Source organism: Saccharothrix syringae (assembly GCF_009498035.1).
GTDB classification, from domain to species: domain Bacteria; phylum Actinomycetota; class Actinomycetes; order Mycobacteriales; family Pseudonocardiaceae; genus Actinosynnema; species Actinosynnema syringae.
In genome coordinates, this window is sequence record NZ_CP034550.1 from 909,051 (window position 1) to 1,139,736 (window position 230,686).

Sequence of the window (230,686 nt, forward strand, 5' to 3'; positions counted from 1 at the left end):
GCTGACCGCCGCGCCGGAGCGGTTCGCGCACCCGACCCTGCTGCTGGCGGCGGCGCACCGGCTGGTGCAGGCCGAGCCGTTCCACCGGCTGTCCGACTACTACCCCTCGCTGGGCGGCTCGTGCGGCCCGGACGAGCGCACCTGGCCGCTGTTCCGCGAGTTCGTGCTGGAGCGCGCGGACAAGGTGCGGGACCTGGTCTCGCGGCGCACCACGCAGACCAACGAGGTGCGCCGCGCGGCCCTGCTCTACCCGGCCCTGGCGCAGGTCAAGGGCCCGGTGGGGCTGCTGGAGGTCGGCTGCTCGGCCGGCCTGCTGCTCAACCTCGACCGGTACGGCTACCGCTACCAGACCCAGCAGGCCGGCCAGCTGGCGGCGGGGCCGGCGAAGGCGTCCGTCGGGCTGCACTGCGCGCTGGAGCTCGCGCCCGGCGCGGAGCTGCCGAAGATCCCCAAGTCGGTCAGGGTGGAGGCGCGCGTCGGCCTGGACCGGGCGCCCGCCGACCTGACCGACGAGGACACGTACGCGTGGTTGGAGGCGTGCGTGTGGGCCGACCAGCCGGAGCGGCTGCGGCTGTTCGGCGCCGCCGCGGCCGCGCAGCGCAAGTCGCCGCCGGAGTTCGTCACCGGCGACGCCGTGGCCGACCTCGGCCGGGCCGCCGCGCGGGTTCCCGAACCCCTGCCGCTGGTGGTGATCACCAGCAGCACCCTGGCGTACCTGTCGGGCGAGGAGTTCACCCGGGCGCTGGCGGGGCTAGGCCGGCCGGTGTGGTGGGTGAGCCACGAGGGCTACGCCGAGGGCCTCGCCCACGTCCTGCCGGGGCGGGACGACCTGCTGCCGGGCCCGGACGAGCCCGCGTTCGGCGTACTGGGGCTCGCCCACTTCGCCGACGGCGCGTTGCGCCGGGCGCGGGCGCTGGCGCGCACCGCCCTGCACGGCCAGCGGCTGGTGTGGCTCCCCTGATCGGGCGAAGTCGATCACCCGCGCGGCAGCTGCCCCCACTCCTCCAGGGTCTCGCGCAGCATCCCGGTGAGTGGGAGTGTGGCCAAGATCGCAGCGTCGGCCCAGCGGGCGTCGGAGGCGTCGTCGCCGGCCCGGAGCGTCCCCGATCGCACCTGGCAGGCGTAGTCGTGGATCTCGTAGAGGCCGCTCGGCGCGGGCCGCGTGACCGTGCCGACCAGGGCGCCGACGGTTACGGAGAGTCCCGTCTCCTCGCGAAGTTCCCGCATAAGTGCGGTCTCGTCGGATTCACCTGGTTCGACCCGTCCGCCGGGGAGTGACCATAGTCCCTCACCTGGGGGATTGCGGCGACGCACAAGCAGCAGTCGCCCGTTCGTGTCATGCACGATGCCCCCGACACAGCGGATCAGGGGCGCACTTTTGGCCGTCACGGTGACTAAGCGTAGTTACGCTGGCTTGGCGGTGCAGCAGGCTGACCCAAGTGCGGTACAAATCTCCCGAGGCGCCGCCGAGTGCGGTACAACGGTTTTCACTGGCGCCAAACGGGTGCGGTAGCGAACGGGGTTGATCACCGTGAATCTGAAGAAGATTCTCACTTTCGCCGGGGTCGGCTTGGTCCTGTTCTTCCTCATCGCCGAGCCCAACCAAGCGGCTCAGCTGGTGCAGAACATCCTGGGCACCCTCCGGGAAGCCGCTGAGGCGCTCATCACCTTCGTGAAACAATTGTTCTGAGTCGCCCGGCTCCTCCCACCTGACGGCGAGAGGTCGTAGGCATGTTCGCACCGAGGGACCCCGACGAGTACCTGCTGCCCACGGAGCGGCGGGTCATCCGGGTGCGCAGGCACTGGAGCAGTCTGCTCTGGGATCTCCTGGAGGCCGCGGCGCTGCTCGCCGGCGCCATGATGATCTCCTACCTGCTGCCGGAGAACGCGGGCATCGTCCAGAACATCCTCTGGTACGCGTCCCTGTTCGTGCTGCTCAGGCTGGCCTACTTCGTCATGGAGTGGTGGGTGGAGCGGATCGTCGTGACCGACAAGCGGTTCATGATCTCCTCGGGGGTCTTCGAGACCAAGGTCGCCATGATGCCGATCAGCAAGGTGACCGACCTCACCTACGAGCGCACGTTCCTCGGGCGCATGTTCGGCTTCGGCACCCTGGTCGTGGAGTCGGCGGGTCAGATCCAGGCCCTCAACCGGATCGAGTACCTGCCCAACCCCGAGGAGGTCTACGACGCGATCTCCGAGCTGACCTTCGGCGACAAGAAGGCGCAGGCGGAGCGCTTCTCGATGATCAAGGCGCAGCGGGCGGCGCGCGGCAAGAAGATGGTGCCGTAGGCCCCGCCGCGAGGCGGTCCCGGGGTCGTGGGCGGTGCCGCGGGGCGGGCCGCCCGGTGCCGTGGGTCAGACTGGGTGGGTGCGAATCGACCTGCACGTCCACTCGACCGAGTCCGACGGCACCGACACCCCCGCGGCGCTCGTGGCGGCCGCCGCCGCGGCCGGCCTGGGCGGGGTCGCGCTGACCGACCACGACACCGCCGCCGGCTGGGACGAGGCGGCCAACGCGCTGCCACCCGGCCTGAAGCTGGTCCGGGGCGCCGAGCTGTCCTGCGCCTCCGACGACGGCCGGGGCCGCACGATCACCGTGCACCTGCTGGCCTACCTGTACGACCACACCTCGCCCGCCCTGGTGGAGGAGCAGCTCAGGCTGCGGCTGGAGCGGCGGCAGCGGCTGCGCCGGATGGCCGACCGCATGGTCGCCGACGGGTTCCCCATCGACACGGACGAGCTGATGGCCGCGATGCCCGCCGACGCGCCCGCGGGTCGTCCCCACCTGGCCATGGCGCTGATCCGGGCCGGGGTGGTGCGCACCGTGGACGAGGCGTTCGCCAAGTACCTGACCGGTGGGCGGTACCTGGTGCCGCGCACCGACACGCCCGTCGAGCGGGCCATCCGGATGATCACCGACGCGGGCGGGGTGACCGTGCTCGCGCACCCGTTCGCCTCCTCGCGCGGGCCCATCGTGACCGAGCAGGTCGTGGCCGACCTCGCCGACCTCGGCCTCGCCGGCGTCGAGGTCGACCACCCCGACCACGACCCGGGCACGCGGGCGCGGCTGCGCGGCCTGGCCGGCGAGCTGGGGCTGCTGACCACCGGGTCCAGCGACTACCACGGCACCAACAAGACGGTGCGGCTCGGCGAGGAGACCACCCCGCCGGACGTGCTCGACGCGCTGGCCGACCGGGCGACGGGGTGCAAGGTCCTCGTGGGGTGAGGCCGGTCGTGCGGTGAGGCCGGTGCCCCGGTGACGCTGCCGCCGGGGTGAGGCCGGTGTCGGGTGACGCGCCGGTGCCGAGTGGCGTCGGCGGTCTGTGGTCGGCGGCCCGCGGTCTTCTGCGGTCGGCGGGTGCCGCCGCCTCGGTGCCGCCCGGCGTGAGGGCCGGCGACTCCCACGCGCCGCCGGCCCGGTGCGGCCGCCGCGCTGTCGGTGGTCCTCGGTAGCTTGGGCGGGTGCAGGAGCAGTTGGGGTTCGACTTCGGCGCCGAGCCGAGGAAGCTGGTGCGGGTGACGCCGGCGAAGCTGGCGACGTGGGCCGACTGCCCGCGCCGCTTCCGCATGGCCTACCTGGACCGCCCGACACCGCCGCGCGGCGGCGCGTGGGCGCACAGCACCCTCGGCGCCGTGGTGCACAACGCCCTCAAGGCGCTGTTCGACCTGCCCGCCGACCGGCGCACGCCCGACCAGGCCGTCGCCCTGCTGCACCGGCAGTGGAAGGACGACGGCTTCCGCGACGCCGAGCAGGCCGCCACCTACCGGGAGCGCGCGGTCGGCTGGGTGCGCGACTACGTCGAGGGCGTCGACACCTCGGTCGACCCGGTCGGCGTCGAGCGCTGGGTGTCCACCCCCACGTCCAGGATCGTCGCCGAGGGCCGGGTCGACCGCATCGACCTGCGCGACGGCGAACTGGTGGTCGTGGACTACAAGACCGGGCGGCACGCGCTCACCGTGGACGACGCGCGCGGGTCCCAGGCGCTCGCCCTGTACGCGCTGGCCGCCCGGCGCACGCTGCGCAGGCCGTGCCACCGGGTTGAGCTGCACCACCTGCCCACCCGCTCGGTCGCCGTGTGGGAGCACACCGAGGAGAGCCTGGGCCGGCACGTGTCGCGGGCCGAGGAGGCCGCCGAGGAGCTGAGGCTGGCCTCCGACACCCTCGCCGCGGGCGGCGACCCGGACGTGCTGTTCCCGCCGCGCACCGGCAACCGGTGCTCCTGGTGCGACTTCCGCCGCTCCTGCCCCGAGGGGCAGCAGGCGTCGCAGGCGCTCGAACCGTGGGCCTTGCTCGCGCCGTAGAGTTGGCCGCGTGACGATGGTCGACACCAAACCGGAACCGCGCGTGGCCAGGGCGTGGCGCGGGGTCAGCGGTGCGCTCGCCGTCGGGCTGGTGCTGCTCGCGCTGGGCATGATCGGCGTGCAGGTCTACGCGGGCACCCGCGACCTGCCCGGCCCGGGCCTCGACGTGGTCGGCGGCCACGCCGCGGCGGCCGTCGCGGCGGTGGCGGCGCAGCTCGTGGCCGACCGGCGCAAGGGCTGGGTCGTGGCGGTGTGCGGCCTGGCCGTGGTGGTGCTCACCGCGCTGACCCTGTGGTTGTTCTGGTGGGCCTGAGCGGGTTGCTCCGGGCGGCCTGAGCGCCGGCTTCAGCTCAGCCAGGCGCGCCAGGTCGGCAGCAGCGTGCCCAGCAGGGCGTCCGGCGCCTCGGTGTTCGGCGAGTGCATCACCCCGGGCAGCACGGCGAAGTCCGCGTCGAGCCGCTCCGCCATGTCCCGCTGGGCGGCCGCCGACCAGGCGTCGTCCAGCTCGCCGCACACCACCAGGCACGGGACGCGTGCCGACCGCGCGGCGCGGGCCAGCTTCGCCACCAGGTCCGGCTCGGTGCGCAGCGCCTCGCCCATGCCCAGCAGGCCCGCGGGGGAGGACCGGACGAACCGCTCCCGGTAGAAGTCCTTCAGCTCCTGCGGGATCATCCGCCACCGCGGCGTCAACGCCTGCCGGGCCTCGTTGACCTGCTGCGACGCCTCCACGCCCTGTTCGCGCAGCACCAGCTCGCCGTAGTCCAGGGCGGTGCGCCGCGCCCCCGGCGGCAGCTCGGACGGGCCGGAGGAGAGCAGCGTGAGCCCGGAGACGGGCGCGCCGGCGAGCACGGCGCCCCGGGCGACCAGCCCCCCGTACGAGTGACCGAGCAGCAGCACCCGCCTGCCCTCCGCCGCGAGCTTCGCCACCAGCTCGGCGAGCACCGCGCCCAGCGCGGCGGGCCGGTACTCCGCCTCGGTGACCGGGCCGGGTGACTCGTACTGGCCCGGCAGGTCGATCGCGACGACCTCGACGCCCGCGTCGGCGATCGGGTCGAGCAAGGGGGCGAAGTCCTCCTTGGAGCCGGTGTAGCCGGGCACCAGCAGGGCCGTGGCGCCGAGGTCGCGCCCGGCGGCGGGCGAGCGCAGGGCGGCGATCGGGCCGTAGCGGCCGGGCAGGTCCACGCGTGCCGCGCGGTGCGGGCTGAACTGCGAGTGCACGTTTGGCAGTTTGCCTCACGCGGGGCGCGGGCGCGTGACGGTCTTCCCGGTGGGGCGGGATGGTCGCGCGCGGGGGCGTTCAGGGAGGCCCGAAAAGCCCGAAATGTCATGAATTGCCCGGAATTGCCTAGAATTGCCCGTGACGGCACCCACCTGTGAGCCGCACCGCCCGCAATCCGGCTGCCCGCGCGCGGCCCGACCACTTGCCCGCGTCACAGCCCACCGCTTGCCACAGCTCGTCACGGCTTGCGGGCCGCCCGCTCGCGATTCACCGCCCGCCGCCCATCCGCGGTCGCCCGGGGCCTGCCGTGGTCGCCCGGGGCCTGCCGTGGTCGCCCGGGGCCTGCCGCGGTCGCCTGGACCTGCCGCGGTCGCCCGGACCTGCGGCGGTCGCCAGGCCCTGCCGTAGTCGTCCGGGCCTACCGCAGCGCGACCAGCGTCCCGCCGCGCTGCTCCAGCACCACCGGCCCCTCGGTGGCCATCTCCACGGGCCCGTCGTACCCCTCCCGGTCGATCGGCAACGACGCCACCTCCTGCCCGCTGACCTGGTCGAACACCTTCAACCCGTCCTTCACCGGCAACAGCAGGTGGCCGGCCAGCGTGGTACCGGCGCCGAGGGTGCCGGGCACCGTCCACAGCGGGTTCAGGTCGGTCGGCGACAGCGCGATCGTGCGCGACCCGGTGAACCAGTACGTGTTCGCCGTGCTGGTGAAGATCGACGCCACACGACCGGGTGGATCACCGGCCAGTTCCCCGGCCGTCACCTCAACGGGGTACTCGGCGACCAGGGCACCGGTGTCGGCGTCGAAGACCACCAGCTTGCCCGGCAGGGCCAGGGCCACCCGCGTGGTGGTCACCGCGACCACCCGCGCCCCCTTCTCGGCGAGCACCGCGGTGCTGATGACCTGCGGTTCGTCCCACTTCTCGGGGTTGGGCTTGAGGATCGTGACCCGGTCGCCCGCGTCCTGGGCGTAGCAGCGCTCCAGCACCGCGACCTTGCCCGCCGCCACGGCGAACGAGCCGTAGTCGCACCCCGGGCGCGGCTGCTTGCCGGGGTTCACGATCGCGCGCAGCGTGCCGTACTCCAGCGAGCGCACCAGGTCGTCGCGGCGGTAGACCTCGAAGAACTTCCCGCCGGTGGCGAGCACGTGCGAGCCCTCGTTGAGCAGGCGGGTGCCCAGCTCGGCGTCACCGTTGCGCTGGGGGCCGCGCTTGCCCGACGCGGTGTCGAGGGTGGTGACCTCCGAGCAGTTGGTGTCCTTGCGGTGCACCGCGAACACCCGGCCCCACGCCGTCGACACCGTGCACAGCGGCCAGTCGCGGCTGTAGCGCCAGCGCACGTCGCCGGTCAGCGCGTCGCGGCCGACGACCTCGCCGCCGTCGCCGGTCACGACCACCGAGTCCAGGTTCACCGGCACCGGGGTCGCGCCGCTGGGGGCGCGCCACACCTCGGCGAGCGTGGGCGGCAGGGCGGTCACCGGTTGCAGGGGGTTGACCTGCGACGGGCCGAGCTGGCTGGTGGTGTTGCGGATGTCGCTGGTCAGCCACAGCACCAGCGAGGCGACCAGCAGCACGACCACCACCAGCGCGACGCCGATGAAGTCGCCCCGGCGGCGCCACGAGCGGGCGGGTGCGGGTTCGGGTTCGTCGCGGAGGTCGGCGGGTTCCTCCAGGACGTCCTCCGCCAGGACGACCTGCCCGTTCGACTCCGGCTGCTCCGGCTGACCCACTGCCCGGCTCCCCGCTGGTCGGCGATCTTTCTGGCGAACATGCTCCCATCACGGGGAAGAGGTCGGTGTGAACCGCGCACCCGTGGTGGTCTCGGCGCTCCTTCCTCCCTAACCGAGTATCGGTAACGCCGTTTCCGTACATAATCGGCCCATGATCACCTGAAAGAGTGACCATGGGCCGTTTCACCAGCGAAAACCGCCGGGCGAGTCCGCGTGGAGCCTACTCCGCCGACGAGGACTCCGCCGCCTCGCCACCGCCGGTGCGGCGACGGCGCCTGCGGCGCGGGCGCGCGGGCCCACCCTCGGCGGAAGCGGACCCGCCCGGGTCCGCGGCGACCTCCGCGTGGACCTCGCCCGACGCGACCTCCTGCCCCGCCTCGTCCTGGGCCACGCCACCGCGGCTGCGACGGCGGCGGCGCGGGCGCGTGGTCCCGCCCTCCTCCGACGAGGACGAGGACGAGGGTGAGGACGAAGACGAGGAGGCCGAGGAGGACCCACCGCCCTCGGCCGGGGCGTCACCGGCCCCGCGCCCGCGCCGCCGCTTGCGCGTCGACTTCTTCCCGGTCTTCAGGTTCTCCTCGGGCTCGGCGTCCAGCCCGGCCCGCGTGCGCAGCCCGAGCGGCAGCCGGCCCGTGGACCCGGCCGGGATGTCCAGGTCCGTGAACAGGTGGTCCGACGTCGAGTACGTCTCCACCGCCTCCGGGATGCCCAGCCCCAGCGTGTCGCTGATCAGCTTCCACCGGGCCTCTTCGTCCCAGTCCACCAGCGTGACCGCGACACCCGTGCGCCCCGCCCGACCGGTCCGGCCGATGCGGTGCACGTAGGTCTTCTCGTCCTCCGGGCACTGGTAGTTGATGACGTGGGTGACGCCCTCCACGTCGATGCCCCGCGCCGCCACGTCGGTGGCCACCAGCACGTCGATCTTGCCGGACCGGAACGCCCGCAGCGCCTGCTCGCGCGCGCCCTGCCCCAGGTCGCCGTGCACGGCGGCGGCGGCGAAGCCGCGCTCGACCAGCTCGTCGGCGACCTTCTGCGCGGTGCGCTTGGTGCGCGTGAAGATCATCGACAGGCCGCGGTCGCGGGCCTGGAGCGCCCGGGCCAGCAGCTCGGTCTTGTCCAGCGCGTGCGCCCGGTAGACGAACTGCTCGGTGCGCTCGTGGATGGCGCCCGCGTCGTTCTCCTCGGCCCGCACGTGCGTGGGCTGGTTGAGGAACGTCCGGGCGAGCGTGATGATCGGCCCCGGCATGGTCGCCGAGAACAGCATGGTCTGCCGCTCGTCGGGCACCATGCGCAGGATCCGCTCGATGTCGGGCAGGAAGCCCAGGTCCAGCATCTCGTCGGCCTCGTCGAGCACGAGCCCGCGCACCTTGCCGAGCACCAGGTGCCGCTGCTCGGCGAGGTCCAGCAGCCGGCCGGGGGTGCCGACGACCACGTCGACGCCCTTGCGCAGCGCCGCGATCTGCGGCTCGTACGGCCGGCCGCCGTAGATGGCCAGCACGCGCACGCCGAGGTGCTTGGCCGCGTCGGTCAGGTCGTGGGTCACCTGGAGGCACAGCTCGCGGGTCGGCACCACGACCAGCGCCTGCGGCGTGCCGTCACCCGGCACGGTGATGCGCTGGAGCAGGGGGATGCCGAAGCCGAGGGTCTTGCCGGTGCCCGTGCGGGCCTGGCCGATGACGTCCTCGCCGGCCAGGGCCAGCGGCAGGGTCAGCTCCTGGATGGCGAACGCGCGTTCGATGCCGGCCTCGCCCAGCGCGCGCACGATCTCCTCGCGCACGCCCATCTCGGTGAACGTCGGCGAGTCGGTGCGCACGGGCGCGTTGGCCACCAGGGGGTGGGAGGTGTCGTCCTCGGGCACCCCCGCCTCGCTGTGCTCCAGGGTGACCGGGTCCAGTGGGGTGTCTTCGTTCTTCGCGGTCAGGGTGATCGCCTCTCTCGTACCAGCGCGCACGGCCTGTACGGGCCGCTCGACCGCGTCCACCGCCTCTCGGCCTGGGGCCGGGCGGCGCGCGGGAGGGGCCGGCGAGGTGTGTGCGCGCACCCTCTCCTGGCGGCACGGTGCCGCCGCAGTTCAGCCGTCGGTGCCGCTGCGGGCCCCCGATGGGCCGCGCCGCGCCGGGCGTCGGAGCACAACAATACCCGGCGACCAGGACGATCGGGGTGGAACGACCACGTCGCGGGTGCGGCGTGCCCGACTAGGCTCCCCGGCATGAGCGAAGCGGAGGCGGACCGGGTGGTCGTGGGCGCGGTGGCCGAGGCCGAGGTGGCCGAGGGGATCGTGGACCTGCTGGGCGCGCTCGCGTACGGCGAGCTGTCGGCGTTCGACCGGATGGCGGAGGACGCCCGCACCGCGCCCACCCTGGCGGGGCGCGCCGCGCTGGCGCGGATGGCGGCGGCCGAGATCGGTCACTACGCGCTGCTGGAGGGCTACCTGGCGGAGCGGGGTCACTCGGTGGAGGAGGCGATGCGGCCGTTCGCGGCCGGCTTCGACGCCTTCCACGCCTCCACCGCGCCCCGGTCGTGGCTGGAGTCCCTGGTCAAGGCATACGTGGGCGACGGCCTGGCGGCGGACTTCTACCGCGAGGTCGCCGAGTGGCTCGACGAGCCGACCAAGGAGCTGGTGCTCGCCGTGCTGGCCGACACGGGCCACTCGGCGTTCGCCGAGCGCGAAGTCCGGGCGGCCTGCGAGGCGGACCCGAAGCTGCGCGACCGGCTCACCCTGTGGGGCCGCCGGCTGCTGGGCGAGGCGTTGACGCAGGCCCAGTACGTGGTGGCGGAGCGGGACGGGCTCGCCGAGCTGATCATCCGCGGGTCGGGGGACCTGGCGGGCATCGCCACGCTGTTCCGCCGCCTCCAGCAGAGCCACACGCGCCGCATGACGGCGCTCGGCCTCGGCTAGGGTTGGGTTCGGAAGCCATCAACGCGCACGGAGGTCAGCGTGGAGGTCAGGGTCGGCATCGCGGACAGCCCGCGGGAGCTCGTGGTGTCCAGCGGGCTCACCCCCGATGAGGTCGAGGCGCAGGTCGCGGACGCGCTGAAGGCGGGCTCCGGGCAGCTCGTGCTGGTCGACCAGAAGGGCGCCCGCTTCGTGGTCCCCGCGGCGCGGATCGCCTACGTGGAGATCGGCCCGAGCGACGCGCGCCGGGTCGGCTTCGTCGCGAGCTGAGGTCGCGGGCCGCGGCCGCGGGGCGCGGCGCAGACGACGAGAAGGGCACCCGATCGGGTGCCCTTCCGCGTTTGTCGACCCGGTGTCGGACGACCCCCGGGATCAGCCGACCCGGAAGGGCGGGGTGGAGATCCCCCCGACGCGGTAGCGCCGCCAGGGGTCGGGATCGGTCAGCGACCCGGTCGCCGACCCGTCGGGCGTGCGCAGCAGCGCGGTCCGCGCACCGCCCTCCACCAGCTCGCTGACCTGCTCGTTCGCCGCCACCCGGCCGTACCAGTGGTAGCGGCCGTCGATGGGCTGGAAGTAGCCGCGCAGCTCGACGCTGACCGGCACCTCCCGCTCGTCGAACACCAGGACGGCCTCGCCGGTGTAGCCGTCCTCGTCGTGCCCGTGCTCTTCCGACATCACGCCTCCTCGACGTTCACGAGTCGCAACCGGGGCTCGCCCGGGACCTCCCCGCCACCGAAGTCGGCGGTCAGCGGGGCGTCGGGGTCGAGCTCGACGCCCGCCGCGCGCAGCAGGCCGTCAATGGCGTGCCAGATGATGGTGGTCAGGTAGTCGCTCAGGCTCGCCCGCGTCATCGACTGGCGGTCCAGCCACCAGTCGCCCGCGTTCTGCACCATGCCGACCAGCGCGTGCGCCCACGGCTCGGCGCCGCCGGAGTCCATGCCGAACGCGCGCAGGTAGTCGCCGAGCAGCCGCGCCAGGGCGTTGGCGATCATGGTCTTGTCCTCGGTGACCACGTCCTGCTCGACCGGCCGGTCGGCGAACGAGGCGCGCACCACGAACCGGTACAGGTTGGGGTGCTCCTCGATCACGGACAGGTAGGCGTCCACGATGTGCCGGATCCGCACCCGGATGGGGCCCTCCTGGCCGATGGCCGGGCCGAGGCGGTCCATCAGCATCTCGGTGCCGCGCTGCCCGACCGCCAGGTACAGGTCGGACTTGTCGGCGAAGTGCCGGTAGAGCACCGGCTTGCTCACGCCCGCCTCGGCGGCGATCTCGTCCATGCCCACGTCCGGGCCGTGCTTGGCGACGGCGCGGATGGTCGCCTCGACGAACTCGGCGCGCCTGGCCTCGCGGTGGCCCTTCCACCGCTCGCGCCGCGCGTCCGTCCCGCCCTTGACAGTTCGAGCCATGTGACGCACGCTACCAGAAGTAACCGTTACCTCAAGTAACACTTACCCGATCCGGGGAGGGACCCGATGACGAGGACCTTGAAGGTCACGGACCGCGAGAAGACCGCCGACCGGCTGCTCAACTCCTCGGCGGACAAGTTCTACGACCCCGAGGTCGACATCGACTGGTCCGCCCCGCTGGTCGAGGGCCTGCGCTACACCCCGGAGCACCGCTGCTCGCTCTACGGCACCGAGCTGTGGGAGCGCATGACGCCCGAGCAGCGCGTCGACCTGTCCCGGCACGAGGTCGCCAGCATCGCCAGCGTCGGCCTGTGGTTCGAGATCCTGCTGATGCAGATGCTGCTCAAGGAGGTCTACCGCTCGGACCCGACGACCAAGCACGCGCAGTACGCGCTGACCGAGGTCGCCGACGAGTGCCGGCACTCCACGATGTTCGCGCGCATGGTCGAGCGCATCGGCTGCCCGCCCTACGGCCCGCGCCGGTACGTCCACCAGCTCGGCAAGCTGCTCCCGGTGATCGGCTACGGCCCCGCCCTCTACGGCTCGATCCTGGTCGCCGAGGAGGTCCTGGACCGGCTCCAGCGCGAGACCATGGCCGACGAGGGCGTGCAGCCGCTGGTGCGCATGGTCAACCGCATCCACGTGCTGGAGGAGGCCCGCCACGTGCGCTTCGCGCGCGAGGAGGTCGTGCGCGGCATGGAGAGGATGACCAGGAAGGAGCTGCCCTACCAGCGGTGGCTGCTCGCGACCACGTCCATGTTCATCACCCGGTCGCTGATCAACCCCGACGTCTACGCCGCCGTCGGCCTGGACCGGGACGAGGCGCACAAGGCCGCGCTGGCCAACCCGAACTGGCAGGGGAGCATCCGCTGGGCGGGCGAGCGGATCATGAAGTTCCTGGACGAGGTCGGCCTCGTCGGCGCGCCGGGGACGCGGGCGTGGCGCCGCTCGTTCCTGATCGGGTGAACCCCGTCCGGATGAACACCGATCGGATGACCGCAGAGCCGACCGCAGAACCGACCGCAGAGCCGACCACGACCCGGTTCACCACGTCGGACGGCATCGCGCTGCACGTCGTGGACACCGGCCCCCGCGACGCGGGGGTCACCACCGTGCTGCTGCACGGCTGGACCCTCGACCACACCTCGTGGGACGAGGTGGCGGCCGGCCTGCCCGGCCGCGTGCTGCGCCACGACCTGCGCGGCCACGGCCGGTCGGCGCCCGCCCCCGTCGGCACGGCCACCATCGCGCGGTGCGCGGACGACCTGGCCGAGCTGATCGCCGACCGGGTGCCCACCGGGCGGGTCGTGCTGGTCGGGCACTCCATGGGCGGCATGACGGTCATGGCGCTCGCCGAGCAGCACCCGGACCTGTTCGACCGGGTGGCCGGCGTGGTGCTGGTCGCCACCTCGTGCGGCGAGCTGGCCGGCACCACGCTGGGCCTGCCCGGCGCGCTCGGGCGGCTGTTCATGGCGGGGGAGAAGGCCCTCAACCGGCGCATCGCCCGCCTGCGCAGGCCGCAGCTGCTCACCGGCACCGGGCCGCTGCGCCCCGGGCTGCGCTGGATGCTGTTCGGCACCGGCGCCTCGCGGCGGCACGTCGCGCTGACCGCGGCCATGGTCGGGCGCTGCCACCCGGTGAGCATGGTCGCCTTCCGCGACTCGCTCGACGAGCACGACCGGCGCGAGGCCCTGGCCGGGCTGGCCGGGGTGCCCGTCGTGGTGCTCGCGGGCGCGGCGGACCGCCTCACGCCCCTGCGGCACGCGCGCGTCCTCGCCGACGAGCTGCCGCACGCCGAACTGGTGGTGTACCCCGGCGCGGGCCACATGCTGCCCCTGGAGCGGGCCGAGGACGTCACCGCGCACATCACCGCGCTGCTGCGGTGACCCCGGGGATGGGGCCGCCGGACGACCGGCGGCCCCACCCCGCCGCTCAGAGCTGGGCGTCCGGGTGCTGGAGCGGGAAGCCGCCGCCGATGCCCTTCCACGCCAGGGTGGAGATCAGCGAGACCGCGTCCTCCTTGGGCACCTGCCGGTCGTCGGCCAGCCACGCCCGCGCCGTCACCTGGCTGAGCCCCACCAGGCCCACGGCCAGCAGCCGCGCCCGGTGCTCGTCCAGGCCGGTGTCGGCGGTGATGGTCTCGGTGATGGCGTCCACGCTGTCCGTCGTCGCGCGCTCCACCGCCTTGGCCACCGCCGGCTCGCCGCGCAGGTCGGACTCGAACACCATGCGGAACGCCTGGCCCTCGTTGTCCACGAAGTCGTAGAACGCGCCGACCGTGGCCTTCACCCGCTGCTTGTTGTCCGTGGTGGACTCCAGCGCGTGGCGCACCCGGCCCACCAGCTCGTCCACGTGGGACTCCAGCAGGGCCATGTACAGCTCCAGCTTGCCCGGGAAGTGCTGGTAGAGGACGGGCTTGCTGACACCGGCGCGCTCGGCGATCTCGTCCATCGCGGCGGCGTGGTAGCCGTTGGTCACGAACACGTCCTGCGCCGCGGCCAGCAACTGGGCGCGCCGGGCCGTGCGCGGGAGCCGAACGCCCCGCCCCGCGGCGGCGCCGCCGTGGTGCCCGACCGCAGTCTGGGCCGTCTCCGTCATGGTGCCTCCAGCCAACCGATCATCGCGGAACCGAGTGGGGGTTGCCCCGCCGGTTCGTCGGCAACCTTACTCGCTGGTAGCGGCGTGGCGGGGAAGCTCGCCGTTTCACCAGGCCCCTGAGCAGGCATCCTGAGGTGGTGACCGAGACCCCGGAGGCGGTGCGAACCGCCATCACGCACGTGCCGCTGTCCGCCAAGCCGCTACCTCCCCTGGACACAACGACCGGGCCGTGGCCCGGTGACTACGTCGAGGTCGCCGGGCACCGCGTGCACGTCCGGCGCACCCCCGGCGAGGGCACCCGGACGGCCGTCTACGTGCACGGCCTGGGCGGGTCGGCCACGAACTGGACGGACCTGGCGGCGCAGCTCTCGGGGTACGCCGAGGGGCACGCCCTCGACCTGCCCGGCTTCGGCCGCTCCGAGCCGATCCACGGCTACGACTTCCGCATGCTCACCCACGCCGAGGTCGTCACCCGCTACATCGAGTCGCTGGGCACCGGGCCGGTCGACCTGCTGGGCAACTCCATGGGCGGCGCGATCACCCTCATGGCCGCCGCGTCCCGGCCGGACCTGGTCCGCACCCTCACCCTCGTCTCGCCCGCCGTGCCCGACCTGCGGCTGAGCCTGCGCCGGGTGTCCGACCCCCGGATGCCGCTGGCGTTCCTGCCGGTCGTCGGCGCCAGGGTGCGCGAGCAGCTGGCCTCGGTGACGGCCGAGGAGCGCACCCGGCAGATGCTGCGCCTGTGCTTCGCCGACCCCGACCAGGTGCCGGACAACCGCATCCGGCAGAGCCGCGAGGAGTACGCCGAGCGGTCCGCGCAGGCGTGGGCGGGCAACGCGCTCAACCGCAGCACGATCGAGCTGATCCGCACCTGGCTGGTGCCCCGGTCGAAGTCGCTGTGGCTGCTGCCGCCGAAGGTCACCGCGCCCACCCTGGTGGTCTGGGGCACGCACGACCGGCTGGTCAGCGTGCGCAAGGCGCCCCGGGTCGCCCGGCTGCTGCCGCGCGGCCGGCTGCTGGTGCTGCCGCGCACCGGGCACGTGGCGCAGATGGAGCGCCCGGTCTCCGTGGCCCGCGCCGTGCTGGGCATGTGGGAGGCGGCCGACCGGGACGAGTGGTGAGGTGGATCGGTTCAGCGCGCAGGTCACCGGGGTCGGGCCGGGCCGGGCGGTTGTGGCACCCTGGTTGCCGTGAACCGGACGACGCAGGGTGCGCCACCCCCCTCGGGGGTCCCGTCGGGTGACCGGCCGCCGCTGTCCGAGGACCGCTACCGCCGCGGCGGGCGCCGCACCGCGGGCGAACCCCTGGCCGCCTCGTGGGAACCCGCCGGGCGCCGCCCGCGCCGCCGCCGGCGCGGGGTGAGGGGCCTGGTCGCGAACTACGGCTGGCGGATCTACGCGGTCCCCGTGCTGCTGGTGCTGACCGCGCTGGTCGTGCTGGACACCGCCACCCCGCCGAACGGGGGCGCCGGCGAGGCCGACGGGCCGCGCGACGGGGACCGGGTCGCCGCGTCCACCCCCGCCGCGCCCTCGGCCAGCGAGAAGCCGCCGGTCGAGATCGACCTGAAGAACTTCCCGACCGCCGTGCTGCCGGACGGGCCCCGGTACTCCGAGCAGGGCGCGGGCACCTACCAGGTCGTGCCGGGCGCCACCGAGCGCGCGGGCGGTGGCGGCCGGCTCTACCGCTACAACATCGCCATCGAGGACGGCGTCGAGCCGGTCGACTACGGCGGCGACCGGGAGGCGTTCGCGCGCACCGTCGACTCGTTCCTGGCCGACCCGCGCAGCTGGGTCGGCGCCGGCCAGGTCTCGATGCAGCGGGTGGAGGGCGACGACGTCGACTTCACCGTGAGCCTGAGCACGACCGGCACCACGCACGCCCTGTGCGGCTTCTCCATCCAGTTCGAGTCCTCGTGCTGGCACCCGCCGTCGGGCCGGGTGGTCATCAACGTGGCCCGGTGGGTACGCGGCGCGAAGGCGTACGGCAACGACATCGTCGCCTACCGCACCTACGCCATCAACCACGAGGTCGGGCACGTGCTGGGGATCCAGCACGAGGGCTGCAAGGAGAACGGCAGGCCCGCGCCGGTGATGATGCAGCAGTCCTTCGGCGTGGCCAACGACTACGTCGCCCAGCTCAACACCGTGGACGCCTCCAACCGCAACGCGGTGCCCGCCGACGGCAAGGTGTGCACGCCCAACCCGTTCCCCGTCGCACCCCAGTAGGGGGTGTTGCTCCCGAGGCGTGGGACGACTTCCCATGCGGGAAGACGGCGGGGCAGGCTGGTGTTGTCCGTCGGTAGAGGACATGTTTCGTCGAGGAGGACCAGATGGCGCTTCCGCCGCTCGTGGAGCCCGCAGCGGAGCTGACCAAGGAAGAAGTCGCGCGGTACAGCCGCCACCTGATCATCCCCGACGTCGGGGTCGACGGGCAGAAGCGGCTGAAGAACGCGAAGGTCCTGGTCGTCGGCGCGGGCGGCCTGGGCAGCCCGGCGCTGCTGTACCTGGCGGCGGCGGGCGTGGGCACGCTCGGCGTGGTCGACTTCGACGTCGTCGACGAGTCGAACCTCCAGCGCCAGGTGATCCACGGCCAGTCCGACGTCGGCCGGCCCAAGGCCGAGTCCGCGCGCGACTCGGTCGCCGAGATCAACCCGTTCGTGAAGGTGGTGCTGCACCAGACCCACCTGAACTCGGAGAACGCCCTGGAGATCTTCCGGGACTACGACCTGATCCTGGACGGCACGGACAACTTCGCCACCCGCTACCTGGTCAACGACGCCGCCGTGCTGCTGGGCAAGCCGTACGTGTGGGGCTCGATCTTCCGGTTCGAGGGCCAGGTCAGCGTGTTCTGGGAGGACGCGCCGAACGGGCAGGGCCTGAACTACCGCGACCTCTACCCCGAGCCGCCGCCGCCCGGCATGGTGCCCTCGTGCGCCGAGGGCGGTGTCCTGGGCGTGCTGTGCGCGTCGATCGGCTCGATCATGGTGACCGAGGCGATCAAGCTGCTGACCGGCATCGGCGACCCGCTGCTCGGCCGGCTGATGGTCTACGACGCCCTGGAGATGTCGTACCGGACCATCCGCATCCGCAAGGACCCGGAGAGCCCGAAGATCACCGAGCTGATCGACTACGACGCGTTCTGCGGCGTGGTGTCCGACGAGGCGCAGCAGGCCGCGGCGGGCAGCACCATCACGCCGCTGGAGCTCAAGCAGAAGCAGGACGCCGGCGACGACTTCCTGCTGGTCGACGTCCGCGAGCCGCACGAGTACGAGATCGTGCGCATCCCGGGCTCGGTGCTGATCCCCAAGGACCGCATCCTGTCCGGCGAGGCGTTCGCCGAGCTGCCGCAGGACAAGCCGCTGGTGCTGCACTGCAAGTCGGGCGCGCGTTCGGCGGAGGCGCTGGCCGCGCTGCACCGGGCCGGGTTCAAGGACGCGGTGCACGTCGGCGGCGGCGTGCTGGCGTGGGCCCGCGAGGTCGACCCCTCGCTGCCGACCTACTGACCGCCCCGGGCACCGGGACCGCCCCCGCGCGGCGGTCCCGGGGCCCGGAGCGTGGTCCCGATCACACTCCGTACCGCGTTGGGATAACCGCAATAATGCGGATAGGCCGAACAGGTGCACCGCGCACGCCGTGCGCCGTGGGTCCACCACCGCGACCGCGAGTGCAGGTAGCGTGCCGGCCGTGAACCCGTCTCCGGAGCCGCCACCGTCGCACGTGCGCGCCGCGTTCGGCGCCCGGGACGCCGAACCGGAGCTGATCGACGGCGGCCCGGTCTGGCGCTGCGGCGACGCGGCCGTCCGCCCCGCGGGCAAGCCCGCCGAGGCCACCTGGGTCGCCAAGACCCTCGACGCCCTCGACGTCGACGGCCTGCGCGTGGCCAGACCCCTGCGCTCCACCGACGGCCGCTACGTCGTCGGCGGCTGGGCGGCGACCAAGTACCTGTCCGGCCGCGCCGAACCCCGCCACGACGAGGTCGTCGAGGTCGCGGTCAAGCTGCACGAGGCCACCGCCGGCCTGCCCCGGCCCCGCTTCCTCGACACCCGCACCGACCTGTTCGCCACCGCCGACCGCTGCGCCTGGGAGGAGGCCGAGGCCGAACTGGACCCGGAGCTGGGCGGGCGGCTGTTCGAGCGGTACGCGGCGGAGCGCAAGCCCGTGGCGCTGCGCCCCCAGGTGGTGCACGGCGACCTGTTCGGCAACGTGCTGTTCGCCGGCGACGCGCCGCCCGCCATCATCGACTTCACCGCCTACTGGCGGCCCGCGCCCTACGGCGCCGCGGTCGTCGTGGTCGACGCCCTCGCCTGGGGCGGCGCCGACCCCGGCCTGGCCCGCCGGTGGGCCCACCTGGAGGAGTGGCCGCAGGTCCTGCTGCGCGCCACCCTGTTCCGCCTGGCGGTGCACGCCCTGCACCCCCGGTCGGGCCCCCGCTCGCTGGCCGGCCTGGAGCGGGCCGCCGAGCGGGTGGCCGAGCTGCTGTGACCTCACCCGCGCCCGACGGGCGCTGAGCAGTCAAGTTCGCCTGGATGAAACATCCCGCGTTCCGGCGTTAACAGCCCGTTCCTACCGTCGGCCGGGTGACCGACTCCCCACCCGCCGACCCGTCCGGGGTCGCCACGCACTGCCCGTACTGCGCCCTGCAGTGCGCGATGACCATCACCGGCGGCAGGGTCTCGCCGCGGGAGTTCCCGACCAACCGCGGCGGCCTGTGCCAGAAGGGCTGGACCTCCGCCGAGCTGCTGACCTCGCCCGCCCGGCTGACCACGCCGCTGGTCCGCCGCGACGGCGTGCTGGAGCCCGCGACCTGGGACGAGGCCCTCGACCTCGTCGCCGGGAAGCTGGCCGGGCTGCGCGCCGCCCACGGCCCCGACGCGGTCGGCGTGTTCGGCGGCGGCGGGCTGACCAACGAGAAGTCGTACCTGCTGGGCAAGTTCGCCCGGGTCGCCCTGGGCACCTCGCAGATCGACTACAACGGCCGGTTCTGCATGTCCAGCGCCGCCGCCGGCGGCATGAAGGCGTTCGGGCTGGACCGCGGCATGCCCTTCCCGGTCACCGACCTCGACCGCGCGGACGCGATCCTGCTGGTCGGCGGCAACCCGGCCGAGACCATGCCGCCGTTCGTGCAGCACCTCAAGGGCGCCGAGCTGATCGTCGTCGACCCCCGCCGCACCGCCACCGCCGAGCAGGCCACCCTGCACCTGCGGCCCGCGCCCGGCACGGACCTCGCGCTGGCCCTCGGCCTGCTGCACACCGCGGTCGCCGACGGGCACCTGGACCGGGAGTACCTGGCCGCGCGCACCACCGGCTTCGACGGGGTCTGGCGCATCGCCGCCACCTGGTGGCCCGAGCGGGTGGAGCGGGTCACCGGCGTGCCGGTCGCCGACCAGCGGGCCGCCGTGCGGATGCTCGCCGAGGCGGACAACGCCTACGTGCTCACCGGCCGCGGCACCGAGCAGCACGCCAGCGGCGCGGACACCGTGTCGGCGTGGATCAACCTGGCCCTGGCGCTGGGCCTGCCCGGCCGCCGCGGCTCCGGCTACGGCTGCCTGACCGGCCAGGGCAACGGCCAGGGCGGGCGCGAGCACGGCCAGAAGGCCGACCAGCTCCCCGGCTACCGCAGGATCGACGACCCGGCGGCGCGCGAGCACGTCATGCGGGTCTGGGGCGTGGACGAGCTGCCCGGACCCGGCCGGTCCGCCTACGAGCTGCTCGACGCCCTCGGGCAGCCCGGCGGGCCGAGGGCGCTGCTGGTGTTCGGCAGCAACCCCGTGGTCTCCGCGCCCCGCGCCGGGCACGTGGCCGACCGGCTGGCCGCGCTGGACCTGCTGGTCGTGTGCGACCTGGTGCGCTCGGAGACCGCCGAGGTCGCCGACGTGGTGCTGCCGATCACCCAGTGGGCCGAGGAGGGCGGCACGATGACCAACCTCGAAGGCCGCGTGCTGCTGCGCCAACAGGCCGTCGCGCCGCCGGACGGGGTGCGCAGCGACCTGGAGGTCCTGCACGGGCTCGCGGTGCGCCTCGGCCAGCCCGCCGACCGGTTCCCCACCGAGCCCGAGGCGGTGTTCGAGGAGCTGCGCCGGGCGTCGGCGGGCGGCGCGGCCGACTACTCCGGCGTCACCTACGAGCGGCTGCGCGCCGGCGAGGCGCTGCACTGGCCGGTGGCCGACCGGAGCACGCCCCGGCTGTTCCTGGACCGCTTCGCCCACGCCGACGGCCGGGCGCGGTTCGTCCCGGTCGAGCACCGCGGGCCCGCCGAGCCGCCCGACGCCGACTACCCGCTCCAGGCCACCACGGGCCGGGTGCTCCAGCACTACCAGTCCGGCGCGCAGACCCGGCTGGTGGCCGAGCTGAACGCCGCCGAGCCGGAGACCTACGTCGAGGTCCACCCGGACACCGCGACCCGGGCGGGCCTGCGCGACGGCGACCGCGCGGCCGTGGTGTCGCGCCGCGGCCGGACCGTGGCGCGGGTGCGCTGCGTGCCGTCCATGCGGATCGACCTGGTGTTCCTGCCCTTCCACTACGCCGGCGAGGGCCGGGCCAACCTGCTGACCAACCCGGCGCTGGACCCCACCAGCCGGATGCCCGAGTTCAAGGTGTGCGCGGTCCGATTGGAGACGGTATGAGGAACGTTGTCGTCGTGGGCTACGGCATGGCCGGCGCCCGCCTGGCCGACGAGATCCGCCGTCGCGACCCGAAGGCCGAACGGGTCGCGGTGACCGTGCTGGGCGACGAGGCCCACCACGCCTACAACCGGGTGCTGCTCTCCAGCGTGGTCGCCGGGTCGCTGACCACGGACGCGGTGCGGCTGCACGACGACGACTGGGCCGCCCGCCACCACGTGGAGCTGCGGCTCGGCGAACCGGTCACCAAGATCGACCGCACCCGGCGGGTGGTGCACGTCGGCGAGACCGAGGTGCCCTACGACGCGCTGGTGCTGGCCACCGGCTCGCGGTCGTGGGTGCCGCCCACCGAGGGCCTGCTCGACGGCAACGGCGGCCTGGCGCCCGGCGCGGTGGCGTTCCGGTCGCTCGACGACTGCGCCCGCATCGTCGGGCACGCCGCGCCGGGCACGCCGGTCGCGGTCCTGGGCGGCGGCCTGCTCGGCCTGGAGGCCGCCCGCGGCCTGGCCGGCCGGGGCTGCCTGGTCACCGTGGTCCACCCGGTCGGGCACCTGATGGAGCGCCAGCTCGACGCGGGCGCGGGCCGCGTGCTGGCCAAGAGCCTCCGGGACCTGGGCATCGAGTTCCGGCTCAACGCGCTGGCCACCCGGTACGCGCCCGGCGAGGGCCTGGAGCTCGGCGACGGCACGCACGTGCCCGCCGACCTGGTCGTGGTCTCCGCGGGCGTGCGCGCCGAGACGTCGCTGGCCGAGCAGGCGGGCCTGGCGGTCGACCGGGGCGTCCTGGTCGACGACGCGCTGCGCACCAGCGACCCGCGCGTCCACGCCATCGGCGACTGCGCCCAGCACGTGGGCACGGTCGCCGGCCTGGTCCAGCCCGCGTGGGACCAGGCCGCGGTGCTCGCCGACCGCCTCACCGGCGCCGCGCCCGCCGCCCGCTACGCCGGCACCACCGTGGTGACCAGGCTCAAGGCCCGCGACATCGACCTGGCCGCGCTGGGCGACGTGCACGTGGAGGTCGACTCGCCGGACGCCGAGGTGCTGTGCTTCCAGGACCCGGCGCGCGGCCGCTACGCCAAGCTCGTGCTGCGCGACGACAAGGTGACCGGCGCCATCGTGCTCGGCGCGCCGGACGCCGCGGCGGCCATCACCCAGCTCTACGACCGCGGCCTGCCCGCGCCCACCGACCGCCTGGCGCTGCTGCTGGGCCGGGCGCTGCCCGCGGAGACCACGGCCAGCCCCGCCGACCTGCCCGCCTCGGCCGTGGTCTGCCGCTGCAACACCGTCAGCAAGGGCCAGCTCGTGGGCGCGTGGCGGGCGGGCGCCACCACCGTCTCGGCGATCGCCGAGGCCACCAGGGCGAGCACCGGCTGCGGCGGCTGCAAGGACGCGGTCTGCGGCATCGTCGACTGGCTCGCCGCCTCACAGCCCCAACCCGCGTGATGTGCGCGGGAGTTGCCGTCGTGGACACCTGTCCCAACGTCGGGGTAACGGGTCGTTCCTACCGTTCCTGAAAGAAGAACCGGTGTCCGGGAGGGTCCTATGAGCACGGTCTTGGAGACGGAGAGCCCCGCCCCGCGGGGCGGGCGCCGCGGGCGTTGGATCGAGCACTGGGAGCCGGAGGACCCCGCGTTCTGGGAGCGGACCGGCAGGCGCGTCGCCCGCAAGAACCTCGTCTTCTCCATCCTGGCGGAGAACCTGGGCTTCACCGTGTGGAGCCTGATGAGCATCGTGGTCGTCAGCCTGGGGTCGGTGGGCTTCGACTTCACCGTGGGCCAGCAGTTCTGGCTGCTGATCGTGCCCAACCTGGTCGGCGCGGTGCTGCGCATCCCCTACACCTTCGCCGTACCCCGCTTCGGCGGTCGCGCGTGGACGACGATCAGCGCCTGCCTGCTGCTCATCCCGTGCACCATGCTCATCGTCGCGGTGACGAACCCCGGCACCCCGTACTGGTTCTTCCTGCTCACCTCGGCCGCGATGGGCTTCGGCGGCGGCAACTTCTCCTCCTCCATGGCGAACATCTCGTTCTTCTACCCGGAGGGCAGGAAGGGCCTGGCGCTGGGCCTCAACGCCGCGGGCGGCAACCTCGGCGTGGCCATGGTGCAGCTGGTGGTGCCCATGGTCATCACCATCGGCACCGGCGTGAACCTGGCCTACGCGGCGGCGTTCTGGATGCCGTTCATCGTGGCCGCCACCGCGTGCGCGTGGTTCCTCATGGACAGCCTGGTGCAGGCCAAGCCGGACGGCACGTCCTACCGCAAGGCGCTGTCGAACAAGCACACGTGGGTGATGTCGTTCCTCTACATCGGCACGTTCGGCTCGTTCATCGGCTTCTCGTTCGCGTTCCCGTCGCTGATCAAGCTGAGCTTCGTCGACCACAAGGGCTTCGTCGCGCTGGCGTTCCTGGGCGCCCTGATCGGCTCGGTCAGCCGGCCCTTCGGCGGGTGGCTGGCCGACCGGCTCGGCGGCGCCCGGGTCACCCTGCTGGTCTTCCTCGGCCTCGGCGCGGGCACGGTCGGCGTGCTGGTCAGCACCGAGGTCCGCAGCTTCCCGCTGTTCTTCGGCTCGTTCATCTGGCTGTTCGTGCTGGCCGGCATGGGCAACGGCTCGACCTACCGGATGATCCCGGCGATCTTCGCGACCCAGGTCGAGGACACCGCCTCGGCCAAGCGGCAGGCCGCCGCGGTGGTCGGCGTCGCGGGCGCCGTGGGCGCGTTCGGCGGCGTGCTGGTCAACCTGGTGTTCAAGTTCTCGCTGGAGGGCAGCAAGACCCTGGCGCCCGCCCTCACCGCGTTCCTCGTGTTCTACGCGCTGTGCGTGGCCACCACGTGGTGGTTCTACCTGCGGCGGCGCGTCTTCGTCCGCGTGCCGAGCCTCGCCTACGCGGGCGTGTGACTCACACCTCGCTGAACTGCGGCGTGAGTCTGCTTTAACGCCCGCGAAACATTCGCGACCTTGGCACGACACGGTGCCCGGTGAGCATAACCGGGCAGAAGGAGGGGATTGGTCCATGGCTCGAACGCTCGTGGTGGTCGGTCACGGCATGGTCGGGCACCGTCTCGTCCAGGCGCTGCGGGAGAAGGACGCGACCGACCAGTGGCAGGTGGTCGTGTTCGCCGAGGAGGACCGCCCCGCCTACGACCGGGTCGCCCTGTCCTCCTACGTCGACAACTGGGACGCGGCCCCGCTCGCCCTGGCACCTCACGACGACGACCTGGTCACCCTGCACCTGAACGAGCAGGTCGTGCACATCGACCGCGAGGCGCGGGTGGTCCGCACCACCGCCGGCCGCGCGCAGGGCTACGACGCGCTGGTGCTGGCCACCGGCTCGGTCCCGTTCGTGCCGCCGGTGCCCGGCCGCGACCTGCCCGGCTGCCACGTCTACCGCACCATCGACGACCTGGACGGCATCCGCGCCACCGTGGAGGCGGCCAAGGCGTCCGGGCAGGCCGGGCGCCGCGCGGGCATGGTGCTCGGCGGCGGCCTGCTGGGCCTGGAGGCCGCCAACGCGCTGCGCGGCATGGGCCTGTCGCCGCACGTGGTGGAGCTGGGTCCCCGCCTGATGCCGCTCCAGGTCGACGAGGGCGGCGCCGGCCTGCTCAAGCGCCTGGTCGAGCAGCTCGACCTCACCGTGCACACCGGCACCTCCGCCTCGGTCATCGAGCGCGACCACCGCGACCGGCTCGTCGCCAGGCTCTCCAACGGCACCGAGCTGGACCTCGACGTCGTGGTGTTCTCCGCCGGCATCCGGCCCCGCGACGAGCTGGCCCGCTCCTTCGGCCTCCGGGTGGGCGAGCGCGGCGGCATCGTCGTCGACGAGGGCTGCCGCACCTCCGACGAGCACATCTACGCCATCGGCGAGTGCGCCAACCTCGACGGGACGGTGTACGGCCTGGTGGCCCCCGGGTACTCCATGGCGGAGGTCGTCGCGGACCGGCTGCTCGGCGGCCGGGCGGTGTTCCCGGGCGCCGACATGTCCACCAAGCTCAAGCTGCTCGGCGTGGACGTGGCCTCGTTCGGCGACGCGCACGCCAGGGCGGAGGGCGCCCTGGAGGTCGTGGTCAACGACGCCGTCGCGGGCACCTACGCCAAGCTCGTGGTCTCCGACGACGCCAGGACGCTGCTCGGCGGCATCCTCGTCGGCGACGCCTCGAAGTACCCGGTGCTGCGGCCGCTGGTCGGCCGCGCGCTGCCCGGCGACCCGGTGTCGCTGATCGGCCCGGCGGGCGGCGTGGAGCTGTCGCTGCCCGGCGACGCCCAGGTCTGCTCCTGCCACGCGGTCACCAAGCAGCACATCGTGGACGTGGTCACCGCGGGCGACGCGGTGGACGTGCCGGGCATCAAGGCGTGCACCAAGGCGGGCACCGGCTGCGGCTCGTGCGTGCCGATGCTGAGGAAGCTGCTGTCCGAGTGCGGCGTCGAGCAGTCCAAGGCGCTGTGCGAGCACTTCGACCAGTCGCGCGCCGAGCTGTTCGAGATCGTCCGCTCCACCGGCGTCACCACGTTCTCCGAGCTGATCGACCGGTTCGGCCGGGGCCGCGGCTGCGACCTGTGCAAGCCCGCGGTCGCCTCGATCCTGGCCTCGCTGGACCAGGGCCACATCCTCGGCCGCGACCAGGCCGCGCTCCAGGACACCAACGACCACTTCCTGGCCAACATCCAGCGCAACGGCACCTACTCGGTGGTGCCGCGCATCCCCGGCGGCGAGATCACCCCGGAGAAGCTGATCGTCATCGGCGAGGTGGCCCGCGACTTCGGCCTCTACACCAAGATCACCGGCGGTCAGCGCATCGACCTGTTCGGCGCCACCGTGGACCAGCTCCCGCACATCTGGAAGCGCCTGGTGGACGCCGGGTTCGAGTCCGGCCACGCGTACGGCAAGGCGCTGCGCACGGTGAAGTCGTGCGTGGGCACCACGTGGTGCCGCTACGGCGTGCAGGACTCGGTCGGCCTGGCCGTCGAGCTGGAGCTGCGCTACCGCGGCCTGCGGTCGCCGCACAAGCTCAAGTCCGCCGTGTCCGGCTGCGCGCGCGAGTGCGCCGAGGCCAGGGGCAAGGACTTCGGGGTCATCGCCACCGAGAACGGCTGGAACCTCTACGTGGGCGGCAACGGCGGGTTCACCCCGCGCCACGCCGACCTGCTGGCGTCCGACGTGGACACCGGGACGCTGATCCGGCTGATCGACCGGTTCCTGATGTTCTACATCCGCACGGCCGACCGGCTCCAGCGCACCTCGGCGTGGATCGAGGGCCTGGAGGGCGGCCTGGACCACCTGAGGTCGGTGATCGTGGACGACAGCCTCGGCATCTGCGCCGACCTGGAGGCCGCGATGGCCAAGCACGTGGACAACTACGCCGACGAGTGGCGCGGCGTGCTGGAGGACCCGGAGAAGCTGGCCCGGTTCACCTCGTTCGTCAACGCGCCGGGCACGCCCGACCCCACGATCTCCTTCCGCGAGGAGCGCGGTCAGAAGGTGCCGGTTTTGCTGGGAGTTCCGGAGGTTTCCCGATGACACCTGTGTGCGAGTTGAGCACCCTGCTGCCCGACCGCGGGGTCGCCGCCCTGCTCCCCGACGGGACCCAGGTGGCGGTGTTCCTCACCTCCACCGGGTCGGTCCACGCCCTGGGCAACATCGACCCGTTCAGCGGCGCGGCCGTGCTCTCGCGCGGCATCGTCGGCGACCGGGGCGGGGTGCCCGTGGTGGTCTCCCCGGTCTACAAGCAGGCGTTCGAGCTGGCCACCGGCAAGTGCCTGGACGACCCGTCCGCGGACGTGCCGGTGCACCCGGTGGAGGTCGTCGACGGCGTGGTGCTGGTCGGCTCGGCAGGGGCCCTCGACACCGCCGAGGTCGTCCGGGTGGGTTCGGCGTGATCCCCGCCCCGCTGGCCGGGTACACGGTCGGCGTGACGGCCGCCCGGCGGGCCGACGAGCTCTCCGCGCTCCTGGAGCGCAAGGGCGCGACCGTGCTGCACGGCCCGGCGATCCGCATCGTGCCCCTGCCCGACGACGCGGAGCTGCTGGCCGCGACCAGGACCGTGGTGGAGGAGCCGGTGGACGTGGTCGTGGCCACCACCGGCATCGGCTTCCGCGGCTGGTTCGAGGCCGCCGAGGGCTGGGGCCTGGCCTCCCGGCTGCTGGCGAAGCTCTCCGGCGCCGAGGTGCTGGCCCGCGGCCCGAAGGCCAAGGGCGCGGTGCGCGCCGCCGGCCTGGTCGAGGCGTGGTCGCCGGAGGGGGAGAGCAACGCGGAGCTGCTGGACCACCTGCTGCGGTCGGGCGTGGCCGGCAAGCGCGTCGTGGTGCAGCTGCACGGCGAACCGCTGCCGGAGTTCACCACCACCCTGGAGGAGGCCGGCGCCCACGTGACCTCGGTGCCGGTCTACCGGTGGACCGGGCCGCAGGACCCGGGCCCGCTGGAGCGGCTGCTGGAGGCGGTGCTGGCCGGGCAGGTGGACGCCCTGACGTTCACCAGCGCGCCCGCCGCCGCGTCCGTGCTGCGCACCGCCGAGCAGATGGGCAGGCTGCCCGAGCTGCTGGCGGCGCTCAAGGGCGACGTGCTCGTGGTCGGCGTGGGCGCGATCACCGCCGGTCCGCTGGTGCGGGCCGGGGTACCGGTGGTGCAGCCCGCCCGCGCCCGCATCGGCGCGCTGGCCCGCGAGCTGACCCTGGAGCTGCCCGCGCGGGCCACCCGCCTGCGCATCGCCGCCCGCGACATCGAGCTGCGCGGCCAGGCCGTGGTGGTCGACGGCGAGCTGCGCCCCGTGCCGCCCGCCCCGATGGCCGTGCTGCGCAGGCTCGCCGCCGCCCGCGGCCGGGTGGTCTCGCGCCGCGACCTGCTGGCCGCCCTCCCCGGCGGCGGCGAGGAGCACGCGGTGGAGACCGCCATCGGCCGCCTCCGCTCGGCCCTGGGCGAACCGCGCATGGTGACCACGGTCGTCAAGCGCGGCTACCGCCTGGCCATGGACCCCGCCGGAGTGGCCGTATGACCCTCGTCCTCGTCGCGCACGGCACCCGCGACCCCGCCGGCGCCGCGGTGGTGGAGGAGATCGCCGCGCTCGTCCGCGCCCGCCTCGGCGGCGTCGACGTCCGCGTGGCCTACGCCGACGTCCGCCAACCCGACGTCACCTCGGTGCTGTCGGCGGTGGAGGGCCCCGCCGTGGTCGTCCCCGCCTTCCTCGCGGCCGGCTACCACGTCCGGGTGGACATCCCGGCCCAGGTGGCGGCCTCCGGCCACCCCGACGCGACCATCACCGCCCCGATCGGCCCGGCCCTGGTCCCCGCCCTGCTGTCCCGGCTGACCGAGGCCGGCTGGCGGCCGGGCGACTCGGTGGTCCTGGCCGCGGCGGGCTCCTCGGACGCCAGGGCGCTCGCCGACGTCCGCGCGGTGGCCACCGCCCTGTCCCGCCGGGTGGGCCCGGTGACCGTCGGCTACGCCGCCACCGCCACCCCGCACGTCTCCGAGGTGGTCGCCCGCGCCCGCGGCCGCGTGGCCGTGGCCTCCTGGCTCCTGGCCCCCGGCCTGTTCCACCGCGCCGTGGCCGCCTCGGGCGCCGCCGTGGTCGCCGCCCCGATCGGCGCCCACCTGCGCGTGGTCGAAGCCGTCCTGCTGCGCTACTACGAGGCCCGCTGCTTCCAGGGCGTGGCCTGACCCCGCGCGAGTCGAACCCCCACGCCCACCGTGTCGAACCTCCGGACCCCCCGAGTTCAACACCCAACCCCCGCGTGTCCTCCACTCAGACACCGCGAGTCCTCCACTCGGGCACCGCGTGTCCTCCGCTCGCGGCCCCGGAATAGTTGAGCCCTCAACCAGGTTGTCCCGGACGAGCCGCCCACCCCGGCGGCGACCGAAGGAGGCAGCCATGCCCGCCGTCACCGCCGACACCCTCACCCTGCCCCGCCTCCCCGGCCTCCCGCAGACCACCACGGCGTGGCGGCCGGTCCGCGAGGTCGTCCGCGCGCACCGCTTCCTGGAGGGCGAGGGCTTCCAGGTCCGCCGCCCCTTCCCGGGCGTCGACCTCCCGGACGCCGACCCGTTCCTGCTCCTGGACCACATGGGCGCGGTCGAGTACGGCCCCGGCGAGGCGAAGGGCGCGCCCTGGCACCCGCACCGCGGCTTCGAGACCGTCACCTACATGATCGACGGCGCCCTGGAGCACCGGGACTCCGCGGGCGGCGGCGGCCTGATCACCGACGGCGGCACGCAGTGGATGACCGCGGGCGCCGGCGTGCTCCACTCGGAGCTGCCGCCGCAGGACGTGGTCGCCAGGGGCGGCCTGTTCCACGGCGTCCAGCTGTGGGTCAACCTGCCCCGCGCCGCCAAGTGGACCCCGCCCCGCTACCAGGACATCGGCCCCCGCGACACCACGCTGCTCTCCAGCGGCGACGGCGGCGCGCTGGTCCGCGTCATCGCGGGCGACGTGGCGGGCTTCCGCGGCCCCGGCGCCACCCGCACCCCGATCACCTACCTGCACGCCACGCTGAGCCCCGGCGCCCGCCTGGACCTCCCGTGGCCGGAGGACTTCACCGCCATGGCGTACGCCCTCAACGGCCGCGGCTCGGTCGGCGGCGGGCACCGGCCGCTCGAAGAGGGCCAACTGGCCGTCTTCGGCCGCGGGGAGGCGCTCACCGCGCGGGCCGACACCGAGTGGGACGTGCTGCTGCTCGGCGGCCTGCCCCTGAACGAGCCCGTCGCGCGCTACGGCCCGTTCGTGATGAACACGCGCGCCGAGATCATCCAGGCCATCGAGGACTTCCAGGCCGGGCGGCTCGGGCGGACCCAGGTCCCCCACCTCACCCCGGCGGACGAGGAGCTGTCATGACCGACGTCGTCGAGCTGCTGCGCCGCGGGCGCGGGTTCCGGGCCGCGGGCGACCCCAGCGGTGCCGCCCGCTACCTCGCCGAGGCCGCCGAGCTGGCCCCGCGCGACCGGACCGTGCTGACCGAGCTGGCGCTGGCGCACTTCCAGTCCGCCGCCCTGGGCCGGGCCGAGCGCGTGCTCACCGAGCTGGTCGAGCTCGACCCGGCCGACGGCTACGCCCGCCTGCTGCTGGGCCGCACGCTCAGCCGCCAGAGCCGGCACGCCGAGGCCCTGCCGCAGCTCAAGCTGGCCGCCGCGCTGACCGGCGACCCGGCGGTCGCCGAGGAGGTGGCCCGCGTGCGGGCGCGGGTCACCACAGCCCCGGAGGCTCCTCCGGCCGCTCCTTGACCGCCTCTTCCCACCGGTACCTGCGCAGGTCGACCTTCCCGCCGTCGTCGACGACGCCCTCCGCGCGCAGGCGTTGGAGCTGCTCCTCGGCGATGTGCGGGGCGCAGGTGCCGTTGGCCCGCAGCACCCGGTGCCACGGCAGGTCGTGCCCGTCCTGGTTGAGGACCTGCCCGACCAGCCGCGGCGACGGGGCGCGGGACAGGTCGGCCACGTCGCCGTAGGTGGCGACCCGGCCGGCCGGGATGGCGCGCACGGTCTCGCGCACCAGCTCGTGCAACTGTTCGTCCACCCGGACAGCTTTCCACGGCATGCCGCGCGCGGTCCGGCCGGTGCGCCGTGGTTCGATTCCCTGCCGTGGTGGTCAACAGGGCGCCGTTGCTGGTGCGACCGGAGCGGCGGGACGAGCCCCGCCGCGAGTGGGACGCGCCCGCGCGGCAGGTGTTCGAGCACCCCGGCGGTCCGCTGCGGGTGCTGGGCGGTCCGGGCACGGGCAAGACGACGCTGCTGGCCGAGGTGGTCGCGGACCGGGTGCGGCGCGGCGCCGACCCCGAGCGGGTGCTGGTGCTGGTGGCCAACCGGCGCGCCGCCGAGGCGATGCGCGCCCACATCACCCGCCTGCTGGCCCGGCCGACCACCGACGGCGTGCTGCCCACCACCCAGGAACCCCTGGTGCGGACCGTGCACTCCTACGCGTTCGCGGTGCTGCGCGCCCAGGCCGTGCTCAACGGCGAGCCCGCGCCCCGGCTGCTGTCCGCCCCCGAGCACGACGCGATGCTGCGCGAGCTGCTGGCCGGCGACGTGAGCATGGGCGCGACGAGGTGGCCCGCCCGGCTGCGGCCCGCGCTGACCCTGCCCGGTTTCGCGCAGGAGCTGCGCGACCTGCTGCTGCGCGCCACCGAGCGCGGCCTGGGGCCGGAGGACCTGACCGAGCTGGGCCGCAGGCACGCCCGCGAGGAGTGGATCGCCGCCGGCCTGTTCGGCACCCAGTACGAGCAGGTGAACCTGCTGGCCAGCAGCGGCCAGGGCCACGCGCCGTCGTTCGACGCGGCCGAGCTGGTGAGCAGCGCGCTGCTGGCGTTCCAGACCGAGCACCCGGTGCTGGAGGCGGAGCAGGCGCGCGTGCGGCACCTGCTGGTGGACGACGCGCAGCACCTGGACCCGCTCCAGCTGGAGTTCATCCGCGTGCTGGGCGACGCCGCGCACGAGTTCGTCCTGGCCGGCGACCCGGACCAGGCGGTGTTCTCCTTCCGCGGCGCGGACCCGACCCTGCTCGCCGCCGCCGACGGCCCGCTGGTGGTGCTGCGGCGGGGGCACCGGATGGCGCCGGAGGTCCGCGCCGCGGTGGGCAGGCTCGCGTCCCGGCTGCCGGGCGCCTCGCCGACCCGCGAGGTCGAGCCGGTGGACGCCGAGGGGCACGTGCAGGTGCGGCTGTTCGCCTCCGCCGCGCAGGAGGCGAGCTGGGTGGCCGACCAGCTGCGCCGCGCGCACCTGGTGGACGGGGTGCCGTGGTCGCGGATGGCGGTGGTGGCGCGCTCGGCGACGCGGGTGCTGCCGGTGCTCCAGCGGGCCCTGCTGGCGGCGGGCGTGCCGGTGGCCGTGCCGCACGACGAGCTGCCCCTGGCCCACCAGCCCGCGGTGGTGCCGTTCCTGGCGCTGCTGCGCTGCGCGGCCGTGCCGGGCAGCCTGGACGAGGACACCGCGGCGATGCTGCTGTCGTCCCCGCTGGGCGGCGCGGACCCGCTGGCGCTGCGCCGGCTGCGGCGCGGCCTGCGGCGGCTGGAGCTGGCCGCGGGCGGCGACCGGGCCAGCGGCGAGCTGCTGGTCGAGGTGGTCGAGGACGACGACCGGCTGGCCGCCCTGGAGGACGCCGAGGCGCAGCCCGCGCGGCGCGTGGCGGGCCTGCTGCGCCGGGCGCGCAAGGGCATCGCGGACGGGCTGACCGTCGAGCACGTGCTGTGGGAGCTGTGGCAGGCCACCGGCCTGGAGCAGCGGTGGGCGGCGCAGTCCGCGCGCGGCGGCACCGGCGGCACGCAGGCCGACCGCGACCTGGACGCGATCGTCGGCCTGTTCGAGGCGGCCGCGAAGTACGTGGACCGGCTGCCCGGCTCCACCGCCGGGGGCTTCGTCGACTACCTGGCCATGCAGCAGATCGTGGGCGACACGCTGGCGCCCTCCGCGCCCGTCGGCGAGGCGGTGTCGGTGCTGACCGCGCACGCCGCCGCGGGCCGCGAGTGGGAGGTCGTGGCGGTGCCGGGCGTGCAGGAGGGCAGCTGGCCCGACCTGCGGCTGCGCGGGTCGCTGCTGGGCGTGGAGCGGATGGTCGACGTGGTGTCGGGCGTCCGGGAGGACACCGTGTCCGCGCTCGCCCCGGTGCTGGCCGAGGAACGGCGGCTGCTGCTCGTGGCCGCCAGCCGCGCCCGGCGGTCCCTGCTGGTCAGCGCGGTGCGCGGGGAGGACCTGCAACCGTCGCGGTTCCTCGACGAGATCGAGGAGCTGTCCACCGACGCGCCCGAGCGGGCCGTGTTCACCCCGCAGCGCGGCCTGGTGCTGGCCGAGCTGGTCGGCGAACTGCGCCGGGTGGTGTGCGACGACGACGAGCCCGCCGACCGGCGGGAGCGGGCGGCGGCCCAGCTCGCCCGGCTGGCCGCGGCGGGCGTGCCCGGCGCGCACCCGGACTCCTGGTACGGCCTGGCCGACGTGACCACGGACGACCCGCTGTGGACCGAGGAGCACACGGTCAGCGTGTCGCCGTCCACGGTCGAGGTGCTGGCCAAGTGCCCCCTGCGGTGGGTGGTGGAGCGGCACGGCGGGCAGGACCCGGCCGAGCTGGCGTCGATCACCGGCACCCTGGTGCACGCCCTCGCGCAGGCCGCCGCGACCGGCGCCGACGAGAAGGAGCTGCGGGTCAGGCTCGACGAGGCGTGGGCCGCGGTGGACGCGGGCGCGCCGTGGTTCTCCCGGCGCGAGCGGATGCGCGTGGAGCGCATGCTCGACACGTTCCTGACCTGGCTGGCCTCCAGCCGGTCCCAGCTCACCCAGGTCTCGGTGGAGGAGGAGATCTCCGTCGAGGTGCCCCGCAGGGAGGGCGGGCCGTGGCTGCGCGTGCGCGGCCGGGTCGACCGGCTGGAGACCGACCGCGAGGGGCGGCCGGTCGTCATCGACGTCAAGACCGGCAGGAACCCGGTGACCAAGGAGGAGGCGCGGCGGCACCCGCAGCTCGCGGTGTACCAGCTCGCCACCGCGCTGGGCGGGTTCACCCACCTCGGCCTGGGCACCGACCCGGGCGGCGCGCGGCTGCTGTACGTGGCCAAGGAGAACAAGAAGACCGGCGCGACCGAGCTGGAGCAGTCACCGCTGGACGAGCAGGGCGTGCGGGTGTGGCTGGAGGCCGTGCAGGTGGCCGCCGGGTCGAGCGTCGGGCCCGCGTACCGGGCGACCGAGAACGACGACTGCGACCGCTGCCCGGCGCGCACCTCGTGCCCGATCCACTCCTCCGGCCGGCAGGTCAGCCAGTGAGGACGGCGGGTTAGCCGGCGAAGACGCTCTTGAGCAGGCAATAATTTGTCGCCCTGCGGGTCGCCGTAGGTAGCGGGGCGTGATGTCGAAGAATGCCCCCTTGTGGTCGTGCCGGGTGGGGTGGAGCGGGCGGGTGAGCCGGGGGAGCTCGCGAGCCCGTTCGAGGTCGCCGAGGCGCTCGGGCTGCCCCGGCCGACGCCCGAGCAGGCCGCCGTCGTCTCCGCGCCGAGCGCGCCCGCCCTCGTCGTGGCCGGCGCCGGCGCGGGCAAGACCGAGACCATGGCCGCCCGCGTGGTCTACCTGGTCGCCAACGGCTTCGTCACGCCCGACCGCGTCCTGGGCCTGACCTTCACCCGCAAGGCCGCCCGCCAGCTCTCCGAGCGCGTGCGGGCCCGGCTGCGCCGGCTGGCCGGCTCGCCGCTGCTCGACCGGCTCGACCCGGGTGGTGAGCGGCGGGCCGCCGTGCTGACCACCGAACCGGTCATCCTGACCTACCACGCGTACGCGGGTCGGCTCGTCGGTGAGCACGGCCTGCGGCTGCCCGTCGAACCGGGTGTGCGGCTGCTCACCGAGACCGCGGCGTGGCAGCTCGCCCACCGCGTGGTGTCGACGTGGGCCGAGGACATCGACACCGACAAGGTCCCGGCCACGGTGACCAACTACCTGCTCGCGCTGGCCGGTGAGCTGGGCGAGCACCTGGTCGGACCGGACGCGCTGCGCCGGCACGCCGAGCGGCTGTGCCGGGCGATCGAGTCGGCCCCGAAGACCAGGCGGCAGGGCGACGCGCTGCCCCAGTCGCTGCAGGCCGTGGTGAACACCCAGCGCCTGCGCGCGAACCTGCTGCCGCTGCTGGAGGCGTACCAGGCGCGCAAGCGGCGCGAGGCGGCGATGGACTTCGCCGACCAGATGTCCCTGGCCGCCCGGCTCGCCCTGGAGTACCCGGAGGTGGTGCGCGGCGAGCGCGAGCGGTACGGCGCGGTGCTGCTCGACGAGTACCAGGACACCGGGCACGCCCAGCGCGAGCTGCTGCGGTCCCTGTTCGGCCGGGGCGAGCCCATGCCGGTCACCGCGGTGGGCGACCCGGCGCAGGCCATCTACGGCTGGCGCGGCGCGTCCGCGGCCAACCTGCCCCGGTTCGTGCACGACTTCCCGCCCGCCCGCGAGTACGGGCTGCTCACCAGCTTCCGCAACCCGCCGGAGGTGCTGGCGCTGGCCAACGCCGTGTCCGCGCCGCTGCGCGCCGCGGGCCTGGACGTGGAGGAGCTGCGCGCCCGCGACGGCGCCGGACCGGGCGACGTGCGCGTGGCCCTGTTCGACGACGTCCGCGAGGAGCTGGACTGGCTGGCCGACACCGTGGCCGCCCAGTGGGAGGCGCACCTGGACACCAGCGACGAACCACCCACCGCGGCCGTGCTCGTCCGCCGCCGCTCCGACATGTCGGCCATCGCGGCGGCGCTGCGCGAACGCGGCCTGCCGGTCGAGGTCGTCGGCCTGGGCGGCCTGCTCGACGAACCCGAGGTCCGCGACCTGACCAGCGCCCTGCGCGTCCTGGTCGACCCCCTGGCGGGCACCGCCGCCGCCCGCCTGCTCACCGGCTCCCGGTGGCGCGTGGCGGCCTACGACCTGGCGGCGCTGTGGGCGCGCGCCCGCGAGCTGGCCGGCGCGCCGACCCGCCAGGCCGTCGCCGACGACCCGCTGTCCGTGCTGGCCGACGCGCTGCCCGGCGAGCACGCCGAGCAGGCCGGCCTGGCCGACGCCCTCGACGACCCCGGCGACCCCACCGCGTACTCGGCGGAGGGCTACCGCCGCATCCGCAGGCTGGGCGCGGAGCTGTCGGCGCTGCGCAGGCGCCTGGACCAGCCGCTGCCCGAGCTGGTCGCGGACGTGGAGCGCACGCTGCTGCTGGACATCGAGGCCCTGTCCCGGCCCGGCGGCGTCGGGCGCGCGCACCTGGACGCGTTCGCCGACGTGGTCAACGACTTCGCCGCCGCCAGCCCGTCCGCCACCCTGCCCGCCCTGGTCGACTACCTGCACACCGCCGAGCAGGCCGAGGACGGCCTGGAGCCCGGCGAGGTCGAGGTGGCCGAGAACCGGGTGCAGGTGCTGACCATGCACTCGGCCAAGGGGCTGGAGTGGCACATCGTGGCCGTGCCGCACGTGGTCAAGGACGTGTTCCCGGGGCGCAAGAAGTCCTCGTCGTGGCTGCGCACCGTGCCCGAGCTGCCCGCGGACCTGCGCGGTGACGCCGAGGATCTGCCGCAGCTGCGGCTGCTGCCCCACTACGACCGCAAGGAGGTCGAGCAGGCCCTGGTCGGGCACGAGGAGGACTTCGACCAGCGGCGGCTGGTGGAGGAGCGGCGGCTGCTGTACGTGGCGCTGACCAGGGCCGAGCACAGCCTGCTGGTGTCCGGGTACTGGTGGGGTGAGACGGGGGACAAGCCGAAGGGGCCCTCGACGTTCCTGACCGAGATCCGCGCGGCGGTGGAGGCGGCCGAGCACCCGCCGGCGGACATCGCGCACTGGGCGCCGCCGCCCGCGGAGGACGCGCCCAACCCGCTGGCGTCGCAGACGAAGACGGCCCAGTGGCCGGTGGACCCGCTGGGCAGGCGCCGCGCGGCGGTGGCCGAGGGCGCCCGGCTGGTGCTGGCCGCCCTGGACCGGCTGCTCGACGAGCCGGAGCGGGACGGCGAGGCCGGGTCCGCCGGGGTTCTCGGTGCCGCCCCGGTCGCCGAACCCGCGGACCCGGTCGAACCCGCGGACCCGGTCGAACCGGCCGACCTCGTCGAACCCCCGGACCCCGGTGACGACACCCCCGAACCCGCCTGGGCCGCGGCCGTGCCCGACCACACCGCGGACGTCCCCCTGCCCGAACCACCGGACGACGACTACCCGCTTGCCGAACCGCCCGACCCCGACACCCCGCCCGACCCCGACGCCCCGCCCGACCTCGACGACCTGCCCCCCGACCCGTTCACCGAGGAGCGGACCACCTCACCCGCCACCGAGGACGACGACCCGGAGGGCTGGGCCCGCGACGTCGAGGTCCTGCTGGCCGAACGCGCCGCCGCGGCCGACCGCCGCGAACGCGTCCTCCTGCCCGACCACCTCACCGTCAGCCAGTTGGTGGAACTCGCGGCCGACCCGGACCGGCTCGCCCGCCGCCTGCGCCGCCCCCTGCCGTTCCCGCCGAACCCGTCGACCCGCCGCGGCACGGCGTTCCACACCTGGCTGGAACAGCGCTTCGGCGCGAGCCGCCTCTTCGAGCTGGACGAACTCCCCGGCGCCGCGGACGAGGGCGCCGCCCCGGACACCGACCTGGGCCGCCTCCAGGAGGCGTTCCTGGCCAGCAGCTGGGCCGCCAGGGCCCCGCACGACGTCGAGGTGCCCTTCGAGGCGGAGATCGAGGGCCTGTCCGTGCGCGGCCGGATGGACGCGGTCTTCGCCGACGACGACGGCGGCTGGACCGTGGTCGACTGGAAGACCGGCGCGGTGCCGGCCGAGGAGCGCCTGCCCGCGCTGTCGGTGCAGCTCGCCGCCTACCGGCTGGCGTGGGCGGCGCTCACCGACACGCCGGTGGAGAAGGTGCGGGCCGCGTTCCACTACGTCCGCCACGACCACACCCTGCGCCCGGCGGACCTGCTCGACGCCGACGGCCTGCGCGAACTGGTCCGCTCGATCCCGAACTGAACGGGGCGGGCACCGTCCGGGCCCCGTCCCACCCGGTCAGGTCCCCCGTTCGACCCGGTTCCGCGTCAGCCCAGCACCCGCGCGTCCGCGGGCACCTCCTTGAGCACCCGCTCGTACAGCACCTCCAGCAGCCACCGCCCGAACAGCGACGGCCCGAACTCCGTCGACCGGTCCTCTGGCGGCACCACCAGCTCCGCGGCCCCGGCCGGGTCCACCGCGACGACCCCGATGCCGTAGTAGTCCAGCTCGATCAGCGGCCACGACTCGCCGCCCTTCATCGCGGGCAGCACCACCGAGCACGGCGCGAGGGTCATCAGCGTCCCGCACGACTGCAGCGCGCGGTCCGCGGTCGACTCACCGACCAGCACACCCACCAGCTCCACCGCGGGCACCGGCAGCCGGTCGTGCGCGGCGGGCTCGAACCAGGAGCGGAACCACGACGGGTCCGCCTGCGGCGGCCAGCCGTTCGCGCTGCGCCACTCGTGCACGTCGGCGCGGACCCGCACGACGGCCGAGACCTGGTGACCCAGCACGGCGACGTCGGGGACGACGATGCCGCGCCAACCCAACGCCGACGCGGCACGGTGGAGGAGCGGTTGCACTCGGGCATCCTAGAACTGGTTGCGGTTTCAATGACAGACCCTCCGGCGCGCTGGGTGCCGACCCGGGCGCGCAGGGTGATCAGGGGGCCGAGCGGCCCACGCGCAGCGCCCACAGCACCAGCGGCACCTGGAGCGGCAGCCGGCCCCAGGCGACGGCCCTGGCCCCGGGCGACTTCGCGCGGTGGTCGAGGGCCATCTTCACGTTCGCCGGGAACACGGCCGCGAAGAACGCGGCGGCCAGCTTCCCGCCGAGCCCGCGGGTGCGCGGCGCGGCGACCGCCGCGGCCAGCGCCAGCTCCGCGACGCCGGACGCGTAGGTCCAGGTCCGGGGTCTGCCCGGCAGCGCGCGCGGCACGATCGAGTCGTACGGGCGCGGCTTGGCGAAGTGCGTCGCGCCGGCCGCGCCCAGCAGGCCCGCCAGCGCGAGGGCGGACCTCGACCGGGAACGAGTGGGTTCCATGGGACCACCCTGTCATGCCCGTCCCGGGACGGCGCTCCCAGGGTTATCCTCCCGCGACGTGAGCGATGATCCCGAAAATCCGGAACATCCCGAGCGGGCGGCCGTGGCCGCGTTCGCCGACGACTTCGTGGCCGGGCTGCGCGAGTGGCTGGCCATCCCGTCGATCGGGGCCGACCCGGCCCACCACGGCGACGTGCACGCCTCCGCCCGCTGGCTCGCCGACGCGCTGAGCCGCGACGGCTGGCCCGACGTCCGGGTCTGGGACGCCGGACCCGCCCTGCCCGCGGTCTACGCCTGCCGGCCCGCCGCCGACCCGGACGCGCCGACCGTGCTGGTCTACGGCCACCACGACGTGCAGCCGGTCGACCCGGTGGAGCAGTGGCGGTACCCGCCGTTCGAGCCGACCCTGGTGGGCGAGGAGCTGTTCGCGCGCGGCGCCAGCGACGACAAGGGCCAGGTCGCGATGCACCTGCTCGGCGTCCGGGCGCACCTCGCCGCGACCGGCGCCACCCACCCCGCGGTCACGCTGAAGCTGCTCGTGGAGGGCGAGGAGGAGTCCGGCTCGCCCCACCTGACCCGGCTGCTCGACGACCACCGCGACGACCTCGCGTGCGACCTGGTCGTGTTCACCGACACCCCCCTGTACGCGCGGGACGCGCCCACGGTCTGCACCGGCCAGCGGGGCGTGTACGGCGCGGAGGTGGTGTTCACCGGCGGCGCCTCCGACGTGCACTCCGGCCGCGCGGGCGGCGGCGTGCCCAACCCGGCCACCGCGATCGCCAGGCTGGTCGCCGCCCTCCACGACGACCGGGGGCGGGTCCGGCTGCGCGACTTCTACGCCGACGTGGTGGAGCCCACCGAGGCCGAGCGCGCCGACTACGCCGCGCTGCCGTTCGACGAGGCCGGGTGGCTGGCCAACGCCGGCGGCGCGCGGGCCCTGAGCGGCGAACCGGGCTGGTCGACCCTGGAGCGGGTGTGGGTGCGGCCGACCGCCGAGGTCAACGGCATCCGCGGCGGCTACACCGGGCCCGGGCTGAAGACGATCGTGCCCGCCGAGGCGTCGGTGAAGCTGTCGTTCCGGCTCGTGCCCGACCAGCGGCCCGAGCAGGTCGCCGACGCGCTGCGCGAGTTCGTGCGCGCCCACACCCCGCCCGGCCTGCGCTCCGAGGTGATCGCCCGCGGCGACGGCGCACCGCCCTACGCGGTCGACGTGTCGCACCCGGCGGTCGGCGCGGTGCGCGACGCGGTCGAGGCGGCGTTCGAGCAGCCCGTGCGGTTCAGCCGGACGGGTGGCTCCGGCCCGGCGGCACTGCTGCACGACGGGCTCGGCGTGCCGGTCGTGTACCTGGGGGCGACGTTGCCGGATGATCGCATCCACGCGCCGAACGAGCGCGTCGTCGTGCCACTGCTGCTCCGCGGCGCCGAGGCGGCCGCCCGGCTGTGGCGGCTGCTGCCGGAGAGGTTGTCATGATCCGCCGGTTCCACGAGGGCGCGCCACTGGCCGACCTGCCCGGTCACTCGCTCGTCGGTGTGATCAGGATGCCGGACGCGGGCCAGAGCCCGGTGCGCGCGATCGTCAAGCGCGTCATCGGCGCCACGGCCGCCCTCACCGCCGCGGTCCTGATCGTCTACCTCGGCCGCGACGGCTACCGCGACGTCAACGAGGACGGCCTGTCCCTGCTGGACGCGGTGTACTACGCGACGGTGTCGCTGTCCACGACCGGGTACGGCGACATCACGCCCGTCAGCTCCTCCGCCAGGATGGTCAACGTCCTGGTGATCACGCCCCTGCGCGTGCTGTTCCTGATCGTGCTGGTCGGCACGACCCTGGAAGTTCTCACCGAGCGTTCGCGGCAGGCGTTGCGCATCCAGAAGTGGAGGGTCAAGGTGCGGGACCACGTGGTGGTCATCGGCTATGGGACGAAGGGCCGGTCGGCGGTGAGCGCCCTCATGGGCGACGGCGTGGACCCGGGCCACATCGTCATCGTCGACACCTCCCAGGAAGCCCTGGACGCGGCGTCGGCCATCGGCCTGGTCACCGTCCACGGCTCGGGCACCAGCAACGACGTGCTGCGCGTGGCGGGCGTCCCCAGGGCCAGGGCGGTGGTCGTGGCGGCGAACCGCGACGACACGGCGGTCCTGGTCACCCTCACCGCCCGCGAGCTGGCGCCGAAGGCCCAGGTGGTCGCCTCGGTGCGCGAGCGCGAGAACGAGCACCTGCTCCGCCAGTCCGGCGCCGACTCGGTGGTGGTCTCCAGCGAGACGGCGGGCCGGCTGCTGGGCATGGCCACGGCGACCCCGTCGGTGGTCGACATGGTGGAGGACCTGCTGACCCCCGACGCGGGCCTGTCCATCGCCGAGCGCGACGTGGAACCCACCGAGATCGGCGGCTCACCCCGCCACCTGCCGGACATCGTGCTGGGCGTGGTCCGCGACGGCACCCTGTACCGCGTGGACGCCCCCGAAGCGGACGCGGTGGAGGCGGGGGACCGCCTCCTCTACGTCAAGAAGGTCACCCCGCCGAAGGAGTAGTACCCCACCGAAGGAGTAATTCGGAGGAGCAGGACCGGATCAGCAGGACCACGCAAGACCGACCGACCAACCGGCCGGGCCCACCTCACAACGGGCCCGGCCGTGCCCACAACGGGCGGGGCCGATCCACGCGCTCACCATCACCCGACGAGCGGCAACCGCACCACGAACGCCGCCCCACGCCTCACCACCGCTCCCGAACCATCGCCCCTCACGCCACCCCCGCTCAGTTCACCACTGCCAGACCCGCCGCCCATGTCCCCGCTGCTCATATCACCGGTGCCCACGCCACCGCCGCCCACGCCACCCGCGTGACCATCGGCCACTTCAGCGCCAGCCACAGCGCCCCCAGCCACAGCGCCCTCAGCCACAGCGCCCCCAGCCAGAGCGCCACCCATCTCCCCAGCGGTACCGGACAGGTTCTTCATCTTCAGCGTCGGCTCGTCGACATCCAGCATCACCGCCTCGACCCGATCGGCATCGGTGCAGGTCAGCTCCCCACCGTGAGCCCGAACCACACCCCGCGCGATGGCCAGCCCGAGCCCCGAACCACCCGACCGCCGGTCACGCGCCTCGTCCAGCCGCACCAGCCGGTCGAAGATGCGTTCCCGATCCCCGGGCGCCACCCCGGGCCCGTTGTCGGACACCACGAGCAGCGCGAAGCCACCCGCCGCCGACACGCGCACCCGCACCCGCCCCGACGGCCCGGTCGCCTGCCGGGCGTTGTCGGCCAGGTTCGCCAAGACCTGCGCCAGCCGCTGCGGATCACCGGAGACGAACACCGACCCGCTCCCGCCTCCACCCCCGCCCCTGCCCCCACCCCCGCCCGGGTCCTTGCCCCTGCCCGGGTTCCTACCCCCACCCACCCCTTCAACCTCGATGTCGAAGTCGGGAGCGAGCAGCCGGGTGCGCCCCACCTCGGCCTCGGCCAGCGCCAGCAGGTCCACCCGTTCCCGGTGCAGTTCCAGCCCCACGTCGATCCTGGCCAGCGCCAGCAGGTCGTCCACGAGCCGCCCGGCCCGTCGCGACTCCCGCACCAGCAGCAGGTTCAACCGCTCGCGCTCCTCGGCGTCCGAGGTCTGCATCAGCGCCTCGGCCACCGCCTGCACGCCCGCGATGGGGGTCCGCAGTTCGTGCGCGGCATCGGCCACGAACCGCTTGGTCCTCTCCTCCGATCCCTCCAGCGAGTCCAACATGTCGTCGAACGCGGCCGCCGTCCGACCGAGCTCGTTGTCCGTCGACGACGGGTTGAGCCGGTAGCCGCGCTTGCCGCGGGCGATCGAGCGGGCCAGCGTCGTCATCGCGTCCAGCGGTGCCAACGCCCGCCCCACCGTCCACACCAGCACCGCCGCCGTCACCGCCAGCACGCCGAACCCGACCAGCAGCAGTAACCGCCGCAGCCGCACCTGCGCGGCCGTGATCAGCGACGACTCGGCGTACAGCGTGACCGTCGACCCGTCCGGCAGCTCCCGGTCGACCCGGTTGGCCACGCCACCCACCGGTGCCTTGCCGAACGCCTCGCCGTTCGGCATGACCAGCCGGACCTCGACACCCCGGTTCTCCAGCCGCGTCACCAGCTCCGCCCCGCGCACGTCCTGCTTGACGAGCTGCTGGGCCGCCCCCGCCTTCTCCCACAGCGCGGTCTCGACGTCCCGCTTGGACTGGGCCGCGAACAACCCGTCCACCAGCAGCACGACCCCGAGCAGCGCCACGCCGAGCACGCCGATCGCGGACAGCGCCACCCGTCGCCGCAGCGAGACGGTCCGCAGGCTCACGTCTCGTCAGCCCTGAGCACGTAACCGAGCCCCCGCACGGTGTGCAGCAGCCGCGGACCGTGCTCCTCCAACTTCCGGCGCAGGGCACTGACGTGCACCTCCACCAGGTTGGGGTCGTAGTCCTCGTAGCCCCACACCGCGGTGAGGATCTGGGTCTTGCCCACCACCCGCCCGCGCTGCGCCGCCAGGTACCGCAGCAACCGCAGCTCGGTGGCGGTCAGCTCGATCGGCATGCTCCCGCGCAGCACCACCGCCGAGTCCGCGTCCACCACGAGGTCACCGATCTGCACGGTGGACGGCGTGCGCCCCAGCCGCCGCAGCACCGCACTGACCCGCGCCACCAGCTCGGCCAGCACGAACGGCTTCACCACGTAGTCGTCCGCGCCCCGGTCCAGTCCGCGCAGCCGGTCGGACACCCCGTCCCGGGCGGTCAACATCACCACCCCGGCCCCGCTGCTCCGCCGGATGACCTCCAGCAGCGCGAAACCGTCCCGACCGGGCAGCATCACGTCGAGCACCACCAGGTCCGGGCGGAACCGGATCAGGTCGCCCTCCAGCTCCCGACCGTCGGGCCGGACCTGCACCTGGTAGCCCGCCTCCCGGAGGGCGGAGCTCACCGCCGCGCCGATCGCCTCCGCGTCCTCGATCACCAGCACCCTGGCAGCAGTTGACACCTCCCAATTCTGCGTCGCGTCCCACCCGCCCCGAGCGGAACCCGCCACAACCGCACTTCCCGGGCATGCCCCGCCACGCCCCAGCCCGATCGGCGCCGAGCTCCCCGTCGACCGCCCTGCCCCTTGTGCCGCCGCCACCTCCCGTTCTCCGCCACCTCCCGCTCTGCTGCCGTCCTGCCCGCCCCCTGTCCCGTCGGCACCGCACGTCTTGCATCAGCGTCACCGCGTGTCCCGCCGGCCGGCCCCGCGTGTCCTGCCGCCGACCGCCGCTTGCTCACCACCCGCCCGCCAACCCGACCCCTGCGCGTGAGCGCCGAGCCAGCCGAGCGCGAAGCCGACGCCGTCCGAGCGCGGAACGCTCACGGCGAAGGCGCCGCACGCGCCCGTCCTGATCCACGAATCCCCACTCCACCTCCCTCCCCGAGCCGGTCAGGCCCCGCCGAGTTCCACTTGTTTCCGATGTTCCGCATGAGATCCATGGGACAAGTATCGAACAGGTGTTCGAGTGGGGGCAAGATCACGATCGGGTGATGCGGGGAGCCCGGCACCACCCGACAGCCCCCACGACAACCCCCGGCGCCATCTGCGACGATCCACCCCGTGGCGGTTCCGCGAAGCCCGGTGAGATGGGCGCTGGTCCTGCTGGTCGCGGGGCTGGTGGGCGTCGCGGCAGCGGGCGTGCTGTGGTGGCCGGGCACCTCCACCGAGGTCCGCCGGACCACCGCCACCGTCGTCGAACCCGCCTCGTGCGGCGGCCCGGACGCCTACGACCGCGTCGAGTTCAAGGTCGGCGACGAGACGCGCACCGCCAAGCTCGACGGCTGCGGCCACCAGGAGAACGAGGCGGTCGAGGTGGTCGTCCCCGACGACACCGGCGGCGACCTGGTCCAGGCCGCGGCCAGCACCCCGGTGGGCATGCCGTTCGGGACCAGGCTGGCCGTCCTGCTCGTGTGCCTGAGCGGCCTGGCCGGCGGCCTGTACGCCTACCTGCTGACCAGGCGTTCTCAGCCCACGGCCTCGGCCGGCGCCGCGTAGGTGTTGCACGACGTCGTCGTGCCCGTCTCGAACCCGCCGGACGCCCACTGGGCCTGGTTCTCGGGCGTGCCGTGCGCGTTCTCCTCCGGCGGCTCCTCCATCGCGTACCGGAAGTCCTCCGCCGCCTCCGCGGCCAGCCCCGACCCGATCGACCCGGACGCCGCCAGCAGGAACATCCCGGCGAAGCAGTTCGCCTGCAGCTCGATCCGCCGCGACATCTCCAGCCCGGCGGGCGTCTCCTCGCCGGCCGCCACGATCTTGCTGTCCGCCGCGCGCAGCATCCCGCTGACCGCCTGCACGTGGTGCCCGTACTCGTGCGCCAGCGTCGCCAGGTGCGACCCGGCGCGCTCACCGCCGCCGTTGTCGCGCAGCCGCCGCGTGGGCATGTAGATGGTCCGGTTGCGGCCGCAGTAGTACGCGACCGCCTCGCTCTCCGCGGGCGCCGAGCCGCACGGGCCGTCGGTCAGCTCCGGGGACGTGTCCAGCGTGGGCGGGGAGAACGGGAGGTTCGCCTGCTCCAGCACCGGCTGCCACGCCTGGTCGAGGCACGCCACCCCGGCCTTGTAGTACGCAGACAGCTGGGTGTCCGACACCCCGAACCCCGGCAGCGAGCACGCCACCGCGGGCAGCTTCACGGGCGTGACCAGCAGCGGGTGGTCGGCGAGCCGGTGCACGGCGCGCGGCCGCGGGTCCTCGGTCCCGGTGGCGGGCGCGGGGGGAGCGCCCGGGGCGGCCACGGCCCGCCCGCCGATCCGCCGCGAGGAGTCCAGCTGGGCGACCAGGCCCAGGCCCAGCACGCACGACACGATCAGGGAGAACACACCGATGAGCACGATCGGGTTGTTCCTGGGCTCCTCGGGCGTGTGCACGGTCCTCCAGTCGGGTCAGCTGACGTCCGCCGCGCTCGCCACCCAAGTGTTACACGCGCTCGTGTTGTTGGTTTTGAAGCCGTGGTTCACCCAGGCCGCGTTCCGCTCGGGCGCGCCGTGGTCCCGGTTGGGGTAGATCGGGTAGTCACCGCGGTTGCCCGCGTCGCTCAGCGCCACCGAGATGACGTCCTGGGGCACCGCGCCGTGGGACAGCGGGGCCAGCGTCATCCCGCCGAAGCAGGTGGCCTGCAGCTCCTTGCGCCGGTTCAGCTCCAGGCCCGCCGGGGTGTCCCAGCCGCCCTGCTCGTACTGGGCGTCGCTGGACGCGCGCAGGATGCCGGACAGCCACTGGACGTGGTGGCCGTACTCGTGGGCGAGCTGCCCCAGGTACTTGCCGGGGTGGTTCGGGTTGGCCGAGCCCTGCTCGTTGGCGTAGTGGTCGGGCGTCCAGTAGATGGTGCCGTCGCAGTACATGGCGGTGCGGTCGGGGCCCATCGAGCCGCACGTGTTGGTGATCTGCGAGGTCACCATGACCAGCTCGACCGGCTGGTAGGGCAGGTTGGCCTTGGTGAACGACGGCTTCCACATCGCCTCGATGCACGGCAGCGCGGCGCGCAGGAACTGGTCCTGCCCCGCGGGCGAGTAGTCCATCGCGGGCAGCGGGCAGCCCTCGATGTTGAACGCGCCCAGGTCCGCCGAGTGGATCGGGTTGTCGCCCAGCGCGATGACGGCCTTGGGGCCGGCCTTCGTCGTGCTGGTGGACGTGCTCCGCGGGCTGCTGGACGTGGTGGGCGTCGTCGTTTCCGTCGTCGTCGGTTCAGCCGAATAGGTATAACTCGAATACCCGGAGTAACCGGAGTCGCCGGCCTGCCTCGAATTGCGGTTCGCGGCCACCAGGCCGATGGTGGCGATGCCCAGCACCACCAGGCCGATCAGCAGGAACGCGACCAGCGGGCCCTTGCTCTTCTTGCGCGGCAGCGGCGGGTAGGGCATCGGCGGCGGGCCCCACCCCGGCGGCGGCCCGGGCGGCGGACCCCAGCTCACGGGCGGCGGCTGCGGCGGTGCCATCGGCGGCGGCCCGGTCGGCGGCGGCGCGGCGCCCTGCCCGGGCCACGGCGGCGGCCCGGCCGGCGGGGGCTGCTGGGCGGGCCACTGGCGGGTGGGCGGCGGCTGCCGGGGGTGCAGCGGCGCGGGCATCGGCGGTGGCCCAACCGGTCGTGGTGGCGGCCAGCCACCAGGCGGTGGTGGTTGAGTCATCGCTGGTGGTCCCCCGTGTCGCGGATGCCCGAATCAGCACTGGAGCTTAGGGGAACTCCGCTATCCTGCGCGGCCGTGTTGAGAAACTGGGGAGCGGCCGCGATCTGCGTGATCGCGTTGGGCACGAGCGCCGGCGTCGCGTCGGCGCAGCCGAGCAGCCCGGCCGGTCTGCCCGGGGCGGTCGGCGTCGACGTCCGGCTCAAGCTGGAGCGCGACGGCAGGCTGACCGTCACCGAGGTGGTCACAGTCCCCGAAGGGAAAACAGCCGATCGTGTGGTGCCGCTACGCATCGCAGTCGGCGACAACCGCGACCGCGTGTACGAGGTCTCCGACCCGGCCGTGACCGGCGAGGGTACCGCCACAGTGTCGGACGACCGGCTCTCCATCGCCCTCCGGGCGGGCACGTCCACCGTCACCTACTCCGTCGTCGGCACCGTCGCCCGGATCGGCGACACCCTGGAACTGCGCTGGCAGCCCGCGAGCGGCTGGAGCACCGCGCTGGACTCCGTCAAGGTCTCCGTGATCACCCCGGACGCCCCGCGGTCGGTGAACTGCCTGGCCGGCGAACCGGGCACGGCCAAGCCGTGCACCACCGCCGAGCTGGGCGACGGGCGCGGCGTGCGGGCCACCGAGATCGGCCTGGACCCCGGCGACCGGGTCGACGTGGCGGTCGGCCTGCAGGAGGGCGCGGCGCCGCCCAACGCGCGCGTGGTGGAGACCTCCACCCTGGCGGCGGCGTTCGCGCTGACCCCGGCGACCGGCGCCGGGCTCGGCGCGCTGGTGCTGCTGCTGATCGGCGGCATGGTCGCCCTGTGGTACCTGCGCGGCCGCGACGCGCGGGCCCTGGAGGGCGAGGTCGGGCCGGTGGACGTGCTGGTCGCCGACGGCGCGGGGCGGGTGGCGTTCGCCTCGCCCGACGGCGTGCTGCCCGGGCAGGTCGGCACCGTGGTCGACGAGCACGTGGACGTGGTCGACGTGACCGCGACGATCGTGGACCTCGCGGTGCGCAACTACCTGTGGATCGAGGAGGTCGACGGGCTGGACTGGCGGTTCGTCCGCCGCAACCCGGCCGACCCGTCGCTGACGGGCTACGAGCGCGCCGTCTACGAGGCCCTGCTGCCCGACGGGGTCGACGCGGTGCTGCTGTCCGAGCTGCGCGGCCGGCGGATCGACCTCACGCGCGTGCGGGACGAGCTGTACGCGGACGTGGTGGCCAAGAGCTGGTTCGCGCGGCGGCCGGACGCCGAGCGGACCCTGTGGTGGTGGGCCGGGATCGGGACCGCGGTGCTCGGCGCGGCGCTGACCGCGGTGTTGGCGCTGGTCGGCACGGGTGCGCTGTTCGGCCTCGTGGTGCTGGCCGCGGGGGTGGCGCTGGCCGTGGGCGCGCGCTCGATGCCCGCCCGGACCAGGCGGGGCAGCGCCCTGCTGGAGCACGTGCGCGGCCTGCGCGGGTACCTGCACGCGGCGACGCCCCGGGACATCCCGGACGCGGACCGGGAGATGGTGTTCTCGCGGTCGCTGCCCTACGCGGTGGTGCTGGGCGAGACGGAGCGGTGGCTGGCGGCGTTCGCGGGGAGCCGGTCGGGGCTGTACTGGTTCGGCGAGGCCGAGCAGGGCGGTGACCTGCGGCGGTTCGCCCAGCGCTTCCCGACCTTCCTGGGCGCCCTGGACGGCGTCCTGGCGCAGGCGGGGCACCTGAGGTCGCTGCGCCACTGATCGACATCACCCGATAGAGATCTTGCCCCCGATCGAACACCCGTTCGACAATTGACCCGTCCCGAGAACAACCCCGAACCCGCGTGAGGGGTGCGACAGCCGAAGCCGACCCGGTGCCCAAGCGCGTGGCTCCACCGGGAGGGTGGCTGGTAGGAGGGGCGGCGGTCCCGGGTGCGGCCGGGTCCGTCCGTGTCGTAGCGGTGGTCGGCCGGTCCGAACCCGGCCGGTTTGCGACGGGCGTACGAGGGCGGTGCGGCCGGCGGGTGACCTGCGGCCCGGGTGGCGGTTCGAACCCGTAGGCTGCGTTCATGGCGCTACCGGAACTGCACAGGTTCACGCTCCCCAACGGCCTGCGGGTGGTGTTCGCACCAGACCGCAGCGCCCCGGTCGTCGGGGTGAGCGTGCACTACGACGTGGGCTTCCGCTCCGAACCGGAGGGGCGGACGGGGTTCGCGCACCTCTTCGAGCACCTGATGTTCCAGGGCAGCGAGAGCCTGGAGAAGCTCGCGCACTTCCGGCACGTGCAGTCCTCGGGCGGCACGTTCAACGGCTCCACGCACCCCGACTACACCGACTACTACGAGGTGCTGCCGTCGGCGGCACTGGAGCGGGCGCTCTTCCTCGAAGCGGACCGCATGCGGGCGCCGAAGATCACCGAGGAGAACCTGCGCAACCAGATCGACGTGGTGAAGGAGGAGATCCGACTCAACGTCCTGAACCGGCCGTACGGGGGGTTCCCCTGGATCCTCCTGCCACCGGTCCTGTTCCAGACCTTCCCGAACGCGCACAACGGCTACGGCGACTTCACCGACCTGGAGAACGCCACCGTGGACGACTGCGCCGCGTTCTTCGACACCTACTACGCGCCGGGCAACGCCGTGCTGACGGTGGCGGGCGACTTCGACCACGAGGAGGCGAAGGCGCTCGTCGAGAAGCACTTCGGTGACGTGCCCGCCCGCCCGGTGCCGTCCCGGCCCTCGTTCGCCGAGGCGGCGCCGAGGGGCGAGGTGCGCGCCGAGCACACCGACCAGCACGCGCCGATGCCCGCCATCGCCTTGGGCTACCGCGTCCCGGACCCGGTGAACGAGGTGGAGGGCTACCTCGCCTACCTGGTCCTGGCCGGAGTGCTGACCGACGGCGACGGGTCGCGGCTGCAGCAGCGGCTGGTGCACCGCGACGGCATCGTGGTGGACGTCGGCGCCGGGTGCGGTCTGTTCGGGCCGCTGGAGGCGCGCGACCCCGACACGTTCAGCATCACCGCGATCCACCCGTCGGAGGTGACCGCCGAGCAGGTCATCGCGGCGGTGGACGAGGAGCTGCTGCGGTTGGCCGAGGAGGGTCCGACCGCGCAGGAGCTGGCGAAGGTCACCGCGCGGTGGGTGTCGACCATGCACCGCGAGCACGACCGGCTGACCAGCCGGACGCTGGGCCTCGGGTCGGCCGAACTGCTGTTCGGGCGGGCCGAGCTGCTGTACGAGCTGCCGGAGAAGCTGTCCGGCATCACCACCGACGAGGTCGCCGCGGCGGCCAAGGCGCTGCGGCCGGACTCGCGCGCCGTCCTGATCCTCAACCCGGCAAGTGGAGGTAACGAGTGAGCGCCCCGACCAAGCACCGCAGCGCCGAGGAGATCGGCCGTACGGCGCTCGGGCCTCGCCCGTTCCCGGAGCTGGGCGAGCAGCGGGCGGCGGCCGACCTGGACAGCGTGGACACGACGCTGGCCAACGGCCTGCGGGTGATCGCGGTGCGCCGGTCCTCGGTGCCGCTGGTGGAGCTGCGGCTGCGGATCCCGTTCGCGGACCCGGCCACGTCGAGCACCGGCTCGGCGCACGCGGCGCGCGCCGAGGTGCTGGCGAACACGGTGCTGACCGGCACCGCCACCCGCAGCCGGGTGGACGTCGACACCGAGCTGGCGCTGGTCGGCGGCGAGCTGGACGCGGTGGTGGACCCGGAGCGGCTGGCCTTCTCCGGCAACGCGCTGGTGACCGGCCTCGACACGCTGCTGGACGTGCTGCGGGACGCGCTGACCGGGGCGACATACCCGAACGAGGAGGTCGAGCGGGAGCGCGGCCGGCTGGTCGAGCGCATCCGGCTGGCGCGGTCGCAGCCGAACGTGATCGCGCGGGAGGCGTTGCAGCGCCACCTGTACGGCGACCACCCGTTCGCCAAGGAGATGCCCGAGGCGGACGAGGTCGCGGTCGTGACGCGGGACGACGTGCGGGCGCTGCACGCGGCGGCCGTCCTGCCGCGCGGGGCGGTGCTGGTGGTCGTCGGCGACCTGGCGCCGGACGCGGCGGTGCGCGCGGTCGAGGGCGCGCTGGGCGGCTGGACCGGCGAGGGCACCGCGGTGGCGCTGTCGCCGCTGCCGGTGGTGCGCGGCGGCGACCTGCTGCTGGTGCACCGGCAGGGTGCCGTGCAGTCGCAGATCCGGCTGGCCGCGCGCGGCCTGGAGCGCACCGACGAGCGGTACCCGGCGCTGCAGCTGGCGAACCTGGTGTACGGCGGGTTCTTCTCCTCCCGGCTGGTGGAGAACATCCGCGAGGACAAGGGCTACACCTACCACGCGCGGTCGCACCCGGAGTTCACGCCGGGCGGTGCCACGCTGCTGGTCGACGCCGACACGGCGAGCGAGGTCACCGCGGCGGCGCTGCTGGAGACCCGCTACGAGCTGGCCCGGATGGGCCTGGTGCCGCCGACGGAGGCCGAGGTCGACACCACGCGCCGGTACGCCATCGGGTCGCTGCTGACCTCGACGTCGTCGCAGGGCGGGCTGGCGTCGTTCCTGGTGAACCTCGCCGGCCTCGGGCTGGGCGTGGACTGGTTCCTCGGGCACCCGGAGCGGCTGGCCGCGGTCACCGTCGAGCAGGTCGCCGAGGTGGCGCTGGAGTTCTTCGCGCCCAGCGCGTTCACCGGCGTGGTGGTGGGCGATGCCGAGCAGCTGTCCCCGAAGCTGCGGGCCCTGGGCGGTGTGACCCTGCCGTGAGCTTCGACCTGGTGGAGCTGCCGGCCCTGTCGCGGTTCACCGTCGACCGCCGGGAGCCGCTGCGCGGTGACCGGCAGCGCATCGCGCAGCTGTGGCCCAAGGCGCGCGTCCTCACCATCGACGCGCACGGCCGGACGTTGGTGGCCGACCGGGGGACGCGCCTGGTCGACCGCCCCGCCACCGACTTCGGCGACGCGCCGCCCGACACCGCCGTGCTGCTCGGCGAGCAGGACGGCGTGGCGTACTGGGCGGTGCCGCGGACCGAGGACGAGACGGACGTCGTGGCGCCACCCGGCCGGGCGTGGTTCCGGCCCGAGCTGACCGACGAACCGCAGTGGCTCGACCTGCGGGCCGTCGGCGCGCTGCTGGACGACACCGGCGCCGGGCTGTTCACCTCGGCGGTGGCGCTGTTCCACTGGCACCGCTCGGCGAGGTTCTGCTCCGCGTGCGGCGGGCGGACGGAGTCGGTGAAGTCGGGGTGGGCGCGGGTCTGCGAGCAGTGCGGGCGCGAGGAGTACCCGCGCACCGACGCGGCCGTGATCTGCCTGGTGCACGACGGCGCCGACCGGGTCCTGCTGGCCCGCGGCGAGGGGTGGCCCGAGGGGCGGTACTCGGTGCTGGCCGGGTTCGTCGAGGCGGGCGAGTCGCTGGAGGCGTGCGTCGCGCGGGAGATCGAGGAAGAGGTCGGCGTCGTGGTGGGCGGGATCCGCTACCTCGGCAGCCAGCCGTGGCCGTTCCCGCGGTCGCTGATGGTGGGCTTCGAGGCGGTGGCCGACCCGGGCGAACCGCTGCGCCTCGCCGACGGTGAGATCGCCCAGGCCAAGTGGGTCGACCGCGTCGACGTGCGGCGGGCGCTGGCCGAGCCGGGCAGCGTGCCGGACCTGCTGCTCGCGCCGGGGGCGTCCATCGCCTACCGGATGATCCAGTCCTGGGCGGCCGCCGGGTAGGGCTTCGCGGCGAACCGGACGGGGTGTGACCAGACCGGGTTGAGCCAGGCCGGGGTGACTTGGCCGGGTCGGCCCGGTCTCGGTCGGTGTCGTCCCGGTCGGGTGCGGGCTGTGCCGGCTTGCTCGGGCCGGCTTGCTCGGGCGCGCGCCGGGGGTGCGGGTCGTGCAGGCGCGCCTCGCGGGGGCTCTCGCGGTCTCTGGCGGGTGGTTCGGGCCGGGAGCATCGGCGGCGCGCGGCGAATCAGGTACCTGCGGGGGCGCGCGGGGGATAACGTCGTGTGTCCACCGCGCCCTTGTGGCAGGACTTCGCCAACTCGCCCGATGGGGGTCGCCGTGCACCGCAAGCTGACCGTGCGCGACCTGCGCACCGGCAACCGGGCGCGGGTGCTGCGCGCGCTGTACTTCGACGAGCCGCGCAGCCGGCAGGAGCTGGCCGGCAGCACCGGGCTGAGCCAGGCGTCGGTCAGCAACGTCGTCGGCGAGCTGATCTCCGAGGGCGTCGTGGTGGAGGCCGGGCAGGTCGACTCGGACGGCGGGCGGCCGCGGGTGCTGCTGCGGGTCAACCCCGCGCACACGGCGGTGGTCGGCGTCGACGTCGGCGAGACCCACGTGCTGGTTGAGGTGTTCGACCTGACCCTGCGCCGCCGCGCCGAGGCCACGTTCCCGATGGAACCGGACGCGCACTCGATCGACGAGGTCGCCGCGCGGGTCCTCGACGGGCTGGACCGGTGCCTGCGCGACAGCGGGGCCCGGGACGTGCTCGGCGTAGGCATCGGCGTGCCCGGGTTCGTCGAGCGGGGGCTGGTGTACGCGCAGACCGTGGGGTGGCACGGCGTCGCCCTGGAGCGGATGCTGCGCGCGGGCACCGACCTGCCGCTGTTCCTGGACAACGGCGCGAACACGCTGGGCCAGGCCGAGGTGTGGTTCGGCGCGGGGCGCGGCACGGGTGACGCGGTGGTGGCGCTGATCGGGTCGGGCGTCGGCGCGAGCGTCATCGCCGACGGCGTGCTCTACCGCGGTTCGTCGGGCGGTGCGGGGGAGTGGGGTCACACGACCGTCGCCCTCGACGGCCGGCCCTGCCGGTGCGGCGCGCGGGGGTGCCTGGAGGCGTACATCGGCGCGTACGGCGTGGTCGAGCGGTACCGGGCGGTCAGGCCGGACGTGCCCGTCGAGCAGGAGGCGGCGTTAGCGGCGCTGGTCGCGGACGGGTCGGCGGCCGCGCGGGGCGTGCTCGCCGAGACCGCCTGCTACGCGGGGCTGGGCGTGGCGAACCTGATCAACCTGTTCAACCCGGCGCGGGTGATCGTCGGCGGGTGGGCCGGGCTGCTGCTCGGCGCGCGAATCCTGGACGACGTGCGTGCCGAGGCGTCGCGCCACGCCCTGCACCGGTCGTTCGAGCAGGCGTCGATCACGTTGTGCGAGCTGGGGCCCGAGTCGGTGGCGCTGGGCGCGGCGACGCTGCCGGTGGCCGACTTCCTCGCCGGGGGCGGGGTGCGGCGCACCGCGCCCAGCCGGGTGGGCTGACCGTCAGGGGCCGACCGCCGGAAGGCCGACCGGTGAGGGGCTGACCGGTGAGGCCGGCTGCCGAACCCCCGAACCCGCGCGGGGCGCGGCCGTGCCCGACCACCGCCCGCCGGCGGGCGGTGGCCCGGTGAGGGGTCGGCCCGGTCAGGGGTCGACCCGGTCGAGCGCGGCGCCGTCCCACGTCGTCTGGATGCACGCGACACCACGCCCGTTGCGCGGGCGCAACACGTCGTAGATGTGCATGCGCGGGATCTTGTCGGACACGCCCCACCCGCTGGGCCAGGTGATCACCCAGTCCATGTCGAGGTCGACCAGCAGGCCGAGCATGCGCGCGATCGTCGGGTCGTCCAGCCGCTCGAACGCCTCGTCGAGCAGCACCAGCCGCAGCGGCGAGAAGTCGTCGCTCACCGCGTCGTAGAACGAGGCCGCCGCGGCGAACAGCGTGACGTAGGAGATCAGCCGCGTCTCACCCGACGACAGCTGCCGCAACCGGCGTTCGCGCGGCCCGCCGTCCGGCCCGGTGTCGGCGACCGTGACGGTGAACTGGTGCCACGTCCGGTAGTCCAGCGCCCTGGCCAGGACCTCGGCGTAGCTGCCGGTGTGGGCGTCCCGCTCCTGCTCGATCCGCTCGGTGAACACCTTGCGCAGGGTCGCGTCCTGCTCCGGGTCGCGCTCGGCGTAGGGCAGGCGGACCAGGGCCAGGGCGTCGCGGGTCTCCTCGTCCAGCGCGGCCGAGTACCGCCACGCCAGCTTGACGTGCACGCCCTGGCTGGACTTGGCCCGGGCCAGGACCTCGTTCATCCGCTTGCACAGGTCCTCGGCCACCGCGATCTGCCCGCGCAGCCACTCGGCCAGGTCGCGGATCAGGTAGTCGGCGAAGATGCCCTGGTAGCGGTCGTCCAGGAAACCCCGCTGCTCGACCAGCTTCTCCGTCACCCGGCGCGCCGCGGTGGCGACCGGCCGGGCGCCCTCCTCGCCGGTGACCATCACCGTCAGCAGCCCCGCGTGCTGGTCGGCCGCGATGTCGTGGCTGCCGGCCAACGACGTCTGCAGCGCCTGCAGCCTGGCGATCACGGTCGCCTCGCTCGCGCCGCGCCGGTCGGCCCCGAGCAGCGCGGCGCGCACCGACGTCACGTCCGCGGGCACGTCCGGCAGCGCGGCCGCCACGATGCCCGGCGCCCCGACGGTCGCCCGGAAGTGCTCGGCCGCGCGGTCCGCCGCCCCCCGCGCCTGGTCGAGCTGTTCGGCCGTGGTCTCCAACTGGGCGGACAACTTCGCGGCCTGCTCGCGGGCGGACGTGACGTCCTCCCGCAAACCCTTGATCTCCGCGCGCATCTCCCGCCGCGAACGCTCCAAATCGGACAGTTGTCCGGCGATTTCGCGGGCCTCGCCGCCGATGGCGTCGGTCAGCTCGGCCAGCGCCGAGGACTGCGTCGCGTAGTCCAGGCACCGCGCCTCGGCCTCCTCCTCGGCCACCACGCGATCCGCCACCGCCGCGTGGTAGCGGTGACCGGCGTCGGTCAGGTCCGCCACCGTGCCCCGGCACTGGCGACCCAGCACGTCACCCAACCGGTCGGCGGCACGCCGGGCCTCGGCGGCGGCGTTGCGGGCCTCGCGCAGGCCCTCGGTCGTCGAGGGCAGCCCGGCGTCACCGGCCTGCCGGACCAGCGCGGCGCGCGCCGCCTCGCAGCGGGCCTCGACCTGCTCCAACTCGCTCCGCAGCTCCTGCGCGCGCCGGGCCGAGCGGTCGGCGCTCTCCTGCGCGGCGTTGAGCCGGCCGTGGCGGGTCACCAGCTCGCGGTCGGTGGGGAACCGGTCCAGGTGGGCCTCCCACGCCTCGACCGAGGCGCGCGCCGCGGCGAGGTCGCGCTCGACCTCGCCCAGGTCCGCGCGCAGGGCCGCCAGCTCGTCCTCCAGCTCGGCGATCCGGCGGCGGCGGGCCGCTTCGCGCACGCCGGCGCCGATGAACTCGGCGACGTCCTTGTGCCACGCGCCCGCCAGCACGCCCGCCCGCCAGCTGCCGTCGGTCGCCACCGCGAAGGTGCCGCGGTCCAGCGAGACCGACGCGAGCAGGCCGGCCACGACCGACTCGGGCACCGGCGAGCCCGGCTCGATCTCCGGGACCAGCACCGAGGCCAGCGACGGGCCCGGCACCGGGGGGCCGACCACCGCGATCACGTCACCGCCGGCTGCGTGGCCGGGGGCTGCGTGGCCGGGTGTCGCCTGGCTGGCGACTGCGTGGCCGGGTGCTGCCTGACCAGGGGCCGCGTGCCCGGCTGCTGCGTGGCCGGCGGTCACGTGGCCGGCGGCCGTTGCCGTGGTGGCGGTGGCCGTGACCGCGCTGCCGGTGGCCGTTGCCGTCGCGGCCGTGGTGGGGCTGGTCGCTGCGGCGGTGCCGGTGGTCGTGGTGGTGGCTGTGTTGTCGGGTGGGGCTGCTGCGTCGTCGGCCGCGCTGCGGGCGGTCGTGGTCGGGGTCGAGGTGGTCGTGGTCGGGATGGGCGGGGTGGTTTCGGCGTCCGATTCTCTCAACCGATGATCGGTAACGCCGTTTCCGTACATCTTCGGAGCCACTTCACCCGAAGGTGTGACCCAGGCGTCCAGGAGTCCCGACGCCTCCAGGGCCGCCTCCAACCCGGCCCGCTCCTCCGCCGACACCGACTGGTGGAAGTCAACCAGGCGGTAGAACGGCGCGCCCGTCGAAACGTCCCGCTCCGCCGACGCGAACCGCCCGCGCTCGGGCACCCGGGACGTCCCCGACCGCAGCGCCGCCAGCTCCGCGTCCCGCTCGTCGATCGCCCCCGCCAACGCGGCCCGGCGCTGCGCGACCGCGTGCGCCGCCTCCCGCGCCACCGCCAGCGGGGGGCCCGCCCACTCGCGCGCGGCACCGGCGAGGGCTCGCGCGGCGGCCGGGTCGACCGATGCGGGCAGGGCCAGGTCGTCGGTCGGCTGGGGGGTCGCGGGGGCCGCCGTGCGCCACGCGTCGACCTCCGCCAGCCACGCCTGGGCCACCTCGGCCAGTTCCCGCGCCTCCCGGTCGCGCAGCGCGGCGGCCTCGGTGGCGGCCTCCCCGGCATCCCGCGCGGTCTGCCGCAGCACGTCCACCTGCCGCTGGGCGGCTTCGACCTCGGCGGCCCGCTCGTCCAGCGCCAGCACCAGCGCACCGCGCTGCCGGGCCAGCGACGCGAGTTCCGCCGCCCGCCCGACCACCGGTTCCAGCTCCAGGTCCGCCACCACCGGTGGCACGCGCCGCTCGATGGGCAGCGGTTCCGCCTCGGGGTCCGGCTTGGCCCGCACCGACTCCGTGCGCACCTCCGCCTCGACCACGCCGACCCGCGGCACGTCGGGCACCGCCGCCGGGTCGAGGCCGGCGGCCCGCAGGTGGTGGCGCAGCGGCTCCACCAGTTCCTCCGCGGTCCCCAGGTCCTCGGCCAGGCGCCGCAGGAGGCGCAGCACGCCGTCGACCGCGCCGTCCTCCTGGAGGCGCTGCTTGTTCGCCACGTCGAGGGCCGCGAGCGCCGACGACCGCTTCTCCGCGACCAGCTTCTCGCGCGTCTGCAAATCCTGGAGGTCGCGGAACGCGGGCAGTTCCTTGAGCGCCCCGATGGTCTCCTCGGCCCGCTGCTCCGACGCCTCCAGCGCCGCCAGCGAGTGCTCGGCCGCCGCGCGGGTCGCCAGGGTCTCCTCCAGCGACGCGGTCAGCCTGCCCGACGCGCGTTCCAGCTTGCGCACGCCGTCCTCGGCGGCGCCGAGCCGGTCCGAGGCGGTGCGCAGCCCGGCGAACGCGTAGTCCGAGTACGTCTTGAGGAACGTCCCCAGCGCCGCGTCCGCGGTCGACAGCCGGGTGATGTTCTCCCGGATGGACTCCAGGTCGTCGAACGAGGTGGCCAGCTGCTCGACCATCGCCTGGTCCAGCGGCGGCAGCGCGTCGGAGAGGATCTGCTCCAGCTGTCCTTCCAGCACCTTCAGCCCGACGTCGGGGTTGCGCAGGGTGCGCTGGAGGTGCAGCAGGTCGCCGTAGCGGGCCGCGGGCACGCCGTAGACCGCCTCGGCGACCTTGGCCCGGAACGCGGCCTCCTCCAGCACGCAGTCCGCGCCGATCGCCTCGCGCAGCTGCGCCGGGCCCAGCGGGGTGCGGTCGACGGTGAGCCGGAGGTCGTGGCCCACGCGCGCGGGGGTGACGAACCGCCACGAGTCGGTGATGGCCTGCGAGGTCTTGGACGCCTTCACGCCCAGCCCGCAGGTCAGGTACTCGCCGGAGTCGCGGGTCAGCTCGACCCACGCGTACCCGATGCGGTTGGGGCCGCCGTCGTAGTCGTCGAGCATCAGGCGCCGCAGCGACACCGTGTCGAAGCCCTTCGAGCCGACCTGCCGCAGGTCGCCGTCCAGGCACAGCGGCAGCAGCAGCTCCAGGGTGCGCGACTTGCCGGAGCCGTTGGTGCCCTGGAAGATCGCGCGCCCGCCGGAGAAGTCGAACACCTGCTCGGTGTACTGCCAGACGTTGACGATGCCGCCCCTGTGCAGCCGCCACCTGTTCACGCGGTCTCCTCATCGAACAGCGACCAGCTCGGCTCCGCCGGGACGGCCACCGGTCGTTCCACTTCACGTTCGGGGTCGCCGTCGGGCACCGGCACCCACCGGTGCGCGACGGGGTTGAGCAGCCAGCCGTCGTCGGTCGGCACGGCCAGGCCGGTGCGGCGCAGCAGTTCCAGCACCTCGTCGACCAGCCGGTCGAGGTCGTCGGTGAACTGCCTGGACCACGCGGTCGGGTAGTCGGCCACCAGCCGCGCGCACTCGGCGCGCAGGGCGTCGGCGGTGACGGGGTGCCTGCCGTCCGGGCGCGGTGGCGCCGTGAGCAGCGGCGGCAGCGCCAGCAGGGCGATCCGGGCCACCGTCGAGGTGCCCGGGAAGTACAGGTCGGTCAGGTAGTCCTCGGGGTCGGCGGCCAGCACGCCCTCGGCGCGGCACTCGGTGCGCAGCCCGAAGCACGCCTCCAGCAGCGCGGTCTCCTTGCGCTGGTGGCGCCGCAGCCAGTCGGCCTGCTCGGGCGGCAGGTCGGCGTAGAGCACGACCGGGTCCTCCACGAGCCTGCGCCGCACCGCGTGCTCGACGCCGCGCGGTCCCGGCCGGGCCGCCAGCTCGACCAGCCGCTCGGGCGTGGTGGCCTCGGCCACCGGGCCGGTCAGCAGCTGCCCGAGCAGGTCGGTGTCGACCGTGATCAGCGCCTCCGCCTGCACGTCGACGGTGCCCTCGGTCTCGTGCAGCACGCCCAGCGACACCAGGTGCCGCAGCGCCGAGGTCAGCGCGCGCCGGTCGGCCACGTCGTCGACGACCTCGATGCCGGCCTCCGCGGCGGCCGCGCGGATGTCGGCGACCAGCCGCGACAGCAGCGCCTGCCGGCCGATGCCGGTGAGCACCGCCAGCGTCAGCGCCAGGTAGGCGTAGCCGCGCGGCGACATGCCGGGCACGCCGCGCGAGTCGTCGGGTCCCGGCCCGGACTTGTAGAGCCGCGCGAACCGCCGCTCCACCACCAGCCGGTAGCCCAGCAGCCGGGCGAACAGGTCCTGGAGCGCCACGCGGTGCCGGTAGACCAGGGCCACCAGCTCGCCGTCGGGACCGTCGGCGCGCAGCAGGGGCCGCCGCAGCAGGGTGCGCGCGCACCGCACCACGTCGGCCGCGTCGATCTCGGAGAGGTCGTCGAACATCAGTCGAGCACCAGCGTCGAGTCGTGCAGGGTCAGCGTGCCCGCGGCGGAGCGGATCCGGGTCACCTGCCCGCGGGCGGGGGAGACGGTCACCCGCAGCCCGCGCACCGGGTCGGTGGCCGAACCGGGGTCGGCTGCGGTGTCGCGCTGCGCCATGGCCAGGGTCAGCAGCTCGCACAGCACGCCCAGGGCGCCGCCGGACAGCGTGGCGGTGTCGAGCCGGGGCGCCGCGGCCGCCAGCTCGGCCACCGACGCGGCCCGCCGCTCGTCGGCCTCGCGGGCCTCGGCCAGCAGCGACTGCTCGGTCATCGGGTCGTCCAGGATGCGCGACGCCCGCCCGCGCCCGCCGCGGTCGGCGCGGCTGCGCACGCTCACCGGCACGTCCACCACCGGCCCGTCGCGCCACGGGGTGCGCTCGTCGTCGCGGTCGTGCTCCGGCGCGGGCGAGACGTGCCGGGACGGGTGCAGGCCGAACGCGGCCGCGTAGAGCCGGTGCCCCCGCGCCGCCGGGCCCTCGTCGAACCACGCGGCCAGCTTGAGCAGCTCGGCGCGCCTGCCCGGCAGCAGCCCGCCGCCGGAGGTGGCCCGCTTCACGCTGGCCAGCAGCGACCCGATGGCCCGCGCGGTCGCCTCGCGCAGCGCCGTCACCTGGCTGGGCCTGCCCGGCCGGTCCACGAACCAGTCGGTCAGCTCCTGCCAGTCCTCGGCGGACCGGCCGCGCGCGCGTTCCACCCGTTCGCCCAGGTCGGCGCTGCCCAGCAGGGCCAGCAGCCCGGACCGGGCGGCGCCCAGCCGCGCCAGCTCGTCGGCGATGGCGGGCGTGTGCCGCAGCACGTCCTCCACCACCATCTGGATGTACTCGACCAGCAGGTTGCGGAACCCGGAGATCTCCTCCGGCGCCAGGTGGTGCCGGGTCACGACCTGCCCGAGGTAGGCGTAGAAGTCGCGCACGGTCGCGGCCAGCTCGGCGTGCTGCAGGAACAGCGTGGTGACCTGCTCGGCCAGCACCTCCCGCGGCCGCCGCGCGTCGCCCGACAGCGCCTCGGCCAGCGTCCGCCCGAGCTGCCCCAGGCCGCGCTCCACGGCGGGCAGCAGCTCCCGCGACACCTCCCGCGCACCCTCGGGCACGCGCAGCAGCTCGTCCACGTCGCGCTGCACCCGCACGGCGAGCTTGCTCACCTGGTAGCGCACGCTGCCGTGCTGGAACTCGGCGATGCTGGAGGCCACCACCTCGCGCCTGCCCTGCACCAGGTTGCCCCACTCGACCAGCTGCCGGAGCCGGTTGATCACGTTCTCGATGCGCGACTCGCCGGGGTCGACCCGGCCCTCGCGCTCGGCGCCGGCCAGGGCGCCCGCCACCTCGCCCGCGGACAGGTCGGCCAGCAGCGTGGAGGTGAACAGCCGCATGATGGCCAGGTACGTGCGCTGGTGGTCGCGCGCGTCCAGGTACGCGTAGAGCTTGAGGCGGGCTGGTTCCACGCCTGCCCACCCTAGTGCGGGGGTCCGACGGGCCGGGGCTACCGTGCCCCCTGTGAGTCTGGGGCGCGCTGTGGGGTTGCTGGTGGGCGTGGCCGCCGACGCCGTGCTCGGCGATCCCGGGAGGTACCACCCGGTGGCGGGGTTCGGCCGCGTGGCGGCGGGGCTGGAGCGCAGGGTCTACCGGGACGACCGGGTCGCCGGGGCGGCGCACACCGCCGCGCTGGTCGGCGGGGCGGTCCTGGCGGGCGTCGCGGTCGAGCGGCTGGCCGGGCGCCGCGAGGCGGTGCGGGCGCTGACCACCGCCGCGGCCACCTGGGTGGTGCTCGGCGGGGCGTCGCTGGCCGACGAGGGCACCGCGATGGGCCGCGAGCTCGACGGCGGCGACCTGGCGGCGGCGCGCGACCGCCTGCCCAACCTGTGCGGGCGCGACCCGTCGCGGCTGGACACCGCGGGCCTGGCGAAGGCGACCGTGGAGTCCGTGGCGGAGAACACGTCCGACGCCGTGGTCGCCCCGCTGTTCTGGGGCGCGGTCGCGGGCGTGCCCGGGCTGCTCGGCTACCGCGCGGTGAACACGCTCGACGCGATGGTGGGCCACCGCAACCCGCGCTACCGGCGGTTCGGGTGGGCCGCCGCGCGCCTGGACGACGTGGCGAACCTGCTGCCGTCGCGGCTGGCCGCGCTGCTCACCGCGGCCGGGGCGCCGGTCGTCGGCGGTTCGGCGGGCGAGGCGTGGCGGACGTGGCGGCGGGACGCCTCGGCGCACCCGAGCCCCAACGCCGGGCAGGTGGAGGCGGCGTTCGCGGGCGCGCTGGAGATCCGGCTGGGCGGGCGCACGGTGTACGCGCACGGCGCGGAGGACCGGCCGGTGCTCGGGCACGGCCGCAACCCCGACGCGGGTCACGTGACGCGGGCGGTGGAGCTGTCGCGGGTGGTCGGCGCCTCGGCGGCGGCCGTGACCGCGGTCGTCGCCCTGCTCAGGCCCCGCCTGCGGCCCGGCTCGCGGCCTGGTCACCGGCCCGGTCGCTGACCCCGGCGTCGACCCCGGTCCGGCCCCCGGCCCCGGCCCCGGCCCCGGCGTCGTCCGCGGCCTCGGCCCTGGCCTCGTCCTCGGCGAGCATCTCGGCCACGGACTTCCGCCTGACCGGGCGGTCGTCGGTCAGCGCGCCGCCGGGCCTGGCCTCGCGCACGGTGAAGTACAGCCAGCCGCCCAGCGCCATCACGCCGAACGCGATCCACTGCAGCGCGTAGGAGAAGAACGGCCCCGCGTCCAGCTTGGGCAGCGGCAGCGCGCCCTCCACGCCCGGCTGGCCCTCGGTGAGCTGGAAGTAGCCGGGCCGGATGTCCAGCCCGGCGGCCCGGCCCACCACGGCCGCGTTGATCGCGTACACCTGCCGCCGGCCGTCCTGGTCGAACGCGTCCCGGTCGTCCGACTCGCCCCGCCGGGTCCACGCGACCAGCGTCACGTCCCCGGTCGGCACGGGCGCCAGGTCGGGCACCCGGATGCCGTTGACCGGCCGCACGTAGCCGCGGTCGACCAGCACGACCTGCCCGCCGGCCAGCTCGAACGGCGTCAGCACCTCGAACGCGGCCTCGCCCTGCACGGTGCGCAGCCGGGCCACCGCCTGCCCCTCGGGCAGGTAGCGGCCGGCCAGCGTGACGCGGCGCCACTCGAACTCGTCGTTGGGCCGGTCCAGCAGCGACTCCACCGGCACGGGGTCGGTGCGCACGGCCGTGGTGACGGCGTCGTTCTGCGCCTCCCGCTCGGCGTCACGGCTGAACTGCCAGGGGGCGAGCAGCGTGAAGCACGCGCCCGCGAACACCCAGACCGCCAGCGTCAGCGCGAGCCAGCCGGGGCGAAACAGGAACTTCAACCGCACGTCACCACGGTAAGCCCTAGTCCGATGTGACCTGCACCCGGTCGAAGCGCGCGGTGAAACCGGACCCCGTCGGCGCCGCCGCCATCAGCCCCGCCAGCACGCCGCCCTCCGGCGGGAAGTAGGCCAGGCGCAGCAGGGCGGTGGGGTCGGCGTCGTCCAGCCCGTAGCGCAGGGTGACCGCGTCGCCCGTGCGCTCGGCGGCGATGGTGACCCGGTCGACCCGGCCGACCCCCACCACCGACCAGTCGGAGAAGTCCCTGGTCACGACGGTGCTGATCTGGAACTCGCCGTCCACCAGCTCCACGCCCGCCTTGATCCAGTTGCGCTCGTCGACGCGCAGCGAGATGCCGGCCTGGTCGTACTGGTCGGTGTAGTCGGCGGTGAACGACGCCGTGACGGCGAAGTCGTCGATCACCGGCACGCCCAGGACGTGCCCCGAGTCGCGGTCGTAGCCGTAGTGCGTGGTGCGCCAGAAGTCGGTGCCCGGGTCGGCGGTGACGGTCACGCCGCCGTCGGTGCCCCAGGAGCGCGGCTCGTTGAACCAGCGCCAGTCGTCCCGGCCGAAAAGTTCGATACCCATCGGACAATCATCTCAGCGCGCGGGCGGCAGCCAACGCCTGTTGGGCGTAACCCCGGCCGAACAGCACGGCGTGCACCAGCACGGGGAACAGCTGGTGCAGCGGCACGCGCTCGCGCCACCCGTCGGCCGGCGGGGCCAGTTCGCGGTAGGCGGCCAGGACGCGGTCGAGGTGGGGGCAGCCGAACAGGTCGAGCATGGCGAGGTCGGTCTCCCGGTGACCGCCGTGGGCGGCGGGGTCGATCAGCCACGCCCGGCCGTCGGCGGCCCAGTGCACGTTGCCGTGCCACAGGTCGCCGTGGAGGCGGGCCGGTGGCTCGTCCGGCGCCTCCACGCGGACCGCCTCGACGAGGCGGGCCTCGTCGGGGGTCAGCGCGCCGGCGTCGACGGCCAGGCGGGCGTAGTGGGCGATGCGGTGCTCGCGGAACCAGTCGGACCAGGTGGGCGCGGGGACGTTGCGCATGGGGGCCGGCCCGATGGCGGCCTCGGTCGGGCCGCCCGGTGGTGGGGCGCCGAACGCGGGCGCGCCCGTCGCGTGCAGGCGGGCCAGCGCACGCCCGAACTCCTCGGCGGCGGCCGGTGACGGGTGGCCGGGTTCGACGTGGTCCACGACCAGCCACCGGTCGTCGTGGCCGCGGACCGCGGGGACCGGCGGGGCGGCGGGTTCGGCCAGCCACTCCAGGGAGGCGGCCTCGGCGAGCACGGCGTTCGGGTCGGGGTGCCGCTTCGCGACGACCACGTCGCCGTCGGCCAGGTCGACCTCCCAGACCGAGGCGCCGATCCGCCTGGTGGCGGTGGCGGGGACGCCGGTCAGCGCGGTCGCCGCGTCCTCGGGTGTCACGGCTCCTCCTGGGTTGTCCACAGGCCGGGTCGGGGCGACGCCGGGTGTCGGGGTTGGCCGGCAGGATAGAAGCAGGGGTCCCCTGGGCGGGCAGGGTTCCGGCAAAGTCGTTTGTGCTGTTCAGGGTTTGAATGCGGGTGGGCACGGCGCTCCGGGGTGATCATGTGAGTGTCTGTGTCGCATGGTCCGGGGAGTGCCGTGTCCGCCTTGTCATCCTGCCCGGTGTCCGGTGCCGTCGGTGGCGGTGGCGGTGGACGGCAAGTCGGTGGCCGGGACGTTCGGTCGGGCCGGTGGCAGCGGGGTGCACCTGCCGGCGGCGTTGCGTCATGCCGGCCGAGGGTCTACCCCCACCCCGATTCGCCGCCCGGGGACGACATGCCCTGCCCGGTCTTCGAGGGCCGAGGACACGGCCGCACTGAACCGCGCGCCGTCCGGGTCGCCCCGCTCGGGGACCACGGCTTCGGCGACGTCGACCTCCCCACGCCGCTACCGCGTTCCCCGTCGGGCGCTACCGGGCCTGCCACGCCACCGGCCGGCGCGGCGCCTTCGCCGGGCTCGGGGTCGGCAGCCCGACCGGCGACGACGCCCACCCCGCCCGCGTCATGGCCTCCCCGCGCACCCTCGCCATCAACGCACTGCGACACACCGGCCACACCGACATCGCCAAGGGGTTGCGAACCATGGCCCGCAACCCCCAACGAACGCTCCAACTCCCCGGAATCACCACCTGAACAGCACAAACGACTTTGCCGGAACCCTGCCCGCCCAGGGGACCCCGGCGAAGCCCGCACCGGACAGCCCCCACCGCCCACCGCTCACAACCGCTCGCGCGTCCAAGCCAGCAACCCCGGCACGGCCGCCTCCACCATCGCGACCACCCGCCCGAACCCGGCCTCGTCCCCATAGTAGGGATCGGGCACGTCGACCCCGTCCGCACCGGGGTCGAACGACCGCAGCAGCCGCACCCGCCCCGGGTCGGCCACCATCCGCCGCAGGGCGCGGGCGTGCCCGGAGTCCAGCGCCACCAGCAGGTCGGCGTCGAGGTGGTCGCCACCCACCTGGGCGGCAACGTGCTCGGTCGGGTAACCGTTGTCCGCCAACGACTTGGCCGCCCGCGGGTCGGCCGGGTCGCCCACGTGCCAGCCGCCGGTGCCCGCGCTGGTCACCTCGACGAGGTCACCCAGGCCGGCTCGCCGCAGGTGCTCCCGGAATATGATCGCGGCCACTGGGGAACGGCAGATGTTGCCGGTGCAGATGAAGGTCACGTGGAGCGTCACGGCAGGGCAGTCTGCCAGGCCGGGCGCCGCTGTCGGAGCGCGCGCGGCGACCGCTCTCGTTGGGGGTTTGTTCGATGTCCGTGGTCGCTGTCGTCGTGCCGCTCGCGGTCCTGGCGGTCGTCGTGGCGGTGGTGCTGCGGCGCCGGTCGTGGCCGCGGACGCCCGCGTTCGCCCGGCCCCGCCCGGTGACCTCGCCCGGCGGCCTGGCGCCCGACCCCAATGCGGGGTTCTTCACCCATCGCACTTTTTTGTTCCGCAAAAGGTATTTCTTCGTCGGCACGGGCTGCCCGCCGCGGCCGGTCGCCGATTTCCCGTCACTGGACGTGTCGCAGCGGGAACAGCCCGTGCGCGTGGCCCGGCACGGCATCCGGTCGTGGTGGTGGTTCGAGGGCGAGTTCTACCGCGAGGCGGCCGCGTCGCAGGCCGACGACGTGCTGGCGTGGGTGCGCGAGCGCGAGCGGCGGCGGCGGGCCAGGCAGGAGCGGGACCGGTTCCTGTCCGCCGCGGAGGAAAGCATGCGAAAGCGGGAGAACGGGTAACGAACGGGCGCGCGTTTCCGACGGACAATGCGTAGGTAATGCACGGGGGAAGGAACGCGAATGTCTCGCACGTGTGTCGCTCGCCGGGTCCGTCCGTCCCATTCGGAGCGGCCGGGGCGGGCGGGTGCGCCGGGGCGCCCGAGGAAGGCCGGGGAGCGGTGAACGAGCCGTCGCCGTGCCGGTTGGCCGGGTGCGAGGTGCCCTCGCCCGCGCACCTGCTGCTGAGCGCGGCGGTCATCCTGTTCGCGGTGCTCGCCTCGGTGGTCTGGAACTCGGTGGTCTGACCGCGGTCTCAGCCGCCTCTCAGCCGGGCCGGGCGACGATCGCCCCGTGACCACCGCGAAGCTCACGCCCACCATGCCCGACCTGGTCCGGGCCCTGCCACTGGTCGAGGACGAGGTGCGGCGGCTGGCGACATCGTCGTCGCTGCCGGTCGTGAACGAGCACGCCGGCCGCATCACCGCCGCGGGCGGCAAGCGGCTGCGCCCGATCCTGGTGCTGGCCGGGTCCCTGGCCGTGTCCGGCACCGTGCCGGACAAGGCGGTCACCGCCGCGGCGTGCGTGGAGCTGCTGCACGCGGGCTCGCTGGTGCACGACGACCTGATGGACGGCGCCACCGAGCGGCGCGGCGTGCGCACGGTCAACGCGGCCTGGGGCACCGGGCCCGCGCTGCTGGTCGGCGACTTCATGCTGGCCCGCGCCAGCCAGGTCGCGCTGGAGCGCGTCTCGCCGCACGCCGCGGCCCTGCTCGCCCGCGCCGTGGCCGACCTGGTCGAGGGCCAGGTGCTGGAGGTGCTGGACCTCTTCGACGCCGACCGCACGCCCGAGGGCGCCCTGCGCTCGGTGGAGCGCAAGACCGGCGCGCTGTTCGAGGTGGGCTGCGAGCTGGCCGGGCACTGCGCCGACGCCGACGGGGCCACCACCGCCGCCCTGGCCCGCTACGGCGCGCTGTTCGGGGTGGTGTTCCAGGTCCTCGACGACCTGCTGGACCTGGCGTCCACCTCGCGCCGCCTGGGCAAGCCGGTCGGCAACGACGTCCGCCAGGGCGTCTACACCTTCCCGCTGCTGCGCGCCCTGACCGACGAGCAGCGCCGGCTGCTGCGCGAGCGCGGCCGCGGGCTGACCGACGCCGAGCTGGCCGGGCTGCTGGCCGGGCTGCGGCAGACCAGCATGGTCGCCGACACGCTCGCGCACTGCACCTCCCTGGCCGCGCGGGCCGTGCGCGCGCTGCCCGACCTGCCCGCCTCGCCGGCGCTGGACGTGCTGCGCGAGCTGCCCGGGGCCTACCTCGACTGGGCGGCCTCGCAGATCGCCTAGACTCCGCGCGGTGACCAGCCAGGATTCCGGCCGGGCGCTGCTGCGCCACCACGGGGACGTCGACGCCGCGCCAGGACTGGCGGACTTCGCGGTGAACGTGCGGGTGCCGGCGCCGCCGGGCTGGCTGCGCGACCGGCTGGCCGCCGCCCTGGGCACCCTGGGCGCCTACCCGGGCGCCGCCGCCGACCTGCGGGCCCGCGAGGCCGTCGCCGCGCGGCACGGCCGGTCGCCGGACGAGGTGCTGGTGCTCAACGGCGCCGCCGAGGGCTTCGCCCTGCTGCCGCACCTGCACCCGGGCCTGGCCGCGGTGGTGCACCCGTCGTTCACCGAACCCGAGGTGGCGCTGCGCGACGCGGGCGTGCCCGTGCAGCGGGTGCACCTGTGGCCCGAGGACGCCTACCGGCTGCGGCCCGAGCTCGTGCCCGACGAGGCCGACCTGGTGGTGCTGGGCAACCCGACCAACCCGACCTCCGTGCTGCACCCGGCCGAGGTGGTCGCGGCGCTGGCCCGGCCCGGCCGGGTGCTGGTGGTGGACGAGGCGTTCGCCGACGCGATCCCCGGCGAGCCCGAGTCGCTGGCCGGCCGCGGCGACCTGGGCGGCCTGCTGGTGCTGCGCAGCCTGACCAAGACGTGGGGCCTGGCCGGGCTGCGCGCGGGCTACTTCCTGGGCGCCCCGGAGCTGCTGGCCCGGCTCGCGCTGCCCCGGCCGCAGTGGCCGGTGGGCAGCCTGGTGCTGGAGGCGGTCGCCGCGTGCTGCTCGCCCGAGGCCGTGGCGCAGGCCGACGAGCTGGCGTGGGAGGCGCGCGAGCACACGTCGCTGGCCGTGGCGCGGCTGGGCGACCTGGTGGTCGTGCCGCCCGCCGCGCCGTTCGTGCTGCTGCGCGTGCCCGACGGGGAGCGGGTGCGGCGGGCGTTGCGCGACAAGGGCGTGGCCGTGCGGCGCGGCGACACCTTCCCCGGCCTGACCGCCGACCACCTGCGCGTCGCGGTGCGCGCGCCCGAGGAGTTCGCGCTGCTGGTGGACGCGCTGCGCGTGGTGCTGGAGGAGCGATGACCACCCTCGGGGACGTGCTGGCGGTGCTGGAGGCCGCCTACCCGCCGGGCACCGCCGAGTCGTGGGACGCGGTGGGCCTGGTGTGCGGCGACCGCGCCGAACCGGTCACGAAGGTCCTGTTCTGCGTCGACCCGACCGGGTCCACTGTGGACGAGGCGCTGGAGGTGGGCGCGCAGCTGCTGGTGGCGCACCACCCGCTGATGCTGCGCGGCGTCAACGGGGTGCCCGCCGACGACCCCAAGGGCGCCCTGGTGCACCGGCTGATCCGCGCGGGCGTGGCGCTCCACACCGCGCACACCAACGCCGACGCGGCCAACCCCGGCGTGTCCGACGCGCTGGCCGCCGCCCTGGGCCTGCGGGTCACCGGGCCGCTGTCCCCGGCCCCCGCCCGCCGGCTCGACGTGTTGGCCGCCCACGTGCCGGTCGGGCACGCCGAGCGGGTCCTCGACGCCCTGCACGCGGCCGGCGCGGGCGCCGTGGGCGACTACCGCGACGCGGCGTGGACCGTCGACGGCACCGGCCGGTTCCGCCCGCTGGCGGGCGCGGCGCCCGCGATCGGCGAGCCCGGCAGGCCGGAGCGGGTGGCCGAGACGCGGGTCGAGGTCGTGCTCGACCGCCGGCTGCGCGCCGACGTGGTGCGCGCCCTGCGCGCCGCCCACCCCTACGAGGAGCCGGCGTTCAACCTCAACGAGGTCGCCGAGCTGCCCTCCGACACCGGCATCGGGCGCGTCGGCGAACTGCCCGCCGCCGAGCCGCTGCGCGCGTTCGCCCAGCGCGTCGCCGACGCCCTGCCCGCCACCGCCTGGGGCGTGCGCGCGGCGGGCGACCCCGACCGGCCCGTGCGGCGGGTCGCGGTGTGCGGCGGCGCCGGCGACGGCTACCTGTCCGCCGCCGTCCGCGCGGGCGTCGACGCCTACGTCACCGCCGACCTGCGCCACCACCCGGCGGGCGAGCACCTGGCCGCGGGCGGGCCCGCCCTGGTCGACGTGGCGCACTGGGCCAGCGAGTGGCCGTGGTGCGGTCAGGCGGCCGACGTCGTGCGCGCCGCGTTCGGCGGTACGGTCGAAGTCGTCGTCTCGACCCGCCGGACCGACCCGTGGACCGTCGGCGCGACGAGCCGGACAGGAGGAACCCCGTGAAAGCCGATCCCGCCGTGCAGCGCCGGTTGCTCGACCTCGCCCAGGTCGACACCGAGCTGGCGCGCGTGACCCACCGCCGCCGCACGCTGCCCGAGCTGGCGGAGATCGCCGAGGCCGAGAAGGTGCTGCGCGCCAAGCAGGACGCGCTGACCCTGGTCGAGACGAACCTGGGCGACCTGGAGCGCGAGGTCAAGCGGCAGGAGACCGAGATCGACCAGGTCCGGGCCCGCGAGGAGCGCGACCGCGGGCTGCTCCAGGGCGGCACCGTCGGCGCCAAGCAGCTCACCGACCTGGAGCACGAGCTGGCCACCCTCGGCCGCCGCCGCGGCGCGCTGGAGGACGACCTGCTGGAGCTGATGGAGCGCCGCGAGGCCGTCGAGGCCGACGTGCAGCACGCCCGCGTCGAGCTGGACAAGGCGCAGGAGGCCCTGGCCGACGCGGCCCGCCGCCGCGACTCCGCCCTGGCCGACCTGGAGACCACCGAGGCCAGGCGCACCGCCGAGCGCAGGACCATGCTCGGCCAGTTCCCCGAACCGCTGCTGGCCCTCTACGACCGGGTGCGGGCGCACAAGGGCACCGGGGCCGCGCTGCTCCAGTCCCGCCGCTGCGGCGCGTGCCGCATCGAGCTGGACCGCAGCGCCCTGGCCCACGTCAAGGAGTCGCCCGCGGACGAGGTCGTGCAGTGCGAGGAGTGCGGCGCGATCATGGTCCGCACCGCGGAATCCGGCCTGTGAGGGTCTTCGTCGAGGCCGACGGCGGGTCGCGCGGCAACCCCGGGCCCGCCGGCTACGGCGCCGTGGTGCTCGACGCCGACGGCGCGGTGCTGGCCGAGCGGTCCGCGGGCATCGGCGTGGCCACCAACAACGTCGCCGAGTACCAGGGCCTGCTCGCGGGCCTGCGGGCGGCGGCCGAGCTGGGCGCGTCCGAGGTCGTCGTGCGGATGGACTCCAAGCTCGTGGTCGAGCAGATGTCCGGCCGCTGGAAGGTCAAGCACCCGGCCATGCAGCCGCTCAACGCGCAGGCCCGCGAGCTGGCCCGGGAGTTCGCCCGGGTCGGCTACGAGTGGGTGCCGCGCGAGCGCAACAAGCGCGCGGACCGGCTCGCCAACGAGGCCATGGACGAGCAGGCGGGCGTGGAGCGGCGGCCCCGGGAGGCCGCGCGGGCGGGCCCCGAGCCGCGGCAGGCCGAGCGCCCCGGGCCCCCGGCGGCCGAGCAGGCACCGCCGTCGTCGTGGACCGGCGCGGTCGGCGAGCCCACCCGGCTCTACCTGCTGCGGCACGGGCAGACCGAGCTGTCGGTGGCCCGCCGCTACTCCGGCCGCGGCAACCCGCCGCTCACCGACGTCGGCCGGGCCCAGGCCGAGGCCGCGGCCCGGCGGCTGGGCAAGGTCGAGGGCGTCGCCGCCGTGGTGTCCTCCCCGCTGGGGCGCGCCGCGGAGACCGCGCGCGCCGTGGCCGCCGCCACCGGCGCCGGGCTGAGCACCCACGACGGCCTGGTGGAGACCGACTTCGGGGCGTGGGAGGGCCTGACGTTCACCGAGGCCGCCGCGCGCGACCCGGAGCTGCACCGGCGCTGGCTGGCGGACCCGTCCGTGCCCGCGCCCGGCGGCGAGAGCTTCGACCAGGTGCAGCAGCGCGTGCGACGGGCGCGCGCCGACCTCATCGCCCGCCACGGCGGCGCGACCGTGGTGGTGGTCAGCCACGTCACCCCGATCAAGCAGCTGCTGCGGGTGGCGCTGGACGTCGGCCCGTCACTGCTGTTCCGGCTGCACCTGGACCTCGCGTCGCTGTCGCTGGTCGAGTTCTACCCCGACGGGCACGCCTCCGTGCGCCTGGTCAACGACACCTCGCACCTGGGTTAGCCGACCGCGTCGGTCAGCCGACCGCGCGCAGCCGCTCGCGCCCACGCCGGAACCGCGTCTCCGCGACGGCGTGGGCGAACCGGTCCACCGCGTCGCACAAACCGCGGTCGGCCTTCGCGTCGATCACGTCGCCGTTGATGTCGCCGTCGAGGACGAATTCGCCGCGCAGCACGTTGTCCGCGCCCTTGCCCGCGAGCAGCGGGTTGAGCGCGTAGTCCATCGCGACGAGGAAACCCTGGCTGCCGCCCGTGGCCAGCGGCAGGATCGCCCGGCCGCGCAGCGCGCGTTTCGGCAGCAGGTCCAGCAGCGCCTTCACCAGGCCGCTGTAGGCCGCCCGGTAGACCGGGCTGGCGACCACGATGCCGTCGGCGCGCAGCACGGAGGCGACCGCGTCGCCGATCTCCGGGTCGCGCAGGTCCTCGGTGAGCAGGGACAACGTCGGCAGCGTGCGGACGTGCAGGGTCTGGACCGCGTGGTCGGACGCGCGCAGCAACTGCTCGACGCGCGAGACCACGACACCGGTCCGGGACACGGGGGAAGGGCTCCCGGAAATCAGCAGGATGGACGACATGGGTCGCTGGAACCTCTCGGTGAGAACAGCTCGGATTACGAGGTGAAATTCGTCAGCGACAACAGATGGCGCCGGAGGTGCGCCCGAAATCAATGTGCCGGCGGCGGGTCAGCCCCGCGATTCCTGGCATGTTCCGAGTAGAGCAGCGCGACCACACTGCGGACAAGGGACGGGGTACCCGGTTCCACGTCGTGGGAGCCGGGCGGTTAAGCTGGGCCGAGCGGATGAGTCGGCAGGGCGGCCGCGTCGACGGGTGTACCCCCGTCGCCGAGGAAAGTCCGGACTCCACAGGGCAGGGTGGTTGTCAACGGCAACCAGGGGCGACCCTCGGGACAGTGCCACAGAGAACAGACCGCCCCGGCGCGAGCCGGGGGAAGGGTGAAACGGTGGTGTAAGAGACCACCAGCGCCCCCGGTGACGGGGGCGGCTAGGTAAACCCCACCCGGAGCAAGGCCAAGAGGGTGTCCCCCGGGACACCTGCGCAGGCGTTCGAGGACGGCCCGTCCGATGCCTGCGGGTAGGCCGCACGAGCCTGTCGGCGACGGCAGGCCGAGATGGATGGCCGCCGAACGGGAGCGCCGCGAGGCCCCCGGGAACAGAATCCGGCTTACATGCCGGCTCATCCGCCCCGCACCTCGCACGCGCCGCCACCTCGCACGCGGCCCCGCCCCACCCCGGCCGACCGCCCCGCCGATCCGGCGGCCGCCGCCCGCGAGACCGGGTCGGCACCGCGCGTCACTCCTGCGGTTCCCCGCACCCCGCCCCACCCCCACCTCGGGGCGACACCGCAGCTCAGCACCGTGAAAAGGGCAGACTGGCGCGCCTGAGAATCCAGTGCGCCCCACCCCCGTTACACAAGTGACGCCGTTCGAGTGATCTCCGGTATCCGCCCGCCCACCTCACCCTCCTCCCGGCGGACCGCGGGCCCTGCCCCGCCGTCCAGAAGGAGGAAGCGCATGTCCACCACCAGACGTCGGGGGGCGGCGGTGCTCGCCCTGACCGGGCTGCTGGGCGCGGCGGCCCTGAACGGCGGAGTGCCTGCGGCCGCCGCGGCGGAGGAGTTACCCGTCTACGCCGTCCGCTCGGAGGGCCTGACCGAGGACCAGGCCGCCGCCCTGCGGAAGGCGTTCGACCTGCCGTCCGTCGAGCGCACCGCCGAGGGCGTCGTCGTCTTCACCGACGAGGAGCGCCACCTGCGGGTGCCCTCCGTCGACCGCGGCGCGGGCGCCCCGGACGAGAGCGGCCAGGCGACCACGCAGACCCAGCTCGACCTCGCCGCCCTCCGCGGGCTCGAGGCCGTTCCCGTCGAGGACGCCACCAAGCGCGTCACCGAGGCCCTGCGCGGGATCGGGCTGCTGCCCGCCGAGGCCACCGCGAGCGCGTCCCACTCCACCGTCGACGTCGTCGACGGCAACGGCGCCACCGTGATCAGCGCGCCGCTGGACACGACCGTGACGTTCGACTTCACCCTGCGCGGCGTGCCGCTGGAGGGCCCGGGGTCGAAGATCCGGGTCTCCCTGGACGGCTCGGGCGCGGTCACCCACCTCACCTACGCCGCCCGCAGCGTGGTCCTCGACGGCCTCAAGCCGGTCGAGCACCTGGACCTGGGCTACCGGAAGTGCGCCGAGGTGCTGGGCGGCGCGCCGCTCGGCTCCGTCCGCTACGCCTACCCCTCGGGTCCGCTCGGCGCGGGCCAGACCCACCTGGAGCCGTTCTTCCGGTGCCAGGGCGTGGACCCGGGCGAGAGCGCCCCGGTGTTCTACCTGCCCGCCGCGGTGGGCTCCGCCGCGCCGGCGCCCGACCCGGTGCCGCCGCCGCGCCGGGCGGGCGCCGCCGGCGACGTCGGCGCCGACTGGACCACGCGGGTCGACGTCGGCAGCGAGGGCACCGGCACCTGCCAGGGCCTGTTCGGGGTGCCGGCCGACGTCAACGGCTTCAACACCCGGTTCACCTCGGCCGGCGTGCCGGTGCAGTTCAGCTGGACCGGCGCCAACGCGTGGGAGCAGGACTTCAAGGACCCGGCGTTCACCGGCGGGCAGGACCACGTCTACGCCGACGACGTCGACCTGACCTACTTCCACGGCAGCGGCGGCCCGTTCGGGCTGTCCTTCGCCCGGTGCAGCTCGGTCGACGACGCGGTGCTGCGCAACACCGAGGCCCGCTGGGGCAACCGGGACGCCGAGTGGATGAGCCTCTACGCGCCGAACCTGCTCCAGGGCACGGCGAGCGGCCAGGCGTGGTGGCAGCGGTGGGGCCGGGCGTTCCGCGGCCTGCACCAGATCAACGGCTTCGACACCGCCGTGGTGCAGAACAGCGCGTTCGGCGCCCGCTACGCCAACTACCTGCTGCGCTCGGCGCGCCCGTTCACGAGGCCGCTGAAGGTGCGCGTGGCGTGGGCCCAGGCGTCGATCGACACCCAGCCGTCGTGGGTGCGGTGGGCGACCACGGGCCCGATCGGGAACAACTGGATCGCCAACTTCGACGACTACTTCTGGAACCGCGGCCCGGTCGGCCCGGACACCCTGCCGACGGTCGGCTACTGGCGGATCTCCGGCCCGAGCTGACGGGCGGCCCGGACCCGCGAGGCCCCTGCCGACCCCCGGGTCGGGAGGGGCCTCCCCGCGTCAGGGGCCCTGGCGCCGCGGCGGCCGCCCCGGTGGCATCCGGATCACCGGCCGGAACGCCTCGCCGCCGTTGTAGCGCTCCTCCAGCTCCGCCACGTACGCCGCCACGGCCGGGTTGACGATGTCCGCCAGGCTGCGCACGCCGGCCGACGCCTCGTACGCCGCCAGGTACGTCGCCGCCGCCCGCGCGCGCTCCAGGACCTCCCGGTCGAAGTTGACCGTCCGCTGCACCCGCCGCCCCGACGACCGCTCCGGGCCGGTAGCCTGATCAACGCCCGAAACGGTCACCGCGACGGTGATCTCGTTCACTCCGGCGGCTGGTTCGGGTGCGGCTTCCGGCGGCGTGGCCATCTACGAGCCTCCTCGGCGTCGTCACTCCATTGGGCGCGGTCCGTTCGGATCGGGCATTACGCCGAACGGGGCACATTGAGTTGGTGGGCGGATGGAGGGCTCGCGGTCTTGCGCACTGAGCGTGAGCAGGAACTTCGCAATCGGGTGAACTATCCCGGCAATCGGGAGAATCCGGGGCCGTGCGTTCTCCACCGGCTTCCCCCGACCCATCATGGCTGTGGTCAGATTAGACGTAATCGACTCACAGGGGAATGGTTGTTGATCTACCCACCGCCGGCCGGCCGATACACCTCGTGACGAAGACGTGTTCTACTCGATAGCGCACCACCGGACGGACACCCCTCGGTCCGCCCGGCGAAGTCCTGCGTACTCAGGAGTACTGCAATGACCGCCATGACCCTGGTAACACTCGCCCAGCAACAGCCCGGCCTGGGCACAGGCGGGGTGCGCCAGTGGATCCTCGACAACCTGCTCCCGCTGCTCCTGCTCACGGTGGCCGTGCTGCTGCTGTGGCTGGGCGGCGGCAAGGGCGACAACGCCGGGGTCATGCGCCGCCTGGGCGGGGTGATCATCGCGCTGGCGATCGTCGGGCTGGCCGTGACCACGGACGCCGGCGCGCAGATCGGCCAGTGGCTCGCCGGCCTGTTCACTAGCGGGTGACTCTTGCGGGTACGCACTGACGACGAGGTCTACCGGGTCGACGCCGTCTGGCTCGGGCCGCCCAGGGCAACGTTCCCGTGGCGTGCGCGCTACGTCGCGTGGGGCGTCGGCATCGTGGTGTTCCTCCTGGTCACCGCCGTGCAGCGGCAGCTCGGCTTCGGGTTCGACTTCTTCAACACCGGGTGGGGCTTCGTGATCACGGTCGCCCTGACCCGCTTCATCTGCGCGCGGATCAGCCACGAGCGCCCCCTGTCGTCGGTGATGACGATGTGGGTGCGCGAGCTGACCGCGCCGCGCGAGACGACCGCGGGACGCGGTGGCGCCGCGAGCGCCGCCCGCATCCGGGTCGCCCCGCACCGCCCCCGCAAGCGCGTCAAGCGGAACCGCGCGGACCGCGTCCACGCGCCCGCCAGGTCCCAGCAGCGCACGCCAGACCGCCGTAAGAAGGAGGTGCGCGGTGTTCGGACGCCGGCGTGACCGCAACCGACGCTCCGCTGCGCACATCGCCCAGCACGCAGCCGCCGCGCGCGACGACCGCAAGGTCTACAGCAAGCGCGGCCGCCGCCTGCCCGGCGAGCAGGCCGTGCCCAGCTACACGCCGTCGATCGCCGCCCGCAGCATCGACGGCCACCTGCTGCGCACCGGCCAGGAGGTCTACGCCTGGTACCGGCTCGCGCCGCAGCGCTGGTCGTTCCGCTCGGACTCGCAGCGGCAGGACCTGATCGCCGCGATCGCGGGCCAGTACGCCGAGCTGCAGGGCCGGTGGATGCACCTGCGCGTGACGACCCGCCCCTACCCGATCAGGATGTGGGCCGAGGCGCACGTGCACAACGCAGTTCGGCGGTTGCCGGACACGCCGGGCACGCTGAGCTTCGACGACTACATGGTCGGGGAGCAGCAGCAGTTGATGGGCCGGTCGATGGCGGAGAAGGAGGTCTACCTCGGCGTCCAGGTGCAGACCCGCAACATGATGGACCGCGCGGTCGAGCGCGCCGCCCCCGTGCTGCGCAAGGTCTTCCCGGACGCAGTGGACGCCGAGCTGGTGGCCATCGAGTCCGAGATCGACCACCTGGACCAGGTGATCGGCTCCGCCGGCCTGGAGGGCCGCCCGGCCACGGCCGAGGAGATGTCCTGGCTGATGCACCGGTCGTGCTCGCTGGGCCTGCCCGCGCCGCGCAACCTGCCCGCCGTGCCCGGCGCGCCGTGGGAGCCCGAGGACCTGGCGTCGTTCACCGACGCGGCCGACTTCCACCAGGAGCCGTACTCGCCGACGGTGGTCGTGCGCGGCCGCACGGGCTCGAACGCGGGCATCAAGCGGCACGTCGCGGTGCTCACCGTCGGCCTGATGCACGGCCTGCAGATCCCCGAGGTCGACGACCCGTGGGTGCAGCGGTCGGACCGCCTGCCGGCCGCCGTGGAGTGGTCGGCGCGCATCTACGTCCGCCGCCCGGAGGAGGTCTCCGGCGAGCTGCAGCGGCAGATGAGCAAGGTGCGCTCGCAGGTCCGCCACTACACCGACGAGCACGAGCTGGAGCCGCCGCAGTCGCTGGCCCGCCAGGCGTCCCGGGTGCTGGAGATCGACGACGAGATGACGTCGGGCTTCACCGCGCTGGGCACCCGGGTCCGGTCCTGGTGGCGGCTCGCGGTGTCCGGGCCGACCGAGCGCGAGGCGCTGCGCCTGGCCCAGGCGCTGCTCGACCTCTACAAGCCGAAGGTCGCCATCGAGCACCCCGAGGCGCAGTACGCCATCGCCCGCGAGTTCATCCCGGGCGAGCCGCTGTCGTCCTCGGCGTACCTGCGCCGCGGCTCGGTGCTGTGGGCGGCCTCGTCGGTGCCCACGGCCACCGCCGAGGTGGGCGACCGCCGGGGCATCCTGCTCGGCGAGACCGTCACCGCGACCCGCCGCCCGGTGGCGTGGGACCCGTGGATGGCGCAGGAGCTGCGCGACGCCTCGGGCCTGACCGCGATGGTCGCGGGCCTCGGCGCGGGCAAGTCGTTCCTCGGCGGCGGCATCGTCTACAAGACGCTGCGCGCCGGGGCGCACTGGACGCTGCTGGACCCGTCGGGCCCGCTGGCCGCCCTGTGCGACCTGCCGGAGCTGCGCCCGTACGCCCGGCCGATCAACCTGCTCAACGCCCAGCCGGGCATCCTCAACCCGTACCGGGTGGTGGCCGAGCCGCAGCTGGAGCACTTCCTCGACGAGGACGACCCGGAGCGGGCGTGGCGGCGCGAGCGCGCGCTGGCCGCGGCCACCCGCCGCCGCCTGGTGCTCGACGTGCTGACCGGCCTGCTGCCGTTCGAGGTGGCCAGGCTGCCGCAGACCCGGATCGTGCTGCTGCGGGCGGTCCGCACGGTCGGCGGCCGGCCCGACGCGCACCCCGGCCAGGTCTTCGAGGCGCTGCGCCGCGACGCCAGCGAGCACCACGAGCACGCCGTCGTCGTCGCCGACTTCCTCGACGAGATGCGGGAGCGCATGTCGCTGCTCATCCCCGAGCAGGACGCGGACCCCTACGACGAGCAGCGCGACGACCGGCTGACCGTGCTGACCATGGCCGGGCTGAACCTGCCCAAGGACGGCGTGGGCCGCGAGCACTGGACGGACGCGGAGGCGCTCGGCGTGGAGATGCTGAACCTCGCCGCGTGGCTGACCCAGCGGTCGATCTACGAGCGGCCCAAGGACCTGCGCAAGGGCGTCTGGATCGACGAGGCGTTCTTCCTGTCCGAGGTGCCCACCGGCCGCGTGCTGATGAACCGCTTCGCCCGCGACTCCCGCAAGTGGAACGTGCGCGTGCTGCTGTCGTCGCAGATCCCGGCGGACTTCCTGCGGATCCAGGGCTTCGTGGCCCTGCTCGACTCGGTCTTCGTGGGCCGACTGGACGACGACCAGGCCCAGGCCGACGCCCTGCGCCTGCTCAAGGTGCCGGTCGGCGCGGGTTACGAGCAGGTCGTCGCCTCGCTGGGCCGCCGCCCCGGCGGCGTGCGCAACAACACCGAGCGCGACCGCGCGCCGCGGCAGTTCATCTTCGCCGACGGCGCCGGCGGCGTGGAGCGGATCCGGATCGACTTCTCCGGGCCGCACCTGGAGCACCTGCGCAACGCCCTGGACACCACGCCGGACGCCATGCGCGAGGGCGCGGAGGCGCCGCCGGAGCTGGAGGCGGCCCCGGCGCAGGACCCGTTCGCCCACGACGAGCGGCACACCGACGACTACGACGACGACGAGCTGGCCGCCGACCTGGAGGTCGGCCTCGTGGACGACCTGGTCGAGTCGGCACCGGGCGAGGGGGGAAACCGCCGCCCGGGCCGGGAAGGCGTCGCATGAGCACGCTGCTGGTGGTGGCACTGGTCGCCGCCGCGCTCTACGCGCGGCGGCGCTTCAGACGCGCCGGGGACGACGACACCCCGGTGCGCGGCCGCGCCGGCCGGTGGCGCGCCATGGCCGTGGTGGCGGCCCTGGTCGGGCTCCAGGTCGTCATCGGCGCCGCGCCGGCGCAGGCCGCCCCGTGCGGTGAGGCGCCGAACCCGGAGCGCCCGGGTTCCGGCATGGTCGGCGCGATCGACCCGCCCATCGGCAACGGCCTGCCCGAGACCCCGTACCTCAACTACGGGTACGCGGGCATGGTGTGGCACACCTACCAGGAGAAGTGCCTGGTGCCCAACGCCACCCCGGTGCTGGACACCTGGATGGGCAACGAGCTGTTCAACGTCGGCAAGAACATCGTGGGCGCGACGAACGCCCTGCACTACACGGTGGTCGGCCAGGGCCTGCTCCAGCCGCTGGACCAGGCGGTGAAGGACGGCGTCCAGAAGGTCTACGACAACGTCTACCTGCGCTGGTTCGGCCTGGTCGCGCTGATCCTGGCGGTACTGATGTTCCGCCAGATCTGGCAGGGCGACCTGGCCTCGATCAGCAAGCGGGGCCTGTGGGCGCTGGCCGCGATGTGGCTGGCGACCTCGACGCTCGCGCTGCCCCAGTTCTACGACCTGCTCGACAGCACCCTGGTCACCAAGACCTCGGAGATCCAGGCCGGCTTCATCGACGTGCAGGACGACCAGGACACCCTCGACGTGCTGCCCTCGCAGCTGCACAACACCGTCGTCTACCAGAGCTGGCTGCGCGGCGAGTTCGGCTCGCCGGAGGCGCCGCAGGCGGGCGAGTTCGGCCCCAAGCTGCTCAACGCCCAGGCGTGGACGGTGCAGGAGCTGACCGACAGCAAGGACGGCGACCAGGCCGCGCTGGAGGCGAAGAAGGCCGAGTACAAGAACATCTACAGCCAGCTCGGCCCCACCAAGGGCTACTTCAGCGGCGACGACGGCGGCCGCACCGGCGCCGGGTTCCTGTCGCTGCTGCAGGCGGTCGCGTTCTCGCTGTTCCAGCTCTTCGCCAAGGCCGCCGTGCTGCTCGCGCAGCTGCTGCTGCGGGTCTTCACGCTGGCCGGCCCGCTCATCGGCCTGGTGGCGCTGGTCCACCACGAGCTGCTGCGCAAGGTCGCCCGCGCGGCCGCCGTCACGGTGTTCAACGTGCTGGTGCTGGCGGTGCTGGCGGGCACGCACGCGCTGCTGCTCCAGGCCATCTTCAACGCCACCGGGCTGTCGCTGCTCACCCGGACGCTGCTGGGCCTGATGCTCACGCTGGTGTGCTTCATGGTCGGCAAGCCGCTGCGCCGGATGTGGCAGATGGTCGAGATGTCCGTCGGCTCGGCGAGCAACGCCCTGCCGATGCGCGGCGGCATCCTGTCCAGGCTGCGCAAGAAGCAGGAGGGCCCGACGCCGCAGGAGGAGTTCTGGGACACCGTGCGCGACACGGACCCGGACGGCCCCGAGGTGCCCCAGCGGGACCGGCGGCGGGTGCGGCCCGAGGCGGCCAACCCGGTCGTCGCCACCGCGCAGCGCCTCGACCGCGCCGGCAACAGCGTCCCCGAGCTGGCACCGGCGTCCGCCGGCGGTGGGCTCGCCGCGCTCCCGGCCGGCGGGCACGGCGGGCCCGCGGCGCTGCCCGCCGGCCGCTCGCGCGTGGTCGACACGCCGCCCGTGGCCGACCGGAGCTGGGACCGCCAGGACGACGCGGTGCTGGTGCCCTCGCGGGTGGTCGGGCAGTCGCGCCCGGTGGACAACCCGGCCGTGCCGGGCCCGCGCCGGGCCGAGACGGAGGTCGTGGCGGGACGGCAGGTCCACGTGATCTACCGGCCGTCGCGCGGGCTGGAAGTCAGGGACAGCTGATGCCGATCAGGACCAACCGCGGCCGCGCCGCGGTCTACCGACGCCTGTGGGGCTGGCCGCTGAGGTCGCCCCGCCACCTGGGTGCCGCGATCGTCGGCTTCGCCGCGGCCGTCATCGCGATCAGCGTCCTGCTCGACAACGCGGTCGGCGCCCGCGGCGGCGGCGCCGGGCCCGCGACCACCACCGCGTCCACCACGGTCGCCTCCGGCCCCGGCAACCAGGTCGGCGTGCTGCCCACGGTCACCTCGACCCCGCTGCCGACCAAGGCGCCCAGCCCCACGCCGGCGGGCACCTCGGCCCCGGTGGACCCGAACGCCCTGCTGGTCGCGGACATGTGGGTCGACGCCTTCGGCGACTTCGAACCCGGCCGCACCACCAAGGAGAAGTGGCTGGAGGAGCTGAGGCCCTACACCTCCAACGAGCTGTTCCCCCGGTTGGAGTCCATCGACCCCGTGAACGTACCGGTGGTGATCGACCAGCCGGTCAAGGCGGTCAGGTCGTTCACCGATTCGGTGGAGTTCGAGGCACCGCTGGAGGACGGCAAGCTCGTGGTGACCGTGGCGAAGCTCCCCGAGGGCTGGCGCGTGCACGAGTACGACAAGGTGGGCTGACGTGCTGAAGATCGGGATGGCGGTCGCCGCGGTGGTCGCCGTGGTCGCGGTCGTGGTGACCAACGGCGTGTCCACGGTCATCAAGGAGAACACGCCGGTCGAGGGCGGCGCGGGCGTGCTCATGGCCAGTTGCAACGCCTCGATCGGCCCGTGGACCGGCGGCGGCGAGGAGAGGGGCCGCGGCGACGCCGACCGGCTCACCGACGAGCAGCTCACCACGGTCGCCAACATCATCTCCATCGGCCGCAAGCGCGAGCTGCCGCCGCTGGCCTGGCAGGTCGCCATCCAGGCGGGCATGACCGAGTCGGGCCTGCGCAGCCTCGACCACGGCGACCGCGACTCGCTGGGCATCTTCCAGATGCGCCCGTCGATGGGCTGGGGCACGCCGCAGCAGGTGATGGACCCCGAGTACGCGATCAACAAGTTCTACGACGTGCTGCTGAAGGTCCCCGACTGGGAGCAGCAGCGGCCCGGCGACTCGGCGCAGGACGTGGAGCGGTCGGCGTTCCCGGACCGCTACCACAAGTGGGAGGCGATGGCGGCGTTCCTGATCGGGCAGGAGGGCGACGTCAGCGACCCGGCGGGCTGCGGCGAGGCCGCGGGCGACTACCTGCTCGCGTCCAGCGCGGCGGCCACCGCCATCGACTTCACCAAGCAGCAGCTCGGCGAGCCGTACCTGTGGGGCGGCAACGGCCCGGACGCGTGGGACTGCTCCGGCATCCTGGTCAAGGCGTTCGCCGCGGCCGGGATCAAGATCCCGCGCGTGGCCAACGACCAGTACGTGGCCGGCGGCGCGCACCTGCCCGTGCGCGAGGCCAAGGCCGGTGACCTGATCTTCTGGGCGACCAACCCGGCGCTGCCGGTCACCGTGCACCACGTGGCCATGTACCTGGGCAACGACGAGTACATCCACGCGCCGCAGACCGGCGACGTGGTCAAGATCAGCAAGATCAACTGGGACTACCACGAGTTGATGCCACTGGCCGTCCGGCCGGGCGTGTAGGGAGGCACGAGGGTGTTCAACCACGACCCCATCCCGCGACCGGCGGGCCCGCCGGCGTCCAGCACCCCCGCGCGGGACTACCTCAACACCCGCCCGCCCGGCACCGACGCGCAGTACGCGGTGCTGCCGCGGTCGCTGGTCGAGGCGATGCCGCTGCCGTGGCAGCAGCAGATGGCGCACCTGCTCGCCGACTTCCACCGCACCTACGGCCACCTCAACTGGCCGGTGTACCGGGTGGTGCCGTCGCGCCAGGAGCGGCTGGTCGACCTGGACGAGGAGCAGCTGGCCGAGGTCGGCGTGCTGGTCGAGATCGACTCCGACGGCGAGCTGGTCTACCGCGACCGCGCCGGCAAGAAGATCCCGGACCCCGAGCACCAGACCGCGCTGGTGTCGGTGCTCGACCCGCTCCCGGGCGAGTACGCCAACGCCAACCAGAACACCCCGCCGCGCGGCTTCCCCCAGCCCCACGCCCACCCGCAGTCGGGCCCGCTGCCCGTGCAGGCACCGCCGCCCTCCCGGTGGCGCACATGACACGCGCCGCCGCGCGTGGAAACCTGGGTGCATGGCTGCTGACCCGAACGCCTGGTACTACTGCCTGACCCACCGCACCGTCGAGCACGGCGTGGGCTGCCGCGCCGCGGACCGCATGGGGCCGTACCCGGACGAGGCCACCGCGCAGCGGGCGCTGGAGCTGGCGCGGCAGCGGACCGAGGCCGAGGACAAGGCCGACCGGGAGTGGGGCAAGCGCTGACGCCGGCCTGATCGCCACCACCGGGGTTAGGGTGCACCCATGGTGGTGATCCGCACCGGTCGTGCCGAGTCGGACCCCGGCCTGGACTTCGGCGGCGTCCGGACCGAGTTCGGGCTGCCCGACGAGTTCCCGGCCGCCGCCCTGGCCGAGGCGCAGCGGGCCGTGTCGGGCGACGTCGACCGCGCCGACCGCGAGGACGCCACGGCGCTGCCGCTGGTGACCGTCGACCCGCCCGGCTCCAAGGACCTGGACCAGGCGCTGCTGCTGGAGCGGGTCGGCGACGGCTTCCGGGTGCACTACGCCATCGCCGACCTGGGCGCGTTCGTCGAGCCCGACGGCGCGCTGGACACCGAGGTGCGCCGGCGCGGGCAGACGCTGTACCTGCCGGACGGCAACGTGCCGCTGCACCCGCCGGTGCTCTCCGAGGGCGCGGCGAGCCTGCTGCCCGGCCAGGTGCGGCCCGCGGTGCTGTGGACGTTCGGGTGCGGCCCCGACGGCGAGCCGCGCGAGGTGCGCGTGCGGCGGGCCCTGGTGCGCTCGACCGCGCAGCTCGACTACGAGGGCGTGCAGGCGGCGTTCGACGCGGGCCGGCCGCACCCGTCGATCGAGGCGCTGGCCGACTTCGGCAGGCTGCGCCGGGCCCGGGCCGCCGAGCGCGGCGCGGTGGAGCTGCAGCTGCCGGAGCAGGAGATCGTGCCCAACGGCGACGGCGACTGGAAGCTGGGCATCCGGCCCCGCGCCGACGTGGAGACCTGGAACGCCGAGGTCTCGCTGCTCACCGGCATGGCCGCGGCGAGGATCATGCTGGACGCGCGGGTCGGCGTGCTGCGGACCCTGCCGGACGCGGACGACGGCGCGGTGGAGGCGCTGCGGCGGTCCGCGCACGCCCTGGGCGTGCCGTGGCCGGACGGGGTGACGCCCGCCGAGCTGCTGGCGGGCCTGGACCCGGCGCGGCCGGAGGCGCTGGCGCTGTTCGTGGACGCGACCCGGCTGCTGCGCGGCGCCGGCTACACCGCGTTCGACGGCGAGATCCCCGAGGTCACCACGCACGCCGGCCTGGGCGCGCCGTACGCGCACGTCACCGCGCCGCTGCGCAGGCTGGTGGACCGGTTCGCCACCGAGGTGTGCCTGGCCGTGACCGCGGGCGAGCCCGTGCCGGAGTGGCTGCGGCGGGCGCTGCCGAAGCTGCCGTCGCTGATGGGGAGTTCGGACGCGCTGGCGGGCAAGGTCGACCGGGCGTGCCTGGACCAGGTCGAGGCGTGGGTGCTGCTCGACCGGGTCGGCCACGAGTTCGACGCGGTCGTGCTGCGCGCCGAGGGCGGCGGCGCGGACGTGTTCGTCGCGCACCCGCCGGTGATGGGCCGCTGCACCGGCGAGGACCTGCCGGAGGGCGAGTGGATCCGGGTGCGGCTGGTGACGGCGGACCCCGATCGCCGGAAGGTCGTCTTCGAACGCGTGTGATGTGATGGCCGGGTGACTGATATTCGTGAGCTCACCGTCGGGGTGCTCGGTGGTACCGGCGCGCAGGGCAAGGGCCTGGCGCTGCGGTGGGCCAAGGCGGGCTTGAAGGTCGTGATCGGTTCGCGCAACGCGGAGCGCGCCGAGGCCGCGGCCGAGGAGGTGCGGGCGGCGACCGGCGTCGGGCACGTCGCCGGTGCGGACAACGAGGGCTGCGCGGCGCAGTCGGACGTGGTGCTGGTGGCGGTGCCGTGGGACGGGCACGCGGACACCGTGGCGTCGCTGCGCGCGCCGCTGGCGGGCAAGGTCGTGATCGACTGCGTGAACCCGCTGGGCTTCGACAAGCAGGGCCCGTACGCGCTGCCGGTGCCCGAGGGCAGCGCCGCGCAGCAGGCCGCCGCGCTGCTGCCGGAGTCGCGGGTCACCGCGGCGTTCCACCACGTCTCGGCGGTGACCCTGGCCGACCTGGCGGTCGAGTCGATCGAGGGTGACGTGCTGGTGCTCGGCGACGACCGCGAGGCCACCGACCTGGTGCGGGCGCTGGCCGAGACCGTGCCGGGGTTCCGCGGCGTCTACGGCGGGCGGCTGCGCAACGCCGGCCAGGTCGAGGCGTTCACCGCGAACCTGATCGCGATCAACCGCCGGTACAAGGCGCACGCCGGCCTGAAGATCACCGGGCTCTAGGTTGCTGCCCGTCGACGACCTCGGCGAGCCGGTCCCGCTGCCCGGCCCGCCGCACCGCGTGGTGAGCCTGGTGCCGTCGCTCACCGAGGCCGTGCTCACCGACGTGGCCGAGCCGTCGACCCTGGTGGGCGCCACCGACTACTGCACGCACCCGCCCGACCTGGACGTGACACGGGTGGGTGGTTCGAAGTACCCGGACGTGGACCGCGTGCTGGCGCTGCGCCCGGACCTGGTCCTGGCCAACAGCGAGGAGAACCGGCCCGAGGACGTGATGCGGCTGCGCGCCGACGGCATCCCCGTCTGGGTGACCGCCGCACCCGCGACCGTGCCCGCCGCCCTGGGCTCGCTGCGGCGCCTGCTGGGCACCGCCTGGGACGCCGAACCGCCCTGGCTGGTGGAGGCCGAGCACCTGTGGCGCGAGGTCACCCCACCGCGGGCCCGCGCCGTCGTCCCGGTCTGGCGCAAACCGTGGGTCGTGCTGGGCCGGGACACCTTCGCCGGCGACGTCCTGCGCCGCCTGGGCGTGGTCAACGCCTTCGCCACCCACCCCGACCGCTACCCGCGCCCACCCCTGGCGGACCTCCAGCACGCCGACCTGGTGATCCTCCCCGACGAGCCCTACCCCTTCACCCCCACCGACGGCCCGGAGCACTTCCCAACCCTGCGCCCCGTCCACGTCTCCGGCCGCCACCTGACCTGGTACGGCCCCTCCCTGGTACCGGCCCGCCCAGCCCTGGAAGCAGCCCTGAACGCAGAACTCAACGACGCCGAACGCTCGACACAACCCCCCTGAACGTTCGACTCGCGGGCCCCCAACGCATGACACGCGGGCCCCCAACGCATGACACGCCGGGCTGAGAGCGCGTCCACCCGGCGTGTCATGCGCTCAGACCTCGCGTGTCATGCGTTCAGGACGCGCGAGTCGAACGTTCGGGACCCTCGTGTCGAACGTTCGGGACCCCCGAGTTCCGCGTTCAGGGGCGGAAGCGGTCGGTGGCGGCCAGGAGGGCGCGCAGGGTGCCGGGTTCGTCGAAGGCGTGGCCGGCGTCGGGGACGACCACCAGTTCCGAGCCGGGCCAGGCGCGGTGCAGTTCCCAGGCCGACACGGCGGGCGTGGTCACGTCGTAGCGGCCCTGCACGATCACGGCCGGGATGCCGGCCAGCCTGCCCGCGTCGCGCAGCAGCTGCCCCTCCTCCAGCCAGCCGCGGTGGCGGAAGTAGTGGTTCTCGATGCGCGCGAACGCCAGCGCGTACCGGGGCCGCGCGAACGCCTCGACCAGCTCGGGCCGCTCCAGCAGGGTGACCGTCGCACCCTCCCACACGCTCCACGCCACGGCCGCCGGCTCGTGCACCGCCGGGTCCGGGTCGTTGAGCAGCCGCGCGTAGGTGCCGATCACGTCGCCGTCGGGCGCGAGCGCCGTCACCCGCTCCCACCGCTCGGGGAACAAAAACCCCGCCCCACCGCCGTAGTACCAGTCCAGTTCCTTGCGGCGCAGCATGAACACCCCGCGCAGCACCATCTCGGTCACCCGCTCCGGGTGGGTCTGGGCGTAGGCCAGCGCCAGGGTCGCGCCCCACGACCCGCCGAACACCTGCCACCGCTCCACGCTCAGGTGCTCGCGGATCCGCTCGATGTCGGCGACCAGGTGCCAGGTGGTGTTGGCGCCCAGGTCCGCGCCCGGCTCGGCCGCGTGCGGGACCGACCGGCCGCAGCCGCGCTGGTCGAACAGCACGATCCGGTAGGCGGCGGGGTCGAACAGCCGCCGGTGCACGGGTGCGCAGCCACCGCCCGGGCCGCCGTGCAGGAACACCACGGGTTTGCCGTAGGGGTTGCCGCACACCTCCCAGTAGACGCGGTTCCCGTCGCCGACGTCGAGCAGGCCCTGGTCGTAAGGCTCGGTCTCGGGGTACATGAGTCCCACTCTGCCGCAACGCCGGCGGAAGTGGATCAACCCGGGTTCGGGCCGCCGGCGGGGAGCCCGGCGACGGCCCGAACCGCGCGACCTCAGTGGAAGGTGTGCTCGGGGCCGGGGAACCGGTGGCCCTTGACCTCGGCGGCGAACTGCTGCGCCGCCGACATCATCAGCCCCGCCATGTCGGCGTAGCGCTTGACGAACCTCGGCGCGCGCCCGCGCCGCAGCCCCATCATGTCCTGCCACACCAGCACCTGGGCGTCGGTGTCCGGACCCGCGCCGATGCCGACGGTGGGGATGCGCAGGTCGTGCGTGATCTGCTTGGCGACCTCGGCGGTCACCATCTCCAGCACGACGGCGAACGCGCCCGCCTCCTCCACGGCGCGCGCGTCGGCCACCACGGAGTCGAACGCCTCGTTGCGCCCCTGCACCCGGTACCCGCCGAGCTGGTGCTCGCTCTGCGGGGTGAAGCCGACGTGCCCCATGACCGGGATGCCCGCCCGCACGATCGCCTCGACGTGCGGCGCGAAGTGGCGGCCGCCCTCCAGCTTCACGGCGTGCGCGCGGCCCTCCTTCATGAACCGCACCGCCGTGGCCACGGCCTGCTCGACCGACACCTGGTAGGAGCCGAACGGCAGGTCGGCCACGACCAGCGCCCGCTTCACCGACCGGGTGACGCCGCGGACCAGCGGGATCAGCTCGTCCACGGTCACCGGCAGCGAGGTGTCGTGGCCGTAGACGTTGTTGGACGCCGAGTCGCCGACGAGCAGGACCGGGATGCCGGCCTCGTCGAACAGCTCCGCGGTGTACATGTCGTACGCGGTGAGCATGGGCCACGGCTCGCCGCGGTCCTTCATCTCGCGCAGGTGGTGGACCCGCACTCGCTTCCCGGTCGGGGCGGACCCACCCGCCCCGTTCCCGTAGGGCGCGGTTACCTCGGCAGAAGTCATCGTCGACCGTCCTCCCTCGGGGCCTGCTCCGTCGCGGGTCCCCGGGCTTTCGTTGCACGGTTACCGACCCAGCCTGACACCGCCCGAGGGGGAATTGCGCGGAGTGCGAGTAGCTTCACACGCCCGGCCGCGGCCGGCGCCCCGCGCGGGACGCCGGCCGCGAGGGGTCAGACCTGGGCGGTCGGCAGCACCATGATCTGCCGCAGGTTGACCTGCTTCGGCCTGCTGGTGGCGAACGCGACCACGTCGCCCACGTCGGCCGGGTCCAGCGGCGGCACCTGCTCCCGCCACGCGTCCAGGCTCGCCGACACCTCGGGGTTGTCCATGTGGTCGGCCAGCTCGCTGTGCACCAGGCCGGGCTCGACGTTGGTCACCCGCACGCCCAGCGGACCCAGCTCGGTGCGCAGGTTCGCCGACAGGTGCGTCACCGCCGCCTTGGTCGCGGTGTAGACGGCGTAGGTGGGGAAGGTCAGGTGCGCGCCGACCGACGAGATGTTCACCAGGTCCGCGGCGCCGTCGCGCCCGGCGGCCACCAGGTCGTCGGTGAACGCCTTGATGACGTTGAGCAGGCCCTTGAGGTTGGTGTCCAGCATCCGACCCCACTCGTCGTCGCGGCCCGCGGTGATGGGGTTGGCCAGCATGACGCCCGCGTTGTTGACCACCAGGTCGACCCGCCCGAACGCGGCGTGGACCGCCTCCACGGCCGGCGCGAGGTCGCCGGTGATGTCGGCGGGCACCGCGAGCGCCTGCCCGCCCTCGGCCCCGATCTTCTCGGCCAGCTCGGTCAGCCGCTCGGCGCGCCGGGCCAGCAGCGCCACCCTGGCGCCGGAGCGGGCCAGCACGCGGGCGATCTCGGCGCCGATGCCGCTGGCGGCCCCGGTGACGACGGCGGTGCGGTTGTTCAGGTCGTAGCTCATGACCACCACACTGGCCCCGGTCGGCCGGGGTACCGGAGGCCCCGTTCGTCCGGGGTCCGGCTTTCCTGGGTCTGCCAGTACCAGGATCCGCGCGCCGCGCCCGGCCATACTGGGAGGGTGAACCACGACCTCGGCGAATTCCTCCGCAGCCGCCGGGCGCGGGTGCGGCCCGACGACGTGGGCCTGCCGGTCGGTGGCCGCCGCCGCGTGCCCGGCCTGCGCCGGGAGGAGCTGGCCATGCTCGCCGGCGTGAGCGTGGACTACTACATGCGGCTGGAGCAGGGCCGCACCCCGGCCGTGTCCGACTCGGTGCTCGACGCGGTGGCCCGCGTCCTGCGGCTGGACGAGACCGAGCGCGCCCACCTGCGCAACCTGGTCCGCCCGACGCCGACCAGGCGCCCCGCGCCCCAGCGCGTGCGCCCCGGCCTGCTGCGGCTGCTGGACATGGTCGGCGACGTGCCCGCGTTCGTCATGGGCCGCCGCTCGGACATCCTGGCGTCGAACGCCCTGGCCGACGCCGTGTACGGCTTCGGCGGCCTGAGCGCCGAGGAGCGCAACGCGGCCCGGCACACCTTCCTGCGCCCGGAGGCCCGCACGTTCTACCGCGACTGGCCGTCGGTGGCCGCCGACATGGTGGCCTTCCTGCGGCTGGACGCGGGCCGCTACCCCGACGACGCCCGGCTGGCCGCGCTGGTGGGCGAGCTGTCGGTCAAGGACGAGACGTTCCGCAAGCTGTGGGCGCAGCACAAGGTCCTGGAGAAGACCCACGGCACCAAGCAGCTCCACCACCCGCTCGTGGGCGACCTGGACCTGGACTACGAGGCCCTGCGGCCCGGCGGCGACCCGGACCTGACCCTCAACGTCTACACCGCCCGCGCCGGCTCGCCGTCCGAGGAGCGGCTGAAGCTGCTGGCCAGCTGGAACGCCTCGGTGGACGCCCGAGGGGTCGACGCCTGAGCGGTCAGGAGCAGCGGGTGCCCGCGGGCGGCAGCTCCAGGTCGACCAGGTAGGCGTTCCCGGCGGTGTCGACGCACTCGTCGCCCTGCAGGTAGACGGTGTGCTGGTTGCCCTCGAACGTCAGCAGCCCGCCGCCCAGCTCCCGGGCCAGGCTCACCCCCGCCTCGTAGGGCGTGGCCGGGTCGCCGGTGGTGGAGATGACCAGCACCGGCGGCAGCCCGGGGCCGGGCGCGCCGTCCTGCGCGGTCGGCGGCACCGGCCAGAACGCGCACGGGTCCAGCACGCCCACCGCCGGGTTGCCGTCGTCGAGGAACGGCGCGGCCGCCTTGTACCGGCGGGCCACGTCGTCGAGCACGGCCCGGTCGGTCACCGGCTGCTCGTCCACGCACTTGATCGCGGTGAACGCGTCGGTGACGCTGCCGTACCGGCCGTCCTTGTCGCGGTCGAAGTAGTTGTCCGCCAGCAGCATCAGCACGTCGCCGCGGCCCTCCTTCAGCTCCGCGAGCCCGCTGTTGAGCGGCGCCCACAGCTCCTGGGAGTACATCGCCTGGATCGCGCCGGTGATGGCGTCGTTGTAGGACAGCTGCCGGTCGCCGACCGCCACCGGCCGCTGCACCAGCGGCAGGGTCAGGTCGCGGAACGCCTGGTTGGCCTTGGCGGGGTCGGTGCCCAGGGCGCAGTCCTGGCGCCGCGCGCACCACGCGGCGAACGCGTCGAAGGACTTCTGGAACCCGGCGCCCTGCGCGATCAGCGACTCCACCTGGTCCTGCTTCGGGTCGACCGCGCCGTCGAGCACCAGCGCCCGCACGTTGCCGGGGAACGCCTCGGCGTACTCGGCGCCGATGTAGGTGCCGTAGGAGTAGCCCAGGTAGGTCAGCTTCTCGTCGCCCAGCGCGGACCGCATCACGTCGAGGTCGCGCACCACGTCGCGGGTGCCGACGTTGGCCAGCAGGTCCCGGCCGCTGTACTCGGCGCACTTCTCGGCGTAGCGCTTGTTCTCCGCCTCGGTCTCGGCCACGCCCGCGGGCGAGGTGTCCACGTCGACGTCGAGCCGCTCGGCGTCGCGCTCGGCGTCGGTGAGGCACTGGACGCGCGGCTCGCTCGCGCCGACCCCGCGCGGGTCGAACCCGACCAGGTCGAACCGCTCGCCCAGCGGCGAGGACCGGACGCCGGGCGCCAGGCTCGCGGCGGCGGTCATGCCCGACCCGCCGGGGCCGCCCGGGTTCATCAGCAGCGACCCGATGCGGTCGCCGGTGGCGGGCTGGCGCAGCAGGCCGAGCCTGATGGTCTTCCCGTCGGGCCGCGAGTAGTCGAGCGGCACCTCCAGGCGGGCGCACTCCAGGTTCCGCTTGTTCCTCAGCGCGGCGGCCGAGGACCCGGTGGTCGCGTAGGCGTCGCAGTCCTCCCAGCCCAGCCGCTGGCCGTAGAACCGCTCCAGCCCCGCGGGCACGGCACCGGCGGGCCCTCTCTGCTCCAGGGTGGTCCCGGCCTTCGGCGAACCGGTCACCACCGTCGTGCAGGAGGCGAGGACCGGCAGGGCGAGCAGGAGCAGCAGCGATCGGCGCACACCACGATCGTAGGTGTGACTCGTCGGCCACAACGCCCGCCGCCGGCGCGCCGGGTGAGCGAGAATGCCCTCATGCCTCAGCTCCGACTCGCCCTCGCCCAGGTCAACGCCTGTGTCGGCGACCTGGCCGGCAACGCCGAACTCGTCGTCGAGTGGTCCCGCAAGGCCGTGGAGGCCGGGGCGCACCTGGCCGTCTTCCCCGAGATGGTGCTCACCGGGTACCCGGTGGAGGACCTGGCGCTGCGGGTGTCCTTCGCGGAGGCGTCCAGGCAGGCCCTGGACGAGCTGGCCGGCGCGCTGGACGAGGCCGGGTGCGGCGAGCTGGCCGTGTTCGTCGGCTACCTGGACCGCGACGGCGCCGGCATGCGCAACGCCGCCGCCGTGCTGCACCGGGGCCGCGTGGTCGCCCGGCAGCACAAGCACCACCTGCCCAACTACGGCGTGTTCGACGAGCGCCGCTACTTCACGCCGGGCGACTCGCTGGACGTGGTGCGCGTCCACGGCCTGGAGGTGGGCATGGTGATCTGCGAGGACCTGTGGCAGGACGGCGGGCCGGTCGCGGCGCTGGGCGAGGCCGGGGTGGACCTCGTGGTCTCGCCGAACGCCTCGCCGTACGAGCGCAAGAAGGACGACGCCCGGCTGCCGCTGGTGGCCCGGCGCGCGGCCGAGGCCCGCGCCCCGCTGGCGTACGTGAACCTGGTCGGCGGCCAGGACGAGCTGGTGTTCGACGGTGACACGATGGTGGTCACCGCGGCCGGCGAGCTGGTCACCCGCGCGCCGCAGTTCGTCGAGCACCTGGTCGTGCTCGACCTGGACCTGCCCGGCGGCGCGCCGCGCACCGAAGGCGTGCACGGCGGGTTCACCGTGCACCGCCGGGTCCTGTCGGACGACCCGCTGCCCGCCTACGAGCCGCTGCCCGCGCCGGAGCCGGCCGAGCCGCTGCCCGACGAGGCGGAGGTGTGGTACGCGCTGGTCACGGGCCTGCGCGACTACGTGCACAAGAACGGGTTCCGGTCGGTGGTGCTCGGCCTGTCCGGCGGCATCGACTCGGCGGTGGTGGCGGCGCTGGCCGTGGACGCCCTGGGCGCGGACAACGTGCACGGCGTGTCCATGCCGTCGGGGTACTCGTCGGAGCACTCGAAGTCCGACGCGCGGGACCTGGCGCAGCGCACCGGCCTGCACTACTCGGTCCAGCCCATCGGCGACATGGTCGGGGTGTTCGTCGGGCAGCTCGGCCTGACCGGCCTGGCCGAGGAGAACATCCAGGCCCGCTGCCGCGGCATGACCCTGATGGGCCTGTCCAACCAGCACGGGCACCTGGTGCTGGCGACCGGCAACAAGACCGAGCTGGCGGTGGGCTACTCGACCATCTACGGCGACGCGGTCGGCGGGTTCGCGCCCATCAAGGACGTGCTGAAGACCCTGGTCTGGGACCTGGCGCGGTGGCGCAACACCGAGGCGGAGAAGCTGGGCGAGCTGCCGCCGATCCCGGAGAACTCGATCACCAAGCCCCCGTCGGCCGAGCTGCGTCCCGGGCAGGTCGACACCGACTCGCTGCCGGACTACGAGCTGCTGGACTCGGTGCTGGACGACTACGTCGAGGGCGACAAGGGGTACCGCGACCTGATCGCCATGGGCTTTTCACACGAACTGGTGGACCGTGTCCTCCGGATGGTGGACAAGGCCGAGTACAAGCGCCGCCAGTACCCGCCGGGCACGAAGATCACCTTCAAGGCGTTCGGCCGCGACCGCAGGCTGCCGATCACCAACGCCTGGCGGGAGGGCTGACCCCCTTCCGGTTCCACCCGCCCGACTGAAGACCGGTGCCCCGCCGTCCACCCCGACGGCGGGGCACCGGCGCGTTCCCACCCCTTCGGGTGGTTTGCCCTCCCTCGTCCGCGTCGCCCCCCGCCGGCTCTGACAAGGTCGACTGCGCGGGCTGTGACCTCGGAAAACGCGGCCCGCGAGGTCGAGATCCCCGGAGGACGTCATGCTGAGCAAGGTCACCGCGATCGCCGCCGCCACCGCCCTGAGCACGGTCCTGCTGCCCGCCGCGCCCGCCGTCGCCCAGGAGGGGGTGTTCGTCGGCGGCGCCGGTATCAGCGCCGTGGGCACCCGCTTCGGGTTCGCCGTCTTCGGCGGCGGCGAGAGGGCCGAGGGCTTCGCGATGTTCCGCAACGCCGAGGAGGGCGTCAAGGAGCGCCTCGGCGGCGTGACCTGCCTGGAGGTGGTCGGCAACGCCGCCATCTTCAAGATCAAGGACACCGGCAGCGCCGGCGGCGTGCACCGCCAGTTCTTCGTGCGCGACAACGGCCCGTCCGGGGACGGCAAGCCGACCGACGAGCTGAGCGCCTACGGCGTCCCGTCCAACGACGCGCCCGACAAGTGCGACAAGCCCGACGACAAGATCAAGGGCGAGGTCCTCGAATCGGGTGACGTCGTGATCAAGGGGGAGTGAAGCCGGGTCGGCGCGCCGCCCGCGGCAGCAGCAGCGACACCAGCGCACCCGCGCCGCAGATGACCGCCGTGATCAGGAAGATCTCGTGGTACTCGGTCAGCAGCGCCGAGGTCAGCGCCCGCTCGTAGGCCGCCGCCGCGGCGGCGAACTCCTCCGCCGTCACCCCGAACGGCAGCGGCGTGTCCAGGTCGGCGGTCAGCTCCCGGAACCGGTGCAGGCCCCACGCCGACAGCCCGGCCACGCCGACCAGCATCCCGGTCATCCGGGCCACCACGACCGCCGCCGACGCCACGCCGTGCTCCGCCGCGGGCACCGCCCGCAGCACCGCCGCCGACACCGGCGCGATCACCAGGCCCAGCGCGAACCCGGCCACCGCCAGGTCGCGCCCCAGCACGAACGCCGACACGTCGGCCGGCCACCGCGCCACCAGCAGGTACGCCCCGCAGGCGAGCACCATCCCGGTGCACGACACCCACCGGTCGCCGACCCGACCGGCGACCCACCCGCCGACCAGCGCGCCCACCGGCAGCGCCACCAGGAACCGGGCCAGCACCCCGGCCGCGGCCGCCGAGTCGCGCCGCAGCACGGTCTGCGCGAACAGCTCCACGTCCACGAGCGTCACCATCAGCGCCGCGCCCGCCGCCAGCGACACGCCCAGCGACGCCAGGAACGGCCGCCACGCCACCCCGGCCGGGTCCAGCAGCCGCACCGGCGACCGCCGCTCCCACCACAGGAACAGCGCGAGCACCACCACCGACGCGCCCAGCACCGGCCAGCCCCACGGCGGCAGCACCGCCCGCGACGGGTCCGGGTTGTACAGGCCGACGACCACCAGCCCCAGCGCCAGCGCCAGCAGCGCGCCGCCGACGAAGTCGATCCGCACCGCGCCCCGCGCCGACCGCGGCACGGTCCGCCGCACCACCGCGGCCGCCACCAGCGCCAGCGGCAGGTTCACCCAGAACACCCACCGCCAGCTCTGCGGCTCCAACGACTCGAACGCCGACCACGCGTTGAACAGCGACGCCACCCCGACGCCGTACAGGGTGCCGAGCACGCTGCCCAGCTCCTGCGCCGCGCCGACCACGCCCAGCGCCGCGGCCCGCCGCCCGGTCGACCAGAGGTCCGCCACCAGCGCCATGGTCACCGGCAGCAGCGCGCCGCCGGCCAGGCCCTGCACCACCCGCCCGGCCACCAGCAGCGGCAGGTCGCCCGCCAGCGCGGTGACCGCCGACCCGAGCGCGAACCCGGCCAGGCACGCGTGCAGCACCAGCCGCCGCCCGAACCGGTCCGACAGCTGCCCCAGCAGCGGCATCCCGGCCACGTACCCGAGCAGGTAGCCGGTGACCACCGGCGTCGCGCGCTCCAGGTGGTTCACCGGGATGCCCAGGTCGCGCACCATGTCCGCGAGCACGCCGACCACCACGTAGGCGTCGAGCGCGCCCAGCAGCACCGCACCGGCCCCGGCGCCGATCGCCAACCGGCGCGACCGGGTCACCACCGCGCTCACGCGGGCCGGGTGACGGTCAGGGGCTTGTTGAAGTCGGTGAGGTCGATGGTGACCTTCGCGCCGCCCGGCAGCGTGAACACCGCGTTGACCAGCCTGTCCCCGCGCACCGAGAAGCGCGACGCCACGTCCGCGCCGATGCCGGGCACCAGCCCGCCCACCACGTCCCCGGGCACGGTCGCCTCGACCACCGTCACGCCGTCGTCCGAGCTGACGGTCTTCTCGTCGCGCGCGTCGGCGAGCACCTTGGCCACCCCGCGCTCCGGGTCGAGGATCGCGGTCGGGTCGTACACCTGGCCCGCCAGCGCCGCGGGCAGCATGGTGAACCCGCCGGTGGGGCCCTTGAAGTACAGGTCGTCGCCGACCAGCACGTACTCGACCTCGACGAGCTGGCCGAACTGCTCGACCTTGGCCCGGCCCTTCGACTGCCCCTCGGCGTCGAGGTCGCCCTCGGCGTCCTTGACGGTCACGTCGGGCAGCTCGCCGTCGACCTTGATCACGAAGTGGGTGCTGGTCACCGACCGCATGCCCGCCGCGGCGGAGTCCAGCACCTGCGACCCGGCGGGCAGGCCGGCGCCGCCGTCCCCCGAGGAGGTGCAGCCGGTCGCGAGGGCGAGCAGGAGCGACCCGAGCAGGGCGCGGCGAGGCAGCATGGCCAGATCGTAGATCCCCGGGCCCGCGCCCCGGCGCCGATCGCGGGTGCCTCCCCTTGACCTGCGGGTAAGCTCAGCCGGTGCGACTGCGCAGGCGCGTACCGGCGAGGCGGCAGCGCGGTGCCGGCCGCCCTTACCTAGGCTTCGTGGCATGAACCGCCAGCAGGAGTTCGTGCTCCGCACCCTCGAAGAGCGCGACATCAGGTTCGTCCGCCTGTGGTTCACGGACGTCCTGGGTTTCCTCAAGTCCGTCGCCATCGCACCCGCCGAGCTCGAAGGCGCCTTCAACGAGGGCATCGGCTTCGACGGTTCCGCGATCGAGGGCTTCGCCCGCGTGTACGAGTCCGACATGGTGGCCCGGCCCGACCCGTCCACCTTCCAGGTGCTGCCCTGGAAGACCTCGGAGAACAACCACTACTCCGCCCGCATGTTCTGCGACATCGCCATGCCGGACGGCTCGCCGTCGTGGGCCGACCCCCGGCACGTGCTGCGCCGCGCGCTGGCCCGCGCCAGCGAGGCCGGGTTCACCTGCTACGTGCACCCGGAGATGGAGTTCTTCCTGCTCAAGAGCCTCCCCGAGGACGGCAGCGAGCCGATCCCGGCCGACAACGGCGGGTTCTTCGACCAGACCAGCCACGAGACCGCGACCCACTTCCGCCGCCACGCCATCGAGGCGCTGGAGGCCATGGGCATCTCGGTCGAGTTCAGCCACCACGAGGGCGCGCCCGGCCAGCAGGAGATCGACCTGCGCTACGCCGACGCCCTGACCATGGCCGACAACGTGATGACGTTCCGCTACGTCATCAAGGAGGTCGCGATCACCCAGGGGGTGCGCGCCTCGTTCATGCCCAAGCCGTTCACCGACCAGCCGGGCAGCGGCATGCACACGCACGTGTCGCTGTTCGAGGGCGACCGCAACGCGTTCTACGACGCCGAGGACCCCTACCAGCTGTCGGACGTCGGCAAGATGTTCGTCGCCGGCCTGCTCAAGCACGCCCGCGAGATCTCCGGCGTGACCAACCAATGGGTGAACTCCTACAAACGCCTGATCGTGGGAGGCGAGGCGCCGACGGCGGTGTGCTGGGGCCACGCCAACCGGTCCGCGCTGGTGCGCGTGCCCATGTACTCGCCGGGCAAGTCCTCGTCGCGCCGGGTGGAGATCCGCAGCCTGGACTCGGCGTGCAACCCCTACCTGGCGTACGCGGTGATCCTGGCCGCGGGCCTCAAGGGCATCGAGAAGGGCTACGAGCTGCCACCGCCCGCCGAGGACGACGTGTGGTCGCTGACCGACCGCGAGCGGCGCGCCGCCGGGTACGACAACCTGCCGCAGAACCTGGGCGAGGCGCTGACCGAGATGGAGAACTCCGAACTGCTGCCCGAAGCGCTCGGCGAGCACGTGTACGACTTCTTCCTGCGCAACAAGCGCACCGAGTGGGACGCGTACCGGCGCAGCGTGACGCCGTACGAGCTGCGCACCCTGTTGCCGGTCCTGTGACGAAGGGGGCTCCCGTGCGGGTCGTGCGCACCGAGCACTCGGAGCGGCTAGGTTTGCAGACCGTGACCGAGGTGCCCGCGCGATCGGAAACCCGTCCTGCGTTCATCGCCTGCACGGTGGCCAGGGCCGCCGAGCTGCCCGCGGTGAAGGTGCTGTCCGGCTCGTTCCTGGCCGCCCACCCGGACGCCAGGTTCCTGGCCCTGGTGGTCGACGCCCTGCCGGAGCACTCCGGCCCCGGCCTGGTCACCCCGGCCGACCTGGGCGTGCGGGCCGAGGAACTGGCCGAGCTGGCCACCGGCTGCACCGCCGAGCAGCTGTGCGGCCTGCTGCGGCCGACGCTGCTGGAGCAGCTGCTGGGCCAGGGCGTGCCGGTGCTGTACCTGGACCCGTGGGTGCAGGTCCTGGCGTCGTTGACCGACCTGGTGCTCGACGCCGTGCGGCACGGGCCCCTGGTGCTGCTGCCCAGGTCCCTGCGCCCGCTCCCGGAGGACGGCCTGCGGCCCACCCCCGCCGAGCTGCTGGAGACCGGGGTCTTCGACCCGGGCTTCCTGCTGGTGGCGCCGGGCGCCGAGCCGTTCCTGCGGTCGCTGGGCGAGCAGCTGCGCCGGGCGCCGGACGCGACCAAGGCCGTGCTCGACACGGCACCGGCGCTGGTCAACCTGCACGTGCTGCGCAACGCGACGGTGGGGTTGTCGGCGTGGAACGCGGCGCAGCGCGACCTGCACCGCAGGCCCGACGGCACCCTGACCACGCTGGGCGAGCCGCTGCGCAGCGTGCACTTCGCGGGCTTCGACCCCCAGCGCCCCTGGCTGCTGTCGGCGGAGTTCGCCGACCGGCCGCGCGTGCTGCTGTCGGAGCACCCCCACCTGGCCGAGCTGTGCTCCGCCTACCGCGCCGAACTCGTCCGCCGGGGCCACGCGCCGCAGCAGGTGCGCTACGGCTTCGGCCAGCTCGCCGACGGCACCCGGATCCCCGACGAGCTGCGCGCGGACTACCGCGAGGCGGCCCGCACCCAGCCCGGTTCGGCCTTCAGCCCGGAGGGGTGGGCGCCGGCCGAGCCCGAACCCGAGGTTCAGCCCGAACCCGAACCCGCTGCCGTCGAACCCCCGGCGCCGCACACCAACGGCACCCCGGTCAACGGCCACGTCAACGGCCACGACGTCCAGCAGCAGCTCCCCTTCCCGGAGCCCCCGGCGGCGGACGACACCGCCGAGACACCGGCCGGGGAAGAAGTCGCCGGGGAGGAAGTCGAGGGGGGAACCGGAGAAGCCGGGGAAGGACCCGCTGCCGAGACCCCGACCGAGGAGCCCGGCGACACCGCCCCCGCCGCCGAAGCCTCCGTCGAAGCCACCGCCGAGGTCGCCCCCGCTGTCGAAGCCCCCGCTGTCGAAGCCCCCGCTGTCGAAGCCACCGCCGAGGGCGAAGCCGCTGTCGAAGCCGCCGCTACCACCGAGGCCCCCCCAGCGCCGACTGCCGACCAGGCCCCCACCAGCGCCCCGGCACAGGCCGGCGCCCCAACCCCCACCAGCGCCACCCCACCCCCCGGCCGAACCCCCACCCCACCCCCGGCCTTCGGCCCGGACGGCGGCGCGGCGTTCGTGGCCTGGGCCTGCGAACCGGTTCCCGACCTGCCCGGCAGCACCCGCTGGGCCGCCGCCCTCTGGCGGTCCGACCCGGCGCTCCGCACCCAGTTCCCCGACCCGTTCGGCGCCGACGGCCCGGCCTTCCGCGACTGGTGCGCCGGGGCCGGCGTGGCGTCCGGCCGCCTGCCCGTGCCCGCCGTGCCCCGGTCGCGCGCCGAGGCCCCGGTCCTGCACGACCAGCTCGGCGTCACCGTCCTGGGCACCGGCCCCCTCGCGCGCCTCGTCCACGCCGCCGCCCGCGCCTCCGGCCTGCCGACCTCCACCACCGAGGGCTACCCGGTGGTGGTGCGCGTCGGCACGGGGCAGCCCGTCCCGGACAGCCGCTTCGTGGTCGACTACGTCCTCGACGACGAGCCGGCCGCCGACGCGGACGAGGTCTGGGTCCCGTCCGAGACCACCCGCGCCGCCCGGGAGCGCCAGGGCGGCCCGACCACCCGCGTCCTCCCGCTGCCGGTCGCCGAGGCCGAGGTCGACACGCGCGACCCCGAATCCCACGAACGAGTGATCTTCGGGGCCCTCGCGGACCACGCCATCGACCGCGAGGGCAACGTCCTCGGCGCGGTCTCCGCGTTCCTCTCGGCGTTCCCCGACCGCGCGGACATCACCCTCCGCATCGCGGTCGCCAACGCCAAGGCCCACCCGGAGGCCGCCGAGCGCCTGCGCCTCGCCACCGCCGCCGACCCGCGCATCGAGCTGGTCGACGACCTCGGCCCGGTGGACTGCCTCGTCCACCTCCACCGCGGCGGCGCCGACGACCGGATCGCCCACGCCCTCGGCGGGCACGCCGCCCGGGCCACCCCGATCCTCACCTCCGACCACGGCGCGGTCGCCGAGCTGTTCGACAAGAACTCGGTGGTCTTCGTGCCCTGCCGCCAGGGTGTGGAACCCGACGTGCAGGCCGCCGCCAAGCTCATGCGCGCCATCGCCGACGACCGCTCGACCGTCGCCGCCATCGGGCTCAAGGGGCGCGAGCGCGTCCGCGCCACCCGGAGCACCGCCGTGGTCGGCGAAGTCCTGCGCGAACGCGTCGAGCACGCCTACCGCACCTGGCGCGCCCGCCGGCCCAAGCCCACGCCGACCGTGGACCCGCTGACCGCGCTGCACTCGGCCAAGCACGCCCTGCTCCGCCAGCCCGACGTCGGCGTCGCCAGCCGCACGCCCATGGCGCCGCAGCTGCGCAAGATGGTCCTGCGCGTGCTCGACCACTACGACAACCACATGCGGGACGTGCTCAACTCCCTGGTCGACGGGGTCGAGCGCACCGTGTCCGAGCTGGTCCGCCGCCAGGACGACATCTCCACCGGCGTCGGCCTCGGCGAGCTGGAGGTGCTGCGCGCCGAGCTGGAGCAGCAGGCCGAGCACCAGGGCCACCTCGCCGACCAGCTCGTCGGCGTCGACGACGGCGTGGTCCGGGTCCGCGCGGACATGGCCGGCCAGGGCCGCAGGCTCCGCGAGATCGAGGACGCGCTGGTCGCCGAGGCCGCCAAGCGCGCCAAGCAGACCGACGCCCTGGACCGGCGCATCGAGAAGCTGGCCGTCGCGCTGGAGCGCACCCTCGACCGCATCGACTCGCTGGAGTCCAAGGTCGTCGACGTGCTGCGCGAGCGCGACAGCAGGCTCGACGTCGGCCTGCGCGCCGCCAACCAGGCCCAGCAGACCGCCGACGCGCTGCGGCGGGTGGTCGTCCGCGAGCACGAGCGGCACGGCGACGCGCCGCCGCGCAGCTCGCTCGTGCTGACCGACGTGGGCCTGCTGCGCCTGCCCTCGGACGACGCGTTCATGCTGCCGCTGCTGTCCAGCAACGGGGTGTGGGAACCGGGCCTGTCGGAGCTGATCGACCAGGTCGTCGAACCGGACGGGATCTTCCTCGACGTCGGCGCCTACGTCGGCTACCAGACCGTGCGCATGCTCAGCCGGTTCGGCGCGGGCGGCGCGGTGGTGGCGGTCGAGCCGTGCCCGGTCGCGCGGGCGCTGCTCAAGCACAACGTCGAGGTCAACCTGCCCGAGCGCATCGCCGGGCAGCTGGTCCTGGTGGACGCGGCCGCGTGGGACAGCACCGGTGAGCTGGCCACCCAGGCTTCGCTGACCGGCGGGGTGACGGTGTCGCCGGTGCCGGACAGCGCGCCGGAGGGCATGGCCCGGGTCCGCTCGACCCGGCTCGACAAGGAGCTGGAGGCCGTGCCCTCGTTGCAGGGGCGCAAGCTCTCAGTCGTTCGTGTCGACACCCCGGGCCGTGGTCACCGCGCGCTGGCCGGACTGGTGCGCCTGCTGCGCCGGGATCGCCCGCACGTGTTCATCGAGTTCTCGGCGACGGCCACGCAGGGCTTCGGCGACGATCCGGTCACGGTTCTCAAGGAGTTCCGGATCTGGGGCTACGACCTGGTGCCCGTGGCGACCCGCGAACCGGCGTCGCCGGAGCAGATCGTGGCCGCGATGGAGGGCCTGCGGACCATCCCGCTGTGGCTGCGCCCCCGGCCCGTGGCGCCCAAGGGCCCCGGCCCGCAGGCGTCCGCACCGGCTCGGCAGCCCGCTGACCAGGCGATTTGACTTGATCGGCCGGCATGAGTAACTTTTACCGAGTCGCCAGCAAGACCCCGGAACGAGCGGTTGACACCGCGAATCGGGCCGGGTAGAGTACTGCGGCGTCAAAGCCTTCGGAAGCGAACAAGCAGCACCAGGTGCTGCCTCGGGTCCGGAAAGCAGAACAAACTGAATGCTAAGCGAGTTGATCGCGGAGCCGAGAAGCCGAAACGGCCGATTTGACACCGCGAAAACGAACGAGCTAAGCTTTCAACACAAGCCCCGGAATGAACCGCAGTAAGACGCGGGACAAGATGGTGAGCGCGTGTTCTTTGAGAACTCAACAGCGTGCCGAATAGCCAGTAAATTTATGATCCTCGTCAAGAGGATTCCTTTGAGATTGTTACTGGACAGCTGACGTAATTGTCAGTGTTGTTCGGAGCGATCGAACTCATTCCTTATTGGAGAGTTTGATCCTGGCTCAGGACGAACGCTGGCGGCGTGCTTAACACATGCAAGTCGAGCGGTAAGGCCCTTCGGGGTACACGAGCGGCGAACGGGTGAGTAACACGTGGGCAACCTGCCCCGTACTCTGGGATAAGCCTGGGAAACTAGGTCTAATACCGGATATGACCTCCTTCCGCATGGTGGGGGGTGGAAAGTTCCGGCGGTACGGGATGGGCCCGCGGCCTATCAGCTTGTTGGTGGGGTGATGGCCTACCAAGGCGACGACGGGTAGCCGGCCTGAGAGGGTGACCGGCCACACTGGGACTGAGACACGGCCCAGACTCCTACGGGAGGCAGCAGTGGGGAATATTGCACAATGGGCGCAAGCCTGATGCAGCGACGCCGCGTGAGGGATGACGGCCTTCGGGTTGTAAACCTCTTTCAGCAGGGACGAAGCGCGAGTGACGGTACCTGCAGAAGAAGCACCGGCTAACTACGTGCCAGCAGCCGCGGTAATACGTAGGGTGCGAGCGTTGTCCGGAATTATTGGGCGTAAAGAGCTCGTAGGCGGTTTGTTGCGTCGGCCGTGAAAACTTCACGCTTAACGTGGAGCCTGCGGTCGATACGGGCAGACTTGAGTTCGGCAGGGGAGACTGGAATTCCTGGTGTAGCGGTGAAATGCGCAGATATCAGGAGGAACACCGGTGGCGAAGGCGGGTCTCTGGGCCGATACTGACGCTGAGGAGCGAAAGCGTGGGGAGCGAACAGGATTAGATACCCTGGTAGTCCACGCCGTAAACGGTGGGTGCTAGGTGTGGGGGGCTTCCACGTCCTCCGTGCCGCAGCTAACGCATTAAGCACCCCGCCTGGGGAGTACGGCCGCAAGGCTAAAACTCAAAGGAATTGACGGGGGCCCGCACAAGCGGCGGAGCATGTGGATTAATTCGATGCAACGCGAAGAACCTTACCTGGGCTTGACATGCACCGGAAACCTGCAGAGATGTGGGCCTCTTCGGACTGGTGTACAGGTGGTGCATGGCTGTCGTCAGCTCGTGTCGTGAGATGTTGGGTTAAGTCCCGCAACGAGCGCAACCCTCGTTCCATGTTGCCAGCGCGTTATGGCGGGGACTCATGGGAGACTGCCGGGGTCAACTCGGAGGAAGGTGGGGATGACGTCAAGTCATCATGCCCCTTATGTCCAGGGCTTCACACATGCTACAATGGCCGGTACAGAGGGCTGCTAAGCCGTGAGGTGGAGCGAATCCCAAAAAGCCGGTCTCAGTTCGGATCGGGGTCTGCAACTCGACCCCGTGAAGTCGGAGTCGCTAGTAATCGCAGATCAGCAACGCTGCGGTGAATACGTTCCCGGGCCTTGTACACACCGCCCGTCACGTCACGAAAGTCGGTAACACCCGAAGCCCGTGGCCCAACCCGTAAGGGGGGGAGCGGTCGAAGGTGGGACTGGCGATTGGGACGAAGTCGTAACAAGGTAGCCGTACCGGAAGGTGCGGCTGGATCACCTCCTTTCTAAGGAGCATCTGCACTGCGGACTTGTCCGGAGTGGAGGCCACGCCGGCGGCGAATGATCGTCGGGTGGAGCTCATATTAGTGGATGCTGGCTAATGCAGAACCTCGGGTTGTTGACGGAGTTAGTACTGCTCGCTTGCGAGCGTGGAAGGGTTCGTCGAGGGTTCAAGGCTTCTGTTCGGTACGCTGTTGGGTCCTGAGGGAACACGCTTTGTGTTTCTTTCAGCGAGTAACGACAGGGCGATCCCCGCCCTCGAACCGCCGGGTGTGGCTCGGTAGGCGTGGGCAGTAGCGGGGTTGTGTCTGGTTGTTCTTTGAGAACTGCACAGTGGATGCGAGCATCTTTGTGGCAAGTTATTAAGGGCATACGGTGGATGCCTTGGCACCAGGAGCCGATGAAGGACGTAGGAGACTGCGATAAGTCTTGGGGAGCTGTCAACCGAGCTGAGATCCAAGAATTTCCGAATGGGGAAACCCGGCCTCAGTCATGTGGGGTCACCCGTACCTGAACACATAGGGTGCGTGGAGGGAACGCGGGGAAGTGAAACATCTCAGTACCCGCAGGAAGAGAAAACAACCGTGATTCCGTGAGTAGTGGCGAGCGAAAGCGGAAGAGGCTAAACCGCGTCTGTGTGATACCCGGCAGGGGTTGCATTCGCGGGGTCGTGGGACCTGTCTGATCGTTCTGCCGGACGGTCGAGGAGTTATAAAACACTGTGGTTAGCGGAATGCGTCTGGAAAGCGTGACCGTAGAGGGTGAGAGTCCCGTACGTGAAAACCCGGTGTCTCCTGACGGTGTTCCCAAGTAGCAGCGAGCTCGTGGAATTTGCTGTGAATCTGGCGGGACCACCCGCTAAGCCTGAATACTCCCTGGTGACCGATAGCGGACTAGTACCGTGAGGGAAAGGTGAAAAGTACCCCGGGAGGGGAGTGAAATAGTACCTGAAACCGTGTGCCTACAATCCGTCGGAGCCTTTAGGGGTGACGGCGTGCCTTTTGAAGAATGAGCCTGCGAGTTAGTGCTGCGTGGCGAGGTTAACCCGTGTGGGGTAGCCGTAGCGAAAGCGAGTCCGAATAGGGCGCCAGAGTCGCGTGGTCTAGACCCGAAGCGGGGTGATCTAGCCATGGCCAGGGTGAAGCGTGGGTAAGACCGCGTGGAGGCCCGAACCCACCAGGGTTGAAAACCTGGGGGATGAGCTGTGGTTAGGGGTGAAAGGCCAATCAAACTCCGTGATAGCTGGTTCTCCCCGAAATGCATTTAGGTGCAGCGTCGTGTGTTTCGTGCCGGAGGTAGAGCACTGGATGGTCTAGGGGGCCCACAAGCTTACCGAAATCAACCAAACTCCGAATGCCGGTACGTGAGAGCGCGGCAGTGAGACTGCGGGGGATAAGCTTCGTAGTCGAGAGGGAAACAGCCCAGAACGCCGGCTAAGGCCCCTAAGTGTGTGCTAAGTGGGAAAGGATGTGGGGTCGCCCAGACAACCAGGAGGTTGGCTTAGAAGCAGCCACCCTTTAAAGAGTGCGTAATAGCTCACTGGTCAAGTGGTCCTGCGCCGACAATGTAGCGGGGCTTAAGCACACCGCCGAAGCCGTGTCATTCCAGTTTTGCTGGGATGGGTAGGGGAGCGTCGTTCAGCCGCTGAAGCTGCAGGGGAACCTAGTGGTGGAGGCTGGACGAGTGAGAATGCAGGCATGAGTAGCGAAAGCAGAGTGAGAAACTCTGCCGCCGGATGACCAAGGGTTCCTGGGCCAGGCTAATCCGCCCAGGGTAAGTCGGGACCTAAGGCGAGGCCGACAGGCGTAGTCGATGGACAACGGGTTGATATTCCCGTACCCGTGTGAACGCGCCCATGGCGAGGCTTGCGATGCTAACCGCCCGAAGCTGTCGGATGGGTCTTCGGACCTCCCGGCATGTGGAGCGCGGGACCCGAGCTTGTAGTAGTCAAACGATGGGGTGACGCAGGAGGGTAGCTCCGCCAGTGAGTGGTAGTACTGGTGTAAGCGTGTAGGGAGAGCTGTAGGCAAATCCGCAGCTCACGTATCCTGAGACGTGATGCATAGCCGATTGAGGCGAAGTAGGGTGATCCCATGCTGCCGAGAAAAGCCTCTAGTGAGTGTTCATGCGGCCCGTACCCCAAACCGACACAGGTGGTCAGGTAGAGAATACCGAGGCGATCGGGCGAACTGTGGTTAAGGAACTCGGCAAAATGCCCCCGTAACTTCGGGAGAAGGGGGGCCAAAGGGTTTGAAGCCCCTTGCGGGCTAGGACCAGTTGGCCGCAGAGACCAGCGAGAAGCGACTGTTTACTAAAAACACAGGTCCGTGCGAAGTCGCAAGACGATGTATACGGACTGACGCCTGCCCGGTGCTGGAACGTTAAGGGGACCGGTTAGCTCTTCGGGGCGAAGCTGAGAACTTAAGCGCCAGTAAACGGCGGTGGTAACTATAACCATCCTAAGGTAGCGAAATTCCTTGTCGGGTAAGTTCCGACCTGCACGAATGGCGTAACGACTTCTCGACTGTCTCAACCACAGGCCCGGCGAAATTGCACTACGAGTAAAGATGCTCGTTACGCGCGGCAGGACGGAAAGACCCCGGGACCTTTACTATAGCTTGGTATTGGTGTTCGGTTCGGCTTGTGTAGGATAGGTGGGAGACTGTGAAGCGGCCACGCCAGTGGTTGTGGAGTCGTCGTTGAAATACCACTCTGGTCGTACTGGATGTCTAACCTCGGTCCGTGATCCGGATCAGGGACAGTGCCTGGTGGGTAGTTTAACTGGGGCGGTTGCCTCCCAAAGGGTAACGGAGGCGCTCAAAGGTTCCCTCAGCCTGGTTGGCAATCAGGTGTCGAGTGCAAGTGCACAAGGGGGCTTGACTGTGAGACCGACGGGTCGAGCAGGGACGAAAGTCGGAACTAGTGATCCGGCCATGGCTTGTGGAAGCGTGGTCGCTCAACGGATAAAAGGTACCCCGGGGATAACAGGCTGATCTTGCCCAAGAGTCCATATCGACGGCATGGTTTGGCACCTCGATGTCGGCTCGTCGCATCCTGGGGCTGGAGTAGGTCCCAAGGGTTGGGCTGTTCGCCCATTAAAGCGGTACGCGAGCTGGGTTTAGAACGTCGTGAGACAGTTCGGTCCCTATCCGCCGCGCGCGTAGGATACTTGCGGAAGGCTGTCCCTAGTACGAGAGGACCGGGACGGACGGACCTCTGGTGTGCCAGTTGTCCTGCCAAGGGCATTGCTGGTTGGCTACGTTCGGAAGGGATAACCGCTGAAAGCATCTAAGCGGGAAGCTCGTTCCTAGATGAGGTATCCCACCCTTTGTGGGTTAAGGCCCCCAAGAGACCATTGGGTTGATAGGCCGGAGATGGAAGGTCGGTAACGGCTGGAGTTGACCGGTACTAATAGGCCGAGGACTTGTCATGAAGACGCTACGCATCCACTGTGCGGTTCTGAAAGAACCGAACCGGACCACCGGGTCCACTCGACTGAATGGTTGGGTGTGGTCGGGTGCCTACGGGTTGGTAATTTCATAGTGTTTCGGTGGTCATTGCGGTTGGGGAACACCCGGTCCCATTCCGAACCCGGTAGTTAAGCCTTCCAGCGCCGATGGTACTGCACTCGTGAGGGTGTGGGAGAGTAGGACGCCGCCGAACATTCTTTCCCTCAGGGGCACCCGGTTCGCCGGGTGCCCCTGAGGGCTTTGTGCGTTCATGGCCCTTTGGTGCCGGCGCGGATCGGGACCGCCCGATGGCGGGTGCCCGGGTGGTCGTCCTGCGTTACCGTCGCGCTCGTGGCCGAGGTGACGAAGCACGACGACTTCGCTGAGTTCTGGGCCCTCGCGGGGGACCACTTCACCACTGATCCGGTGGCGCACACCGTCGCGGTGGCGGCGGTGCACCGCAGGCTCAACCACGCCATGCCGGACGACCCGCCCGCGCTGCTGGTGACCGCGTCGGAGGACGGCGACCTGGTGGCGGCGGCCCTGCGCGTGCCGCCGTGGCCGCTGGAGGTCAGCGGTGTGCCGCCGCAGTGGGCCGAGGCCGTGGCCGACGCGCTGGCGGGCGAGGTGGAGCTGCCCGGGGTGACCGGTCCGCGCGAGTCGGCGGAGGCGTTCGTGATGGCGTGGGCGGCCCGCACCGGGTGCGGTGCGCGCGAGGTGATGTCCCTGCGCCTGTACCGGCTCGGCGAGCTGGTGCCGCCGGACGTGCCGGGCACGGCGAGGCCGGCCACCGAGGCCGACGCCGACCTGCTGACCCGGTGGTACCTGGACTTCCGCGCCGAGGCCACCGACCAGGAGGCGGACGACGCCCTGGTCGAGCAGGCGGCGCGGTTCGTGCACCGGCTGCCGGTCAACGGCGGCGCGCACGTGCTGTGGTGCGACGGAGCGGGCACGCCGGTGGCGTGGGCGGCGACGAGCCCGCCGGCGTCGGGCATGTCGCGCATCGGCCCGGTCTACACGGCGCGGGAGCACCGCAGGCGCGGTTACGGCGCGGCGGTGACCGCGGCGTGCGCGACGTGGGCCCGCGAGCACGGCGCCGAGCACGTGGTGCTCTTCACCGACCTGGCGAACCCCACGTCGAACTCGGTGTACCAGCGGATCGGGTTCCGGCCGGTGGGCGACTCGGCGGAGTTCGCGTTCACCCGGGCAGTTCCGGCCAGTGGCTGAGCAGGTCGCCGGGTTGGCAGTCCAGCGCCCGGCAGAGCGCGCTGAGCGTGCTGAACCGGATGGCCCTGGCCCGACCGTTCTTCAGGACCGACAGGTTGACGACCGACACGCCCACGCGTTCGGAGAGCTGGGTCAGCGTCATCCCGCGCTCGGCCAGCAACCGGTCCAGGTGCACCTGGATGGTCACACGGTTCCCTCCAGCTCCTCGCGCATCTCGGCACTCTTCCCCATGATCTTCGCAAGTGCCGGCAGACCCGCGCCGGTGACCACCGCCCACCAGGGCACGTCCCAGTCGAACAGGAACTCCAGCACCTCCCGGTCGGGGTCGACCACCCGGAGGAACAGCCAGGCCGACGAGCAGACCTCCAGCACGCTCGCCACCGGGAGCACGACGAGCAGGAACACCCCGAGGCGGTGCAGGCGCCGGGCCGTGTCACGGGTGTGGACGCCGTCGCGGGCCGCCTTCTCCAGCAGCAGCAAGAGCATCAGGAGCGCGGCGGCGCGGGCGAACGGGGTGGGTGCCTCGGCGAGGAAGCCGAGGACGCGTTCCCACGCGGTCGGCGCGGAGATGCACACCCGTTCCAGCTCGACGGTGCTGACCACCCCGTCGCGCAGTGGGTTGTGACCTCCGTGGGCGCCGGTCATCAGGCTGGTGCGGAAGCACTCCTTGCCGGAGGTGAGCGCGCTCCTCGTCGACGACGTGACCGACCCGCCCGCGGTGAGCAGCGCGGTGAGCACCCACAGGAGCCGGACGAGCCGGGTGAACGGCCCGAGCGGGTCTCGGGCGGTCATACCGTCGCTTCCAGCTCGGTCCGCATCGCCGCGCCGATGTGCGTGATGCGCGCCAGGGACAGCAGGCCGATGCCGGTGAGGACGGCCCACCAGGGGACGTGCCAGTTGCCGAAGAACAGGCCCCAGCCGGCGTCGTAGGTGACGGCCCAGTGCACCAGGGTGCTGCGCGCGATCGACTCGGTCAGGGCCGCGCCGGGCATGGCGAGCACCAGGTAGTGGCCCAGCCCCCGCAGGTCCTCGGCGGTCCCGGCGGTGTGGGCGCCGTGCCGGGCGGCGCGCCCGAGCAGCCGGGACAACAGCAGCAGCCCGCCCAACTGGGCCACCGGCGTGGGCAGATCGGACAGGAAGCCGAGCGCGTGGTGCCAGGGTGTCGGGTCCTCGACGCACAGCCGCACCCGGCTGACGTCGTCGAGGACCGTCCCGGGTGCCAGTCCGGCGCTCTCGGCCCCGTACGGCCAGGACGGCGCGGTGAAGCACACCGGTTTGAGGATCAGCTCGACCAGCCGCGTGAACGCCACCGCGCCCAGGCCGAACAGGCCCAGGCCCAGCGCCGCGGTCACGACGCCGGTCAGCGGCTCCAACGGGTTCTTCGACATGACGCCCCCCGCGCATATCGTTTTTCGTTGTTATCGATAAACGATACCGTCCACGACCTCCCGCGTAATCGGCCGATTGCGCACGTGCGAGGAGAACACCAGCGACGTGGTGGTGTCGCCGTACCGCTGGGCCTGCTCGACGAACCCCTCCAGCTCGACCATCGACCGGCAGACCACGCGCAGCAGCCAGCAGTCGTCCCCGGTCACGTGGTCCGCGTCGCGCACCTGGGCCATGGTCACCACGCGCTCGCGGAACCGCGGCGTGTCCAGGCTGCGCACGCGCACCCGCACGATGGCCTCGATCGGCAGCCCGAGCCGCTGCGGGTCGACCACCGCCGCGTACCCGGTGACGACCCCCGCCTGCTCCAGCCGCCGCACGCGCTCGGTGGTCGCGGGCGCCGACAGCGAGACCCGCTTGGCCAGCTCGGTGAACGTCATCCGCCCGTCCCGCTGGAGCAGGTCCAGCAGCTTCCAATCCACGTCGTCGAGTTCCACCGTGGAATCGTAGGCACGACCCCGTGCGCGCCTTGGTTTCCCCATGGGATGACCGCGCTGGTCAAGCGACGATCTACCCATGACGAACACGCTCCGCTTCCCCGCCGCCGACCCCGCCGACGCCGCCGCGTTCTTCGCCGCCGAGCTGGCCTTCGAGGCCGACCCGGACGACGTGGTGCGCGACCTGGAGGCCGGGGACACCGCGGGCTTCCGGCTCGTGGAGACGCGCAGCCGCGAGGCGTTCGACCGCGCGCACATCCCCGGCGCGCTCAACCTGCCGCACTGGGAGGTCGACGAGGCGACCACCGCCGGCTGGGACCGCGACCTGGTCTACGTCTGCTACTGCGAGAGCTCGGTGTGCAACGCGGCCACCAAGGGCGCGCTGGCGCTGAGCCGGCTCGGGTTCCGGGTGAAGCGGCTGGCCGGCGGCATCACCACCTGGCGGGCCGCGGGCTACCCGGTGGAGGGCACGGGTCTGCCCGGGGCGTCCTGCGCCTGCTGATCTACCCTCGGTCGGGTGACGCGTCTGCTGGTGCTGCAACCCGACCACGACGACCCGCCGGCCCGCCTCGGCGACTGGTTGACCGCCGCCGGGGCGGTGCTGGACGTGGTCCGGCCCTTCGAGCAGCCGGTGCCCGACGACCTCGACGGCTACGACGGCGTGGTGTGCCTGGGCGGGGGGATGGGCGCGTTGGACGACGCCGGGCACCCGTGGCTGGCCGACGTGCGGCGGCTGCTGTCGCACGCGGTGTCGCGGCGGGTGCCGCTGCTGGCGGTCTGCCTGGGCGCGCAGCTGCTCGCCGCGGCCACCGGCGGCCAGGTGCGGCCGGCGCGGCAGGGGCCCGAGGTGGGCGTGATGCTGGTGGCCAAGCGGGACGCGGCCGGGGACGACCCGCTGTTCGCGGACCTGCCGTGGACGCCCGACGTGCTCCAGTTCCACACCGACGAGGTGTCGCTGCTGCCGCCGACCGCGGTGCTGCTCGCGTCCTCGCCGAGGTGCGCGAACCAGGCGTTCCGGGTGGGCGACCGGGCCTACGGCGTGCAGTTCCACGTCGAGACCACGCCCGAGGTCGTGCTCAAGTGGGCCGAGGGGTACCCGGGCACCGCGGCCGGCGCGCGTCCCGGGTGGCTCGACCCCGACCGGCTGGCCGCCGCGCACGAGGACATCCGCGAGGTGTGGCAGCCGTTCGCGGAGCGGTTCGTGCGCCTGGCCGCCGGTGGGCTGACGACGTCGAGGAACCTGCCGCTGGTGTGACCGGGGCGTTGCGCGGTGTCCGCTTGATCGTGTCCGGCCGCCGGTTTCGCGGGCCCCCGTGAGGGCTACGGTGTTCGACGATGACCGATCCAGCCCGCACCCCGACGTCCCCCGCGCGGTTCGGCCTGACCGAGGCGCGCAGCAACGAGCACCTGCGTGACGCGGGGTGGTGGGAGGGGCGCGGCCCCACCGCGGGCGCCGAGCCCGTCCTGGTCGCGCTGTCCCGCAGCCCCGACCCGGACCTGGCGCTGCGCGGCGTGGACCGGCTGCGCGACGCGCTCGGCGACCGGTGGCCCGAGCTGGACGGCGCCCTGCGCGACGGCGCGGTGCTGCGCGGGCGACTGCTGGCCGTGCTGGGCTCGTCGACCGCGCTGGCGGACTTCCTGGTGGCCAACCCGGACCGCTGGGCCGACCTCGCCGACCCCGAGCCGGTGGACCCGGCGGCGTTCACGCCCGCGCTGGTGGGCGCGGTCGAGGGGCTGACCGGCGCGGAGGCGGTGCGGGCGCTGCGGTCGGCCTACCGGGCCCTGCTGTGCCGGGTCGCGGCCGAGGACCTGGCCCACGTGGTCGAGCCGGAGCAGCCCTACGTCACCTACGACGACGTGGCCGGGTTGCTGTCGGACCTGGCGGAGGCGGCGTTGCGGGCCGCGCTGGACGTCGCCGGGCGGCAGGTGGCGCGTGCCGACGAGTGCACGCTGGCGGTGATCGCCATGGGCAAGTGCGGTGCGCGGGAGCTGAACTACGTCAGCGACGTGGACGTGGTGTTCGTCGGCGAGGGCGACCTGGCCGTGGCCACGCGGCTGGCCAGCACGCTGATGCAGGTCGCGGGCCAGGCGTGCTTCGAGGTCGACGCGGCCCTGCGGCCGGAGGGCAAGGCGGGCGCGCTGGTGCGCACCCTGGACGGCCACGCGTCCTACTACCGGCGGTGGGCGCGGACGTGGGAGTTCCAGGCGCTGCTCAAGGCCAGGCCGGTGGCGGGCGACGCGGAGCTGGGGCGGCGCTACCTGGAGGTGGTTCGCCCGATGGTGTGGACGGCCGCCGAGCGCGAGGACTTCGTGGCCGACGTGCAGGCCATGCGCCGCCGCGTCGAGGACCACGTGCCGGCCGGGCTGACCGACCGCGAGCTGAAGCTGGGCCGCGGCGGGCTGCGGGACGTGGAGTTCGCGGTGCAGCTGCTCCAGCTCGTGCACGGGCGCGGCGACGAGGAGCTGCGCATCACCTCCACCACGCAGGCGCTGGCGGTGCTGGGGCGGGGCGGGTACGTGGGCCGGGCGGACGCCGCGGACTTCGGCCGCGCCTACCGGTTCCTGCGCACCCTGGAGCACCGGTTGCAGCTCCAGCGGCTGCTGCGCACCCACCTGTTCCCGGCCGACGACGACACGAACGGGTTGCGCTGGCTGGCGCGGGCGGCCGGGTTGCAGGCCGAGGGCGGGCTGTCGGAGGGGCAGGTGCTGCTCGCCGAGTTCCGCAAGCGCGCCAACCAGGTGCGCAGGCTGCACGAGAAGCTGTTCTATCGGCCGCTGCTGCAGGCGGTGGCGAACGTGCCGACGGAGGCGCTGCGGTTGACCACGTCGCAGGCGGCGGAGCGGCTGGCCGCGCTGGGGTACGCGGCGCCGGACGGGGGGCTCAAGCACATCGAGGCGCTGACCAGGGGCGTGTCCCGGCGGGCGCGCATCCAGACCGCGCTGCTGCCGGTGCTGCTGGACCTGTTCGCGGCCAGCCCCGACCCCGACGGCGGCCTGCTGGCGTACCGGAGGGTGTCCGAGGCGCTGGCCGAGACGCCCTGGTACCTGCGGCTGCTGCGCGACGAGGGCACGGTCGTGGACCGGCTGGCGGCGCTGCTGGGCACCTCGAAGCTGGTGCCGGACCTGCTGGTGCGGGCCCCGGAGGTGCTGCGGCTGCTGGCCGACACCGACGCGCTGGTCGGGGTGGACCCGATGACCATCGGCAACCCGCTGCGCGCCACCGTGTCCCGCTACCGCGACCTGGACCGCGCGGTCACCGCCGCCCGGTCGCTGCGCCGCCAGGAGCTGCTGCGCGTGGCCTGCGCCGACCTGCTCGGGCTGGTGCCGCTGCGCACGGTGTGCGTGTCGCTGTCCGAGGTGTGGGTGGCGGTGCTGCAGGCCGCGCTGGACGCCGTGGTGCGCTCGGCGGGCACGCCGGTCGCCTCGATCGCGGTGATCGGGATGGGGCGGCTGGGCGGCCGCGAGCTGGGGTACGGCTCGGACGCTGACGTGGTGTTCGTGTGCGAGCCGGTCGCCGGGGCGAGCGACGCCGAGGCGGCGCGCTACGCGTCCACCGTGGTGGAGCGGGTGCGCAGGATGCTCAGCGCGCCCAGCCAGGACCCGCCGCTCCAGGTGGACGCCGACCTGCGGCCGGAGGGCCGGCAGGGGCCGCTGGTGCGCACGCTGGAGTCCTACCGGGCGTACTACGCGCAGTGGTCCGAGCTGTGGGAGGCGCAGGCGCTGCTGCGGGCGCGGTTCATCGCGGGCGACGCCGGGCTGGGCGCGCGGTTCGTGGAGATGGTCGAGCCGATCCGGTACCCCGGGCGCGGCCTGGACCTGGCCGCGGTGCGGGAGATCCGGCGCATCAAGGCGCGGGTCGAGGCGGAGCGGCTGCCGCGCGGCGCGGACCCGTCCACGCACACCAAGCTGGGGCGCGGCGGGCTCGCGGACGTGGAGTGGACCGTGCAGCTGCTCCAGCTCCAGCACGCCCACGAGGTGCCCGGCCTGCGCACGCCGTCGACCGTGCGCGGGCTGCGCGCGGCCACCGAGGCGGGGCTGGTGTCGCCGGACGACGCCGCGGCGCTGCGGGAGGCGTGGACGACGGCCACCAGGGCGCGCAACGCGGTGGTGCTGGTGCGCGGCAAGGCCGCCGACCAGCTGCCCACCGCCGGGCGCGACCTGGCCGCGGTGGCGGGCGCGATGGGGCACGAGGACCCGGGCGGGTTCCTCGACGCCTACCGGCGGACCACCCGGCGGGCGCGGGCCGTGGTCGAGCGCGTCTTCTACGGTTCCTGAAGACTGGGGTCCGTGAGAGCGATCGCGCAGAACGAGTTCGGAGACGCCGAGGTCCTGGTGCTGCGGGACCTGCCCGACCCGGTCATCTCCCTGGACCAGGTGCTGGTCGAGGTGCGGGCGGCCGGGGTGAACCCGGTGGACCGCCTGGTGCGCGCCGGGTACCTGGCGGGCGTGCTGCCGACCCACTTCCCGCTGGTGCCCGGCTGGGACGTGGCCGGCGTGGTGCGCGCCGTCGGGCCCGCGGTGGACGGGTTCTCGGTCGGGGACGAGGTGTTCGGGTACCAGCGCAAGGACCACGCCCAGCACGGCACGTACGCCGAGCTGGTCGCGGCGACGGAGCGCGGGTTGGCGCACAAGCCCGCGTCGCTGTCGTTCGAGGAGGCCGGCGGGCTGGCGCTGACCGGGTTGACCGCGTTGCAGGCGCTGCGGAAGGTGGGGGTGTCGCCGGGTGACGCGGTGCTCGTGCACGCCGCCGCCGGCGGGGTCGGGCACCTGGCGGTGCAGGTGGCGCGCATCCTGGGCGCGTCGCGGGTGATCGGCACGGCGTCGCCGCGCAACCACGGGTTCCTGCGCTCACTGGGGGCGGAGCCCGTGGCGTACGGGGACGCGCTGGTGGACAACGTGGCCGAGCTGGTCGGCGGCGACGGCAAGGTGGACGTGGCGTTCGACTGCGTGGGCGGCGCCGCGTTGAACGACTCGCCGGCGCTGGTGCGGGACAACAGCCGGATCGTGTCAATCGTCGACACGAACGTGTTGGAACTGGGCGGGCGCTACGCCTACGCCAAGCCGGTGCGGGAAGACCTGGAGTGGCTGGCCGCGCACGCCGGTTCGGGCGAGCTGAGGGTGGAGGTCCAGCAGACGTTCCCGCTGGAGCAGGCCGCCGACGCGCACCGCCTGCTGGAGGGCAGGCACGTGCGGGGCAAGATCGTGCTGACGGTCTGACGGGGTTGGAAGGGCCCCTCGCGGGGCCCTTCGCCTCACTCCTCGTCGGTGGTGGGCACCGAGCTGAGGAGTTCCACGATCCACTCCTCCACCAGCTCGTCGGACTCGTCCTCCGCGACGAGCCGGTTCGAGACCCGGACCCCCAGGCCGAGCACGTCGGCTGCGCCGATCGCCTCGATCGCCTCGGCGGCGGAGTCGAAGATGTTGGTGGACAACAGCTGCGGGGTAGCGACGTCATCAGACACGGCGCGACCCTAACCGGCCGCCACGAACGGAGCACGCCCAGCCCCGTCCGTGGACGAAGCGTTGCGCGAGAGCTACGCATCGTAGATGAGGGGCGTCCATCCGTTGACTATTCGGGTTCGCTATGCCGAAACTGGTGTAGCTCATATGGGGGATGTTCACGTTCTCACGCGTGCGCCCGGACGAAGGACGCCATGGCCGACCAGTTCCACCGCGAACCCGAACGCCGCAAGAGCAGCGCCGCTCTCACCGTCAGCGCCGTCGTGCTCGGCGTGCTCGTCCTGCTGGGCGCGGTCCAGGCCGTCACCTCGGGCTCGGTGGGCGTGGGCGCCCTGAGCGTCACGCTGCGCGAGAGCGCCACGACGACCACCGCGCGCACCACCCCGTCCGACGACACCACCGGCTCGGACGACACCACCGGCCTGGACGGCGCCGTGGGCTCCGCCACCTCCGAGGACGCCGCCCCGTCACCGAGCGCGGAGACCAAGGTCGTCACCGGTTCGTGGAAACAGGCCCGCGGCCTGCTCACCGTCGAGGTGACCAGGGTCGAGGACCAGGGCGGCCGGATCAAGGTGCACGTCACCGCCATAAACGCCAGCACGGCGAAGATGGACCTGCCGACCCCGTCCATCTCGGCCGTCGACGACGCGCAGCGCGACTACAAGGCGTCCCTGTCGACCAGCAGGTGGCCGGTGACGATCGCCAGGAACGCCACCGCCACCGGGGTCGTCGAGCTGGACCGCAAGCCCGGGGCGTCGAGCGGCACGTTCTCCCTGACGTTCGGCGGCATCGTCGGCCAGCTCGCCCCCACCGGCGGCTCGGTCACCATCACCGGGATCCCGTTCCCGAAGTAACGCTGCGTGCCGGTTCCGCGACCCTTGGGGCAAGGGGGAGTTGGAGGCGACCATGGCGAGCGGGAGCGGCGGCACCGAGCCGGAACTGATCCACGAGATCGACGCCATCGAGGACGGAGTGCCGTACCCGGACCCGGTGAAGGGGCCGGACGGGGATCCGTTGATCGGCCCGTACAAGCCGGACCCGACGCCCCTGGACAGCGGCCCGTTCAGCTTCCTGGACTCCGAGGTCGACGACCCGCCCCCGGTCAAGGGCGACACGTACTAGTGGTGCCGCAGACCCTGGGCGCGCTGCTGTCGTTCCTGGCCCTGGTCGCGCCGGGGATCGTCTTCGAGCTGCTGCGCGAGCGCAGGCGCGCGGGCTACCAGGAGACCCCCTTCCGCGAGGCGTCCCGGGTGGCACTGGGCAGCCTGGTCTTCACCCTCCTGTCGTGCGGCCTGCTCGTCGCCGCCAACGCCCTGCTCCGCGCGGACGTCCTGGTCGACCTGGACCGCCTGGTCGCCGGCGGCGCGGCGTACGCACGCGCCAACCTCTTCCCGATCACCTTCTCGGTGGTGAGCGAACTGGCCCTGGCCTGCGCCCTCGCCACCCTGACCGACCTCCTCCTGGCCCGCCGCCGCCGGGAGGTCAACTCGGTGGACCAGCAAACCGCCTGGCGCCAGGTCTTCCGCCGCGACCGCCCGCCGAACACCCTGCCGTGGGTGCACGTCCAGCTCACCGACGGCACGTCGTTCTTCGGCTTCCTCCGCTCCCACACCACGTCGGGCGTCCAGGAAGAGCGTGAACTGGTCCTGCAGGGCACGGGAATGGTCTACGCGGGCAAGGCGCCGAACGGCTCGGACGAGCACGTCGAAGACGTCATCGGCGAACGCTGGGCGCGCGTCGTCATCCCGGCAACCCAGATCAGGTACCTCCGCGTCCAGTACCGCGACCGCGCCACCGGCGCCCTCGTCGACACCCGCACCCGGTGAAAGCCGGAAGGCCCGGCACCCCGAAGGGGCACCGGGCCTTCCACGACGACGCCCGGTCGATCACACGTCGTAGGACTGCCAGCGGCTAGCAGCGACCTGCGGTTCGCCCTGCTGCACCGTGTCTGACCTGCTGGTTTCTGCTCGACGTTTACCGTCGTTGACCAACGCTGATCCACATCTGACGGCCTGGATACGGCCTGATCTTGGCCACGTGCACACGTATTGAGTTCATATGGTATTTAACTTCTTGGTTCAATATATTGCCGAGATGGTGGCTGTTTATTGGATAGACGGAGCAAGTTTTATAGTCTCCTAAACTTCGGCTTCGGGGCAATAACTGGCGCCCGTGTCTCGTTTATGTGGAGCCACTCGGGCGCCTCGACCGACAGTAGCTTTCGCTGTACCTCGATCAGGCCCTGCTGTGCTGCTTCGTTTAGTGCATGTTCTAGCTCAACCACTGGGACGGTGGGATATTTCTCCAGTTGGGCCTGGATTCGCTGAGCCTTGGCGCTCGGCTTGAGGTAGTAAGGCGCCTTGTCGTGTCGACCGATGCTCAAGATAGCCCCTGCGACGGCCTCGTAGCCGTCATTGAAGAGGCCCATGAAGCCGTCTGGATCTGGAAGAACCGCAAGGTGAAGTGTGTTGAATCGACGCTCTAGATGATTAAGGTCCCGGGCCTCGGGGACGATCCCGATGCGAAGTCCTTTGCCGTCTTCGAGTTGGTGCCAGTTGCTTTTGATGGTCGCCGCCGCAAAGCGTTGTTTATTTCCATCGCTCAAGAAAATGTCGGTCTTCCAAACTTTCTTAATGCGATCCAGTAGGCGAGGCTCGGCGGCTACGCCCTCGGCTGCAATTGGAACCCACGCGCCAAATTTGAAAGGATGGCCCTGGCCGTCGGGAAGTAGGACGGCGTCGCCGCTGGCATTGTCTACGACGGCGTCGGTGAAGCCAAGGTATCGTGATCGTTCGTGTCCGAACATCAATGATGTTGGCATATCGATTGTCTTGAAGGACCGAGGGCTTACGCGTCGCAATACATCGGCGATTCGTTCTGTAACGCGTGGCTCTCCACCTACAATTGCTTCGTGGACCGCCCACTCGAAGCCGTCGCCCCTCATGCCCTTGTCTCGGTGGAGTCGAGCAACTTTGGCCAACTGACGAAGGGTAACGTCTTTCCTGTCACAATTTAGGTCGACGAGATCGTCGTGACCAAGTTGGTCGAGCAGAGCGCGAAGGACTGAGCGACTGACTGCGTAGAGGGCTCGGCCGTACTCGTCGACCGGCTCCGCTTGCCCCAAGAATGTGACATCGGCCATAGGTACAGCATGGCATGACGCTGTTGACCACTTCCGGCTGGCCCGATCACTGATGCCATCCGGCGAGGGCAAGCTTGTGAGTAGGTTGACGCCCGGTATGGGGCGTCAACCTACTCACAAGCGCGGCAGTCGATCGCCGTGCCCAGCGCTCGAAGCCGTATGACCGCGCGATCGTCCCGGCCTAGGTTGCTGGAAGTGGCTTGATTGCAGCTCGCCTCTGCATGGCGCGACGCCTTCTTGTCCGCGTGCGCCGACTCCGCACGCGGCCGACGGGCGGAGCGGAGCGGGAGCCCGGCGTGCCGCGATGCGGGGAGTCGGTGCAAACGTGCGCCGGGACTGGCCGCGCGTCGCCGCAGGCGGCGCGCCTTGATCCCCCAGAGCCAAATTCGGCAGCGAGTCAGATGGCGGACTGCACGAGCGCAAGCAACGGCTTGGCGATACCGGGCACAGCGGCAACGGTGTGCGTTGCGGCTGAGGTGTGTTGGGTTCCGGAGCTGTCGAGCACGAGGGCTCCGGCCTCACGAGCGATGAGCACACCTGCTGCGATGTCATGCGTCTTGTTGGACAGGATCACCGCGCCGTCGATACGGCCTTCGGCCAACCACACGAGGTCGTGGGCGGCTGAGCCGAACATGCGGATGCGTTCCACCTCGGCGGCCAGTGCTGCGGTCAGCGCGATGCGCTGCCTATTCTTCTCTTCGGCGCCTTCGCCCAGTGCATAGTCGCCGATGGCGACCATGGCCTTCGACAGCTCTGCGGTTTCGCTGGCCTGGATCTTCGTCCCGTTGACGTACGCGCCTTGCCCGTGAGCAGCGGAGTAGTGCAGGTCCAGGTAGGGAAGGACTATCGCGGCGACGACCGCTCGGTCGCCTCGCATGAGCCCAAGGGAGACGCCGCAGAGCGGCACGCCGTGCACGAAGTTCGACGTGCCGTCGATCGGGTCGAGTGCCCAGACGTACTCGCTGTCGGCGGCCTGGCCGCTGGCGCCCCCCTCCTCGCCTATGAAGCCGATCTCAGGCGTGGCCTCGGCCAGGTAGGTGCGCACGTCCTGCTCGATCCGTACGTCTACGTCGGTGTAGGTGTCGCGGTCGGACTTCTCGGTGACGGTCTCAGGGCGGGTGTGCTTGATCAGATTGTTGCCGATGCTCACGGCCTTTTGCGCGATCTCGGCCAACTGGTCAAGCGGTCGCATCACCGGTCTCCTTTGCGCGGTCCCACATCGAGCCGAACACCTGCGAGAAGGTGGCGAACAGGCCCGGTACCGCCTCGTCCTTCTCGATCACGAGCGTAGGGGACTCGACGCCTCGGGCGTCGGGCAAGTAGGGCTGGACGACGCACTTGGTCCGGTCGGTGATGAGGATGTTGTAGCGGATGGGCTCGTCGTAGACGCGGACGTGGAGCTGCCCGCGTGCGTCCGGGGAGACCTTCGCGCCGACCCGCCGCAGGGCCTCGATGTTGAGGCGGGTGAGCATGGAGAGGTGTCCCTCGGGTAGGCCCTCCTCCTGCTCCCGCGCGGTGATGTGTCGTCCGTCCGGGTCGAGGAAGAGGGCCCTGATGACGGTTCCGGCCTCGATGGAGTCGAGCAGGGCCTTGTCGGAGTACTGCTGGCACAGCACGTTGAGCGAGAGGCCGGCGATGTCGATGGTCTTCGCGCCGTCGAACAGGGCGCGTGGGGTGACGTTGTGCAGGAACTCGGTGCGGCTGACGTAGACGGCGGTGACGTCGGCCAGGCGGGTCTGCTGTGGCATCTGGACCGGGCGCGGCACGGGTGGGGTGGAGGCCGCGGTGCGTTGTGGTGGGGTGATGAGGCTGTCGGTGTCGCCCTCGTGTGGGGAGAGGAGTTGTTCGGCGGTCCAGCCGGGGAACATCTTCTCCAGGATGCGGCAGTGGTCGGCGTAGGGCAGGCCGAGCAGGTCGCCGGAGAGCCAGCGGTAGAACTGGGCTTTGCTGGGGTAGCGGCCGATCAGGTCGGTGTCGAGCTGCTTGGCGATGCGGTCGTATTCCTTGCAGAAGGTGCGGTAGCCCTGCATGTGGCGCTGACGCAACAGCACCCTCAACAGCGTGGTCTCTATGGCCATCTGGCCTCCCCCGACGTGGTGCGGTTGGTCGAGGCTAGCACTGGGACGAGACCAAGACGAGACAACTTGAGTCTTCGGCGCGTCAGGCGAGACTTCGGCGGACCTGGGACGGGACCATCGGCCTCCGAATCTGGGTGGGCAAGCCGCGAACAAGCGGCTCCCGGTCAGAGGAGCGAACACCGATGGCGATCAGCAAGGGGTTCCGGTTCCCCGTCTCGTTCGAGGACGCTTTCCCGCAGGGGCTGGTGATGGTCGGGGAGGTCCGGCCGGACACCGAGTACCAGACGCGTGACGAGAGGGCGGCCGGTCGGCCGGTGCGTCAGCGGGTGGACGAGGCCACCGGCAAGCGGCAGTGGAAGGTCACCGTCACCGACCCGCACGAGCCCAACGCCAAGCGTCAGAGCTTCGAGATCACGCTGTTGGCCGACGTGCAGCCGGTGCCGACCACCGGGGAGGTGCTGCCGGGGATGCGGCCGGTGGAGTTGGACGGGCTGACCGCTGAGCCGCGCGTGGCGGGCAACGGCGAGTTCAAGTACCAGTCGTTCGTGTTCCGGGCGACCGGGTTCCGACAGGTGGGGAGGTCGGCGGGCTCGGCTCCGGGTGGGGCTAAGCCCAACGCCGGCAACGACGCCAAGGCCGCGTGACCCCTGTGTCCGACCTTCAGCAACTGGCCGCGCAGTGGCAGGCCGCGTACCGGGCCTACACCGACGCGCACGAGGCCAACCGCTACGTCGCGGCCGACGACCCGGCCGCTGCCGCGCGCATCGCACCGACCTACCGGCGGGTGGCACGGCTGTGGCGGGAGCTTGCGGCGTTGAAGTCGACGCCGTGGTGGGCCAAGGCCGCGGCGCTGCACGCGGCGGAGACCTTCGACCACCAGGCCGAGGTCAACGAACGCGTCGCGGCGGGCGGGCAGGCCACCGGCCCTCATCACCTGCATGCGCCTGTGGAGGGTGGTGAGCAGTGATGGCGCAGCCGAAGCGGCCTGATGTGTGGGCGAAGGCTCGGGCGGCGCGGACGCTGAAGGACGCGCACGAGGCGCTGGGGAAGGTGATGCCCGCGCCGCATGCCGCGCCGTCGCGGTGGCAGGTGTTCTACCGGGTGTCGGCCGAGGTCTACGCGCAGGTTGCCGAGATCGACCGGGGGCACCACCACGAGGCGCTGTACTGGGCGAAGCGTGAACGGGAGAAGGGTGAGGAGATCGCCCGTCAGCTTGACGCCGAGTCCTCTGAGGACGGTGAGGACGAGTGACGAGGCGTGGCGTGTCCCGGACTTCGGTCCGGCGTTCCGCTGTCCGCAGAGACCCGTCGGGGTACACGGTTCGGCTTCGGACCGAGGCGTTCGGGAAGGCCGTGCAGTTGGCGCGGTTCGAGTCCGACTTCGCGTTGGCGCGGGCGATGAAGGTGGATCGGTCGACGGTCATGCGGGTGCGTGCCGGTTCTCTTCAGCCTGGTCCGGCGTTCATCGGAGGTGCGTTGACGGCGTTGGCTCCGATGACGTTCGACGATCTATTCCAGGTTGTGAGTTCCCGCGCATAAGGTGCGACTGCTGGTTGGCTTTCGAGGCACGGGAGAGCTGTGCCCAAATCACTACGGGGTTTGCTGTGATTGGTATTGATGACGAACGGTTGGGCTCGACCGTTCGTAGCAGGGCGTTGGGTGCCGAGTTGAGGGCCGCGCGGCATAGGTCGTCGACGGAGAAAGCCACGCTCGTGGAGAAGTTGGGGTTTTCCTTCAACTGGCTTATGAACCTTGAGCAGGGGCGGCGGCGAACCGACTCGCGCAACATCGCCCGACTGCTCGGGGCCTACCGCGTGAGTCTGAAGACCTTTGAGCGAGTGATGAGCCTGTATCGGGACACCGACGACGGGTGCCTGGTGTGGGAGCACGGTCCCGGCGGGGCCGATGAGGTTCCAGTGGTGCTCGCCAATGAAGGCGCGGCGCACGAGCTGTTCTGTTACGAGGTCATCGCGGTGCCGGTTCTCGCGCAGTCGGAGGACTATATGCGTGCGAGCTTCGGCCAGGGCGCCGATCCGGTAGTCGATGCGGTCGAGCGGCGGGTGACCGCCCGGTTGAAGCGCCAGCGGGTGCTGGGTCGGCGGTCGTTGGCGCGGTCGACGTTCGTGGTGCACGAGTGGACGTTGCGGCACCTGGCGCTGGGCCGGTCGGCGGCGTGGGGTCAGTTGATGAACCTGTTCTGGCTGGGCAACACCGCCGGGATCGACGTGCTGGTGATCGGGAGCGACACTTTGCTGGGCTCGTGGGCGAACTATTCGTTCACGTTGTTGCACTCGCCCGAGTTTCGCCCGATGGTCCACTTCGACGTCATGGCGTGCAGCCTCTTCCTCGACGATCCCCGGCACGTTGAGGAGTACCAGAAGGCGGCAAGGTTGCTTATGGGCAACGCGATGAGTTCGGAGGATTCGCAGGCATTGATCGCGCGCCTGGCGGAGCAGGTCGGTGACGCGTCAAGCGTAGGGAACTGAAACTACCTACTACTGGTTGGCGTGAGTCGCCGGGAACAGCCCCGACGCCCTGGCAGGATCAGCCTGTTCTCCGGCGACTCACGTGACCGGTCTAAATTCTCCCGAGGGGATCCGGTCGTGACGAGGGTATCGGCAACAGGGGGGCGCGCGTCAAGTCGCGCGATTAACCCGAATGTGTGGAAGCTTTCCAACGGTCGCCCCTGCGGGGCGTGCAAGAAATTCGGCATCTATGCGCCTAACCAGCTTGTTTGCTGTGCGTGTCTGGGTTGGCTGCCGTTGATTTTCGCCCCCGCCGGGGGTGTGCGATGAGCGGTGGGAAGTGGGTTGATCCGGCTCCGTTCGAGGGTGCTCGGCCTCGGGTGCCGTGGTGGGTGCTGGTACCGGGCAGGGCGAAGTGGATCGCCGCGTTGGTGGCGCTGGTGTGGCTGGCGGTCGTGCTGGCCGTGCGCCTGGTGCTCGTCGTCGTTCGGTACCCGGTGGTTGTGCTGGTGCCGGTGTCGGCGGCCTGGTGCTGGTGGCGCTTCGGGCTCTCGCCGCTGGTGCTGGCGCTGCTGTCGCTGGTCGCGGCATTGATCATCTGGAGTGGGTTGGACCGGACGTCGTTCCTGAGGCACTGCTGGTACCGGCTGGTCACCGAGTGGCGGCGGGCCACGGTGTACGTGCCCCGGTGGCGCACGGTCATGCGCCTGGCGGACCTGACCAAGCTGGACCGGCGCAAGGAGTACCGGCCCACGCTGCGGCGAGTCCGCTCGGAAGGCTGGCGCGACCGCGTCCGAGTGCGGATGGTCCCGGCCCAGTCGCCGGAGGTGTGGGAGCTGCGGCGCGATGGCTTGGCACACTCGTTCCACGCCCGGTCCTGCCGGGTGCGGGTGCTGCGGCCTCGGGTGATCGAACTCGACTTCATCCACCGGGACCCGCTGGCCCGACCGCTGCCCGTGTCCGTGCTGGCGGATGCCGAGGTGGACCTCAAGCGCGTCACGGTCGGCCGCACGGAAACGGGCAAGCCGTGGCGGCTGCGCCTGCTCGGCTCCCAGCTCCTCGTCGTCGGCGTACCCGGCGCCGGCAAGGGCTCGGTGCTGTGGTCGATCGTCTGGCAACTCGCCCCGGCCATCCGTGCGGGCCTGGTCCGGCTGGTCGGAATCGACCCCAAGGGCGGCATGGAACTCGGGCAGTGCCCCGATGCCTTCGACCGCGTCGTCTACGACAACGGCCCGGAAGCCGTTGCCCTGCTTGAAGAAATCGCCGCAGAGGTCAAGGAACGCGCCACCCGCTATCGAGGCGTCCGGCGGCTGTGGGTGCGGTCAAGCGGGGAGCCCTTCACTGTCCTGGTGGTCGACGAGCTGGCCGACCTGATCGCCTACCAACCCGACAAGCAACTCCGGGAAAGGGCGGCACGGGCGATCCAGACGATCACCTCCCAGGGACGCGCACCCGGCTACGCCGTAGTTGGCCTGGTGCAGGACCCGCGTAAGGAGGTCGTGAGCTTCCGACACCTGTTCACCACCCGCGTAGCGCTGCGCCTGGACGAGCCACAACAGGTCGACATGGTCCTGGGCGACGGCGTCCGGCAACGGGGCGCGGCGGCGCATGAGATCAGCGAAAACACTCCTGGCGTGGCCTGGATCAAGCAGGACGGGCAACGGGAGCCCGAGCGAGCACGAGCCTTCCACGTCACCGACGCCGACCTGGTCGAGCTGGGCGCGTTCCTGGCAGACGCCACCGTGCACGACTTCCCGACCCGGCCGGACGGCACCGAAGGGAGGAACGCGGCATGAACGGCGAGACCTGCGCGGAACGGATGCGGCAGCCCATCGCCCTGGACGTGGCCAAGGCCGCCGCAGAGAAGTACGGCGTGTGCGTGCGGCCCTTCACGATGGAAGTGGAGGACCGGACCACCTACGAAGTCCGCTACGTCGCCGTGCCATGTGGGTCGACGGTGGAGAGCGCCTGTGCGCCCTGCGCGCGCAAGGCCAAGGCGCTGCGAATGGCCCAATGCCGGGAGGGCTGGCACCTGACCGAGGAACCCGACTTCACCCCGGGCCCGCCCACCCAGGACCAGACGGAGCTGCTGACCTTCCGTGCCGACCTGGTCAAGGCATACAGGGATGCGGTCGAGCAGGGCGAAGCAGGTCATGCGGACGAGCTGCGGGACGAGATCCACTCGGTGGACGCGGAACTTCGGCAGCTCGGTGTCCGAGGCCGGTTGCCTTCTCCCGACGCACCCCGTAAGCGGCCGGTGAAGCGGTCCACGAAGCGCCGCCAGGACGCCCCCGACCTGCCCCGGCGGCGAGTGGAGAAGCGCACGGTCGGGCGGGAGTACGCGGGCGGCTTCCGGCCCTCGATGTTCGTCACGCTCACCCTCGACACCTACGGCAAGGTCCGCGACGACGGCACCCCGGTGGACCCGGACACCTACGACTACCGGCGGGCCGCCCGGGACGCGGTGCACTTCGCCTCCCTGGTCGACCGCTGGTGGCAGAACCTGCGCCGCGTCGTCGGCTGGGACGTGCAGTACTTCGCCACCGTCGAACCCCAGCGGCGGGCCGCGCCACACCTGCACGCCGCAGTCCGCGGCTCCATCCCGCACGAGACCATCCGCCTAGTCACCGCGGCCACCTACCACCAAGTCTGGTGGCCCAACCACGACCAGCGCCTCTACTCCGGTGACCACCTGCCGGTGTGGGACGCACGAGCGGAGGCGTTCGTCGATCCGGACACCCACCAACCGCTGACGGCGTGGGCGGATGGCGTGGCGGCGGTGGAGGAGCCGGCGCACGTGGTGCGGTTCGGCCGCCAGGTCCACTCCAAGGGCATCCTCGGCGGCTCGGAAGAAGCCGGGCGTCACATCGGCTACCTGACCAAGTACCTCACCAAGTCCATCGGCGAAGTGGTCGAGCAGACCACCGAACGGCAGCGCCAGCACGCCGACCGCCTGGCGGACGAACTGGCCGTGACGCCCTGCTCCGACCGCTGCCCGGTCTGGCTGCTATACGGCGTCCAACCACGCGGAGCCAGCTCGCGCACCACCCCCGGCCACTGCAAGGGCCGCGCCCACCGCCGAACCACCCTCGGCCTGCCCGGCCGCCGCGTCCTGGTCTCCCGCAAGTGGTCCGGCAAGATCCTCGCCGACCACCGCGCCGACCGCAAGCGCTTCGTCCTCGAAGCCCTCAAAGCCGCGGGCATCGAAAAACCGGAACGCGACACGTCCCAACTCGTCTGGCACAAGGTCCGCCCCGGCGACCCCAACGTGCCACCACGCGCACACCAGCTCATGCACGCCATCGCGGAGCGAACGCGGTGGAAGGCGGAGTACGACCGGGCGATGCTCGCGGCCGGTGACCCTCCAGACCTTTCGGCAGTTCCGCAAGCAGCCTGAGACACGGAAGGGGGACGGCAATGAGCGGGAACGAGTTCGACCGGCTGTGGGGCGTTGACGATCTCTCGGCCTTCCTCGGCGTACCGGTGCACACCATCCGTGGTTGGCGCACCAAGAACTACGGGCCACCGGCCCGTAAGGTCGGTAAACACCTGCGGTGGGACCCGACTGAAGTCCGCGAGTGGTTCAACAACCTCGACCAGAACGCGGCCTAGAACTTTCGGTAATTCGACACACGGGAGAAGTCTGTCGTGGGACACGTGCAAGACCGCTGGTGGACTGTCAAGGACGGCAAGCGGGAAAAGACGCCTCAGTACGGCAAGGGAATGCGGTACAAAGTGCGCTTTCCCGGCCCCGATGGTCGAGAACGCTCGAAGACGTTCCCGGACCGGCAAAAGGCTGCGGCTGACGCCTTCCTGCACGAGATCGAGACCGACAAGAACAAGGGGACCTACCTGGACCCCAACGCGGGCCGGATCACCTTCCGCGACTACACCGAGAGGCACTGGATCGGCGCGAGGACGTTCGACGAGTCCACGCGCGAGGGTGTGGAGTTCCGGCTCAAGCTGCACGTCTACCCCTACTTCGGTGACACGGAGTTGCGCCTCATCCAGCCGTCCACCATCCAGGCATGGGAGCGGAAGCTCCAGCAGAAGGGACTGGCCGAGACGTACCGGCGGACCATCTTCGCCAACGTTTCGGCAATCTTCACCGCTGCCATCGACGACGAGCGGCTGCGCAAGAACCCGTGCAACGGAAAGTCGGTCATCAAGCCGCGGGGCGAGTACCCGAAGATCGTCCCGTGGGTGGAAGAGCGAGTGCACGCGGTTCGCGCGAGCCTGGGGGAGCGGTACCGCGTCGCGGTGAACCTCGGTGCGGGGTGTGGCCTGCGGCAGGGTGAGGTTTTCGGTTTCTCGCCCGATGACGTGGATGAGTCGGAGGGTGTCATTCACGTGCTGCGGCAGATCAAGATCGTGCGCGGAAAGATGGTCTTCGCGCCGCCGAAGCACGGCAAGACCCGTGATGTTCCTCTGGCCGCAAGCGTGGCGGATGCCATCAAAGCGCATGTGGAGGAATACAAGCCGCTGCCGATCACGCTTCCCTGGGGCGCACCTGACGGCAAGCCCATGACGGTGCCACTGATGATCTACACGCGTGAGTCCAAGCAGCTCTACCGGCACTCGTTCAACCACCACGTGTGGAAACCGGCCCTGAGGGCGGCCGGAGTGAAGGCGCCAGGTCGCGCTGAGGGCTTCCACGCGCTGAGGCACTTCTACGCCTCGTCGCTCCTGGAAGAGGGCGTCAGCATCCGGGCGCTCGCTGAGTACCTGGGGCACGCTGACCCGGCATTCACTCTTCGGGTGTACACGCACCTGATGCCCGCGAGCCACGAGCGGACCCGGGCGGCAGTGGACAAGGTGTTCGGAGCGAAGCTGGCGGAAGCGGCATGACGGCCGGAACGACCGAGGGCCGGACGACTGAGACAGTCGTCCGGCCCTCGGCCTGTGGAGCGTCTGGCGGCCTCTCCAGCTCAGACGGCCTGGAGACGGCCTACGTGGGGCTTCAACCAACGAAACCGCTGGTCAAAGCCCCGCGCCGATCACACGTCGTAGTAGAGCGCGAACTCGTAGGGGTTCGGGCGCAGCCGCAGCGGGTCGATCTCCTGCTCCCGCTTGAACGAGATCCAGGTGTCGATGACGTCCGGCGTGAACACGCCGCCCTCCAGCAGGTACTCGTGGTCCGCTTCGAGGGTGTCCAGCACCGCGTCCAGGGACGCCGGCACCTGCTTGACGTCGCGGGCCTCCTCGGGCGGCAGCTCGTAGAGGTCCTTGTCGATCGGGGCCGGCGGCTCGATCTTGTTCTTCACGCCGTCCAGGCCCGCCATCACCATGGCCGAGAAGGCCAGGTACGGGTTGCCCGACGAGTCGGGGCAGCGGAACTCGATGCGCTTGGCCTTCGGGTTGTTGCCGGTGATCGGGATGCGTACGCACGCCGAGCGGTTGCGCTGCGAGTACACCAGGCTGACCGGGGCCTCGTAGCCGGGCACCAGGCGGTGGTAGGAGTTCACCGTCGGGTTGGTGAAGGCCAGCAGCGACGGCGCGTGGTGCAGGATGCCGCCGATGTAGTGGCGCGCCGTGTCGGACAGGCCCGCGTAGCCGGACTCGTCGTGGAACAGCGGCTGGCCGTCCTTCCACAGCGACTGGTGGGTGTGCATGCCCGAGCCGTTGTCGCCGAACAGCGGCTTCGGCATGAACGTCACGGTCTTGCCGGCCTGCCACGCGGTGTTCTTGATGATGTACTTGAACAGCATCAGGTCGTCGGCCGCGTGCAGCAGGGTGTTGAACCGGTAGTTGATCTCGGCCTGGCCCGCGGTGCCGACCTCGTGGTGCGCGCGCTCCACGGAGAAGCCGTTGCCCTCCAGGTTCAGCACCATCTTGTCGCGCAGGTCGGCGTAGTGGTCGGTCGGCGTGACCGGGAAGTAGCCGCCCTTGTACTTGACCTTGTAACCGCGGTTGCCGCCCTCTTCCTCGCGGCCGGTGTTCCACCAGCCGGAGATCGAGTCGATCTCGTGGAAGGACGCGTTCGCGGTCGTGTCGAAGCGGATCGAGTCGAAGATGTAGAACTCCGCCTCGGCGCCGAAGTACGCGGTGTCCGCGATACCCGACTCGGTGATGTACTGCTCGGCCTTGCGCGCGATGTTGCGCGGGTCGCGGCTGTACGCCTCACGGGTGAACGGGTCGTGCACGAAGAAGTTGACGATCAGCGTCTTCTCGATGCGGAACGGGTCCAGGCGCGCCGTGTACAGGTCGGGCAGCAGCAGCATGTCCGACTCGTGGATCGACTGGAAGCCGCGGACGGACGAGCCGTCGAACGCGAGCCCCTCGTTGATGGCGTCCTCGTCGAACGCGGCGGCCGGGAGCGTGAAGTGCTGCATCACGCCGGGCAGGTCGCTGAACCGGACGTCGACGAACTTCACGCCCTCGTCGGAGATGAACTTCAGGACCTCGTCGGGATTCTTGAACACCCTCGTCGACTCCTCTGCTGCGCTGGGGGCGTGGTTGAGCGCCGCTGCGTGGTGCGGCCTGCCATCGTGGCGAAACTAAGACCGCGGTGTTGCCCGGCAGTCACCCTGGTGTTTCGCCAGTGTTAACGGGCCTCCCGCGCAGGGCAACCCGACCGGTGCTCCTCACCCGCTGAGCACGGCCTTACTCTGGTGGGGTGAGCAAGTGGACCGGTTCGTGGTTGTCTGGCCCTCGTTCGGCGCTTGAGCCCGGTGACTCCGGCCAGCGGTGGAAGGGCGAACGCCTGGGACTGCCGCGGTCGGGCCCCGGCTCGGTCGCCTCGACGGGCAGGCGCGCCCTGGCGATCCTGGTCGACTTCCTCCTGTCGGGCGGGGTGGCGAGCCTGTTCACCATGCCCGAGCTGCCGCGCAACTGGAGTCTGCTGGCCTGGTTCGCCATCACCGTCGTCGCGGTCGGCTTCTTCGGCTTCACCCCTGGTCACGCGCTCTTCGGCCTCCGGGTCGCGCGCCTGGACGGCGCCGGGATCGTCGGCCTGCCCCGGGCGGTCCTGCGGACCGCGTTGATCTTCCCCATCATCCCGGCCGTGGTCTGGGACGCCGACGGCAGGGGGCTCCACGACAAGGCTGCGGGCACCGTCGTCATCCGGGTGCGCTGAGCTGCTGGAACACTCCGGCACCGCGCCCGCTCGGTGCGGTTCGCGGTGCCGGGGTGGAGGACACGCGGTGCTGGAGTGGAGGACACGCGGTGTCCGAGTGGAGGACACGCGCGGGTTGGACGTGGAACTCGCCGGGGCCGGACGTTCGACACGACGGGTCCGGACGTTCGACTCGCGGGGGCTGGGTGCATGACGCGCGAGGCCCGAGCGCATGACACGCCGGTGGGTCAGCGGCGGCGCATGGCGCGCTGGACGTTGCGCATCTTGGCGCCCTGGGGCATCGGGCCCTTGGGCAGGGCGGCACCGCGGCTGGCCAGGGCGGCCAGGCGGTTCTCCAGGGTGTCGACCTGGGCGGCCGAGATGTTGCGCGGCAGCTTCATCAGGTGGCCCTGCAGCTTGCGCAGCGGCACCTGGTTGTCCTCCGAGCCGACGATGACGTCGTAGATCGGGGTGTCGCCGATCACGCGCGCGACCCGCTTCTTCTCCTGGGCGAGCAGGCCCTTGACCCGGTGCGCCGCGCCCTCGGCGACCAGCACCACGCCCGGCCGGCCGATGACCCGGTGCACCATGTCACCGCTGGTCGTGCCCGCCACGGCCTGCGTCACGCGCCAGCGGCCGCGCAGGTTGTCCAGCGCCCACGCCGCCGCACCCGGCTGGCCGTCGGCCTTCGCGTACACCGTGCGCTGCACCCGGCGGCCGAACACGATCACCGCGAGCAGCGCGCCGACCGCGATGCCCATGGGCAGCAGCACCCACTGCATGTCCCAGATCAGGCCGATGAGGAACGCCGCGGCGGTGGCGCCCAGCAGGCACAACAGCATCAACGGCACGAGCGCCTTGTCCTCGCGGCGCTGCATCTTGAACGCCTCGAGGATCTGGCCGCGCCGCTGCTTCGATGCCGCGCGCCGCGCCTTCGCCGCTTCCTTGGCGGCAGCCTTCGCAGCCGCCTTGTCCTGCTTACCAGCCATGCCCACCAGGATACGGCGCGCCGCGTCGCCCCATCACAGGAGTACGCACAGTGCTCTGCGAGGATGCACCGCATGGACCGGCTGCTGGAGGGACTGGACCCGGAACAGCGCGCCGCCGTGGAAGCACCCCGCGGCCCGGTCTGCGTCCTGGCGGGCGCGGGCACCGGCAAGACCCGCACCATCACCCACCGCATCGCCCACCTGGTCCAGCGCGGGCACGTCGCCGCCGGTCAGGTCCTCGCGGTCACGTTCACCGCGCGCGCGGCGGGCGAGATGCGCACCCGGCTGCGGGCGCTCGGCGTGCACGGCGCGCAGGCCCGCACGTTCCATGCCGCCTCCCTGCGCCAGCTCCGCTACTTCTGGCCGCGCGTGGTCGGCGGCGAGCCGTGGCAGCTGATCGACCGGAACAAGCTGCGCCTGGTCGCCCAGGCCGCCCACCGGGTGGGCCTGTCCACCGAGTCCGACTCGCTGCGCGACCTCGCCGGTGAGATCGAGTGGGCCAAGGCGTCGCTGGTCGCGCCCGAGGACTACCCGGCCGCGGCCGGCCGCACCAACCGCGACACCCCGGCACCCGCCGAGCAGGTCGTGAAGGTCTACCGGGCCTACGAGGAGCTGAAGAACAAGGCGCAGCTGCTCGACTTCGACGACCTCCTGCTGCACACCGCCGCGGCGCTGGAGGAGCACGGCGACGTCGCCGAGGAGTTCCGCGACCGCTACCGCTGCTTCGTCGTCGACGAGTACCAGGACGTCACGCCGCTCCAGCAGCGCGTGCTCGACGCGTGGCTGGGGCAGCGCGACGACCTGACCGTCGTCGGCGACGCCAACCAGACCATCTACTCCTTCGCCGGCGCCTCGCCGGTGCCGCTGCTGAACTTCCCGCGCCGCTTCCCGCACGCCACCGTGGTGCGGCTGGAGCGCGACTACCGGTCGACGCCGCAGGTCGTCGCCCTGGCCAACCAGGTCATCAGCTGGGCGCGCGGCCGCCCCGCCGGCTCCCGGCTCAAGCTGATCGGCCAGCGCCCGGACGGCCCGCGGCCGGCGTTCACCGAGTTCGACGACGAGTCGCTGGAGGCGGGCGCCGTCGCGCGGCGGGTGAAGGAGCTGCTGGACGACGGCGTGGCGGCCAGCGAGATCGCCGTCCTGTACCGGGTCAACGCCCAGTCGGAGCTCTACGAGCAGGCGCTGGCCGAGGTCGGCGTGCCCTACCAGGTGCGCGGGGGCGAGCGGTTCTTCCAGCGCGCCGAGGTGCGGCAGGCGATGGTCGCCCTGCGCGCCGCGGCCGCGCACGAGCCGTCCGGGGAGCTGCCGAAGGTCGTCCGCGAGGTGCTGACCGGCATCGGCCTCACCGACGAACCCCCCGCCGGCGGCGCGGCCAGGGAGAAGTGGGAGTCGCTGCTCGCGCTGGTCGAGCTGGCCGAGGAGCTGGTCGGCCAGGTCGAGGGCGCGGACCTGCCCAAGTTCTGCGCCGAGCTGGACATGCGCGCCGAGGCCCAGCACCCGCCGACCGTGGAGGGCGTGACGCTCGCGTCCCTGCACGCGGCGAAGGGCCTGGAGTGGGACGCGGTGTTCCTGGTCGGGCTGGTCGAGGGCACCCTGCCGATCCAGCACGCGGACGGCGACGACGCGGCGGTCGAGGAGGAGCGCCGGCTGCTGTACGTGGGGGTGACCCGGGCCCGCGAGCACCTGTGGCTGTCGTGGGCGCTGGCGCGCGCCGCGGGCGGTCGGCGCTACCGGCGCCGGAGCCGGTTCCTCTACGGGCTGATCCCGGAGGACCACCCCGCCTCGCGCACGGTCGCCGCCAAGCGCGAGCCGCTGCAGCGCAGGCCCAAGCCGCAGTGCCGCGTGTGCGGGTCGGCGCTGGTCGACGCGCGGTCGATCAAGCTGAGCCGGTGCTCCTCGTGCCCGTCGGACCTCGACGAGGAGCTGCTGACCCGGCTGCGCGCGTGGCGGGCGGACCGGGCGCGCGAGCTGAAGGTGCCCGCGTACGTCGTCTTCACCGACGCGACGCTCGTGGCGATCGCCGAGCAGCGCCCGGCGGACGTCGCCGACCTGGTCTCCATCTCCGGCATCGGCGCCGCCAAGCTCGACCGCTACGGGGAGGACGTCCTCACCCTCGTGCGCGGCAGCTCCGGTTGACCCAGGCCGGTTGACCCAGGCCGGTTGACCCAGGCCGGTTGACCCGAGCCGGTTGGCTGGGGCCGGTTGGCTGGGGCCGGTTGGCTGGGGCCGGTCGTCGAGGGAGCTGGCGGCCGAGAGGTCCGTTCGCTCAGGAGCCGGTCGCCAGGGGCTGGTTGCCGGGGGCTGGCTGCCAGGGACCGGGGTCCGGCAGCCGAGGTCCGGCTGCCAGGGGTTCCGGTCGCCGGGGCCCGCTCGGCGAGTGCGGGCTGGCGGGTGCGGGGCGGCGAGGGCTTGCGTCGAGCACGGCCGTCGAGTGGGGTCGGTGAGCTGGGTGGATGCCCGCCGACAGGAGCTGGGGGCGGGCCGTTAATGCGTTGCGCCCGGGGCGCGGTCGGGCCAGGGTGCGTGTCGAGGGCCGAGGCCGTCGGTCGTGCTGGGGGCGGCTGTGCTGGGTGGGGCGTGTCGAACCGGTTGTCGGGGTGGGCAGCGTTGAGCCGGGGTGCTCGCCGGCGGGCAGGTTGCGTGTTCGGCCCGCAGCGCTCTGTGCAGGGCAAACGCAGAAACTTCACTCGATCGACAGGTTCTTGGAAAAAGCGGTTGCACCCGTCGTGCGCGGGGTCATAACCTGCTGAAGCCGGGCGCGGAGCGCCCGCTGGGGATTCAAGAGCTGCAGTCGAGACGAGACACCCGAGGAGGTGACCGGTCGTGGAGATCACCATGTGCGTGAAGACGCCCGGTTACCGGATGACCGGTGTTGCCTCGTTGTCCGGCGCCGCTCATGTCGCGGGGGAGAAGTCTGCCCGCGATCGCCGGGGCCTCTCGTGGGGTTTCGAGCGAGTTCAGCTGATCGAGGCGGTGGCACCGGCCACCCCGACCGTTGTCCCGACTCAGAACGTTGCGCCGTCCGCGCAAGAGCGAAGTACCTGACACCAGAACTGTCAGGCCACGAAGCTCACGAAGGCCGCGGACCCGTAACCGGATCCGCGGCCTTCGTGTTTGTTCGACCCGTTTGAGAACGACAAACCCCGTGCAAGACCTGACAGGAGTCCACCTGATGTTGACTGCGACCGTGCCGATAACCGGGACGCTGTCCAGCGAGTCCGACCTCGTCGGAGCCGGTGTCGCTTCGCTGATCGACACCGCGCCCGACGCCGGCCTCGACCTTCCTTGCCGCACCAACAACCCGGACCTGTGGTTCGCCGACGCCCCGGCGGAGTTGGAGGAGGCCAAGAAGTTCTGCGCCACCTGCCCCGTCATCGCCGAGTGCCTGGCCGGTGCGCTCGCCCGCCACGAGCCCTGGGGGGTCTGGGGCGGCGAGATCTTCGAGCGCGGAGCGGTGATCGCGCGCAAGCGCCCCCGTGGGCGCCCGCGCAAGGACGCCGCACCCGTTGTTCCCGCGGCGCCTGCCGCGACCGTTGTCCGGGGGGCTAAGAACCAGGAGGCCGCCGCGTGACCACGTACCGATCCACCAGCGACGAAGCGATGCTCATCGAACTCAACCCGCGGGGGAACCCCATGTTGCTCGAAGAAAACCTGGCCAGATCACGAATGCATGAAGCGGAGATATTCGCTCAACAGCATCGGCTGGCCCACCGCCTCGTCGTCGCCCGCAGGTGGCGGCGACTGGCCGGCTGGGCCCAGCGCAGGGCGGTGTTGAAGGCCCGCGCGATCTGATGCGAGACCGGCCCGCCCACCCCGTCACCACGACGGGGTGGGCGGGCCGCGTCGCATCCACGGCCGGGTCACCGGGGGAGGTGGGCGATCCGGTCGCGGTGGAGGAGGCGGCTCAGGTCGGGCGGGAGGCCCAGGTCGGGCGGCAGGCTCGGGTCAGGTGGAGGCTCCGGTCGGTTGGCAGGGCGGTTCGGGCCGGCTGGCTGACGGGCTCGGGCTGGTCTGGGGTTGGGCTGGTGTGCGCTCGGGCTGGCGGGCTCGGGTTGGCTGGCCGGCTTGGGGTAGCCGGCGGGCTCGGGCTGAAGGCGGGCCCGGGCCGGGAAGCAGGCCGAGGTCGGTTGACGGGCGGCTCGGACCGGTGGCGGCCTCGGGTCGGGGAGCGGCCTTAGGTCGGGTGGACGGGTCATTTCGGTGGGAGGGTGCGAGCCGCCGTCGGTACGGTGCGACCTGTGGCCGCTCACTCTCACCACCACGTCCGGACCCACGACGGAATCGACTGGTCTTCCCGCCTGAACGCGCTCCGGCAGGCCGACGAACTCGACGCCGACGCGCGCCGGGTGGTCGCGCGCAGGATCGTTCGCCCGCTGCCGGATCACCCGACCGTGCTCGACGTCGGGTGCGGGGCCGGTGGGATGGCGGTGGCGCTCGTCGAGGCGCTGTCCGCCCGCGGCGGCGGCACGGTGGTGCTCGTCGACGCGACGCCCGAGCTGCTGGACGCCGCCACGACCGCCGCGCGGACGGCTGCCGCCTACGAGGGCGACACGGCCAAGGCCGCGGTGAAGGTGCGGCCGGTGCTGGCCGACCTCGTGACCGAGCGGCCGGTCGACCTCGCGGGACCCGTGCAGCTGGTGTGGGCGTCCAACGTCGTGCACCACCTCCCCGATCAGCGCGCGGCGGTGGCCGGGCTGGTCGAGGCGATCGCTCCCGGTGGGTGGTTGGCGTTGGCCGAGGGTGGGCTTGAGGGCAAGTTCCTCCCGTGGGACCTGGGGGTGGGTGAGCCCGGGTTGCAGGACCGGTTGGCCGCTGCCCGCGCGCACTGGTTCGCGTTGATGCGCGAGAACACCGAGGGCTCGGTCCGCATGCCCGGTGGCTGGAACACCGTGCTGGCAGAGCTGGGCATGCTCGACGTCACCGCCTTCAGCTTCCTCGTCGACCACCCCGCGCCCGCCAAGCAGGCCGTGCGCGACTGGGCGGTGGAACGGCTCAGGTGGCACCACGAGGTCGCGGGCCACCTGCTGCACCCCGACGACCGCCGGACCACCCGCCGACTCCTCGACCCGCAGGACCCCGCTTACCTCGGCCTGCGCGACGACGTCTTCCTGCTCATGGCCAGCACCGTCCACCTCGGGCGCAGGCCGTGACCGGTGCCACGACCGACTCCTGCGCCCGCTGCGGGCGGACGCGGGCGTCGGTCACCGACCCCGCCGAGTCGCTGGCCTGGGTGCGCCAGCGGGAGCGCGGGGTCGACCAGTGGCTGTGCCACGAGTGCGCGCGGGCCCACGTGCGGGACATCGAGGGCAAGCTGCCGGCGGACTACTGGCTGTAGGGCGCCGGTCGGTCGGGCGGCCCCGTTGTCTCGCCGGCGAGACAACGGAAAGTCGTTGACCAGGGGTTTTGGTCCGTTGGACAGGGGACGGCCCTCGGGGGAGGGGCGATCAGCGGACCGGGGGTCGGTGGAGCGACGCGTCGGTTGGGTGAGGGGTCGGTTGGATGAGGGGTCGGTTGGATGAGGGGTCGGTTGGATGAGGAAGCGGGCGGAACAGCGGCCGCGGCAGCGCGGTGACTGGCGCATGCAGTGCGCGGCACCGACCGGCAGGCCCAGCACCGACCGGCAGGCCCAGCACCGACCGGCAGGCCCAGCACCGACCGGCAGGCCCAGCACCGACCGGCAGGCCCAGCACCGACCGGCAGGCCCAGCACCGACCAGCAAGCCCAGCACCGACCGGCAGGCCCAGCACCGACCAGCAAGCCCAGCACTGACCGGCTAGCGCAGCAGTAACTTCAGGGTGCGCAGGGCGGCCCGGGGAGCGGCGGCGCCGCGTTTGCTGCCCGCGTCCAGCTCCGCCTCCAGGCCGGCGACCGTGCACAGGCCCGCGCGCAGCGCGGAGGCCAGCAGGTGGTGGCGGTGGAGCGGGTGCGGTTCGCGGCGGGCCGCGTCCAGCGCCGCCCGGGTCGGTTCGGCCAGGCGCAGCCCGTCGCGGGTGGTGGTGCCCGGTGGGCGCGTGGTGCGTTCCAGCAGGAGCTGGGCCGTGCCCGCGCGGCGGCGGGTGGCGGGTTGCAGCAGGTGGATCAGCGGTGGGGCGGGCAGCTCGGGCAGGCCCTGGGCGCGCAGCGCGTCAACGCCCGTCACCACCGCCTCGGGACCCGCGTAGGCCAGGGCCGCGCGCAGGTGTTGGGCCCGGGTCGGCGGGGTGGCGCTGAGCAGCAGCACGCCCGGCAGGATGCGCTGCCACGGTCCGCCGGGGCGGCACCTCAGGTCGATGACGTGCCCCGGCACGCCGGTGGCTTCGAGTTCCGCGGTCTTGATCACGTCGGTGGTCATGCTTCGATCTTCGGCGGGGGCCGGGGATCGGGCCAGGGCGGTTCCGTGATCTGTGGACAACTCTGTGGGCTGTGGACAGCTCAGTCGGCGAAGCCCGGCTGCCAGCGGGAGACGATGGCCCTGGCCTGCACGTTCGCGTCGAGCTGGCAGAGGATGCCCGTCGCGCCGAGCGTGACCCTGTGGATAAGCAGGTATTGGGGTGGCAGGTTCAGGGAGCGGCCGGTCTGCAGGTCGGGGCTGCGGAGGTCGCCGATCCGCTCGGCCTGCTGCTGGAGCCAGCGGCGGGTGAAGTGGAACGTCTCGGTGCGCAGCGGCTCCACGAACGGCCCCAGGTAGCTCAGCACGTCCTCCGCGCGCAGCTCGGTCCCGGGCCGGATGAAGTGCTCCGCCCGCAGCAGCTCCTCCAGGTCCGCCGACCGCTGCTCCAGCGCCAGCCTGGTCATCAGGCCCAGCGGCTTGGGCAGGCCGTCGGGCAGCCGCGCCACGGCGCCGAAGTCCAGCACCCGCAGCCGGCCGTCGTCGCCCAGCATGAAGTTGCCGGGGTGCGGGTCGGCGTGCAGCAGGCCCGACCGGCTCGGCGCGGAGAAGTGGAACTCCGACAGCAGCTGCCCGGCCAGGTCGCGCTGCTCGCGCGTGCCGTCCCGGATGATCCGCGACAGGGGCGTGCCGTCGGTCCACTCGGTGACCATCACCTTCGGCGAGCTGGCCACCACCCGCGGCACGAGCACGTGCCCGTCACCGGCGAACGCCTTGGCGAACGCGCGCTGGTTGTCCGCTTCGTCCCGGTAGTCCAGTTCCTCCAGGTACCGGTCGCGCAGCTCCTCCAGCAGGGGCTTGACCTCGGCGCCCGGCATCATCGCCTGGATCACCCGGCTGAACCGCAGCAGCTGCTTCAGGTCGGACGCCAGCGCCTCGTCCGCGCCGGGGTACTGCACCTTCACCGCCACGTGACGCCCGTCGTGCCACACCGCGCGGTGCACCTGGCCGATGCTGGCCGACGCGGCCGGGTCGTCGTCGAAGGACGCGAACCGCTTGGCCCACCCCGCGCCCAGCTGCTCGGCCAGCACCCGGTGCACCGTGCGCGATGGCATCGGCGGCGCGGCCGTCTGCAGCTTGGTCAGCGCCTCGCGGTACGGCTCGGCCAGCTCCTCGGGCACCGCGGCCTCGAACACGCTCAGGGCCTGGCCGAACTTCATCGCGCCGCCCTTGAGCTGCCCGAGCACCGCGAACAGCTGCTCGGCGGTCTTGGCCGACACCTCGGCGCTGACCTCCTCGGAGCTGCGGCCTGCCAGGCGCTTGCCCCAACCGCCGACGACCCGGCCCGCCACCCCGAGGGGGAGGCTGGCCAGCTTGGCGGTGCGCTGCACGCCCTTGCGCGGGATATCGGTCACCCGGTGATTCTCCCCCCGTCCGGACACGCGGTCGCGTCGGTCCACACCTCCACCCCTCGAACGTACACAGCGCCGACGGCGGTCGGTCACCCTGCGGAACGGCACTCGCAGCGCGGGTGCACCGGCGCTATCCGGTGCTCGACCACCCCGGTGAACGCGTCGACCTCCAGGGTCGCGTCCCAGGTCGGCGGCCTGCCGCGGGCCCCGGCGTCCCGGTCGAGCGCGAGCAGCGCCTGGCCGACCGCGACACCGGCCGTGGCGGTGACCGTGGCCAGGTCCGCGTGCTGCGGCCGGTCCACCAGCTGCGCGGCGACCAGCGGCCAGCCCGGGTCGGAGTCGGTCCGGTGCAGGTCGGCGCACCTCAGGCAGCTGCTGCGCCCCGGCACGACCAGCGGGCCCACCACGCCGACGCCCTCGCGGACCCGCGCGGCCAGGTGCGCGGTGCCCGCGCGGACCAGGTCGTGCAGCAGCTCCGGCGCGGGCACCAGCGCGTCCGCCAGCACCACCAGGTCCGCGCCGCGCGGCACCGGTCGCACCGCCGGGCACGCGCGCCGCACCGCGTCCGCCGCGGCCTCCGCGCGCGGCCTGCCGACGTCCGCGTCCAGGTAGCCCGATCCGGTGTCCTCGGGGCCGACCCGCCCACGCGCTATCACCCGTACGTGTCCCACGCCGGCGGCCGCCAGGAGCGCGGCGACGGTCACCGCCAGCCGCCCCTCGCCGTGCACGCAGACCGAACGCGCGGCACGCGCGGAGGCCAGGTGCGGCGCCGGGCGGCGGGTGCGCAGCGCCCGGCAGGTCACCTCGGCGGCCAGCCGGGGGTGGGGGACGGGCACGGACTCCTCGACCAGCCCGGCGTGCGCCAGGCCGCGCAGGACGCCGAGCAGCTCGGTGGCCTGGTCGCCGTGCGGGGCGAGCCGTTCGCGCAGCTCGCGGAGGGTGTGCTGGCCGTTGAGGCCGAGCAGGGCGGAGGCCATGGGCGCGGGCACGTCCTCGACGAGCACCGCGTGCCGGGGGTCGGTGCCGATCTGCACCACGTCCTCCCGGCGGCGCAGCAGCGGCAGGCCGGGCAGGACCCTGGGTCGGTTGGGTAGATCCACACCGGCAGCGTCCCGCCGGCCTCGGAAGCGGCAAAACGCCTGTCCACAGGCCCGCGGGTTGTCCACAGGCGGTCCGGTGGGGCTTGACGGGCGGTCCGGTGCGGGTCAGGCGGGCGGCCGGGCCACGGGACCCGGCCGCCCGCGCCGGTCAGACCTTGGCCTTGCCGAGGATCCGGGTCACCGTGGTCCCGCAGACCGGGCACTGGCCCTTGGCCATCCTGCGGTTGTTGCTCTCGTGCACCTCGCCCGTGAAGTCGCGCTTCTCACGGCACTTGACGCAGTAGCCGTTGTAGGTCTCGGCCACGGCTTCCTCCCTTGTTTCGGCGGGCGGAGCGCGACGTGCGCCACACCCGGGGGCTGCGCAGCACGCTACCTCCGGGAACGCCGGCCCGCTGCACGCCGCGTCGAACGTGTCCAGCCGCCTTTCGGGGGAACTTGATCGTCCGGCCATCCACAGGCCGCCGCTTGGCCGCCGCGAATTGTCGGCCTCTGGCCTTACCGTGAACGCCATGCCCGAACCGCAGGTGGAGGTGCGGCGCAGCGCTCGGCGCCGTCGCATGGTGAGCGCGTACCGCGAGGGGGACACCGTCGTCGTCCTGCTGCCGGCCCGCATGACGAAGAGCGAGGAGAAGCACTGGGTGGCCGAGATGCTCAGCCGCCTGCAGCGCAGTGAGACCCGCCGGCGCTCGCCGTCGCGCACGTCCGACGCGGCGCTGCTGCAACGGTGCGAGGAACTGGCCGACCGCTACCTGGACGGCGTGCGGCCGAGCAGCGTGCGGTGGGTGCCGCCGATGCGCACGAGGTGGGCTTCCTGCACGCCCAGCGAGGGGACGATCCGGATCAGCGAGCGGCTGCGCGACGTGCCCGCGTGGGTGCTCGACTACGTGCTGGTGCACGAGCTGGCGCACCTGACGGTGCCCGGCCACGGCAAGGACTTCTGGCAGCTCGTGCACCGGTACCCGAAGACCGAGCGGGCCGTCGGGTACCTGGAGGGCATCTCGGCCGCCGCGGGCCTGGGGATCACCGAGGAGGACTGACCGCGGCGCCCACGCGCGAAGGCCCCCGAGTCACTCGACTCGGGGGCCTCTTCCGTCTGCCCGGAGGTCCGGAACGTGGAACTCAGGGGTCCTGAATGTGGAACTCGGGGGTCCTGGAGGTTCGACACGACGGGTCTGAAGGGTCGACTCGCGGTGTCGGAGTGGAGGACTCGCGGTTAGTCGGTGTCGGAGTCCTTGTCCTTGAGGGTGCGCTCCAGTTCGGCGATGGGGTCCTCCAGGGCCTGGCGGGTCCGGCCGAAGCGCTCGGCGAACTCCATCGGGTCGTCCAGGTCCTCGGCGGTGGGCACCAGGTCGGGGTGCTCCCAGACGCTCTCCCGCTGCTCGATGCCGTACTGGTCGCCCAGCAGCTTCCACAGGGCCGCGGCCGAGCGGTGGCGGCGGGGGCGCATCTCCAGGCCGACCAGGGTGGCGAAGGTCTGCTCGGCCGGGCCGCCCGAGGCGCGGCGCCGCCGCAGCGTCTCCCGCAGCGCGTCCGCGCCCGGCAGCCGCTCGCCGACGGCCTCGTTCACCACCACGTCCACCCAGCCCTCGACCAGGGCCAGCAGCGTCTCCAGCCGGGTCAGCGCGGCCTGCTGCTCGGGCGTGGTCTGCGGTTCGAGCATCCCGGACCGCATGGCCTCCTCGATGCTCGCCGGGTTGGCCGGGTCGACCTGGCCGGCCAGCTGCTCCAGCGCCGAGGTGTCGACCTTGATGCCGCGCGCGAACTCCTCCACGGTGTCCAGCAGCCGCTGCCGCAGCCACGGCACGTGGCTGAACAGCCGCTGGTGCGCGGCCTCGCGCGCGGCCAGGAACACCAGCACCTCGCTGGCGGGCCGCTCCAGGCCCTCGGTGAACCTGTCGATGTTCTCCGGCAGCAGCGCGGCCGTGCCCTCCGGCCCGAGCGGCAGCCCGACCTCGGTCGAGGTCAGCACCTCCGAGCCGAGCTGGGCCAGCGCGCCGCCGAGCTGCGAGCCGAACGCCATGCCGCCCATCTGCCCGAGCATGGACAGCAGGGGGCCGGCGGCCTCCTTGGCCTCGGCCGGCATCGCCTCGACCCACGCGCCCGACACCCGCCGCGCCACCGGGTCGCACAGCCGCTGCCACGTCGGCAGGGTGCGCTCCACCCACTCCCGGGCGGTCCAGCCCTCGGTCTTGCGGGCGCCCGCAGGCAGCGCGGTCACCGGGTCGAGCCACATCTCCGCCAGGTGCACCGCGTCGGCCACCGCGCTGTTGCGGTCCGGCCCGAAACCGGTCGCCGGGGCGCCCTTGCCGGCCAGCTGCTGGAGGGCGATCTGCTTGGCGAGGTCGTAGTTGACCGGCCCGGACGACGTCCCGGCGTTGCTGAACATCGCGCCGAGCTGGCTCAACATCGCGCCGAGCTGGTTGAAGTCGAAGGGGTTCGCGCCCCCCTGGTCCTCCGGCTTGCGGCCGCGGTCGTCGGGGTCCTGCGGGCTGAACCCGAAGGGCAGGTCACTCATGCCACCACGGTACGCGGGACGGGGGTCGCGCGCGGGACCGGTTCGCTCGCGGCGTGACGGGGTGGTCGTAGGCTGGGGGGCGTGACCGAAGGCACCGTCGTGGACCAGGCACCGGCCCCCCCCACCGCCCCGGCCGCGGCGCGGCCTGACCAGGCGGACGTGGACCCTCGTGGTCAGCCTCTTCCTGGTCCTCGCGCTGGGCCTGCTCGGCGGGTTCGCGCGGGTGCCGTACGTGGCCCTGGGACCCGGCCCGACCTACGACACCCTCGGCCAGGTCAACGGCGCCGACGTGGTGTCGGTCGACGGGCAGGAGACCTTCCCGACCGGCGGCCGGCTCACCATGACCACGGTCTCGCTGACCGACGACGTCTCGCTGTTCGGCGCGCTCGGCCTGTGGGTCAGCGGCCGCTACGCGCTCGCGCCGCGCGAGGAGTTCTTCCGGCCCGGCGAGTCCGAGGACCAGGTGCGCGACCAGAACGTCAAGGCGTTCCAGGACTCGCAGACCAGCGCCGAGGTCGCCGCCCTGCGCTTCCTCGACTACCCGGTCAAGGTGGTCGCCGCCGAGGTCACCGACGACAGCGCCGCCGACGGCGTGCTGGCGCCCAACGACCGGCTGCTGGAGGTCAACGGCAGGCAGGTCGCCACCGCCGACGACGTCCGGCCCGCGCTGGAGGCCACCAAGCCCGGCGACCGGATCGCGCTGACCTTCGAGCACGAGGGGCAGCGCAAGACCGCCACGGTCACCCTCGGCACCACCCCCGGCCGCGAGACCGGCTTCCTCGGCGTGCTGCCGCTGGACCGCGCCGACGTGCCGTTCGAGATCAAGATCGGCCTGACCGACGTCGGCGGCCCGTCCGCGGGCCTGCTGTTCGCCCTGGCCATCGTCGACAAGCTCACCCCCGGCGAGCTCAACGGCGGCCAGTCCGTCGCGGGCACCGGCGAGATCAACGACAAGGGCGAGGTCGGCCGCATCGGCGGCATCGGGTTCAAGATGGTCGCCGCGCGCGAGGGCGGCGCCACCGTGTTCCTCGTGCCCGCCGGCAACTGCGACGAGGCCAGGCAGCAGGCGCCCGAGGGGCTGCGGCTGGTCAGGGTCGAGACCCTGGCCGACGCCGTGAGCTCCCTCGAGAGCCTGAACAAGGGCGGCGACGCGCCGGCCTGCTAGGGCTTGAGCGTCTCCAGCAGCGCGTTCGTCAGGTTGGGTGCCAGCTCGGGGTGCTCCACGACCTCCTCGGGCACCTCCACCGTGCCCCGCAGCCGCAGCACGCACGCCGCCGAGCCGTCCCGCAGCACCGCCGCCACCAGCCGCGCCTCCCGCCGGTCGGGGTGCTCGGCGGCGAACCTGCGGGCCGCGTCGTCGTCCAGGTCCTCCTCGGTGAGCCTGGCCTCGGCCTCGGGCGGCAGCACCACGATCTCCTGGGCCAGCGCGCACCCGTGCACCGCCTCCGGCCACACGATCCCGGCCAGCGCCCGGTCCAGCTCGGAGTCGGGCAGCTCGTCCTGCGCGATCGGGGTCAGCGGCGACGCCTCGGGGTCGAGCTGACCGGCGAGCTCCGGCTGCTGGGCGAGCAGCTGCGCGGTCGGGACCAGCGCGAACAGCTGGGGCGGCTGGTTCCACCCGGCGGCGGACACGAACTCATCTACCTCGCGCGCGACGGCGGGCAGCGCCACGGGCGGCATTTCCTCGGCTGACACGCGCGCCATGGTCGCATCCACCCGAAACGGCCAACCGAACGGGGAACCCCGAGCGACCTCCGTAGAGTTGGACAGAACGTACGAACGCCACTACCGCGATCCAGGAGCGTGCCCCGTGGCCACACGGCCCCCGGTCGGACTGCCCAGGCTGTCCCGTCGCAGCCGGATTCTGCTCATCGTCGGTGCGGTGGTCCTGGTCGGTCTCTTCACCGGTTCCAGACTGCTCGGCACCTACGTCAACTGGCTCTGGTTCGGCGAGGTCGGCTTCCGCAGCGTCTACGGCACGATGCTCGCGACCCGCGTCGGGTTGTTCCTCGCCGTGGGCCTGCTGGTGGGCGGCCTCGTCGCGATCAACCTGATCATCGCCTACCGGACCAGGCCGGTCTTCGTGCCGGTCTCCGGGCCGGACGACCCGGTGGCCCGCTACCGGGCGGTCGTCGCCCGCCGGATGCGCCTGTTCGCCATCGGCCTGCCCGTGCTGATCGGCCTGGTCGCGGGCGCCTCGGCCGAGGGCAACTGGCAGCAGTTCCAGCTGTTCCTCAACAGCACCCCGTTCGGGGTCCAGGACCCCGAGTTCGGGCACGACATCGGCTTCTACGCCTTCCAGCTGCCGTTCTACACCTGGCTGCTGTCGTGGCTGTTCATCGCCACCGCGGTGTCCTTCATCGGCGCCGTGGTCGCCCACTACCTGTTCGGCGGCATCCGGCTGGCCGGGCGCGGCGGGCAGCTGTCCGGCCCGGCGCGGACCCACCTGGCGATCGTGGCCGGCGTGTTCGTGCTGCTCAAGGCGGTGGCCTACTTCCTCGACCGCTACCAGCTGCTGTTCTCCGACCGGAACAGCAAGTTCGACGGCGCCAGCTACACCGACCTCAACGCGGTGCTGCCGGCCAAGCTGATCCTGCTGTTCATCGCGGTCTTCTGCGCGGTGGCGTTCTTCGCCGGCGCGGTGCTGCGCAACCTGCAGCTGCCCGCGATCGCGACCGTGCTGCTGGTGCTGTCGAGCATCCTGGTCGGCGCGGCGTGGCCCGCGGTGCTGGAGCAGTTCTCGGTCCGGCCGAACGCCATCGAGAAGGAAGCCGAGTCGATCAGCCGCAGCATCACCGCGACCAGGCAGGCGTACGGGCTGACCGACGACAAGGTCGAGACCCAGCCGTACGCCGGCAAGCAGAACGTCTCGCTGGAGGAGCTGAAGAACGACCAGGCGACGCTGGGCAACGTCCGGCTGCTCGACCCGGCGGTCATCTCGGAGACGTTCACCCAGTTCCAGCAGCTGCGGCCGTTCTACTCGTTCCCGGAGAAGCTGGACGTCGACCGGTACACAGTGGACGGGCAGCTGCAGGACTACATCGTGGCGGTCCGCGAGCTCAACACCGGCGGCATCCCGCAGGGCCAGCGCGACTGGATCAACCAGCACCTGATCTACACCCACGGCAACGGCATGGTGTTCGCCGAGGCCAGCAGGGTCAACTCGCCCGCCGACGAGGGCGGCAACGGCGGCTACCCGGTGTTCGACGTGGCCGAGGTCGGCCCGGACGGCCAGGTCAAGCCCAGCCCGTTCGGCGTGCAGCAGCCGCGGACCTACTTCGGCGAGATGGGCCAGCCCGGCGACTACGCCATCGTGGGCGGCCGCGGTGAGGACGCGCCCGGCGAGTACGACACCGACCGCTCGTCCTACACCTACGACGGCAAGGGCGGCGTCCGCATCGGCGGGCTGTTCAACAAGCTGGTCTTCGCCGCCTACTACAGCCAGCGGAACATCCTGTTCAACTCGGCCATCGGCGACGACTCGCGGATCATCTTCAACCGCAACCCGCGCGAGCGCGTGGAGAACGTCGCGCCGTGGCTGACCGTGGACGGCGACCCGTACCCGGCGGTGGTCGACGGCCGCATCACCTGGATCGTCGACGGCTACACCACGCTGGAGAACTTCCCGTACGCGCGGCGCACCCCGCTGGGCGACGCCACCAACGACTCGCTGCCGGGCGTCGCGCAGCTGCCGAACCGGGAGATCAGCTACATCCGGAACTCGGTCAAGGCCACTGTGGACGCCTACGACGGCACGGTGACGCTCTACGCGATGGACCAGGAAGACCCGGTGCTCAAGGCGTGGCAGGGCGTCTTCCCGGGCACGGTGAAGCCCAGCTCCGACATGTCGCCGTCGCTGCGCGAGCACCTGCGCTACCCGGAGGACCTGTTCAAGGTCCAGCGCCGGATGCTGTCGGAGTACCACGTGGACAACCCGCGGGACTTCTACTCCGGCGTCTCGTTCTGGTCGGTGCCCTCGGACCCGACGGTCGACAACGTCACCACCGCCGAGGCCCAGCAGCAGCAGGGCGCCCAGCAGCGCGACCAGCAGCCGCCGTTCTACGTGCTGGCGGGCGACCCCACCGGTGACCCGAACAAGGTCAGCTTCCAGCTGACCAGCGCGCTGGTGCGGCTCAACCGCGAGTTCATGGCGTCCTACGTGACGGTCAGATCCGATCCGGACAACTACGGCAAGATCAGCGTCCTGACGCTGAACAACGAGGCCAAGGGCCCGCAGCAGATCCAGACCCAGTTCCTGACCTCCGGTGAGGTCAGCGGCGAGCTGAACGTGCTGGCCCAGCGGCAGACCAAGGTCGTCTACGGCAACCTGCTCACCCTCCCGGTGGGCGGCGGCCTGCTCTACGTCGAACCGGTCTACATCGAGCGGACCAGCCAGAACACCCAGTTCCCGCAGCTCTACAAGGTGCTGGTCAGCTTCGGTGACAAGGTGGGCTACGCACCGACGCTGAGCGAGGCGCTGGAGCAGGTGCTCTCCGGGGCCTCGGCCCAGGTGCCCGACCCGGGCAACGGCCAGCAGCCGCCGACGAGCACGTCGACCAACCCGTCCACGACGCAGACCGCGCCACCCGGCGGTGACGGGCAGCTGTCCGAGCGCGACCAGGCCGCGCGGGACATCCGGACCGCGATCGACCGGGTGAAGGCGGCGCAGGCCAGTGGCAACTTCGCCGAGCTGGGCAACGCCTACGACGCCCTGGACAAGGCGCTGAAGAGGTACGAGGCGGCCGACTCGACGTCGACGCCGCCGTCGGCACCGCAGACCTCGCCCACGCCGACCGGCTGACCTGCGGGGAGTCGCTGAATCGGGTGGTCCCGGACACACCGGGGCCACCCGATTTGCATTCGGTCGCAACCAGCGCGTAGAGTACTGATTACCGACGCGGGGTGGAGCAGCTCGGTAGCTCGCTGGGCTCATAACCCAGAGGTCGCAGGTTCAAATCCTGTCCCCGCTACAAAGTTGGGAAAGTCCTGTCTGCACAGAGCGCAGACAGGACTTTTTCGCATTTCACCGGGGGTCCAACCCCCGGACCCCGGGCAGGAGGGGCTTCGCCCCCCTGCACCCCCCGGCTGTGTGCCGGACCGGTGGTGGTGGGGGAACTGGGCCGGGTGGGGTTGGCATGGGCTGTGAGCTGGGGAAATGTGAGTTTGGGGGGGCCGGTGAAAAGGGGTTCTGGAGGGGTGTATAGTTCTACATGTCGACGCGGGGTGGAGCAGCTCGGTAGCTCGCTGGGCTCATAACCCAGAGGTCGCAGGTTCAAATCCTGTCCCCGCTACTGAAGTGAGGCCCCCTCTCCTGGTGAGAGGGGGCCTTTGCTTTCAGGTCATGTTCTCGGCCCAGTACTGCGCGCAGGTCAGTGAGCACACCCGGCCCTCGCCGCTGACGGTGCGGTGCCGGCGGATCTGCTTGCCGCACACCATGCACTCGTCCTTGCCCGCCTGCGCGGGGATGGTGCCGCTCGCCCACGCGCGGGCGTTGCGCACGACCTTGGTCCCCGTTGTCCATTTGATGCCCACAGTCGACCTCCCAGGGAAACGAACACCCGTGGTAATGGTCTCACCACTGGGCGTGTTTGCCACATCAGACGTCGAACATCACCGGGTTGTGCTATCGGGGACCTTCGGAGTCCGGCCCGGTGGCTGCGGGGGGTGATGCCCGGCTGCCGTTAGGGTGAACGCAATAGTGCGGTTTCCCTTGCCCGCCAATGATTTCCACTTCAGGTGGACACGTGGGGTCAAGCGGCCGAACGCGTGGCGGTCCCCGTCGGTGCGGTTACGCAGCGGAGCTTCCCGTTGCTCCGCTTGGCCCAACTCCGCTAGGCCGTGATCAGCCACTGTGGACGGAACGGCTGACCATTGTGGACAGCGGTCGCGGGGCGTGGCACCGTTGGTGGTGTGTCGGACCTGAATGCGACCGCGGCCGCCCTGCTCGGGCTGCTGCACGACGGACCCAAGACCGGTGGACAGCTGGTGGCTGAGGCCGGGGAGCGCTTCGGTGCGTTCTTCAGCGTCACCCGCAGCCAGGTCTACCGCGAGCTCCCCGCGCTGGCGGACGCCGGCCTGCTGCGCCTCGGCAAGCAGGGCCCGCGCTCCAGCCAGCAGTACGTCCTCACCGCGGCGGGCAAGAAGGCGTTCAAGAACTGGCTGCTCTCCGAGCCCGGCCCGGACCACCTGCGCAGCCCGCTGATCCTGCGGCTGGTGCACGCGGGCTCGCTGACGCCCAAGCAGCGGCAGAACCTGATCGACTCGGCGCGCGCCACCTACAGCGCCGAGCAGGACGCCGCCCGCGCCGCCGTCAAGACCGCCGAGGACGCCTACTCGAAGGCGGTGGCGGAGTTCGGCCTGGCCCACGCCAAGGCCGTGCTCAAGCTGCTCGACGCCATCCCGCACGGCTGAAGCGCGTCGACCGGTCGCACTCCGCGGCCGGTCCTGGCGTAATCTTCTGCCGTGAACCCCGACGTCGAAGCAGACATCAAGGACCTCTCCGCCACGCTCGCGAGCATCGAGGCGGTGATGGACCTCGATTCGCTGCGCGCGCAGGTCGCCGAGCTGGAGCAGCAGGCGGCCCGGCCCGACCTCTGGGAGGACCAGGAGAAGGCGCAGCGCGTCACCAGCCAGCTCTCCCACAAGCAGAGTGAGCTGCGCCACGTCACCGGCCTGCGCGACCGGCTGGACGACCTCGGCGTGCTCTACGAGCTGGCCGAGGACGAGGGCGACGCGGGCAGCCTGGCCGAGGCCGACGCCGAGCGGTCGAAGCTGCGCGACGAGATCTCCTCGCTGGAGGTCCGCACGCTGCTGTCCGGGGAGTACGACGAGCGCAACGCCCTGGTCACCATCCGGGCCGAGGCGGGCGGCGTGGACGCGGCCGACTTCGCCGAGATGCTGCTGCGCATGTACTCGCGGTGGGCCGAGCGCCACGGCTACGGCATCGACGTGTTCGACACCTCCTACGCGGAGGAGGCGGGCATCAAGTCCGCCACGTTCCGCATCACCGCCCCCTACGCCTACGGCACGCTCAGCGTCGAGCAGGGCACGCACCGCCTGGTGCGCATCTCGCCGTTCGACAACCAGGGCCGCCGGCAGACGTCGTTCGCGGGCGTCGAGGTGGTGCCCGTGGTCGAGCAGTCCGACCACGTCGACATCGACGAGAAGGAGCTGCGGGTCGACGTGTACCGCTCGTCCGGCCCGGGCGGCCAGGGCGTGAACACCACCGACTCGGCGGTGCGCATCACCCACCTCCCGACCGGCATCGTGGTCTCCTGCCAGAACGAGCGGTCGCAGCTGCAGAACCGGGCCACCGCCATGGCCGTGCTCCAGGCCAAGCTGCTGGAGCGCCAGCGCCAGGAGGAGCAGGCGAAGATGGACGCCCTCAAGGACAGCGGGTCCAGCTGGGGCAACCAGATGCGCTCCTACGTGCTGCACCCCTACCAGATGGTCAAGGACCTGCGCACCGAGCACGAGGTCGGCAACCCGTCCGCGGTGCTCGACGGCGAGATCGACGACTTCCTGGAGGCCGGCATCCGCTGGCGCAAGCAGCAGCAGTCCTGATCGGTCAAGCCCCCGTCCGGCGCTGCCCCACTTGGGCGAGACGGGGGCTTTACCCCGGCGGTGAGTAGACTCGCGCCTCGTGATTCGCCTCGAACACGTGTCCAAGGTCTACAAGACCTCCTCGCGCCCCGCGCTCGACAACGTCTCGGTCGAGATGGCCAAGGGTGAGTTCGTGTTCCTCATCGGCCCGTCCGGGTCCGGCAAGTCCACGTTCCTGCGCCTGCTGCTGCGCGAAGAGGTGCCCTCCAAGGGCCGCGTGTACGTGTCCAACTTCGACGTCGCCAAGATGTCGCGGCGCCGGGTCCCCCGCCTGCGCCAGTCCATCGGCTGCGTGTTCCAGGACTTCCGGCTGCTGACGAACAAGACGGTGGCGGAGAACGTCGCGTTCGCGCTGGAGGTCATCGGCAAGCCGCGCAACACCATCGTCAAGGTGGTGCCCGAGGTGCTGCAGCTGGTGGGCCTCGACGGCAAGGCCGACCGGATGCCGCACGAGCTGTCCGGCGGCGAGCAGCAGCGGGTCGCCATCGCCCGCGCGTTCGTCAACCGGCCGCTGGTCCTGCTCGCCGACGAGCCCACCGGCAACCTGGACCCCGACACGAGCCAGGACATCATGCTGCTGCTGGAGCGGATCAACCGCACCGGCACGACGGTGCTGATGGCCACCCACGACCACTCGATCGTCGACTCCATGCGCCGCCGCGTGGTCGAGCTCGACCACGGCCGGATCATCCGCGACGACGCGCGGGGCGTTTACGGCGTGGGCCGCTGAACCCCCTCTACCCCCGACCCTGAGGAACGCTCCCCCGATGCGTACCAGCTTCGTGTTCAGCGAGGTCGTCACCGGCCTCCGCCGGAACGTCACGATGACCATCGCCATGGTGCTGACGACCGCGATCTCGCTCTTCCTGTTCGGCGTCGGCCTGCTGGTCGTCAACATGGTCGGCAAGATGCAGGACGACTACCTCGGCCAGCTGGAAGTCGCGGTCATGCTGACCAACGACATCAGCACCAACGACAAGGACTGCACGCAGGAGCCGTGCAAGGGCCTGCGCACCGAGCTGGAGACAACCTCGGGGGTCGACACCGTCGTCTACGAGAACCGCGAGAAGGGCTACGAGCGGTTCCGCAAGATCTTCGAGGCGCAGCCCGAGCTGGTCAAGCTCGCCCGGCCGGAGGCCATCCCGGCCATGTTCCGGGTCAAGCTCGACGACCCCGAGCGGTCCGACGTGATCGTCCAGGCGTTCACCGGCAAGGCCGGCGTGAAGAACGTCGACGACCAGAGCAAGGACCTCGACCGGCTGTTCGGCTTCCTCAACGGCGTGCGCGACGCGGCGCTGGCGCTGGCGCTGCTCCAGGCGGCGGCGGCCCTGCTGCTGATCTCGAACACCATCCAGGTCTCGGCGTTCACCAGGCGCACCGAGGTCGGCATCATGCGGCTGGTGGGCGCGACCCGCTGGTACACGCAGCTGCCGTTCCTCATCGAGGCGGTGGTCGCGGGCGTGATCGGCGCCTTCGCCGCGATCGGCCTGCTCGTGGTGACCAAGGTCTTCCTGCTCAACCGGGTGCTGGGCGAGCTGTTCTCGTCCAACATCATCCCGGAGGTGAGCATGGTCGAGATCCTGGTCCTCTCACCCGTCCTGCTGGGCGTGGCGGTCCTGATCTCCGCCCTCACCGGCTACGTCACGCTGCGTCTCTACGTGCGGCTATAACGACTGGCGCGGTCACGTAAGGTTGCGGTCATGGTCAAGGAACGCGGTCAGAAGGTGATCGCGTCGAACCGCAAGGCTCGGCACGACTACACCATCCTCGACACCTACGAAGCGGGCATCGTGCTCGTGGGCACCGAGGTCAAGAGCCTGCGCATGGGTCGGGCGTCCCTCGTGGACGCCTTCGGCCAGGTCGACGACGGCGAGATCTGGCTGCACGCGCTGCACATCCCCGAGTACGTGGCGGGCACCTGGACCAACCACGAGGTCCGCCGCAAGCGGAAGCTGCTGCTGCACCGCAAGGAGATCGAGCGGCTGATCGGCAAGACCAAGGAGAGCGGCCTGTCCCTGATCCCGCTCCAGATGTACTTCAAGGACGGGTACGTCAAGGTCGAGCTGGCGCTCGCGCGCGGCAAGAAGGCATACGACAAGCGCCAGGACCTGGCCAAGCGGGACGCGCAGCGGGAGATCCAGCGCGCCCACGGCCGGGCGCTCAAGGGCCGCTACTGACCGAGGTTGAGGTAGGCGAGCACGGCCCGCACCCGCCGGTGCTCGGACGTGCTCGGCTCCAGCCCCAGCTTGGCGAAGATGTTGCCCACGTGCTTCTCCACCGCGCCGTCCGAGACCACCAGCGACGCCGCGATGGCGCTGTTGGACAGGCCCTGGGCCATCAGCCCCAGCACCTCGCGCTCGCGCTGGGTGAGCGAGTCGACCGGGTTGCGCCGGGACCGCACCATCAGCTGCATCATCACCTCGTGGTCGATGCTGGTGCCCCCGGCCGCCACCCGGCGCACCGCGGCCACGAACTCCGCCACGTCGGCCACCCGCTCCTTGAGCAGGTAGCCGACGCCGTGCGAGCCGCCGGCCAGCAGCTCGACGGCGTACCGCTCCTCCACGTACTGCGAGAGCACCAGCACCGGCAGGTCCGGCACCCGCCTGCGGGCCTCGATCGCCGCCCGCAGGCCCTCGTCGGTGAACGTCGGCGGCATCCGCACGTCCACCAGCGCCAGGTCGGGCCGGTGCCGCTCGACCGCGTCGAGCAGCGCCTCCCCGTCCTCCACGGCCGCGACGGTGTCGATGCCCTCGTCCGCCAGCAGGCGCTGCACACCCACCCTGAGCAGCACCGAGTCCTCGGCGATCACCACGCGCACGGCAGCTCCGCCCTGATCACGGTCGGCCCCCCGACGGGGCTCAGCACGACGACCACGCCGTCGATGGTCGCAGCCCGGTCCGCCAGGCCCGCGAGCCCACCCCCCGGGCGGGCCTCCGCGCCGCCGCGGCCGTTGTCCACGACCTCCACCACCACGGAGTGGTCGGTGCGGGTGACCTCCACGCCGGCCGCGGTCGCCCCGGAGTGCTTGGCGAGGTTGGTCAGCGCCTCGGCCACGATGAAGTAGGCCGTGCTCTCCACCGCCGTGGGCGGGCGCGGCTCGACGTCCACGCTCACCGTCACCGGGATGGGCGACCTGGCGGCCAGCGACGACAGGGCGGCGTCCAGGCCGCGGTCGCCCAGCACCGACGGGTAGATGCCGCGGGCCAGGTCGCGCAGCTCGGAGATGGCGAGCTTGGCGTCGGCGTGCGCCTCGGCGATCAGCTCGCGGGCGCCGTCCGGGTCGGTCTCCAGCTTGCCGCGCGCCCGGCCCAGGCCCATGGCCACCGCCACCAGCCGCTGCTGCGCCCCGTCGTGGAGGTCGCGCTCGATGCGCCTGCGCTCGGCCTCGGCCGCCTCCACGCCGCGCGCCCGGCTCGCCGACAGCCGCTCGGCCTCGGCGGAGAGCAGGGCGTTGCGGGAGGGGCCGAGCATCGCCCGGGCGAGCAGCGCGTGACCCCGGCCCATGGCCAGGAGCAGCCGGTAGGCGAGCACGCCGAGCAGGACGCCGACCAGGCCGACCGGGACGGCCTTGGCGAACGAGTCGATCGCCCAGACCGTGCCGTCCGGCAGCAGCACCTCCCAGGTGGCCGGGAGCCAGTGCTGGTAGAACGGCAGCAGCGCGGCGGACAGGGGCACCGTCCACAGCACGAGGGTCAGGGTGAACTCGACGATGCCCAGCGGCAGCATCAGCAGCGAGTAGGCCAGGTCGCGCCAGGTCGCCGGGTCCTGCACGATCGACTTGGCCCGCCGGGCCAGGCCGCCGGCGGGCAGCGGCCGGTAGGGGCTCGGGATGTCCGTGCCCAGCGCCACCCGCACCAGCCCGCGTTCCACGGACGCCGCGGTCCGCGCCGCGAGCAGGGTCAGCACGCCCAGCGGCAGGCCGACCCAGATCACCAGCGTGCCCAGGCTCGCCGAGCCCAGCGCGACCAGCAGGCTGAACCAGAAGATGCCGGTCACCAGGCTGATCACGAAGTACGCGCTGGTCCGGAACACGTCCAGGTTGCTCCGCGTTGCCATGTTCCCCCGCTCTCTCGGTGTACAGGACCATCTCACCGGTTCGTGTGACAGCGGACCATCAGGTCCACCGGCCGACCGGGGGTGGGGACAGCCCTACCGGGTATTGGAATGAACGGCGGGTGGCGGGGCGTTATGCTGTGTGCGGCAGGACCCACTACCAGGGGGTGAACGGTTTCGACTTTGTACGTTGATTCAAGGGAAGCGTGCCGGTGCAGGCGAGAGACCACCGCAAGCGTCATCGCAAACCAATAAGCGCCGAGTCTAACGACCAGCGCGCGTTCGCCCTCGCCGCCTGAGGCTAGGAGCGACGCTGTCGGCCCGGAGGTGCCTCCGCTCCGGTCGCCGGCATCAGCTAGGAGGCTCACCGCCGCTCTCGGCCACGGGGAGCGGTTGGGACACCCACAGTGGCTGGGCCCGTCACGGTGACTTGTCCGCGTGATCACCGGGGTCGAGTAGAGACGTAGCGGACTGCGCACGGAGAAGCCTTGGTGAGACGGCAGAGGACCCGGGTTCGATTCCCGGCACCTCCACTCGAGGACGGGGCGGGGCGGTACGCGGAGAACGCGTACCGCCCCGCCCCTTTTCGCATGCCTGCCCGGTCCGGTCGCGCGGTTCGCGGTGTCCGAGCGGAGGACACGCGGTGCCTGAGTGGAGGACACGCCGGGGCTGAGCGCATGACACGCCGGGGCTGAGCGCATGACACGCCGGGGCTGAGCGCATGACACGCGGGGGCTGGGGGCATGACACGCCGGGGGGTGGACAGGGAGTTAGCTAATTGGCATAGTGACTTCGTGCTCGACGCGGACGTGCTCAAGGCGCTGGCCAACGAGAAGCGGTTGCTGGTGCTGGAGTGGTTGCGCGACCCGGCGGCCCACTTCCCGCCCCAGCGCGACGGCGACCTGGTCCACGACGGCGTCTGCTCCCTGTTCATCGCCGAGAAGCTCGGCGTCAGCCAGCCGACCTGCGGGGAGCACCTCAAGGTGCTCGCCCGGGCCGGGCTCGTCCGCGCCACGAAGATCAGGCAGTGGGTCTTCTACCGCCGGGACGAGGACCGCATCGCCGAGGTGAAGGAGGTGCTGGGTGGTGGTTGGTGAGCACGTGATCACCCCGGCGGAGGTCCGGCGCGCCCACGAGGTGGTCAGGCCCCACGTGCGGCGCACGCCGGTGGTGGAGGGCGACCTGGGCCTGCCCGGCGCGCGACTGGTCCTCAAGCTGGAGCACCTGCAGCGCGCCGGGTCGTTCAAGGTGCGGGGTGCCTTCGCGAACCTGCTGCTCCGCGACGTGCCCGAGGTCGGCGTGGTGGCGGCGTCCGGCGGCAACCACGGGGTGGCGGTGGCGTTCGCCGCGCGCGAGCTGGGCGTGCCCGCCCACGTCTACGTGCCCACCATCTCGTCACCGGCCAAGGTGGAGCGGATCCGCGCCCTGGGCGCGCGGCTGGTCGTCGGCGGTGACCGCTACGCCGACGCCCTGGCCGCGTCGCGGGAGTGGGCCGCGGGGGCCGGCGCGCTGCCCGTGCACGCGTTCGACCAGCGCGAGACGCTGCTGGGCCAGGGCGGGGTCGGGCTGGAGCTGGTCGAGCAGGTCCCGGACGTGGACACCGTGCTGGTGCCGGTCGGCGGGGGCGGGCTGGTCGGCGGGATCGCGGCGGCCCTCGCCGGCGCGGTGCGGGTCGTCGGGGTCGAGCCCGCGGAGGCGCCGACGCTCACCGCGGCCAGGGCGCACGGCGCGCCGGTGGACGCGCCCGCCGGCGGCATCGCGGCGGACGCGCTGGCACCGCGGCGCGTCGGCGACCTGGTCTTCCCGATCACCCGCGCCCACGTCGACGACGTGGTGCTCGTCGACGACGACGCCATCCGGGCCGCGCAGCGCGTGCTCTGGGAGCACACCCGCCTGGTGGTGGAGCCCGCCGCGGCGGTGGGGGTGGCGGCGCTGGCCACCGGGGCGTACGCGCCCGCTCCGGGTGAACGGGTCGCGGTGGTGGTCAGCGGGGCGAACACGACGCCCGGCTGACGGGGCACCGAAGCCGCCCGCGCGCTTCCCGGCCGCCCTCCCGGTGACCGATCTAGGGTCCCGTCCGTCGGAGTCGGACTTGCGGGGAAGGGGTGCGGTGGACCTCCAGTTGCGGGGCAGGACCGCGTTGGTGACGGGCTCGTCGGCGGGGATCGGGTACGCGATCGCCGAGGGGTTCGCCCGCGAGGGCGCGAAGGTCGTGGTGAACGGGCGCGACGCCGAACGGCTCGGGCAGGCCCGGGAGCGGCTGCTGGCGGCGGTGCCGGGCGCGGAGGTGACCGGGGTCGTCGCGGACGTCGGCACGGCCGAGGGCGCCGCGGCGGTGATCGAAGCGGCGCCCGAGGTGGACGTGCTGGTCAACAACGTGTCCTCGTTCGAGCTGCGGCCGTTCGCGGAGATCTCCGACGAGGAGTGGGAGCGGTACTTCCGGACCAACGTCCTGAGCGGGGTGCGGCTGTCGCGGCACCACCTCGACCGGATGCTGGCCCGGAACTCGGGGCGGATCCTGTTCGTCAGCAGCGACGCCGCCGTCGACATGGCCGTGGAGATGCTGCACTACTCGGTGACCAAGACCGCGACCCTGGCGCTGGCCCGCGGCCTGGCCGAGCTGACCAAGGGCACCCGGGTCACGGTCAACGCGGTGCTGCCCGGGCCGACCGTCACCGAGGGCGTCGCCGGGATGCTGGACGGCGCGTCCGCGCAGACCGGGCTGACCCGCGACGAGCTGGAGGCCCGGTTCTTCGCCGAGAACCGGCCGACCTCGCTGATCCAGCGGTTCGCCACCCCCGACGAGGTCGCCAACCTGGTGCTCTACCTGGCCAGCCCGCTGGCCGCGATCACCAACGGCGCGGCCGTGCGCGCCGAGGGCGGGGTGGTGCGCTCGGTGCTGTGAAGTGCCGTGCGACCCCGCCCCCGGCGCGGACTAGGCCAGGTCCTCGGCGAGGACGCGGGCGATGTTGCGCTCGGCCAGCGCCGTGATGGTGACGAACGGGTTCACGCCCAGCGAGCCGGGCACCAGCGCGCCGTCGGTCACGTACAGGCGCCGGTAGCCGCGAACCCGGCCGTGGTCGTCGGTGGCCCGGCCGAGCACGGCGCCGCCCAGCGGGTGGTAGCAGAAGTCGGCGGCGAACGGCTGCCGGTTGGCGAACACGTCGTACCGGTAGGTCGTGTTGTTGGCGTCGTTGATGTCGTCGAACAGCCCCCGGGCGGCGGCCACGGCCGGCTCGGCCTGCGCGGCGGTCCAGTGCAGCACGGCCCGGTCGGTGGCCGCGTCGTAGGTGAAGCGGCCCCGGTTCGGGTTCTTGGTGATGGCCAGGTACAGGCTCACGTAGGTCTCGATGCCCGCGGGCACCGGCGCGATCTCGGCGATCACGTCGCGCGCCGGGTCCTCGATCGCCAGCACCGGGATCGCCGACTGCTTGAAGCCGGTGGGCTCCAGCAGGTGGTTGTTGCGGGCGGCCATGACGTTGCCGTTCGGGCCCCAGCCCTCGCCGACCTCGTCGCTGAGGTCCGGCAGGTCGCCGGTCTCGCGGGCGCGCAGCAGCAGCTCGGTCGACCCCAGGCTGCCCGCGCCCAGGAACAGGTGGTCGCACGTCAGGTGCTTCTCGGCGACTGGCGCGCCCTCGGCGGTGATCTGCCGGACGGTCAGCGCGTACCCGCTCGCGGTGGCCTGGACGCGGGTCACGCGGTGCAGCGGCGCGATGGTGACGTTGCCGGTGGCCACCGCCTGCGCCAGGTAGCCCTTGTCCAGGGAGAACTTGCCGTGGTTGTTGCCGTAGAGGACCTCGGTGCCCAGCGCCGACTTCGGGACCTCGCCGCGCTCCTCCCGGGCCATGTAGTCGAACGAGTACACGTTGGGCAGGAACCTCGTGCCGTACCCCGCGCGCCCGGCCAGCGTGCGCGACAGCCGGGCGTACTGGTAGTAGTCGCTGCCCTCGAAGTACGGGGCGGGGATCGAGTTCACCCGCAGCATCCGCTGGGCCAGCGGGAAGTACCGCTCGTACATCTCGGCGGCGTCGACGTTCGGGAGGACCTGCTCGAAGTACGCCCGGTCGGGCACCACGGCCATGCCGCCGTTGACCAGGGAGCCGCCGCCGACGCCCCGGCCGACGTAGACGCCCATGTCGGGGAAGTTCACCCGGTCCAGCACGCCCGCGTAGCGCGGGATCGGCCGGTTGGCGAGGTCGAGGAACAGGACCCCGTTGACCGGTGCCTCGGTGCGGTCCTTGAACCACATCGAGCGCCGGTCCGGGTTGAGCATGTCGCAGTGCACCCGGCCGTCCGGGCCGGGCGTCGTCCACGCCTGGCCCATCTCCAGCACGAGGGTGCGGACGCCCGCCTCGCCGAGCCGCAGCGCCGAGACGGCCGCGCCGTAGCCGCTGCCGACGACGATCGCGGGGACGTGGCCGTCGTCGGCGGCGGCTGCCCGGCCCGCCGTCAGGGCGGCGGTGGTCAGTGCGGTGACACCGAAGAAACTACGACGGGAAAGATTCCTCATGTTCCGGCAGGCTAAGCCGGCGGTCGTCGAGGTACCTCTCGACGAGCGAGGCGATCAGGGCCGGGTCCTCCAGCGCGACGGCGTGCGTGGCGTCCAGGTGGACCACCTCGATGTTGTCCGGCAGCGTCTCCAGGTCCCGCGCCAGGCCCTGCCGGTAGGGCTCGAACAGCACCTGACCAGCCATGGGCCGGGTCGCCACGGCGAGCAGCATCGGGCAGCGGACCTCGCGGAAGACCTCGAAGCAGTCCAGTGCCTCCAGGGCGTCCTGAAGCTCCGGTTGTCCGAAGCCGCGGAACACCTCGCGCAGCTCGTCGATCTCCTTCAACGGCACCGGGTCGAGGTACCGCCGGGGCTGCGTGGGCACGCCGTGCCCGTCGATGTCGATCACCGCCGGGCACTCGGGGTGCCGCCGCCCCCACATCGCCGCGACCATGCCGCCCATCGACATGCCCAGCACGGCCGGGTTGTCGGTCGCGTGCGGCTCGATCCGGTCGAGCACCGCCTCCCAGTCCCACGGCTCGCCCAGCTCCAGCGGCACGACCTCGTACCTGCCCGCCAGCGCCGTGACGACGGGGTCCCAGTCCGCGGGCGACCCGCCCGCGCCGTGCAGTGCCAACACCCTCACGCGTTCAACCTCCCCATGACGGAGGCGACGGTCACGCCGCCCTCCGGGTCCCGGACCAACTTGCCGCGCCGCACCAGGTCGTGGACGCCCTGCTTGGTGACGCCGAGCATCGCGCCGGCGACGGAGTACGACACCGCGTGCGCCGCCGGGTGGCCCATCCGCCGGGCGACGACGCGCCCGAGCGGGGTGCGCCACCAGTCGGCGGGCGGGTCGAACGGCGCGTCGCCGGGGTAGAGCGCGCCGATGAGCCGCGCGATGGCGTACCGGGCGGCCTGGTCGTCGTCGCCCTCGATGGTCGCGGCCAGCCGGCCGGCCACCGCATCGGTGCGCGCCGACAGGTCCCCGACGTCGTCGAAGAGGATCTCCAGCGGGTCCAGCAGCCGGGTCCTGATGATCGTGGCGATCTGCTCCGCGAGCACGGCCCCACCTCCTTGACGGCTATCGTCAAGTACTTGACGGCTCGCGTCAAGGGGCTAGCGGCGGGCGGGCGGTGCCGTCATCGGGTCCTCCGGCCACCGGTGCTTGGGGTAGCGACCCCGCAGCTCGGCCCTGACCTGCGGGTACCCGGTCCGCCAGAACGAGGCGAGGTCACCGGTCACGGCCGTCGGCCGCCCGGCGGGGGACAGCAGGTGCAGCACCACCGGCACCCGGCCGCCGGCCAGGCGCGGGGTCTCGGTCCAGCCGAACACCTCCTGCACCTTCACCGGCAGCACCGGTTCGGGTCCCGAGTAGTCGACCCGGACGCGGGAGCCGGACGGCACCTCCAGCCGGTCGGGCGCCAGCTCGTCGAAGCGCGCCGCCGCGGGCCACGGCAGCAGCCGCCGCACCACCTGCTCGCCGCTGATCCGCTGGAGGTCGGCCCTGCGGCGCGCGTCGCCGAGGTCGACCACCTCCAGCAGCGCCCCGTCGTCGACGGCGGGCCACGGGTCGCCCAGCACGCGGTGCAGGAACGCCATCCGCTCGCGGGTGCGCAGGCCGTCCGCGTCCCACCGCAGCAGGCCGACGCCCTCGGCGCGCAGGCCCTCGCGCAGGGCCCGGCGCAGGGCCTCCGGGTCGCGCAGCGGCTTGCTCGACAGGGGGATCGCGCCCAGCCGGCGCACCCGGTTGGCGACCACGTCGCCGTCCCAGCGCACGTCGTCCTCCTCGACCACCAGCGCGGGCGCGGCGGTCAGGGCCAGCTCCTCGTCGGCGCGGGCGGCCAGCCGGACCCGCCCGTGCGCGCGACCCGGCTCCCGGTCGGCCACCGCCACCGCCAGCCACTCGGCGTCGGCCAGGCCGCTGCCCGGCGGCAGCTCCACCGCCGTGCCGCCCGCCATCAGGTAGACCGGGGAGCCGGGGGAGCGCCTGCGGGCCAGCCGCTCGGGGTGCGCCAGGGCCACGACCAGGGCCGGGTCGCCGCCGGTGCCCCGCCGGCCGCGGGTGCCCCGTTCACCGCCGGGGTTCCGCCCGCCGACCAGCGCGGCCAGCCTGCGCACCTCGCGCGGGTCGGCGTGGCGCACCGACAGCTCGACCCCCTCGTTCGCGCGGTCGTCGTCGAGCAGGGCGACCACCTGCGCGGCCGTGTGCGCGCCCACGGCCGCGGCGCCGTCCAGCAGCGCCCGGGCCAGGCGCGGGTGCAGCCCCAGGTCCGCCATCCGCCGTCCCCGCTCGGTGGCGCCCCGCCCGTCCAGCGCGCCCAGCGCCCGCAGCACCGACCGGCCCGCGTCCAGCGCGCCCGGCGGCGGCGCGTCCCACCAGCCCAGGCCCGTCCCGTCCGGCACGCCCCAGCACGCCAGCTCCAACGCCAACCGGGTCAGGTCGGCGGTGCGGATCTCGGGCTCGGGGTAGCGGGGCAGGGTGCCGTGCTCGTGCGCGGGCCAGCAGCGGTAGACCCGGCCCGGCGCCTCGCGCCCCGCCCGGCCCGCGCGCTGGTCGGCCACCGCCGCGCTGACCCGGACCGTGGCCAGGCCCGCCAGCCCGCGCCGGTGGTCCACCCGCGGCACCCGCGCCAGGCCCGAGTCCACCACCGCACGCACGCCGGGCACGGTCAGGCTCGACTCGGCGACGGCGGTGGCCAGCACCACGCGGCGGCGCGGGCCCGGGCGCAGCGCCTCGTCCTGCGCGGACGCGGGCAGCCGGCCGTGCAGCGGGAGCACGTCCACGTCGCCGAGCAGCGCCGCGCACCGCCTGATCTCCGCCACGCCCGGCAGGAACGCCAGCACGTCGCCGTCCACTTCGGACAGGGCCTGCCGGGTGGCGCGGGCGACGGCGGCCTCGACGCGCTCACCGCGCGCCGGCGGCGCGTGCACCACCTCCACCGGGTGCGCCCGCGCCTCGACCCGCAGCACGGGCGCGTCGCCCAGCAGCCGCGCGAGCCGCTCGGCGGCGAGGGTGGCGGAGGTGGCGAGCAGCTTCAGGTCCGGCCGCAGCCCGGCCCGCGCGTCGAGCAGCAGCGCCAGCAGCAGGTCGGCGTCGAGGTGCCGCTCGTGGCACTCGTCGAGCAGGACGGTGTCGACGCCCGCCAGCTCCGGGTCGTGCTGCAACCGCCGCACCAGCAGGCCCGAGGTGACCACCTCGACGCGCGTGTCCTTCGAGGTCTTCCGGTCGCCGCGCACCGAGTAGCCGACGGTCCGCCCGACCGGTTCGCCGAGCAGGCCCGCCATCCGGGCGGCCGCGGCGCGGGCGGCCAGCCGACGGGGTTCGGCGACCACCACGCGCCCCGGCAGCGCGAGCGGCACCAGGGTGGTCTTGCCCGTGCCGGGCGGGGCGACCAGCACCAGCGAGCCGCGGGCGGCGAGGGTGCCGGCGATGTCGCCGAGCAGCGGCCGGATCGGCAGGTCGGGCAGGTCGGTCGGCTCCACGCGGGCCAGTATTGCCCCAACGGTTGTGCCATTGTGGACCCATGGGGAAGTGGGGAGTCCTGGGCGCGGCGCTCGCCGTGGGCCGCGCGGCCGTGACGGCCAGGGTGTGGCGCGAGGTCGAGCGCCTGCCCCGCGAGGGCCTGCACGACGGCGCCGTCACCGTCGTGGTGCCCGCGCGCGACGAGGAGCGGGTCATCGACCGCTGCCTGTCCGGGCTGCGCGAGCAGGACTACCCGGACCTGCGGATCGTGGTCGTGGACGACGCCTCCGCCGACCGCACCGCCGAGGTCGTGCGGCGGCACGCGGAGGAGGACCCGCGCGTCCGGCTGGTCCAAAGCGCCGGGCCGCCGTCCGGGTGGGCGGGCAAGGTGCACGCGCTGCACGTGGGCACCGCCGGCGCGGACACGCCCTGGCTGCTGTACTTCGACGCCGACACGGAGGCCGCGCCGGACCTGGTCGGCAGGCTGGTCGCGGGCGCCCGGCGGCACGGCGCGGACCTGGTGTCCACCTCCGGTCGCGCCACCCGGCCCGGTCCCGGCTGGTGGCTGCTGCTGCCGCCGACCAACCAGCTGCTGTTCGAGACGACCTCGGTCGACGGGCGGCGCGGCATGGCCCTGGCCGTCGGCCACTGCGTCCTGGTCCGCCGGGAGGTCTGCGAGCGGGCGGGCGGCTGGGCCGCGATCGCCGGGTCCCGCGCGGACGACGTGGGCTTCGCCACGCTGGTCCGCGACGCCGGCGGCCGCACCCGGTACGTGGACGGGTCCGACTCGCTGACCACCTCCGGGCTGGACACGTTCGCCGACACGTGGGTGTCGATGCGCAAGAGCGTGGTCGCGGGCACCGACCTGTACTCGAACGGCCCGACCACCGCGTTCCTGGGGCTGGTGGGCACCGGTGTCGCGCACTTCGCGTACGGCGCGGTGCCGCTGGTGGCCGCGCTGCGCGGGTCCAGGCCGGGGCTGGTGGCGTGCGCGGCCCAGTCGCTGGCCCTGTGGCTGTTCCTGCGCCGCACCGGGCAGCCGCGGGCCGCCGCCGTGCTCGGACCGCTGGCGCCCATGACGTTCGGGGCGCTGGCCCTGGAGGCCGCGTGGCACGCGCTGCGCGGCACCACGCGGTGGAAGGGGCGGGAAGTCCGTGGTTGACCCGCTGCGGGACCCCGACGACCCGGAGCTGCTGGACCCGTACCGGGCCCGGGAGCTGGCCGGGCTGGTGGAGGCCGCGCGGCTCGCGTCCGGCGCGGTCCGGTACGGCAAGGTCGGCCGGGTGGGCGTGGCCCAGGTGGTGGTCAACCGGGACGACCCGCTGCCCGGCGGCAACCACGCGTGCGCGGTGTACGGGTCGTCGGCCGAGGTCGCGGGCACGCTGATGCGGCTGGAGCGGACCTTCGCCGACGTGGGGCGGGCCGAGGCCGTGCTGTACGCGTCGCCGACCACGGTGGCCGAGATCGAGGGCATCGCCGACGACACCGGCTGGCACGCGGTGGAGGAGTCGCTGGCCGTGGTGCACCGGGGCGCGGTGACCAGGTCGCCGTCGGTGCGGCCGGCGCGGGACGTGGACCTGCTCGACATCGCCGCGCTGCTGGTCGACGACCTGGGCGTGGACGTGGACGGGCCGCGGCTGCTGCGCCACCTCGGGCAGCGGCTGGACGACCCGCGGTGCGCGTTCGTGGTGACCGACGACGGCGACCGGCTCGGCGGGTTCGCCTCCGGGTTCGGCGAGCGCGGCGTCGGCCTGGTGGAGCACGTGGTGGTGCGGCCGGCGCGGCGGCGGCGCGGGCTGGGCGGCGCGCTGGTCGGGGGCGTGGTGGCGGCCCTGCGCGACGCGGGCGCGGTGCTGGTGGCCTCGCACGTGGCGGAGGGCGGCGCGGGGGAGAGGTTCGCCGAGGCGTGCGGGTTCGAGGTCTGCTACCCGGTGACCGCGTACGCGCGGAGGGTGGACGAGCTCCTCGATTGAGTAATTAGTTGTCGTACGGCATATCCTTAGCAGGGCTAACGTTGACCTGATGGGGGTGTGCCGTGCGCGCGGTCGGTGACGAGGTGAAACCCCGGCTGCCCGCCGAGGTGTGGGTGCTGGTGGTGGCGAGCTTCATCATCGCCGTCGGGTTCGGCATCGTCGCCCCGGTGCTGCCCGCCTACGCCAAGAGCTTCGACGTCGGCACGTTCGCCGTCTCCGCCGTGGTCAGCGCGTTCGCCCTGGTCAGGCTGCTGTTCGCGCCGCTGAGCGGCCGCCTGGTCAACCGGTTCGGCGAGACCTGGGTCTACATCGTCGGCATCCTCATCGTGGCCGTCGCCACGGGCGCGTGCGGGTTCGCCGCCTCCTACTGGCAGCTGATCGTGTTCCGCTCGCTCGCCGGCGTCGGCTCCACCATGTTCACCGTCGCCGCGGTCGGCCTGCTGATCCGGATCACGCCCGCGCCGATGCGCGGCCGGGCCTCCGGGCTGTGGGCCACCGGGTTCCTGCTGGGCAACATCGGCGGGCCGATCATCGGCGCGGCGCTGGTGGAGATCTCCATCCAGATGCCGTTCATCGCCTACGCCGTCGCCCTGGTCATCGCCGCGGTCGTGGTCTGGTGGTTCCTGCGCCGCTCCACGCTCACCGCGCTGGACAACGGCGCCGACCAGGAGGCGCTGACCGTGCGCGCGGCCACCCGCACGCCCGCCTACCGGGCCGCGCTGGCGTCGAGCTTCGCCAACGGCTGGGCCGTGTTCGGCGTGCGGATGTCGCTGGTGCCGCTGTTCGTGATCGAGGCGCTGCGCAGCACGCCCGGCCTGGCCGGCGTCTCGCTGTCGGTGTTCGCCGCCGGCAACGCCGCCGTGCTGATGGTGTCCGGCAAGCTGTCCGACAGCATCGGGCGCAAGCCCGTGGCCATCGCCGGGCTCGTCATCTCCGCCATCGGCACGGTCTGGCTGGGCCTGAGCGCGAACGTGCCGGTGTTCATGGTCGCCTCGCTGGTCGCGGGCGCGGGCGCCGGGCTGCTCAACCCGCCGCAGAACGCCGTGGTGGCCGACGTCATCGGCGAGAAGGCCAAGGGCGGGCCGGTGCTCGCCGCGTTCCAGATGGCCGCCGACCTCGGCGCGATCGTCGGCCCGCTGGTGGCCGGCGTGCTCGTCGACGCCGTCTCCTACGAGGCCGCGTTCACACTGACGGGTGCAATGGCCGCGCTGGCGCTGCTGTTCTGGTTCGCCGCGCCGGAAACCCTGCCGCGCAAGGCGGAGACGCACGTCGCGACGGCCGTGGCCGGGGAGTCCGGCACGCTGGACGAGGGCCCCGAGGTGCCCACCGGCGAGCGCCTGGCCGGGCGCCCGCGTCAGCCGGAGGCGTGAGCACTCAGCTTCCGCTCAGCATCTCTCGGTAACCTGCGGGCGCAGCTGATCGGGAGGACTGGCGACGTGGGTGGGGCGGAGCGCAACGCTCGGAAGAAGAAGCAGGCGGCACGGGCCGTGGCGGCCGCGCGCGGCACGTCGAACGACCGCAACAAGGTCGTCATCGGCCTGGTCGTCGTGGCGGCGCTCGCGCTGGTCGTCATCGGCGGCGTCCTCTGGACCGCGCGCGACAAGGACACCTCGGGCGACGCCCTCACCCCGCTCGACGGCGTCACCGGCGTGTCCGCGCCGATCACCCGCGAGGGCGCGGTCGTCGTGGTCGGCGAGGAGGGCGCCAAGGCCACCGTCGACCTGTACGAGGACTTCCTCTGCCCGGCCTGCGGCGCCTTCAAGAAGGCGTACGGCGCGCAGATGAAGGACGAGATCGAGGCGGGCAACCTCCGGGTCCGCTACCACGTGCTGCCGTTCCTGGTCCGGTACTCCAAGCCCGAGGGCTACTCGCGCGACGCCGCCAACGCCGGCCTGTGCGCGGCCGACGCGGGCAAGTTCTGGGAGTTCCACGAGACGCTGTACGCCAAGCAGCCCGAGGAGGGCGGGCCCGGGTACACCAAGCAGCAGCTGGCGGACCTCGGCACGGCCCTCGGCGCCGGGGACGCGTTCAAGCAGTGCGTGGACAGCGGGGCGCACGAGGCCGAGGCCCAGGCCGGCCTGGACGAGATCAAGGCGAACGAGCAGTTCAAGGGCACCCCCACCGTCATGAAGGACGGCCAGGTCCTCGACTTCCAGAACGAGAACTGGTTGAGCGACCTGGTCAGGTGAGCCCGGCCACCGGCGGCTCGCCCGAGTCCCACCGCACCAGCCGCCGGGCCTTGCCGGTCTCCGCGCGCGGCACCGTCCCGCGAGGAACGACGACCACGCGGCACGTCAGGCCCAACCGCGCCCGCAACGCCGTGACCAGGTCCGCGGCCACGTCCCGGTCGCTCTCCACCACGACGTGCAACTCCGGCCGCCCGGGACGCCTGCGGTCGTCGACGACCAGGTAGTGCGGCCCCACCCGGACGTCGGAGAGGACCACGGCCTCCACCTCGGTGGGGAACACGTTGACACCCCGCACCACGAGCATGTCGTCCCGCCGCCCCAGCAACTTGCCCATCCGTCGCAGGGTCCGGGGACTGCCGGGCAGGGGCGGCGCCAACGACGCCACGTCACCGGTGCGGTAGCGCAACAACGGCATCCCGGTCTTGGTCAGCGTGGTGAAGACCAGCTCACCAGGCGTCCCATCCGCCACCGGCCGTCCCCGCTCATCGACCGCCTCCACGTAGAAGTGGTCCTCGGCGACGTTGAGCATGCCCCCGGAATCCAACGACTCGCACGCCACACCAGGCCCGATGACCTCGGACAACCCGTAGACGTCCAACGCCCTGATGCCCAACAGCTCCTCGATCTGCCGCCGCATCCCCCCAGTCCACGGCTCGGCACCGAACAACCCCACCCGGAAGCCGTGCTCGACCCCGGCATCCCGCAACGCCTCCCCGAGGTGGATCGCGTAGGAGGGCGTGCAGCACAGCACGTCGGGCCGCAGGTCCGCGACGAGCCGCACCTGGCGCTCCGTCATGCCGCCGGAGAGGGGGAGGACGGTGGCCCCCAACCGCATCCCCCCGTGGTGCACCCCGAGACCGCCGGTGAACAGGCCGTAGCCGTAAGCGTTGTGGATCAGGCTCCTGGAGGTCGCCCCGGCCCCGTTCAACGCCCGAGCCATCACCCCGGCCCAGATGTCGACGTCCCCGGCGCTGTAGGGCACCAAGGTCGGCCGACCACCCGTACCGGACGACCCGTGGACGCACACGATGCGTTCGTCGACCCGGAACCCGAACGGGTAGTGGTCCCACAGGTCCTGTTTGGTCACGAACGGCAGGGCAGGCAGATCGTCCAGGCCCACGTCTTCAGGGGCGTGGACCCCGGCGTCACGCAGCCGCGCCGCCTGCACGCCGTCGGCGTCGAGCAGGCGGGCCAGCAGTCGGCGCAACCGGCGCTCCTGGAGCGCGCGGCGAGCCTCCGGCCGCATGCCCTCGGCGTCCGGCTCGACCAGCGGTACGGGACCCATGCACCCCGGTCTAGCAGGCCGGATGTGGAATGGGTACCCCCGATTTCGTCGTGGGCGGGGTGGTGTTGTACTGTATTGCCACACGAGAACGACGGGCCAGAACCGGCGGGAACGTGGGAAGCACGGGGCTGTGGCGCAGCTGGTAGCGCATCACACTGGCAGTGTGAGGGTCAGGGGTTCGAGTCCCCTCAGCTCCACAAGTGAACATGGTATGAGAATCGCCCGCTGACCTGCGGTAATGCAGGTGGCGGGCGATCTTGCTTTTAGGTCCATTGTGGACTGGCCCTGCCGATCTGGAGCAAATCTGGAGCAGGGGTGCGCTCCGCACGAAATGTTGTCAGCCGTGTGCTCCAAGTCTCAGTAACCCGGCTGGGTGGATCCACACGGTGGTTTTCGGCGGTCCTTTGTGCGTTTTCCGCGGTGACGGCGACGGCTGCTGCTACATTGCGGCACGAGCCGGTCGCAGGGGGTGACGAAGATGGGGACTCCCGGTCGGGGCTATGCGCTCGATGCGGGCGAGTTCGAGCAGCTGAAGGCCAGTCTCAGAGCGGCTGGCGAGGCGCTGGGGTTACAGGACTTCCACGCCAAGGCCAGCCTCGAAGGCAGCATGACGGTGCAGTCCGTGAGCCCGCACGAGAACATCGAGGAGACCGTCGACGGGGTGATCCGGGCGTTGACGAAGTTCGTCGACCAGGTCCACACCACGATCGAGACGGCGATCGACGGCGTCCACCGGACCCAGTAGGAGTACGTGGGAGCCGAGAAGCTCATCGGTGAGGGGCTGCGTCGGGTCTACCCGGAATGATCAGGGGAGGAGCACGTGGGCTTTCTGCAGACCGTGATCACGGACTCACTGCTGTCGGACGCGGGGGAGATCGACGGGTTCGCGACCCGGCACGCTCCCGGTCTCCCGTCCATCGAGGCCACCTTGAGGGTCATCCGGGACATCGACCCGGAGTCGTTCCGCCGGATCGGACGGGACGTGTGGGGCACCGGGCAGTCCGACGGCGCGGACCAGTTGGGCAAGGCGATCGACAGCTGCGTCAAGGGCCTGGAGACGGCGGCCAACCAGGCTGCGGCCTGGACCGGCGAGGCGCGCAACGCCTACACCGAGCGCATTAACCAGATGAAGAAGGCGCTGGGTGAGATGCGCAAGCCCGCCCACGACGTCGGTCAGGCACTGGTCGACATCGCCGACGGCTTCGAGTTCAAGGCGTCGGACATGTGGAACAACATCTGGAGCGCCATCGGGTTCGCGCTCGGCGTCATCGGTGTCATCGCGGGCATCGTCGTCGGTCTGACCGGGGTCGGCGCTGTCGTGGGACTGATCCTGGGCATCCTCGGCGTCCTGGTGGGCTTGGCCGCGTGGTGGCACTCGCAGAAGTCCAAGGCCGACGAGCAGATCGCCAAGTGCGCCGAGGCGTCCGCGGACGCCGCCAAGGCTATGGAGTCGCTGGGCAAGCTCCAGCCCTAGGAGGGGACGTGGACCCGCAGGAGATGGTCGCGCAGGCGCAGGAACGTTTCGCCAAGATCAGGCGCGACCCGGAGAAAGCGCTGTTCAGCCAGTACAAGGGAGTGTCACCCAGCGGTGCGGTCACGGTGTGGGTGGACATGATGGGCAAGCTCGTCCGCGTGCACATCGCACCGAACACCCTCTACGAAGGCGGCGAGCCCTGGTTGGCCGAGGAGGTCATGGCGGCGCACGAGGCGGCCAAGCGGGCAGCCGAGGTGCTCGACTTCAGCATGGCCGACCTGGCGCGCGAACTCGACGACGCGCCGGCGTTGAAGCAGCACGTCACCGCTGCTCCCGAGACACCGCCGGTTGACCGGCGCCGCACCGCACCTCGCCCTGACGACGACGAGTGGTTCGAGAACCGGAGTCACCTGCGCTGACATGACACGACCACTCATGAACGACCGCGGCCTCGCCGTGTCGTGCGCCCTGGTCTTCGCGATCCTCCTGGCGGTCGCGGCACTCGGCTTCGCGCAGATCGCGTCGACCTACCAGTGGTGCGGCCGCGATGCGGCGGGGCAACTGGCGTCGGTTGAGGCGGTGGCCGAGCTGCGTCTCGACGCAACACCGGCCGTTGTCTGTCGAAGCGGCGAGGTGACCGTGGAGTTGCCGATCGCGCCGGCTGTCGCCGGAGTGGTGTTCGCCGTGGTCGGCATGGCACTCAGCCTCGTCACGGTAGTCATCACCGCGAAGCGTGTCCGTGCCGCCAAACGACGTTGACAGCAGGAACGGCCGACATCCACCACGTGTTCCGCATGCATGGTGCGAGAAGCAGGCACGCTGGCCGATCTCCCGCGGGACGACAGAGTGATCTCGGCATCATGAGTGGCTGTCAATCCGCCCCAGGGAGTTCGCTGTGATCGTGTCCTCGGTGATGACCGACCATCCCTCATGGCTATCGGCAGGCGATACCGCCTATCGCGCCGTCCGTTCCGGAAGCTCCACCTGGGTGCTGACCTGCACACCCGCAGAGACCGGGGGCAACCGGACAGAGGTACACCCGGTGCGCGGCGAAGAGGGCGCTCCCGTGCTCGACGTCGTCGACCCGGATGGGCTGACCGGCACCGATGAGGTGATGGACGTGCTGCGCGCGGCCGGCACGGTGGGACGCTGGCGCAACCCGGACCCGTGGGACGCCCTGGCGACGTCAATCATCCGACAGGTGATCCGAGCAGGTCAGGCGCGCAAGCTCTACCGGGCGTTCTGCGAGGCGCACGGCGAGGAAGTCCTCACGCCCCACGGGCCGGCGTGGCTGTTCCCGACACCGGAAGCCGTCCTCGAACTCCCGGACGACGAGTTCACCGCCTTGGGGATGGCCTTCAAGCGCCGTCCGCTGAAAGCCGCCGCCGAGGCGGTGCTGGAGTTCGGCGCGAAGTGGGCCGAACTCGACCCGGCCGTCCTGCGGGACGAGGTGCAGGGCGTGCCCCGCATCGGCCCGTGGACTGCGGGTGCGACCGTCGCCGATCTCACCAACGACTACTCGCTGTACCCGTACGCCGATCTGGCGGTGCGTACCTGGGCGGCCCGCCTCCCGACCGGGCGAACCTGGCCCGAAACCGAACCGGAGTTCGCTGGCCTCTGGACACGGTTGGCGGGCAAGGACCTGTCAGCTTGGACGCTGCTCACACTCGCATGGGGAGTACGTCATGCCAACACCTCGGGAGCCGTCGCCATCTGACCTGCCCGCAGCACGGATCACCATCGCAGACCGACTCCTGCCCTATGACCAGAAGCTGCTCACCCGGTTCTACCCGCAGGGACCGGACCTCACCGGACTGGTGCTGCGGTCGATCCGGTTCGAGCGCCGCGGCCCGGGCTGCACGCTGCGCGTCGACCTGCCGGTTGCCTCGGACGTGCCCGGCTACCGCTGCGTGCAGGCGCACGTGGGATTCCTGGCGGTCGACGACGTCCGGCTCTCCGGCGGCGCGGTGCTCCCGGCCACCGTGTCGATCGAGTTGGAGGAACGGCCGAGGGCGAGGCTGGCCGTGTCGGTGATCGGAGAGTCGCTGCGCCTGACGCTGACGTGCGCCGAGCAGTTCCGCTTCGGCAAGATCAGCGCCCACAACTCGCCCCCGAACGCGGTGGACGACGGGCCGCACGAGTTCACGAGCAGGCTGGACCAGCGGCTGTACACGGCAGTCCCCGGACCGGAGATCGACACCTACCATGAGCACTTCTGAGCTGTCGGCGTTCGAGCTCTACGCCCTGCACTGGGACGAACGCGACCAGGCGGTCACCGCGTCCTTCGAAGGACCGCTGGACGAAGCCGCCCGTCGGACGTGGGAGGCGCCGCCCGAGCACGACTGGGTCCGGTTCCACCTCACGTTCGCCGCGGTCGACGACGTGGAGGTGCGCGGCTGGAGTTATCAGTTGCCCACCAGAGTGGAGCAGGTGTCGGTGGGGGAGCGGGTGTCGGTCACGGTGACGGGGGAGGGTACCGACGTCCGGTTCACCTCCGCCCCCGCCGTGCGGGTGGCGAGCCGAACGTCCCAAGCCGGATCGCTCTGACCAGCACGCACCACGGCACCCGGAGCCGACGCGTCACCTCTTTTGAGACCCCGTGACCGCCGGTCCACCCGAGGCCGGCTTGGGCACGTAGACCTCGAAGAACTCGGGGTGGGGACGTCCCTGTCGATGTGGAGCGTCACACCGCTGGGAACCCGAGTTTCTGCCTGTCGGGGCAGCCAAGGGTGCGCAGGTGGTTGCCGACCTGTCGTGGCGAGCCGTCCCCGCGCCGCCCGACACCGCTGTTCCATCCGGACGACGATGACCGGGACGGTAGAATGCGCCGCCGTGCAGAAGCGCGGTCTGATCCCCGGGTGCTCCCGCGCCGCCTGACAGGGAGTGGAGGTCGCGTTCGTCGACCAGGCACCCGACAACGGTGGTGGTGTCGCGGAGTGCCCGGATACCGTGCGACGGTGATCATCTGGCTCAACGGCGGGTTCGCGGCGGGGAAGACGACGTTGGCGCGGGAGCTGCATCGACGGCTCCCGGACGCGCTCGTGTACGACCCCGAGGACGTCGGCCTCATGCTGTGGAAGTGGATGACGCCCAACGACGACTTCCAGGACCTGCCGAGCTGGCGGGAGTTGGTCGTCGCGACGGCGCTGTCGCTGCGCAGGCACCACGCGCACACGCTCATCGTGCCGATGTCGCTGGTCCGCGACGCCTACCGGGCGGAGATCCTCGGCGGCCTGGCCGACGCGGGCGAGGACGTCCTGCACGTCTTCCTGGAAGCGGACGCCGACGTGCTGGAGGAGCGGCTCCGCGCCCGTGCGCCGGTCTCGGGTGATCCGGAGTCCCGCCAGTCGGTCCTCGACTGGGCCCTGAGCCGTATGGACCCGGCGGCCGCCGCCCGCCAGCCGGACGGGACGGTCGTGCTGCGCTCAGACCGGCTCACCCCGGCCGAACTGGCCGACGAGGTGCTGGCCGCAGGCCGAAGGCACTTCGATTCCACCCAGTAGACCCGGAGGACCCACCGGCTGGAGCAATCGTCCGCTGGCGCTACTCGGCGTCATCTGACGATTTGTTGGCTGCGGGCCCCGGTCACCGCGAGCTGTTGACCGAAGAGTCGGAAATTACCGGTCCTAGTGCGGGACCGGCACGAGGAACGCTCGCATCGGTCTAAGATCATGCTGCGCCGTGGACCGTCATGAGCAATTCCGCCGCGCGGCGATCGACCGGGGCATCCCGGACGATGATGTTGACAGGTTCACCGATCAGCTCCGATTCGCGATCTGGGCGAGTACCTGCGGCGCCGACGAGGAGGTTGTCGGGCAGGACGGAGGACTTCCCCGGCTGCCGGTGGGCGTGAAGTGGCCGAGCAGCGAGAGCGGTCTCCCGTTACCGTTCATCGCCTCCATCGACTGTGCGGCCCTTCCGCGGGCCGAAGGGCTTCCTCTGCCTGCGGACGGCTCGCTGCTCTTCTTCTTGCATCACGAGAACGACTACGAGGACCCACTCGACGAGTCGGGGTACGCACGGGTTTTGTACGTCCCGTCGGGCACGGAGACGGTGGTGGCGACCCCGCTGCCCGACCGCGACAGCGCGAGGTTCTTCAACGAGAACCTCCCGTTTCTCCTCCCCGAGCACCGGCTTACCGCGTGGGTCGAGGCGGTGCTGCCGGATTGGATCGACGACGAGGAGGAAGCCGAGTTCAAGTCGGATGTCGTGAAGCAGTTGCTCGACGACCTGAAGCACATCGACGAGCTGTGGGAACTGGTCGACGAGCTCTGGCCGCCGCGCGAGGGCGCGAAGTTCCGCTTGGGCGGGTACTGCACGGAGATCGGTGGCCAGGACCCTCCGTTGGTGGAGATGGCGAACGCCAACTTCAGGAGCCGGCATGGAGCCGGCCCGGACTTCTCGAATCCGGAGCAGGCCCACCTGTACGAAAAGGAGGAGTGCCGGTTGACCCGGGAGTAGGTACCGCTCGCCCAGTTCTCCACGGAAAGCGACTACTACTACGGATGCTTCATGATCAGTTCCGCTGATCTCGCCGCCAAGCGCTTCGACAGGCTGCGCTCGTTCACCATGTTCACCGAATAGGCGGGCGCGGGGCAGACGCGCCCTCGCGCCGGCTACGCCATCCTGCGCCAGGTGCTGTCACCGACGTCGATGACGGCCTTATCCCAGCGGTCCTGCAGGCACTGGAGCAGGCGGGTGGCGACTTCCGGGGCGACGTGGGAGTAGGTGCGTTGGATCGGGTCTTTGAGGATATGGCCGAGCCGGAGTGATTGGGCGATCTCGGGGATGGTGTCGGCGATCATCCACGTCTTGTGGCTGTGGCGCAGGCCGTGGAAGGTCAGGCCGGGCTTGACCGGTTCGAGGCGCAGCACCGCCCGGGGCTGGTCGAGGTTGCCGTCGGCGGCGGGGCGCATGGCGCGTTTGCTGAAGTTGCTGCGGCGCTGGAGCGCGCCCTCGGGAGTGGTGAAGACGTGCGGATGGACGTGGTGGTCGAGGTGTGCCCGCAGAAGCCGGACGAGCGAGGGGTTGAGGGTGATGGTGCGGGCGGAGGTGTCGGTCTTGGGCGGGCCGAGCCAGAGCTTGCCGCCAGCGGATTCGTGCAAGGCGCCGTTCTGCGGGTCGATGATGAGGAAGCCGGTGTCGTCGTCGAACAGGTGCAGGTTGTGGCGTTGCAGGCCGGTCAGCTCGCCCCAGCGGGCGCCGGTCCAGCCCGCGGTGACCACGAGCACGGCTCCGACCGGTCCGTAGAAGGCGGCGACCTGGTCGGCCAGCCGCAGCACTTCGGCGGGTTGGGCCTAGACCTTTTCGGGGATGCGGGCGACGTGGTTGCGGCGTCCGCGTCGTCGGGGCCGGATGGGGTTGGCGATGATGAGCTTGTCCTCGGCGGCGTCGGTGAGGATCTGTGAGAACAGCTTGACGAACCCGGCGACGGTGACCGGTGACAGGTGTCCGGCGCGCAGCTGCTTGGCCCAGGCTTGAACCTTCAGGTTGGTGATGTCGGCCAGGGCGGTGCCGCCCCAATGGGGCACGATGTGATTGCGCACGATGCTGCGGTAGTTGTCCTCGGTGCGGACGTCGACGTCGAGGGCGTCCCACCAGTCGGTGAGCCACTCCTCCACGGTCGTGCGTCCGCCGGTGGGGTCGAGCCAGGTGCCGCGGCGTTGGTCGGATTCGAGGTCGTTGGCGTGGTCCTCGGCGGCTTTCTCGCTCCTGAAACCGGGGATCGAGCCGATGGTGCCGTCGTCGCGGCGGAACCGGACGCGCCAGTGGTTGCTTCCAGACTGCTCCACCCAGGCCATGTGTGCTGCTCCTTCGCTGGCGGCGGTGTGATGGTCACGGCGTGACAGGAGCATGAACGCTCCAGTAGGCCGAGCAATGCAAGCGTTGCGGCCAAAGAACTTTCGTCAGTCCAGAGAGGACCTGCCACGCCTGATCGGCGAACGCGGAGAACGTGCCGGGCGGGCACCGGCCTGGGCGATCGCGGTCAGGTCGGCGGGGGAGAACCGCAGGTGCTTGCCGAGGAAGGTGCACGGGATCTCCCGCCGTCCGGCCCTGCGGCGAAGCCACGACTCGCGCACGGCCAGCAGGGCCGCCGCTTCAGCCGGGGTGTGCAGCAGGCGGTGGGGGTCGGGATCTGGTCGGGACACGGAGCCCTCCGGAGGAGAACGAGTGCGGTAGACACTCCAGAACTCCGAAATAAGGGCCGCATAGGGACACGCGCCGACCGAATTCCTCGACAGCTTTCACCGAACGGGTGACACAGGCAGACTGACCGGGCAGGCACCAAACTCTTACCAAACTGGCACCGCGCCCTATAACCGCTGCTCAGGGGCTTGATGACGCGCGAGGAGATGTTCGGCAACGCCGTCTCTCGCCGACATAGCTCAGGTCTCGATGCGTCGACGAAACCGGCCGAGGTCCAGGCCCCACGGCTCGGTGCTGGAGGGGTCCTTCGATCGGCCGCCGTGGTGGTAGGCGTACCAGTCGTCCTCGATCGGGGTCAGGATCAGACCCTCGTCGTCCCAGCGGTCGCCGGGGGAGTGTCCGGGGCACCACATCAGTCCTGCCTCGCGGGTAGTGGCGGGGTCGCGCGTCCCCATCGTCGTGCACCCCTGCCAGCGGCCGAGGTACTCGAACGAGTACAGACCAACCGACCACGGCGGGTAGGTCGGGCCCTCGGTGGCCAGTCGCTCCAGGGCTGGCCGGTGCAGCGCGAACACCAGCCGCCCGACCACGTCCCCCGACGCCACGGCCCAACTGGTCGCGAAGACGACCGGTACCACGAGCAGCGGCCACAACGCACGAGCGCCCGCTTGCGGAGATCGGGCCAGCTTCGTGACGCGCAGTGCGCCCGCCGCCCAGACCACGCCGACCGCGAACCAGGCGACGAACGCGGCCGTCAGGGGCAGGAAATACCCTCCCGGCGCGCTGACGCCGTCGAACAGCAGGCACACCGGCACCATCGTCGCGGCCACCGGCCACCACACCCACTTGCGCCTCGACATCGCCGCCCCCTCGGTCGTAGCTGAGGACGCCCGACGGACCCATCGGTTCCTGAAGGACGCTTCCGATCCCGGCTGACTGACCTTCAGACGTCGGGACAGGCGCATGCTTGGGCACGGCGACAAGCCCGACCAGCCCCGCCACATGCCTGCCGCCCGCGCCCCGATGTTGCCTACTCGCTTTTCGGCAAGCGAGTCTGGGATACCAGCGGATCCCCCTGTACCCCTTCTGACCTGCTTTTACCTCTACCGCAGGGGGTGGCGCTCTAACATGAGCCCCAATCTGATCCCCCATATGACCCCCCATATGAGCCCCCAACGGAAGTGACCGTACGGAGACCTGATCAAGGTTCAACCGGTGGTGTCGTGTCCCAGACGTGGACTCTCGTGGTGACCTTGAGCGGCTTGTCGGCCGGCCCTTTGATGTGGGCGGGCACGATCCGCTCCTCGTGCTCGCAGCCACCCTCGGCGTGGATCCCGGGGTTGAGACAGGTGTTGCGCCGATAGGGACGCACGGGCCACCGGCTGTTCCACCGCGGAGCGTCCCGTTCGCCCGGCGCAGCGTCCTGCCGACGGGCATGGACGCGGACCAACCGAACAGTACCTCCATCCTCGACACCTGCACGCTGGTCCCGCTTGCGCCCATGCCGGGAACGGGGGAGTTCCTCAATGCCGACGAGCTTGGCGCCGCTGCTCTGCTTCATGAGCTGCCAGGCGGTGTAGACGACGTGCTCCCACCTCTTACCGAACACTGACCGCAGAGGCACCGAAGGCTGACCGAACGGCAGTACCGACTCCCCGAGCGGCGTGAGCCGTGGTGACCAGTAGGTCAGCCATACACCGTCGAACTCCGGGTGCAGCGGTACCTCGCCACCGGCCGTGTTCGACCTCCAGGTGATCAGACCGGACCCATCGTCAAGATCGAGGTGCTGCGGCGTCCACCGCGACCAGGACACAGCCATGGCCGGCTCACCGCCTTGCCCGCCAACCGACTCGGCGAACACCATCAACCCCGCCTCGGCAGGCATCCGACGCGCCATGACCGGCTCCCGAGACGGGCGGTCCGCAGCAGCCAGCGTCAACGCGGTCATGTCCCGGTCGACCCAGTAGAGCTGCGCCTCGCCCAAGCGGCGTGCCTCACGACGAGCCATGAGCAGCGCACCGGTGACAGCGCCCGCCCGCCGAACCTCGGGCGGTCCGTTCAGCCGCGGTATGACCGCGCTCTTACCCGCCGCAAGGCGACGCACCAGCTCATGACCGCATGCGGGGGTCATGATGTGCTCGCGCATCCGTAGCCGCAGATCAGGCAACTCAGCGGGGTCGGCGATCACGAGCCACCCCGCCGTCGAGCAACCGGAACGACCTCGAAGAGGTCGTCGAACTGCCCGTCCAGTGCGGTCAGCGCACCACCGATGAACGCAGGTCCCGGCTGAAGCTCACCCCTGATCACCCGGGTCACGGTGGAGCGGTTGACGCCCATCGCCCGTGCCAAGGCGTAATCGGAGTGCAGGCGCGCCGAACGCGCCGCCTGGACGAACTCGAACGTACGCAACTTGATGGTGTGCGACATCGCAGCCCTACACCTGGTGCTGCGCTGTCTTCGAACGGACACCTCGGGAACCGGAAGCGGCACCCTCCTGCCGCGGGAACGGCAGGATGCCCTCAGCAGCCCGCCACGCCGCATCGCAGTCAGAACAGGTGGGCCAACACCACTCCAACTTCGTCGGCCGAGCAGCCGGGACGACCAGCTCCACGCCACACAACGTGGCGGCCTGCTCAAGCGCCACCAGGTCCGCGTTGACGGCGTGGCGTCGACCGTCGTGGGGAAGCCAGCGGAATGGGCGCAGTGCCATCAGCAGCCCTTCCGGTCGTAGACCTCGGCCCACCGGGCAAAGACCTCCCGGGACTGCTCAACGCTCAACGCCACCCGCTCCACCTGCCGCATCTTGGCCTTGCAGAGGGCAACGACCCGCGGATCGTCATGGAAGACGGTGGCGGCGTCGGTCTCGACGTAGACCACCGGCCTGACCGGCGCTGCGAAGGTCAACAACCCGGCCGGCCCCCGCAGCGCGGCATCCGCCACGGCCGAGAACGGCACCAGGCGCGGCCTCGTCCTTTCCCGACCGTGCATCGCCGTCAGGCGCAGCATCTGCTCGCGCATGACCTGCCGACCACCCACCACCAGCCGCAGAGCAGCCTCGTGGACGTAGAGGACAACCTCCGGCCCACCAGGCCGACGCAGCACGTCCTGCCGCGACAGCCGCGCCTCGACCACCGCCTCATCACCGCCGAGAGCACGGGCGTACTCCTCGGTCTGCGCCAGGCTGGGAATGGTCAACGGCTCATAGGCCGCTACGGTCAAGGCCATCTGCTCATGCAACGACAGCGCCAACAGCGAATCGGGAACGCCGCCGTGCAAGCGCAGGAAACTGCCGGTGTCAGGCTCGTTGGCGATGGCCATGACGCGCTCCCGCGTGGCCTTGTCCGCCCCGCAACGCCCCAGCAGCGTGCCGATCTCCCACGCACTGGTTCCGCGGCTACCGGTCTCCAGCTTGCTCAGCTTGCCCAACGACCAGCCCAACGCCTCGCACACGAACGGCGACGACATCTGCGCCCGGTGCCGTACCCGGCGCAACTCCTCCCCCAACTCCCGACTCCGAGCCGAGCTCAACCGGACTGGCGACTTCTCCTCAACAATGGTCTCCATGGCTTCCCTTCGGCACAGGAACGGCTTGCCGAGCCATGAGATCGTTCGAACCACATACACGACAGATGACATCCGATGACATCCCGGAAAGGGCAGACCGAATGATCCGCAACATCACCATCACCGGAACACGAGCCGTCGACGCCAACGACACCGACCGCCTCAACGCACTCTTCAACGACTACCTAGCACCGTTCGCCACCGCGCACTTCTACATAGGCGGTGCCGCCGGCATCGACACCGCCACCCTCAACTGGCTGGCAGACCACACCTCGGCGCTGCTGACCATCGTCGTCCCGCGCACCGTCGCCGACCAGCCGGAAGCGGCTTCGTCATCGATCACTTTGTGGCGTGCACGCAACAGACTGACCGAAGTCGTCGAACTAACCGCACCCGTACTCGACACCGCGGCCTACCATGCCCGCAACCGCTACATGGTCGACCGGAGCGAGTTCGTCATCGGCTTCCCCCAAGGCGTCGACCAGACCTCCGGCACCTGGTACACCCTCAACTATGCATCCGATCGGGGAAAACCACGATTGGTGGTACCCGTCTAACGCGGAATGAATGCTGTAATGCCCCCATGACCACCGCGGAAGGTGAACTCGGAGCCGCCACCCTGCGCAGGCTGCGCGAATCACGCGGCTGGTCCTGGGCAGACCTGGCCCGGGTCCTACGCGACACCGCCCGCACCCTAGGCATGGCCTCCCCGAGCAACCTCCCAGTAGCCAGCATCCAACGCACCGTCGCCCGCTGGGAGAGCCCAACCGACCGCACCAAGCCCGGCGACCGCTACCAGTACCTCCTCGCACGCATCTACGCGAAGACCCCCACCGGATCCTGGGCACTCGGCCCCGATTCGGACTTCACCACCCTCCTGGACGCGCTCCGCCACTTCGGCACCTCGCCCCAACGCATCGACCGACTCGTCGACTCCACCACCCACGCCCGTACCGCACCCTCACCCACCCCCGCACGCCCCACCGAAGACCTGATCGACCACTTGGCCGTCACAGTCGTCAACCTCAACCACCAGGTCGGCTCTATCCCGTTCGTCCGCCTGCAACTCCAACTCGCCCCAGTCCTCAACACCTGCCGCAAGCTGCTCGCGCAGCCCAGCCCCACCACCGAACTGCTGACCACAGCCACCAACGCCTACGCCCTGGCCGCCCGCCTGGCCTTCGAAACCCGCGACGACGAGACCGCGATGGCGCTCTACCAAGACGCCGAAGCCACCGCCGCACGCCTACCCGACCACAGCCACCTGGCAGCGGTGCGCACCAGCCACACCATGGTCACCCTGCACGCCACCAACAACCCCACCACCGCCCTCCCACTGGCCCGCGCCGCCACCCACGACGCCCACCGAGGCCCCAGCCACGCCATCCGAGCCAGAGCCCACGCCATCCACGCCGAAGTCCAAGCCCGCGCGGGCAACGCCACCGCCGCAGCCACCGCCCTCGACCGAGCATGGAAAACCGTCGAGCAACTCTCGACAGACGACCCCTTCGCTGCCTTCAACGCCGACCGCGTCAGCGGCTTCGAAGGTCTGTGCGCCCTCTACAGCGGCCAAGCGCACCGCGCCAACGACCTGCTCACCCGCTCCCTCACCAGCCTCACCGGCCCACGCGACGCCGTCCAACGAGGCATCGGCACCACCGACCTCGCCCTGGCCCGCCTCGGCCTCGGTGATGTGACAGCCTGCGTCGCCCACCTCCACGAGGCAGTGGACATCACCGCCAACACCGGAGGCCGAGTAACAGCTCAGCGCATCCGCCGCGCACGCGGCCACCTACGCCCATGGCGCACCGAAGCCTTCGTCGCCGAACTGGACGACCACATCCACGACACCCTGATAGGCCGGTGATCATGCCTGCGGACGTCGATCACTTCGCAACCCCACGGATGGCCGCTGGAGCCCTGTTCGTCGACGACCGAGACCGCATCCTGCTGGTGCACAAGTCCTACAGCAACGGCTGGGACATCCCCGGCGGCTACGTAGACATCGGAGAGTCTCCAGCAGCGGCCTGCCGACGGGAACTACGGGAGGAACTGGGCCTCGACCGCGAGCCGCAACGCCTGCTCGTCGTGGACTGGGCACCTAACGACGGCGAGGGTGACAAGGTGCTCTGGCTGTTCGACTGCGGAACGCTCGGAGACGACGAACAGCGGATCATCCTGGACGACTCCGAATTGGACCGCTGGGAATGGGTTCTGATGAGCGAGATTGACGACTATGTCATCCCCCGGCTCAGTCGTAGACTAACCCACGCCCATAGCGCATACGTCCACGGGAGTCCGGTTTACCTGGAGCAGGGACGACCGCCTGTTCAATGACACTTGGCGGCATCCCGAAAATTATCGAAATAAAAGTGTTCGGTTGCCTACCTGGTGGCGTAGCGGACGTACGGGGCCCGGAAGTAGCCGCGGACGATGTGCAGCTGGCGCTGGCGGCGGCGTGGGAAGCGCCGGGTCTCATGAGTAAGGCGGTCGACGTTGTCCACCAAGCGTGTACCAGCGCAGCGTCGGTGGTCGCCTCCTCGACGGGGCGAAGGAATGGACTGGTGACCTGCTGCTGATCGACCGGATCGGCGAAGTGTCCATCCACCCAGATCGCGCCCGGGACAACGGGCCAGCCCAGTTCGGCATAGTGCAGAGCAGCCTGCAAGGTGGACGACTGCACGTCCGGCGTACGGCTCGACACGGGCGTCCTCCTCGATCACGTGAGCAGGGTGGTCTGTTGCAGTTCCCGGACCAGGTGCGAGGCGAGGACCCACGGCAGCAGGGGGTCGTCGAACCTAACCAGCACCGAATGACTTGACTTGAGGGCTCCGATCGGGGACCGGACCCAGAGCGTCCCGTGGACTCCTGCCAAGGGGGCGTGACCGACCCGCACCAAGGCGTGGGTTTTCCTCAGAGCAGGGCAGGAACGGATGGACAAGGTGGCGCAGCCAGCGCAGACGGGCGGTTCGGTGCAGCCCATGCGGTTGGGCCAGTCCGGCCAGTCGGTGCGGTGGTCTTGGAGGAGCCAGAGCGTCCCTTCGTCGTTGGTGTCGGCGGTGGTGCCGCAGACCTGGCAGAGCAGGTTCCGCATGGCGTGACGCTGACGAGCGGCGTGGACGGCGCCGAACCTCGGTTTGCCGTGACCGCGGGCGTTCCGCGCACGAGCGAGCAAGATGCCTCGTTCGTCGCGGTCACCAGCAATCTCGTTGCGGTAGGCGATCCCGCAGTTGCCCGGAAGGGCAACCAGGTCGGTCGCGGTGGGGGACTCTTCTGCTGACCAGGCGGTGACGTACGGGACGAGCAGGGAGCTGTCGCGCTGCGGTGTCGCCTGTGGCGTGGCTGTTGTCACGAGTTTTCCCAACAGTGAGGCTGCGATAGATCGCAGGTAGGTCTGTTCGCGAGCCCGTACGCCATTTGACCGGTTCCGGTCACTGCGCACGGTGTAGAGGTACGACTTCGAACAGGTCGTCGAACTGCATCGGGGCCAGCGCCACCAGCGTCCCTGCGATGAAGGCCGGGCCGGGATGGAGGATGCCCCGTGAAACCCGTATGACCGTGGAGCGGTGGATGCCCATCGCCCGAGCGAGGGCATAGTCGGACCGAAATCCGGCAAGCCGCACGGCCTTGGTGAAGGAGTCGATGCGCAACCGGACGGTGTGCGGCAGGCCCGGCTTCATCACCGCGTCCTACGGGTACAAAACGTTGCGGGTAGACAACATGGCTACAAACTCCTCAGACCAGTGCGGTGGTTAGCGGCCTGAACGCCGGACAGCACGTCCCCGTCGGAAAGATCGCCAGGGGTGGTTCCATCAGGGGCTTGCCCGGTGTTCACACTGGGCCCAAGATTGGAATCCCACTGGGGCGGTCACCAGTGCAGTAATGTGCCACAACACGGCCAGCATGGTGTGGAGTTAGGCTTGACCAGCGACGATGGGTGCTGCGGAACGCGGCCATTTAATGCCAGGAGGTCACCCGATGGCAGTACGACGCACCGGCTTGATTCGTGCCCGGAAAGCTGCCGGCTTCACACAGGAATCGTTCGCGGAGGTCATGCACGTTGACCGCTCGACCGTGGCGCGATGGGAAACAGGCGTGCGCGAGCCACTGCCGTACCAACGCCCGAAGCTCGCCCGCCTCCTCAAACTCACGATGGATGAACTGGACGAGCTGCTACACGCAGAGCGGTCGAATGTTGCGCCGACGCAACCCGTCAGTCCATCCCCAAGCGCACTGCCCGCGCCACGAGTGGTTCACGCCGGGTTGCTCACGCAGTACGAAACGCTGACCGACACTTACCGCCAGATCGACTACCAGGCGGGCTCCGGCGCGGTCTACCAAGAAGCCGTCGCGCAACTCAATCGCCTGCTCGACATGGCCGACAACGTGCCGTCACCCCTATACCAACGGTTCGCCCTGGCACTCGGCGACGCCGCCCAACTCGCGGCTTGGCTGGCGATCGACCACCAGGACTACGGCGCGGCCCGGCGATACGCCTCACTGGCCCTGTCCAGCGCCCAGGAAGGCGAAGACCCCGGCTTGCACGCCTACGTGCTGGGGATCATGAGCTACATCCACCTGCACGCAGGCCGTGGACCCGACGCCGTCAGGCTTCTCCTGGCTGCGCTGCACCTGGCCACCAATCCCCGCTTCGCAGTGAGCGCAGCCGTCCACTCCTGGTTGTCGGAAGCCATCGGCGAGGCATACGCCCTGTCCGGTGACCACCAGGCCGGAGCACGAGCCTTGGCCGAGGCGGAACGACTCTTCGACCGCGTCAACCCGACCGAGGTGCCAACCTGGCTCGCCTTCTACAACGGCACCGAACACATCATGCGGCTCAAGGGACGCTGCCTTGTGCGACTCGGAGACGGACCAGCCGCCGTCACAGCCTTGGAAGAAGCCGCCGAAGCGCTGCCTGCGCACTACGTCCGCGAACGGTCGGGAACGCTCATCGACCTAGCGACGGCCCAACTCATGTCCGCCCGCGGCGATGAACCACGATCGGCTGAACCGGAGGCCGCTGCCGCGGCGGCCAGTGAAGCGTGGGAGTTGGCCGTTCAGACCGGCTCCGGCCGTAACCAGCGTCGCGTCCGCGAGCTGCTGCCGCGGTTCGAGCCGTACCGGCGACTCGCCGCCGTGCGACCCCTGCTGGAGATGGCCCCGTAGCATCGACACGTGCCGACGGGTAAGGGAAACCGCACCGGACGTAGCGGGGGATGAGCCCGAAGAACTGGTTGCTCCTCGGGACGCTGTCCTTCCTCTGGGGCGCCGCGTACCTCGTGATCGCCGTGGCTCTGCGCGGGTTTCCGCCCGTGGTCGTGGTGTTCGGACGGGTGTTCCTGGCGGCGCTGTTCCTCACGCCTCTTGCCATGCACAGGGCCGTCCTCAAACCGCTTCTGGCGCATCCCTGGCAGGTACTGATCACCGTCTTGGTGCAGTCCACCGCGCCGCTGCTCCTGCTGACCTACGGCCAGCAGTGGTTGTCCGCCAGCTTGACAGGAGTGCTCCTCGGTGCGCAACCGCTGTTCGTAGCGGCCTTGGCCACCTGGTTCGCGCCTGATGAGAAGCCCGAGGGCACCAGAGGCATTGCCGGACTCCTGCTGGGCTTTGCCGGGGTGGCATTGCTGTTCGGCGTCGACATCTGCGGCAGTGCTGACCTCGTGCTCGGTGGCGTGCTGGTCACCGCAGCCGCCTTGTGTTACGCCATCGGCTCCATTCTGATCCACCGCAACCTCGGATTCGCCCAACCACTTGGAGTGGCGACGGCGGCCATGCTGGTGAGCAGCGCGGTGACCGCACCTCCGGCGGCACTGTCATTCCCTGACCGGTTGCCCGCGCTGCCGAGCAGTGTGGCACTGGTAGCACTCGGCGTCATCTTCACCGCACTGACGCTAACCCTCTTCTACGGTCTGATCGCCCGAGCAGGACCAAGCAGGGCGACTCTCGCGTTCTACCTGTCGCCAGGCGTGGCAGTAATGCTCGGTTGGCTGTTCCTCGATGAGCAGGTTCGATGGTCGACGGCGATTGCACTCGGAGCGATCATCGCGGGATCGATGCTTGCGGCAAGTAAGACTGAAGTGAACGGCTGACAAGGTGAAGTGCCGACACCATCCAAGGCTACTCTGCGCACAGTGTTGCTGGCCGTGTGCCTGAAGTATCACGCTTGGCTTCACTGCCTGGCTGAGACTCACTTTGAAACCTAGCTGTGCCGGTTGGTTGCCGCTAAATTTCCGCTTCTTGACCTGGTCGTGGTGTGGGTCCAACGACAGACTTCGGTCGTAGCTACGAAACGTGCGGATGCCGCGCCTATTACAGTCAGTGCCCGATCATCGGCCTCTTGTCGTCCTGACCGTCGTGCACGGGTCGGGAAGGTCCCGGTCCAACCCACTGAAGTGGGTGAGCCGAGGGAGGTCGTTGATGGTTCGCAGGAAGGACGGCATGGGCAAGCGTCGCAGGCGGCGCGGTCGACGACTCGACTGGAGAGGTCGCTCCAACCGGGTTGTCGCCGGGTTCCGCATCCTGGGCCTCGTCGGGTGGCTGATTCGGCTGATCGGCGACGAATGGCTGAGGTGATCTAGTCGGATGGCGCACCTCGAGGTGCGCCATCCGACTTCGTCCAGTGGATGGTTCGCCGAGTTCGTGACGGCTCATGCTGGGCTGATCGGGTTGATGTCTCACTGTTCGAAGCTCACCCGCTGCCCTTTGCCAGTACAACCGGCCGTGAACTGCACGGAGTGGGGAGGCTCGGGTGGCGTTCGAGGTTGTGTCGCGTGAGCTGCGTGAGCACGCGGCTCAGGTGCAGGGGCAAGGGGACGTATTGGCGCAGGCGTTGGACGCGGCGCGGCAGGTGTCGATGCCGTCCGATGCCTACGGGCTGCTGTGCCAGCCGTTCACGATGCTGCTCGATCCGCTGGAGAAGTGGGGTGTGGACGCGCTGTCCCAGGCGGCGGAGGCGCTGGACTCGATGGCGGAGTCGCTGAAGGCGACCGCCGAGGTCTACGAGCAGGCCGAGGGTGACAACGCGGACCGCTTCGGCGTGGTAGGGCCGCGGTGAACAACCCGTTCATCGCGAAACCGGAGGACGACACCACCGCGATCACCGGTATCGGGCTGTTGGAGGCTGGGCAGGCCGCGCTGGATGGGATCAACAACGGGGACTGGGTCGAGGCGGGCCTGGGGGTTGTCGGCGTCGGGCTTGAGGCGCTCGGCGTCTACATGGACCCGCTCGGCACGCTGGCCTCCTACGGGGTCGGGTGGTTGATCGAGCACGTCCAGCCGTTGCAGGACATGTTGGACAAGTTGGCCGGGACGCCGCCTGCCATTCGTGCCTATGCCCAGACTTGGCAGAACATCAGTGATGGTGTCGAGCGGGGTGCCGGGGAGTTGGAGACCGCGTCCCGTGAGCGCACAGCCGGGTGGCTCGGTGCCGCTGGCGACGCTTACCGAGCGCGTGCGGCGGAAGTAGTCGATGCGCTGCGCGGTGCGTCGCGGGTGTGCAGTGGCGTCGGTGCTGTCGTCACCGTCATGGGCGAGGTCGTGGCCGCGGTGCGGGAGTTCGTGCGCGACCTGATCGCCGACGCGGTGGGCAGGCTGGTCGTGTGGGGGCTGGAACTGCTGGTGACCGGCGGTGCGGCGGCGCCACTGGTGGCGCAGCAGGCCACCAGCCTGGTTGCCAAGTACGCCGCCAAGATCGCCGATGTCCTGCGCAAACTGCTCAAGACCATCTCCAACGTCTCCAAGCGGCTCGACGGGCTGGCCGAGGTGCTGTGCCTGGTGTGGCGCAAGCTCAAGGAACTGGCCGACAAGCTGCGCCGCAGGGATTCCGATCCCCAGCGCAAGGATCCGCGCGAGGCGGAGCGGCAGCGCAGGGAGCAGGAGAAGCAGGAACTTATCGCTGAAGCCCAGGAGAACGGCGTCAAGATCTCGCCGGAGAAGGTCGTCGAGATCGGCAGGGACCCCAATGGGAAGATCGTCTTCTTGGAAGAGGGAGGTACCAACCCCCGCACCAACAAGGAGTCCGGGCTCGCGCACGTGATGAAGCACCGGGAGGAGTTCGTCGCGGCTGGCATACCCGAGGGCGAGATCGCCGAGGTGGTGCACCGCGCCGCCACCGAGGGCAAGTACACCGGCTACTACCAGGGCAAGCCACCTGGACGGCCGATCTTCGAGGTTCAGTACGGTGGGCAGACGCACTACGTCACGGTCCAGATCGGTGACAACGGTTTCATCGTCGGTGCCAACATGCGCAGCGCGGACACGCCCTTCAAGGGTGCGCAACGCGATCCGCGTGCGGATGCGGACTCGAACTACCGAGGTTGGGGAGAATGAGCAGGCTGGTTTCGATCCGCGTGGCGCCCGAGTGGGGTGCCTTCCCGTTCTGGGTCCGCGTCCCCGGTGAAGTGATCCCCGACAACTGCTCGGCTGAGCGACTGGTGTCCGAGTACGGGGCGCCTGAGGACCTGGCGGCCGCCATCGACGCCTGGGACGACGAGTTTCAGGCCGTCTACGACCGCAGCGATCCCGAGAGTTCTGGGTTCCCTGACGAGGCGACCACTGCGGCGTGGCACGAGCGTGGCGAGCGGTTGACCGAGCGACTCGCTGCCGCCCTGAGGGTGCGAACGGAATTTCACACCGCGAGAGGTGAACGAGTGTTCGATGCTTGAAATCGGTTGTTGCTCTTGATTCACGCTGGTGTGGTGGAGCAGATCTGGAGCAGGCGGCGGAGTCGAACGATATGCGACCGCATCGAACGGCGGTGAACGGCACCGGCTGACGTGCTGGTTCTCTGTTTGTGCTGTTCACAGTACTTGCTAGGCCACGCCTGCTCGACTGGAACTCGGAGAGCGACAGGAAGACCGTCTCCGCCCTCCGGCCACCCTCATGGACTACCGCCAACTCAGTCCACTACTGGCCACGCCGAACCGCGACGCCGGACCAATCAACCTGAACCGCCTGCGCCTCGAAGTCGAAGCGGTCTTCAACGCCTACCAGGCATCCAAGTACCGCTTCGTCGCCAGCCGAGTTCCGCTCCTGCTCGCGGATGCCGTCCAGGCGATGCGGATTCACGGCACCAAGCCCAGCGTCTCGTGGCCTCGGCTACCAGGCGCGACGTCCCTGCTCACCAAACTCGGAGAAGCGGACCTCGCCTGGATCGCTGTGGAACGCGGCCTCGCCGCAGTCCAGCAGACAGGCGCCCCCGTCATTCTCGGCTCACTGTTCCGCTCAGTCGTACACGCCCTGCTCTCCACCGGCCGCTACGCACCAGCCGTGCAGTCCACCGAAGCGGCAGCCGGAGTTCTCCACCTGGAACTGCCCCACATTAACCGCACCATGCTCTCGATCAGGAGTTCGAGTTCACGGCAGCAGGCCAGCGGCTACGACACTGTGCGGACCGCGGCCACGAGCTGTGCCAAGTCGACCTCCAACTGATCAGCGAGCTGGCCCACCTGAGGTGGAGCGGCGTCCAGCGGGTGCTGACTCACCGCAGGTGGGAGCTCTTCCGGGTTGCCGAGCAGCGACAGCGGGGTGCCGAGTGGCGAGAGCCGGTAGACGCGCCACCTGGGCGCGGTGGACTCGGCGAAGAAGAGCGTGGCGCCGTCGCGGAGAACCAGAGCGGCCCGGCTGGCGTTGCGGGCGAGGACGGCGGACTGCTTCCCCGCCACGGTCGCCGCCTGGGCAGCGGTGCGTCGCGGGTTGCGGAATTCGCCGTCCACCACCCAGACGCCGTCCATCAGCTGTGCGGGCAACCCGGCCTGCGCGAAGGCCGCCCGGAGTTCGGCTCGGGGATCGTCGACGACTGCTTCGGCGAGGTCGATGATCTTGTCCACCTCCGATTCGGACACCACTCTGGCGTGTGCCTGGGCGGCGCGGTGGAGGTAGTCCACCGCGAGTCGGCGGTCGGCGAACGCCACTGACTCGCGTGCGGCCTCCCAGGCGGCTTTGGCGATGATGTCGTGTTCACCTCCGCCGTGCGGCGAGGCGTCCTGGAAGAGCAGGGCGAGGCATACCGCCGTCAACGAGCACTGGTAGGAGATGATCCGTCCAGGGAGCGCATCCGTCTCGTCATCATCAGGCAGCAGGGCGTGAACGAGGTCCCGGACCTCCGTCCGCCAGCTCTCCTCCGTGCCCCACACGCCTGCGGCGAGGAGGTCCAGGTAGAGGAGGACGACGGTCATCCGCAGTTCCAGCGGTGGACGGGCGGGACGGGACACCGCTTTGACCCACCGCGTCGCCCAGGTCCGCAGCTTGCGGTGTTCGGACGGCGGGATGGTCCGGTGCTCCGAGTCGGGCTCGATCTCGGTGTCCACGACGTCCTCGTCCTCGTCATCGGCGAGTTCGGCGTCGTCCGGGTCCGCTCCGACCGTCCATCTCGTGACCGTGCCGTCGGGCAGCCGCGGAGAGGAGGGGAAGACGAGGCCCGTCAGTGAAGGACCGAGCATCCCCTCCACGTGGTGCAGCCACGCACCCCAGCGGTCTTCGGAGGAGGCGACTTCGACTGCGGACGGTTGCGTTCGCAGGGCGGAGGCGCCGGTGGGCGGCCGCTGCGACACCTGGCTGAGCAGGCGCAGGAGATCGGCGTTGAAGCGGGCGGCCAGCGCCGGATCGGTGATGGTCTTGTCCAGCTCGTAGTCACGGACGAGACGGGGCCGGTCCTGTTCGTCCTCGCGCGGCAGACAGCGCACGGGGTCCGTGAGGTACACCGCGGAGGACACGACGCGCTCACCCGAGACATCCACCCATGCGCGCACAGCGCCGCCGAGCTGTTCCGGCGCCGGGAACCGCAGGGTCGCCGAAGCCTCCCCGGTGGGGCGCCAGACGTGAAACGCCGTCCAAGTCCCTGGGGTTCCGTCAGGGGAGGACTCGATGGTGATCGGCTCGCGGGCGGTGGTCGTCAGCTCCACGACCAGGTCCTGCTCTTGGCGTCGCGCCCCCAGCAGGACCAGCGTGACCGCGCGTCGAGGTTGTGTTGCTAATGCGTGCGCCTGGCTGGGCGGGATCGTGGTCGCTGCGGTGCCCTCCGGCAGCAGGCTGTCGGGGACGGGCGCGAGAGCGACCAGTTCGCAGTTGCCGCCTGCGGCGGTGGTGCTCAGCATCGCGGCCGCTGTGCAGTTCGCGCTGCCCACCAACGCCGTGGTGACCCCGTCGGCAACCCACTCCACGAGCTTGCCGTGATAGGTGCGGCTTTCGTCCAGCAACCGGAAGCAGGCCGTCGGCATGGTCGCCGCGACCCCTGCCAGGGCAGCGGCGTCGTACTGCGACAAGGTCGGTTGCAGGGCCACGTCCAGTGCGGCAGGGGAGAACCGGTCGACCAGCGCCCGCAGGGCCGCGCCACGCGGGTCGAAGAACGGCGAGCTGACCCGCAGCGCGTCCACGGGCCCTGGCGACAGCCGGCTGAGGATCGGCTGTCGCAGGTTGCCGAAGATCCGCAGGTCCGGAAGCGAGTCGTCAATCTGGTCGGGGGCCACGTAGCCGCCCACGCGGACGACCGCGTCCGCGATCCACGTGGGCATCGCGACCACCTCGGGCAGATCGACCAACCAGGCGGCGAGGTCGCGTTGCGCGGTCGGCCCCCGCCGCGTTGACGTGCGCAGCACCAGCCAGAGCTCCTGGTTGTGCCCCCACCCGGACCACGTGGGGTTGCCCGAGCCGATCGCTGCCCACACGTCGTCATCGCCCACCAGGACGACGAGCTTGGGGTGGAACGCCCCGGCGCACGCCGCGTGGCCGTGCTGGTAGGTCCTGCCCGCGTACCGGACGTCGACTGGTTCGTGCACGGCCTGCCCCGCGCCCCCGAGGACGGTGATGCGAGCGCCCAGGGCACGCGCCGTGGGAACGCAGTGGCGTTCCAGGAAGACCAGGTCGTGCGTGAAGCCGGTGATGAGGACTTCGCGCAAGCGAGCCCCGTCCGACCGGTCACGCCATTCGCGCAGCAGGGTCAAGGGGGAGTGGAACTCGTGATCCGCCCGGCTCATCCGGCCAACTCCAGCAGTTCGGTGCAGAGCGGGGTGATCCCGTCCGCGGTGAAGAGGCCGAGCTGTTCGGCCATCGCCGAGAGCTGGTAGATGCGCAGACCCACGTTGCCCGCCCCCTCCGCCTGCTCGGCGAAGTACCGGCCGTTGCGCTCGTGCAACTTGCTGAACACGGTCATCCGGCCGTCGTCACCGACCCGCAGCTTGCGCAGGGCGACCCTGCGGGACTGCGCGATCATGTCGTCCACGAAAGCACGGGCGAGTTCGGGCAGCGGCTGGTCCTCGTGCTCGGACCTGCGGAATGCGACCCAGTTGGGGTCCAGGAACTGGCCGCGTCCAGATGAGCTGCGGCGACGTCCCAGGAACGCGTCGAGGCTGCGACCCTCCAGGTGCTCAAGGCGCCGTGCGCCGAGCAGCAGTACGGCCAGGTCGGCCTCCGGGGAGAACGGCTCACCGAGGAAGGACTCCTCCGCGGGCAGCGGGTACCCCTTCCGGTCCACGGCTGGCGGCAGGGACCGGGTGAACTCCCGTACGGTCACGTCGGACACCTCGGAACTGATCCACGCGTGGAGGTCGTCCCTGGTCGCGGTTCCGCTCATGTCGAGCACCTGTTGGACGAGTGCTGCCCACATGCGGCGCCACGCGCCGACCGAGTGGTGCCGGAGCAGCACACCGCGCCACGCCCGCGCTCGCTCGTCGCCGATGAGGACCGGATCGGTGTCGAGGGTGTCGCCGTAGGCGAGGTAATGCCGAAATGCTTCCACGCGAGCCTTGCCGGGCATGCGTTGAACTGCCCGTGCCAGGAAGCGCAGTGTGGCTCGCCGCGTGTGGTCGTCACCGCTCCACTCCTCCGGTAGGTGGCGTCCGTTGCGCGTCGCGGCGAAGAGATCGCGTAATGGCGGCAGGTCAGGGGTGTCCGGAGCCTCCATCGCCAGCGCGGAAAGCCGATCGACATCGCCGTCGCTCAGCTCCTCGCGCGTGGCGAGGTCGATGAGCGGCCGGAACATCCGACTCACCGAGAGGGAACACGGGTGTTTGCCAGCACGGAGTGCACCGGCCTCGATGGTGACGGTGCCCATGGCCATGCTCGGACCGTTGTACTGCGACCAGAAGCCCCACGAACGAGGCGAGTACGAAGAACGTCCCGGGCTCGCCAGGCCGGTGGTGAAGCCCTTGTTCAGCAGTGATTGGACGGTATCGGTGCCGTGCGCGAACAGGGCTTTGTCATGAGCTATCGATGTGCGAGCCAGACCGACCTCGGTACGACGCACCAGCGTCTGGCACGCCGCAGCGTCGAGGTCGCGTTGCCCCGCGTGGTCGGCCAGCGCCCAGTACAAGGAGTAGTAGCGGACCAGCCTGGTCAGCGTGGACACGCCGGGCACCAGCGTGTCCACCATGCTCGTCACCGGTGCTTCAACCGAGAGCGGGTAGCGACCGCCGCGCCGGTCGAGACCGGGCTCGCACCACCGGGGTCCGTCCACCTCGGTGGGGATCACAGTGCTCCGCCGGATCCGAACTCAATACCATGCACCTCATGGTGATCGTTCGTGACCGCGCCTTCGTTTCATCGGGTCCAGGACAGATCTCACGGCATCACGCCGCTTGAGCCGGTGCTTTGATGTCGTCATGTCTTCTCATCGCCCGTAGACGGTGCAACTACTGCAACGTTTGAGTGGGAGGTTCTGCCGCTGCGTCTCGCTTCAAGGCGGACCATCTGCAGCAGTCTTGAGCGCGCTCGCAGTCCGACAAGCGAACGTAAGGGACATGAGGTCGTTGGTCATTGCCCAACTGAGATTTTTTTGACAGGCTCGCCAAGGAGTGGGACTTGCGTAGTTCGTCAACCGTCGTACAGGCGGCTGACGGTTGCGCCAATCCTTGCCTTCTCGAGGTAGTGCGGCAGTTCTATTCAGAGTGGCAATTTCTTTTCAAAATACTAGATTCGGTAGTGTCAGTCGGTCGACTTTTCGTCGGTACCTCGAAGTGGGATGCCGAATGCATGGTGGGCGCTGTTGTCGCAACTCACGTTGACAGCGGGATGGACCCATCCGTTGCACTTGAACGGCTTGCTGATTTGGTGCCTTTTCTGCCGGTTCGCCGGGAACTGTTTGCTTTGGTCGACCTGTTAGTGATCTTAACGTGGTCCACGATCGCTGTTCCGACAGCTCTGGCCAACTGAGGAGGTACGGCGTTCCCGATGAGCCTGCCGAGTGAGGAGAATTGAACCGGGTCACTTGGGGCCACGAACTCATAGTCCGGCGGGAAACTCTGCAGGTTGGCGGCCTCTCGCAGAGTGAGGGCGCGGTCCTGATCGGGATGGCCGAACCGTCCCGTGCCGAAGTTGTACGACATGGTGGTGATGGTGGGAGACGGCTCGTCCCATACCATTCGCGCGTATACATTGCGGAAAGTTGATCCGGATTCTTTGCGGTGACATGGGGCTCGCAAATCCTCGGGCCAGTCTTCCCAGGTGCCGCCGGGCTTGGACTTCTGAATGCGTTCGAAATTCTTTTCGCTCAAAGCACGGCTCTTGTGGAGTCGATCATGAGGGTGTGTCTGTCCATGGGCTACCGGAGGCAGGTCGTAGATCGCCTGACGAACGGTGACGTACTCGCTGGAGCTGAGGGTGCCCTTCGGCACGGTGATCTCACCCAGCAGTGAGGCGAGGAGGACCAGTCGCCTACGGTGTTGAGGTACGCCGTATGCAGGGCAGTGGCACGACTTGAAGTCCACGTGGTACCCGAGTGCCCGGAGCTGGGTGACGAAGCCCTTGAAGATCGAAGCGCTCCCTATGCGGGGAACGTTCTCCATCGTCACGATCTCCGGCATCGTCGCTTCGATCAGTCGACGCACCTCGTCGACCAAGGGCCACTGGCGTTCCTGTGAGGTGTCGACCCCTCGACGGTAGGACGAGAACGGCTGGCACGGAGCGCAGCCCGCCAGGACGCGGATGCGGGTGTCGTCAGGCCACATCGCGGCAAGTTCGCCTGCTTCGAGGTCGCAGATGTCCCGCTGGTGGAACGGCGCCCGGAGGTTGGTGCTGAAGGGATACGCGCAGGCCGGGTCAAGGTCGACGCCAGCGGCGATGTGGATCCCTGACTCCCGCAGGCCATAGGAGAGTCCGCCGACACCGCAGAACAGGTCGACTGCAGAGATCTTGGGGGGTCGGACGGCCATGCCGGCACTGTAATGGATCTACAGAGAGTAGCGCGGGTGATCCCGGGCTGTGGGAGCAGGTGAGCCGCCTCGGGCGGTCCATGCCAGCGTGTTGCGGGAGTGACCGGCTGATCCGTCGGGACGTTCCGGGCGTGAGTGTCGCGGATGCAGGGGCATCGAATTACGATTTGATCAACAGGTCGGTTCGTGCGTCACGTCGGCAGCTCTTCCGCCGATGAGCCTCTGGAACCGAGGAGGTGCTCATGGCGACCCCCGTGCAAGCCTCGGCGCGCCGTCCGGCAAGCGCGCCGCGCGTCAACAACCTCGTAGCCGAACTGCGAGTGATCCTGCGGAAACACGAGGCAGGCTCGAGTCACCGGTTCCTGGCCGAGTTCGTTGCCCGGCACCATTTGACCCACCACGACGTTGACGCGCTGTTGTCGGCTCTGGAGCAGAACGGCGCAGACTTGCCCGATTCCGGCGCTACCAACGCGGAGGAGACCGGGCCGGGTGAAGTGATGGTCGAAGGGGCGATGGCGGCGGGGCCTGATCCGGACTTCGCCTGGATGTTCGGGGAAGAGCCGGAAGCGGCTCCCCTGCGGGCTGTCGATGATGTCGTGGGTCGGGCGTTCGACGACCTCCTCGGGGATTGGTTGCGAAGCGGGGGGCAACTCACTCGGGCGGACGTCGCGCTTCTCGCGAGTACGCGAGGATTGAGTCTTGCCGAACAGGGGCAGTTGCTGGTCCTCCTCGAGGGTGCGGGAATCCAGTTGTCGGCCCCCAGGGACCTGCGGCCGAAGAGAGCCGCTGAGCACGGGTACGAGTTCCACGAGGATGTGGTCGGCCAATACCTGAGGGCGATCAAGCGCTATCCATTGATCGACGGCTCCCGGGAGGTGGAACTGTGGGCCTTGATTTCCCAAGGTGCGGCTGCCCAGGGTGAACTGGACAAGGCAGAGAACGGAACATTGGCAGCGGATCTCCAGCGCAACCTGCAGGCTCAGGCTATCGCAGGGCAACGTGCCCACGCAGAGTTGGTGTGCGCCAACCTGAGGCTGGTGGTCTCGATCGCCAAGGCCAGGCATTACGACCTCTGCGGAGTGGAATTCGCTGATCGCATCCAGGATGGCAACATGGGGCTGATGCGTGCGGCGGACAAGTTCGACGGGTCGAAGGGCTTCAAGTTCTCGACCTACGCCACGTGGTGGATCAGACAGTCGATCGAACGCGGTATCGCGGACAGGGGAAGTACGATCCGTATCCCCGTCCACATCCACGAGCAGGCCCAGAAGATCCGGAAGGCAACATCCGGGTTGACCGCACGGCTCGATCGCGCACCCGTGCTGAGTGAAATTGCCGATGCGACAGGGATCGCCCCCGGACAGGTTCAGGCGGTGCTCGACCTCACGCGGCCCGTTGTCAGTCTCGACCATCTCATGGGAGATGAGGGAGATCTTCGCCTGTCCGACGTGCTGATCAGCGAAGATGAGCGCGACGGTCGTGTCGATCCAGCGGGAATCATCACTCACGCCGTGATGCGGGAGGAGTTGGCGCGCACGCTCGCCGCAGTCCTTCCTGCGCGATCCGTCCGGATCCTTGAACGCAGGTTCGGTATCGGCACAGGTGATGAGGAAACCCTGGACGAGATCGGTGCGACCTTTGGTGTAACGCGTGAGCGCATACGGCAGATCCAAAACCAGTCCTTGAAAATTTTGCGTCAGAACCAGTGCGTGGCCGCCCTGCGGTCATACGTCGTGGCCGATTGAGGCCGCTCGGATCGGCGACCACCCGGAGGGAACAGGCAGTGAACAGCACTAGCCGTCAGTCACCGCAGCAGGTGTACCAGGCGTTCGTCGACTGGCTAGATCGCCGGGTCGTCGCCGCCGGGCGGGGCGACGGGCTCGACCGCTTGGAGGTCGCGCCCGCGGGGACGTTCTGGCTGGGTCGGTTGGCATGCGAGGAGGAGGTTCGCAAGGGCGCCGGTGACGAACGGTCGGAGCGGCTAGACCCCTGTGCGATCGGTATCCGGTTACGGCCCGCGAGCGAACCCTCCTGGCCGATGACGGTGACGGTGCGGGCGCGGGGATGGGTGCAGGACCCCAAGGACGGGCCCGTCCCGGACAAGCGCTGGTGGCGCACCGATCTCGTCGAGGAGCGGGTGCTGGTGAAGGTCGACCGAAAAGGCGGGGTATTCGGCGCTCGGCAACTGGCCGACGCGTTCACTGCCGTGGGCGCACCGGGCTTGACGGCCGAGGTACGCGTTGACGTGGAGGACTGGCACCGGCAGACGGAACTGGTGGTGCAGTTGGTCAATACCAGTCCCGAGAAGGCGAAGGACCTGACCGATTCACACTTGTACGAGACCCAGATCGAAATTTCAGGCTTGGATACGGTGCCGTTTCAATTGGAAGCGCTGCCGGATAGCTTCCGCTACGACCGGGCCATACCCGCGTACGGCATCAACGTTGGCGTCGACGTTCCCGAGCCCAGGGTCTTCCGCAGTTCGGACACCGTCAGCGTGCAGACCTTTCGGCCCGACTACTGGAACAGTACGCACACCGCGCCGGACCTGTCATTCGCGACGCTGGCGAAGAACCCCCTGCCACAGCTTGAAGCCCTGATCGAGGCGCTGACCGCCTACGACAACGCCCACTGGTCGTCCCCGGTACTGGATGCCCGACAGGCAGCCGAGGAGTGGACGCCGACGATGCGCAAGGAGGCGAACAGATCGGCAAAGGACGTGTTCGCGGAGCTGAACCGCCTGAGGGCCGGGCTGAAGCTTATGCAGAAAGATCCGGACATCCTGCGCGCCTTCCGGTTGATGAACGAGGCGATCGGGCTCAGCGCACGCGGGCGGTACACCGGGTGGCGGCCGTTCCAGGTGGGTTTCCTGCTGTCGACGGTCCGCTTCCTCGCCGAGCCGGAGGAAGAGGCGAACTACGTCGACACGGTGTGGTTCGCCACGGGTGGCGGCAAGACCGAGACCTACCTCGGGCTGCTGTTGACGGCGGCGTTCCACGACCGCTTGACCGGCAAGCCCTTGGGCGTGACGGCCTGGTCGCGGTTCCCGTTGCGACTGCTGAGCCTGCAACAGACCCAGCGGTTCGCCGATGCGCTCGCCGCGGCCGAGGTCGTCCGCCAGGATCGCGGTGTCGGGGGGAGCCAGTTCAGCCTCGGCTTCCTCGTCGGCCAGGCTGGCACGCCCAACAAAATCGTCCCGAAGACGGAGAACGACGAGGACATCACCCCGGACAGCCCGGGAATGCCCGACAAGTACCGGGTGCTGCTGCGCTGTCCGTTCTGCCGGGACGAGAACCTGCGGATGCACTTCGACCGCCAGCGGTGGAAGCTTGAGCACCGCTGTACCAATTCGGACTGCCGGATGCACCGCCGGGCTCTGCCGGTGTACGTCGTGGACCAAGAGGTGTTCCGATTCCTGCCCACGGTGGTGGTCGGCACCTTGGACAAGGCCGCTTCGATCGGTATGCAGCAGGCCATGCGCGGCCTGATCGGCCCGCCGCGGGCGCTGTGCCCGGAACAGTGGCACGGCTTCACCTACGCCGAGCGGTCGAAGACTCCGAACGGATGCCTGGTGCCTAACTGCCAGGGCGGGCTGGTCCCCAAGCCGCTGCCGATGGACGAGCGGCGGTTCGCACCGTCCCTGCGGTTGCAGGATGAGCTGCACCTGCTGCGCGACAGCCTGGGAGCGGTTGACTCCCACTACGAGAGCCTGCTGGACCACCTCCAGCAGAAGCTGTCCGGCAGGCGCGCCAAGATCGTTGCGAGTAGCGCGACCCTCACGGGCTACGACCGCCAGGTTGACGTGCTCTACCGGCGGAAAGGCCGAGTGTTCCCGCAGCCGGGCCCGCGGGCGGGCGAGTCGTTCTGGACCGTGCCGACCGCGCAGCCGCTGCGCCGGTTCGTGGCTGTCGCCCCACGCGGCGTGACGCTGGAGCACGTGAGCGACCGCACCCTGGACACGCTGCAGCGCTGCATCAGGGACCTGCTGGAAGACCCAGCCGTGGTGTGCGCTGAGGCAGGCATCGAGCCCCGGTATGCCGACATGGTGATCAGCCAGTACGGCACCAACGTCGTCTACGGTACGACCCTCTACGACGTGGAGGCCGCCGGGCGAAGTCTGGGCAGCAACAACACCGTCGCCGGCATCAACGTCGAGCAGCTGACCGGCCAGACGGACTTCGACGAGGTACGCGGCATCCTCGAACGGCTGGAGAACCCCGAGGACGACTTCGCCGAACGCGTCCACGTCGTCGCCGCCAGCTCGATGCTCTCCCACGGCGTGGACGTCGACCGGCTCAACACGATGGTGATGCTGGGTCTGCCGCTGACCACGGCGGAGTTCATCCAGACGACCGCACGGGTCGGGCGTCGACACCCCGGACTGGTCTACGTCCTGCACAAGATCGGCCGGGAGCGGGACGCCCAGACATTCCGCCACTTCGGGCCATACGTGCGCCAGGGCGACCGGTTCGTCGACCCCATCCCGATCACCCGACGCAGCCGCCGCGTCCTGGACCTCACGATCCCTGGCGCCGTGGCGGCCCGGACGCTGATGATCCGCGAGCCGGAGAGCCGACAGAAACTGAGCACCCCTGCGAGGCTGCGTGACTACATCCGCGGCACAGGTCTGACGCCTGAGGTGGAAGCCGATGCGGTGGCGGAGCTTCTCGGCCTGAAAGGGCCCGAGGACACCCTGCACCAGCAGCAGATCCTCGACTGGTTGCAGGAGTGGTTCGCTGATCTGGAGGACCCGACCTCGAAGGCCCGGTTCATCGGTGAACTTGGTCCGAACGCTCCGATGCGGAGCCTGCGGGACGTCGAAGCCAGCGCTCCCATCCACGACTGACAGGCGGACGACATGACGATTCTGGGGAGCCGAAGCGGCAGCCAGATCCTGCGGATTTTCCTGCCCGACAACACGGTCGACCTGCGGGGGGACATCTACCGCGTCGTCGAATGGTCGGCAGCGAGCCCGATCCAGGTGGACACGGATCTCGTCCGCCGGCACCTGATCCGCGAGATCGGTGCGTGGACAGCTCACGGCACCGACGGCGATGTTGGCAAGGATCTGCTGAGCGGAGCTTCGATCGAGGTCGTGGAACTCGACGAGCGGCGTGGTGTCACGGTCGAGCGGTATCCACAGGTGTGGCTGTGCAGGGTCTGCAAACGGATTGGCAAGTTCGTCGAGCGGCCCTGCAAGTGCGGGCAGCGCAAGTGGGGACAATTGCACTTCGTCGGGATTCACGACTGCGGCGCGATCGTTGAGCCGTGGATCCGCCGCTGCAAGGAGCACGACGATGTGAAGGTCGTCATTCCCAAGAGCGCCAAGGCAGCCGACATCACGTTCGAGTGTCCGACTTGTGGCACACGGACCATGCAGGGACTGGGCTTCAACCGGCCATGTGAGTGCGGTAACGGCACGATGCGATGGAACGTCCACAAAGCCCGCACTGTTTACACACCGCGCGGCATGGTGTTGATCAATCCGCCTCGTCCAGAGCACCGTGAGAACCTCAAGCTCGCTGGCGGTGCCCGAAAAGCCCTCGTATGGGTGGTCGAAGGGCTGGTCGCCATGCGCCCCGCGGATGTCAACGCGAAGCAGACCATAGAGGACCTCATCGCGACTCTGATCACCAGTGGCATGCCCGAGGCCCTTGCCAAGGGCATGGCGGACATGGCCGAGAAAGCCGGAGAACTCGCCACTCCTGGTGACCATCCGGTTGACTCACTGCCCGCAATGCAGCGGGAAGAGGCCGAGCGAGAAGCCGTCGACATCGCCATGGCACTGGCCGAGAGCCGCACGCCGACCACTGACTTGCGCAGCACCGCTTCCGGGGACGCGCTTGATCTGCGCTACCGCCACCGCTATCCTGCGGCGCTGACCCGGGCTGGCCTGGACGGCTTGGACCTGGTCGATCGGTTCCCGGTGCTGAGCGCCATGTACGGCTACACGCGAGGCGAGGACGATCCAGCCAAGTGCCGGCTAGTGCCGTTCCGGCGTAGGCGTGGCGTCTACCGCCTCCACAGCAACCTCGCGGAGACGGAAGCGTTCCTGGTGCGCTTGGACCCGGTGCGGGTGGCGACCTGGTTGACGGGACGTGGTCACGTGCTGACCGGCTGGTCCGTCGGTGACACCGATCCAGTCGCAGCAAGAGTCGCGATCCTGCGGTCCACGGAGATCCCCGACAAGCGCGAGAGTCAGTCGAGCGAGTCGGCCGGCGCCGACTTGCTCAAGCTGGTGCACACCTACGCGCACCGGTTCATCCGCCAGGCCGCAGTCTTCTCCGGTATTGAACGCGACGCGTTGAGCGAATACCTCCTCCCTGGGCACCTGGCATTCTTCGTGTACGCCTCTGCTCGAGGTGACTTCGTGCTGGGCGGCATGCAGGCAGTCTTCGAATCCAACCTCGACGACCTGTTGGCCGCGTTCGTTGACGCCGAGCACCGCTGCCCGCTTGATCCCGGGTGCAGTCGCGGCAGTGGGGCCTGCAGCGCCTGCGTCCACCTCGGGGAGCCGTCGTGCCGGTTCTTCAACCGCTTCCTGAACCGGGAGACGCTCTTCGGTCCTCACGGCTACTTGCGCACGCCAGCCAGTCCGTGACGGCGGGAGTCGACACCACCGGCCAGCGAGCACGGCCTCCTCGACTTCGACCTAGGTGATGTTGTGATCAAGCCGACGTCGTGGCGTTCAGCGGCGTCGGCCGAGCCACCGTCTGCTGCACGGCTTGGCTTCATCCGGAGGAGGCTTGAAGTTATGCTTCAGTCGGACAGCGAAATTTAATCGTGAGTGAAATTCTTTTTCATGACCATTGATGACGGAGAACCTACCTGTGACGGCAACGAACCCTGAGGCCCGCGTAGCACTCGCGCCAGGATCGATCGTCGTGATCCGTGACGAGGAGTGGCTGGTTCAGGCGGCCGAGGAGACGGCTGACGGCACCCTCGTTCACGTGCAGGGTCTCAGCGAGCTGGTCCGCGACACCAGTGCTTCGTTCTACACCAGTCTGGACAAGATCGTCCCGCTGGAACCGGCCCGTGCGCAGGTAGTGGCCGATGACAGCCCTCGCTACCGCACCACCAGGCTGTGGCTGGAATCGACCATCCGTAAGACCCCCGTGCCGCTCGGGGAGCGTTCGCTGTCCGTAGCAGTTCGAGGGCTGGCCGATCCGCTGAGCTACCAGCAGTCGGCGGTGCGCAAGGCCCTCGGCCCGGCAAACCTGCGTCCGCGGATCCTGTTGGCGGACGCGGTCGGTCTCGGTAAGACGCTCGAAATCGGCATGATCCTCTCAGAGTTGGTGCGCCGCGGTCGCGGTGAACGAATTCTCGTGGTGACGCCTCGGCACGTGCTGGAGCAGATGCAGCACGAATTGTGGTGCCGTTTCGCGCTCCCGTTCGTCCGACTTGATTCCGCTGGCATCCAGCGCGTGCGCCAGCAACTGCCTGCGACACGAAATCCCTTCACCTACTACAAGCGCGTGATCGTCTCGATCGACACCCTCAAGTCCGACCGCTACGTGGCGAGCCTGCGCAAGCAGCGCTGGGACGCCGTGGTCATCGATGAGTCCCACAATCTGGCCAACGCCGCGACGCTCAACAACCGGCTGGCGCGGTTGCTGGCTCGCAACGCCGAGGCACTCATCCTCGCCTCGGCAACCCCGCACAACGGCCGCGCCGACTCGTTCGCCGAGCTGCTGAGGTTGTTGGACCCCTCGGCCGTGCCGGTCAATGGCGAGCTGGATCCGGACGAGGTACGGCGACTGGTCATCCGGCGGCACCGGCACAGCCCCGAAGTCGCCCAGGTCGTCGGCGCTGACTGGGCCGAACGACGGGAGCCGGACAACGTCCTCGTACCAGCCACGAGCGAAGAGAACGCGGTTGCCCGTGAGCTGGAGGAAACCTGGTTGTGGCCTGGACGGGGCGGAAGCCCGTACTCCGAACAGAATGCTTCGCTGTTCCCGTGGACGCTGGCCAAGGCGTTCCTGTCCTCACCGGCGGCCTTGAAGGAGACCATCGACGGGCGGCTGGGGCGCCTCGGGCACGACGACCGGGCTGAGGCCGAACGACGCGCGCTGCGGAGGCTGGCTGAGCTCAACGACAAGACGCGGCAGCGGCCACCAGCCAAGTACCAACGGCTCGTCGAACACCTTAAGGAGATCGGTGTGGGCCGCGGCTCGCCGGTCCGGGCAGTAGTTTTCGCCGAGCGGCTGGAAACTCTGCGCTGGCTGCACCGCACGCTGCCTGCCGACCTCGGAGTTCCTGCCAACGCCGTCGAACTCATGCACGGTGGGCTCCCCGACGATCAACAGCAGAGCATCGTGGAGGCGTTCAAGCAGGAACAGGCGCCGGTACGGGTCCTGGTGACCGGCGACGTGGCCTCCGAAGGCGTCAACCTGCATGCCCAGTGCCACAACCTGATTCACTACGACATCCCCTGGAGCCTCATCCGCATCGAGCAGCGCAACGGTCGCATCGACCGATACGGGCAAAAACACGCTCCGCGCATCACCGCACTGCTGCTAGACCCTGCCAGCGAGCGGTTCGCTGGCGACGTGCGCATCCTCGCCAAACTGGTGGAGAAGGAGAACGAGGCGCATACCGCGCTCGGCGACGTCGCGTCCCTGATGGGGCACTACGACGTCAAGAGCGAGGAAGACGACATCCGCGCCGTGTTGGCCGGTAGCAAGAAGTTCGACGACGTGGTCCGCCCCGTCGCCGCTGTCGCGGCGGGTAACGACCTCAGTGCGCTGTTCGCCCAGCTCTTCGACTCGCCCGCCACACCCACATTCGAGCCGTCAACGGCAAGCCAGCCGGACGCGGACACCGAGGTCGACCTCGGCTCAGTCGTCTATGACGACGACGTGTCATACCTGGAGGACGCGCTGCAGGAGGCGTTCATCGACCCGACGGCCCCGCTGGCACGTGGCGGGGTGGGGTGGCGGCGGGACACCGCCTTTGGCACCGTCGAACTGACTCCGCCGCCCGATCTCGCGCAGCGCCTGAACGTGCTGCCGCAGAAGTACCTCGCCGAACGCAACGTCACCGAACGGCTGGTGCTCGCCACTACCCGAGCACGCGGCAAGGATCGGCTCGCCGCCGCGTTGCACGACGACAAGAAGCTGAGCTGGCCGGACGCGCACTACCTCGCTCCACTGCACCCGGTCCTCGACTGGGCGGCGGACCGTGCCCTGGCCGCCCTGGGCCGCAACGAGGTCTTCGCCGTACGCGGGAATGTGGATTCCCCGACCGTCCTGCTCGTCGGCACGCTCACCAACAGGCGCGGTCAGGTCGTGTCGGTCGCCTGGCTGACCGCGCAGTTCCCGGTGGAGGATGATCCCTCCTTCGCACTGATCGCCCCGCACGGCTCGGCCCGGGAGGCCCTGGCCTCGCTGGGCTGGGACAGCTCGCGGGCCAATCCCGGACCGATCGAGAATGTAGCGGCCCTCCAAGGGCTCGTGGCTCCCGCAGTCGACCAAGCTGAGAAGCACCTGATCACCCTCTTCACAGCCGCCGCCGACGACGTGGCAAGTCGAGTGGAGCAGTGGTCCACCCGACTTGACACTTGGGATGAAGAAGCCGATGCGCTCATCCAGCGCAGCGAGATCAAGCGTAGGCGAGCGAGTGTGGAACAGGAACGGGCAATGGTTCAGGCCATGGCACCGGACCGGCAACTTGTACGGCCGCTGCTGGTGGTCGTTCCTGATGTGGAAGGCGTGGTGCTGTGAACGGGTCGGACGCGATCCTCGTCGGCGAGGGTTGGATCTCGGAGCACTACTTCACCACCCAGGCCAAAGGCGAGTCGTTCCACACGAAGGTGCTGGAGCGGAGGGCGTTCTGGGACGCCGAGGCGAAGGAGGGGCGCGCGACACCCCGATCGCGGTTCGTCGAGGCCCGGCAGAACTTGGAGAGCGATCTCGCCGCCTTGACCGAACTGCTCGACCCGGCCGCCGAAATCGACACACGCGACGGACGCACCGCGGACGACGCCGCTGCCGCGGTTCATGAGCGGCTGCTCGACGTGCTCGAATTGACCGGTCACGGCCTCGTCCTCGACCGACAGGGGCCGCTCCTGCGCGTGTCGCCCCCCGGTGTCACCGGGCACACACCGCTGATCGTGGTGTCAGCCCGCCCGATCGCCGCGGTCGAGGAATTGCTCGCCCGTGATGCGGTCACCCTGCGTGAGCCGGTGCAGCTCACCGAGGACGCTGAGGAGGTGAAATCCGCCGCGCGGCTGACGTCGGCGCTTTTCGTTGCGGACGAGGCGCCCGACCTCGTCCTCCTGCTCGCGGGTCGCTGGGTGCTGCTCGCCGAGCGGGAGCGCTGGGCCGAGGGCCGCTATCTCGCCGTCGACGTGCAGTTGGTGTGTGAGCGCAACGACGGCAAGAAGGGCGGGGAAATCGACCGGGCACTCACCTGCCTGTCCGCCCAGTCAATCGCGCCGGACGCGGAGGGGAAGCTGTGGTGGCACGGTATCCTCGAAGCGTCCGTCAAGCACACCGTCGGCGTCTCCAAGGACCTGCGTGACGGTGTCCGCCTGTCTATCGAGATCATTGCCAACGAGGTCGTCGCCCGCCGCCGCGACAAGGGACTCGATCCGCTGCCCGCCAGTGAGGCCCAACCGCTGGCAAAGCAGGCACTGCGATTCCTCTACCGCATCCTGTTCCTGCTCTACGCGGAGGCATCGCCCGAGCTGGGTGTACTGCCCGCGGGCGCCCGCGAGTACGACCAGGGGTACAGCCTGGACAGGCTGCGCGAATTGGTCCAGGTCGAGTTGGCCAGCCCGCGTGCCCGCAACGGCACGCACCTGTACGAGTCGCTGGCCGCGCTGTTTTGTCTGGTTGACATGGGACACATGCCGAAGACGGTCGTCGGCGACAACGACGATGAGCAGGACGCGGCGTTCGGCGAGGGCTTGACGTTCAACCCGCTGCGCGCCGACCTGTTCCGGCCAGAGGCAACCGCCCACATCGACGCTGTCAGGTTGGGCAACGCCGCACTGCAGCAAGTCCTCACCCACTTGCTGCTAAGTAAGGAGTCACGTGGTAAGGACCGGGGCTTCATCTCGTACGCGGAGCTGGGCATCAACCAGCTCGGCGCGGTCTACGAAGGGCTGATGTCCTACACCGGCTTCTTCGCCGAGACCGACCTCTACGAGGTGGCCAAGAACGGCGATGCCTCTAAAGGCTCGTGGGTCGTCCCCGTTGAGCGAGCCGACGGGATCGCGTCAGCCGACTTCGTGAAGACTCTCGACCCACACACGGGCGAGCCACGACCGGTGCTGCACCAGAAGGGGTCGTTCGTGTTCCGCCTCACTGGGCGAGAGCGCCAGCAGTCCGCGTCGTACTACACCCCTGAAGTGCTCACCCGCTTCACCGTCGGCCAGGCCCTCGAAGAACTGCTCGACCAGGACGACCGCACGACTACTGCGGCGGAGATCCTGCATATGACCGTCTGCGAGCCCGCCCTCGGCTCGGGCGCGTTCGCGATCGAGGCAGTGCGGCAGTTGGCTGAGCAGTACCTCAAGCGCCGCCAAGCCGAGCGGGGTGTGCGCATCGACCCGGACGAGTACCCGCGCCGGTTGCAGGAGGTCAAGGCATACCTGGCGCTGCACAACGTGTATGGCGTCGACCTCAATGCCACCGCCGTAGAGCTGGCGGAGATTTCCCTGTGGCTGGATACCATGGTGGAAGGCCTGGCGGCACCGTGGTTCGGGCTGCACCTTCGGCGCGGCAACTCCCTCGTCGGCGCCAGGCGGGCGGTGTATCCGCGCAGTCAGGTCAGCAACAAGTCCTGGCTGACCGAGGTCCCCCGGCACGTGCCGCTGACGTCGCTCGTGGAGGACATCGAGGCTGGGCGGGTCGCCGACGAGGGCATCCACCACTTCCTGCTGCCGGCCGACGGCTGGGGTGCGGCGGCCGATGCTAAGGAAGCCGTCTCGCTGGCCCGCGAGTCGGCGAGACGGCTCAAGACGTGGCGCAAGGGCGTGCGTTCCAAGCCCACACAGCCGCAGGTCAACGCGCTGGTCGAGTTGGCGCACCGGGTGGAGGTGCTGTGGCAGATCGCCTACCGCCGACTAAAGATCGCTGAGCAGGAAATTCGCCGTGCGATCCCGGTGTGGGGTGCTGACGACCTGCCGTCTGGCGGGGTCGTGCAGCGAGAGCAAATCGAAGCGGCGCTCGCCGACTCCAACGGTGCCTATCAGCGTCTGCGGCGGACGATGGATGCCTGGACCGCGCTGTGGTTCTGGCCGCTCACCGACGAGACCACCACCGTGGATGGGAAGCGAGTGGAGCCCCCCACGCTGGCGCAGTGGATTGCCGGGTTGCAGGCGTTGCTGGGCCGAAGCCCCGAGGTGCGAAAGAAGTCCCTGCCACGCGAGACACTCGCCAGTAGCGTTGGCTGGGACGACCTCAGCGAAGCTGAGAAGCTCGAACTTGCCTTTGCGAACGCGCTACCGGTGGCAGACGTGCTGCGGGTGCATCCCTGGCTCAGGGTATGCGATCGGGTCGCCGAGCAGCATGGTTTCTTCCATTGGAACCTGGACTTCGCGACCGCGTTCGCCCAGGGCGGGTTCGATCTGCAAGTCGGAAATCCGCCGTGGGTACGGCCCAGGTCTGACGTCGATGCGCTCTTGGCGGAGGGTGACCCGTGGTGGAAGCTCACAGTAAAGCCGAGCCAGGCCCTGATCCGGGAGAAGCGCGCCGAGACCCTGGCCCACGCTGGGGTGACCGACCTCATTGTTGACGGCACCACCGACGTCGCATGCACTGCGGAGTTCGTCGGGTCGCTACCGCAGTACCCGCATCTGCAGGGGTTTCAGCCCGATCTCTACCGCTGCTTCATGGAGCAGACTTGGCGGCTCGGCTCCGAGCGCGGCGTAGTCGGCCTCATTCATCTCGACACGCATTTCACCGACGATAAGGCAGGGCTGCTCCGTGCCGAAGCCTACCGGCGGCTGCGTCGGCACTGGGAATTTAGCAACGAGCTTCAGCTTTTTGAAATCGGAAACCAGAGACATTACAGCGTAAATATCTACGCCCAGCACCGTCCCGCGGTCTCGTTCCGTCACGCCGTGTCCCTCTACCACCCGGACACGGTGAGCCGGTCGCTGATCCACGACGGATCCGGGCCGGAGCCGGGGCTCAAAGACGCCGAGGGGAACTGGGACCAGCGGCCGCACCGCAGGCGGATCACCCAGGTCACCGAAGATGTACTGGCGACCTGGCACGCCGTCTTGGAGGACTCGGCAACGCCGGTCTCGCAAACTCGCATGGTTTATGCGGTCAACCGGTCCGCAGCCTCGGTACTGAACAAGCTGTCCGGCTTGCCGCGAATCAGCAGCCTTGGGCTTCAGTTCTCCCGCGGATGGGATGAGAGCATCGATAGAAAGAAGGGCTACTTCGAGGCCCGCTGGGGTGCACCCAGCACCTGGAACGAAGTAATTCTGCAGGGCCCGCACCTATATGTTGCCACCCCACTAAACAAAATCCCGAACAAGACCATGCTGAGCAACGTGGACTGGTCGGCCAGCGACTTCGAGACTCTTGCGCCGGACGCTGTTCCGGTCACGGCCTACAAACCCATCGGCGACCGCTATCGCTACGACTGCGCCTACACCGACTGGGGCGATAAGGAAAATCCCGAGCCCGCACGAGACCACTACCGTATCGCCTGGCGGAACATGGGTGTCAACACCAACGAGCGGACCCTCATCTCAGCACTCATTCCTCCGGGCCCAGCCCACGTCCACGGTGTCTCCTCGGCGGGGGCACCCGAGGGAGAGCTCAGCAACCTTATTGCTGCGAACGGCTATCTCAGCTCGCTCGTCAGCGACTTCGCGGTCCGCGTGGTACCCAAGTCGACCATCAGTATGGGCACACTCAATCGACTGCCATGGATAAGCGGCCGCCTTCAGGCTGAGCTGATCTTGCGTACCCTTCGCCTCAATGCCGTCACCGACGTCTACGCTGACCTCTGGGCAAAATGCTGGTTGTCCGAATTTACCGGTGACTCTTGGACCGGCGGCCTCTTCCACTCCCGCCGCCCCGAATTGGGCGCTGTTGGCCCTACCTGGACCTCCGATACCCCGCTGCGGGTCGCCGCCGACCGCCGTCAGGCTCTTGTCGAGATCGACGCACTGGTTGCTCTGATGCTCGGCCTCACCCCCGACGAGCTGTGCTCGATCTACCGTACCCAATTCGCAGTCCTGTACGGCTACGACCGCAACGTCTACTTCTACGACGCCAACGGACGGCTCGTCCCCAACTCCGTGCTCACCGCATGGCGCAAGAAGGGCGACCGGACTACCCAAGATGAGCGCACCGCCACCAACCAGGCTGGCAACACCTACACCTACGAGCTGCCGTTCGTGACGCTGGACCGGGAAGCGGACATGCGTCAGGCGTACGCACACTTCCAGCGTCTGCTTGAGGAGCGCTCGTGAGCAAGCTACTGCCCACACTCCAGGCGGCTCGGATCCGGACCAGCCTCGTCGACTACCTTACGACGACCTTCGGGCTCACTGACGGAGACGCCCGCGACGGATTGGACTGGTTCCTGTCTGATCCGGATATCGGCATGTTCAAGGGGCCGTATGTGCGGCTGCGGTTGCCGTTCCGTCCAGCTGACGCCGGATGGCGGGCCACTCTTGACTGGTACGAAGGCTTCCCGCCGTACGGGCACCAAGCGGCGGCGTTCGCCCGGCTGGCGTCCGCCGCGGACGGGAAACCGCGTCGTCCGCTGCCAACACTGGTCACCACCGGCACCGGTTCGGGCAAGACCGAGGCATTCCTCTACCCGATCCTTGACCACGCGCTGCGCGCTCGCCGCGAGGGCGTGACGGGGATTAAGGCGCTCATCCTCTACCCGATGAACGCGCTCGCGAACGACCAGGCGGCGCGGTTGACGAAGCTGCTTACCACGCAGGGCGACCTCGCAGGGGTCACGGCCGCGCTCTACACCGGGCAGACCGGACCGACCCGCACCACGGTCACCCCGGACGGGCTGATTACCGACCGGGAGATCATCCGGGACACCGCACCGGACATCCTGCTGACCAACTACAAGATGCTCGACCAGCTGCTGCTGCGCGCCGAGGACCAGGACCTGTGGCGGCAGTCGGCGACCAGTCTGCGCTACCTGGTGCTCGACGAGTTCCACACTTATGACGGCGCGCAGGGCACTGATGTGGCGATGCTGCTGCGCAGGCTTGGACTGGCGCTGAAGAGTTACTGGCAGGAGGACGACCCTCACATTGACGATGGGGCTCGCGCTCGGCCGCTCGGCCTGGTAACCCCGGTCGCCACCTCTGCGACGCTGGGCGACAAGGGCGACCCCACGGTAATGCTCGACTTCGCCCGCGCCGTCTTCGGGGAGCAGTTCGACGCAGACGCGATCGTGACCGAGACCCGGTTGAGTCTTGATGAATGGGCTGCAGGCGCGGCGGAGACCGTGTCCGCTGCCGGTCTCACGCCGGTGGAGATCGACGACCTCGATATCGTCGGAGCGGTCAACGCGGTGTCGGCACTCGGCCACGACCCGACTGGCGTACTGATCGCCAGCACGGTCCTCGGAGTCCTGTACGGGGTCGAATCAGACCGGTTCACCGACGAGTCTCCGGACTTCTTACTGGCAGCATGCCGTGCGCACCCGCTCGTGCAGGAGCTGGCGGGCCAGGCGGCACACGCGGTCGGTCTCGACGCCCTGGCCGCCCGCGTGTTCGGGAGGGGTGACGGGGACGTCGCCCCTGTGGAGAACCTGCTGTCCTTCGTTCTGGCGGCACTCGCTCACGTGCGCGCGGTCGCGGGCCAGCCCGCGTTGTCGGTAGACGTCCACCTTTGGGTGCGTGAGTTGACGCGCATCGACCGGATCGCAGCGGCCTCGGCGCGGTTCCGGTGGGGGGACGACGGCCCGCCGGTCGCCGATGTCTACGCGGAAGAGGCCCGGCTGTCTTTCCCGGCGATCTTCTGCCGGCACTGCGGCCGCTCGGGTTGGGGCATCGGTCTGGCACCGGTGGGCACGAGTCTGGCCGTGAATGACGACGATATCCGTCGTGACCACGCGGCAAGGGAAGGTCGTTTCCGGCCGTTGCTGTACGCCCCTGTCGAGGCGGCCGCCGACTTCGACGAGGGCCAGCGGGCAGATGGCTTGATGTGGTTCTCGGTGCGTCACCGGGAACTGCTCACCAGTGTGACCGAGGACAACCCCGCCTTGCGTGACGGCTGGATCCTGCCGGTGCTCACCAACGTCGGCGCTGACGCCGATGAGCAGAGTCGCAAAGACACCTGCCCGTCCTGCGGGCAGGAGGACGGCATCCGGTTCCTCGGCAGTGCGATCGCCACGCTGCTGTCGGTGTCCCTGTCCACGCTGTTCGGCTCGCCCACCCTCGACGCGAGGGAGAAGAAGGCGCTGGTCTTCACCGACTCGGTGCAGGACGCCGCGCACCGAGCCGGATTCATCCAGGCCCGCTCGCACACCCTGACCCTGCGGTCGGTGTTCCGCGATGCGGTGGCCGAGGGTGCGCTCACCCTCGACGAGCTGGTCGACGAGGTGATCCGGCAGGCGGGTGACGACCTGTTCGCGCGCTACCGCATCCTCGCCCCCGAGTGCGCCGACCGGGAGTCCTTCGTCGAGTTCTGGCAGGCGAAGTCGCTGCGCTCGGTGGGCTCGCCGGTACGCTCCCGCGTTCGCAAGCGGCTCGCGCTGGACGCCGCGCTGGAGTTCGGCCTCAACTCCCGCATCGGCCGCACCTTGGAGCTGACCGGTTCGGTGGCCGTCCATGTGGCGGCGGGGCAGCCCTCGCGGATGGCTGGCGTCGCCCGCGCTGCCATGCAGGGCACGACATGGCAGAACCAACTCGACGCGGACGACCGCAGCGACACGACGCTGGTGCAATGGGTTCGCGGCGTGTTGGACCGGATGCGCGCACAAGGCGCGATCGACCACCCGTGGTTCGACCGGTACCGCGCCGAGGATGGGCGAGACTGGTCGATCTGGGGCGGGCGACCCCGCGGCGAGGGTATGCCCGCATTCCCGCGCGACCGGCCCGCTCCCGCCTACCCGAAGGTCGGTGGACCGAGCGGGTCCACCCGAGGCTTGGACGCTGTCACCTCGGCCCAGTCCTGGTACGCCCGCTGGACCGCTCGTGTCCTCGACGTCTCCCCGCTCGACGGCGGACGGCTGGCGCGGCTGCTATTCGACCGGTTGGCCCGTGACGGTGTGCTTATGACCACCACCAGCGACTCCGGCGCCACCGTGTACGCCATCCCCGCCTCCGGCGTCGTTGTCGCTCCCACCGAGGCGGCGGCCGCTCCGTCCGCCAGCCAACGTCTGCTGGTCTGTGACACTTGCCGGGCCACGACCCCTGGATCGCCTATCACGATCGAGCAGCTGACCGGAGCACCGTGCCTTCACGTGCGGTGCCGCGGCAGGCTTGTGCCCGAGCCGTTGCCGGACAACTTCTACCGCCGCCTGTACGCCTCCCCGGACATGCGTCGGGTCGTGGCCCGTGAACACACCAGCCTGCTGGACGACAAGACGCGCCTGGCGTACGAGGACGGCTTCCGCACCGCCAGCGGCAACCCGCAGGCACCCAATGTGCTGGTCGCCACGCCCACGCTCGAGATGGGTATCGACATCGGCGATCTCTCGGCGGTGTTCCTGGCTTCCCTGCCGCGCACCGTCGCCTCCTACCTACAGCGCGTCGGTCGGGCCGGGCGGCTCACCGGCAATGCCCTCGACATCGCCTTCGTCACCGGCCGCGGCGAGCAGCTGCCCAAGCTTGGCGACCCGCTGTCGGTCGTGGACGGTGAGGTGCGACCGCCAGCGACATACCTGGCCGCCGAGGAGATCCTGCGGCGGCAGTACACCGCATACCTGGTCGACGCCTTCGCTCGCGATCCCCGACGCCGTCACCCGCACAAGGCTTCCGGAGCGATTGGGTCCTGCAAGCCGGGCACGTTCCTCGGCGATCTAGTCCTTCATGCCGAGCAAGGCGCCGATGAGGACCTGCCCCGGTTCGTCGCCACCTTCGACGACCTGCCCGAGGACGTGGTGACCGGGCTGCGCGAGTGGCTGCGCCCTGCCTCCGGGCTGCGCACCAGTGGCTTCGCCGCTCACATCCACGCCGCCAGCCAGCGGTGGCAGGACACGGTGCAGACGCTGAAGCAACGGCAGATCGCCATCGCGGCGCTGCTGCCCGACCTGGAGGCACGGGTGGCGTCGCCTGCCGTGACCGACGACGACCGGCAGGCGCTGCGTTCGGCCAAGGCCACCGGCAAGCTGACCGCCGGCCAGCTCGCGCACCTGCGCGGTTCGTACTGGATCAGCGTGCTGGAGGAGTACGGGCTCCTGCCCAACTACACCTTGCTCGACGATTCAGTCACCCTCGACGTGGGTCTGTCCTGGGTCGACCCGGACACCGGGGGTCACAAGTACGACGCCGCGCAGTTCCAGCGCGGATCGGCGCACGCCCTGCGCGAGTTCGCGCCCGGTGCCACGTTCTACGCTCGCGGCTGGGAGATCACGATCGATGCGGTCGACCTCGGGTTGGACGGTGCCTCGATCCGCACCTGGGCGTTCTGCCCCGCCTGCGGCTACGCCGCCGATGTCGCCGAATCCGGCCGAGAGCTGCCCGTGCCGCCCTGCCACCGATGCGGCAGCCGAGGCATCCAGGACACCGGCCAGCGCCTCGACGTGGTCGAGTTGACCCGAGTGTCGGCCGAGGTCCGCCGGGATGAGGTGGCGATCTCCGACCGTCGCGATGAGCGTGGTCACGCCGCCTTCCAGATCGTCACCACCGCCGACATCGATCCCGCCAACGCGGTACGCCGTTGGTTCGTCGAGGACACCGGCCTCGGTTGCACTTATCTGCGCACGGTTGACCTGCGGTGGATCAACCTGGGAACGCCTGGCCACGGCGCAACTCGCACCATCGGCGGTGACGAGCGACAGGGCATGCTGTTCCGGGTCTGCTCCGGCTGCGGGAAGAAGGACACCGAATCCGGTCGTAATCGGCCGCACGAACACCGCCCATGGTGTCCGCACCGGACATCGGCCACCGAAGTGACGAGCACGATTGCCTTGTCACGAACGTTGCGCACCCAAGGATTGCTGATCCGACTGCCTCGCGCGATCACCGTCGGTGACGACTTCGCTGCGCCCAGCCTGGCTGCTGCTCTCCTGCTCGGCCTGCGTGAACAGATGGGCGGACAGCCGGACCACATCCGGGTCGAACACGTCGTGGACCCGACGTTGTCCGACGGCACTGACAACCATGAGGCGATCCTGCTGCACGACGCGGTTGCCGGAGGCACCGGCTACCTCGCTGAGAACGCCGACCCCGCCCGCCTGCGCGAATTGCTCGTGCTGGCGTGGAACAGGGTCCGCGATTGTGAGTGTCGACACGAGGAACGACTCGCCTGCCACCGATGCCTGCTGCCGTTCGCCGCACCTAGTGCGATCCGGCGTGTCTCCCGCGCGTCGGCCGACCGGCACCTGCGCACTTTGCTTTCGTTGACTCCCGACGCTTCGACTGCCGAAGGGACGACTTGGACCGTGACTGAGGTGGCGCCTCACGAGGAGCCGGAGTCGCACCTGGAACGTGCGTTCCACCGGCTGCTCGTTGGCCGGCTGCGCCGCAATGGTGCCGCTGTCACCGAGACCCCGGGGCCAGCCGGCAACATCGTTCGCTTCACGCTGCCCGGCGCGCACCGACAGTGGACGCTCACCCCGCAGGTGAACGTCGCTGATTCAAGACCGGACTTCCTGCTGCAGACCACCGACATGAACGTGCCCGACGTGGCGATCTTCACCGACGGACGGGCCTACCACGCCAGCGCTGCGTGCAACCGTCTCGCCGACGACGCGGCCAAGCGGGCGAACCTGCGCGACGCCGGCCTGCTCGTCCTCGCCATCACCATTCATGACCTCGCCGCTGAGGATGGCGTCCGCCACCCTGCGTGGTACAACCCCGACCTCGCCGGAAGCCTGATGAACGTGCCGCAACTTCAGGCGCCGCCGGAGGCGTACCGGGCACTCGGCCGCGGACCGGTGGACTGGCTCGTCGATTGGATCACCGCCCCCAACCCGGACGCGGTCCGTGCCGTCGCTCGGGCCGTACCGATGTTCCTGTCCGCAGGAGCACAGGGGGTACAGATCCCCGAAACCGTCGGTCTGGAGGAGGTGGCGCGGGCTGTCCTGCTCGACGAGCACCTGCCGAGTGGAGATCGCAAGGTTTACCTCTACCGTGCAGGTGCCCTCGCCGCTGTCATCGAGATGCTGCCCACGATGGTGGTGCGCGCGGCCCTTGTGCTCGACGACCGCGACGAGGTTCTTAACGACACCCACACAGCCGCGTGGCGAGGCTGGCTTCGGCTATCCAACGCCCTCGCGGCGCGGGACTGGCCCACCGTGGTGACCACGACGAGTCTCGCCGCCCCGGCGAGCACCGCCGAAGACGAAACCGACCAGCACGACAGCCGACCGGCAGGTGCTTGGGCCGACGCGTACGACGCTACGCGAGCTGGAGCGGAACGTACGCTTGTCGCGGCCCTCGCCGCTCATGCGATTCCCCCGCCCAAGATCGGAGCCGAGGGCCCCGACGGCATTCCACTCGACGTGTCCTGGCCCCAGTTGCGGGTCGTTGTCGGCTTCCCGGACATGGCGCCGCAGGACCGTGCCGACCTGATCGAAGCGGGCTGGCTGGTCGTGGACCCCTTGCCAGAGCTCGTCGTCGCCGCCGTCGCGGGCGCTATCTCACACTGATCCGGGGAGTAGCAATGCCGACCATCATCATGGGCAAGCTCGCGAGCAAGATCGATGGCTCGATCCGTGCCAAGGCCATGACGTTCCTGCAAAAGCTCGGTGCCGACGACACCACCCCCGGCTTGCACGTCGAACCCATCCAGAACGCCTCCGACTCCAGGGTCCGGACCGGCCGGGTCGACGGCTCCTGGCGGGCTGTCATGTTCCGCCTCGACAGCGGCGGCGAGCGCCACTACGTCATCCACGGCATCTGGCCGCACGACGACGCGAACACCGTGGCGCAGCGCGTGCGGCTGAGCGTCAACCCGATCAACGGCTTGCCGCAGGTCGAGGAAATCGCGGCGCCGGTCGTGCCGGTCACACCCGACACGACTCCGCCGGTGAACCAGCCGCTGTTCGCCCGCATAGGTCACGACCGCGGCGCCCTGGTCAACACCCTCGGCCTGCCCCAGGACGTTGTTGACCAGGCCTTCGCCGCCGCCGACGAGGACACTGTGCTGGATCTCGCTCAGCGCTATGACGGGTGGATCGGCACCATCCTGGTCGACCTCGCCGCCGGCGACACGGTGGAGGCAATCGTCGCGCGTATGCAGCTGGAGAAGGCGCCTCCGTCAGGCGACACCGACACCGACGTCCTCAACTCGTTCAAACGGCCTGCCGCAGCACTCCAGTACGCCTTCATCGGTGACCAAGAGGAGTTGCGCCGTGTCATTGAGCAGGGTGACTTCGGCGCATGGCGGATCTTCCTGCACCCCGAGCAGCGTCGTTACGTCGAACGCAGTTACAGCGGCCCGTTCCGGCTGTCCGGAGGCGCAGGCACGGGTAAGACGGTGGTGCTCATCCACCGGGCCCGTGCGCTGGCCCAGCGCGACCCACAGGCCCGGATCGTACTGACCACATTCACCACAAACCTTGCCGAAGCACTGGGTGACGGCCTCGCACAGCTCGACCCACGCGTCCCTCAGACCAAGGCACTCGGTCAGCCCGGCGTGCACGTCACCGGGGTGGACGCTCTCGCCTCCGCTGTGCTGCGCAATGCCGGTAGCGGCCTGGCCGCCGCCATGCGCGAGGTCCTCGGCGAGGAACGTTCCGCGCCGATCGCCCGCACGCCAAGTACTCAGTGGCGGGAGGTCATCGAGTCGACTGACACATCGCTGCCGCACGAGCTGGCGAACGAGATGTTCCTGTCCACCGAGTACGCCCACATCGTGCTGCCCAATAAAGTCCATGACGAGGCCGGTTACCTCCGAGTGCGCCGCCCCGGACGAGGTGTGGCCCTCGACCGTGCCAAGCGTTCGGCTGTATGGGCGCTGATCGCGGCGTACCGGGCACAGAGCCGCATCGACGGCAAACTCGACTTCACCGAGGCCGCCGCTGTCGCCGCCGCACACCTCGCCGGTCAGGCGAACAAGCAAGCCGACCACGTCCTCGTTGACGAAGGTCAGGACCTTTCACCCAGCCACTGGCAGCTACTGCGCTCCCTCGTCGGACAGCACTCTGACGACCTCTTCATCGCCGAAGACACACATCAGCGCATCTACGGCACTCGTGTAGTCCTCGGCCGGTATGGCGTGGCCATCGTCGGTCGCTCACAACGACTTACCCTCAACTACCGGACCACCGCACAAAACCTGCAATATGCGATGAGCATCATCGATAGCGGGCAGTACGTCGATCTCGAAGATCAGCCCGAGGCCACCGGCTACCGTTCCGCTCGTACCGGCCCGAACCCGATCGTCGAATCTGTTGACTCCCTCAGCGAGGAGTTGAAAGCCGTCGTCAACCACGTCCGGGCCTGGCTGGAATCCGGGGACGCTCCCGACACCGTGGGGGTTCTCGTTCAGGACCGCTTCCATCGCGACCGGATGGTGACGGCGCTGACTGAACACGGTATCGACGCTCGCGCGGTCGATCGTGAACGGCCGCCCTCAGGTCGGGTGCCGGTCATGACCATGCATCGAGCCAAAGGCACCGAGTTCTCCAAGGTCGTGCTGGCAGCAGGCCGCCCATCGCCCGCTGAACTGGCACGTTTGGAAGCGCTGGAGCCCTCCGAGCGGGCCGATGCCGAGTTGCGAGCCCGATCGCTGCGCTACGTGGCAGCCACCCGTGCCCGAGATGAACTTGTGGTCGTGAGCCGCCTGTGACGCCATCGCCAGTTGAATCGGTGTCGCGGATACAGTTTCTGCGCGGCACGCAGGGCCGAGTGCTCGGTGGTTGAGCTCGGCACTGTTGCCGTCATTCATGCCACTACGTTGGAGCAAATCTAGAACAGGCGGAGGGGTTGAACGGCTTGCGACGGCTCCGAACGGCGGTGAACGGAACCGGCTGACGTGCAGGTTCTCTGTTTGCGCTGGTCAGGGCGACGGTCGGACCGCGCTGGCGCAGTGAGGCTCAGCTTGTGTTGGCTGCACTTCGCCGCAGTTGGCATGCTTTGGCGGGTGTTGGGCGTAGTTCGTTGACGTGGTGGGGTTCGTGCGTCTCGGGTGTGACTGCGACGCGCGGAGTGTCTGGCTGGACCAGGGTCTGGTGGGTGTTCTGAACCGCGCACCCTGATTCGCGGGCGGTACTCAGGTCGTGGGCGTGTCGTCGCTGGGAGGCTGGTGCAAGGCTTTGACCTCGGCGTGTAGGCGGCGCGCCACCGGATCGTCGTAGGCCGTGAGCAGGGTGGCTGCCTCGTTCAGGTGGGTCGCTGCGGCTTGCGATTCGCCGGTGGCGAGCAGGGTGGCCGCGAGGTTGTGCAGTGCGACGGCCAGTGGCCACCTCTCGTCGAACCGCCGGAACGTGTCCACCGCGTACCGGTGGAATTCGGTGGCGTCCTCATGTCGGCCCAGGGCCTGGTATGCCTCGCCGGTCGCGTCGAGAGCGGCGGCTTCCCGGACGCGGTCGTCCAGTTGCCGTTGGAGTGACGCGGCGCGTTGGTAGGGCGCCAGGGCCTCGGCGGGAGTGCCGAGTGCGACCAGTACCCGGCCCGCCTCCAGTGACCAGAACGCTTCCCAGGCAGGGTTGCGGTGGTCGCGGGCGATGGTCAGCGCGTCCTTGATGAACTCGCGGGCTTGTGCGGCGTCGCCGAGGAGTCGGTGGGCGTGGCTTAGGCCGCGCAGTGCGTCGCCCTCGCCGCCGGCGATGGACAGGCGGCGGTAGCGGTCCAGTGCTGCGGTCAACAGCGGGATTGCTTCGGCTGGTCGGTCCAGGTCGATGAGGGCGTTGGCGGTGTTGTTGGCGGAGACGGCGAGCCGGTAGTCGTCGTCCAGTTCGGCCGCGATTTCACTGGCGCGTTGGAAGAGGTCGAGTGCCGCTTGCGGTTGGTGGTCGCGCAGGAGCGCCAGGCCGAGCGCGTTGGTCGAGACCGCCTCGCCCCGGCGGTCGCCGATTTCCCGTCTGATCGCGAGTGCCCGCTCTTGGAGTTCGACGCCTCGACGGCGGTCGCCGTGCTGGACGTGGGCTTTGCCCAGGCTCTCCAGCGCGGTGGCCTCGCGTCCCGGATCGCTGAGCCGGCGGGCTGCGGACAGGGCCGCCGTCGCGGTGGTAATCCAGTCGTCGAAGTGGTTGTAGCGTGCGTGGATCTTGCGCAGGACGTCAGCCAGGAGCGACACCAGGTTGTCGGCCTGCCGTTGTTCCAGGGATCGGATGAGGAAGGTCAGGTTCCGGCGTTCGCGCTCGTACCAGAGGACGGCCTGCTCGTGGTTGGGGAACACCGGGGCCGACAACGGGGCGGGCAGGGCGGGCAGCTCGCGCTCGGCGGTCTCGGGGGCGAGTACATGGACCGCGTTGGCGGCGGTGTGGAGGTACCAGAGGGCCAGGCGGTCGAGCGCTTCGGTGGTCGAGTCGGGTGGTTCCTCGGTTCTTGCCTGGTCGTGCGCGTAGAGCCGAAGCAGGTCGTGGAACTCGTACCGGTCGGGTGCGGTGGGTTCGAGCAGGTGTGCTCCGGCGAGGTCGTCGAGCAGGCGGCGGGCGGTCGCTGTGGTGTCGCGGAGCAGCGCCGCGGCCGCGTGCGGGCCGAAGTCCTCGCCGGGGTAGAGGCCGAGCAGTCGGAACAGGCGGCTCGCCTGCTCGGACAGCGCCCGGTACGACCAGGCGAATACTGTCCGCACGGCGTCGGAGTCGTCGTCCGATGCGAGTGCGTCCCACAGGCTCGACTCGTCGCGCAGTTCGTCGACCAGGTCGCGCAGGGGTGTCCGGGGTCTGCCGGCGGCTCGTTCTGCCGCGATCCGCAGGGCCAGCGGCAGGCGGGCGCACAGCCTGGCCAGTTCTGCCAGGTCTTCGTCGTCGTCGTGGGGGCGGTGCTCGGCGAGCAGTTCGCGCAGCAGGGAGGTGGCCTCGTCGAGGGGGAGGACGTCCAGGCGTACCCGGTGCGCGCCGTCCCTGGAGACCAGGCCGGCGAGTGTGCTGCGGCTGGTGACCAGTACCAGGCAGCCGGCCGTGCCGGGCAGCAGCGGGCGGATCTGGCCCGGGGTTGCGGCGTTGTCCAGCAGGATCAGGAAGCGTTTGCCCGCCAGGAAGGACCGGAATAGCGCCGAACGCGCGTCCAGGTCGGTGGGTATCTGGTTGCCGGGCACGCTCAGGGCGCGCAGGAAACGGTCCAGCGCCTCCGCCGGGCCGACCGGCGGCCCGGCGTCGTAGCCGCGCAGGTTGACGTAAAACTGGCCGTCGGGGAAGTCGCCCGCCACTTGATGCGACCAGCGGATCGCCAGGGACGTCTTGCCCACGCCCGCGGTGCCGGCCACGACGCACACGACGACGTGCTTCGCGGCCTCGGCCGACAGTTGCGTGAGCAGGTCGAGGGCTTCGGAGCGGTTGACGAAGCCCCGGACGTCGGCGGGCAGTTGGCGCGGCACCGGTGTGGGAGTCCGCCCGGTGCGGTGGAAGTGGACGCCTCCGCCGATGTCGCGGGCCTGCACCACGTCGTCTGCGGAGCCGTGCAGCTCGTTGTGGGAGTCGTCGTCACCGTATGGGGTGCGCTTGTTCACGGTGCGGTCAGCCGGTCGACGGCAGTTGCCGGGCCACCTCTCGGTGGAAGAAGGCGCCGAGTTCCTCACCCCGGTCGTACAGGTCGGCGACGAGTGCCTTCCAGTGCTCGACCTCGTCGGTGATGACGCACTTCACCGCTCCGGCCAGTGCGCCCTGCTCGTCGTAGAGGACCTGGTAGGCGATCGGCCGCGCCAGCAGGAAGAGCTCGGGCAGCGTTGTCCTGCCGCGTTCGAACGGCTCGACCTGCTCGGGGCCGACCACCCGGATCTTCCCGCCCACCTGGTGGCGGACGTGGAGGGAGCTCAGCTCCCAGAGCAGGTAAGGGCTGATCGGCTGCTCCACCACCCGCACCCGCCGAACCTCCATGCCGTTGTCGGCGATCCTGCGCTCGTAGTCCGCGAGCTTCGCCCGGCGCTTCTCCAACAGGTCGAGGGAGGTGGTCCAGTCGTTGCGGCGGGATGCCTCCCAGCTCGCGTTGTTGGACTCGATGAACTCCTGACGGCGTTCCAGCTTCCAGCTCACGCCGCTGTTGTCGTGCCAGAACTCGCGGTTGAAATCGGCGAGGTACTCGTCCGGTGCCAGTTCGGTCCCGGGGAACACGGTGGTCAGCTCACTCATCGGGGATGTCCGCCTTCGCGGCGCGGAGCATGACGCCCGGGATCACGACGAGCCGCTCGTCGGCGCCGATGTGCACGCCTTCGGGTAGTCGTGCGGCGTAGTCGTCGGTGAGGTCGCGACCGATGACCGCCACGTCGCCGTTGGTCAACTCCCAGACGTCCGGGCAGGTGGGATCCTCATCGGTGACGCCCAGTTGCAGCGGGGATTTGCCCAGTCGTTTCTTGAACTGGGCCACTGGATCGGCTTCCCAGGCACGACTCATGACATCCCCTTGCATTCTGGCGTAACCCCGGAGAAACTGTGTGATGCCATTGGGGGTGGACAACCCCGACGGTCTCGCCATAGAGCGTAGTGATCACCATTCGCACTCAGTCCGCAAAAATGCGGTTACCTCTACGCTTGGTCGGTATTCCACTACCGTGTGACAGTTCGCCATGTTCCCTCGAATGGGGACTTCGATCGAATATTCATGTACCGGGTGGAGTCTGTGCAAATTTGTTGGTCCGCTCAGGTGACACTCGGTTGGGGCAAGTGGTCGAGTGGCAGTAGTGGTGCCCATCGTCCAGGGGGGAGTCGTGGACGCCAGCGTCGGCACCCCGGGCGGACTGTCCGGCCCTCATGTCTGTTGCGCGGCTCCGCCGTTCCAGCGCTCCTGCGCTTGGTGTCGTCCTGCGGCGAGGGGAGGGCGGTGCAGTCGTCGTGTCCGTAGCACTGCGCGATGACGGACGGTGGTGCGGTGTTGATGCCGACCAGGCCGCCGTCGTACTGCCGTGGCGGGTCCGGTCGGGTCGATCCGGAGGTTCCGCCGCGCGAGTGCCGGGTCGGCACGATCGGGGCGCACGATTGGCCGGGCGGTCGGCGTCTGCGCTGCGGTATGGACCAAGGTCCACACCGCAGCTAGGGAACGCATGTTCGGGTTCGAGTCCGGCCTCTGCCGTCATTCACGCTGCGGTGGGTGGAGCAAATCTGGAGCAGGCGATGGGGTTGAACGGCGTGCGACGGCTTCGAACGGCGGTGAATGGAACCGGCTGACGTGCGGGTTCTCTGTTTGCGCTGGTCAGGGAAACGGCCGGACCGTGCTGGCAGAGTGAGGTTCAGCTTCCTGTTGGCTGCACTTCGCCGCAGATGGCACGCATTGGTGGGTGTTGGGCGCAGTTCGTTGACGTGGTGAGGTCCGTGCGTCCCGGGTGTGGCTGCAGCACGCGGATTGTCTGACTGACCAGACCCGGTAGGTGTTCTGAACCGCGCAACCCGATCTGCGGGGTGATGTTCAGGTAGTGGGCGTGTTGTCGGCGGGAGGCCGGCGCAGGGCTTCGACCTCAGTGCGTAGGTGGCGCGCGGCCGGATCGTCATAGATCGCGAGCAGGGCCTCCACCCGACTCGGGGCGATCCACCCTGCGCCCCGCCCAGTGCGAGGTCCTAATCTGCCGGGTGGTGGTCGGGCTGTCCGCCGAGGAGACCGCCGACCTGCTCTCGACGATGTCCGGCGCGGTCCGGGGCGCCCGGCACCGCGCTCACCAAGCTCCGTGCCCTGCTCGCCGACCGGCGCGACGCCGCCCGACCGGCCGAGCCCACCCGACCACGCCGCCCTTCGCCGCCTGCGCCGCCGGAGCGGTTGCTAAGTTCACCGCGTGCGCGTGACCCACCTCCAGGTGGACCTGGCCGATGTCGAGCACGTCGTCGGCCGGACCACCTACGACCGGGGAACCGACTATGCGCTGCGGGGCGCCGTCCTGGGCGTGGCGTGGGACGACGCGGACACCGCGCTGCACGGCACGGTGCGCGGTCGGGGCGACGTCTACGAGGTGTCCGCATATTTCGACGAAGTCGACGACGGCGTCGTCGACTTCGCCCACGGTGAGTGCACCTGCCCCGTGGGGTTGAACTGCAAGCACGTGGTGGCGGTGGTCATCGCCGCCACCCGGCGGCCACGCGGCGGCAGGAAGCCGAAGACGACCTGGGACGAGGCGTTCCGGGACCTGCTCGGGACGGGCCGGCACGCCGGCGGGGACGCGCCGCTGGCCGTCGAGCTGACGCTCGCGCCGGACAAGCCGCACGACCGGATCGGCCCCGCCGTGCACGCGCGGATCGTGCGGCAGGGCAAGACCGGGTGGGTCGCGAGCGGACTGGGCTGGAACCAGCTCGACGCCTACCAGGTCAAGGACTACCGCGCCGCCCACGTGCGGCTGCTGCGGGAGCTGTACGGGCTGTACCTGGCCGGCACCCGCCCCGGCTACCACTCCTACTACGACACCAGGACCATCCAGCTGACCTCGTTCGACTCCGCCAAGCTCTGGCCGTTGCTCGACGAGGCGCGGGAAGCCGGCCTGCGGCTGGTCCACGGGCGCAGGTCGTGGGGCGACGTGGAAGCCTCCGCGGTGGCGCGGATCGCCCTCGACGTCACCAGGGCCGGCAAATCCGACCGGGTCCGCCCGGTGATCGAGGTGGACGGTGCCACGTCCGGGATCGAACCGATCGGCTTCATCGGCTCCGACGGCCACGGCCTGGTCTACGCGGACCCGACGTGCGCACCGGTCGGAGCCGACGGCCGCCACCGGCACTTCCGGCTCGCGCGGTTCGCCACACCGGTCCCACCGGGGCTGCGGGAACTGGTGATCGACGACAAGCACCTCACCGTCCCCGAGGCCGGCCGCGACCGGTTCCGCGCCGAGATCTACCCGCGCCTGCGGCGCCTGGCCCCCGTGACCTCCTCCGACGGCACCTTCACACCCCCGGACATCTCCGGCCCCACCCTCGTCGTGCGCACCGAGTTCGGCGCGGGGCACGACGTGGGCGTCCACTGGGAGTGGGCCTACGAGATCGGGGACTCCCGGCTGCGCGTGCCGCTGGACGCGGCCGGGGCGGACGACGGCTACCGCGACCTCGACGCGGAACGCGCCGTGCTGGCCTCGGTCGAGCACGTCGTCCCGCACCCCGACCGGCTCGCCCTGAGCGGCCTGGACACCGTGCGGTTCGTCACCGGGACGCTGCCGCTGCTCGCCGGGCACCCCGGCGTCGAGGTCGAGACCACCGGTGAGCCGGTCGACTACCGCGAGGTGAGCGACGCGGTGTCGATCGGCGTGTCGACCGCGGAACTGGCCGGGGAGACCGACTGGTTCGACCTCGGTGTCACGATCGGCGTCGAGGGCGCACCGGTGCCGTTCGTCGAGGTGTTCTCGGCGCTGAGCCGGGGCGAGTCGCACGTGCTGCTCCCCGACGGCGCCTACTTCTCCCTCGACAAGCCCGAACTCCGCGCGCTCACCGGGCTGATCGACGAAGCCCGGACCCTCCAGGACGCCCCTGGCGGCGAACTGCGGATCAGCCGCTTCCAAGCCGGCCTGTGGGAGGAACTGGCCGGCCTCGGCGTCGTCGAACGCCAAGCGGAGGCGTGGCGGCGTCAGGTCGAGGGCCTGCTGTCCGGCGAGGCCGTCCGCGCCCACCAGGTGCCCGCCACCCTCGACGCCCGACTGCGCCCCTACCAGGTCGACGGCTTCCGCTGGCTCGCCTTCCTCTGGGAAGCCGGGCTCGGCGGCATCCTCGCCGACGACATGGGGCTCGGCAAGACGGTGCAGTCGCTGGCGCTGATCTGCCACGCGAAGGCGACCAGGCCCGGCGGACCGCCGTTCCTCATCGTCGCGCCCACGAGCGTCGTGTCCAACTGGACCGCCGAAGCGGCGCGCTTCGCACCCGGCCTGGACGTCGTCGCCGTGCCCGACACCGCCCGGCGGCGCGGCGTGCCGCTGGACGAGCTCATCGCCGGAGCGGACGTGGTGGTCACCTCGTACGCGGTGTTCCGGATCGACTTCGACGCCTACTCGGCCGTGCCGTGGTCCGGACTCGTGCTGGACGAGGCCCAGTTCGCCAAGAACCACCAGTCGAAGCTCCACCAGTGCGCACGGGTCCTCCCGGCGCCCTTCAAGCTGGCGATCACCGGCACTCCGATGGAGAACAACCTCATGGAGCTGTGGTCGCTGCTGTCGATCACCGCGCCCGGGCTGTTCCCGAACCCGGCCCGGTTCCGGGAGTACTACGGCCTGCCCATCGAGAAGCGCGGGGACGCCGACCGGCTGGCGCGGCTGCGGCGGCGCATCAAGCCGCTGGTCAAGCGCCGCACCAAGGAACAGGTCGTCGCCGACCTGCCCGCCAAGCAGGAGCAGGTGCTCGAAGTGGAGCTGCACCCGCAGCACCGCAAGGTCTACCAGACCCACCTCCAGCGGGAGCGGCAGAAGGTGCTCGGCCTGGTCGACGACGTGGACCGGAACAGGTTCACGATCCTGCGGTCGATCACCCTGCTGCGCAGGCTCAGCCTGCACGCCGGGCTGGTCGACGACCGGCACGACGAGCTGCCGTGCGGCAAGATCGACGCGCTGGTCGGACAGCTCCGCGACGTGGTCGACGGCGGGCACCGGGCCCTCGTCTTCAGCCAGTTCACCGGCTTCCTGGACAAGGTCCGCGCCCGGCTCGACGCCGCCGGGATCGAGTACTGCTACCTCGACGGCAGGACCCGCGGTCGCGCGGCCGTGCTCAAGCGGTTCAAGGAAGGTGCCGCGCCGGTCTTCCTGATCAGCCTGAAGGCGGGCGGGTTCGGGCTCAACCTCACCGAGGCGGACTACTGCTTCCTGCTCGACCCGTGGTGGAACCCGGCGACCGAGGCGCAGGCCGTGGACCGGACCCACCGCATCGGCCAGACCCGCAACGTCATCGTGTACCGCCTCGTCGCGACCGACACCATCGAGGAGAAGGTGATGGCGCTGAAGGCGAAGAAGGCCGAGCTGTTCACCAGCGTCATGGACGACGGCGACGTCTTCGGCACCGCCCTCGACGCCGACGACATCCGCGAGCTGTTCGCACCGTCGTGAACGGCTCCCCGTCCGCCGTCGGCCACGACGCGGTCGTCGAGTTTCGCGGTTGTCGCCAAGAGGGCTCGGCTGCCGGCTTGCGGTAGCGGCAGGTTCAGGCGGTTGAGCTTTGGCGTCATTGATGCCGCTGTGGGTGGAGCAGATCTGGGGCAGGCGGCGGAGTTGAACGACATGCGATGTATTGACGGGTTTGGGCCCAGTTCGTTGATGTGTTGCGATTCGTGCGTTTCGGGCTCGACTGCGGGGCGCGGGTTGTCTGGCTGCACTAGGCCCTGGCGGGTGTCCTGAACCTGCGGGCCCTGTGGTCAGGTCGTGGCCTCGGACCTGGTTGGTTCGATGGACGTCGTGCTGGCGCTCTCGCTTTCCCCGCCCGCCTCGATGTAGGCGTAGTGCCGTCGTTGAAGCGCGTCGCGTTCAGCGTCCGGGATCGTCATCGACTCGGCGAGCACGGCGGCTAGCGCGTCCACCTGGGTATTGTTGATATCGGTGTGGAAGAGCCACCGGATGTTCTCGTCGCGCGTGATGAGGTCGATCGCCACGCGTGAGCTTCTGTCCTGTGTGGTTGTTGCGCGGACGTATCGGACTTGGTCGACCGGGATGCTTCGGCGGATCTCGGCCTGCTCGAGGAATGCATTTGTCTTGGCAGTGATGATGCGGCGATCCGTGACGGCGACCAGTGCCTTTGCCGTGGCCTTGTCCCTCGCTGTCGCCAACTTCTCCTTCGCTCCGCCGACGATCGCGGAGATGGGGCCGAGGGCATCGAGCTGGTCGGGGAAGCCGAGGACGCGTAGGGCCTCACCGTCCTCGAAGAGCCACCGCAGGATGCGGAGGTACGGCTTTGGGTCCAGCGATTCGGGTGCGCAGACGACGTCCGGAGCCTCGAGCGGAGGGGGCGGCGGGTGGAGGGCGTCGGCAAGGGGCTCGATCGCCTCCAGAAGCCGGGTGGAGACTTCGCGGGCCGTCTTCACGTCCTTCCGCTTCCCCGGCAGGGGCCATGCGTCGGGGCGGCGGAGCTCGGCGGTGATCCGCAGCTCTCGCGTCAGCGCGTCGACGAGGCTTGTCGTCTCGGCCAGGGCGGAGTCGAACTCCGCGCGGGTGTCACGCGCGATGACCTCGGCGTATTGCGCCTCGGCGGAGTCTTCGCGTCCAGCGGCTCTCGCTCTTGCGGCGCGAAGCGCGTGATACCCGGTCCATGCATTGAGGGAGGACAGGAGGGCGTAGGCGTCGAAGGCGATCGCCTCGGCGTTCGTCCGCAGATACTCGCGGTGGCTGCGTGTGTCGGCTCGACCGATCTGCCTGACGTGGTCGCGGACGTTCCCCTGGTAGAGGTCGAGCTGCTTTTGCAGCAGCGCTCCACTGCCCGCGACGTCCTCCCACAAGGACGTCGGGACCGACTCGATCTCTCGCGCCTGGTCGACCGCGCGATCGATGGCGGTGACGAGCCCTGTCAGTTCGGCCCACTGATCCTTGCGGATGGTGGTGAGGACCTGATTCGTCACCGCGAGGTTGGTCTTGACGAGGCCCGAGATCTCACTCAGCATCACCTGAAGGCCGACCATGGCCAGTGCCGGCCCGATCGAGGCCGCGGTCTGCGCCTTGCTCACCGCATTCACGGAGTAGAAGCGGGCCTGACGCAGGATGCGGCCGGGAACCGTCACCGCTCCGAGGTTCCCGCCGTCCTTGGCGGCGAGCGTCGCGCCGTTGTTCAACAGGGTCTGTGTCGTGGCGTCGATCCTGTAGAGCCCCTGCACGCCGGCGAACGCGTTTCCGGTGTTGCCGACCACGGTCGCCAGGTTTCCGAATGAGGCGAGAATGGCCGAAATCTGCTTGCGGTCGGCAGCCGGTACGATCCCGAAATCGATTAGATCGGGCTTCAGTTCCGGAGGGACCTCGCCGGCGACGATCGCCACCCCCGGGACCACCTCCACCAGGACCGTCGACGTCGTCGACTCGGACGTCGGATCGCCCGCAACAGGTGGGTCGGTGGTGTCGATCCGGCCGTTCTCCTCAGGCTCGGTGACCGCCATCGAGTCCGAAGGGTCCTGCATGCGATCTCCTCCCGCAGGCGCGCAACGGTCGAACCCGCTGATCGCTCAATCATCGCGACCAGGTCGCCACCCGTTACCACCCACGCACCTACCGACATAGGGAATCGTGGCGGCCGTCGAGGCGCGCCGCCGCCAAGTGGTGGGCCAGCTGCTGGCCCGCAACCCGCGCACCACCGCGCTGGGCCGGTTGAGCCCCCGCGAACGGGACGTGCTCGCGCTCATGGCCGAAGGACTCGGCAACACCGCCATCGCCGAACGGCTCGTCATCACCGAGGGCGGGGTGCACAAGCACATCCGCAGCATCTTCGCCAAGCTCGACCTCGCACCCGACGACCGGGCCGACCGGCGCGTCACCGCGGTCCTGCGCTACCTGGAGGGCACCGGGGCGAGGTGGGGCCGCCGCACCCGCGGCCGGTCCGCCGACTTCACGGCCGGCCCGCCGGGAACACCGATTCCGGTGCGGGCGCGGTCCGGGGAGTGCTCGCACCGGTCCGCGATCCGGGCGGGCGGGCGTCGGCGGGGACGATGAGGAGGTCGTCGGGCAGAGGGGGTGGACTTCCCCGGCTGCCGGCTCTTCCGCGGGATGCGGTCGTTCACCGTGTCCGCCGAGCAGGTGGGGGCGTCGGTGGCCCGGTGACGGCGTATCGCGAATGTACGAGGAAATGCATACGTTCCGGTAACGCCGCGTTGTCTTGACTGCGGGCATGGTCTGTGGCGAACCGGTGCGGGAAGCGGGAATCACGGTCTACGGGTGCGGGGCGGACGAGGCCGCTCTGTTCCGGGAGATGGCCCCTCGTCTTGGTGTCGCGCCGACCCTCGTGGCCGAAGCCGTGTCCGAGGTGAACGTGGGATTGGCCGCGGGGAATCGCTGCGTCAGCGTCGGTCACAAGGCTCGGATCGCGAACTCCACCCTGCTGGCGCTCGCCCGGGTCGGTGTGGAATATATCTCCACGCGGAGCATCGGGTACGACCACATCGATGTGGAGTACGCGGCCGGCGTCGGTATTTCTGTCGGGAACGTCGCTTATTCGCCTGATGGCGTGGCCGACTACACGGTGATGTTGATGCTGATGGCGGTTCGGCATGCGAAGTCCGTCGTCCGTCGTGTGGATGTCCACGACTACCGGTTGGGTGACGTGCCCGGTAGGGAGCTGCGCGACCTGACCGTCGGGGTGGTCGGCACGGGGCGCATCGGTGCGGCGGTCGTCGACCGGCTGGCGGGTTTTGGTTGCCGGGTACTGGCCTGTGACGCCCGGGGTGGGACCTCTGCGGACTACGTTTCCCTTGATGAATTGTTGCGGTTGAGCGATGTCGTGACGCTTCATGTACCGCTCAATGCCGATACGCACCACCTGCTGGACCGTCAACGCGTTGGGCGGATGAAGCCTGGTGCGGTCGTCGTCAACACCGGGCGCGGTTCGCTACTGGACACCGAAGCCCTTGTCTCCGCATTGGAAAGCGGCAGGTTGGGTGGTGCGGCGCTGGACGTCCTCGAAGGGGAGGAGGGGGTGTTCTACGTCGATCGCAGGAACAAACCCGTTGAGAACGCGTTGCTGTTGCGGCTGCGGGAACTGTCGAACGTGCTCGTCAGTCCGCACACCGCCTACTACACGGATCGCGCTTTGCGTGATGCCGTTGAGAACTCCATCGTCAACTGCCTGAAGTTCGAGAGTGGGAATCCGCGTGGATAGGTTGAGGGTCGGGATCTTGTTCGGGGGCTGTTCCGAGGAGCACCCCGTCTCCGTCAAGTCCGCGCGGGAGGTCGCGCGGAACCTCGATCTCGACAAGTACGAACCGTTCTACATCGGGATCACGGAGGGGGGTGGGTGGAGGCTCTGCGGTGGTCCCGGGGAGGGGTGGGAGAACGGCGGTCGTCCGGTCGTGCTGTCGTCGGACCGAAGCGTGCACGGACTGCTCGTCCTGGACCGGGGGCGGTATGAGGTGATCCGGCTGGACGTCGTGCTGCCCGTTCTGCACGGCAGGCTCGGGGAGGACGGTGCGGTGCAGGGGTTGTTGGAGCTGTCCGGCATCCCCTACGTCGGGTGTGACGTTCAGAGTTCCGCGCTGTGCATGGACAAGTCCCTCACCTACGTGGTCGCCAGGGGTGCGGGGGTCGCGACGCCGGACTTCCGGGCCGTCGCGGCGGGTGAGGAGCCCGATCCGGGTCGGTTCACCTATCCGGTCTTCGTGAAGCCGGCTCGTTCCGGGTCGTCCTTCGGTGTCGGCCAGGTGTCCCGGTGGGAGGAACTGGCGGGGGCGGTGGAGGCCGCGCGGCGGTACGACTCGAAGGTGTTGATCGAGGAGGCCGTGGTCGGCGGCGAGGTCGGGTGTGCCGTGCTGGGGAACGGGCCGGACCTGGTCGTGGGCGAGGTGGACCGGATCGCCCTGTCCCACGGGTTCTTCCGGATCCACCAGGAGAGCGCGCCCGAAAGCGGTTCCGAGAACTCGACGGCGATCGTCCCCGCCGACATCCCGGCGGAGTCGCGCCTGCTCGTGCAGGAGACGGCGAAGACCGTCTACCGCGCGCTGGGGTGCACGGGGTTGGCGCGGGTGGACATGTTCCTCACGGAGGACGGCGGGGTGGTCCTCAACGAGGTCAACACCCTGCCCGGTCTGACCTCGTACAGCCGTTACCCGCGGATGATGTCGGCTGCCGGGTGGTCGCTCGCCGACGTCGTCGACCGGGTGGTCTCGCTGGCGTTGGAGGGGAGGCGGTGAGGGGCGACTTCGTCTTCGTGGACGAGTTCGTGCCCGGGGTTCGCTGGGACGCCAAGTACGCCACCTGGGACAACTTCACCGGCAAACCGGTGGACGGCTACCTGGTCAACCGGATCGTGGGCACGACGGCCCTGTGCGCCGCCCTGGAGGAGGCCCGGGGGAAGGCCGAATCGCTCGGCTTCGGCCTGCTCCTCTGGGACGGTTACCGCCCCCGGCGCGCCGTGGACTGCTTCCTGCGCTGGTCGGCGCGGCCGGAGGACGGGCGGACCAAGCGGCGCCACTACCCGAACATCGGCCGGGCCGAGGTGGTCGAACTGGGATACGTGGCGGCCCGGTCGGGGCACAGCCGGGGCAGTACCGTCGACCTGACGCTCTACGACCTGGCCACCGGGGAGTTGACCCCCATGGGTGGCGGCCACGACCTGATGGATCCGATCTCGCACCACGGGGCGGAGGGGATCACGGCGGTTGAAGCGCGCAACCGCCGACACCTCTGCTCGATCATGGAGGACTGCGGTTTCGAGCGGTACGACCGCGAGTGGTGGCACTACACGCTGAA

General features: G+C 71.3%; 197 protein-coding genes, 3 tRNA genes, 3 rRNA genes and 2 other RNA genes (2 of these 205 only partly in view). 134 read left to right on the forward strand and 71 right to left on the reverse strand.

All coding sequences use genetic code 11. The features are described from left to right. On the forward strand, positions 1 to 961 hold the 3' portion of the coding sequence (locus EKG83_RS04360) for a DUF2332 domain-containing protein (RefSeq protein WP_033430388.1). The gene continues 125 nt to the left of window position 1, outside the view; the window shows 961 of its 1,086 coding nt (coding positions 126-1,086); its start codon lies off the left edge, out of view; its stop codon occupies positions 959 to 961. A 14-nt stretch (positions 962 to 975) separates the two neighbouring features. On the opposite strand, the gene EKG83_RS04365 is transcribed toward EKG83_RS04360, so the two are convergent. Further along, complete coding sequence (locus EKG83_RS04365) at positions 976 to 1,389, reverse strand: NUDIX hydrolase (RefSeq protein WP_407690758.1); 414 nt, start codon at positions 1,387 to 1,389, stop codon at positions 976 to 978. A gap of 142 nt (positions 1,390 to 1,531) precedes the next feature. Between EKG83_RS04365 and EKG83_RS46725 the strand changes: the two genes are divergently transcribed. The 5 genes from EKG83_RS46725 (at position 1,532) to EKG83_RS04385 (ending at position 4,618) form a co-directional block, all read left to right on the forward strand. Beyond that, a complete protein-coding gene (locus EKG83_RS46725) occupies positions 1,532 to 1,690 on the forward strand; it encodes a hypothetical protein (protein WP_170191818.1) in 159 nt (52 codons plus the stop codon). A 41-nt stretch (positions 1,691 to 1,731) separates the two neighbouring features. After that, complete coding sequence (locus EKG83_RS04370; RefSeq protein WP_033430387.1) at positions 1,732 to 2,292, forward strand: PH domain-containing protein; 561 nt, start codon at positions 1,732 to 1,734, stop codon at positions 2,290 to 2,292. 79 nt (positions 2,293 to 2,371) lie between these two features. Further along, positions 2,372 to 3,229, forward strand: a complete 858-nt coding sequence (locus EKG83_RS04375; protein WP_084716310.1) for a PHP domain-containing protein — start codon at positions 2,372 to 2,374, stop codon at positions 3,227 to 3,229. Between the two features lie 236 nt (positions 3,230 to 3,465). After that, a complete protein-coding gene (locus tag EKG83_RS04380) occupies positions 3,466 to 4,305 on the forward strand; it encodes a RecB family exonuclease (protein ID WP_033430385.1) in 840 nt (279 codons plus the stop codon). A 10-nt stretch (positions 4,306 to 4,315) separates the two neighbouring features. Further along, a complete protein-coding gene (locus tag EKG83_RS04385) occupies positions 4,316 to 4,618 on the forward strand; it encodes a hypothetical protein (RefSeq protein ID WP_051765478.1) in 303 nt (100 codons plus the stop codon). A 32-nt stretch (positions 4,619 to 4,650) separates the two neighbouring features. On the opposite strand, the gene EKG83_RS04390 is transcribed toward EKG83_RS04385, so the two are convergent. The 3 genes from EKG83_RS04390 to EKG83_RS04400 all read right to left on the reverse strand — a co-directional run bounded on the left by EKG83_RS04390 (position 4,651) and on the right by EKG83_RS04400 (position 9,066). Then, complete coding sequence (locus tag EKG83_RS04390) at positions 4,651 to 5,523, reverse strand: alpha/beta fold hydrolase (RefSeq protein ID WP_033430384.1); 873 nt, start codon at positions 5,521 to 5,523, stop codon at positions 4,651 to 4,653. 419 nt (positions 5,524 to 5,942) lie between these two features. Next, positions 5,943 to 7,253, reverse strand: a complete 1,311-nt coding sequence (locus EKG83_RS04395) for an Rv3212 family protein (protein WP_084716309.1) — start codon at positions 7,251 to 7,253, stop codon at positions 5,943 to 5,945. 220 nt (positions 7,254 to 7,473) lie between these two features. Further along, on the reverse strand, positions 7,474 to 9,066 hold the full coding sequence (locus tag EKG83_RS04400) for a DEAD/DEAH box helicase (RefSeq protein WP_170191819.1): 1,593 nt from the start codon (positions 9,064 to 9,066) through the stop codon (positions 7,474 to 7,476). Between the two features lie 396 nt (positions 9,067 to 9,462). Between EKG83_RS04400 and EKG83_RS04405 the strand changes: the two genes are divergently transcribed. Both EKG83_RS04405 and EKG83_RS04410 read left to right on the forward strand, forming a co-directional pair. Continuing rightward, positions 9,463 to 10,152 (forward strand): ferritin-like fold-containing protein, encoded by a 690-nt coding sequence (locus EKG83_RS04405; RefSeq protein WP_051765475.1) that lies wholly within the window; start codon positions 9,463 to 9,465, stop codon positions 10,150 to 10,152. Between the two features lie 39 nt (positions 10,153 to 10,191). After that, on the forward strand, positions 10,192 to 10,419 hold the full coding sequence (locus tag EKG83_RS04410) for a DUF3107 domain-containing protein (protein WP_033430383.1): 228 nt from the start codon (positions 10,192 to 10,194) through the stop codon (positions 10,417 to 10,419). 102 nt (positions 10,420 to 10,521) lie between these two features. Here EKG83_RS04410 and EKG83_RS04415 read toward each other — a convergent pair whose 3' ends face one another. Both EKG83_RS04415 and EKG83_RS04420 read right to left on the reverse strand, forming a co-directional pair. Next, the gene (locus EKG83_RS04415; RefSeq protein WP_033430382.1) at positions 10,522 to 10,824 is read right to left on the reverse strand and encodes a DUF4873 domain-containing protein; all 303 of its coding nucleotides are present in this window, start codon (positions 10,822 to 10,824) and stop codon (positions 10,522 to 10,524) included. Continuing rightward, entirely contained in the window at positions 10,824 to 11,558 is a 735-nt protein-coding gene (locus EKG83_RS04420; protein WP_084716308.1) for a TetR/AcrR family transcriptional regulator, read from the reverse strand. Before EKG83_RS04420 ends, EKG83_RS04415 begins: the two co-directional genes overlap by 1 nt. 66 nt (positions 11,559 to 11,624) lie before the next feature. Between EKG83_RS04420 and EKG83_RS04425 the strand changes: the two genes are divergently transcribed. Both EKG83_RS04425 and EKG83_RS04430 read left to right on the forward strand, forming a co-directional pair. Then, positions 11,625 to 12,524, forward strand: coding sequence for an AurF N-oxygenase family protein (locus tag EKG83_RS04425; RefSeq protein ID WP_033430381.1), 900 nt, complete (start codon positions 11,625 to 11,627; stop codon positions 12,522 to 12,524). Between the two features lie 26 nt (positions 12,525 to 12,550). After that, positions 12,551 to 13,444 (forward strand): alpha/beta fold hydrolase, encoded by an 894-nt coding sequence (locus EKG83_RS04430; protein ID WP_033430523.1) that lies wholly within the window; start codon positions 12,551 to 12,553, stop codon positions 13,442 to 13,444. A gap of 46 nt (positions 13,445 to 13,490) precedes the next feature. Here the strand turns inward: EKG83_RS04430 and EKG83_RS04435 are convergent, their stop codons facing one another. Beyond that, positions 13,491 to 14,156 carry a TetR/AcrR family transcriptional regulator gene (locus tag EKG83_RS04435; RefSeq protein WP_033430380.1) on the reverse strand — a complete coding sequence of 222 codons (666 nt, stop codon included), beginning with the start codon at positions 14,154 to 14,156 and terminating at the stop codon, positions 13,491 to 13,493. Between the two features lie 137 nt (positions 14,157 to 14,293). Between EKG83_RS04435 and EKG83_RS04440 the strand changes: the two genes are divergently transcribed. The 13 genes from EKG83_RS04440 (at position 14,294) to EKG83_RS04500 (ending at position 29,976) form a co-directional block, all read left to right on the forward strand. Beyond that, entirely contained in the window at positions 14,294 to 15,277 is a 984-nt protein-coding gene (locus tag EKG83_RS04440; RefSeq protein ID WP_033430379.1) for an alpha/beta fold hydrolase, read from the forward strand. A gap of 69 nt (positions 15,278 to 15,346) precedes the next feature. Then, positions 15,347 to 16,381, forward strand: a complete 1,035-nt coding sequence (locus EKG83_RS04445; protein ID WP_033430378.1) for a DUF3152 domain-containing protein — start codon at positions 15,347 to 15,349, stop codon at positions 16,379 to 16,381. A 104-nt stretch (positions 16,382 to 16,485) separates the two neighbouring features. Continuing rightward, the gene (moeZ, locus tag EKG83_RS04450; RefSeq protein ID WP_033430377.1) at positions 16,486 to 17,658 is read left to right on the forward strand and encodes an adenylyltransferase/sulfurtransferase MoeZ; all 1,173 of its coding nucleotides are present in this window, start codon (positions 16,486 to 16,488) and stop codon (positions 17,656 to 17,658) included. Between the two features lie 181 nt (positions 17,659 to 17,839). Further along, positions 17,840 to 18,637: a TIGR02569 family protein gene (locus EKG83_RS04455; RefSeq protein WP_084716319.1), complete on the forward strand. Its 798-nt coding sequence runs from the start codon at positions 17,840 to 17,842 to the stop codon at positions 18,635 to 18,637. 167 nt (positions 18,638 to 18,804) lie between these two features. Then, on the forward strand, positions 18,805 to 20,778 hold the full coding sequence (locus EKG83_RS04460) for a molybdopterin oxidoreductase family protein (protein ID WP_051765504.1): 1,974 nt from the start codon (positions 18,805 to 18,807) through the stop codon (positions 20,776 to 20,778). Then, positions 20,775 to 22,217: an FAD-dependent oxidoreductase gene (locus EKG83_RS04465; protein ID WP_033430375.1), complete on the forward strand. Its 1,443-nt coding sequence runs from the start codon at positions 20,775 to 20,777 to the stop codon at positions 22,215 to 22,217. The genes EKG83_RS04460 and EKG83_RS04465 overlap by 4 nt, the downstream gene beginning before the upstream one ends. 99 nt (positions 22,218 to 22,316) lie before the next feature. Then, the gene (locus tag EKG83_RS04470) at positions 22,317 to 23,669 is read left to right on the forward strand and encodes an MFS transporter (RefSeq protein WP_033430374.1); all 1,353 of its coding nucleotides are present in this window, start codon (positions 22,317 to 22,319) and stop codon (positions 23,667 to 23,669) included. A gap of 115 nt (positions 23,670 to 23,784) precedes the next feature. Continuing rightward, positions 23,785 to 26,286 (forward strand): nitrite reductase large subunit NirB, encoded by a 2,502-nt coding sequence (gene nirB / locus EKG83_RS04475; protein WP_033430373.1) that lies wholly within the window; start codon positions 23,785 to 23,787, stop codon positions 26,284 to 26,286. Then, the gene (gene nirD, locus EKG83_RS04480) at positions 26,283 to 26,645 is read left to right on the forward strand and encodes a nitrite reductase small subunit NirD (RefSeq protein ID WP_033430372.1); all 363 of its coding nucleotides are present in this window, start codon (positions 26,283 to 26,285) and stop codon (positions 26,643 to 26,645) included. The genes nirB and nirD overlap by 4 nt, the downstream gene beginning before the upstream one ends. Further along, positions 26,642 to 27,757: a uroporphyrinogen-III synthase gene (locus EKG83_RS04485; protein ID WP_033430371.1), complete on the forward strand. Its 1,116-nt coding sequence runs from the start codon at positions 26,642 to 26,644 to the stop codon at positions 27,755 to 27,757. Before nirD ends, EKG83_RS04485 begins: the two co-directional genes overlap by 4 nt. Further along, entirely contained in the window at positions 27,754 to 28,419 is a 666-nt protein-coding gene (locus EKG83_RS04490) for a sirohydrochlorin chelatase (RefSeq protein WP_033430370.1), read from the forward strand. The genes EKG83_RS04485 and EKG83_RS04490 overlap by 4 nt, the downstream gene beginning before the upstream one ends. 211 nt (positions 28,420 to 28,630) lie before the next feature. Continuing rightward, positions 28,631 to 29,590, forward strand: coding sequence for a pirin family protein (locus EKG83_RS04495; RefSeq protein ID WP_033430369.1), 960 nt, complete (start codon positions 28,631 to 28,633; stop codon positions 29,588 to 29,590). Then, positions 29,587 to 29,976 carry a tetratricopeptide repeat protein gene (locus EKG83_RS04500; RefSeq protein ID WP_033430368.1) on the forward strand — a complete coding sequence of 130 codons (390 nt, stop codon included), beginning with the start codon at positions 29,587 to 29,589 and terminating at the stop codon, positions 29,974 to 29,976. Before EKG83_RS04495 ends, EKG83_RS04500 begins: the two co-directional genes overlap by 4 nt. Here EKG83_RS04500 and EKG83_RS04505 read toward each other — a convergent pair. Further along, complete coding sequence (locus EKG83_RS04505) at positions 29,939 to 30,265, reverse strand: MGMT family protein (protein ID WP_033430367.1); 327 nt, start codon at positions 30,263 to 30,265, stop codon at positions 29,939 to 29,941. The two genes, EKG83_RS04500 and EKG83_RS04505, sit on opposite strands and share 38 nt — an antisense overlap. 65 nt (positions 30,266 to 30,330) lie before the next feature. Between EKG83_RS04505 and EKG83_RS04510 the strand changes: the two genes are divergently transcribed. Then, entirely contained in the window at positions 30,331 to 33,492 is a 3,162-nt protein-coding gene (locus EKG83_RS04510) for an ATP-dependent helicase (protein WP_033430366.1), read from the forward strand. Between the two features lie 108 nt (positions 33,493 to 33,600). After that, positions 33,601 to 37,179 (forward strand): UvrD-helicase domain-containing protein, encoded by a 3,579-nt coding sequence (locus tag EKG83_RS04515; RefSeq protein ID WP_407690759.1) that lies wholly within the window; start codon positions 33,601 to 33,603, stop codon positions 37,177 to 37,179. A 65-nt stretch (positions 37,180 to 37,244) separates the two neighbouring features. On the opposite strand, the gene EKG83_RS04520 is transcribed toward EKG83_RS04515, so the two are convergent. After that, complete coding sequence (locus EKG83_RS04520; RefSeq protein WP_033430365.1) at positions 37,245 to 37,781, reverse strand: hypothetical protein; 537 nt, start codon at positions 37,779 to 37,781, stop codon at positions 37,245 to 37,247. A gap of 79 nt (positions 37,782 to 37,860) precedes the next feature. Next, complete coding sequence (locus EKG83_RS04525; RefSeq protein ID WP_033430364.1) at positions 37,861 to 38,241, reverse strand: DoxX family protein; 381 nt, start codon at positions 38,239 to 38,241, stop codon at positions 37,861 to 37,863. A 58-nt stretch (positions 38,242 to 38,299) separates the two neighbouring features. On the opposite strand from EKG83_RS04525, the gene EKG83_RS04530 reads away from it, so the two are divergent. After that, a complete protein-coding gene (locus EKG83_RS04530; RefSeq protein WP_051765473.1) occupies positions 38,300 to 39,712 on the forward strand; it encodes a M20/M25/M40 family metallo-hydrolase in 1,413 nt (470 codons plus the stop codon). After that, positions 39,709 to 40,773: a potassium channel family protein gene (locus EKG83_RS04535; protein WP_033430362.1), complete on the forward strand. Its 1,065-nt coding sequence runs from the start codon at positions 39,709 to 39,711 to the stop codon at positions 40,771 to 40,773. Before EKG83_RS04530 ends, EKG83_RS04535 begins: the two co-directional genes overlap by 4 nt. A gap of 140 nt (positions 40,774 to 40,913) precedes the next feature. Here the strand turns inward: EKG83_RS04535 and EKG83_RS04540 are convergent, their stop codons facing one another. Both EKG83_RS04540 and EKG83_RS04545 read right to left on the reverse strand, forming a co-directional pair. Continuing rightward, on the reverse strand, positions 40,914 to 42,548 hold the full coding sequence (locus EKG83_RS04540) for a sensor histidine kinase (protein WP_228122499.1): 1,635 nt from the start codon (positions 42,546 to 42,548) through the stop codon (positions 40,914 to 40,916). After that, positions 42,545 to 43,222, reverse strand: coding sequence for a response regulator transcription factor (locus tag EKG83_RS04545; RefSeq protein ID WP_033430361.1), 678 nt, complete (start codon positions 43,220 to 43,222; stop codon positions 42,545 to 42,547). The genes EKG83_RS04540 and EKG83_RS04545 overlap by 4 nt, the downstream gene beginning before the upstream one ends. Positions 43,223 to 43,822: 600 nt before the next feature. On the opposite strand from EKG83_RS04545, the gene EKG83_RS04550 reads away from it, so the two are divergent. Beyond that, on the forward strand, positions 43,823 to 44,257 hold the full coding sequence (locus tag EKG83_RS04550; protein WP_153277872.1) for a hypothetical protein: 435 nt from the start codon (positions 43,823 to 43,825) through the stop codon (positions 44,255 to 44,257). Here the strand turns inward: EKG83_RS04550 and EKG83_RS04555 are convergent. Continuing rightward, the gene (locus EKG83_RS04555; RefSeq protein WP_033430360.1) at positions 44,227 to 45,126 is read right to left on the reverse strand and encodes a neutral zinc metallopeptidase; all 900 of its coding nucleotides are present in this window, start codon (positions 45,124 to 45,126) and stop codon (positions 44,227 to 44,229) included. The genes EKG83_RS04550 and EKG83_RS04555 overlap by 31 nt on opposite strands. Before the next feature lie 15 nt (positions 45,127 to 45,141). After that, positions 45,142 to 46,119 carry a neutral zinc metallopeptidase gene (locus EKG83_RS04560; RefSeq protein ID WP_033430518.1) on the reverse strand — a complete coding sequence of 326 codons (978 nt, stop codon included), beginning with the start codon at positions 46,117 to 46,119 and terminating at the stop codon, positions 45,142 to 45,144. 339 nt (positions 46,120 to 46,458) lie between these two features. Between EKG83_RS04560 and EKG83_RS04565 the strand changes: the two genes are divergently transcribed. The 5 genes from EKG83_RS04565 to EKG83_RS04585 all read left to right on the forward strand — a co-directional run bounded on the left by EKG83_RS04565 (position 46,459) and on the right by EKG83_RS04585 (position 53,550). Continuing rightward, a complete protein-coding gene (locus EKG83_RS04565; protein WP_033430359.1) occupies positions 46,459 to 48,099 on the forward strand; it encodes a DUF2207 domain-containing protein in 1,641 nt (546 codons plus the stop codon). A 308-nt stretch (positions 48,100 to 48,407) separates the two neighbouring features. Then, entirely contained in the window at positions 48,408 to 49,694 is a 1,287-nt protein-coding gene (locus tag EKG83_RS04570) for a M16 family metallopeptidase (protein ID WP_033430358.1), read from the forward strand. Continuing rightward, positions 49,691 to 51,079 carry a M16 family metallopeptidase gene (locus EKG83_RS04575; protein WP_033430357.1) on the forward strand — a complete coding sequence of 463 codons (1,389 nt, stop codon included), beginning with the start codon at positions 49,691 to 49,693 and terminating at the stop codon, positions 51,077 to 51,079. Before EKG83_RS04570 ends, EKG83_RS04575 begins: the two co-directional genes overlap by 4 nt. Continuing rightward, positions 51,076 to 52,026 carry an NAD(+) diphosphatase gene (gene nudC / locus EKG83_RS04580; protein ID WP_033430356.1) on the forward strand — a complete coding sequence of 317 codons (951 nt, stop codon included), beginning with the start codon at positions 51,076 to 51,078 and terminating at the stop codon, positions 52,024 to 52,026. Before EKG83_RS04575 ends, nudC begins: the two co-directional genes overlap by 4 nt. Before the next feature lie 321 nt (positions 52,027 to 52,347). Beyond that, entirely contained in the window at positions 52,348 to 53,550 is a 1,203-nt protein-coding gene (locus EKG83_RS04585; protein ID WP_033430355.1) for an ROK family transcriptional regulator, read from the forward strand. Positions 53,551 to 53,694: 144 nt separating this feature from the next. Here EKG83_RS04585 and EKG83_RS48880 read toward each other — a convergent pair whose 3' ends face one another. From EKG83_RS48880 to EKG83_RS04600, 3 genes are read right to left on the reverse strand one after another with little or no spacing between them, the layout of a single operon-like run. Continuing rightward, the gene (locus tag EKG83_RS48880; protein ID WP_033430354.1) at positions 53,695 to 58,086 is read right to left on the reverse strand and encodes an SbcC/MukB-like Walker B domain-containing protein; all 4,392 of its coding nucleotides are present in this window, start codon (positions 58,084 to 58,086) and stop codon (positions 53,695 to 53,697) included. Beyond that, positions 58,083 to 59,252 (reverse strand): TIGR02678 family protein, encoded by a 1,170-nt coding sequence (locus EKG83_RS04595; protein WP_033430353.1) that lies wholly within the window; start codon positions 59,250 to 59,252, stop codon positions 58,083 to 58,085. The genes EKG83_RS48880 and EKG83_RS04595 overlap by 4 nt, the downstream gene beginning before the upstream one ends. Next, positions 59,252 to 60,730 (reverse strand): DUF2397 domain-containing protein, encoded by a 1,479-nt coding sequence (locus tag EKG83_RS04600; protein WP_033430352.1) that lies wholly within the window; start codon positions 60,728 to 60,730, stop codon positions 59,252 to 59,254. The genes EKG83_RS04595 and EKG83_RS04600 overlap by 1 nt, the downstream gene beginning before the upstream one ends. 52 nt (positions 60,731 to 60,782) lie before the next feature. On the opposite strand from EKG83_RS04600, the gene EKG83_RS04605 reads away from it, so the two are divergent. Then, entirely contained in the window at positions 60,783 to 61,757 is a 975-nt protein-coding gene (locus EKG83_RS04605; protein WP_033430351.1) for a cobalamin biosynthesis protein, read from the forward strand. On the opposite strand, the gene EKG83_RS04610 is transcribed toward EKG83_RS04605, so the two are convergent. The 4 genes from EKG83_RS04610 to EKG83_RS04625 all read right to left on the reverse strand — a co-directional run bounded on the left by EKG83_RS04610 (position 61,705) and on the right by EKG83_RS04625 (position 65,302). Continuing rightward, positions 61,705 to 62,607 carry an SURF1 family cytochrome oxidase biogenesis protein gene (locus EKG83_RS04610; RefSeq protein WP_084716304.1) on the reverse strand — a complete coding sequence of 301 codons (903 nt, stop codon included), beginning with the start codon at positions 62,605 to 62,607 and terminating at the stop codon, positions 61,705 to 61,707. The two genes, EKG83_RS04605 and EKG83_RS04610, sit on opposite strands and share 53 nt — an antisense overlap. Before the next feature lie 16 nt (positions 62,608 to 62,623). Then, positions 62,624 to 63,187, reverse strand: coding sequence for a DUF1349 domain-containing protein (locus EKG83_RS04615; RefSeq protein ID WP_033430350.1), 564 nt, complete (start codon positions 63,185 to 63,187; stop codon positions 62,624 to 62,626). Positions 63,188 to 63,194: 7 nt separating this feature from the next. Further along, a complete protein-coding gene (locus EKG83_RS04620) occupies positions 63,195 to 64,025 on the reverse strand; it encodes a fructosamine kinase family protein (RefSeq protein WP_084716303.1) in 831 nt (276 codons plus the stop codon). Between the two features lie 815 nt (positions 64,026 to 64,840). Then, positions 64,841 to 65,302 carry a low molecular weight protein-tyrosine-phosphatase gene (locus EKG83_RS04625; RefSeq protein WP_033430349.1) on the reverse strand — a complete coding sequence of 154 codons (462 nt, stop codon included), beginning with the start codon at positions 65,300 to 65,302 and terminating at the stop codon, positions 64,841 to 64,843. A 74-nt stretch (positions 65,303 to 65,376) separates the two neighbouring features. Here EKG83_RS04625 and EKG83_RS04630 point away from each other — a divergent pair, with 74 nt between their 5' ends. From EKG83_RS04630 to EKG83_RS04655, 7 genes are all read left to right on the forward strand, one after another. Continuing rightward, positions 65,377 to 65,841: a hypothetical protein gene (locus EKG83_RS04630; RefSeq protein WP_033430348.1), complete on the forward strand. Its 465-nt coding sequence runs from the start codon at positions 65,377 to 65,379 to the stop codon at positions 65,839 to 65,841. 158 nt (positions 65,842 to 65,999) lie between these two features. Continuing rightward, positions 66,000 to 66,125 (forward strand): hypothetical protein, encoded by a 126-nt coding sequence (locus EKG83_RS48885; RefSeq protein WP_265590316.1) that lies wholly within the window; start codon positions 66,000 to 66,002, stop codon positions 66,123 to 66,125. 46 nt (positions 66,126 to 66,171) lie between these two features. Next, a complete protein-coding gene (locus EKG83_RS04635) occupies positions 66,172 to 67,158 on the forward strand; it encodes a polyprenyl synthetase family protein (protein WP_228122500.1) in 987 nt (328 codons plus the stop codon). 10 nt (positions 67,159 to 67,168) lie between these two features. Then, complete coding sequence (cobC, locus tag EKG83_RS04640; protein ID WP_033430347.1) at positions 67,169 to 68,212, forward strand: Rv2231c family pyridoxal phosphate-dependent protein CobC; 1,044 nt, start codon at positions 67,169 to 67,171, stop codon at positions 68,210 to 68,212. Beyond that, positions 68,209 to 69,351, forward strand: coding sequence for a Nif3-like dinuclear metal center hexameric protein (locus EKG83_RS04645; protein ID WP_033430346.1), 1,143 nt, complete (start codon positions 68,209 to 68,211; stop codon positions 69,349 to 69,351). Before cobC ends, EKG83_RS04645 begins: the two co-directional genes overlap by 4 nt. Beyond that, positions 69,348 to 70,085: a zinc ribbon domain-containing protein gene (locus EKG83_RS04650; protein ID WP_033430345.1), complete on the forward strand. Its 738-nt coding sequence runs from the start codon at positions 69,348 to 69,350 to the stop codon at positions 70,083 to 70,085. Before EKG83_RS04645 ends, EKG83_RS04650 begins: the two co-directional genes overlap by 4 nt. Beyond that, positions 70,082 to 71,212: a bifunctional RNase H/acid phosphatase gene (locus EKG83_RS04655; protein WP_033430344.1), complete on the forward strand. Its 1,131-nt coding sequence runs from the start codon at positions 70,082 to 70,084 to the stop codon at positions 71,210 to 71,212. Before EKG83_RS04650 ends, EKG83_RS04655 begins: the two co-directional genes overlap by 4 nt. Positions 71,213 to 71,225: 13 nt before the next feature. Here the strand turns inward: EKG83_RS04655 and ssuE are convergent, their stop codons facing one another. Continuing rightward, positions 71,226 to 71,783: an NADPH-dependent FMN reductase gene (gene ssuE, locus EKG83_RS04660; protein ID WP_033430343.1), complete on the reverse strand. Its 558-nt coding sequence runs from the start codon at positions 71,781 to 71,783 to the stop codon at positions 71,226 to 71,228. 225 nt (positions 71,784 to 72,008) lie between these two features. On the opposite strand from ssuE, the gene rnpB reads away from it, so the two are divergent. Both rnpB and EKG83_RS04670 read left to right on the forward strand, forming a co-directional pair. After that, positions 72,009 to 72,409: RNase P RNA component class A (gene rnpB / locus EKG83_RS04665), an RNA gene on the forward strand. A 330-nt stretch (positions 72,410 to 72,739) separates the two neighbouring features. After that, positions 72,740 to 74,347 carry a DUF6345 domain-containing protein gene (locus EKG83_RS04670; protein WP_153277873.1) on the forward strand — a complete coding sequence of 536 codons (1,608 nt, stop codon included), beginning with the start codon at positions 72,740 to 72,742 and terminating at the stop codon, positions 74,345 to 74,347. 60 nt (positions 74,348 to 74,407) lie between these two features. On the opposite strand, the gene EKG83_RS04675 is transcribed toward EKG83_RS04670, so the two are convergent. After that, positions 74,408 to 74,758 carry a hypothetical protein gene (locus EKG83_RS04675; protein WP_033430341.1) on the reverse strand — a complete coding sequence of 117 codons (351 nt, stop codon included), beginning with the start codon at positions 74,756 to 74,758 and terminating at the stop codon, positions 74,408 to 74,410. Positions 74,759 to 75,142: 384 nt separating this feature from the next. On the opposite strand from EKG83_RS04675, the gene EKG83_RS04680 reads away from it, so the two are divergent. Genes EKG83_RS04680 through EKG83_RS04730 form a run of 11 tightly spaced genes read left to right on the forward strand, consistent with a single transcriptional unit; the run spans position 75,143 to position 85,938 of the window. Next, positions 75,143 to 75,418, forward strand: a complete 276-nt coding sequence (locus EKG83_RS04680) for a hypothetical protein (RefSeq protein WP_033430340.1) — start codon at positions 75,143 to 75,145, stop codon at positions 75,416 to 75,418. A gap of 3 nt (positions 75,419 to 75,421) precedes the next feature. Further along, positions 75,422 to 75,895: a hypothetical protein gene (locus tag EKG83_RS04685; protein WP_033430339.1), complete on the forward strand. Its 474-nt coding sequence runs from the start codon at positions 75,422 to 75,424 to the stop codon at positions 75,893 to 75,895. Then, positions 75,876 to 78,740: an ATP-binding protein gene (locus tag EKG83_RS04690; protein WP_033430338.1), complete on the forward strand. Its 2,865-nt coding sequence runs from the start codon at positions 75,876 to 75,878 to the stop codon at positions 78,738 to 78,740. Before EKG83_RS04685 ends, EKG83_RS04690 begins: the two co-directional genes overlap by 20 nt. Then, complete coding sequence (locus EKG83_RS04695; protein ID WP_033430337.1) at positions 78,737 to 80,638, forward strand: hypothetical protein; 1,902 nt, start codon at positions 78,737 to 78,739, stop codon at positions 80,636 to 80,638. Before EKG83_RS04690 ends, EKG83_RS04695 begins: the two co-directional genes overlap by 4 nt. Beyond that, positions 80,638 to 81,249, forward strand: coding sequence for a hypothetical protein (locus tag EKG83_RS04700; protein ID WP_033430336.1), 612 nt, complete (start codon positions 80,638 to 80,640; stop codon positions 81,247 to 81,249). The genes EKG83_RS04695 and EKG83_RS04700 overlap by 1 nt, the downstream gene beginning before the upstream one ends. A 4-nt stretch (positions 81,250 to 81,253) precedes the next feature. Further along, positions 81,254 to 82,252, forward strand: a complete 999-nt coding sequence (locus EKG83_RS04705; RefSeq protein WP_033430514.1) for a C40 family peptidase — start codon at positions 81,254 to 81,256, stop codon at positions 82,250 to 82,252. 12 nt (positions 82,253 to 82,264) lie between these two features. Further along, a complete protein-coding gene (locus EKG83_RS04710) occupies positions 82,265 to 82,783 on the forward strand; it encodes a hypothetical protein (protein WP_033430335.1) in 519 nt (172 codons plus the stop codon). A 31-nt stretch (positions 82,784 to 82,814) separates the two neighbouring features. After that, complete coding sequence (locus tag EKG83_RS04715) at positions 82,815 to 83,003, forward strand: hypothetical protein (RefSeq protein ID WP_033430334.1); 189 nt, start codon at positions 82,815 to 82,817, stop codon at positions 83,001 to 83,003. Between the two features lie 39 nt (positions 83,004 to 83,042). Next, positions 83,043 to 84,464 carry an RNB domain-containing ribonuclease gene (locus tag EKG83_RS04720; RefSeq protein ID WP_153277874.1) on the forward strand — a complete coding sequence of 474 codons (1,422 nt, stop codon included), beginning with the start codon at positions 83,043 to 83,045 and terminating at the stop codon, positions 84,462 to 84,464. 12 nt (positions 84,465 to 84,476) lie between these two features. Beyond that, a complete protein-coding gene (gene npdG, locus EKG83_RS04725; protein WP_033430333.1) occupies positions 84,477 to 85,145 on the forward strand; it encodes an NADPH-dependent F420 reductase in 669 nt (222 codons plus the stop codon). A 1-nt stretch (position 85,146) separates the two neighbouring features. Further along, a complete protein-coding gene (locus EKG83_RS04730) occupies positions 85,147 to 85,938 on the forward strand; it encodes a helical backbone metal receptor (RefSeq protein WP_033430332.1) in 792 nt (263 codons plus the stop codon). A gap of 181 nt (positions 85,939 to 86,119) precedes the next feature. On the opposite strand, the gene pip is transcribed toward EKG83_RS04730, so the two are convergent. The 3 genes from pip to EKG83_RS04745 all read right to left on the reverse strand — a co-directional run bounded on the left by pip (position 86,120) and on the right by EKG83_RS04745 (position 88,925). Beyond that, entirely contained in the window at positions 86,120 to 87,058 is a 939-nt protein-coding gene (gene pip / locus EKG83_RS04735) for a prolyl aminopeptidase (RefSeq protein WP_033430331.1), read from the reverse strand. Positions 87,059 to 87,150: 92 nt separating this feature from the next. Beyond that, on the reverse strand, positions 87,151 to 88,008 hold the full coding sequence (gene panB / locus EKG83_RS04740; RefSeq protein WP_033430330.1) for a 3-methyl-2-oxobutanoate hydroxymethyltransferase: 858 nt from the start codon (positions 88,006 to 88,008) through the stop codon (positions 87,151 to 87,153). Between the two features lie 167 nt (positions 88,009 to 88,175). Beyond that, positions 88,176 to 88,925, reverse strand: coding sequence for an SDR family oxidoreductase (locus EKG83_RS04745; RefSeq protein ID WP_033430512.1), 750 nt, complete (start codon positions 88,923 to 88,925; stop codon positions 88,176 to 88,178). Between the two features lie 117 nt (positions 88,926 to 89,042). On the opposite strand from EKG83_RS04745, the gene EKG83_RS04750 reads away from it, so the two are divergent. Then, positions 89,043 to 89,882: a helix-turn-helix transcriptional regulator gene (locus tag EKG83_RS04750; protein ID WP_033430329.1), complete on the forward strand. Its 840-nt coding sequence runs from the start codon at positions 89,043 to 89,045 to the stop codon at positions 89,880 to 89,882. 4 nt (positions 89,883 to 89,886) lie between these two features. Here EKG83_RS04750 and EKG83_RS04755 read toward each other — a convergent pair whose 3' ends face one another. Next, positions 89,887 to 91,449 (reverse strand): alpha/beta hydrolase, encoded by a 1,563-nt coding sequence (locus tag EKG83_RS04755; protein ID WP_051765467.1) that lies wholly within the window; start codon positions 91,447 to 91,449, stop codon positions 89,887 to 89,889. Between the two features lie 72 nt (positions 91,450 to 91,521). Here EKG83_RS04755 and EKG83_RS04760 point away from each other — a divergent pair, with 72 nt between their 5' ends. Beyond that, positions 91,522 to 93,237, forward strand: coding sequence for an NAD+ synthase (locus EKG83_RS04760; RefSeq protein ID WP_033430328.1), 1,716 nt, complete (start codon positions 91,522 to 91,524; stop codon positions 93,235 to 93,237). Between the two features lie 202 nt (positions 93,238 to 93,439). After that, on the forward strand, positions 93,440 to 93,907 hold the full coding sequence (locus EKG83_RS04765; protein ID WP_033430327.1) for a hypothetical protein: 468 nt from the start codon (positions 93,440 to 93,442) through the stop codon (positions 93,905 to 93,907). Here EKG83_RS04765 and EKG83_RS04770 read toward each other — a convergent pair. Next, on the reverse strand, positions 93,894 to 95,414 hold the full coding sequence (locus tag EKG83_RS04770) for an MFS transporter (RefSeq protein WP_051765465.1): 1,521 nt from the start codon (positions 95,412 to 95,414) through the stop codon (positions 93,894 to 93,896). The genes EKG83_RS04765 and EKG83_RS04770 overlap by 14 nt on opposite strands. Beyond that, on the reverse strand, positions 95,411 to 96,064 hold the full coding sequence (locus EKG83_RS04775) for an LppX_LprAFG lipoprotein (protein ID WP_033430326.1): 654 nt from the start codon (positions 96,062 to 96,064) through the stop codon (positions 95,411 to 95,413). The genes EKG83_RS04770 and EKG83_RS04775 overlap by 4 nt, the downstream gene beginning before the upstream one ends. Positions 96,065 to 96,215: 151 nt before the next feature. Between EKG83_RS04775 and EKG83_RS04780 the strand changes: the two genes are divergently transcribed. From EKG83_RS04780 to EKG83_RS04805, 6 genes are all read left to right on the forward strand, one after another. Next, the gene (locus EKG83_RS04780; RefSeq protein ID WP_033430325.1) at positions 96,216 to 97,559 is read left to right on the forward strand and encodes a glutamine synthetase family protein; all 1,344 of its coding nucleotides are present in this window, start codon (positions 96,216 to 96,218) and stop codon (positions 97,557 to 97,559) included. 62 nt (positions 97,560 to 97,621) lie between these two features. Next, on the forward strand, positions 97,622 to 101,749 hold the full coding sequence (locus tag EKG83_RS04785) for an FkbM family methyltransferase (protein ID WP_153277876.1): 4,128 nt from the start codon (positions 97,622 to 97,624) through the stop codon (positions 101,747 to 101,749). 431 nt (positions 101,750 to 102,180) lie between these two features. Next, positions 102,181 to 103,696, forward strand: a 16S ribosomal RNA gene (locus EKG83_RS04790). 347 nt (positions 103,697 to 104,043) lie between these two features. Then, positions 104,044 to 107,123: ribosomal RNA gene (locus tag EKG83_RS04795) — 23S ribosomal RNA — on the forward strand. Positions 107,124 to 107,237: 114 nt separating this feature from the next. Further along, positions 107,238 to 107,354 (forward strand): 5S ribosomal RNA (rrf, locus tag EKG83_RS04800). The 16S, 23S and 5S rRNA genes sit together here, the layout of an rRNA operon. Before the next feature lie 137 nt (positions 107,355 to 107,491). Continuing rightward, complete coding sequence (locus EKG83_RS04805; protein ID WP_051765370.1) at positions 107,492 to 108,367, forward strand: GNAT family N-acetyltransferase; 876 nt, start codon at positions 107,492 to 107,494, stop codon at positions 108,365 to 108,367. On the opposite strand, the gene EKG83_RS04810 is transcribed toward EKG83_RS04805, so the two are convergent. Genes EKG83_RS04810 through EKG83_RS04825 form a run of 4 tightly spaced genes read right to left on the reverse strand, consistent with a single transcriptional unit; the run spans position 108,339 to position 110,250 of the window. After that, positions 108,339 to 108,554 (reverse strand): helix-turn-helix domain-containing protein, encoded by a 216-nt coding sequence (locus EKG83_RS04810; protein ID WP_033430112.1) that lies wholly within the window; start codon positions 108,552 to 108,554, stop codon positions 108,339 to 108,341. The genes EKG83_RS04805 and EKG83_RS04810 overlap by 29 nt on opposite strands. Continuing rightward, positions 108,551 to 109,159, reverse strand: coding sequence for a hypothetical protein (locus EKG83_RS04815; RefSeq protein WP_033430111.1), 609 nt, complete (start codon positions 109,157 to 109,159; stop codon positions 108,551 to 108,553). Before EKG83_RS04815 ends, EKG83_RS04810 begins: the two co-directional genes overlap by 4 nt. Further along, positions 109,156 to 109,755, reverse strand: coding sequence for a hypothetical protein (locus EKG83_RS04820; RefSeq protein ID WP_051765368.1), 600 nt, complete (start codon positions 109,753 to 109,755; stop codon positions 109,156 to 109,158). Before EKG83_RS04820 ends, EKG83_RS04815 begins: the two co-directional genes overlap by 4 nt. A 30-nt stretch (positions 109,756 to 109,785) precedes the next feature. Further along, positions 109,786 to 110,250, reverse strand: coding sequence for an Lrp/AsnC family transcriptional regulator (locus tag EKG83_RS04825; protein WP_033430110.1), 465 nt, complete (start codon positions 110,248 to 110,250; stop codon positions 109,786 to 109,788). Between the two features lie 79 nt (positions 110,251 to 110,329). Here EKG83_RS04825 and EKG83_RS04830 point away from each other — a divergent pair, with 79 nt between their 5' ends. The 4 genes from EKG83_RS04830 to EKG83_RS04845 all read left to right on the forward strand — a co-directional run bounded on the left by EKG83_RS04830 (position 110,330) and on the right by EKG83_RS04845 (position 115,467). Then, positions 110,330 to 110,752 carry a rhodanese-like domain-containing protein gene (locus tag EKG83_RS04830; RefSeq protein WP_033430109.1) on the forward strand — a complete coding sequence of 141 codons (423 nt, stop codon included), beginning with the start codon at positions 110,330 to 110,332 and terminating at the stop codon, positions 110,750 to 110,752. Between the two features lie 15 nt (positions 110,753 to 110,767). Further along, positions 110,768 to 111,505: a type 1 glutamine amidotransferase gene (locus tag EKG83_RS04835; RefSeq protein ID WP_033430108.1), complete on the forward strand. Its 738-nt coding sequence runs from the start codon at positions 110,768 to 110,770 to the stop codon at positions 111,503 to 111,505. Between the two features lie 80 nt (positions 111,506 to 111,585). Then, complete coding sequence (locus tag EKG83_RS04840; RefSeq protein ID WP_033430107.1) at positions 111,586 to 114,525, forward strand: bifunctional [glutamine synthetase] adenylyltransferase/[glutamine synthetase]-adenylyl-L-tyrosine phosphorylase; 2,940 nt, start codon at positions 111,586 to 111,588, stop codon at positions 114,523 to 114,525. Between the two features lie 12 nt (positions 114,526 to 114,537). After that, positions 114,538 to 115,467 carry an NADP-dependent oxidoreductase gene (locus EKG83_RS04845; protein WP_033430106.1) on the forward strand — a complete coding sequence of 310 codons (930 nt, stop codon included), beginning with the start codon at positions 114,538 to 114,540 and terminating at the stop codon, positions 115,465 to 115,467. 35 nt (positions 115,468 to 115,502) lie between these two features. Here EKG83_RS04845 and EKG83_RS04850 read toward each other — a convergent pair whose 3' ends face one another. Then, the gene (locus EKG83_RS04850) at positions 115,503 to 115,712 is read right to left on the reverse strand and encodes a hypothetical protein (protein ID WP_033430105.1); all 210 of its coding nucleotides are present in this window, start codon (positions 115,710 to 115,712) and stop codon (positions 115,503 to 115,505) included. Positions 115,713 to 115,904: 192 nt separating this feature from the next. Here EKG83_RS04850 and EKG83_RS04855 point away from each other — a divergent pair, with 192 nt between their 5' ends. From EKG83_RS04855 to EKG83_RS04865, 3 genes are read left to right on the forward strand one after another with little or no spacing between them, the layout of a single operon-like run. Then, positions 115,905 to 116,564 carry a hypothetical protein gene (locus tag EKG83_RS04855; RefSeq protein WP_033430104.1) on the forward strand — a complete coding sequence of 220 codons (660 nt, stop codon included), beginning with the start codon at positions 115,905 to 115,907 and terminating at the stop codon, positions 116,562 to 116,564. A 52-nt stretch (positions 116,565 to 116,616) separates the two neighbouring features. Beyond that, the gene (locus EKG83_RS04860) at positions 116,617 to 116,832 is read left to right on the forward strand and encodes a hypothetical protein (RefSeq protein ID WP_153277877.1); all 216 of its coding nucleotides are present in this window, start codon (positions 116,617 to 116,619) and stop codon (positions 116,830 to 116,832) included. 2 nt (positions 116,833 to 116,834) lie between these two features. Then, the gene (locus tag EKG83_RS04865; RefSeq protein WP_153277878.1) at positions 116,835 to 117,536 is read left to right on the forward strand and encodes a DUF6338 family protein; all 702 of its coding nucleotides are present in this window, start codon (positions 116,835 to 116,837) and stop codon (positions 117,534 to 117,536) included. A gap of 302 nt (positions 117,537 to 117,838) precedes the next feature. Here EKG83_RS04865 and EKG83_RS04870 read toward each other — a convergent pair whose 3' ends face one another. From EKG83_RS04870 to EKG83_RS04880, 3 genes are all read right to left on the reverse strand, one after another. Continuing rightward, positions 117,839 to 118,852, reverse strand: a complete 1,014-nt coding sequence (locus EKG83_RS04870; protein ID WP_153277879.1) for a hypothetical protein — start codon at positions 118,850 to 118,852, stop codon at positions 117,839 to 117,841. A 397-nt stretch (positions 118,853 to 119,249) separates the two neighbouring features. Beyond that, positions 119,250 to 120,044, reverse strand: a complete 795-nt coding sequence (locus EKG83_RS04875) for an inositol monophosphatase family protein (RefSeq protein ID WP_033430151.1) — start codon at positions 120,042 to 120,044, stop codon at positions 119,250 to 119,252. Continuing rightward, positions 120,031 to 120,930: a DUF5919 domain-containing protein gene (locus tag EKG83_RS04880; RefSeq protein WP_033430101.1), complete on the reverse strand. Its 900-nt coding sequence runs from the start codon at positions 120,928 to 120,930 to the stop codon at positions 120,031 to 120,033. The genes EKG83_RS04875 and EKG83_RS04880 overlap by 14 nt, the downstream gene beginning before the upstream one ends. A gap of 182 nt (positions 120,931 to 121,112) precedes the next feature. Between EKG83_RS04880 and EKG83_RS04885 the strand changes: the two genes are divergently transcribed. The 8 genes from EKG83_RS04885 to EKG83_RS04920 all read left to right on the forward strand — a co-directional run bounded on the left by EKG83_RS04885 (position 121,113) and on the right by EKG83_RS04920 (position 128,242). Next, positions 121,113 to 121,574 (forward strand): hypothetical protein, encoded by a 462-nt coding sequence (locus tag EKG83_RS04885; RefSeq protein WP_033430100.1) that lies wholly within the window; start codon positions 121,113 to 121,115, stop codon positions 121,572 to 121,574. A gap of 5 nt (positions 121,575 to 121,579) precedes the next feature. Next, positions 121,580 to 121,897, forward strand: a complete 318-nt coding sequence (locus EKG83_RS04890; protein WP_051765366.1) for a hypothetical protein — start codon at positions 121,580 to 121,582, stop codon at positions 121,895 to 121,897. Continuing rightward, the gene (locus EKG83_RS04895) at positions 121,897 to 122,181 is read left to right on the forward strand and encodes an AMED_5909 family protein (protein WP_051765383.1); all 285 of its coding nucleotides are present in this window, start codon (positions 121,897 to 121,899) and stop codon (positions 122,179 to 122,181) included. Before EKG83_RS04890 ends, EKG83_RS04895 begins: the two co-directional genes overlap by 1 nt. Before the next feature lie 301 nt (positions 122,182 to 122,482). After that, positions 122,483 to 123,415, forward strand: coding sequence for a helix-turn-helix domain-containing protein (locus tag EKG83_RS04900; protein WP_170191809.1), 933 nt, complete (start codon positions 122,483 to 122,485; stop codon positions 123,413 to 123,415). Positions 123,416 to 123,720: 305 nt separating this feature from the next. After that, on the forward strand, positions 123,721 to 125,190 hold the full coding sequence (locus tag EKG83_RS04905; RefSeq protein ID WP_033430098.1) for an FtsK/SpoIIIE domain-containing protein: 1,470 nt from the start codon (positions 123,721 to 123,723) through the stop codon (positions 125,188 to 125,190). Then, the gene (locus EKG83_RS04910) at positions 125,187 to 126,791 is read left to right on the forward strand and encodes a replication initiator (protein ID WP_153277880.1); all 1,605 of its coding nucleotides are present in this window, start codon (positions 125,187 to 125,189) and stop codon (positions 126,789 to 126,791) included. The genes EKG83_RS04905 and EKG83_RS04910 overlap by 4 nt, the downstream gene beginning before the upstream one ends. Before the next feature lie 20 nt (positions 126,792 to 126,811). Beyond that, the gene (locus EKG83_RS04915) at positions 126,812 to 127,006 is read left to right on the forward strand and encodes a helix-turn-helix transcriptional regulator (protein WP_033430097.1); all 195 of its coding nucleotides are present in this window, start codon (positions 126,812 to 126,814) and stop codon (positions 127,004 to 127,006) included. 36 nt (positions 127,007 to 127,042) lie between these two features. Then, positions 127,043 to 128,242, forward strand: coding sequence for a tyrosine-type recombinase/integrase (locus EKG83_RS04920; RefSeq protein ID WP_033430096.1), 1,200 nt, complete (start codon positions 127,043 to 127,045; stop codon positions 128,240 to 128,242). Positions 128,243 to 128,391: 149 nt separating this feature from the next. On the opposite strand, the gene glnA is transcribed toward EKG83_RS04920, so the two are convergent. Then, the gene (gene glnA / locus EKG83_RS04925) at positions 128,392 to 129,816 is read right to left on the reverse strand and encodes a type I glutamate--ammonia ligase (RefSeq protein WP_033430095.1); all 1,425 of its coding nucleotides are present in this window, start codon (positions 129,814 to 129,816) and stop codon (positions 128,392 to 128,394) included. Positions 129,817 to 130,010: 194 nt separating this feature from the next. Here glnA and EKG83_RS04930 point away from each other — a divergent pair, with 194 nt between their 5' ends. Next, the gene (locus EKG83_RS04930) at positions 130,011 to 130,469 is read left to right on the forward strand and encodes an RDD family protein (protein ID WP_033430094.1); all 459 of its coding nucleotides are present in this window, start codon (positions 130,011 to 130,013) and stop codon (positions 130,467 to 130,469) included. A 227-nt stretch (positions 130,470 to 130,696) separates the two neighbouring features. Here EKG83_RS04930 and EKG83_RS04935 read toward each other — a convergent pair whose 3' ends face one another. After that, positions 130,697 to 131,437, reverse strand: a complete 741-nt coding sequence (locus EKG83_RS04935; RefSeq protein ID WP_033430147.1) for a DUF4191 domain-containing protein — start codon at positions 131,435 to 131,437, stop codon at positions 130,697 to 130,699. 63 nt (positions 131,438 to 131,500) lie between these two features. Here EKG83_RS04935 and EKG83_RS04940 point away from each other — a divergent pair, with 63 nt between their 5' ends. The 6 genes from EKG83_RS04940 to EKG83_RS04965 all read left to right on the forward strand — a co-directional run bounded on the left by EKG83_RS04940 (position 131,501) and on the right by EKG83_RS04965 (position 136,772). Beyond that, positions 131,501 to 133,573, forward strand: a complete 2,073-nt coding sequence (locus EKG83_RS04940) for an ATP-dependent DNA helicase UvrD2 (protein ID WP_033430093.1) — start codon at positions 131,501 to 131,503, stop codon at positions 133,571 to 133,573. Between the two features lie 687 nt (positions 133,574 to 134,260). Continuing rightward, complete coding sequence (locus EKG83_RS04945) at positions 134,261 to 134,482, forward strand: hypothetical protein (protein WP_033430092.1); 222 nt, start codon at positions 134,261 to 134,263, stop codon at positions 134,480 to 134,482. A gap of 127 nt (positions 134,483 to 134,609) precedes the next feature. Beyond that, a complete protein-coding gene (locus tag EKG83_RS04950; protein WP_033430146.1) occupies positions 134,610 to 135,008 on the forward strand; it encodes a WhiB family transcriptional regulator in 399 nt (132 codons plus the stop codon). Beyond that, the gene (locus EKG83_RS04955) at positions 135,005 to 135,229 is read left to right on the forward strand and encodes a hypothetical protein (RefSeq protein WP_033430091.1); all 225 of its coding nucleotides are present in this window, start codon (positions 135,005 to 135,007) and stop codon (positions 135,227 to 135,229) included. The genes EKG83_RS04950 and EKG83_RS04955 overlap by 4 nt, the downstream gene beginning before the upstream one ends. A 446-nt stretch (positions 135,230 to 135,675) precedes the next feature. Then, a complete protein-coding gene (locus EKG83_RS04960; RefSeq protein ID WP_033430090.1) occupies positions 135,676 to 136,587 on the forward strand; it encodes a class I SAM-dependent methyltransferase in 912 nt (303 codons plus the stop codon). Then, positions 136,584 to 136,772, forward strand: coding sequence for a hypothetical protein (locus tag EKG83_RS04965; RefSeq protein WP_033430089.1), 189 nt, complete (start codon positions 136,584 to 136,586; stop codon positions 136,770 to 136,772). Before EKG83_RS04960 ends, EKG83_RS04965 begins: the two co-directional genes overlap by 4 nt. 438 nt (positions 136,773 to 137,210) lie before the next feature. Here the strand turns inward: EKG83_RS04965 and EKG83_RS04970 are convergent, their stop codons facing one another. The 4 genes from EKG83_RS04970 to EKG83_RS46730 all read right to left on the reverse strand — a co-directional run bounded on the left by EKG83_RS04970 (position 137,211) and on the right by EKG83_RS46730 (position 140,560). Further along, positions 137,211 to 137,768: a hypothetical protein gene (locus tag EKG83_RS04970; RefSeq protein WP_051765364.1), complete on the reverse strand. Its 558-nt coding sequence runs from the start codon at positions 137,766 to 137,768 to the stop codon at positions 137,211 to 137,213. Between the two features lie 80 nt (positions 137,769 to 137,848). Continuing rightward, on the reverse strand, positions 137,849 to 139,159 hold the full coding sequence (locus EKG83_RS04975; RefSeq protein WP_033430088.1) for an ABC1 kinase family protein: 1,311 nt from the start codon (positions 139,157 to 139,159) through the stop codon (positions 137,849 to 137,851). An 86-nt stretch (positions 139,160 to 139,245) separates the two neighbouring features. Beyond that, entirely contained in the window at positions 139,246 to 140,256 is a 1,011-nt protein-coding gene (locus tag EKG83_RS04980; RefSeq protein WP_033430087.1) for a ThiF family adenylyltransferase, read from the reverse strand. A gap of 148 nt (positions 140,257 to 140,404) precedes the next feature. Then, on the reverse strand, positions 140,405 to 140,560 hold the full coding sequence (locus EKG83_RS46730; RefSeq protein WP_170191807.1) for a DUF5679 domain-containing protein: 156 nt from the start codon (positions 140,558 to 140,560) through the stop codon (positions 140,405 to 140,407). 205 nt (positions 140,561 to 140,765) lie between these two features. Between EKG83_RS46730 and EKG83_RS04985 the strand changes: the two genes are divergently transcribed. Beyond that, the gene (locus EKG83_RS04985; protein ID WP_033430144.1) at positions 140,766 to 141,293 is read left to right on the forward strand and encodes a M48 metallopeptidase family protein; all 528 of its coding nucleotides are present in this window, start codon (positions 140,766 to 140,768) and stop codon (positions 141,291 to 141,293) included. Between the two features lie 176 nt (positions 141,294 to 141,469). On the opposite strand, the gene EKG83_RS04990 is transcribed toward EKG83_RS04985, so the two are convergent. Continuing rightward, entirely contained in the window at positions 141,470 to 142,771 is a 1,302-nt protein-coding gene (locus tag EKG83_RS04990) for a zinc-dependent metalloprotease (RefSeq protein ID WP_033430086.1), read from the reverse strand. A gap of 169 nt (positions 142,772 to 142,940) precedes the next feature. Between EKG83_RS04990 and EKG83_RS04995 the strand changes: the two genes are divergently transcribed. Then, positions 142,941 to 143,936 carry a YlbL family protein gene (locus tag EKG83_RS04995; protein WP_033430085.1) on the forward strand — a complete coding sequence of 332 codons (996 nt, stop codon included), beginning with the start codon at positions 142,941 to 142,943 and terminating at the stop codon, positions 143,934 to 143,936. On the opposite strand, the gene EKG83_RS05000 is transcribed toward EKG83_RS04995, so the two are convergent. Beyond that, complete coding sequence (locus tag EKG83_RS05000; protein ID WP_033430084.1) at positions 143,933 to 144,475, reverse strand: PPA1309 family protein; 543 nt, start codon at positions 144,473 to 144,475, stop codon at positions 143,933 to 143,935. The genes EKG83_RS04995 and EKG83_RS05000 overlap by 4 nt on opposite strands. Positions 144,476 to 144,605: 130 nt before the next feature. On the opposite strand from EKG83_RS05000, the gene EKG83_RS05005 reads away from it, so the two are divergent. The 3 genes from EKG83_RS05005 to EKG83_RS05015 all read left to right on the forward strand — a co-directional run bounded on the left by EKG83_RS05005 (position 144,606) and on the right by EKG83_RS05015 (position 148,062). After that, positions 144,606 to 147,572: a UPF0182 family protein gene (locus EKG83_RS05005; RefSeq protein WP_033430143.1), complete on the forward strand. Its 2,967-nt coding sequence runs from the start codon at positions 144,606 to 144,608 to the stop codon at positions 147,570 to 147,572. 95 nt (positions 147,573 to 147,667) lie between these two features. Further along, a tRNA-Met gene (locus EKG83_RS05010) sits at positions 147,668 to 147,741 on the forward strand. Between the two features lie 247 nt (positions 147,742 to 147,988). Further along, positions 147,989 to 148,062, forward strand: a tRNA-Met gene (locus tag EKG83_RS05015). Between the two features lie 43 nt (positions 148,063 to 148,105). Here the strand turns inward: EKG83_RS05015 and EKG83_RS05020 are convergent. Further along, positions 148,106 to 148,303, reverse strand: a complete 198-nt coding sequence (locus EKG83_RS05020; protein WP_033430083.1) for a hypothetical protein — start codon at positions 148,301 to 148,303, stop codon at positions 148,106 to 148,108. A gap of 378 nt (positions 148,304 to 148,681) precedes the next feature. Between EKG83_RS05020 and EKG83_RS05025 the strand changes: the two genes are divergently transcribed. The 5 genes from EKG83_RS05025 to smpB all read left to right on the forward strand — a co-directional run bounded on the left by EKG83_RS05025 (position 148,682) and on the right by smpB (position 152,550). After that, entirely contained in the window at positions 148,682 to 149,182 is a 501-nt protein-coding gene (locus EKG83_RS05025) for a PadR family transcriptional regulator (protein WP_033430082.1), read from the forward strand. 51 nt (positions 149,183 to 149,233) lie between these two features. Next, the gene (prfB, locus tag EKG83_RS05030) at positions 149,234 to 150,334 is read left to right on the forward strand and encodes a peptide chain release factor 2 (RefSeq protein WP_033430081.1); all 1,101 of its coding nucleotides are present in this window, start codon (positions 149,234 to 149,236) and stop codon (positions 150,332 to 150,334) included. Between the two features lie 79 nt (positions 150,335 to 150,413). Continuing rightward, positions 150,414 to 151,103, forward strand: coding sequence for a cell division ATP-binding protein FtsE (ftsE, locus tag EKG83_RS05035; protein WP_033430080.1), 690 nt, complete (start codon positions 150,414 to 150,416; stop codon positions 151,101 to 151,103). A 37-nt stretch (positions 151,104 to 151,140) separates the two neighbouring features. Continuing rightward, positions 151,141 to 152,043, forward strand: a complete 903-nt coding sequence (gene ftsX, locus EKG83_RS05040) for a permease-like cell division protein FtsX (RefSeq protein WP_033430079.1) — start codon at positions 151,141 to 151,143, stop codon at positions 152,041 to 152,043. A gap of 30 nt (positions 152,044 to 152,073) precedes the next feature. After that, on the forward strand, positions 152,074 to 152,550 hold the full coding sequence (gene smpB / locus EKG83_RS05045) for an SsrA-binding protein SmpB (RefSeq protein ID WP_033430078.1): 477 nt from the start codon (positions 152,074 to 152,076) through the stop codon (positions 152,548 to 152,550). On the opposite strand, the gene EKG83_RS05050 is transcribed toward smpB, so the two are convergent. Together EKG83_RS05050 and EKG83_RS05055 are read right to left on the reverse strand one after the other, a co-directional pair. Next, the gene (locus EKG83_RS05050; protein WP_033430077.1) at positions 152,544 to 153,191 is read right to left on the reverse strand and encodes a response regulator transcription factor; all 648 of its coding nucleotides are present in this window, start codon (positions 153,189 to 153,191) and stop codon (positions 152,544 to 152,546) included. The genes smpB and EKG83_RS05050 overlap by 7 nt on opposite strands. Beyond that, positions 153,179 to 154,429, reverse strand: a complete 1,251-nt coding sequence (locus EKG83_RS05055) for a sensor histidine kinase (RefSeq protein WP_033430076.1) — start codon at positions 154,427 to 154,429, stop codon at positions 153,179 to 153,181. Before EKG83_RS05055 ends, EKG83_RS05050 begins: the two co-directional genes overlap by 13 nt. 160 nt (positions 154,430 to 154,589) lie before the next feature. Between EKG83_RS05055 and ssrA the strand changes: the two genes are divergently transcribed. From ssrA to EKG83_RS05075, 4 genes are all read left to right on the forward strand, one after another. Beyond that, positions 154,590 to 154,962, forward strand: a transfer-messenger RNA (tmRNA) gene (gene ssrA, locus EKG83_RS05060). 258 nt (positions 154,963 to 155,220) lie between these two features. Further along, positions 155,221 to 155,523, forward strand: a complete 303-nt coding sequence (locus EKG83_RS05065; RefSeq protein ID WP_033430075.1) for an ArsR/SmtB family transcription factor — start codon at positions 155,221 to 155,223, stop codon at positions 155,521 to 155,523. After that, on the forward strand, positions 155,510 to 156,439 hold the full coding sequence (locus EKG83_RS05070; protein ID WP_228122502.1) for a serine/threonine dehydratase: 930 nt from the start codon (positions 155,510 to 155,512) through the stop codon (positions 156,437 to 156,439). Before EKG83_RS05065 ends, EKG83_RS05070 begins: the two co-directional genes overlap by 14 nt. A 97-nt stretch (positions 156,440 to 156,536) precedes the next feature. After that, a complete protein-coding gene (locus EKG83_RS05075; RefSeq protein WP_033430074.1) occupies positions 156,537 to 157,331 on the forward strand; it encodes an SDR family NAD(P)-dependent oxidoreductase in 795 nt (264 codons plus the stop codon). Positions 157,332 to 157,361: 30 nt separating this feature from the next. Here EKG83_RS05075 and EKG83_RS05080 read toward each other — a convergent pair whose 3' ends face one another. From EKG83_RS05080 to hrpB, 4 genes are read right to left on the reverse strand one after another with little or no spacing between them, the layout of a single operon-like run. Then, a complete protein-coding gene (locus EKG83_RS05080; protein WP_033430073.1) occupies positions 157,362 to 158,936 on the reverse strand; it encodes a GMC oxidoreductase in 1,575 nt (524 codons plus the stop codon). Beyond that, on the reverse strand, positions 158,914 to 159,561 hold the full coding sequence (locus EKG83_RS05085) for an alpha/beta fold hydrolase (protein WP_153277884.1): 648 nt from the start codon (positions 159,559 to 159,561) through the stop codon (positions 158,914 to 158,916). The genes EKG83_RS05080 and EKG83_RS05085 overlap by 23 nt, the downstream gene beginning before the upstream one ends. Next, the gene (locus EKG83_RS05090; RefSeq protein WP_033430071.1) at positions 159,558 to 159,980 is read right to left on the reverse strand and encodes a hypothetical protein; all 423 of its coding nucleotides are present in this window, start codon (positions 159,978 to 159,980) and stop codon (positions 159,558 to 159,560) included. Before EKG83_RS05090 ends, EKG83_RS05085 begins: the two co-directional genes overlap by 4 nt. Positions 159,981 to 160,034: 54 nt before the next feature. Then, on the reverse strand, positions 160,035 to 162,401 hold the full coding sequence (gene hrpB / locus EKG83_RS05095) for an ATP-dependent helicase HrpB (RefSeq protein WP_033430070.1): 2,367 nt from the start codon (positions 162,399 to 162,401) through the stop codon (positions 160,035 to 160,037). 41 nt (positions 162,402 to 162,442) lie between these two features. Here hrpB and EKG83_RS05100 point away from each other — a divergent pair, with 41 nt between their 5' ends. The 4 genes from EKG83_RS05100 (at position 162,443) to EKG83_RS05115 (ending at position 166,543) form a co-directional block, all read left to right on the forward strand. Next, the gene (locus EKG83_RS05100) at positions 162,443 to 163,543 is read left to right on the forward strand and encodes a glycosyltransferase (RefSeq protein ID WP_051765362.1); all 1,101 of its coding nucleotides are present in this window, start codon (positions 162,443 to 162,445) and stop codon (positions 163,541 to 163,543) included. After that, complete coding sequence (locus EKG83_RS05105; protein WP_033430069.1) at positions 163,536 to 164,354, forward strand: GNAT family N-acetyltransferase; 819 nt, start codon at positions 163,536 to 163,538, stop codon at positions 164,352 to 164,354. Before EKG83_RS05100 ends, EKG83_RS05105 begins: the two co-directional genes overlap by 8 nt. A gap of 62 nt (positions 164,355 to 164,416) precedes the next feature. Then, positions 164,417 to 165,724, forward strand: coding sequence for an MFS transporter (locus tag EKG83_RS05110; RefSeq protein ID WP_063741303.1), 1,308 nt, complete (start codon positions 164,417 to 164,419; stop codon positions 165,722 to 165,724). A gap of 66 nt (positions 165,725 to 165,790) precedes the next feature. Further along, the gene (locus EKG83_RS05115; RefSeq protein ID WP_033430068.1) at positions 165,791 to 166,543 is read left to right on the forward strand and encodes a DsbA family protein; all 753 of its coding nucleotides are present in this window, start codon (positions 165,791 to 165,793) and stop codon (positions 166,541 to 166,543) included. Here EKG83_RS05115 and EKG83_RS05120 read toward each other — a convergent pair. Further along, positions 166,536 to 167,828, reverse strand: coding sequence for a phenylacetate--CoA ligase family protein (locus EKG83_RS05120; RefSeq protein ID WP_033430067.1), 1,293 nt, complete (start codon positions 167,826 to 167,828; stop codon positions 166,536 to 166,538). The genes EKG83_RS05115 and EKG83_RS05120 overlap by 8 nt on opposite strands. Before the next feature lie 124 nt (positions 167,829 to 167,952). Here EKG83_RS05120 and EKG83_RS05125 point away from each other — a divergent pair. From EKG83_RS05125 to EKG83_RS05170, 10 genes are all read left to right on the forward strand, one after another. Further along, positions 167,953 to 168,025 (forward strand) — tRNA-Ala (locus EKG83_RS05125). Between the two features lie 281 nt (positions 168,026 to 168,306). Then, positions 168,307 to 168,573, forward strand: coding sequence for a hypothetical protein (locus tag EKG83_RS05130; RefSeq protein ID WP_084716278.1), 267 nt, complete (start codon positions 168,307 to 168,309; stop codon positions 168,571 to 168,573). Positions 168,574 to 168,648: 75 nt separating this feature from the next. Continuing rightward, entirely contained in the window at positions 168,649 to 169,302 is a 654-nt protein-coding gene (locus EKG83_RS05135; RefSeq protein ID WP_051765360.1) for a WXG100 family type VII secretion target, read from the forward strand. Positions 169,303 to 169,310: 8 nt separating this feature from the next. Beyond that, a complete protein-coding gene (locus EKG83_RS05140) occupies positions 169,311 to 169,721 on the forward strand; it encodes a YbaB/EbfC family nucleoid-associated protein (RefSeq protein ID WP_228122503.1) in 411 nt (136 codons plus the stop codon). 16 nt (positions 169,722 to 169,737) lie between these two features. Beyond that, positions 169,738 to 170,061 (forward strand): hypothetical protein, encoded by a 324-nt coding sequence (locus EKG83_RS05145; protein WP_033430066.1) that lies wholly within the window; start codon positions 169,738 to 169,740, stop codon positions 170,059 to 170,061. 136 nt (positions 170,062 to 170,197) lie between these two features. After that, positions 170,198 to 171,019: a DNA-3-methyladenine glycosylase family protein gene (locus tag EKG83_RS05150; RefSeq protein ID WP_228122504.1), complete on the forward strand. Its 822-nt coding sequence runs from the start codon at positions 170,198 to 170,200 to the stop codon at positions 171,017 to 171,019. Next, on the forward strand, positions 170,988 to 171,521 hold the full coding sequence (locus tag EKG83_RS05155) for a hypothetical protein (RefSeq protein WP_153277885.1): 534 nt from the start codon (positions 170,988 to 170,990) through the stop codon (positions 171,519 to 171,521). Before EKG83_RS05150 ends, EKG83_RS05155 begins: the two co-directional genes overlap by 32 nt. Next, on the forward strand, positions 171,508 to 171,849 hold the full coding sequence (locus tag EKG83_RS05160; RefSeq protein WP_033430064.1) for a hypothetical protein: 342 nt from the start codon (positions 171,508 to 171,510) through the stop codon (positions 171,847 to 171,849). Before EKG83_RS05155 ends, EKG83_RS05160 begins: the two co-directional genes overlap by 14 nt. A gap of 410 nt (positions 171,850 to 172,259) precedes the next feature. After that, positions 172,260 to 172,805: an AAA family ATPase gene (locus EKG83_RS05165; RefSeq protein WP_033430063.1), complete on the forward strand. Its 546-nt coding sequence runs from the start codon at positions 172,260 to 172,262 to the stop codon at positions 172,803 to 172,805. A gap of 178 nt (positions 172,806 to 172,983) precedes the next feature. After that, positions 172,984 to 173,763: a DUF1963 domain-containing protein gene (locus tag EKG83_RS05170; protein WP_051765358.1), complete on the forward strand. Its 780-nt coding sequence runs from the start codon at positions 172,984 to 172,986 to the stop codon at positions 173,761 to 173,763. Positions 173,764 to 173,918: 155 nt separating this feature from the next. Here the strand turns inward: EKG83_RS05170 and EKG83_RS05175 are convergent, their stop codons facing one another. From EKG83_RS05175 to EKG83_RS05210, 8 genes are all read right to left on the reverse strand, one after another. Next, positions 173,919 to 174,584, reverse strand: a complete 666-nt coding sequence (locus EKG83_RS05175) for a site-specific integrase (protein WP_153277886.1) — start codon at positions 174,582 to 174,584, stop codon at positions 173,919 to 173,921. 15 nt (positions 174,585 to 174,599) lie between these two features. Further along, positions 174,600 to 175,103: a tyrosine-type recombinase/integrase gene (locus tag EKG83_RS05180; RefSeq protein ID WP_170191806.1), complete on the reverse strand. Its 504-nt coding sequence runs from the start codon at positions 175,101 to 175,103 to the stop codon at positions 174,600 to 174,602. A 105-nt stretch (positions 175,104 to 175,208) separates the two neighbouring features. Continuing rightward, positions 175,209 to 175,451 (reverse strand): helix-turn-helix domain-containing protein, encoded by a 243-nt coding sequence (locus EKG83_RS05185; RefSeq protein ID WP_084716269.1) that lies wholly within the window; start codon positions 175,449 to 175,451, stop codon positions 175,209 to 175,211. 237 nt (positions 175,452 to 175,688) lie between these two features. Then, positions 175,689 to 176,309, reverse strand: coding sequence for a hypothetical protein (locus EKG83_RS05190; protein ID WP_153277888.1), 621 nt, complete (start codon positions 176,307 to 176,309; stop codon positions 175,689 to 175,691). Between the two features lie 341 nt (positions 176,310 to 176,650). Continuing rightward, positions 176,651 to 177,637, reverse strand: a complete 987-nt coding sequence (locus tag EKG83_RS05195; protein WP_033430061.1) for a hypothetical protein — start codon at positions 177,635 to 177,637, stop codon at positions 176,651 to 176,653. Next, the gene (locus tag EKG83_RS05200) at positions 177,634 to 177,876 is read right to left on the reverse strand and encodes a helix-turn-helix domain-containing protein (RefSeq protein ID WP_033430060.1); all 243 of its coding nucleotides are present in this window, start codon (positions 177,874 to 177,876) and stop codon (positions 177,634 to 177,636) included. Before EKG83_RS05200 ends, EKG83_RS05195 begins: the two co-directional genes overlap by 4 nt. Positions 177,877 to 177,883: 7 nt before the next feature. Continuing rightward, positions 177,884 to 178,159, reverse strand: a complete 276-nt coding sequence (locus tag EKG83_RS05205; protein ID WP_084716268.1) for a zinc finger protein — start codon at positions 178,157 to 178,159, stop codon at positions 177,884 to 177,886. Next, the gene (locus tag EKG83_RS05210) at positions 178,159 to 179,085 is read right to left on the reverse strand and encodes a helix-turn-helix domain-containing protein (RefSeq protein ID WP_084716267.1); all 927 of its coding nucleotides are present in this window, start codon (positions 179,083 to 179,085) and stop codon (positions 178,159 to 178,161) included. The genes EKG83_RS05205 and EKG83_RS05210 overlap by 1 nt, the downstream gene beginning before the upstream one ends. Before the next feature lie 29 nt (positions 179,086 to 179,114). Between EKG83_RS05210 and EKG83_RS05215 the strand changes: the two genes are divergently transcribed. Genes EKG83_RS05215 through EKG83_RS05225 form a run of 3 tightly spaced genes read left to right on the forward strand, consistent with a single transcriptional unit; the run spans position 179,115 to position 181,350 of the window. Then, positions 179,115 to 179,570, forward strand: coding sequence for a hypothetical protein (locus EKG83_RS05215; RefSeq protein WP_051765356.1), 456 nt, complete (start codon positions 179,115 to 179,117; stop codon positions 179,568 to 179,570). 26 nt (positions 179,571 to 179,596) lie between these two features. Then, positions 179,597 to 180,880 carry a helix-turn-helix domain-containing protein gene (locus EKG83_RS05220; protein WP_051765352.1) on the forward strand — a complete coding sequence of 428 codons (1,284 nt, stop codon included), beginning with the start codon at positions 179,597 to 179,599 and terminating at the stop codon, positions 180,878 to 180,880. Between the two features lie 2 nt (positions 180,881 to 180,882). After that, positions 180,883 to 181,350, forward strand: a complete 468-nt coding sequence (locus tag EKG83_RS05225) for an NUDIX domain-containing protein (RefSeq protein ID WP_033430134.1) — start codon at positions 180,883 to 180,885, stop codon at positions 181,348 to 181,350. On the opposite strand, the gene EKG83_RS49505 is transcribed toward EKG83_RS05225, so the two are convergent. From EKG83_RS49505 to EKG83_RS05240, 3 genes are read right to left on the reverse strand one after another with little or no spacing between them, the layout of a single operon-like run. After that, positions 181,265 to 181,717, reverse strand: coding sequence for a bifunctional DNA primase/polymerase (locus EKG83_RS49505; RefSeq protein WP_153277889.1), 453 nt, complete (start codon positions 181,715 to 181,717; stop codon positions 181,265 to 181,267). The genes EKG83_RS05225 and EKG83_RS49505 overlap by 86 nt on opposite strands. A 15-nt stretch (positions 181,718 to 181,732) precedes the next feature. After that, positions 181,733 to 182,455 carry a hypothetical protein gene (locus EKG83_RS05235; protein ID WP_153277890.1) on the reverse strand — a complete coding sequence of 241 codons (723 nt, stop codon included), beginning with the start codon at positions 182,453 to 182,455 and terminating at the stop codon, positions 181,733 to 181,735. Beyond that, complete coding sequence (locus EKG83_RS05240) at positions 182,445 to 182,693, reverse strand: transcriptional regulator (protein WP_228122505.1); 249 nt, start codon at positions 182,691 to 182,693, stop codon at positions 182,445 to 182,447. The genes EKG83_RS05235 and EKG83_RS05240 overlap by 11 nt, the downstream gene beginning before the upstream one ends. Before the next feature lie 298 nt (positions 182,694 to 182,991). On the opposite strand from EKG83_RS05240, the gene EKG83_RS05245 reads away from it, so the two are divergent. The 6 genes from EKG83_RS05245 to EKG83_RS05270 all read left to right on the forward strand — a co-directional run bounded on the left by EKG83_RS05245 (position 182,992) and on the right by EKG83_RS05270 (position 188,442). Beyond that, on the forward strand, positions 182,992 to 184,179 hold the full coding sequence (locus tag EKG83_RS05245) for a helix-turn-helix transcriptional regulator (protein WP_170191804.1): 1,188 nt from the start codon (positions 182,992 to 182,994) through the stop codon (positions 184,177 to 184,179). Positions 184,180 to 184,229: 50 nt separating this feature from the next. Next, positions 184,230 to 185,102 carry a DMT family transporter gene (locus EKG83_RS05250; RefSeq protein ID WP_051765350.1) on the forward strand — a complete coding sequence of 291 codons (873 nt, stop codon included), beginning with the start codon at positions 184,230 to 184,232 and terminating at the stop codon, positions 185,100 to 185,102. A gap of 659 nt (positions 185,103 to 185,761) precedes the next feature. Next, complete coding sequence (locus tag EKG83_RS05255; protein ID WP_033430055.1) at positions 185,762 to 186,067, forward strand: type VII secretion target; 306 nt, start codon at positions 185,762 to 185,764, stop codon at positions 186,065 to 186,067. Further along, on the forward strand, positions 186,064 to 187,341 hold the full coding sequence (locus EKG83_RS05260) for a WXG100 family type VII secretion target (RefSeq protein ID WP_033430054.1): 1,278 nt from the start codon (positions 186,064 to 186,066) through the stop codon (positions 187,339 to 187,341). The genes EKG83_RS05255 and EKG83_RS05260 overlap by 4 nt, the downstream gene beginning before the upstream one ends. After that, complete coding sequence (locus EKG83_RS05265) at positions 187,338 to 187,676, forward strand: hypothetical protein (protein WP_033430053.1); 339 nt, start codon at positions 187,338 to 187,340, stop codon at positions 187,674 to 187,676. Before EKG83_RS05260 ends, EKG83_RS05265 begins: the two co-directional genes overlap by 4 nt. Positions 187,677 to 187,893: 217 nt before the next feature. Next, entirely contained in the window at positions 187,894 to 188,442 is a 549-nt protein-coding gene (locus tag EKG83_RS05270) for a hypothetical protein (protein ID WP_153277891.1), read from the forward strand. Here the strand turns inward: EKG83_RS05270 and EKG83_RS05275 are convergent. The 3 genes from EKG83_RS05275 to EKG83_RS05285 all read right to left on the reverse strand — a co-directional run bounded on the left by EKG83_RS05275 (position 188,388) and on the right by EKG83_RS05285 (position 194,156). Then, positions 188,388 to 190,952: a phospholipase D-like domain-containing protein gene (locus EKG83_RS05275; RefSeq protein ID WP_228122506.1), complete on the reverse strand. Its 2,565-nt coding sequence runs from the start codon at positions 190,950 to 190,952 to the stop codon at positions 188,388 to 188,390. The two genes, EKG83_RS05270 and EKG83_RS05275, sit on opposite strands and share 55 nt — an antisense overlap. Before the next feature lie 29 nt (positions 190,953 to 190,981). Then, entirely contained in the window at positions 190,982 to 192,478 is a 1,497-nt protein-coding gene (locus tag EKG83_RS05280) for a hypothetical protein (protein ID WP_228122507.1), read from the reverse strand. A gap of 523 nt (positions 192,479 to 193,001) precedes the next feature. Further along, positions 193,002 to 194,156 carry a DNA cytosine methyltransferase gene (locus EKG83_RS05285; RefSeq protein ID WP_084716265.1) on the reverse strand — a complete coding sequence of 385 codons (1,155 nt, stop codon included), beginning with the start codon at positions 194,154 to 194,156 and terminating at the stop codon, positions 193,002 to 193,004. 242 nt (positions 194,157 to 194,398) lie between these two features. Here EKG83_RS05285 and EKG83_RS05290 point away from each other — a divergent pair, with 242 nt between their 5' ends. The 7 genes from EKG83_RS05290 (at position 194,399) to EKG83_RS05320 (ending at position 217,060) form a co-directional block, all read left to right on the forward strand. Further along, positions 194,399 to 195,901: a sigma-70 family RNA polymerase sigma factor gene (locus tag EKG83_RS05290; RefSeq protein ID WP_084716276.1), complete on the forward strand. Its 1,503-nt coding sequence runs from the start codon at positions 194,399 to 194,401 to the stop codon at positions 195,899 to 195,901. A gap of 38 nt (positions 195,902 to 195,939) precedes the next feature. After that, entirely contained in the window at positions 195,940 to 199,002 is a 3,063-nt protein-coding gene (locus EKG83_RS05295) for a helicase-related protein (protein ID WP_033430051.1), read from the forward strand. A 12-nt stretch (positions 199,003 to 199,014) separates the two neighbouring features. Beyond that, a complete protein-coding gene (locus EKG83_RS05300) occupies positions 199,015 to 200,757 on the forward strand; it encodes a hypothetical protein (RefSeq protein WP_033430050.1) in 1,743 nt (580 codons plus the stop codon). Between the two features lie 283 nt (positions 200,758 to 201,040). Then, positions 201,041 to 203,878, forward strand: a complete 2,838-nt coding sequence (locus tag EKG83_RS05305) for a helicase-related protein (RefSeq protein ID WP_228122508.1) — start codon at positions 201,041 to 201,043, stop codon at positions 203,876 to 203,878. Next, on the forward strand, positions 203,875 to 208,596 hold the full coding sequence (locus EKG83_RS05310) for a restriction endonuclease subunit M (RefSeq protein WP_033430048.1): 4,722 nt from the start codon (positions 203,875 to 203,877) through the stop codon (positions 208,594 to 208,596). The genes EKG83_RS05305 and EKG83_RS05310 overlap by 4 nt, the downstream gene beginning before the upstream one ends. After that, a complete protein-coding gene (locus tag EKG83_RS05315; RefSeq protein ID WP_033430047.1) occupies positions 208,593 to 214,916 on the forward strand; it encodes a DEAD/DEAH box helicase in 6,324 nt (2,107 codons plus the stop codon). The genes EKG83_RS05310 and EKG83_RS05315 overlap by 4 nt, the downstream gene beginning before the upstream one ends. A gap of 14 nt (positions 214,917 to 214,930) precedes the next feature. Next, positions 214,931 to 217,060, forward strand: a complete 2,130-nt coding sequence (locus EKG83_RS05320; RefSeq protein WP_033430046.1) for a UvrD-helicase domain-containing protein — start codon at positions 214,931 to 214,933, stop codon at positions 217,058 to 217,060. A gap of 423 nt (positions 217,061 to 217,483) precedes the next feature. Here EKG83_RS05320 and EKG83_RS05325 read toward each other — a convergent pair whose 3' ends face one another. The 3 genes from EKG83_RS05325 to EKG83_RS05335 are packed head-to-tail and all read right to left on the reverse strand — an operon-like array spanning position 217,484 to position 220,764. Next, a complete protein-coding gene (locus EKG83_RS05325; RefSeq protein WP_033430045.1) occupies positions 217,484 to 219,883 on the reverse strand; it encodes an ATP-binding protein in 2,400 nt (799 codons plus the stop codon). 7 nt (positions 219,884 to 219,890) lie between these two features. Then, positions 219,891 to 220,502 carry a DUF6879 family protein gene (locus tag EKG83_RS05330; RefSeq protein WP_153277892.1) on the reverse strand — a complete coding sequence of 204 codons (612 nt, stop codon included), beginning with the start codon at positions 220,500 to 220,502 and terminating at the stop codon, positions 219,891 to 219,893. Continuing rightward, positions 220,495 to 220,764, reverse strand: coding sequence for a hypothetical protein (locus EKG83_RS05335; protein ID WP_033430044.1), 270 nt, complete (start codon positions 220,762 to 220,764; stop codon positions 220,495 to 220,497). Before EKG83_RS05335 ends, EKG83_RS05330 begins: the two co-directional genes overlap by 8 nt. A gap of 1,543 nt (positions 220,765 to 222,307) precedes the next feature. Between EKG83_RS05335 and EKG83_RS05340 the strand changes: the two genes are divergently transcribed. Continuing rightward, a complete protein-coding gene (locus EKG83_RS05340; protein WP_228122509.1) occupies positions 222,308 to 225,361 on the forward strand; it encodes a DEAD/DEAH box helicase in 3,054 nt (1,017 codons plus the stop codon). A gap of 305 nt (positions 225,362 to 225,666) precedes the next feature. On the opposite strand, the gene EKG83_RS05345 is transcribed toward EKG83_RS05340, so the two are convergent. Continuing rightward, positions 225,667 to 227,409 (reverse strand): hypothetical protein, encoded by a 1,743-nt coding sequence (locus EKG83_RS05345; protein ID WP_033430042.1) that lies wholly within the window; start codon positions 227,407 to 227,409, stop codon positions 225,667 to 225,669. Positions 227,410 to 227,515: 106 nt separating this feature from the next. Here EKG83_RS05345 and EKG83_RS05350 point away from each other — a divergent pair, with 106 nt between their 5' ends. The 4 genes from EKG83_RS05350 to vanX all read left to right on the forward strand — a co-directional run. Continuing rightward, positions 227,516 to 227,938, forward strand: a complete 423-nt coding sequence (locus tag EKG83_RS05350; protein WP_228122510.1) for a response regulator transcription factor — start codon at positions 227,516 to 227,518, stop codon at positions 227,936 to 227,938. A 175-nt stretch (positions 227,939 to 228,113) separates the two neighbouring features. After that, positions 228,114 to 229,100 (forward strand): D-isomer specific 2-hydroxyacid dehydrogenase family protein, encoded by a 987-nt coding sequence (locus tag EKG83_RS05355; RefSeq protein ID WP_063741307.1) that lies wholly within the window; start codon positions 228,114 to 228,116, stop codon positions 229,098 to 229,100. After that, positions 229,093 to 230,127, forward strand: coding sequence for a D-alanine--(R)-lactate ligase (vanA, locus tag EKG83_RS05360; RefSeq protein ID WP_033430126.1), 1,035 nt, complete (start codon positions 229,093 to 229,095; stop codon positions 230,125 to 230,127). The genes EKG83_RS05355 and vanA overlap by 8 nt, the downstream gene beginning before the upstream one ends. After that, positions 230,124 to 230,686, forward strand: partial view of a D-Ala-D-Ala dipeptidase VanX gene (vanX, locus tag EKG83_RS05365; protein WP_033430041.1) — the 5' portion only. 58 nt of this gene lie beyond the right edge of the window; only the first 563 of its 621 coding nucleotides appear in the window; its start codon is at positions 230,124 to 230,126; its stop codon lies beyond the right edge, outside the window. The genes vanA and vanX overlap by 4 nt, the downstream gene beginning before the upstream one ends.

Excerpts from the sequence above, each read along its gene's own strand:
- EKG83_RS04370 (WP_033430387.1), top strand. The coding sequence starts at position 1,732 with ATGTTCGCACCGAGGGACCCCGACGAGTACCTGCTGCCCACGGAGCGG.
- EKG83_RS04405 (WP_051765475.1), top strand. The coding sequence starts at position 9,463 with ATGAGCGAAGCGGAGGCGGACCGGGTGGTCGTGGGCGCGGTGGCCGAG.
- EKG83_RS04415 (WP_033430382.1), bottom strand. The coding sequence starts at position 10,824 with ATGTCGGAAGAGCACGGGCACGACGAGGACGGCTACACCGGCGAGGCC.
- EKG83_RS04420 (WP_084716308.1), bottom strand. The coding sequence starts at position 11,558 with ATGGCTCGAACTGTCAAGGGCGGGACGGACGCGCGGCGCGAGCGGTGG.
- EKG83_RS04425 (WP_033430381.1), top strand. The coding sequence starts at position 11,625 with ATGACGAGGACCTTGAAGGTCACGGACCGCGAGAAGACCGCCGACCGG.
- EKG83_RS04430 (WP_033430523.1), top strand. The coding sequence starts at position 12,551 with ATGACCGCAGAGCCGACCGCAGAACCGACCGCAGAGCCGACCACGACC.
- EKG83_RS04435 (WP_033430380.1), bottom strand. The coding sequence starts at position 14,156 with ATGACGGAGACGGCCCAGACTGCGGTCGGGCACCACGGCGGCGCCGCC.
- moeZ (WP_033430377.1), top strand. The coding sequence starts at position 16,486 with ATGGCGCTTCCGCCGCTCGTGGAGCCCGCAGCGGAGCTGACCAAGGAA.
- EKG83_RS04460 (WP_051765504.1), top strand. The coding sequence starts at position 18,805 with ATGACCATCACCGGCGGCAGGGTCTCGCCGCGGGAGTTCCCGACCAAC.
- EKG83_RS04465 (WP_033430375.1), top strand. The coding sequence starts at position 20,775 with ATGAGGAACGTTGTCGTCGTGGGCTACGGCATGGCCGGCGCCCGCCTG.
- EKG83_RS04470 (WP_033430374.1), top strand. The coding sequence starts at position 22,317 with ATGAGCACGGTCTTGGAGACGGAGAGCCCCGCCCCGCGGGGCGGGCGC.
- nirB (WP_033430373.1), top strand. The coding sequence starts at position 23,785 with ATGGCTCGAACGCTCGTGGTGGTCGGTCACGGCATGGTCGGGCACCGT.
- nirD (WP_033430372.1), top strand. The coding sequence starts at position 26,283 with ATGACACCTGTGTGCGAGTTGAGCACCCTGCTGCCCGACCGCGGGGTC.
- EKG83_RS04490 (WP_033430370.1), top strand. The coding sequence starts at position 27,754 with ATGACCCTCGTCCTCGTCGCGCACGGCACCCGCGACCCCGCCGGCGCC.
- EKG83_RS04495 (WP_033430369.1), top strand. The coding sequence starts at position 28,631 with ATGCCCGCCGTCACCGCCGACACCCTCACCCTGCCCCGCCTCCCCGGC.
- EKG83_RS04500 (WP_033430368.1), top strand. The coding sequence starts at position 29,587 with ATGACCGACGTCGTCGAGCTGCTGCGCCGCGGGCGCGGGTTCCGGGCC.
- EKG83_RS04525 (WP_033430364.1), bottom strand. The coding sequence starts at position 38,241 with ATGGAACCCACTCGTTCCCGGTCGAGGTCCGCCCTCGCGCTGGCGGGC.
- EKG83_RS04535 (WP_033430362.1), top strand. The coding sequence starts at position 39,709 with ATGATCCGCCGGTTCCACGAGGGCGCGCCACTGGCCGACCTGCCCGGT.
- EKG83_RS04560 (WP_033430518.1), bottom strand. The coding sequence starts at position 46,119 with ATGCCCTACCCGCCGCTGCCGCGCAAGAAGAGCAAGGGCCCGCTGGTC.
- EKG83_RS04570 (WP_033430358.1), top strand. The coding sequence starts at position 48,408 with ATGGCGCTACCGGAACTGCACAGGTTCACGCTCCCCAACGGCCTGCGG.
- EKG83_RS04585 (WP_033430355.1), top strand. The coding sequence starts at position 52,348 with ATGGGGGTCGCCGTGCACCGCAAGCTGACCGTGCGCGACCTGCGCACC.
- EKG83_RS04595 (WP_033430353.1), bottom strand. The coding sequence starts at position 59,252 with ATGTTCGACGACCTCTCCGAGATCGACGCGGCCGACGTGGTGCGGTGC.
- EKG83_RS04615 (WP_033430350.1), bottom strand. The coding sequence starts at position 63,187 with ATGGGTATCGAACTTTTCGGCCGGGACGACTGGCGCTGGTTCAACGAG.
- EKG83_RS04630 (WP_033430348.1), top strand. The coding sequence starts at position 65,377 with ATGTCCGTGGTCGCTGTCGTCGTGCCGCTCGCGGTCCTGGCGGTCGTC.
- EKG83_RS04645 (WP_033430346.1), top strand. The coding sequence starts at position 68,209 with ATGACCACCCTCGGGGACGTGCTGGCGGTGCTGGAGGCCGCCTACCCG.
- ssuE (WP_033430343.1), bottom strand. The coding sequence starts at position 71,783 with ATGTCGTCCATCCTGCTGATTTCCGGGAGCCCTTCCCCCGTGTCCCGG.
- EKG83_RS04670 (WP_153277873.1), top strand. The coding sequence starts at position 72,740 with ATGTCCACCACCAGACGTCGGGGGGCGGCGGTGCTCGCCCTGACCGGG.
- EKG83_RS04675 (WP_033430341.1), bottom strand. The coding sequence starts at position 74,758 with ATGGCCACGCCGCCGGAAGCCGCACCCGAACCAGCCGCCGGAGTGAAC.
- EKG83_RS04680 (WP_033430340.1), top strand. The coding sequence starts at position 75,143 with ATGACCGCCATGACCCTGGTAACACTCGCCCAGCAACAGCCCGGCCTG.
- EKG83_RS04695 (WP_033430337.1), top strand. The coding sequence starts at position 78,737 with ATGAGCACGCTGCTGGTGGTGGCACTGGTCGCCGCCGCGCTCTACGCG.
- EKG83_RS04700 (WP_033430336.1), top strand. The coding sequence starts at position 80,638 with ATGCCGATCAGGACCAACCGCGGCCGCGCCGCGGTCTACCGACGCCTG.
- EKG83_RS04715 (WP_033430334.1), top strand. The coding sequence starts at position 82,815 with ATGGCTGCTGACCCGAACGCCTGGTACTACTGCCTGACCCACCGCACC.
- EKG83_RS04720 (WP_153277874.1), top strand. The coding sequence starts at position 83,043 with ATGGTGGTGATCCGCACCGGTCGTGCCGAGTCGGACCCCGGCCTGGAC.
- pip (WP_033430331.1), bottom strand. The coding sequence starts at position 87,058 with ATGTACCCCGAGACCGAGCCTTACGACCAGGGCCTGCTCGACGTCGGC.
- panB (WP_033430330.1), bottom strand. The coding sequence starts at position 88,008 with ATGACTTCTGCCGAGGTAACCGCGCCCTACGGGAACGGGGCGGGTGGG.
- EKG83_RS04745 (WP_033430512.1), bottom strand. The coding sequence starts at position 88,925 with ATGAGCTACGACCTGAACAACCGCACCGCCGTCGTCACCGGGGCCGCC.
- EKG83_RS04760 (WP_033430328.1), top strand. The coding sequence starts at position 91,522 with ATGCCTCAGCTCCGACTCGCCCTCGCCCAGGTCAACGCCTGTGTCGGC.
- EKG83_RS04765 (WP_033430327.1), top strand. The coding sequence starts at position 93,440 with ATGCTGAGCAAGGTCACCGCGATCGCCGCCGCCACCGCCCTGAGCACG.
- EKG83_RS04775 (WP_033430326.1), bottom strand. The coding sequence starts at position 96,064 with ATGCTGCCTCGCCGCGCCCTGCTCGGGTCGCTCCTGCTCGCCCTCGCG.
- EKG83_RS04780 (WP_033430325.1), top strand. The coding sequence starts at position 96,216 with ATGAACCGCCAGCAGGAGTTCGTGCTCCGCACCCTCGAAGAGCGCGAC.
- EKG83_RS04815 (WP_033430111.1), bottom strand. The coding sequence starts at position 109,159 with ATGACCGCCCGAGACCCGCTCGGGCCGTTCACCCGGCTCGTCCGGCTC.
- EKG83_RS04820 (WP_051765368.1), bottom strand. The coding sequence starts at position 109,755 with ATGTCGAAGAACCCGTTGGAGCCGCTGACCGGCGTCGTGACCGCGGCG.
- EKG83_RS04830 (WP_033430109.1), top strand. The coding sequence starts at position 110,330 with ATGACGAACACGCTCCGCTTCCCCGCCGCCGACCCCGCCGACGCCGCC.
- EKG83_RS04840 (WP_033430107.1), top strand. The coding sequence starts at position 111,586 with ATGACCGATCCAGCCCGCACCCCGACGTCCCCCGCGCGGTTCGGCCTG.
- EKG83_RS04855 (WP_033430104.1), top strand. The coding sequence starts at position 115,905 with ATGGCCGACCAGTTCCACCGCGAACCCGAACGCCGCAAGAGCAGCGCC.
- EKG83_RS04860 (WP_153277877.1), top strand. The coding sequence starts at position 116,617 with ATGGCGAGCGGGAGCGGCGGCACCGAGCCGGAACTGATCCACGAGATC.
- EKG83_RS04870 (WP_153277879.1), bottom strand. The coding sequence starts at position 118,852 with ATGGCCGATGTCACATTCTTGGGGCAAGCGGAGCCGGTCGACGAGTAC.
- EKG83_RS04875 (WP_033430151.1), bottom strand. The coding sequence starts at position 120,044 with ATGCGACCGCTTGACCAGTTGGCCGAGATCGCGCAAAAGGCCGTGAGC.
- EKG83_RS04880 (WP_033430101.1), bottom strand. The coding sequence starts at position 120,930 with ATGGCCATAGAGACCACGCTGTTGAGGGTGCTGTTGCGTCAGCGCCAC.
- EKG83_RS04885 (WP_033430100.1), top strand. The coding sequence starts at position 121,113 with ATGGCGATCAGCAAGGGGTTCCGGTTCCCCGTCTCGTTCGAGGACGCT.
- EKG83_RS04895 (WP_051765383.1), top strand. The coding sequence starts at position 121,897 with ATGGCGCAGCCGAAGCGGCCTGATGTGTGGGCGAAGGCTCGGGCGGCG.
- EKG83_RS04905 (WP_033430098.1), top strand. The coding sequence starts at position 123,721 with ATGAGCGGTGGGAAGTGGGTTGATCCGGCTCCGTTCGAGGGTGCTCGG.
- EKG83_RS04910 (WP_153277880.1), top strand. The coding sequence starts at position 125,187 with ATGAACGGCGAGACCTGCGCGGAACGGATGCGGCAGCCCATCGCCCTG.
- EKG83_RS04915 (WP_033430097.1), top strand. The coding sequence starts at position 126,812 with ATGAGCGGGAACGAGTTCGACCGGCTGTGGGGCGTTGACGATCTCTCG.
- EKG83_RS04935 (WP_033430147.1), bottom strand. The coding sequence starts at position 131,437 with ATGGCTGGTAAGCAGGACAAGGCGGCTGCGAAGGCTGCCGCCAAGGAA.
- EKG83_RS04940 (WP_033430093.1), top strand. The coding sequence starts at position 131,501 with ATGCACCGCATGGACCGGCTGCTGGAGGGACTGGACCCGGAACAGCGC.
- EKG83_RS04950 (WP_033430146.1), top strand. The coding sequence starts at position 134,610 with ATGTTGACTGCGACCGTGCCGATAACCGGGACGCTGTCCAGCGAGTCC.
- EKG83_RS04970 (WP_051765364.1), bottom strand. The coding sequence starts at position 137,768 with ATGACCACCGACGTGATCAAGACCGCGGAACTCGAAGCCACCGGCGTG.
- EKG83_RS04985 (WP_033430144.1), top strand. The coding sequence starts at position 140,766 with ATGCCCGAACCGCAGGTGGAGGTGCGGCGCAGCGCTCGGCGCCGTCGC.
- EKG83_RS04990 (WP_033430086.1), bottom strand. The coding sequence starts at position 142,771 with ATGAGTGACCTGCCCTTCGGGTTCAGCCCGCAGGACCCCGACGACCGC.
- EKG83_RS05000 (WP_033430084.1), bottom strand. The coding sequence starts at position 144,475 with ATGGCGCGCGTGTCAGCCGAGGAAATGCCGCCCGTGGCGCTGCCCGCC.
- ftsX (WP_033430079.1), top strand. The coding sequence starts at position 151,141 with ATGCGTACCAGCTTCGTGTTCAGCGAGGTCGTCACCGGCCTCCGCCGG.
- smpB (WP_033430078.1), top strand. The coding sequence starts at position 152,074 with ATGGTCAAGGAACGCGGTCAGAAGGTGATCGCGTCGAACCGCAAGGCT.
- EKG83_RS05055 (WP_033430076.1), bottom strand. The coding sequence starts at position 154,429 with ATGGCAACGCGGAGCAACCTGGACGTGTTCCGGACCAGCGCGTACTTC.
- EKG83_RS05080 (WP_033430073.1), bottom strand. The coding sequence starts at position 158,936 with ATGAGGAATCTTTCCCGTCGTAGTTTCTTCGGTGTCACCGCACTGACC.
- EKG83_RS05100 (WP_051765362.1), top strand. The coding sequence starts at position 162,443 with ATGGGGAAGTGGGGAGTCCTGGGCGCGGCGCTCGCCGTGGGCCGCGCG.
- EKG83_RS05120 (WP_033430067.1), bottom strand. The coding sequence starts at position 167,828 with ATGGGTCCCGTACCGCTGGTCGAGCCGGACGCCGAGGGCATGCGGCCG.
- EKG83_RS05130 (WP_084716278.1), top strand. The coding sequence starts at position 168,307 with ATGGGGACTCCCGGTCGGGGCTATGCGCTCGATGCGGGCGAGTTCGAG.
- EKG83_RS05145 (WP_033430066.1), top strand. The coding sequence starts at position 169,738 with ATGAACGACCGCGGCCTCGCCGTGTCGTGCGCCCTGGTCTTCGCGATC.
- EKG83_RS05155 (WP_153277885.1), top strand. The coding sequence starts at position 170,988 with ATGCCAACACCTCGGGAGCCGTCGCCATCTGACCTGCCCGCAGCACGG.
- EKG83_RS05160 (WP_033430064.1), top strand. The coding sequence starts at position 171,508 with ATGAGCACTTCTGAGCTGTCGGCGTTCGAGCTCTACGCCCTGCACTGG.
- EKG83_RS05180 (WP_170191806.1), bottom strand. The coding sequence starts at position 175,103 with ATGGCCTGGGTGGAGCAGTCTGGAAGCAACCACTGGCGCGTCCGGTTC.
- EKG83_RS05190 (WP_153277888.1), bottom strand. The coding sequence starts at position 176,309 with ATGTCGAGGCGCAAGTGGGTGTGGTGGCCGGTGGCCGCGACGATGGTG.
- EKG83_RS05200 (WP_033430060.1), bottom strand. The coding sequence starts at position 177,876 with ATGTCGCACACCATCAAGTTGCGTACGTTCGAGTTCGTCCAGGCGGCG.
- EKG83_RS05205 (WP_084716268.1), bottom strand. The coding sequence starts at position 178,159 with ATGGCACTGCGCCCATTCCGCTGGCTTCCCCACGACGGTCGACGCCAC.
- EKG83_RS05210 (WP_084716267.1), bottom strand. The coding sequence starts at position 179,085 with ATGTCATCTGTCGTGTATGTGGTTCGAACGATCTCATGGCTCGGCAAG.
- EKG83_RS05215 (WP_051765356.1), top strand. The coding sequence starts at position 179,115 with ATGATCCGCAACATCACCATCACCGGAACACGAGCCGTCGACGCCAAC.
- EKG83_RS05220 (WP_051765352.1), top strand. The coding sequence starts at position 179,597 with ATGACCACCGCGGAAGGTGAACTCGGAGCCGCCACCCTGCGCAGGCTG.
- EKG83_RS05225 (WP_033430134.1), top strand. The coding sequence starts at position 180,883 with ATGCCTGCGGACGTCGATCACTTCGCAACCCCACGGATGGCCGCTGGA.
- EKG83_RS05240 (WP_228122505.1), bottom strand. The coding sequence starts at position 182,693 with ATGAAGCCGGGCCTGCCGCACACCGTCCGGTTGCGCATCGACTCCTTC.
- EKG83_RS05245 (WP_170191804.1), top strand. The coding sequence starts at position 182,992 with ATGGCAGTACGACGCACCGGCTTGATTCGTGCCCGGAAAGCTGCCGGC.
- EKG83_RS05250 (WP_051765350.1), top strand. The coding sequence starts at position 184,230 with ATGAGCCCGAAGAACTGGTTGCTCCTCGGGACGCTGTCCTTCCTCTGG.
- EKG83_RS05265 (WP_033430053.1), top strand. The coding sequence starts at position 187,338 with ATGAGCAGGCTGGTTTCGATCCGCGTGGCGCCCGAGTGGGGTGCCTTC.
- EKG83_RS05270 (WP_153277891.1), top strand. The coding sequence starts at position 187,894 with ATGGACTACCGCCAACTCAGTCCACTACTGGCCACGCCGAACCGCGAC.
- EKG83_RS05285 (WP_084716265.1), bottom strand. The coding sequence starts at position 194,156 with ATGGCCGTCCGACCCCCCAAGATCTCTGCAGTCGACCTGTTCTGCGGT.
- EKG83_RS05290 (WP_084716276.1), top strand. The coding sequence starts at position 194,399 with ATGGCGACCCCCGTGCAAGCCTCGGCGCGCCGTCCGGCAAGCGCGCCG.
- EKG83_RS05300 (WP_033430050.1), top strand. The coding sequence starts at position 199,015 with ATGACGATTCTGGGGAGCCGAAGCGGCAGCCAGATCCTGCGGATTTTC.
- EKG83_RS05320 (WP_033430046.1), top strand. The coding sequence starts at position 214,931 with ATGCCGACCATCATCATGGGCAAGCTCGCGAGCAAGATCGATGGCTCG.
- EKG83_RS05330 (WP_153277892.1), bottom strand. The coding sequence starts at position 220,502 with ATGAGTGAGCTGACCACCGTGTTCCCCGGGACCGAACTGGCACCGGAC.
- EKG83_RS05335 (WP_033430044.1), bottom strand. The coding sequence starts at position 220,764 with ATGAGTCGTGCCTGGGAAGCCGATCCAGTGGCCCAGTTCAAGAAACGA.
- EKG83_RS05345 (WP_033430042.1), bottom strand. The coding sequence starts at position 227,409 with ATGCAGGACCCTTCGGACTCGATGGCGGTCACCGAGCCTGAGGAGAAC.
- EKG83_RS05355 (WP_063741307.1), top strand. The coding sequence starts at position 228,114 with ATGGTCTGTGGCGAACCGGTGCGGGAAGCGGGAATCACGGTCTACGGG.